The organism is Fluviicoccus sp., assembly GCF_030646115.1.
GTDB lineage: Bacteria > Pseudomonadota > Gammaproteobacteria > Pseudomonadales > Moraxellaceae > Fluviicoccus.
Genome location: NZ_JAUSMX010000012.1, coordinates 1 through 186685, shown reverse-complemented (window position 1 = coordinate 186685; position 186685 = coordinate 1). Strand labels below are relative to the sequence as shown.

The 186685-nt window shown below is 62.4% G+C and carries 177 protein-coding genes and 1 pseudogene; 80 read left to right on the top strand and 98 right to left on the bottom strand.

Annotation, left to right across the window (positions count from 1 at the left end; translation table 11 throughout):
* Positions 1–136 precede the first annotated feature (136 nt).
* From Q7T36_RS09455 to fdxA, 4 genes are all read right to left on the bottom strand, one after another.
* Positions 137–577 (bottom strand): SRPBCC family protein, encoded by a 441-nt coding sequence (locus tag Q7T36_RS09455; protein WP_304847165.1) that lies wholly within the window; start codon positions 575–577, stop codon positions 137–139.
* On the bottom strand, positions 574–2943 hold the full coding sequence (locus Q7T36_RS09450; protein WP_304847162.1) for a molybdopterin-dependent oxidoreductase: 2370 nt from the start codon (positions 2941–2943) through the stop codon (positions 574–576). Before Q7T36_RS09450 ends, Q7T36_RS09455 begins: the two co-directional genes overlap by 4 nt.
* Positions 2944–3009: 66 nt before the next feature.
* Complete coding sequence (locus Q7T36_RS09445) at positions 3010–3771, bottom strand: ferredoxin--NADP reductase (RefSeq protein ID WP_304847159.1); 762 nt, start codon at positions 3769–3771, stop codon at positions 3010–3012.
* 30 nt (positions 3772–3801) lie between these two features.
* The gene (gene fdxA / locus Q7T36_RS09440) at positions 3802–4140 is read right to left on the bottom strand and encodes a ferredoxin FdxA (RefSeq protein WP_304847156.1); all 339 of its coding nucleotides are present in this window, start codon (positions 4138–4140) and stop codon (positions 3802–3804) included.
* Positions 4141–4477: 337 nt separating this feature from the next.
* Here fdxA and Q7T36_RS09435 point away from each other — a divergent pair, with 337 nt between their 5' ends.
* From Q7T36_RS09435 to Q7T36_RS09375, 13 genes are all read left to right on the top strand, one after another.
* The gene (locus Q7T36_RS09435; protein WP_304847153.1) at positions 4478–4885 is read left to right on the top strand and encodes an SRPBCC family protein; all 408 of its coding nucleotides are present in this window, start codon (positions 4478–4480) and stop codon (positions 4883–4885) included.
* A 105-nt stretch (positions 4886–4990) separates the two neighbouring features.
* Entirely contained in the window at positions 4991–5476 is a 486-nt protein-coding gene (locus tag Q7T36_RS09430) for a VOC family protein (protein WP_304847150.1), read from the top strand.
* Between the two features lie 76 nt (positions 5477–5552).
* Positions 5553–5831 (top strand): hypothetical protein, encoded by a 279-nt coding sequence (locus Q7T36_RS09425; protein WP_304847147.1) that lies wholly within the window; start codon positions 5553–5555, stop codon positions 5829–5831.
* 96 nt (positions 5832–5927) lie between these two features.
* Positions 5928–6443, top strand: a complete 516-nt coding sequence (locus tag Q7T36_RS09420) for an Imm42 family immunity protein (protein ID WP_304847142.1) — start codon at positions 5928–5930, stop codon at positions 6441–6443.
* A 96-nt stretch (positions 6444–6539) separates the two neighbouring features.
* The gene (locus Q7T36_RS09415; protein ID WP_304847139.1) at positions 6540–6830 is read left to right on the top strand and encodes a hypothetical protein; all 291 of its coding nucleotides are present in this window, start codon (positions 6540–6542) and stop codon (positions 6828–6830) included.
* Positions 6831–6873: 43 nt separating this feature from the next.
* A complete protein-coding gene (locus Q7T36_RS09410) occupies positions 6874–7557 on the top strand; it encodes a DUF1963 domain-containing protein (RefSeq protein ID WP_304847136.1) in 684 nt (227 codons plus the stop codon).
* Positions 7558–7587: 30 nt separating this feature from the next.
* Entirely contained in the window at positions 7588–8070 is a 483-nt protein-coding gene (locus tag Q7T36_RS09405) for an SUKH-4 family immunity protein (RefSeq protein WP_304847133.1), read from the top strand.
* Between the two features lie 92 nt (positions 8071–8162).
* Positions 8163–8645 carry an SMI1/KNR4 family protein gene (locus Q7T36_RS09400; RefSeq protein WP_304847131.1) on the top strand — a complete coding sequence of 161 codons (483 nt, stop codon included), beginning with the start codon at positions 8163–8165 and terminating at the stop codon, positions 8643–8645.
* Between the two features lie 66 nt (positions 8646–8711).
* Entirely contained in the window at positions 8712–9617 is a 906-nt protein-coding gene (locus Q7T36_RS09395) for an ADP-ribosylglycohydrolase family protein (protein WP_304847128.1), read from the top strand.
* A 613-nt stretch (positions 9618–10230) separates the two neighbouring features.
* Positions 10231–11046 carry a hypothetical protein gene (locus Q7T36_RS09390; RefSeq protein WP_304847125.1) on the top strand — a complete coding sequence of 272 codons (816 nt, stop codon included), beginning with the start codon at positions 10231–10233 and terminating at the stop codon, positions 11044–11046.
* Positions 11047–11133: 87 nt separating this feature from the next.
* Positions 11134–11574: a hypothetical protein gene (locus Q7T36_RS09385; protein WP_304847122.1), complete on the top strand. Its 441-nt coding sequence runs from the start codon at positions 11134–11136 to the stop codon at positions 11572–11574.
* 111 nt (positions 11575–11685) lie between these two features.
* Positions 11686–11994: a HigA family addiction module antitoxin gene (locus tag Q7T36_RS09380; protein ID WP_304847119.1), complete on the top strand. Its 309-nt coding sequence runs from the start codon at positions 11686–11688 to the stop codon at positions 11992–11994.
* Positions 11995–12046: 52 nt separating this feature from the next.
* Entirely contained in the window at positions 12047–12499 is a 453-nt protein-coding gene (locus Q7T36_RS09375; protein WP_304847116.1) for a hypothetical protein, read from the top strand.
* Positions 12500–12775: 276 nt separating this feature from the next.
* On the opposite strand, the gene Q7T36_RS09370 is transcribed toward Q7T36_RS09375, so the two are convergent.
* Positions 12776–13225 (bottom strand): hypothetical protein, encoded by a 450-nt coding sequence (locus Q7T36_RS09370; RefSeq protein WP_304847113.1) that lies wholly within the window; start codon positions 13223–13225, stop codon positions 12776–12778.
* 235 nt (positions 13226–13460) lie between these two features.
* Between Q7T36_RS09370 and Q7T36_RS09365 the strand changes: the two genes are divergently transcribed.
* Positions 13461–14384 carry a lysophospholipid acyltransferase family protein gene (locus Q7T36_RS09365; RefSeq protein ID WP_304847112.1) on the top strand — a complete coding sequence of 308 codons (924 nt, stop codon included), beginning with the start codon at positions 13461–13463 and terminating at the stop codon, positions 14382–14384.
* Between the two features lie 36 nt (positions 14385–14420).
* Here the strand turns inward: Q7T36_RS09365 and Q7T36_RS09360 are convergent, their stop codons facing one another.
* The 3 genes from Q7T36_RS09360 to Q7T36_RS09350 form a co-directional block, all read right to left on the bottom strand.
* Entirely contained in the window at positions 14421–15356 is a 936-nt protein-coding gene (locus tag Q7T36_RS09360; protein ID WP_304847110.1) for a PA2778 family cysteine peptidase, read from the bottom strand.
* 45 nt (positions 15357–15401) lie between these two features.
* Positions 15402–15803 (bottom strand): PA2779 family protein, encoded by a 402-nt coding sequence (locus tag Q7T36_RS09355; protein WP_304847107.1) that lies wholly within the window; start codon positions 15801–15803, stop codon positions 15402–15404.
* A gap of 69 nt (positions 15804–15872) precedes the next feature.
* Complete coding sequence (locus Q7T36_RS09350; RefSeq protein WP_304847104.1) at positions 15873–16742, bottom strand: BON domain-containing protein; 870 nt, start codon at positions 16740–16742, stop codon at positions 15873–15875.
* 380 nt (positions 16743–17122) lie between these two features.
* Between Q7T36_RS09350 and Q7T36_RS09345 the strand changes: the two genes are divergently transcribed.
* From Q7T36_RS09345 to Q7T36_RS09315, 7 genes are all read left to right on the top strand, one after another.
* On the top strand, positions 17123–17686 hold the full coding sequence (locus tag Q7T36_RS09345) for a porin family protein (RefSeq protein ID WP_304847101.1): 564 nt from the start codon (positions 17123–17125) through the stop codon (positions 17684–17686).
* A gap of 17 nt (positions 17687–17703) precedes the next feature.
* Positions 17704–17994 carry a hypothetical protein gene (locus tag Q7T36_RS09340; protein WP_304847098.1) on the top strand — a complete coding sequence of 97 codons (291 nt, stop codon included), beginning with the start codon at positions 17704–17706 and terminating at the stop codon, positions 17992–17994.
* A gap of 18 nt (positions 17995–18012) precedes the next feature.
* Positions 18013–18201 (top strand): lmo0937 family membrane protein, encoded by a 189-nt coding sequence (locus tag Q7T36_RS09335; protein WP_304847095.1) that lies wholly within the window; start codon positions 18013–18015, stop codon positions 18199–18201.
* Between the two features lie 234 nt (positions 18202–18435).
* Complete coding sequence (locus Q7T36_RS09330) at positions 18436–22707, top strand: Ig-like domain-containing protein (protein WP_304847092.1); 4272 nt, start codon at positions 18436–18438, stop codon at positions 22705–22707.
* Between the two features lie 16 nt (positions 22708–22723).
* Positions 22724–24193 carry an OmpA family protein gene (locus Q7T36_RS09325; RefSeq protein ID WP_304847090.1) on the top strand — a complete coding sequence of 490 codons (1470 nt, stop codon included), beginning with the start codon at positions 22724–22726 and terminating at the stop codon, positions 24191–24193.
* Between the two features lie 60 nt (positions 24194–24253).
* Positions 24254–24595 (top strand): hypothetical protein, encoded by a 342-nt coding sequence (locus tag Q7T36_RS09320; protein WP_304847087.1) that lies wholly within the window; start codon positions 24254–24256, stop codon positions 24593–24595.
* Positions 24596–24683: 88 nt separating this feature from the next.
* Entirely contained in the window at positions 24684–25100 is a 417-nt protein-coding gene (locus Q7T36_RS09315; protein ID WP_304847084.1) for a hypothetical protein, read from the top strand.
* Between the two features lie 150 nt (positions 25101–25250).
* Here Q7T36_RS09315 and Q7T36_RS09310 read toward each other — a convergent pair whose 3' ends face one another.
* Positions 25251–25463: a CsbD family protein gene (locus Q7T36_RS09310; protein ID WP_370690088.1), complete on the bottom strand. Its 213-nt coding sequence runs from the start codon at positions 25461–25463 to the stop codon at positions 25251–25253.
* Positions 25460–25753, bottom strand: coding sequence for a hypothetical protein (locus Q7T36_RS09305; protein ID WP_304847081.1), 294 nt, complete (start codon positions 25751–25753; stop codon positions 25460–25462). The genes Q7T36_RS09310 and Q7T36_RS09305 overlap by 4 nt, the downstream gene beginning before the upstream one ends.
* Positions 25754–26041: 288 nt before the next feature.
* Here Q7T36_RS09305 and Q7T36_RS09300 point away from each other — a divergent pair, with 288 nt between their 5' ends.
* Both Q7T36_RS09300 and Q7T36_RS09295 read left to right on the top strand, forming a co-directional pair.
* Positions 26042–27970 carry a GMC family oxidoreductase gene (locus Q7T36_RS09300; protein ID WP_304847078.1) on the top strand — a complete coding sequence of 643 codons (1929 nt, stop codon included), beginning with the start codon at positions 26042–26044 and terminating at the stop codon, positions 27968–27970.
* On the top strand, positions 27967–29379 hold the full coding sequence (locus Q7T36_RS09295) for a hypothetical protein (RefSeq protein ID WP_304847076.1): 1413 nt from the start codon (positions 27967–27969) through the stop codon (positions 29377–29379). The genes Q7T36_RS09300 and Q7T36_RS09295 overlap by 4 nt, the downstream gene beginning before the upstream one ends.
* 144 nt (positions 29380–29523) lie before the next feature.
* Here the strand turns inward: Q7T36_RS09295 and Q7T36_RS09290 are convergent, their stop codons facing one another.
* The 15 genes from Q7T36_RS09290 to Q7T36_RS09220 form a co-directional block, all read right to left on the bottom strand.
* Positions 29524–31119, bottom strand: coding sequence for a cytochrome D1 domain-containing protein (locus Q7T36_RS09290; RefSeq protein WP_304847073.1), 1596 nt, complete (start codon positions 31117–31119; stop codon positions 29524–29526).
* Positions 31120–31233: 114 nt separating this feature from the next.
* Positions 31234–32385: a heme d1 biosynthesis radical SAM protein NirJ gene (nirJ, locus tag Q7T36_RS09285; protein WP_304847070.1), complete on the bottom strand. Its 1152-nt coding sequence runs from the start codon at positions 32383–32385 to the stop codon at positions 31234–31236.
* A gap of 27 nt (positions 32386–32412) precedes the next feature.
* A complete protein-coding gene (locus Q7T36_RS09280; RefSeq protein ID WP_304847067.1) occupies positions 32413–32898 on the bottom strand; it encodes an AsnC family transcriptional regulator in 486 nt (161 codons plus the stop codon).
* 2 nt (positions 32899–32900) lie between these two features.
* The gene (locus Q7T36_RS09275) at positions 32901–33365 is read right to left on the bottom strand and encodes an Lrp/AsnC family transcriptional regulator (RefSeq protein WP_304847064.1); all 465 of its coding nucleotides are present in this window, start codon (positions 33363–33365) and stop codon (positions 32901–32903) included.
* Complete coding sequence (locus Q7T36_RS09270) at positions 33362–34519, bottom strand: hypothetical protein (protein ID WP_304847061.1); 1158 nt, start codon at positions 34517–34519, stop codon at positions 33362–33364. The genes Q7T36_RS09275 and Q7T36_RS09270 overlap by 4 nt, the downstream gene beginning before the upstream one ends.
* Before the next feature lie 10 nt (positions 34520–34529).
* The gene (locus Q7T36_RS09265; protein WP_304847058.1) at positions 34530–35744 is read right to left on the bottom strand and encodes a cytochrome D1 domain-containing protein; all 1215 of its coding nucleotides are present in this window, start codon (positions 35742–35744) and stop codon (positions 34530–34532) included.
* Between the two features lie 5 nt (positions 35745–35749).
* Positions 35750–36088: a cytochrome c gene (locus Q7T36_RS09260; RefSeq protein ID WP_304847054.1), complete on the bottom strand. Its 339-nt coding sequence runs from the start codon at positions 36086–36088 to the stop codon at positions 35750–35752.
* A 9-nt stretch (positions 36089–36097) separates the two neighbouring features.
* The gene (locus Q7T36_RS09255; protein WP_304847049.1) at positions 36098–36409 is read right to left on the bottom strand and encodes a c-type cytochrome; all 312 of its coding nucleotides are present in this window, start codon (positions 36407–36409) and stop codon (positions 36098–36100) included.
* Between the two features lie 15 nt (positions 36410–36424).
* A complete protein-coding gene (locus Q7T36_RS09250; RefSeq protein WP_304847046.1) occupies positions 36425–38185 on the bottom strand; it encodes a nitrite reductase in 1761 nt (586 codons plus the stop codon).
* A gap of 274 nt (positions 38186–38459) precedes the next feature.
* Entirely contained in the window at positions 38460–40301 is a 1842-nt protein-coding gene (locus Q7T36_RS09245; RefSeq protein ID WP_304847043.1) for a nitric oxide reductase activation protein NorD, read from the bottom strand.
* Positions 40302–40304: 3 nt separating this feature from the next.
* Positions 40305–41315 carry a 4Fe-4S binding protein gene (locus Q7T36_RS09240; protein ID WP_304847039.1) on the bottom strand — a complete coding sequence of 337 codons (1011 nt, stop codon included), beginning with the start codon at positions 41313–41315 and terminating at the stop codon, positions 40305–40307.
* Positions 41305–41688 (bottom strand): hypothetical protein, encoded by a 384-nt coding sequence (locus tag Q7T36_RS09235; protein ID WP_304847036.1) that lies wholly within the window; start codon positions 41686–41688, stop codon positions 41305–41307. Before Q7T36_RS09235 ends, Q7T36_RS09240 begins: the two co-directional genes overlap by 11 nt.
* A 4-nt stretch (positions 41689–41692) precedes the next feature.
* Positions 41693–42487, bottom strand: a complete 795-nt coding sequence (locus tag Q7T36_RS09230; RefSeq protein WP_304847033.1) for a CbbQ/NirQ/NorQ/GpvN family protein — start codon at positions 42485–42487, stop codon at positions 41693–41695.
* Between the two features lie 155 nt (positions 42488–42642).
* Complete coding sequence (locus Q7T36_RS09225) at positions 42643–44016, bottom strand: cbb3-type cytochrome c oxidase subunit I (RefSeq protein WP_304847030.1); 1374 nt, start codon at positions 44014–44016, stop codon at positions 42643–42645.
* 16 nt (positions 44017–44032) lie between these two features.
* Positions 44033–44458 carry a cytochrome c gene (locus tag Q7T36_RS09220; protein WP_304847027.1) on the bottom strand — a complete coding sequence of 142 codons (426 nt, stop codon included), beginning with the start codon at positions 44456–44458 and terminating at the stop codon, positions 44033–44035.
* Between the two features lie 313 nt (positions 44459–44771).
* On the opposite strand from Q7T36_RS09220, the gene cysG reads away from it, so the two are divergent.
* The 5 genes from cysG (at position 44772) to Q7T36_RS09195 (ending at position 49260) form a co-directional block, all read left to right on the top strand.
* Entirely contained in the window at positions 44772–46163 is a 1392-nt protein-coding gene (cysG, locus tag Q7T36_RS09215) for a siroheme synthase CysG (protein ID WP_304847023.1), read from the top strand.
* A gap of 89 nt (positions 46164–46252) precedes the next feature.
* Positions 46253–46780: a DUF4124 domain-containing protein gene (locus Q7T36_RS09210; RefSeq protein WP_304847020.1), complete on the top strand. Its 528-nt coding sequence runs from the start codon at positions 46253–46255 to the stop codon at positions 46778–46780.
* Positions 46781–46852: 72 nt separating this feature from the next.
* Entirely contained in the window at positions 46853–47320 is a 468-nt protein-coding gene (locus tag Q7T36_RS09205; RefSeq protein WP_304847017.1) for a CYTH domain-containing protein, read from the top strand.
* Complete coding sequence (locus tag Q7T36_RS09200; RefSeq protein WP_304847014.1) at positions 47317–47679, top strand: hypothetical protein; 363 nt, start codon at positions 47317–47319, stop codon at positions 47677–47679. Before Q7T36_RS09205 ends, Q7T36_RS09200 begins: the two co-directional genes overlap by 4 nt.
* Positions 47680–47784: 105 nt before the next feature.
* Complete coding sequence (locus Q7T36_RS09195; RefSeq protein WP_304847012.1) at positions 47785–49260, top strand: amidase; 1476 nt, start codon at positions 47785–47787, stop codon at positions 49258–49260.
* 134 nt (positions 49261–49394) lie between these two features.
* Here the strand turns inward: Q7T36_RS09195 and Q7T36_RS09190 are convergent, their stop codons facing one another.
* Positions 49395–49847, bottom strand: coding sequence for a GFA family protein (locus Q7T36_RS09190; protein WP_304847009.1), 453 nt, complete (start codon positions 49845–49847; stop codon positions 49395–49397).
* A 142-nt stretch (positions 49848–49989) separates the two neighbouring features.
* Between Q7T36_RS09190 and Q7T36_RS09185 the strand changes: the two genes are divergently transcribed.
* Positions 49990–51306, top strand: a complete 1317-nt coding sequence (locus Q7T36_RS09185; protein ID WP_304847006.1) for a hypothetical protein — start codon at positions 49990–49992, stop codon at positions 51304–51306.
* A 78-nt stretch (positions 51307–51384) separates the two neighbouring features.
* Here Q7T36_RS09185 and Q7T36_RS09180 read toward each other — a convergent pair whose 3' ends face one another.
* A complete protein-coding gene (locus Q7T36_RS09180) occupies positions 51385–52041 on the bottom strand; it encodes a TetR/AcrR family transcriptional regulator (protein WP_304847003.1) in 657 nt (218 codons plus the stop codon).
* A gap of 142 nt (positions 52042–52183) precedes the next feature.
* Between Q7T36_RS09180 and Q7T36_RS09175 the strand changes: the two genes are divergently transcribed.
* Together Q7T36_RS09175 and Q7T36_RS09170 are read left to right on the top strand one after the other, a co-directional pair.
* Positions 52184–53077, top strand: coding sequence for an alpha/beta hydrolase (locus tag Q7T36_RS09175; protein ID WP_304847000.1), 894 nt, complete (start codon positions 52184–52186; stop codon positions 53075–53077).
* 32 nt (positions 53078–53109) lie between these two features.
* Positions 53110–53943: an SDR family NAD(P)-dependent oxidoreductase gene (locus tag Q7T36_RS09170; protein WP_304846997.1), complete on the top strand. Its 834-nt coding sequence runs from the start codon at positions 53110–53112 to the stop codon at positions 53941–53943.
* 106 nt (positions 53944–54049) lie between these two features.
* Here Q7T36_RS09170 and Q7T36_RS09165 read toward each other — a convergent pair whose 3' ends face one another.
* The 3 genes from Q7T36_RS09165 to Q7T36_RS09155 all read right to left on the bottom strand — a co-directional run bounded on the left by Q7T36_RS09165 (position 54050) and on the right by Q7T36_RS09155 (position 56267).
* Positions 54050–54676 carry a carboxymuconolactone decarboxylase family protein gene (locus Q7T36_RS09165; RefSeq protein ID WP_304846994.1) on the bottom strand — a complete coding sequence of 209 codons (627 nt, stop codon included), beginning with the start codon at positions 54674–54676 and terminating at the stop codon, positions 54050–54052.
* Positions 54677–54731: 55 nt separating this feature from the next.
* Positions 54732–55433, bottom strand: a complete 702-nt coding sequence (locus tag Q7T36_RS09160; protein WP_304846991.1) for a hypothetical protein — start codon at positions 55431–55433, stop codon at positions 54732–54734.
* Between the two features lie 177 nt (positions 55434–55610).
* Positions 55611–56267 (bottom strand): TetR/AcrR family transcriptional regulator, encoded by a 657-nt coding sequence (locus Q7T36_RS09155; protein ID WP_304846988.1) that lies wholly within the window; start codon positions 56265–56267, stop codon positions 55611–55613.
* 110 nt (positions 56268–56377) lie between these two features.
* Between Q7T36_RS09155 and Q7T36_RS09150 the strand changes: the two genes are divergently transcribed.
* From Q7T36_RS09150 to Q7T36_RS09135, 4 genes are read left to right on the top strand one after another with little or no spacing between them, the layout of a single operon-like run.
* A complete protein-coding gene (locus tag Q7T36_RS09150; protein ID WP_304846985.1) occupies positions 56378–57484 on the top strand; it encodes a VOC family protein in 1107 nt (368 codons plus the stop codon).
* Positions 57485–57520: 36 nt separating this feature from the next.
* Positions 57521–58480 carry a fumarylacetoacetate hydrolase family protein gene (locus Q7T36_RS09145; protein WP_304846982.1) on the top strand — a complete coding sequence of 320 codons (960 nt, stop codon included), beginning with the start codon at positions 57521–57523 and terminating at the stop codon, positions 58478–58480.
* A gap of 3 nt (positions 58481–58483) precedes the next feature.
* Positions 58484–60139, top strand: a complete 1656-nt coding sequence (locus tag Q7T36_RS09140; protein ID WP_304846979.1) for a bifunctional 3-(3-hydroxy-phenyl)propionate/3-hydroxycinnamic acid hydroxylase — start codon at positions 58484–58486, stop codon at positions 60137–60139.
* Between the two features lie 9 nt (positions 60140–60148).
* Positions 60149–62053: an acyl-CoA synthetase gene (locus Q7T36_RS09135; RefSeq protein WP_304846972.1), complete on the top strand. Its 1905-nt coding sequence runs from the start codon at positions 60149–60151 to the stop codon at positions 62051–62053.
* A gap of 10 nt (positions 62054–62063) precedes the next feature.
* Here Q7T36_RS09135 and Q7T36_RS09130 read toward each other — a convergent pair whose 3' ends face one another.
* The gene (locus tag Q7T36_RS09130) at positions 62064–62453 is read right to left on the bottom strand and encodes a GFA family protein (RefSeq protein WP_304846968.1); all 390 of its coding nucleotides are present in this window, start codon (positions 62451–62453) and stop codon (positions 62064–62066) included.
* A 152-nt stretch (positions 62454–62605) separates the two neighbouring features.
* The gene (locus tag Q7T36_RS09125; protein ID WP_304846965.1) at positions 62606–62923 is read right to left on the bottom strand and encodes a hypothetical protein; all 318 of its coding nucleotides are present in this window, start codon (positions 62921–62923) and stop codon (positions 62606–62608) included.
* Between the two features lie 414 nt (positions 62924–63337).
* On the opposite strand from Q7T36_RS09125, the gene Q7T36_RS09120 reads away from it, so the two are divergent.
* Together Q7T36_RS09120 and Q7T36_RS09115 are read left to right on the top strand one after the other, a co-directional pair.
* The gene (locus tag Q7T36_RS09120) at positions 63338–65152 is read left to right on the top strand and encodes a long-chain-acyl-CoA synthetase (RefSeq protein ID WP_304846962.1); all 1815 of its coding nucleotides are present in this window, start codon (positions 63338–63340) and stop codon (positions 65150–65152) included.
* Positions 65153–65213: 61 nt separating this feature from the next.
* The gene (locus Q7T36_RS09115) at positions 65214–65876 is read left to right on the top strand and encodes a TetR/AcrR family transcriptional regulator (RefSeq protein WP_304846959.1); all 663 of its coding nucleotides are present in this window, start codon (positions 65214–65216) and stop codon (positions 65874–65876) included.
* 6 nt (positions 65877–65882) lie between these two features.
* Here the strand turns inward: Q7T36_RS09115 and Q7T36_RS09110 are convergent, their stop codons facing one another.
* From Q7T36_RS09110 to Q7T36_RS09090, 5 genes are all read right to left on the bottom strand, one after another.
* Positions 65883–66611: an START domain-containing protein gene (locus Q7T36_RS09110; RefSeq protein ID WP_304846956.1), complete on the bottom strand. Its 729-nt coding sequence runs from the start codon at positions 66609–66611 to the stop codon at positions 65883–65885.
* A 64-nt stretch (positions 66612–66675) separates the two neighbouring features.
* A complete protein-coding gene (locus Q7T36_RS09105) occupies positions 66676–68331 on the bottom strand; it encodes a GMC oxidoreductase (protein ID WP_304846953.1) in 1656 nt (551 codons plus the stop codon).
* Positions 68328–68786, bottom strand: a complete 459-nt coding sequence (locus Q7T36_RS09100; RefSeq protein ID WP_304846950.1) for a hypothetical protein — start codon at positions 68784–68786, stop codon at positions 68328–68330. Before Q7T36_RS09100 ends, Q7T36_RS09105 begins: the two co-directional genes overlap by 4 nt.
* Positions 68787–68820: 34 nt before the next feature.
* The gene (locus Q7T36_RS09095) at positions 68821–69660 is read right to left on the bottom strand and encodes an SDR family oxidoreductase (RefSeq protein WP_304846947.1); all 840 of its coding nucleotides are present in this window, start codon (positions 69658–69660) and stop codon (positions 68821–68823) included.
* Between the two features lie 13 nt (positions 69661–69673).
* On the bottom strand, positions 69674–70489 hold the full coding sequence (locus tag Q7T36_RS09090; RefSeq protein ID WP_304846944.1) for an SDR family oxidoreductase: 816 nt from the start codon (positions 70487–70489) through the stop codon (positions 69674–69676).
* A 202-nt stretch (positions 70490–70691) separates the two neighbouring features.
* On the opposite strand from Q7T36_RS09090, the gene Q7T36_RS09085 reads away from it, so the two are divergent.
* Together Q7T36_RS09085 and Q7T36_RS09080 are read left to right on the top strand one after the other, a co-directional pair.
* Entirely contained in the window at positions 70692–71183 is a 492-nt protein-coding gene (locus tag Q7T36_RS09085; RefSeq protein WP_304846942.1) for a DUF2505 domain-containing protein, read from the top strand.
* Between the two features lie 85 nt (positions 71184–71268).
* Positions 71269–73560 carry an HD domain-containing phosphohydrolase gene (locus Q7T36_RS09080; protein ID WP_304846940.1) on the top strand — a complete coding sequence of 764 codons (2292 nt, stop codon included), beginning with the start codon at positions 71269–71271 and terminating at the stop codon, positions 73558–73560.
* 162 nt (positions 73561–73722) lie between these two features.
* On the opposite strand, the gene Q7T36_RS09075 is transcribed toward Q7T36_RS09080, so the two are convergent.
* The gene (locus Q7T36_RS09075; RefSeq protein ID WP_304847173.1) at positions 73723–74775 is read right to left on the bottom strand and encodes an AraC family transcriptional regulator; all 1053 of its coding nucleotides are present in this window, start codon (positions 74773–74775) and stop codon (positions 73723–73725) included.
* 101 nt (positions 74776–74876) lie between these two features.
* Positions 74877–75968, bottom strand: coding sequence for an oxygenase MpaB family protein (locus tag Q7T36_RS09070; protein WP_304846937.1), 1092 nt, complete (start codon positions 75966–75968; stop codon positions 74877–74879).
* Between the two features lie 83 nt (positions 75969–76051).
* Between Q7T36_RS09070 and Q7T36_RS09065 the strand changes: the two genes are divergently transcribed.
* The 3 genes from Q7T36_RS09065 (at position 76052) to Q7T36_RS09055 (ending at position 78869) form a co-directional block, all read left to right on the top strand.
* Positions 76052–76669, top strand: a complete 618-nt coding sequence (locus Q7T36_RS09065; RefSeq protein WP_304846934.1) for a TetR/AcrR family transcriptional regulator — start codon at positions 76052–76054, stop codon at positions 76667–76669.
* A 106-nt stretch (positions 76670–76775) separates the two neighbouring features.
* Positions 76776–77621 (top strand): metal-dependent hydrolase, encoded by an 846-nt coding sequence (locus tag Q7T36_RS09060; RefSeq protein ID WP_304846931.1) that lies wholly within the window; start codon positions 76776–76778, stop codon positions 77619–77621.
* Positions 77622–77837: 216 nt separating this feature from the next.
* Positions 77838–78869, top strand: a complete 1032-nt coding sequence (locus Q7T36_RS09055; RefSeq protein WP_304846929.1) for an AraC family transcriptional regulator — start codon at positions 77838–77840, stop codon at positions 78867–78869.
* Here Q7T36_RS09055 and fghA read toward each other — a convergent pair.
* From fghA to Q7T36_RS09040, 3 genes are all read right to left on the bottom strand, one after another.
* Positions 78860–79702, bottom strand: a complete 843-nt coding sequence (gene fghA / locus Q7T36_RS09050; RefSeq protein WP_304847171.1) for an S-formylglutathione hydrolase — start codon at positions 79700–79702, stop codon at positions 78860–78862. The two genes, Q7T36_RS09055 and fghA, sit on opposite strands and share 10 nt — an antisense overlap.
* Positions 79703–79710: 8 nt before the next feature.
* Positions 79711–80817 (bottom strand): S-(hydroxymethyl)glutathione dehydrogenase/class III alcohol dehydrogenase, encoded by a 1107-nt coding sequence (locus tag Q7T36_RS09045; RefSeq protein WP_304846926.1) that lies wholly within the window; start codon positions 80815–80817, stop codon positions 79711–79713.
* A 220-nt stretch (positions 80818–81037) separates the two neighbouring features.
* The gene (locus Q7T36_RS09040; protein WP_304846923.1) at positions 81038–81580 is read right to left on the bottom strand and encodes a PadR family transcriptional regulator; all 543 of its coding nucleotides are present in this window, start codon (positions 81578–81580) and stop codon (positions 81038–81040) included.
* A 117-nt stretch (positions 81581–81697) separates the two neighbouring features.
* Here Q7T36_RS09040 and Q7T36_RS09035 point away from each other — a divergent pair, with 117 nt between their 5' ends.
* Positions 81698–83371, top strand: coding sequence for an NAD(P)/FAD-dependent oxidoreductase (locus Q7T36_RS09035; RefSeq protein WP_304846920.1), 1674 nt, complete (start codon positions 81698–81700; stop codon positions 83369–83371).
* 146 nt (positions 83372–83517) lie between these two features.
* Here the strand turns inward: Q7T36_RS09035 and Q7T36_RS09030 are convergent, their stop codons facing one another.
* Positions 83518–84708: an NnrS family protein gene (locus tag Q7T36_RS09030; RefSeq protein ID WP_304846917.1), complete on the bottom strand. Its 1191-nt coding sequence runs from the start codon at positions 84706–84708 to the stop codon at positions 83518–83520.
* Between the two features lie 122 nt (positions 84709–84830).
* A complete protein-coding gene (locus Q7T36_RS09025; RefSeq protein ID WP_304846914.1) occupies positions 84831–85934 on the bottom strand; it encodes an HPP family protein in 1104 nt (367 codons plus the stop codon).
* An 84-nt stretch (positions 85935–86018) separates the two neighbouring features.
* Here Q7T36_RS09025 and Q7T36_RS09020 point away from each other — a divergent pair, with 84 nt between their 5' ends.
* From Q7T36_RS09020 to Q7T36_RS09005, 4 genes are all read left to right on the top strand, one after another.
* The gene (locus Q7T36_RS09020) at positions 86019–86471 is read left to right on the top strand and encodes a MarR family winged helix-turn-helix transcriptional regulator (RefSeq protein ID WP_304846911.1); all 453 of its coding nucleotides are present in this window, start codon (positions 86019–86021) and stop codon (positions 86469–86471) included.
* A gap of 119 nt (positions 86472–86590) precedes the next feature.
* Positions 86591–89101 (top strand): acyl-CoA dehydrogenase family protein, encoded by a 2511-nt coding sequence (locus Q7T36_RS09015; protein WP_304846908.1) that lies wholly within the window; start codon positions 86591–86593, stop codon positions 89099–89101.
* Positions 89102–89103: 2 nt separating this feature from the next.
* On the top strand, positions 89104–89913 hold the full coding sequence (locus tag Q7T36_RS09010; RefSeq protein WP_304846905.1) for an acetoacetate decarboxylase family protein: 810 nt from the start codon (positions 89104–89106) through the stop codon (positions 89911–89913).
* A gap of 63 nt (positions 89914–89976) precedes the next feature.
* Positions 89977–90744: a ferredoxin--NADP reductase gene (locus Q7T36_RS09005; RefSeq protein ID WP_304846902.1), complete on the top strand. Its 768-nt coding sequence runs from the start codon at positions 89977–89979 to the stop codon at positions 90742–90744.
* Positions 90745–90976: 232 nt separating this feature from the next.
* Here Q7T36_RS09005 and Q7T36_RS09000 read toward each other — a convergent pair whose 3' ends face one another.
* A complete protein-coding gene (locus tag Q7T36_RS09000) occupies positions 90977–91705 on the bottom strand; it encodes a hypothetical protein (RefSeq protein WP_304846899.1) in 729 nt (242 codons plus the stop codon).
* A gap of 231 nt (positions 91706–91936) precedes the next feature.
* On the opposite strand from Q7T36_RS09000, the gene Q7T36_RS08995 reads away from it, so the two are divergent.
* Positions 91937–92965 (top strand): hypothetical protein, encoded by a 1029-nt coding sequence (locus Q7T36_RS08995; RefSeq protein WP_304846896.1) that lies wholly within the window; start codon positions 91937–91939, stop codon positions 92963–92965.
* Positions 92966–93081: 116 nt separating this feature from the next.
* On the opposite strand, the gene Q7T36_RS08990 is transcribed toward Q7T36_RS08995, so the two are convergent.
* The 7 genes from Q7T36_RS08990 to Q7T36_RS08960 form a co-directional block, all read right to left on the bottom strand.
* Positions 93082–94548: an NAD(P)/FAD-dependent oxidoreductase gene (locus tag Q7T36_RS08990; protein ID WP_304846893.1), complete on the bottom strand. Its 1467-nt coding sequence runs from the start codon at positions 94546–94548 to the stop codon at positions 93082–93084.
* Between the two features lie 171 nt (positions 94549–94719).
* Positions 94720–96000, bottom strand: coding sequence for a hypothetical protein (locus Q7T36_RS08985; protein WP_304846890.1), 1281 nt, complete (start codon positions 95998–96000; stop codon positions 94720–94722).
* Between the two features lie 71 nt (positions 96001–96071).
* Positions 96072–96629 carry a hypothetical protein gene (locus tag Q7T36_RS08980; RefSeq protein WP_304846887.1) on the bottom strand — a complete coding sequence of 186 codons (558 nt, stop codon included), beginning with the start codon at positions 96627–96629 and terminating at the stop codon, positions 96072–96074.
* On the bottom strand, positions 96619–98385 hold the full coding sequence (locus tag Q7T36_RS08975; protein WP_304846884.1) for a VWA domain-containing protein: 1767 nt from the start codon (positions 98383–98385) through the stop codon (positions 96619–96621). Before Q7T36_RS08975 ends, Q7T36_RS08980 begins: the two co-directional genes overlap by 11 nt.
* Positions 98385–99377 (bottom strand): hypothetical protein, encoded by a 993-nt coding sequence (locus tag Q7T36_RS08970; RefSeq protein ID WP_304846881.1) that lies wholly within the window; start codon positions 99375–99377, stop codon positions 98385–98387. Before Q7T36_RS08970 ends, Q7T36_RS08975 begins: the two co-directional genes overlap by 1 nt.
* Complete coding sequence (locus Q7T36_RS08965) at positions 99377–100957, bottom strand: MoxR family ATPase (protein WP_304846878.1); 1581 nt, start codon at positions 100955–100957, stop codon at positions 99377–99379. The genes Q7T36_RS08970 and Q7T36_RS08965 overlap by 1 nt, the downstream gene beginning before the upstream one ends.
* Positions 100958–101126: 169 nt before the next feature.
* The gene (locus tag Q7T36_RS08960) at positions 101127–102113 is read right to left on the bottom strand and encodes a radical SAM protein (RefSeq protein WP_304846875.1); all 987 of its coding nucleotides are present in this window, start codon (positions 102111–102113) and stop codon (positions 101127–101129) included.
* A 119-nt stretch (positions 102114–102232) separates the two neighbouring features.
* Between Q7T36_RS08960 and Q7T36_RS08955 the strand changes: the two genes are divergently transcribed.
* On the top strand, positions 102233–102403 hold the full coding sequence (locus Q7T36_RS08955) for an AbrB/MazE/SpoVT family DNA-binding domain-containing protein (protein ID WP_304847168.1): 171 nt from the start codon (positions 102233–102235) through the stop codon (positions 102401–102403).
* 78 nt (positions 102404–102481) lie between these two features.
* Here the strand turns inward: Q7T36_RS08955 and Q7T36_RS08950 are convergent, their stop codons facing one another.
* Together Q7T36_RS08950 and Q7T36_RS08945 are read right to left on the bottom strand one after the other, a co-directional pair.
* A complete protein-coding gene (locus tag Q7T36_RS08950) occupies positions 102482–103525 on the bottom strand; it encodes a glycyl-radical enzyme activating protein (protein WP_304846872.1) in 1044 nt (347 codons plus the stop codon).
* Positions 103515–105938: a pyruvate formate lyase family protein gene (locus tag Q7T36_RS08945; protein WP_304846869.1), complete on the bottom strand. Its 2424-nt coding sequence runs from the start codon at positions 105936–105938 to the stop codon at positions 103515–103517. Before Q7T36_RS08945 ends, Q7T36_RS08950 begins: the two co-directional genes overlap by 11 nt.
* 335 nt (positions 105939–106273) lie before the next feature.
* On the opposite strand from Q7T36_RS08945, the gene Q7T36_RS08940 reads away from it, so the two are divergent.
* The 3 genes from Q7T36_RS08940 (at position 106274) to Q7T36_RS08930 (ending at position 111837) form a co-directional block, all read left to right on the top strand.
* On the top strand, positions 106274–109297 hold the full coding sequence (locus Q7T36_RS08940) for a PAS domain S-box protein (RefSeq protein ID WP_304846866.1): 3024 nt from the start codon (positions 106274–106276) through the stop codon (positions 109295–109297).
* A gap of 20 nt (positions 109298–109317) precedes the next feature.
* Positions 109318–110379 carry an HD-GYP domain-containing protein gene (locus tag Q7T36_RS08935; protein WP_304846863.1) on the top strand — a complete coding sequence of 354 codons (1062 nt, stop codon included), beginning with the start codon at positions 109318–109320 and terminating at the stop codon, positions 110377–110379.
* Between the two features lie 507 nt (positions 110380–110886).
* Positions 110887–111837, top strand: coding sequence for a lysophospholipid acyltransferase family protein (locus tag Q7T36_RS08930; protein ID WP_304846860.1), 951 nt, complete (start codon positions 110887–110889; stop codon positions 111835–111837).
* Positions 111838–112002: 165 nt separating this feature from the next.
* Here Q7T36_RS08930 and Q7T36_RS08925 read toward each other — a convergent pair whose 3' ends face one another.
* Positions 112003–112767 (bottom strand): 1-acyl-sn-glycerol-3-phosphate acyltransferase, encoded by a 765-nt coding sequence (locus Q7T36_RS08925; RefSeq protein ID WP_304846856.1) that lies wholly within the window; start codon positions 112765–112767, stop codon positions 112003–112005.
* A gap of 285 nt (positions 112768–113052) precedes the next feature.
* Between Q7T36_RS08925 and gltB the strand changes: the two genes are divergently transcribed.
* The 3 genes from gltB (at position 113053) to Q7T36_RS08910 (ending at position 119869) form a co-directional block, all read left to right on the top strand.
* Positions 113053–117693, top strand: a complete 4641-nt coding sequence (gltB, locus tag Q7T36_RS08920) for a glutamate synthase large subunit (RefSeq protein ID WP_304846854.1) — start codon at positions 113053–113055, stop codon at positions 117691–117693.
* A 3-nt stretch (positions 117694–117696) separates the two neighbouring features.
* Complete coding sequence (locus tag Q7T36_RS08915) at positions 117697–119163, top strand: glutamate synthase subunit beta (protein WP_304846851.1); 1467 nt, start codon at positions 117697–117699, stop codon at positions 119161–119163.
* 175 nt (positions 119164–119338) lie between these two features.
* Positions 119339–119869, top strand: a complete 531-nt coding sequence (locus Q7T36_RS08910; protein ID WP_304846848.1) for a hypothetical protein — start codon at positions 119339–119341, stop codon at positions 119867–119869.
* 109 nt (positions 119870–119978) lie between these two features.
* On the opposite strand, the gene Q7T36_RS08905 is transcribed toward Q7T36_RS08910, so the two are convergent.
* On the bottom strand, positions 119979–121064 hold the full coding sequence (locus Q7T36_RS08905; protein ID WP_304846845.1) for a hypothetical protein: 1086 nt from the start codon (positions 121062–121064) through the stop codon (positions 119979–119981).
* Complete coding sequence (locus Q7T36_RS08900) at positions 121061–121939, bottom strand: helix-turn-helix domain-containing protein (RefSeq protein WP_304846842.1); 879 nt, start codon at positions 121937–121939, stop codon at positions 121061–121063. The genes Q7T36_RS08905 and Q7T36_RS08900 overlap by 4 nt, the downstream gene beginning before the upstream one ends.
* Positions 121940–122356: 417 nt before the next feature.
* Here Q7T36_RS08900 and Q7T36_RS08895 point away from each other — a divergent pair, with 417 nt between their 5' ends.
* Positions 122357–123565 (top strand): triacylglycerol lipase, encoded by a 1209-nt coding sequence (locus tag Q7T36_RS08895; protein ID WP_304846839.1) that lies wholly within the window; start codon positions 122357–122359, stop codon positions 123563–123565.
* Between the two features lie 55 nt (positions 123566–123620).
* Here the strand turns inward: Q7T36_RS08895 and Q7T36_RS08890 are convergent, their stop codons facing one another.
* The 3 genes from Q7T36_RS08890 to Q7T36_RS08880 all read right to left on the bottom strand — a co-directional run bounded on the left by Q7T36_RS08890 (position 123621) and on the right by Q7T36_RS08880 (position 127614).
* Positions 123621–125054, bottom strand: a complete 1434-nt coding sequence (locus Q7T36_RS08890; protein ID WP_304846836.1) for a wax ester/triacylglycerol synthase family O-acyltransferase — start codon at positions 125052–125054, stop codon at positions 123621–123623.
* 176 nt (positions 125055–125230) lie between these two features.
* Positions 125231–125857, bottom strand: a complete 627-nt coding sequence (locus Q7T36_RS08885) for a nucleoside 2-deoxyribosyltransferase (protein ID WP_304846833.1) — start codon at positions 125855–125857, stop codon at positions 125231–125233.
* 11 nt (positions 125858–125868) lie between these two features.
* Positions 125869–127614: a thiamine pyrophosphate-binding protein gene (locus Q7T36_RS08880; protein WP_304846830.1), complete on the bottom strand. Its 1746-nt coding sequence runs from the start codon at positions 127612–127614 to the stop codon at positions 125869–125871.
* Positions 127615–128140: 526 nt separating this feature from the next.
* Between Q7T36_RS08880 and Q7T36_RS08875 the strand changes: the two genes are divergently transcribed.
* Positions 128141–128470, top strand: a complete 330-nt coding sequence (locus Q7T36_RS08875) for an ATP cone domain-containing protein (protein WP_304846827.1) — start codon at positions 128141–128143, stop codon at positions 128468–128470.
* 11 nt (positions 128471–128481) lie between these two features.
* Here the strand turns inward: Q7T36_RS08875 and ubiD are convergent, their stop codons facing one another.
* Entirely contained in the window at positions 128482–129966 is a 1485-nt protein-coding gene (gene ubiD, locus Q7T36_RS08870) for a 4-hydroxy-3-polyprenylbenzoate decarboxylase (RefSeq protein WP_304846824.1), read from the bottom strand.
* Between the two features lie 186 nt (positions 129967–130152).
* On the opposite strand from ubiD, the gene Q7T36_RS08865 reads away from it, so the two are divergent.
* Positions 130153–130752 (top strand): flavin prenyltransferase UbiX, encoded by a 600-nt coding sequence (locus Q7T36_RS08865; RefSeq protein ID WP_304846821.1) that lies wholly within the window; start codon positions 130153–130155, stop codon positions 130750–130752.
* A gap of 133 nt (positions 130753–130885) precedes the next feature.
* Here Q7T36_RS08865 and Q7T36_RS08860 read toward each other — a convergent pair whose 3' ends face one another.
* The 4 genes from Q7T36_RS08860 to Q7T36_RS08845 are packed head-to-tail and all read right to left on the bottom strand — an operon-like array spanning position 130886 to position 134306.
* The gene (locus tag Q7T36_RS08860; protein ID WP_304846818.1) at positions 130886–131419 is read right to left on the bottom strand and encodes an SCP2 domain-containing protein; all 534 of its coding nucleotides are present in this window, start codon (positions 131417–131419) and stop codon (positions 130886–130888) included.
* Positions 131416–132342 (bottom strand): U32 family peptidase, encoded by a 927-nt coding sequence (locus Q7T36_RS08855; RefSeq protein ID WP_304846815.1) that lies wholly within the window; start codon positions 132340–132342, stop codon positions 131416–131418. Before Q7T36_RS08855 ends, Q7T36_RS08860 begins: the two co-directional genes overlap by 4 nt.
* 13 nt (positions 132343–132355) lie before the next feature.
* Positions 132356–133366, bottom strand: coding sequence for a peptidase U32 family protein (locus tag Q7T36_RS08850; RefSeq protein WP_304846812.1), 1011 nt, complete (start codon positions 133364–133366; stop codon positions 132356–132358).
* Complete coding sequence (locus tag Q7T36_RS08845; RefSeq protein ID WP_304846809.1) at positions 133347–134306, bottom strand: TIGR01212 family radical SAM protein; 960 nt, start codon at positions 134304–134306, stop codon at positions 133347–133349. The genes Q7T36_RS08850 and Q7T36_RS08845 overlap by 20 nt, the downstream gene beginning before the upstream one ends.
* A 200-nt stretch (positions 134307–134506) precedes the next feature.
* Between Q7T36_RS08845 and Q7T36_RS08840 the strand changes: the two genes are divergently transcribed.
* A complete protein-coding gene (locus Q7T36_RS08840) occupies positions 134507–134962 on the top strand; it encodes a GNAT family N-acetyltransferase (protein WP_304846807.1) in 456 nt (151 codons plus the stop codon).
* On the opposite strand, the gene Q7T36_RS08835 is transcribed toward Q7T36_RS08840, so the two are convergent.
* Together Q7T36_RS08835 and Q7T36_RS08830 are read right to left on the bottom strand one after the other, a co-directional pair.
* Complete coding sequence (locus Q7T36_RS08835) at positions 134952–135725, bottom strand: alpha/beta fold hydrolase (protein WP_304846804.1); 774 nt, start codon at positions 135723–135725, stop codon at positions 134952–134954. The genes Q7T36_RS08840 and Q7T36_RS08835 overlap by 11 nt on opposite strands.
* Before the next feature lie 47 nt (positions 135726–135772).
* On the bottom strand, positions 135773–136696 hold the full coding sequence (locus Q7T36_RS08830; protein WP_304846799.1) for a DMT family transporter: 924 nt from the start codon (positions 136694–136696) through the stop codon (positions 135773–135775).
* Between the two features lie 96 nt (positions 136697–136792).
* Between Q7T36_RS08830 and Q7T36_RS08825 the strand changes: the two genes are divergently transcribed.
* Positions 136793–137677: a LysR family transcriptional regulator gene (locus Q7T36_RS08825; RefSeq protein ID WP_304846796.1), complete on the top strand. Its 885-nt coding sequence runs from the start codon at positions 136793–136795 to the stop codon at positions 137675–137677.
* A gap of 24 nt (positions 137678–137701) precedes the next feature.
* Here Q7T36_RS08825 and Q7T36_RS08820 read toward each other — a convergent pair whose 3' ends face one another.
* From Q7T36_RS08820 to Q7T36_RS08785, 8 genes are all read right to left on the bottom strand, one after another.
* Positions 137702–138790, bottom strand: coding sequence for a tetratricopeptide repeat protein (locus Q7T36_RS08820; protein ID WP_304846793.1), 1089 nt, complete (start codon positions 138788–138790; stop codon positions 137702–137704).
* Between the two features lie 78 nt (positions 138791–138868).
* A complete protein-coding gene (locus tag Q7T36_RS08815; protein WP_304846790.1) occupies positions 138869–139405 on the bottom strand; it encodes a phosphatase PAP2 family protein in 537 nt (178 codons plus the stop codon).
* Between the two features lie 174 nt (positions 139406–139579).
* Complete coding sequence (locus Q7T36_RS08810) at positions 139580–139864, bottom strand: PepSY domain-containing protein (protein WP_304846787.1); 285 nt, start codon at positions 139862–139864, stop codon at positions 139580–139582.
* Positions 139865–139882: 18 nt separating this feature from the next.
* Positions 139883–140563 (bottom strand): Fe2+-dependent dioxygenase, encoded by a 681-nt coding sequence (locus Q7T36_RS08805; protein ID WP_304846784.1) that lies wholly within the window; start codon positions 140561–140563, stop codon positions 139883–139885.
* A 145-nt stretch (positions 140564–140708) separates the two neighbouring features.
* A complete protein-coding gene (locus Q7T36_RS08800) occupies positions 140709–141812 on the bottom strand; it encodes an alpha-hydroxy acid oxidase (RefSeq protein WP_304846781.1) in 1104 nt (367 codons plus the stop codon).
* Positions 141802–144147: a TonB-dependent siderophore receptor gene (locus Q7T36_RS08795; protein WP_304846777.1), complete on the bottom strand. Its 2346-nt coding sequence runs from the start codon at positions 144145–144147 to the stop codon at positions 141802–141804. Before Q7T36_RS08795 ends, Q7T36_RS08800 begins: the two co-directional genes overlap by 11 nt.
* Before the next feature lie 20 nt (positions 144148–144167).
* The gene (locus Q7T36_RS08790) at positions 144168–145070 is read right to left on the bottom strand and encodes an energy transducer TonB (RefSeq protein ID WP_304846774.1); all 903 of its coding nucleotides are present in this window, start codon (positions 145068–145070) and stop codon (positions 144168–144170) included.
* Between the two features lie 136 nt (positions 145071–145206).
* The gene (locus Q7T36_RS08785; protein WP_304846770.1) at positions 145207–145923 is read right to left on the bottom strand and encodes a Crp/Fnr family transcriptional regulator; all 717 of its coding nucleotides are present in this window, start codon (positions 145921–145923) and stop codon (positions 145207–145209) included.
* A gap of 294 nt (positions 145924–146217) precedes the next feature.
* Between Q7T36_RS08785 and Q7T36_RS08780 the strand changes: the two genes are divergently transcribed.
* From Q7T36_RS08780 to Q7T36_RS08770, 3 genes are all read left to right on the top strand, one after another.
* Complete coding sequence (locus Q7T36_RS08780) at positions 146218–148041, top strand: DUF748 domain-containing protein (protein ID WP_304846767.1); 1824 nt, start codon at positions 146218–146220, stop codon at positions 148039–148041.
* 122 nt (positions 148042–148163) lie between these two features.
* Positions 148164–149954 carry a diguanylate cyclase gene (locus Q7T36_RS08775; protein WP_304846764.1) on the top strand — a complete coding sequence of 597 codons (1791 nt, stop codon included), beginning with the start codon at positions 148164–148166 and terminating at the stop codon, positions 149952–149954.
* Positions 149955–150236: 282 nt separating this feature from the next.
* Positions 150237–150965 carry an START domain-containing protein gene (locus Q7T36_RS08770; protein WP_304846761.1) on the top strand — a complete coding sequence of 243 codons (729 nt, stop codon included), beginning with the start codon at positions 150237–150239 and terminating at the stop codon, positions 150963–150965.
* A gap of 9 nt (positions 150966–150974) precedes the next feature.
* Here Q7T36_RS08770 and hemF read toward each other — a convergent pair whose 3' ends face one another.
* The 4 genes from hemF to Q7T36_RS08750 all read right to left on the bottom strand — a co-directional run bounded on the left by hemF (position 150975) and on the right by Q7T36_RS08750 (position 154828).
* On the bottom strand, positions 150975–151895 hold the full coding sequence (gene hemF / locus Q7T36_RS08765) for an oxygen-dependent coproporphyrinogen oxidase (RefSeq protein ID WP_304846758.1): 921 nt from the start codon (positions 151893–151895) through the stop codon (positions 150975–150977).
* Positions 151896–151919: 24 nt separating this feature from the next.
* On the bottom strand, positions 151920–152486 hold the full coding sequence (locus tag Q7T36_RS08760; protein ID WP_304846755.1) for an L-threonylcarbamoyladenylate synthase: 567 nt from the start codon (positions 152484–152486) through the stop codon (positions 151920–151922).
* 13 nt (positions 152487–152499) lie between these two features.
* Positions 152500–153642, bottom strand: a complete 1143-nt coding sequence (gene dprA, locus Q7T36_RS08755; RefSeq protein WP_304846752.1) for a DNA-processing protein DprA — start codon at positions 153640–153642, stop codon at positions 152500–152502.
* A gap of 88 nt (positions 153643–153730) precedes the next feature.
* On the bottom strand, positions 153731–154828 hold the full coding sequence (locus tag Q7T36_RS08750; protein WP_304846749.1) for a LysM peptidoglycan-binding domain-containing protein: 1098 nt from the start codon (positions 154826–154828) through the stop codon (positions 153731–153733).
* A 162-nt stretch (positions 154829–154990) separates the two neighbouring features.
* Between Q7T36_RS08750 and def the strand changes: the two genes are divergently transcribed.
* Genes def through rsmB form a run of 3 tightly spaced genes read left to right on the top strand, consistent with a single transcriptional unit; the run spans position 154991 to position 157790 of the window.
* Entirely contained in the window at positions 154991–155497 is a 507-nt protein-coding gene (gene def, locus Q7T36_RS08745; RefSeq protein WP_304846746.1) for a peptide deformylase, read from the top strand.
* Positions 155498–155526: 29 nt separating this feature from the next.
* Positions 155527–156492: a methionyl-tRNA formyltransferase gene (gene fmt / locus Q7T36_RS08740; RefSeq protein WP_304846743.1), complete on the top strand. Its 966-nt coding sequence runs from the start codon at positions 155527–155529 to the stop codon at positions 156490–156492.
* Positions 156489–157790, top strand: coding sequence for a 16S rRNA (cytosine(967)-C(5))-methyltransferase RsmB (gene rsmB / locus Q7T36_RS08735; RefSeq protein WP_304846740.1), 1302 nt, complete (start codon positions 156489–156491; stop codon positions 157788–157790). The genes fmt and rsmB overlap by 4 nt, the downstream gene beginning before the upstream one ends.
* 130 nt (positions 157791–157920) lie before the next feature.
* On the opposite strand, the gene Q7T36_RS08730 is transcribed toward rsmB, so the two are convergent.
* From Q7T36_RS08730 to Q7T36_RS08710, 5 genes and pseudogenes are all read right to left on the bottom strand, one after another.
* Entirely contained in the window at positions 157921–158424 is a 504-nt protein-coding gene (locus Q7T36_RS08730) for a DUF1566 domain-containing protein (RefSeq protein WP_304846737.1), read from the bottom strand.
* A gap of 136 nt (positions 158425–158560) precedes the next feature.
* Positions 158561–159727 (bottom strand): DUF1566 domain-containing protein, encoded by a 1167-nt coding sequence (locus tag Q7T36_RS08725; RefSeq protein ID WP_304846734.1) that lies wholly within the window; start codon positions 159725–159727, stop codon positions 158561–158563.
* Positions 159728–159855: 128 nt separating this feature from the next.
* Positions 159856–160578 (bottom strand): proteasome-type protease, encoded by a 723-nt coding sequence (locus Q7T36_RS08720; protein ID WP_304846730.1) that lies wholly within the window; start codon positions 160576–160578, stop codon positions 159856–159858.
* A gap of 67 nt (positions 160579–160645) precedes the next feature.
* Positions 160646–161374 carry an alpha-E domain-containing protein gene (locus tag Q7T36_RS08715; RefSeq protein ID WP_304846727.1) on the bottom strand — a complete coding sequence of 243 codons (729 nt, stop codon included), beginning with the start codon at positions 161372–161374 and terminating at the stop codon, positions 160646–160648.
* An 18-nt stretch (positions 161375–161392) separates the two neighbouring features.
* Positions 161393–162745 (bottom strand): annotated as a pseudogene (locus tag Q7T36_RS08710) (circularly permuted type 2 ATP-grasp protein); the annotation flags it as partial.
* Between the two features lie 276 nt (positions 162746–163021).
* Between Q7T36_RS08710 and Q7T36_RS08705 the strand changes: the two are divergent.
* The 6 genes from Q7T36_RS08705 to Q7T36_RS08680 all read left to right on the top strand — a co-directional run bounded on the left by Q7T36_RS08705 (position 163022) and on the right by Q7T36_RS08680 (position 168326).
* Positions 163022–165046, top strand: coding sequence for a M3 family metallopeptidase (locus tag Q7T36_RS08705; RefSeq protein ID WP_304846723.1), 2025 nt, complete (start codon positions 163022–163024; stop codon positions 165044–165046).
* Positions 165043–165246 carry a YheV family putative zinc ribbon protein gene (locus tag Q7T36_RS08700; protein ID WP_304846720.1) on the top strand — a complete coding sequence of 68 codons (204 nt, stop codon included), beginning with the start codon at positions 165043–165045 and terminating at the stop codon, positions 165244–165246. Before Q7T36_RS08705 ends, Q7T36_RS08700 begins: the two co-directional genes overlap by 4 nt.
* Positions 165247–165340: 94 nt before the next feature.
* On the top strand, positions 165341–165604 hold the full coding sequence (locus Q7T36_RS08695; RefSeq protein WP_304846717.1) for a hypothetical protein: 264 nt from the start codon (positions 165341–165343) through the stop codon (positions 165602–165604).
* A 250-nt stretch (positions 165605–165854) separates the two neighbouring features.
* A complete protein-coding gene (locus Q7T36_RS08690; RefSeq protein ID WP_304846714.1) occupies positions 165855–166457 on the top strand; it encodes a TetR/AcrR family transcriptional regulator in 603 nt (200 codons plus the stop codon).
* A gap of 4 nt (positions 166458–166461) precedes the next feature.
* Positions 166462–167400, top strand: a complete 939-nt coding sequence (locus tag Q7T36_RS08685; protein WP_304846711.1) for a haloalkane dehalogenase — start codon at positions 166462–166464, stop codon at positions 167398–167400.
* 23 nt (positions 167401–167423) lie between these two features.
* Positions 167424–168326 (top strand): haloalkane dehalogenase, encoded by a 903-nt coding sequence (locus Q7T36_RS08680; RefSeq protein ID WP_304846708.1) that lies wholly within the window; start codon positions 167424–167426, stop codon positions 168324–168326.
* On the opposite strand, the gene Q7T36_RS08675 is transcribed toward Q7T36_RS08680, so the two are convergent.
* Entirely contained in the window at positions 168313–170322 is a 2010-nt protein-coding gene (locus Q7T36_RS08675) for a tetratricopeptide repeat protein (RefSeq protein WP_304846705.1), read from the bottom strand. The two genes, Q7T36_RS08680 and Q7T36_RS08675, sit on opposite strands and share 14 nt — an antisense overlap.
* A gap of 138 nt (positions 170323–170460) precedes the next feature.
* Here Q7T36_RS08675 and Q7T36_RS08670 point away from each other — a divergent pair, with 138 nt between their 5' ends.
* The 4 genes from Q7T36_RS08670 to Q7T36_RS08655 all read left to right on the top strand — a co-directional run bounded on the left by Q7T36_RS08670 (position 170461) and on the right by Q7T36_RS08655 (position 173972).
* On the top strand, positions 170461–171357 hold the full coding sequence (locus Q7T36_RS08670) for a LysR substrate-binding domain-containing protein (protein ID WP_304846702.1): 897 nt from the start codon (positions 170461–170463) through the stop codon (positions 171355–171357).
* Between the two features lie 90 nt (positions 171358–171447).
* Positions 171448–171945, top strand: coding sequence for a hypothetical protein (locus Q7T36_RS08665; protein WP_304846699.1), 498 nt, complete (start codon positions 171448–171450; stop codon positions 171943–171945).
* 4 nt (positions 171946–171949) lie between these two features.
* Positions 171950–173383: an FAD-dependent oxidoreductase gene (locus tag Q7T36_RS08660; protein ID WP_304846696.1), complete on the top strand. Its 1434-nt coding sequence runs from the start codon at positions 171950–171952 to the stop codon at positions 173381–173383.
* Positions 173384–173387: 4 nt separating this feature from the next.
* Positions 173388–173972 carry a carboxymuconolactone decarboxylase family protein gene (locus Q7T36_RS08655; protein ID WP_304846693.1) on the top strand — a complete coding sequence of 195 codons (585 nt, stop codon included), beginning with the start codon at positions 173388–173390 and terminating at the stop codon, positions 173970–173972.
* Between the two features lie 8 nt (positions 173973–173980).
* Here the strand turns inward: Q7T36_RS08655 and Q7T36_RS08650 are convergent, their stop codons facing one another.
* On the bottom strand, positions 173981–175495 hold the full coding sequence (locus Q7T36_RS08650; RefSeq protein ID WP_304846690.1) for a B12-binding domain-containing radical SAM protein: 1515 nt from the start codon (positions 175493–175495) through the stop codon (positions 173981–173983).
* Positions 175496–175679: 184 nt separating this feature from the next.
* Between Q7T36_RS08650 and Q7T36_RS08645 the strand changes: the two genes are divergently transcribed.
* On the top strand, positions 175680–176213 hold the full coding sequence (locus Q7T36_RS08645) for a peroxiredoxin (protein WP_304846687.1): 534 nt from the start codon (positions 175680–175682) through the stop codon (positions 176211–176213).
* Between the two features lie 45 nt (positions 176214–176258).
* Here the strand turns inward: Q7T36_RS08645 and Q7T36_RS08640 are convergent, their stop codons facing one another.
* The 5 genes from Q7T36_RS08640 to Q7T36_RS08620 all read right to left on the bottom strand — a co-directional run bounded on the left by Q7T36_RS08640 (position 176259) and on the right by Q7T36_RS08620 (position 178840).
* Positions 176259–176678 carry an EVE domain-containing protein gene (locus Q7T36_RS08640; RefSeq protein WP_304846684.1) on the bottom strand — a complete coding sequence of 140 codons (420 nt, stop codon included), beginning with the start codon at positions 176676–176678 and terminating at the stop codon, positions 176259–176261.
* Positions 176679–176763: 85 nt separating this feature from the next.
* On the bottom strand, positions 176764–177453 hold the full coding sequence (locus tag Q7T36_RS08635) for a YafY family protein (protein ID WP_304846681.1): 690 nt from the start codon (positions 177451–177453) through the stop codon (positions 176764–176766).
* A 3-nt stretch (positions 177454–177456) separates the two neighbouring features.
* On the bottom strand, positions 177457–177789 hold the full coding sequence (locus tag Q7T36_RS08630; protein ID WP_304846678.1) for a TfoX/Sxy family protein: 333 nt from the start codon (positions 177787–177789) through the stop codon (positions 177457–177459).
* 18 nt (positions 177790–177807) lie between these two features.
* Positions 177808–178128 (bottom strand): hypothetical protein, encoded by a 321-nt coding sequence (locus Q7T36_RS08625; RefSeq protein WP_304846675.1) that lies wholly within the window; start codon positions 178126–178128, stop codon positions 177808–177810.
* A 91-nt stretch (positions 178129–178219) separates the two neighbouring features.
* The gene (locus tag Q7T36_RS08620; RefSeq protein WP_304846673.1) at positions 178220–178840 is read right to left on the bottom strand and encodes a TetR/AcrR family transcriptional regulator; all 621 of its coding nucleotides are present in this window, start codon (positions 178838–178840) and stop codon (positions 178220–178222) included.
* Positions 178841–178947: 107 nt separating this feature from the next.
* Here Q7T36_RS08620 and Q7T36_RS08615 point away from each other — a divergent pair, with 107 nt between their 5' ends.
* Together Q7T36_RS08615 and Q7T36_RS08610 are read left to right on the top strand one after the other, a co-directional pair.
* Positions 178948–179397 carry a DUF2214 family protein gene (locus Q7T36_RS08615; RefSeq protein WP_304846670.1) on the top strand — a complete coding sequence of 150 codons (450 nt, stop codon included), beginning with the start codon at positions 178948–178950 and terminating at the stop codon, positions 179395–179397.
* A 98-nt stretch (positions 179398–179495) separates the two neighbouring features.
* Complete coding sequence (locus Q7T36_RS08610) at positions 179496–180200, top strand: hypothetical protein (protein ID WP_304846667.1); 705 nt, start codon at positions 179496–179498, stop codon at positions 180198–180200.
* A 49-nt stretch (positions 180201–180249) separates the two neighbouring features.
* On the opposite strand, the gene Q7T36_RS08605 is transcribed toward Q7T36_RS08610, so the two are convergent.
* Both Q7T36_RS08605 and Q7T36_RS08600 read right to left on the bottom strand, forming a co-directional pair.
* Entirely contained in the window at positions 180250–181182 is a 933-nt protein-coding gene (locus Q7T36_RS08605; RefSeq protein ID WP_304846664.1) for a DMT family transporter, read from the bottom strand.
* A 57-nt stretch (positions 181183–181239) separates the two neighbouring features.
* Positions 181240–182220 carry an NAD(P)-dependent oxidoreductase gene (locus Q7T36_RS08600; RefSeq protein ID WP_304846661.1) on the bottom strand — a complete coding sequence of 327 codons (981 nt, stop codon included), beginning with the start codon at positions 182218–182220 and terminating at the stop codon, positions 181240–181242.
* 56 nt (positions 182221–182276) lie between these two features.
* Between Q7T36_RS08600 and Q7T36_RS08595 the strand changes: the two genes are divergently transcribed.
* Positions 182277–183029: a TetR/AcrR family transcriptional regulator gene (locus tag Q7T36_RS08595; RefSeq protein ID WP_304846658.1), complete on the top strand. Its 753-nt coding sequence runs from the start codon at positions 182277–182279 to the stop codon at positions 183027–183029.
* A gap of 156 nt (positions 183030–183185) precedes the next feature.
* On the opposite strand, the gene Q7T36_RS08590 is transcribed toward Q7T36_RS08595, so the two are convergent.
* The 5 genes from Q7T36_RS08590 to Q7T36_RS08570 form a co-directional block, all read right to left on the bottom strand.
* Positions 183186–183464, bottom strand: a complete 279-nt coding sequence (locus tag Q7T36_RS08590; protein ID WP_304846655.1) for a hypothetical protein — start codon at positions 183462–183464, stop codon at positions 183186–183188.
* A 234-nt stretch (positions 183465–183698) separates the two neighbouring features.
* Positions 183699–184259, bottom strand: a complete 561-nt coding sequence (locus tag Q7T36_RS08585) for a DUF4375 domain-containing protein (RefSeq protein WP_304846652.1) — start codon at positions 184257–184259, stop codon at positions 183699–183701.
* Positions 184260–184307: 48 nt separating this feature from the next.
* Positions 184308–184748: a hypothetical protein gene (locus Q7T36_RS08580; RefSeq protein ID WP_304846649.1), complete on the bottom strand. Its 441-nt coding sequence runs from the start codon at positions 184746–184748 to the stop codon at positions 184308–184310.
* A gap of 72 nt (positions 184749–184820) precedes the next feature.
* Complete coding sequence (locus Q7T36_RS08575; RefSeq protein WP_304846646.1) at positions 184821–185189, bottom strand: hypothetical protein; 369 nt, start codon at positions 185187–185189, stop codon at positions 184821–184823.
* 180 nt (positions 185190–185369) lie between these two features.
* On the bottom strand, positions 185370–186620 hold the full coding sequence (locus Q7T36_RS08570) for an IS256 family transposase (RefSeq protein ID WP_304846643.1): 1251 nt from the start codon (positions 186618–186620) through the stop codon (positions 185370–185372).
* Positions 186621–186685 lie beyond the last annotated feature (65 nt).

Genomic DNA, 186685 nt, shown 5'->3' with positions numbered 1-186685 from the left:
GTCCAGGTTCACATAGCTGAACAGGCTTCCCTGCCGGGTGTCGGAGCCACGCATGGGACGGGTGTCGATTTCAGGAAATGTTGTGCTATTGTCGCATCATCAGGCAGCGACCGGCAGAGGGTTTTTCACCACCCTGTTAACCCGCAGGCATCAGCTTGTCGACCGCCACCAGCACCGCCTTGAACGTCGTCGCCGTCAGCGGCCCGGCCAGCGCCGCCTTCAACCCGGCAAAGGGCCCAAGAAAGCGGACGGTGGTCGTCCACGTCACCCGCGTGCCGCCCGGTACGGTTTCAAACAGGAATTTGCCATCCAGATGCTCGAAATGCGGCCGCACTTCCATGATGTGGTAATCCATACGGTGTGGCCGTTCAAAGCGGGTGATTTCCTCGCGGAACCACACCGGCCAGGCGTTGACTTCGCGGATGGCGCCGACGCCGTCCGGGTCCGGCCCGGCGGCCGGGCTGACCATGCGGATGCCCTGCCCGAACACGGAAGGCAGGCGCGCTGAGTTGGTGACGGCTTCAAAAACGGCATCAATGGGCGCGTTAAAGATATGGTGGACGGTGATGGTTTTCATGCGGCCACCTCCGTAACGACTTTCTCCACCCGCACCCGGATCCGCTTGGTATGCGGACAGCCGGTATACGGATCACGATCCATCAAATCCACCAGCTCATTGATCGGCACACCGGTCTGCTTCAACTCGCCGGTCACCGGATCGGGATAACGCTGCCCCAGCATGTTCGGCAGATGCAGGGTCCCCGCCATCGTGCCCGCATCAATCTTCACCGGCGCGGTCACCGAGCCCCGGCGCGAACGGATCCGCACCGGCTCCCCGGCCTGCAGGCCCAGCGCCTCGGCATCTTCCTTCGCCATATACAGCGCCGCATGCGGCCCCTTGCCCTTGCGCCAGGCCGGGTCCTGCATGATGGTGTTGGCGGTGAAACCGGTGCGCAGGCCGCCGTTGAGCACGAAAGGAAACTCGGGGTCGACCTTCTCCGGTTCCGCGCCCATCAGCCGCTCCAGGTCGCGGGCGTAATCAGCAAACCACACCCGCACCTTGCCGTCCTTGAAACCGTTGACGTCCTCCAGGTTGCGCTCGACGTTGTAGTAGCCCAGCAGCACGCCTTCGGGATGGTCAATCAGCTTATGGAACAGCGTCAGCGCCAGCGCCAGCGGATTGCGCACCGAGGCCAGTTCCGGCAGCGCACGCACGATCTGCGCGCGGCGGGTGGCAGCGTAGCCCAGCACCGCCAGCCAGATGTAGGCCAGCATCGGATTGGGCAGTGTCGGCCCCAGCGTCTCGTAAGTCAGGTAGGCGGAACGCGCCACCACGTTGCCGACACCGCCGGTAATGCCCGCCGCCGCCACCGTGTTGACCGCCGCCATATAGGCGGCCATGCCCAGCGGCGTATGCGCCTTGCGCGCCAGCGTGTGCAGGAAGGCGGGCGCAGCCGGGACAATGCCCATGGCGCGCGCCAGCCGGTAATAAATTTCCACCTCCGGCAAGGCTTCCGCCGGGCCGCTGACTACCGGCGGCCGCACCTGCGGCGCGATGATGTCCTTGGGGAAGATCGAGAGCTCCCATTTCTCGTAACCGGTCGGCGCGGGCAGCACATAGTCGGCCATCCACGCGGTTTCGCTCATCGCCGGGTCGATCACCACCAGCAGTTCCAGCTGTGCAAAGGCCTCGCGGAAACGATGGGTGTCCGGATAGCTGGACAACGGATTGGCGCCATCACAGATCAGCGCACGGATGCGGTCGGGGTGGGAAGTCGTGATTTCCTCGGGCAGGATGGCGGGCGGGAACTGCGGAATCGGCAGCACCGCCGGAATGCCTTCAATGGACGACGCCAGCGCCTGCGTCATCGCCTTCATGTACGGCATCTTCGGCCCGAACAGCTGCACAAAGAAGTTGCCGCCCTTGCGCCCGTAGTTGCCGGTCATCAGCAACAGCACGCGCACCAGGAAGGAAGTCATGGTGTTGTGCTCGGCGTGCTCCAGCCCCAGGTCAATGGAAATGCAGGCCGGTCTGGTGGTGGCCAGCTCATGGGCGGTGGCGCGGATATCGGCCTCGTCCAGCCCGCTCAGCAGCGCCATGCGCGCAATGTCGACACGTGCGAACAGCGCGCCCAGCCGCTCGAAATCCTGCACCTTGGACTGCACGAATTCCTGGTCCAGCAAGCCATCCTGCACGATTACCCCGGCCAGCGCCAGCAGCAGGAAGACATCGCCCGAGGGCTTGATGCGCAGGTGCCGGTCGGCCAGCCGCGTGGTTTCGTTGATGCGCGGATCAACCGCCACCAGCCGCCGTTCGGGATCGCGGAACAGCTCCTTCAGCGCCTCCTTGGGGTTGGCGCCCTGATTGCTGATGTGCGGGTTGGAGCCCATCAGCAGGATGAATTTGGCGTGATGCTTGTCCGGCACCAGATAGAGGTCGTGGGTGCCGCGAATCATGCGGCGGTCGTTCAGCCAGTGCTGGGTTTTTTCCTGCGCCAGCGCGGTGAACACCATCGGCGTGCCGATGCCGTACATCAACGGAATGCCGCCGAGACCGGCGGAATGGTTGCCCTGCCCGCCCAGCCCGGCGAAGGCGATGGAACGCGGTGCATGTGCCGTGCGGATGGCGTTCAGCTTCGCCGCGATCTCGGTAATGGCCTGATCCCAGCTGATGCGCTCAAAGGTGCCGTCCGGCCGTTTCTTCAGCGGGTGCTGCACGCGCTGCTTGTGGTCAACATAGTGGGCGATGGCGTAGGCCTTGTTGCAGGAATAGCCCTGCGTGGACGGATGGCTGTCGTCGGCGCGCACTTCGACAATCCTGTTGTCCTTCACATCCACGCGCAGGCCGCAGTTGTGCGAGCACAGGGCGCAGGCGGTGGCGAGATTCTCGGCGTTGGCGGGTACGGCGGCGGGGCCGTCCTGTACCTTGGCAATGGCGGTCATGGGGGTTCTCCCTGGGTGTGGGTTCCCCCCCGGCAGCCGGAGGGAAGGGTTAGCCGGGCATCGGGATTACTTCTCCACGAACGCCCGTTCAATCACATAGTCACCGGGATCGCGGCTGGTGCCTTCGCTAAAGCCACGTTCCTTCAATATTTCCACCAGCTCGGCCAGCATCGCCGGGCTGCCGCAGATCATCACCCGGTCGGTTTCCGGATTCAGCTCCGGCAGGCCCAGGTCGTCGGACAGCTTGCCGCTGCGGATCAGGTCCGTCAGGCGGCCCTGGTTGCGGAACGGCTCACGCGTCACCGTCGGGTAGTACATCAGCTTTTCCTTCACCAGTTCGCCAATGTACTCGTTTTCCGGCAACTCGTTGAGGATGTAGTCGTGGTAACCCAGTTCACTGACCTCGCGTACGCCGTGGGTGAGGATGATGCGGTCGAAGGCTTCGTAGAAATCGGGGTCGTGGATGACGCTCATGAACGGCGCCAAGCCGGTGCCGGTGGACAGCAGGTAGAGGTTGCCGCCCGGCTTCAGGTTCTCGATCACCAGCGAGCCGGTGGGCTTCTTCGACACCAGCAGCGTATCGCCGTGCTGCAGGCGTGAGGTGAGCGGACCGTCCTGCACCTTGATGCTGTAGAACTCCAGCTGGTCGGCATAGGTGGCGCTGGCCACGCTGTAGGCACGCATCAGCGGCTTGCCTTCCACTTCCAGCCCGATCATGACGAACTGGCCGGTGCGGAAGCGCATGGACGGATCGCGGCTGGTGGTGAAGCTGAACAGGGTATCGTTCCAGTGGTGGACGGTCTGCACGGTTTCTTTGGCGAAGGACATCGGTAAGGCTCCGGAAGGATAGACAGAAACTCAGGCGCCGTTGCGGTCCAGGAGAGCCAGCTTGCCGGGCTTGCCGCGCCACTGTTCGTGGTCGGGCAGCGGGTCGCGGGACTCCGTGATCTGCGTCCAGTTCGGGTGCCGGGCCAGTTCGGCGTTGAGGGCGGTCATGTGCTGCTGGTCGGCGGGCACTTCGTCCTCGGCGCGGATGGCGTCGATGGGGCACTCGGGTTCGCAAAGGGCGCAGTCAATGCATTCGTCGGGGTTGATGACGAGGAAGTCGGGGCCTTCGTAAAAACAATCGACGGGGCAGACTTCCACACAATCGGTGTGTTTGCAGCGGATGCAATCTTCAAGAACGACGAAGGTCATGGTGACTCCTGCGGCGGCGCCGGGTGTAGCGGTTTTGGCCGTACACCCCATGGGGTATATCTTAGCATGCAAGACCACACGATTGACATGGGTAAGGCAGCTTCCGGGGTACGGGAGTCATAGTAGGTTCTTTTTTGGAACTATGTCAACGGAGGGAGATAAAGTTGGCCCGAACGGACCAGAGCGCCGGGGGGTTAGAGGCATTGCTGATCACGTCAAGCGTGCTTGAATGGGATTGGATTCCGGGTGGTTTGGGGGTAGGATCGAGCGACGGACGGGAATTAAAGATGTGTGATTTTGGTTTGAATTCAAAGGTTGCCAAGGAGTTTGAGGAAACATGAAAATCACGATCGAACAAAATATCAGCGCACCGATCGGGCTCGTCTGGAAGGCTTACACAACGCCGGAAGATATCGTCCTATGGAATGCCGCCTCTGATGATTGGCACACCACTCAATCCAGCGTTGATCTCCGAGTGGGTGGCGTCTTTTCATCCAGGATGGAGGCCAAGGATGGGAGCTTTGGCTTTGATTTCGCAGGCACCTATACCAATATCATTCCCAACCGGCTGCTTGAGTATTCCTTCGGAGACCGGAGTGCAAGGGTCGAGTTCACTGAAGCTCCTGACGGGGTCACCGTAACAGTTGTCTTTGACGCTGAAGAGTCCCATTCCCTGGAGCAGCAACAGGGTGGCTGGCAGGCTATCCTGACTAATTTCGCCCGCCACGTCGAAGGCTTGAAATAGTGAAATCAGAGTGGAATCAGGGTCAGATCACAAAAGCCTATTTTGAGCATGACCCAGCGAAGGGGCGTACCAGACTCGGAAATTTCTGTCCAATGGAGAAAAGACATGCCGATACCCGCCAAGAACACGATATGCCTTTGGTACAACGGCGGCGCTGAAGAGGCAGCGCGATTCTACGCCGATACATTTCCAGATTCCTCCGTCGGCGCCGTCTACCGCGCGCCAGCAGACTATCCGTCGGGGAAGCAGGGCGACGTGTTGACCGTGGAATTCACGGTCATGGGTATCCCCTGCCTCGGGCTCAATGGCGGGCCTGCATTCACACCTAACGAAGCCTTTTCATTCCAGGTTGCAACCAGCGATCAGGCCGAAACGGATCATTATTGGCATGCCATTGTCGGGAATGGCGGTCAGGAAAGCACTTGCGGGTGGTGCAAGGACAAGTGGGGACTGTCATGGCAAATAACACCCGAGGTTCTGACCAGAGCCATTGCCGACCCCGACCCGGCTGCTGCCAAGCGGGCATTCGAGGCGATGATGGAAATGACCAAAATCGACATCAGTGTCATTGAGGCAGCGCTTCGCGGTTGAGCGGCGACTGGCAATCGGGCATTGAAACTGATCGGCTCCATAAAGCCCCTTAATTTTCCACCCCAGAGAGCTAGCTGTGCCGGACCTCGACGACCTACCGTTGCGCCCCATTGCTTCCGTCATCGTTGGCATTTTTCGCGCCATCATTTGGCTTTGGTCAGAGTTTCTCTTCGACACGTTAGGCTGGAAGATCGGCTGGCTGGTATGCCGCCTGTTTTCTTTCGGAAAGCTTCCTGACGCAGGATTCTCGGGTGAGCATGAGGCGACCACCCTGACTCGAATTACCGTCGAGCTCATCGGTATTGCAACCCTGTGCGTCACGGTGTGGCGCCTGACTGTCGCCTTTGACTTGTAGTCATTACGATGGCTTGGAAAACAAGTAGCGAGAAATTGAGGACAGGCCCCGATTCTGCGCGAGCAGGTCCATTTAATTCAGAGTTAGCCAGACACAATGATCATCGGTGACAAAGAGAACTTCGGGTATGAGTGCTACCACGACCCGCTGAAGAACGAGCGACGGAGGGTCTTTGGTCGGATGTGTGTTTGGGCTGCAGGGCAGGTCCTCGGTGACATATCGGAACCAGCCTGCATGCTCAATGTCACTGAGGGTCACCTGCAAAGTTTGCTCGCACGAATGGAGGCTCTGGACGAACCCTTGCTAAGCGCATTGGGGGCACGAGAGGCTTTCGACTTCCTCGACCGAGCGTTGTACCTCGACGACGATCGGTCGAACGAGCAGGTAACGAGCGATGCCGAACGCTTCTTCAAGTTCGACTTTCTAACGAATGGCGGCGAGTCGTTCGATCGAACGAAATCTTTCATTCACAGGCGCGATTCGCAGTTGCGAATCCTGTTCGTCGATGACGAAGGCGGTTTCAATTCTGTCCTTGTAGGGCTGTCTGCGTTCACTCTCGCCACAAAAGGATTCCTTGCCTGGGTTTCTGCTGAAGGTGACAATGCTGGTTAACTACGCCATCAACACGGACTGTCTTGGTCAACGCGCATTCGGCGCGTCGCCCAACCCCTCCCGTTATGACGAACGCTGCTCGCCAAGGAAGCATCAATGAAATATCCGGAACTTCCGCTGAAGTTAAGTCCTGCCTCCAACGAAGCGAGAGACGTCGTTGGCTTTAAGTACGCTGGCGGCAACGTCGGACAGCGCTCTAAACTCGGTGGTGATCCGGACTGGATTCAGGGTGAAGATGTTCCGGGATGCACATCTGGCAATGTCATGACCTTCTATGGTCAGTTGGATTCCGCTGGCGACAGCATGTGTCTTGCTGATTGCGGCATTATCTACGTGTTCATTTGCTTGGGCTGCTATGAAACCAGGTCGGTCTTCCAGTCCAACTGAGTGTTTCCGCCCCATTTAACGTTATGCCTAATTGGTCCGTGCAATGGATGATCTAAAGCAGAAACTTGCCCGCTCCGGCGTCCAGATGAAGATTGGTGGATTTAGACCCTCGGACGACCCATTCGAGAGTTGGTTTGGGCGCATAAACGTATGCGCTCAGGGCGAATCATGGCCCGAATTTGACGGAAAGCCGATGCACGCCCTTTGCCAAATCAATGTTCGCAGTCTTCCTCTCCGGCCAAAACGTTTAGCGGACGTTGATCTGATTACGGTGTTCATTGGTCCTGATGATCTTCCGATCGATGTACCCAACGGAGAAAACTGGAGCCTTCGTGCATACAAGAACACAGATACCTTGGTTCCGCTCGCACAGCGGGATACCAAGTCGCCCATCAAGGCTCTCCCAATGCGGCCAAGTGTCTTCCACGAGGACTTCCCTTGTTGGGAGGATGTGCCAATTGATCTTCCAGAAGACGTAGCAGAACGCTACAGCGACCTTTTCGAAAATATCCGTGGCTTCAAATTAGGCGGCTGGCCAACGCTAATCCAAGCAGAAATCTTCTGGGCTCCATGGAACAAGCACCCGGCCTCGCCGGAGTTCGTCTTTCAAATTGATTCAACGGGAAAAGGCAACTGGATGTGGGGAGATAGTGGAGTCGCTTACATTGGGCGAGGTACAACTCCAGGCAGGGAAGACGAATGGGCTCTCTCGTGGCAGTGCTATTAGACATAACCCGTTATCCGTCAGGAGAACCCATTGGTAACATCATTCGCTGAGCGCTGGGCCAACAAAGAACGGGAGCTTGGTTTTGAAGGAATTGCGAGCCAAATGGTGCAATTTGGTTCAGATATCCTGCCAAGCGATGCCGCTCCATGCTTAACATTCAACGCTGCGGCAACACCATTGCCAATTCATGAAGTCTTTGGCTCACCTACTGATTGGTCATCGGCAGAGCGAGAGCGATTCTCGCAATCCATGGTTATTGGTTCCGATGGAGCCGGGAATCCATTCTGTGTTGAAAAGGCTACCGAGTCGGTATGGCTGTTTGACCATGACGACCGCTTTAGAACGCAACAGTTTGTGAATTGCAGCGTTGGTCAATTGGCTGAGTGCCTATTGGCGTATATGGGCGAGGATGGTCCCGATAACTTTCAATCAGCGGTTACTGGCATTGACCCAAAAGCCATTATTCCCGGAACTTTCTGGTGGCAAGAAACCAAGGGGTTGGCCCAGGGGTGAAACCGGGGTCAGAGCACAATAAGCGCCGATCGCCTCCAAACAGCCTCGGGAGCGATGGATAAATATTCGTTGGGCAACAGGAGAAGAAACGTATGGCGGAACTGTACGGCCTTGACGGCGAAGAACCAAATTCGTCTCTAACAATCGAGATGGTACGTCACGCCGAGAAAAAACTTGGATACAAGCTGCCAGAGTCGTATTTACGAGTTCTCCGCATGCGCAACGGGGGCTACGTCACCCCAGTTTCTTTTGACACGGGCTACGAAATTCCTGGTCAAGGACGATTCATCGTTCTGCCTGAACTCTTTGGCATTGGCTACCGCGAGGCTATCGATGGCGAGTACGGAAGTTCCTATTTCATTAAGGAATGGGGTTACCCAGACATAGGGGTCGTCATTTCGTCAGAAGGTCACACTGCGATCATGCTCGATTATAGCGAGTGTGGTCCCACAGGAGAGCCCGCGGTTACTTTCGTTGATGTTGAGTGGTCTGATGGACCGCATACCGTCCGGGTTGCTGATACCTTCGAGGACTTCTTCTTACGGCTGGAAGAAGATGATTCAGAGGGATGGTAACGCCCAACAAAGCAAAGAGAAACAGGGAACATACCCCGACTCTGATGCTCGCGCAGAAGTAGGCACATGAATTCACTCGAAGAGAAATATGTTGGAGCCCTGATGGGGTTAGCCTGTGGAGACGCAGTCGGAACAACCGTGGAGTTTTCTCCGCGCGGTAGTTTTAAGCCTGTAACTGGAATGACTGGCGGAGGCCTGTTTCACCTGAATCCAGGCCAGTGGACTGACGATACGTCCATGGCGCTCTGTCTCGCAGAAAGTCTGGTGGAGAAGTCTGCTTTCGATCCAAGAGATCAAATGGCGAGGTATTTGAATTGGTGGCAGTGGGGCTATCTAAGTTCTACAGGGTCCTGCTTCGACATTGGGAATACCGTTCGGGCGGCGCTCATTAAGTTTCAGAACACTGGAGAACCATATGCGGGTTCTCCAGATCCGGCTAGTGCAGGCAATGGATCGTTGATGAGACTCGCACCCGTTGTGCTGTTCGCATACAAAAATCCAGAGACTCTTGCTCTCTTGGCTGCAAATAGTTCCAGGACTACGCATGGTGCTGCCGAGGCAATTGAGTGCTGTCAGCTTTTCTCGCAGCTGATTCATCGAGCACTTTCGGGCATACCAAAGAATGAGTTACTGACGGGAACCGCGCATGCCCTGCTTCAACCAAAGGTGCGACAGCTTGCTCAGGGGGCATTTCTTCAGAAGCCGTACTCTGCATTGGTAGGTTCCGGGTACTGTGTTCAGTCACTCGAGGCCGCACTGTGGTGCTTTTTCAACACCGAATCCTTTGAGGCTGCAGTATTGGCGGCCGTGAACCTCGGTGATGATGCAGATACCACAGGAGCAATTACCGGGCAGATTGCCGGTGCGTTTTACGGTGCTTCTGCAATACCCCCGGAATGGGCAGAGTTGCTTGCAATGCGCCAGGAAATTGAGGTTCTTGCAAGACGCTTATATGCGAAAGGCGGGACTTGACTCACTTTGGACCACACGAATATGCCGGACGATCTGACACCCATCGAGTTTTGGTGTGAACAAGGTGGAAAACATCCCCTATTGGGTGATGTATGGCATCGCATGTCCGTTGCTCACGGGAAGGAGGAAGCAAGGTACTCTCGCTATCTTTGTGCTGCTCTTTCGATGATGGCGCATGAGGTTATCGACTGCGACACCATAATCCATCTCCTCGACTCAGTAGCCAATGGAAGTTCATCTTCAGAGGAATTCGGTTTCAATGACACCTGCATAACATTCTGGCCTCATGGTGTGCAAGTTGAAATCATAATTGAGGAAGAGCCAGAGCCAGCGGCTGGTCGGTTCAGCCTTAGCGAATACCGCCGAGCACTATGTGCTTGGAGGGCGTTCTTGCAAATGCCTGAGGCGAAGGAGTCCAGAATGCGCTTGGAGCTATCGTGAAGCTCTATTTCGCAAGCCAACTTAACAGCTCTTTAGTCATCATTGAATGCGGCCAGACTGGGCGGTCAATCGGACGCCAACAATGGCCATGCCTTCGGCATTTTCATGGCCTATGTTTGCGCCATCCGCACCTTCGGTGCTCCGGACCGGCTTACCTTGGCAGCTTTGCTGCATGAAAAAGATCGCTGACACAAACTTCATTCAAGACGAGAAGCTCCTCCGGGCCTTTCTCTCACGATCTCCTGCATATCGTGTGGTGCTCACAGACTACATGGCGATGGAGTTGTACAACTCGGGAGGAGTTGACGCGTTATACCGAGCAACAAAGGTGCTGTCTGAATTTCCTGGTCAGGCCTTAGTCCTAAAGGAGATAGCGACCGTATGCGGTCTCTCCGGAAGGCTGGCTGGGCTCCAGCGTCGCCTGATAGATGAACGCCAATCGGCTGAACTTCCTTTGTTCTACCACGTGGTCGAGGCGGCGCATAACGGCGACAGGCAATATACCAGGGAGCTAGAACGGCTCTCTGCAGATGCAGCGAAGCAGCTTGAAGTCGTGCTAGAGGGTGTAAGGGGGTCGCCGGAAGCCTATGAGGGCATAGCGACTCAGTTTTCCAATAGTGACCTAAAGGCGTTTCGATCTGGGGTGGCCTTCTCGAAAGACATGGCCGTAAAGATCGTGAATTTCTGCATGGAGCTTTCAGCTGATGTTATGGAGCAACATCCAATGGTCCATAAGTTTCCCCGACGTGATGAGTTCACGAACACCTATATCTTCAGAGCGTCTCTTTGTAACTGTGTTCTAGCTCTATGGTGGATAAGCGTTGGAGGGGCTGGCGGCGCAAGACCCGAGCGCCTGAGAAATGATGTCGTCGATTCCTATCTGGCGGCCTACTCTACATACTTCGACGGAGTACTATCGAGTGACAGGAAGCTCAATGATATATATGGAGCTTCAAGGTTCATTTTGGCTGCAGCCTTTGGAAGGTAAGTCACTCTGGACTGTGTAGTGGTCTACCTTCAAGTTGGATCATGCCGCCGCCCATCTCAAACTCATTCGATAGGTTAAGGAGAAACTGTGTTCTCAATATTCAAAAGAAAGACTAAGAATGATGAGCGAGACATTGAGCAGCTAATCTTTGATGTGGCCGAGCACCAAAGGGATGCCGATTTTCATCTCTTGTATTTGCTCCTGAAAGATCGTGAAGTCTTCGTGCCAGTCGTCAGAAGTTCAGTTCCGTCGGCTGCAAAGCCGGGGGAGGCCTATGTAACTCGAACTGAAGATCAATTGGTCCTGAAAACCGTAGAGCTTCCAGGCAACGGTGCATGGGCCCCAGCGGCCACACAGGCCATCAGTCAACTTGTGGCTGGTGGCTACGTCGGTATGCCATGGCTTGGTTTTCTGAATATGGTCATGAAGATTGAGGACGTCAGAGGCGCCTTCTTGCAGGGTCAAACATCTTGGGTTGCTCTTGATAAGCAGCGAGTTGCATACATTCTCGCGCAAGCCACAGCCTAATGGAAACCGGGGCTAGGGCAAAATAAACGCCACTTCCTATGAACCACCGATGGGCCGAAAAATGTAGAAATCGTGGACTACCACTAACCACGACCCAATGGAGAAACCGCCATGTTCACCAACGGCATGCGCCCCGTTCACCCCGGCGAGGTACTCCGCGAGGAGTACATGAAGCCCCTGAACCTGAGCGCCAATGCCCTGGCCAACGCCTTGGGTGTTACAGCGGCCCGCATCAATGAATTTGTCCGGGAGCGGCGCGGCATCACCGGCGACACCGCCCTTCGGCTTGCCCGCTACTTCGGCACGGATGCGATCAGCTGGTTGAACCTGCAAAGCGCGTATGACCTGCGCGTGGCGGAATTGGAGGCTGGGGAGAGGATTGCAGAGCAGGTGAAGCCAAGGGAGACGGAGGCGGCTTGAGAGGCAACCGGGGGTCAGAGCACAATAAACCGTTTCTTGAGGAGGTGGCCGCATGTCCGACAACTGGATAGAACTTGTACCGGAGCACCCCCGGTTTATTCCCGATGCGGCAAATCAGCGACAGGCGCGTGAACGGTTAGCTGAGATTGCCCCTACAGCGGATGAAATCGAGATCAAAGTTTCTGAGAGGGTGGTTTTCTTCAACTGCGGAAGCAACTTCGGGCGTATCTGTTGTCCATCATGCGGCGCTGATATCCCGTTTGAATGGTGGCAAGACCGCATGGATGAAGATTACGAAGACGGTTTCAAGGTTGCTGCCTACACAGCGCCCTGTTGTGGAAAGGAATCAACACTAAATGACCTTGATTATGAATGGCCTCAGGGATTTGGTCGCTTTGCAATCGATGTGATGAACCCCAAAATCAGCAAGTTGGATGAAAAATTCAAACGGGAACTAGAGCTGATTCTTGGAACAAAGCTGCGCGTCATCTGCCGGCACTTATGACAGGAAACCGGTGACGGAAACCGGGGGTCAGAGCACAATAAACCGCCAGCCCCCGCCGTCCGCAGCCAACTGTCCGAGCCCCCACGCCCGCCAACGAAGCCCCGAAATACCGCCGGAGGTGCAGCGCCCACCCGGCGAGCGAGTTTTGGCGAAGGACACGGCTTTTGCCTACTTTTGGCCAAGACCAAAAGTAGGGCCCGCGGCAGGCGGACGCCCTACGCCGCCGCGAAGAAATAGAAATCGGAAGAAGCCGACGTCACCCCACAATCAACCACCTCACCGAAACCTCCCCTCAATCGCCTCCGACCACCGCAAATCATGCCCGCGCGCAAACCGCGCCACCGGCCGCGTCATCACCGCCAGCAGACCGGTCGCATACTCCACATGCCGCAGACGCGTGGTATTGGCATCGATCACCGTCAACTCCAGCGAATGCCGGATCACCGACCCCAACGCCCCGCCACCCCACTCCAGATAATTTGGCTCATTCCGGTACACCGTGCAGGGCAACGCCAACGCCCGGATCACCGGCGCCTCCAGCACCATCAGGAACGCATCCCCGGGAGTGGCAACCCCCTGCCGCCGCCGCACAATGGCGCGCAGGCCGGGAGTCCAGTCCGGCCAGCGGTCAATGTCGGACAGCAAGGCATAAAGGGCATCGATATCGGTGCGGATATCGCTGGTATGGTCAATCCAGGTGTCACGCGGGGGCAGGGTGAAAGGCATGGACGGCTCCGGGAAAAAGGCTTCGGGACTTGCAGTCTGGCACAGGGAACTCGCCGGGCAAAGTGCCGATGACCGCGCGTGGCGGAACGCCGGAAAGCCACCCGCTTGTTAGCGCCTCCCCCCATCTGAAACCTTGATAATTCCCATATCCCGTGTATGGTTAAACCCATCCCTGCTCCCCACCCTGTCAGGCAGCAGCACACAGGAGAACCCGGTCATGATCCGGCTAAGCCCCATGAAACTCACAGCCGCTGCGGCGGCGGCCGCAGCCACCGCCGGTATGGTGGTCGCCATGCGGAAACGACGCCATGCCCGCGAGGCCGCGCCGGAACCGGACATCATCCACGACTTCAAACCCTGGCCATCCATCGCCCAGCATCTGGCCACGACCGGCCCCCGGACTTACTTCCGCCCCACCTTCCTGGGCATGGAGCAACTGGATACCTCCAGCCCGGCACTGTACGTCGGCAACCACACCCTCTATGCCCTGCTGGATGTGCCCTTGCTCATGGAACACCTGATCCATGAACGCGGCCTCTACCTGCGGCCGCTGGGCGATCGCGGCCATTTTGACTATCCGGGCTGGAAACAGTTCCTGCTGAAGATCGGGGTCGTCCCGGCCAATCCGGAAAACTGCGACAAGCTGATGGAGGCCGGGGAATCCGTGCTGGTCTATCCCGGCGGTGCGCGCGAGGTGTGGCATCACAAGGATGAAAATTACACCCTGGTCTGGAAAAAACGGCTGGGCTTTGTGCGGCAGGCGGCCAAGCACGGCTACGACATCATTCCCTTCGCCTCACTGGGCGCGGACGAGTGCTATACCATCCTCGCCGACGGCGATGATTTCCGGCATAGCCGTCCGGTACAGAAGGCGCTGAAGGTGCTGGGGGTTCCGCATCTGTTCCGCGATGGCGAGGCGGTGCCGCCGCTGGTTCGCGGGCTGGGCCCCACGCTGGCGCCCCGGCCGCAGGCGCTGTATTTCAGCTTCGGAGAACGAATTTCCACGGTCGGGATCGATGTGACCGACGAATCGCAGTTGTGGGCGATGCGGGAAAAGGTGGCGGCAGCCATCTACCGGCAACTGGATGAATTGCGGGCCTATCGGGAACAGGACCGGGAACGGAACTGGGGAAAGTGGCGAAAGCGTTATGCGGGTTGAAGAAGACGGCGGCCGGGAGGCTTAACCCGGCCCGGACTAACGGCCTGAGCCTTCGGCCAGTACCGCTTCCACTTCATGCAGGGTCTGCCGGGTCAGATCCGCGTCCTGCAACGCCACCGCGCGCTGCGCCAGCGGCAGCGCTTCCGCCGCCCGCCCCTGCTGTTTCAGGAAATCCGCATAGTTGTTGAAACCGGGGGCAAAGTCGGGAAATGCCGCCACCAGTTGCCGGAACGCCGGTTCGGCCTCGGCAGGACGCTGCAAGCGCACCGCCGCATTGGCCAATCCCAACCAGGCCAGCGGATTTTGCGGCCACAACGCCACCGCCCGCCGGTACCCCGGCAATGCGGCATCGGCAGAACCGTATTTCTCCAGCGCCGCCAGTTGCGGCAGCGCCCGCCCGGCCTCCAACCAGTCCGGCAGGGTGGCGGGGTCCAGCACCAGCAGCGCCCAATAGCCGCCGCGCGCCCAAGTGCGCTCAAAGGTCGAAAAGTCCACGCGCATGGCTTCGGTGCGGCCGGAATTCAGCACCAGCTCATGGCGGGAAACATCCACACCGGTGACAACGGCAAAATGCCAGAGGGGATACACAGCCAGCCCGTTGTTCTGCAACACCAGCACCGGTTGGCCATGGTTCACGGCCTGGATCAGGGCGTCCAGACGGCCGGGCAGCAGATAGGGAAGACGTTGATGGCGGCGCACACCGGCCACCAGCTCCAGCGCCAGGCTGCCACGGCGGCCGGGTGTATAAATTTGGGGGGTCAGCGTGGCCGGGGTCACCGCCATGCCGCTGAACTGCAACATACCGGCCAGGGCGGCCGGTCCGCATTGATGAATTTCCTGCGGATAAAACGGAACCGCCAATTGCCGCGACGGGGCGCCCGCCGCCCGGTCAGCCAGCCATTGCCGGGTTTGCGGCGCCGTGCAACCGGACAGCAACACACACAACAGCAGACATTTCCAGAAAGCGGACATAACAATTACCTGGCGGACAGGCGCAAGCCCGGCCGCCCGCAGGGACTAGCGGTGCATGGAGCGGGTGAAGGGAAATACCTTGGTCAGGCCCAGGATATCCGTAATCAGCAGTACGACAAAGACGAAGATCAAGACCCCGAAAATGTCACCCCCGGCGGCTGCATCCGGCAGGTCGGCGTGCAATTTGGCGATTTCGCTATCCGACAATGCGGCGACCCGTTCCATGGCCTGTTGCGGGCTGACGCCCAGCGTCTGCATCTGCTGCTGCACATCGGCGCGCGTCAGGAAGGTGCTGACATCCAGGCGTTGCTGCACCGAGGCGGCGCTTTGCACGGTCTGTTCAATCACGGTTTCGGTATCCATCAGCGCGGCCTGAACCGGCAGGCTGACCGTCAGCATGCCAACCATTGCCATCGCCGCCGCGGATTTCATCATGTACATGTTCATGGTGTTGCTCCCATCGGGTATAGAAAATTTCGACCGGTGCAAGCCGTTCAAGACCCGCACCGGCGGGTATCAATAGGCGCTGAAGCGCAGGCCCTTCGCTTCAACACGCTTCACGCCGCGCAGGTTCTTGGCCAGTTCAATGGCCAGTGAGCGCTCGGCGTTGCTGGTGACTTTACCGGTCAGCGTCACCACACCCTGGCTGGTGCTGACCTTGATGCCGGACCCGTCCACGTGGTTGGAATAGAGGTAGGTGGACCTGACCTTGGCGGTGATCCAGCCGTCGTTAATGCCCCGTCCGGCCTCTTTGGCCGTGCTTTTGGCGTTATCGGCTACCGACGGTTTGTCGGACTGCACCACCAGCTGGTTATCCACCGTCACCACCCCGCGCGTATTCCACGCCAGCCGGCCGGCCAGATCGCGGGCGGCGGCGCTGGATGCCGTCCCCTGAAGAGTCACCTGCCCGGACTTGGTTTCCACGTGGGACGCCAAACCTTCGGCATGCTTGCTCCACAGCAGTTTGGATTTGACGGCGGCGGTAATCGACGCATCGTCCACCTTATCCCCAAAACCGCGCTCGGCGGGGCGCGCCGGCGGCACGTAGTCGGCATCGACCACGATCTGGTTGTCCACATCATTGATGCCGCTGACACCCAGGGCAATCTGCTTCGCCAGTTCCTTGTTCACGTCTTCATCCACCTTGCCGGTCAGTGTGGCCTTGCCCTTGTAGACATAGACCTTGAGGTCATTGGCGCGCAAATAAGGGCTGAGGGCGAAGGTGGTCCAGATTTGGGCCTCCTGGCGCGCATCCGTAACTTCCTGAGCGGTTTGGGATTGGGGTTGGGTCACCGGCTCGGCGACCGCCTGGCCGCCAATGGCGGCCATGGCCAGCATCAGGCTGGAGGACAGGATGCGCTGGCGGGAATAAGAGGGCTGCTTCATAAAAAACTTCCTTGAGGGATGAGGGTTGGTCCGCATTGTCAGAGCCGGAACAGTACCGGCTGAACACTAGAGACAGCCGGAGGCGGTGTCGGTGCGCTAACGCGCTTAAGGCCCCACCCGGGTTCCCCATCCACCGGATGTGATGCTGAAAACATTGAGCAGCAGGGCCTAACAGAGATGAGCGCGGCAGCATGGCCGCACCGGCCCAAAAAAATTGTTTAGGTTCGTTAACGCACAGACTCCTTGAGGTGGGAAGCCGAGTATGCCTGAGAGCAAAAACGAATACGGTTCCCGGCCTTTACCGGGACCAGGACTGATCAAGGAGCGAAACACTGGTCAACAGGACCCGTACCGCACTTGATCCACCAATGAGGTTCATCATGAAAACTTTTAAACGCGCCATACCACTTCTGGCTTTGTGTGTCCTTTCCGGGTTCTCGCAAACCAGTCTGGCCGCTTATCAGGATAAAGCGCCCGGCAGCTATACCTATATCGGTTACGGCGTCGGATATGGCCGCATTAACGGCGAGGACTTCACCAACGCCAACAATGACCTCACCGAAAGCCGCGTCTCGTGGAAGGCCATTCTCGGCACCAAGATCAACCAGGCGCTGTCGATAGAAGCCCAATACGTTGATTTCGGCGCGGCGGACAAAAACACTGACCGCATCAAGGCCAGCGGCTGGACCGCCGGCGCCACCATGGATTTCATGCAGGGCAGCTCGATGACGCCTTATGGCAAGGTCGGCGCACTGTTCTGGGAAACCGATAATCTGTTCAGCGGCATCAGCCTCCATCAAAAAGGCACTGACCTGACTTTGGGTTTGGGCCTGCGCTTTATGGTCACCGACCATCTGGTTATCCGCACTGAATATGAACGTTTCGCGATGGATAACTCCGACGTCGATAACCTCTCCGCCACCCTGCAATACAACTTTTTCTAACCTGAAGGACAACCGTCATGAGTACTCAAGAACTGTACAAGCAAAAATTCCAGGCGCAATTGGATGAATGGAAAGCCGATATCGGCAAATTGAAAGCCAGGGCCGAGATTGAAACGGCAGATGCGCAGATTGCCATGCACAAGCAGGTGGAAACCCTGGAGCACGGCATTGATGAAGCGCAAAAAAAGCTGGTGGAGCTGGGCGCCGCCAGTGAAGAGGCTTGGGAATCGGTCAAGTCCGGCGTTGAGTCGGCTTGGGTTTCACTGAAGACCACCTTCAGCGAAACCAAGGACAAGTTCAAGTCCTGAAGAGCCGCCCGGCGGCGGTTGAACCCGTCGCCGGAGATTGTCACTACTGAGGAAAACACCATGCTGGAAACCGTTGCTGTCGTCCTGGTCGCCCTGTGGCTGGTAGGCCTGGTGTCCTCCAACACCATGGGTGGATTTATTCACGTTCTGCTGGTGATTGCGGTAGTGGTCATACTGGTGCGACTGATACAGGGACGTCGCTTATAGCATGCCGGTATACGCGGGTTATCCACCGGAGCCGGTCTTTTCTCTCAGGACACCGCCTCCGGTCAAACCCGAACACCAGTCCGGATCGACAATACCCTTGGAATACTTTATGTGCTCCCGGGGTATTTCGATTACTGGGCTTTTATTTTCCGGAACATTAAAACCCTCAGGATTTCATCACGGAAATTCCCTGGATTTTAATGGTCCTCCTTTTACCTGCACAGGATGTCGATAATGAAAAAAATCGCGTACCACGCCGGACACCTGCCCAAATTCCCGATACTGATGCTCAGTGCATTGGTGGCGGGTTGCGGCGGTCCGGACTCCATCTTCGGAGAGAGCGGCAGCGTTGCCTCTCTCGCCCCCACGGTCACGGTCACCGCGCCGCTGGCCTCCACTCCGCCCGTCATTGACGTGGCCCTCAACAGCAAGCTCACCGCCACCTTCAGCAAGGACATGAACCCCGCTTCCATCGGGGCGTCGGCCTTTACCGTCGCCTGCCCCGCCGGTGTACCGGTGGCGGGTAACGTGACCTACGTTGCGCCCAGCCGCACGGTAACATTTGCACCGGGCGCTGTGCTGCCCGCCAACACCACCTGCGCCGCCACCATTTCCACCGGCGTCAAGGACACCACCGGCCTGGCCATGGAAAAGGCCTTTGTCTGGACCTTTGTCACCGGTCCGGCGCCGGATATCACGCCGCCCCGGGTGACGGTGAAAGTGCCTTCCCCTTCCGAAACCGGTGTGCCGTTTAACGCCCGGGTCATTGCCACCTTCAACGAGGACATGGACCCGGCCACCATCAACGGCAACACCGTGATCCTGCAAGGCCCTGCCGCCGGCCCCGTCAGCGGTGTGGTCAGCTATGCCGCCGGTGCGCGCACCGCGACCTTCACCCCCAGCAACCCGGCCACCCTGTCGGCAGGCTCGGTGTTTACGGCGACGGTGACCACAGGCGCGAAGGACCTGGCGGGCAACGCCATGACTGCCAACGTCGGCTGGAGCTTCACCACCGGCCCCGCCCCGGACATCACCCGTCCCACGGTCACCCTCAAGGTGCCCACGACCGGTGCTACCGATGTCGCCATCAATTCACGGGTGATCGCCACCTTCAGTGAAGACATGAACCCGGCCACCATGACCACCGCCAACCTGTTGGTGAAGGGTCCGGGCAACGTGGCCATTACCGGCACCGTCACCTACGCGGTGGGCGCAAGAACGGCGACCTTCATTCCCGCCAATCCGGCCACCCTGCCTGCTTCAACGCTGATGACCGTCACGGTCACAAGTGACGCCACCGACCTGGCGGGTAACGGCCTGTCCGGCGACCCGGCCCTGCTGCCGGCCGCCAGCGATGCCGTGTGGTCTTTCCGCACCGGCGTGGCACCCGACACCACCCGTCCCACCGTCACCCTCAAGGCTCCGGCCGCCGGGGCCACCGGGATTGCGCTGAACAGCCGCATCACCGCCACCTTCAACGAGGACATGGATCCGCTGTCGCTGAACGAAAGCTCGTTTACCCTGACCGGCCCCGGCGTGACTCCGGTGACCGGCATGGTCAGCTATGCGGTCGGCGCACGCACCGCGATCCTGATTCCGACCACTCCCGTCGTCCTGACTTCCGGCACCGTCTATACGGCTACCGTGAACACGGGCGCGAAGGATCTGGCCGGCAACACCCTGGCCGGCAATATCGCGACGCCGTTACTGGCCGCGAATGCCGTCTGGACCTTCACCACCGGCGCAGCGCCGGACATTGCCCCGCCCACCGTCACCCTCAAGGTTCCGGCGGCTAGTGCTGTCAATGTTCCGTCCAACTCGAAAGTCATTGCGACCTTCAGTGAAGACATGGACCCACTGACCATCACCGGCAATACCGTGATCCTGCAAGGCCCGGGCGCAACCCCGATCGTTGGCACCATAACTTATGCCGTTGGCGCACGCACCGCGACCTTCACCCCCACCGCCCCGGCTACGCTGGCCACCGGCAATCTCTACACGGTGACGGTCACCACCGGCGCGAAGGACCTGGCCGGTAACGCCATGACCAACAACGCCGGCTGGACCTTCAGCACCAGCGCCACCCCGGACACCACACCGCCCACCGTGACCCTCAAGGTTCCGACTGCAGGCGCAACCGGTGTCGCTTTCAACAGCAAGGTGATTGCCACTTTTGATGAAGACATGGACCCCGCCACGATGGTCGGCGCCAACTTCAGCCTGAAGGGCCCGGGCGCCACCGTCGTCAACGGAACCATCAACTACGCTGCCGCTGCGCGCACCCTGACCTTCACCCCGAACGCCAATCTGCCGGCCGGTACGCTGTTTACCGCCACCGTCAGCACCGGCGCGAAGGATCTGGCCGGGAATGCCATGACCGGGAATGCTGTCTGGTCATTCACGACCGGCATCACGGCCGACACCACCCCGCCAACCGTGACCCTCAAGGTTCCGGCCGCCGGCGCCGTCAATGTTCCGTCCAACTCGAAAGTCATTGCGACCTTCAGTGAAGACATGGACCCGCTGACCATTACCGGCAACACCGTGATCCTGCAAGGCCCGGGCGCAACCCCGATCGTCGGCACGGTCACTTACGCTGTTGGTGCACGCACCGCCACCTTCACCCCCACTGCCCCGGCCACGCTGGCCACCGGCAATCTCTACACGGTGACGGTCACCACCGGCGCAAAGGATCTGGCCGGTAACGCCATGACCAACAACTCCGGCTGGACTTTCAGCACCAGCGCCACCCCGGACACTACGCCACCCCTGGTGACACTGGAAGTCCCGACCAACGCCGCCACCGGAGTAGCCTTCAACGCCAAGGTCATTGCGACCTTCAACGAAGACATGGACCCGGCAACGATGGTCAGCGGCAACTTCAGCCTGAAAGGGCCGGGAGCTACGGTCGTCAACGGTGTCATCAACTACGCCGCTGCCGCACGCACCCTGACCTTCACCCCGAACGCCAACCTGCCGGCCGGTACGCTGTTTACCGCCACCGTCAGCACCGGCGCGAAGGATCTGGCCGGGAATGCGATGGCTGCCAACAACGTCTGGAACTTCACCACCGGGGCTGCCCCGGACACCACCCGCCCCACCGTCACGCTGCAGGTACCGAATGACGGTGCAACGGCTGTCGCCAGCAACGCCAAGGTCATCGCCACTTTCAGCGAAGCCATGGACCCGCTCACCATCTCCGGCAACACGCTGATCCTGCAAGGACCCGGCGCGACCCTGGTGAACGGAACCGTGACCTATGCCGCCGGTGCGAAAACCGCCACCTTTACCCCCAACGCCCCGCTGCCGTTCGCCACGCTGTTCACGGTGACGGCCACCACGGGCGCACGGGATCTGGCGGACAACGCCTTGCTCAACAATGTTGTATGGACCTTCACCACCGGTGCCGCTCCGGACACCACCCCGCCAACAGTGACCAAGGTCAACCCGCTGGATCTGGCGACCGGTCTCTGCCTGCAGAAGACCGTCAACGCCACCTTCAGCGAGAACATGGACCCGTTCACCCTCACCAGCTCCACCCTGACCCTCAAGGTGAGTGGCGGCGCTCTGGCGGCCGGAACCGTGACCTATGATGTCCTCAACCGGATTGCGACACTGACTCCGGCGGCGGACCTTCTGGGCAACACCAACTACACCGCCACCGTCACCACCGGAGCCAAGGATCTGGCCGGAAACGGCCTGGCCCTGAACAAGGTCTGGAGCTTCACCACCGGCACCCAGCCCTGCGGTAGCGGGACGGACCTCGGCACAGCAGCCTCGTTCGGCAATCTCGGCGGCGGCGCGGGCACCACCAATGCCGGTACCTTGACCGTGATTGGCGGCGACCTCGGCACCACGGCGGTCTCCACCTCGGCCATCACCGGTTTCCACGATTCAGCAAATGATATCTACACCCAGACCGGCTCCAATCAAGGCGCCGTGAACGGCAAGATCTATACCTGCACCGTGTCCACCACCGGCCCCACTGCTGCTGCCGTCAATCCGGTAGCTTGCAGCGTCGCCACCCAAGCCCGGGCTGATGCCCAGACCGCCTTCAACAAGCTGGCCCCGGGCCTGATGCCCGGCGGCACCGATCCTGGTGCAGGCCAGTTGGGCGGACTGACCCTGGCACCCGGTATCTACCAGGCGGCAGGCGGTTCCTTCGGCATCACCGGTTCGGACCTCACCCTGGACGCACAAGGCGATGCGAATGCGGTCTGGGTGTTCCAGACCGCCACCTCGCTCACCGTCGGCGCTCCGGGTGCTCCGCGCAGCATCATCCTGATCAACGGCGCGCAGGCCAAGAATGTCTACTGGCATGTCGGCACCTCCGCCACGATCAACGCGGCAGGCGGCGGCACCATGGTCGGCAACATCATGGCCTCGGCGGCCGTTTCGTTCTCGACGGTCGGCAACGTGGCCATCGTGACCCTCAATGGCCGGGCGGTGGGGCTGAACGCCTCAGTCACCATGACCAACACCGTCATCAACGTACCGGCCCCGTAAGGCTGAGGAGAAAACCATGAAACTCATGACTATCGGGAAGCGGGGCGTGCTGGCGCTGGCGATCATCGCCAGCCCGTATGCGGCGGCAGGTGACACCGGCTGGTACGGCGGCGTCAGCCTCGGCAACACCCGGGCCATCGTGGATGACGAACGCCTGATCAGCAGCCTGCTGGCCAACGGCTTCACCACCACCGGGATAGACGACGACGGACGCGACCATGGCTGGAAGCTGCTGGCCGGCTACCAGTTCAACCGCAACTTTGCGCTGGAAGGCGGCTATTTTGACCTGAAGGATTACGGGTTTACCGCCACCACCCTGCCGGCGGGCACGCTGAACGGCCGCCTCAGGGTCAAGGGGCTGAACCTGGACGCCGTCGGCATCCTGCCGATCACGGAGAAGTTTTCCGCGCTCGGCCGGGCCGGGGTGAACTACGCCGACACCGAAAGCCGCTTTGCGGGGACCGGATCGGTGCATGTGCTGGATCCGTCCCGCAGCAAGCGCGACCTGAACTTCAAGGTCGGGCTGGGTTTGCAATATGACGTGACGAAATCGCTGGGCGTGCGCGCCGAAGCCGAGCGCTACCGCATAGATGACACTGTCGGCAACACCGGCGACATCGACCTGGTCTCGCTGGGCGTGGTCTACCGCTTTGGCGGGCGGGAAGAAGTGCCGGTGGTGGTTGCACCGCTGGAGAAGGAGCCGGTCGCGGTTGCACCGGCTCCTGTGCTGGTGGTGGTGCCGGTTGCAGCGCAGAACCAGCAGTACTGCAGCATTCTCGACATCCAGTTCGAAATCGACAAGGAAGACATCCAGCGCGAGGAGAAGGAACGGCTGTCGGTGCTGGGCACCTTCATGAAGAAGTATCCCGACACCACCGCCGTGATTGAAGGCCACAGCGACAATGTCGGCGCGCCCGAATACAACCTGGAGCTGTCACGGCGCCGGGCGGAAAGCGTGGTGCGCTACCTCACGGACACCTTCCAGATCGTCAATACACGGCTGACCGCCGTGGGTTACGGCGACACGCGGCCGCTGGTGGACAACAGCACCGAGGAAGGCAAGCGGCAGAACCGGCGGATTGATGCGGTGATTGCCTGTGTCTCGGACATTGAAGGGCTGACGGTAAAACCCGCGCGCATGACCATGGCCATGGCCATGGAATTCGACCGTGACCAAGCCGATGTGAAGCCTGAATACACCGGCGATCTGGTCAAGGTGGCGAACTTCCTCAAGGCCAATCCCAAGGCCAGCGCTACGGTGGAAGGACACACCGGCAACCTGCAGGCCAACGCTGCCCTGGCGATGGACATGTCCCAGCGCCGGGCGCAAAGCGTGGTCGACTACCTGGTGAACAACCTGGGCGTCAACCCCAACCAGCTGAAAGCTGAAGGCTTCGGCGGCACCCGCCGCTTCGCCTACAACACCAGCCTGGAAGGCCAGCAGGAAAACCGCCGGGTCAACATCATCATCAACTACGCCAAATAACGGCGAACCGGAGTGGCGGCATTCCGCCGCCGCTCCATCCACACACTTGAGGAATACACCATGAAAATCCTGACTTTGATTCCGGTTTTGGCTGCCTTGGGCTTCGCCGGTTGCTCCAGCGCCCCGCCCAGCTACGGCGACCAGATTTCCACCCGTGGCGATAGTGTCAATGCCATTGGCAAGCAATGGAATGACAGCAATGAAGCCAAGGCCAAGGGCGCGAAAATGATTGAAAAGGGCCAGCGCATGATCGACAACGCCCGCAAGGACCAGACCGACGGCGAGCAGATGAAGGTCGACGGCCAACGCATGATCGACGAGAGCGCGCAGAAAATGCTCAACTCCGAAGCCGACTACCAGAAAATCCGGGCGAATCCGGTTCCCTCGCCTGTCCAGCCCTGAACAGCGAAATCCGGCCGGAGTCCTGTGCGACCATCCGGCCGGGTTACCAGTGAGGCATAACCCGCCTCCTCCACCTGAGGATTTCACCATGAAAATGTGGATACTGATCCCGGCGCTGGCCGGGATGATGGCCGCCGGATGTTCCAAGTCCCCGCAGACTTTCGGTGACGAATTGTCCACTCGCGGCGACAAGGCCGCCGACATTGGCAAACAATGGAACGAGAGCAACGAGAATGTCGCCGAAGGCCATAAGCTGATGGAGAAAGGACAAGTCCGGGTGGATGACGCCAGAAAGGAACAAGCGGAAGCGCAAAAAGTAGTGGAAGAAGGACGTCAGCAGGTCAAAGCAGGCAAACAGCAAATGCTGAATTCCGAGGGGGAATACCTTAGGATGCGGGCAACGGCGGTGACACCTCCCGAGCATTCACCGCCATCACCCGACATACAAGTCGTTATAAAGCCCCTAACCCAACCCGCCCCCGCCAAGGCGACCGCCACCCAATGACGCCCGTTGTGGCCTGTATGTCACTCACCTGTTTGATAGACATCCCATATCAGGCGGTATAATTGCTGTTCCATGATGCAACATATCGGCACCGGTCTTGCCGGACAGAGCCTGCCGCCATTCGTTAACGAACGGCAGGCTCCGCACCGCTCAGAGCTTCAGGTTCGCAAAGAATCCGTGAACCTGCTTCTCGGCCTCATCACGGGTAATCGCATAGCGTTCCTGCACCAGCCCCGCCAGCTTCTGCTCATGGCCTTCCAGTTGCAGCAACTCGTCTTCCGTCAGCTTGCCCCAGGCAATCTTGGCCGCGCCGACATGCTGCTTCCACTTGCCCTTGATTTCGTCTTTACTGATTGTGGTCATGATGGTTTGTGCTCCTGGCCAACCGGCTTGACTTGATCGTGGACGGCAGGTGCGTGGGGAGCTACGCCTTCCTTGGCAACCGGCGGCACGGTGGGTTCATGACGGGCCGCTTCCGGCTTGGCGTGAGGCATCGATTCCGGCTTGGCATGGGTAGCCGCTTCAGCCTTCACCGGTTCCTGGTGTTTGCCGGCATCCTGCTGTTGGGGTTCCGCCGGCTTGGCGGCATGGGTATTGGCAGGCTCTTGGGGCTTTGCCGGGGCAGACTTGTCTTGCTCGTGGGACTTGTTCATAGTGACCTCTGGGTGGATGCCGTGGCCCGCGAGATTGCGGAGCGACGGAATCTGAACTACCCCGAAACAATATGGCCGCCAGCGTTTGCGCTCCGTGCGTTGACGCGCTTAAGGCTGATTTTTCCTGTGGGAATTACACAGCAACCACCTACGCGCATAAATCCGCCAATTTTTTAACTTCCCGCGCCAACTTGACACCGGTCATTTGCACAATTTCACTAACTGGAGTAATAACCTTACATCTATTGGTACTTTCGTCCCAGATTGCCCCGGCCCGAGAATGCGCGCATGACCGACGCTGTCTTTCCCCACCACGCCACCGCCCTGGCGCTGAGCGAAGCCCTGTTCCCGGCCGGCCGGCATGCCCCGGCCGGCGACCGCGACGCCATCACCCGCCGTGTCGAGACGGAGGCCGGACAGCGCCCATGGCTGCGGCACGGCCTGATCACCGGCCTGCGCTGGCTGGACACCCGTTACCGACTGTTCCACTTCCGCCCCTTCCACAAAGCCACCGTCCATCAGCGCCGCGAATTCCTGCAAACCGTGGCCGGGCATGCGCTGGAAAACCCGCTGCTGCGTGCCGCCACCCTGCCCTTCAAGCTGGCCTACCTGCTGGATGAAACCCAGCAACAGGCGGCTGGCAGCCGTTTGCGACTGGAGACCCCCAGCCAGGTGGAACGCTTCCGCTGGCAGTCGCAGGTGACGGCGGCGGCGGACAGGACGGAAGACTTAACGCTGGAAGCGGACGTGGTGGTGATCGGTACCGGCGCGGGCGGCGCGGCGGCGGCCTATGAACTGGCCAGCCGCGGGCTGGCGGTGGTTATGCTGGAAGAAGGCGATTATCACGACCGCCGCGATTTCGATGGCGACCTGATGACGGTGCTGCCCAAGCTCTACCGGATGGGTGCCACCGTCGCCACCGGCAACGTGATGATTCCGGTGCCGGTGGGGCGCTCGGTGGGCGGCACCACCACCGTCAATTCCGGCACCTGCCTGCGCACACCGCCGCGCGTGCTGGCGCACTGGCGAGAGGAATTCGGCCTGCACGACCTGCGTGACGACGACATGCAACTGTGGTTTGAACGCGTGGAAGAAATGCTGGGCGTGCAGACGGCCGAGGCCAAATACATCGGCCCCATCGGCGACGTGATTGCCGACGGCGCGCGCAAGCTGGGCTACACCCATTTCCACCCGCTGCAGCGCAACGCCACCGGCTGCGACGGCCAGGGCCTGTGCCAGATGGGCTGCCCCACCGACGCCAAGCGCTCCACCAACGTCAGTTATGTGCCCGCCGCCCTTAATCGCGGCGCATTCCTCTACACCGGCTTCAAGGCGGAAAAACTGCGGCGGCAAGGCAAGACCGTCACCGGCATCGAAGCACGCGGCCGCAACCGCCACGGCATGACGGTGCGTCTCACCATCCACGCCCCGCAGGTGGTGGTGTCCATGGGCACCTTCAACACCCCGCTGTTCCTCCGTGACAACGGCGTCGACAACCCGAATCTGGGGCAGCATCTCAGCCTGCATCCGGCCGGGGTGGTCAACGGCTGGTTTCCGCAGCAGGATTTCCGCAACGGCCGCACCATCCCGCAGGGCTACGGACTGTCCGATCTGGCAGAAGACGGGCTGGTGTTCGAGGGCGGCACCATTCCCTTCGCCGGGCACGGGCTGCTGGCCAACCTCTATGGCGACGACTACGTGCGCTACACCGAACGCTACCAGCAGACAGCCTACTTCGGCTTCATGCTGCAGGACACCAGTCGCGGCAGCGTACGCGCCGGCCTGCACCGCGATGCGCCGCTGATCCGCTACCACATGAACGACCTCGACTTTTCCCGGTTCCTGCGCGGCATCGAGACGCTGGCAAAGATCTATTTCGCCGCCGGGGCCGTGGAAGTCAGCATCCCCGGCCCGCAGCGCCTGACCGTGTTGCACAACGAAACAGAACTCGCTGCCTTCCTCTGCCGCAAGCTCAAGCCCACCGACTTCATCATGAGCGCTTACCACCCGCTGGGCACCGCCCGCCTCGCCGCCACCATTGAACACGGTGTCTGCGACAGCGAACACCGCGTTTTCGGCTGGCAGGGGCTCACCGTCATGGACGGCAGCGTGGTACCGTCCAGTCTGGGGGCCAACCCGCAAATCACCATCATGTCCCTGGCCGCACGCGCCGCCTCGCGCCTGGCCGACCGTATTCTCAAGGAGACCCCCGCATGACCACCGCCCTGATTATCCGCGAAACCATGAGCGGCTGGCTGAAGCTGGACGCCGACGGCCGTGAACAACCCTTCGCCTTCAGCATCCGCGCCGTCGGCGAAAAAATGTTCGCGCTGACCGCGCCGCGCCCCTTCACCGGCACCCTGAGCCTGGACGGCAACGACTACCCCTGCGAAGGCGAGATGACCATCCGCCTGACCGGCCCGCATTACTGGCTGGACTTCGAACACCCCGAACTGGGGCCGCTGCGGGTGGAAGGCAACAAGACCTATGGCAAGAACGGCCTGCTGCGCTCGCTGATCACCTGCCCGCTGACGGTCTATCAGCACGGCGCGCCCATCGGCGCGGCGGAAGTGACCTACCGCGAACCGATGCTGACCTTCCCCTTCACCGCGCTGCGGCTGGAGTCGGTGGGGCCGGTGTTCCCGGCGGGCAGCATTCCCTATTACGGCAACCAGTACGCCGGGCAGGGCGGCCATTACGAAAGCTGGTTCCTGCGCGCCAACCATCCCACACGGCCGCTGGCATTCTGGGTGCGCTACACCCAGTTCATTCCCGCTGACAACCGCGCACCGCTGGGCGAGGTGTGGGGCATCTGGTTTGACGGCGAAAAGAACACCACCACCGCCGTGAAGCAGGAATTCCCGCTGGCCGACTGCCTGTTCCGCCACGACACCCGCGAAGTGCGGCTGCCTACCGCCACGCTGGCCGGGCAGCATCTGGAAGGCACCGCCAGCCTCAACGGCCACACGCTGGACTGGCATCTGGATTTCGAGGGCGACGCCAAGCCGCTGCTGTTCCTGCCGGCAAACCTCTACGCCGGGTCGTTCCCCAAGGCGAAGTCGGTGATCAGCCGTCCGTCGTTGCGCTTTCAGGGCAGCTTCACGGTGGACGGCGAACTGCACGCACTGCACAACTGGCACGGCAGCGAAAGCCACAACTGGGGCAGCAAGCACACGGATCAATACGCCTGGGGTCAGGTCGCGGGCTTCGACGACGCCCCGGACGCCTTTCTGGAATGCGCCACCGCGCGCGTGAAGCTGGGACCGCTGCACACGCCGTGGATGACGCTGCTGACGCTGCGGGTGGATGGCAAGGAATACCGCTTCAACAGCATCAAGCAATCGGTGAAGGCCAAAGGCCAATACGACTTCTTTGACTGGACGCTGGAAACCGGCGATGCCGATACGCGCATTGAGGTGCACATCCACGCCCCGGCGGCGCACTTCACGGCACTGACCTATTTCAACCCGCCCAAGGGCAGCAAGACCTGCCTGAACAGCAAGATTGCGCGCTGCACGGTGAAGATTACGGAAGGCGGGCGCGTGCGGGAGTTGCATAGTGCGCACGGGGCGGCATTTGAGATTCTGACGGACAGGAAGGATCATGGGGTGGTGGTGGCGGTTTAGCCAACTGTAGGTCGGGCTTCAGCCCGACACCCCCCTTCGCACGGAGAGTGGTTGTCGGGCTGAAGCCCGACCTACATTCTAAAACCGTTGTATCCGTTCACGAGGGCGCATGCTATGCGCCCCTACAGGGGGACGGGATGGCCGTCAGTGACTCGTCCCCCGCTCCCGGGTCGTCTTGTTCCACACATTGTATTTCCCCACCGGCTTCACCATCGGCAGGCGCTTCACTTCCTTGAAGGTCGCGGCGTCATAGACCACGATCGCGCCGTCCTTCTCCGACAGGCTGACCAGCGCAAACTTGCCGTCACGGGTGAATTCCACATGCGCGCTGGTCTTGCCCGGCGCGGGCGTGACGCTGCCCACCACCTTCAGCGTCGTCTTGTCGATGATCTGCAGCGTATCGCGGAACTTCGGGTCCATCATCGAATCCACCCACATGTAGGGCGTGGCATCGTGGCTGCGCAGGAAGAAACCGGTGCCGTTGACCGGGATTTCGGCCACCTTCTTCCAGTCCTGCATGTCGATCACCGTCACTTTAGCCGCCTTGAGGTCGGTGGTGGCCATGACCGGATGCCCCTGCCAATCGAAGGTGATGCCGGAACCCAGATGCGGCATGCCGCCGAGGTCGAGATCGGCAATCTTGCGGCGCACGCGCAGGTCGATCACCTCCGCCTTGCCGTCACGCGAGGCCCCCATCACCCGGTCGTAGGACGGATCAAAGTAGAAGTCATCCAGCACCGTGTCCAGTTGGGTCACGCGCGGGGTGAACTGGCCAGGTGCGGCGATGCCCTCGCCCATCTTGTAGTCATGCACATAACCCTTGTAGACGGGCTCGGCCTTGGGGTCGTAGGAAATTTCCCAGATCTGCGGCACATCTTTCAGCGCCACCACAAAACTCTTTCGCGGCGCGGCGTCATAGACGGCGGACACCCGCGACGGCGTTCCCGCCTCGTCCTTCACGTCATAGATCCGCTTCAGCGCCAGATCCTTGGCATCCAGCAGCACCAGCGTCCTCGGCAAGTAGTTGCCTACCATCACCCACTTACCGTCGCTGGACACCGCCAGATTGCGGGTGTTGATACCGGCTCGCACTTCAGCCACCACCGTCAGGTTCCACAGGTCGTACTTGGTGATCCAGCCGTCGCGGGAGGCGAAGTAGACAAAGCGGCCGTCCGCCGTGAACTTGGGGCCGCCGTGCAGCGCGTAGCGGCTGGCGAAACGGTGGATCGGCTCCAGCTTGTCGCCGTCGAGGATGGAGACATGGTGATCCCCGGCCTCGACCACGAGAAACAGGTTTTTCGGGTCGGCGCTGAAGACGGGCTTGGCAGGCAGTTTCAGGGCCTCGGCATTGACGATGCGGGAGGCGGTGATGTCCTGATCCGTCCACCGGGGCGGCTTGGCGGGCGGGGTGTAGATGAAGTCGACCAAGGCGTTGATGTCGGCGTCGGTCAGCTTGTCGGCGAAGGACGGCATCTGCGTGGCGAGGCGGCCGTCACGGATGGTGGACACGGCGTCCTTTCGCTTCAGGCGTTCGAGGTTTTCCGGAAGGAGGGCCGGACCCATCAGGCCGAAGCGGTCGTCGCCGTGGCAAGAGGAGCAGTGGGTCTGGTAGAGGGCGGGGGCGCTGGGGGTGGGTGGGGGTGCAGCGGCGGGTGCGGGGTCGGCGGCCCAGGCCGGGGTAATGGCTAAAAACAGGATGATGACGGCAAGATAGGATATATTTACAGCTATTTTATGCATTTTTGATGCCTTTATCGATACACACCAATGTAGGTCGGGCTTCAGCCCGACAACCGCCCTTCGATCGGAGAGTGTTGTCGGACTGAAGCCCTACCTACAGGAATTCCACGGCGGTCACACCACCTCCACCACCCCAATCCCCTGCCCCGCCACCCCGATCTCCGCATCCCCCAGATAACACGCCGGATCTTCCGCCCAGACATCGCCGGTGGTCTGCATCGCCCGCACGCGGGTATTGCCGTTGCAGATCGCCAGATGCTTGCATTCGCCGCAACGTCCCGTCACCGGGCGCGGATGCTGCTTCAGCCCGGCCATCACCGGGTCGGAGGTGTCTTTCCAGATTTCCGAAAACGGCCGCTCGCGCACATTGCCCAGCGGGTAATGCCACCACATGGTGTCGGGATGGACCACGCCGGTATTGTCGATGTTGGCGATGTTCACCCCGGAGGCATTGCCGCCCCACTGCACCAGCTTGCCGCGAATGTGCTCCGCCTTCTCGGGGAAATTCCGCTCCACCCACTGCAGCAGGTACGGGCCGTCGGCGTCGTTGTTGCCGGTTACGAATTCCTTCGGCGTGCCGCGCTGCACCATGTCCCAGCAGCGTTCCATCAGCAGGTCCATCGCCTCGCGGGTCTGGCGGTGCACGGTGTCGTGCTTGCGGTTGCGGTGGCCGCGGCCGGCGTAATTCAGGTGCGAGAAGTAGAACTTGTCGACGTCCTCGCACTCCAGCAGGTCCAGCATCTGCGGCAGTTCGCGGTTGTTGTCCTGGGTCATGGTGAAGCGCAGGCCGACCTTGATGCCGCGTTCGTGGCAGAGGCGGATGCCGCGCATCGAAGCTTCGAAGGCACCTTCTTTCCGGCGGAATTTGTCATGGGTTTCGCCAATGCCGTCGAGGCTGACGCCGACATAATCAAACCCGGCGGCGGCGATGGCGTCGATATTGCTGTCGTCAATCAGCGTGCCGTTGCTGGACAGGCCGATATAGAAACCCAGCGTCTTGGCTCGAGCGGCAATGTCGAAGATGTCCGGGCGCAGCAGCGGTTCGCCGCCGGAGAGGATCAGCGCCGGGACGCGGAACTGCTTCAGGTCGTCCATCACCGTGAAGATTTCCGGGGTGGTCAACTCGTTGGGGAAGTCGATGTCGGCGGAGATGGAATAGCAATGCTTGCACGTCAGGTTGCACCGGCGGATCAGGTTCCAGATCACCACCGGGCCGGGCGGGTTGCGGCGTGGGCCGACCGGGGTGGGCGTGATCAGTTCCTGCATAAACTGGGTCATCCGGAACATGATGTTTTACTCGCTGATTCTGAGGCCGGTTTTCTTGAGGATGCGCGTGCTCCACAGCACGTCGCGGGCGCGGCAGGCGTCGCCCAGCACGGCGGCAATGGCGGCGACCTGCGCGTCGGTGTCGGCGCGGTCGCGGCCGTGCACCATGGCAAAGAGGTTGTAGGGCCAGTCCGGCAGATGGCGCGGACGGCGGTAGCAGTGGCTGACGAAGCCCAGCGCCGCCACTTTTTCGCCCAGCTCATCGACGCGGTCATCCGCAACATTCCACACCGTCATGCCGTTGTGGACATAGCCTAGCGCGTAATGGTTGGGCACGGCGGCAATGCGGCGCAACACGCCGTTATCGTCCCAGCGGCGGAAGCGGGCGAGGATGTCGTCCTCACTGGTGCCCAGCTGTTCGGCCAGCGCCCTGAACGGTTCCGACACCAGCGGCAGGCCGGTCTGGGTGGCGCGCATCAGCGCGCGGTCGAGGTCATCGAGGACAGGGGTCATGGTCAGGCCTCGAAATACAGGTGCACCCGGAACTCGCGTTCCTTGGGCATGTCGCGCACCGGCAGGCCGGTGGCGGCCTCGATGCGGCGCAGGGTGTCGGCGCATTGTTCGGGGGTGGCGGTGGCGACCACGAACCACATGTTCAGCGCGTGCGTGCGCTGGTAATTGTGCGCTACTTCCGGGAAGGCGTTGACGACGGCGGCCACTTCCTCAAAGCGTTCCGGCGGCACGGCGATGGCGGCCAGTGTGAAGCGTCCGCCCGCGCGTTCAATCTGGAACATCGGGCCGAAGCGGGAGAGGATGCCGGTGTCGAGCAGGTGTTGCAGGCGGGCCAGCAAATCGGCTTCGGTCAGGCCGAGTTCGGCGGCGACGGCGGCATAGGGCTGCGGCACGATCGGCAGGCCGCGCTGCAGGCGGTTGATCAGCGCGCGGTCGGTGGGCGTGAGGAGGGTTTCGGCGGAAGTCATGCCCGAGCCTCCCCGCTGTAGTCCCCTCTCCCCTTGTGGGAGAGGGTTAGGGAGAGGGGTACGGCGGTGGGACATGAACTGATGGTGTGTTCGGACTGCTTTCCGCACCCCTCTCCCCGGCCCTCTCCCACAAGGGGAGAGGGAGTTGCCACCGCCGGAGCCGCATACCACGCCCCCCGCTGCTTGTACCGTTGCTCCCCGATCAGCACATCCCGGCGGAATTCCTTCAACCCCAGCCGCTCCACCAGCCCTTCCACCATGGCCAGCACGCTATCCCGGTCCTTGCCATGCACCATGCAGAACAGGTTATAGGGCCAGGCCTCGCCGCGACGCGGGCGCTCATAACACAACCGCACTTCCGGCGCGGCGGCCAGCTTTGCGGCCAAGTCATCCAGTTGGTTGGGGGGAATGTCGAAGACGCACATGACGTTGGCTCGATAGCCCAGTTCCCGGTGCCGCACCACCGCGCCGTAGCGCTTGACGATGCCGTCGTCCCGCCAGCGCGCCAGCGTGGCGATGACCTCGGCCTCGCTGCCGCCCCAGTCGCGGGCCAACGCCGCAAAGGGCGTTTCCACCAGCGGTAGGCCGTCCTGGATCAGGGCGACCAGCGCCCATTCGCGCGGGGTCAGCCGGTGGCGGCGCTCGGCGCGGGCAACGCCGCACAAGGGCTTGTGCGCGTTGTCGTCAAGGCCGAAACCGAGGTCAATGTAGTAGGCGTTGACCAGCGGCAGGTCGAGCAGCAGCAGCTCCGGCCAGGCGGCGCGGATGGCGGCCAGCGTCGCCTGCACGTCGGCCTCGTCGCGGCCGGTGACCACGAACCACAGGTTGCAGGCGTGGCTGCGTCGGTAATTGTGGTTCACCTGCGGCAGCGCGTTGATCCACTCGACCACGGCGGGCAAGTCGGCCTCCGGCACGGCCAGCGCCGCCAAGGTGCTGGCGCCGATGCCGTGCGGGGCAAACACCGGCCCCAGCCGCGACAGTGAACCGTTGTCCCGCGCCTGACGGAACAGCGCCAGCACGCCGCTTTCCGTCCAGTCGCCCCCGGGCTCGACGGCCAGTTGCCGGGCCATTTCGGTAAAGGGCCGCGGCACCAGCGGCAGGTCGCGCTGGCTGCGGTCCAGCAGCAGGCGGAGCGGATCAAGGGCGATATTCATGACTTCCCTCCTACAGCCCGATGCGCGCGGCGCGCCACGTGAAGAAGATGCCGCTGGGCGAGTCGGCGGGCAGCGTCGTCTTGCGGACGAGAGTCTGCGTATCGTAAACCTCAACCCTGTTTTCATCACGGCAGGACAGCCACACTTCCTCGCCGCGCGGCGCGAATTCAAAGTGCAGCACGCCCTTGCAGGGTTTCATCGTCTGCACTACCGACAGCGTTGGTACGTCGATTACCTGCACGGTGTCATTGTTGGGAAAGGCGAAGTTGACCCAGACGCGGCGGCCGTCCGGCGAGATCATCGCGAACACCGGCTGCCCGGCCACCGGCACCTGCGTCACTTCCTTCCACGTTTGCGTGTCAGCCACCAGCACGGCGTTGTGGCCGATGGCGGGGAAGAAGGCGCGGCCGTCGCTGACCGCCCAGCCCCGCAGGTGAGGCATCTTGTAGACCGGCAGCGGCTCCGCGCCGCGTCCGTAACCGTTAAGAATGCGGCGCACGCCCTGCTCCGGCTTCCACAGGTCCAGCAGCACCAGCCCGTCCTCACCGTACAGACCGGCGATATAATAGCGGCCATTCATGCTGCCCAGCCCGTCGTAGGGCTGCTTGCCGATATTGGGGTACTTGGTGACTTTCGGCGCGCGCGGGTCGGCGGCGTCGATCACCCAGATCGCACCCGCTTCAAACAGCGAGAAGGCGAAACGGTTGCCCGGCAGGTCGGCCAGACCGACCACCTTCGAAGCGATACCGGTGGCTTCATCACGGGTCGAAACCTCCGACAGCAGTTCCAGCGTGTCAGCGTCGAACAGCTTCACCCCACCGGGCTGGTAATTCTGCGCCGCGACAATGCGACCATCCGTCGAGATCGCGCCGCCGATGGAATTCCCGGCCTGAATCACGCGCTTGGCGATGGTCCGGGTCAGCAGGTCAACCTTGGACATGCCGCCGTCACGGCCGAAGATATAGGCATAGCGGCCGTCACGCGAAAACACGGCAGCGGCGTGCGACAGGTCGCCCAGGCCTTCCACCCGGCCCAGCGCGGTGTCGCCGGAATGTTCCACCACCTGCACGCTGCCGGTGGCGCGTTCGATGATGAGGCCGAGATCACCGGTGCCGCGCAGCGCGGGAGCAACAGCGGGTGCAGGAACGGGCTTTTGGGCGGCACAACCGGCCAGCAGCATGGCCGCCAGCGGTGGCATCAGGAAAGACAGGCGAAGCTGACGCATAGGGCTCACTTGCCTTGCGCGGGCAGGCCGCGCTTCAGTTGCGAGACGAGCCAGCGGGCTTCGTCTTCCGATAAAAACGGCCGCCAGGGTGGCATCGGAGTGCCGGGGCGACCGTCTAGAATAGAGTAGAGAAGCCCGGCGTCATCCTTGTCGCGCAGGGCTTCGGGGGTCAGGGGCAGGCCGAGGCCGCCCTTCAGGGTCAGGCCGTGGCAGGCGCCGCAGTCGTCACGCAGCAAGCGGTGCAATTCCTGTTGCCGGGCGGACGACGGCTCCGCTATCGCGAAACCCGCCGCCATCCCTCCGGCCAGCATGACCGCTATCTTGCTGTGATGGCCATGGCTCATGCCGTCAGCTCACTTCTGCGCCAGAACCCACTGCACCAGGGTCTTGGCCTCTTCCGGGGTGACCTTGTTGGCGGGCATGGGGATGGGACCCCAGACACCGCCGCCGCCCTTGATCACCTTGTCGATCAGCTTGGCCTCCGCACCGGCGACACCGGCATATTTCTTGGCCACTTCCTTGAAGGCCGGGCCCATCAGCTTCTTGTCAATGGCGTGGCAGGCCAGGCAGCTTTTGGATGCGGCCAGCGCCTGGGCATCGGCGGCATGACCGGGAGCGGACAGGAGGCCGGCAGCCACCGCTGCCGCAAGCAGGATCTTCTTCATGGTGTCACTCCTCAATCAATAGACGTCATGTTGGGTGTTGTGGACGTTGAACTTGCCGGTGGGGGTGATCAGGCGCGGGTCCTTGATCACGGCCTTCAGCTTGCGGGTCTTGTCATCCACCACCACGATGGCGGATTGCTTGTCCTTGGCGCTCCACACCGAGAACCAGACCTCATCACCGGCAGCGTTGTATTCCGGCTGCACCACGCGCTTGGCGCCTTCGCTGACCCCGGCCCATTCACCGATCGGCAGCACCACCGGCTTCAGCGGGCTGTCCTTCTTGCCATCCATTTTGCTGATGTCATACACCGCAATCGACTGGCTGGTGGCGGCATCCGGGTTCAGCGCCGTGTCCACCCACAGGTTCTTCGATTTCGGGTGGGTCTTGATGAACAGTGAGCCGCCGCCCTGACCGGTCAGTTTCTGCACCATCTTCCAGGCACTGGCCGGGTGCTTGGCGGGGTCGGTGCCGATCAGCGCAATCGAGTCATCGCCCAAGTGACCGGAGGACCAGACCGGACCAAAGACCGGGTGCTGGAAGTTGGCGCCGCGACCGGGGTGGGGAATCGCGCCGACATCCACCAGCTTGGACAGCTTGCCGGTCTTGGAGTCGACAACAGCAATCTTGTTCGACTTGTTGGCGGCCACCAGGAAGTAACGTTTGGTGGAGTCCCAGCCACCGTCATGCAGGAAGCGCGCGGCGTCGATGGTGGTCGTCTTGAGGTTGGTCAGGTCGGAATAATCAACCATCATGATCTTGCCGGTTTCCTTGACGTTGATGATCCATTCCGGACGGTATTCGCTGGCGACAATAGACGCCACACGCGGCTCAGGGTGAAATTCCTGAGGATCGACCGTCATGCCGCGGGTGGAGACAATCTTCAGCGGCTCCAGCGAGTCGCCGTTCATGATCACGAACTGCGGCGGCCAGTAGGAACCGGCCACGGCCAGCTTGTCTTCAAAACCCTTGTACTTGGACGTTTCCACCGAACGCGCTTCCAGGCCGACCTTGATCTCGGCTACGTTGTCGGGCTTTTCCATCCACAGGTCGATCAGGTTGATGCGGGCGTCACGGCCGATGACGTACAGGTAGCGGCCCGACTTCGACAGGCGCGAGATATGCACCGCGTAACCGGTCTTGACGATATTGATGATTTTCTTGGTGTCGCCGTCGATCAGCGCCACCTCGCCGGAGTCACGCAGCGTCACCGAGAACAAGTTGTCGATGTTGATCTTGTTCATCTTCCGCTTCGGACGCTTATCGGCGGGGATCAGCACCTTCCAGGTGTTCTTCATGTCCGCCATGCTGAACTCGGGCGGTTGCGGCGGTTCCTGCTGGATGTAACGCGCCATCAGGTCAACCTGGGCGTCGGTCAACTCGCCCGAGGTGCCCCAGTTGGGCATACCAGCCGGGGAGCCGTAATTGATGAAGGCCTTCAGGTAATCGGTGCCCTTTTCCAGGGTGATGTCCGGCGTCAGCGGCTTGCCGGTGGCACCCTTGCGCAGCACGCCATGGCAGCCGGCGCAGCGTTCAAAATAGGTTTGCTGGCCTTCTTTGAATTCCGCCTCGGTCATGGCTGGCGCCTTGGGATTGACGTTCTGGTGCATGGCGACACCGGCCAGCGGCGAGGGCGCGCCCTCGTAGTTGGCGGCGGCGGCGGAACCGTGGGCGGCCTTGGCGTCTGAACTGGCCGTATCGGCGGCAAAGGCGGACTGGATGGCGAACGGCAGGGTTGCCAAGGCCAGTCCGGCCAGAAATTTGCGTGTGGTTTTCATCGGGATCCCTCATTGCTGACTAGCGAATCGAACTGTCCGGCCCCATGCCTGACAACCCGGTCCCGGCGTCACGGCAAGCATCAGCCCGCATCGCCGGGTTCATTATTTCATTACAGGCCGCAAGGCCTTTTTCTTATGGTTATTTATAATCCCGCCTCTCAACCCGACACTTGATTAATATCAAGTCCTGTCAGGAAACAGGCCTCTTCTGTGGAGGGGGATGTACCTAGCCGAATGGCGGGTAAGCTAATATTTCGAATCCTAAGTAATTGTTTTAAAATCGCTTTGTCATTTGCATATAAAGACGCGGCAACAAGCGCGGCAGCTCATTGGCGTCCTTGACCACCACAAATCCCTGGCCGCCAAACAGGTGAGGCAGGTAATCGGCGGCATCGCGGTCGACAGTGACGCAAAACACGGTCAGCCCCGCCTCGCGGGCGGCGCGCACGGCATGGCGGGTGTCCTCAATACCGTAGCGGCCTTCATAATGGTCGACATCGTTGGGCTTGCCGTCAGTCAAAACCAACAGCAGGCGGCGCTCGGCGGGTTGCTCCTTAAGAATGGCAGTGCTGTGGCGGATGGCCGCGCCCATGCGCGTATAGAAACCCGGCTTGATGGCGGCGATGCGGCCGCGCACGGTGGCGTCGTAGCGTTCGGAAAAATCCTTCAGCAACTGGAAGCGCACATGCTGGCGCTTCACCGAGGAAAAGCCGTACAAGCCGAAACTGTCGCGGGTGGCGGACATGGCTTCGGCAAACAGGAACAGGCTGTCGCGGATGACATCAATGACGCGGCGCTCCCCCACCCAGGTGTCGGTGGACAGCGACAGATCAGCCAGCAGCAGGCAGGCCAGCGAGCGGTTGGCGGCGACGCGTTCGCGCCACAGGCCCGGCTCGGCGACGGTTCCGGCGCGGCGGTCGGCGGCGAAGCGCAGGCAGGCGTCCAGATCCAGCTCCTCGCCCTGCAGGGAACTGCCGCGCCAGGCGGGCAGCGGTGCCAGCGCCTCGAACTGGCGCCGCAGACCGGCGGCGGTGGCGCGCAATTCCGGCGGCAGCACCGCCAACGGTTCGGCCTTGGGCAGCAGCGGCTCCAGACGGCAGTAATCGGGCAGCAACAGCTGCTTGCGCCAGTCCCATTCCGGCAGCGGAATGCCCGGCCCCAGCGGGGTATCGTCGATGTCGGCGGCGGGCAGGTCGAGGTCGAAGCGCACCCGGCTCTTGCCGGACTTGCCGTCGCGGGCCACCGACAGCGTGTCCATGTCCTTGGCGCGCATCAGGGCGTTGTCGCCGTCCTCATCCTCTTCGGTGGGACGGTTGACCCTCACGTATTCGCCCCAAGTGAAAATACTCTCGGCGCGGAACATCAGCAGCATGCCGTTCTTGTCCTGGGGCATCTCCACTCGCTCAGCGGCAAAGCGGCGACAGCTTTCATCGTCCTCAGGCGGGCGGTCGCCGCCGGTTTCACGCTCGCCAACCGGTGTTCCGGCGGCTTCGCGCAGCACCGGCGGCGTATCCAGCCGCAGCCACAGCGCCACCGGCCAATGCGGGCGCTTCGATGCCGGACGCGGCACCTCGCGTTCGGGATGCTGCAACTGTTCGTGCACGGCGCACTCCAGCGCGGCCTCTTCGTCCGTCAGCGATTCCGGCGGCGTGCGCAGCGCCAGGCAAGCCTCCACCAGGCGGCGATAGCGTCCTTCCCAACCCGGCAAGGCGTCCAGCACGGCGCGGGTGGCGCGGACATTGCGTTTCCAGCCGTCCGGCTCGGCGTCGCCGACGCTGAACGCCGCCAGCGTCGCCAGCCATAAATAGAGTTCCCGGTTCGATTCAGCGTCGGGAAAGGTGTCGACCGTATCGGGCAGGTACAGCGCCTCGGCATCGTTCCACGCCAGATCGACCCGTTCCCCCGTCCCCGCCAGCCGTTCCATCCAGCGCCGCCGCGCCCCGTGCGTGGCCGCCGACCCGGACTTCAGCGCCACCCCGGCATCACCGCCCACCGCCCGGAAATACGGCCCTACCACCTCGCGCATGGATTCCAGCGTCACGGCGGCGTCCGGAAAGCCGCGATGCGCGGCGCGGCGCACCACCTTGTCCCACAAGCCGCCGACCCATTCTTCCATGCGTCAATCCTCCTGCACCGGCGATACGGGGATGCGGTTGCGCTCGCCCTGCTTCGCCGTCCGCGTGTTGAAGGAAGCCTCGTCCCCGGCGCGGTCTTCATGCACCCAGTGCAGCAGCGATCCGTCCGGATTGTCCTTGTGCACATGGGCGCAGGCGTTCAGGCATTGCCCGCACTGCACGCAGCTGAACATCATGCGCTTGACGTTGCGCGGCTTCAGACGCATCGGGCAGGCGTTATCGCATTCGGACTCGCAACCGGCGCACTCGTGGGCGCGGCCGCGTTCAAAACCCACCACCATCGCCTTCCGGTTCCCCATCCACGCCAAACTCTGGAACAGCCCGGCAGCGCAGGCGAAACGGCAGAACAGATGGCGGGCGAACAGGAATTCCATCGAGAACAGGAAAGTGCCGACGATGAGGATGATCTGCTGGAAACGCGGCAGCCCGCCGTGGAACAGCCCGTGCCAGATCGGCAGCGGCGGCCAGACGTAACTCATGAAGCTGATCACCCACAGGAAGGCGAAGCCCACCGCCAGCGGCAGCACCGCCAGCCACCAGATCGCGTCACGCTCGGTCACCGTACCGTCGGGATTGTGCGCCGGTTGCGGCTGCTTCTCCCAGACACTCTGGCGGCCAATGGCGCGGCGCATGGTCTGGTTGATGGTTTCCACCACCGAGAAATGCGGGCACAGCCAACCGCAGTAAATACGGCCATATCGCCAGGAGAGGAAGATCACCAGCGCCACACCCAGTACGATCGGTAAAACGCCGCGCAGCAGCAGGTTCAGCGCCAGCTGCAGGCCGCTGATGCGGTGCGCCATGAAGTCGTCAATCCCCAGCGTCCACGGCATGCCCAGCACCAGGAAATGATGGGAAGGCATGTCAAAACGGAACAGGTCCAGCAACGGGGCGAAAACGAAAAACAGGAAGAAACCGAACTGCGCCACGCGGCGCAGGCGCTGCACCCGCACCGTCGATGGCTGCGGAGCAAAAGGCGGTTGTTCACGGCTCATCGCGCACCCCCACCAGCGGAAAGCTGAACGGCTGGGCGGCCAGCGCCTTCACCAGCATCAGCACGCCGACCAGCACCAGCGCGGCATGGATGGTGACGACATAGAGGATCAGCGCCACCCAGGTTAACGCCTGCCCGAAGCCGCCCAACGCCAGGATCAGCAAGGACACCCCCGCCAGCATTACCCCGGCCAGCAGGCTGCCGCGCACGGCGTTGTCGAGATGGCCGCGGTCCACCGGCGAGGCGTTGCGTCGCCGGGTGGCCCATAGCCAGACCAGCAGGCCAAAGGCAATGCCCGGCAGCAATAATAAATTCACCAGATACAGCGAGGCCGCCACGACGGCCAGTGAGGGGACAGCGGCGGGCGAGGTCATGGCCTTAGCCGAACTGGGCGCGAACGACTTCGCGCAGGGCGGCCTGCACCGAGGGATCGTCGGTCAGCGGCTCCACCAGCGCCGCCTCACAGGCGGCGGGTAACGAAAGCCCTCCCACCGCCAGCTTGGCGGCATAGACCAGCAACCGGGTGCTGACCGCCTCTTCCAGATCCTGCCGCGCCAGCAGGCGCAGGCGCTCACCCAACGCCACCAGCCGCTTGGCGGTGGCGGGGTCGACATCGCTTTCCGCGATCAGGATTTCGGTTTCCACCTGCGGCGGCGGAAACCCGAATTGCAAGGCGAGGAAGCGCTGGCGGGTGGACGGTTTCAGGCTTTTCAGTGCGTTCTGGTAACCGGGGTTGTACGACACCACCAGCATGAAATCGGGCGGTGCTTCCAGCGTTTCGCCGGTGCGCTCGATGGGTAATATGCGACGGTCGTCGGTCAGCGGGTGCAGCACCACGGTGGTGTCCTTGCGCGCCTCGACAATCTCGTCCAGATAACAAATACCGCCGTGGCGCACGGCGCGAGTCAGCGGGCCGTCGCTCCAGCAGGTATCGCCGCCGGTCATCAGGAAACGCCCCACCAGATCGGCGGCGGAGAGGTCGTCGTGACAGGCGACGGTGGTCAGCGGCAGGCCGAGCTGGGCCGCCATGTGCGCCACGAAACGGGTCTTGCCGCAGCCGGTGGGGCCCTTGATCAGCAAGGGCAGGCGGTTGCGGAAGGCATGGGTGAACAGCTCGCACTCGTCACCGACAGCGCGGTAGTAGGGAATGGCGGGAGTGAAGGGCGTGTTCATGGGGGAATCCGGGGTTGGTTAAGTTCCCTCTCCCCTTGTGAGAGAGGGTTAGGGAGAGGGGTACTGAGGCCGTGCTTGAACTGACGTTGTGTCCAGGCGACTTTCCGCACCCCTCTCCCCGGCCCTCTCCCACAAGGGGAGAGGGAGTTTTCACATCACGCCGCCTTTGTTTCCCCCTTAATGAAGAAACTGGCGACATACAGCACAAAGCCGATCAGGAACATCACGCCGCTGGCTTCGCGCAGCCAGTAGAACATGGCCACTTGGTCCTGCGTCGCCATAAACGACATCGGGGTTTCGGAAACGCGTTGCAGCCACACCTGCAGGATGCCGGCGGCGGTCAGGAACAGGGTGATGAACACCATGGCGACCGTCATCAGCCAGAAGGCCCACATCTCCACCACCTGCGCCTTGTTGCTGTTGGCCTCACGGCCGCGCATGATCGGCATGGTGTAGGAAATCATAGTCATCACCACCATGGCATAGGCGCCATAGAACGCCATGTGGCCGTGAGCGGCAGTGATCTGGCTGCCGTGGGTGTAGTAGTTGACCGGAGCCAGGGTATGCAGGAAACCCCACACGCCCGCGCCCAGGAAGGCCATGACGCCGGTGCCCATCGCCCACAGGGTCGCGACCTTGTTGGGATGTTCGCGCTTGCGGCGGTTCACCATGTTGAAGGCGAAGACGGTCATCATGAAGAACGGTATCGGCTCAATGGCGGAGAACACCGAACCCCAGACCTGCCAGTATTCCGGCGTACCGATCCAGAAGTAATGGTGGCCGGTGCCGATGATGCCGCTCATCAGCGTGAAGGCGACGATAACGTACAGCCACTTCTCGATCACTTCACGGTCAACGCCGGTGACCTTGATCAGCACGAAGGCCAGCATCGCCCCGAGGATCAGTTCCCACACGCCTTCCACCCACAGGTGCACCACCCACCACCACCAGAATTTGTCCTTGACCAGGTTGTCCGGGTTGATGAACGAGAACAGGAAGAAAATGGCCAGACCCCACAGCCCCAGCATCATCACCAGGCTGATGCTGGTTTTGCGTCCGCCCAGCACGGTCATGGTCAGGTTGAAGAGGAAGCCCAGCGCCACGATGACAATGCCGACCTTGGTGGGTAACGGCTGCTCCAGGAACTCGCGGCCCATGGTGGCCAGCAGGTCGTTGCCGGTCAGGCGCGCCAGTTCGGCATAGGGCACCAGCAGGTAACCCAGGATGGTGAGCGCACCCGCCACCAGAAAGACCCAGAACAGCAGTTTCGCCAGTTTCGGACTGTAGAGCTCGCGCTCCGACTCCTCCGGAATCAGGTAGTAACCGGCGCCCATGAAGCCAAACAGGAGCCACACGATCAACAGGTTGGTGTGCACCATGCGGGCCACGTTGAAGGGAATCAACGGAAACAGGAAGTCGCCGATCACATACTGCAGGCCCATGATCAGGCCAAACAGGATCTGGGCTCCGAACAGGCCGATGGCGGCGGTAAAATAGAGTTTGCTGACGGCTTGCGACGGATATTTCATAAGGTTTCTCCTTGCCTCAGCCTTCAATGTTGGGCGGCCAGTGGTTGGTGTTGATCCCGTTCGTGTATTTCAGGAATTCCACGAGATCGTCCAGTTGCTGGTCGGTGAGGTTGAACTGGGGCATTTGACGGCGGCCGGGCACGCCCGTCGGCTGCATCTTGATCCAGGCCTTGATGAAATCGGGGCCGCGCCGCGCATAGACATTGCCCAGCTCCGGCGCAAAATACGCGCCCTCGCCCAGCAAGGTATGACAGCCGATGCAGTTGTTCACTTCCCAGATCCGCTTGCCGCGAATCGCCGACTCGGAAAGGGCTTGCCGGTTATCGAGCTTGGGAAGCTTCCGGTGCGTATCGAGGGTCAGCCCTAGAAACAGCAGAAAGAAGAAAACGGCGCCGCCGTAGAAGATGTTGCGAGCCATGGCTTTGGTAAATCCGCTGCTCATAGGTCCTCCTGGGTTTGTTCCGGCCGGAACGGCCACTCTTGATCCTAGATCAATGCGCAGCTTAGCCCGCTTGACATCAATCAATAACTCGCCGTCGGGATGAAGGTCCCTAGCCGAAAGGCGGGGGCCGCCATCACCCGATGATCAGTTACCATTCGAAGCAACAGTCGTGCGGATGGACGCTGCGCCGATTCCGGTTTATCGTGGCCGGAAGACTCACCTCGACCACCGCGACGCACCCGCTCCCAGGCCAACGGCGGCCCGGGCCGGGGCCATAGCCCAGATTTCCCGCGACCTTACCGGAACTCCCCTGATGGACTTTTTCCCGATTTTCCTGAAGCTCAATGACCAAACCTGCCTGGTGGTGGGCGGCGGCGATGTCGGCCTGCGCAAGGCCCGGCTGCTGCGCGCCGCCGGAGCGCATGTCACCGTCGTCTCGCCGGAGCTGTCGCCCGCCATGGCCGCCTATGTCGCCGCCGAGGGTCTGCATCACCGCGCCGAGACCTACAGCCCGCGCTGCCTGGACGGCATGCGACTGGTCTATGCCGCCACCGACAGCGAGACCGTCAACCAGACCGTCTACCGCGACTGCGAAGCCCGCGGCATCCTGATCAACGCCGTCGACCAGCCGGAAATCTGCCGTTTCATTACGCCGTCCATTGTCGACCGCTCGCCGGTTGTGATTGCAGCTTCAACGGGCGGCGCGGTGCCGGTACTGGCCCGCCACCTGCGCGCGCGGCTGGAAACGCTGATCCCCGCCGGTTACGGCGACCTGGCGCGCGTGGCCGGGGAATTCCGCGCGGCGGTGAAGGACAAGCTGCCCGACACCACCGCCCGCCGCCTGTTCTGGGAAGAACTGCTCTCCGGCCCCTTCGCCGAGCGCGCCATGAACGGTCAGGCCGACGCCGCCCGCCTGCTGGCTCAGCAGGCGCTGGCAACCGCCGATGCCGCGACACTGATGAAAGGCGAAGTGTTCCTGGTCGGGGCCGGTCCCGGCGACCCCGACCTGCTCACCTTCCGCGCGCTGCGGCTGATGCAGATGGCTGATGTGGTGCTGTACGACAACCTCGTCTCCGACGCCATCCTCGACCTGACCCGCCGTGACGCCGACCGCATCTACGTCGGCAAGAAGCGCGCCGACCACGCCGTACCGCAGGAAGACCTGAACCTGTTGCTGGTGAAGCTGGCGCAGGAAGGCAAGAAGGTGTTGCGGCTGAAGGGCGGCGACCCGTTCATCTTCGGGCGCGGCGGCGAGGAGATTGAAACGCTGGCGGAACACGGCATTCCCTTCCAGGTGGTGCCGGGCATCACCTCAGCGGCCGGAGCCAGCTGTTATGCCGGAATTCCGCTGACTCACCGCGACTACGCGCAGGGCGTCACCTTCGTCACCGGCCACCGCCGCGAGGGCGAGCAGGTGCTGGACTGGACCAGGCTGACCAATCCCTGCGAAACTCTGGTGGTTTACATGGGCATAACTCAGGCCCCATCGATTGCCGCAGAACTGATGGCCAACGGCCGGTGCGGCGACACCCCGGTGGCCATTATAGAGAAAGCGACGACACCGCAGCAGAAGGTGCATATCGGTACGCTGGCGACCTTGGGCGAGTTAATAGCAAACGCCTCCGTAAAGCCGCCGGCGCTGCTGATCATCGGCGATGTGGTGAAGCTGCATGACAAGCTGAAATGGCGGGGCGACGGCAGTTAATGTCGCTCCAGGACACGGACAGGCTTCAAGCTTTGGAAACGTACTGTTAACATGCTGGCCATCTTTGAAAAACAGGCAAAGGAATCCCTATGAAAATCCCCCTGATCGCCGCCCTGTGGCTGCTTACCGCCGCATCGGCCCAGGCCGAGATTTATCAGTGCATGATCGACGGCGTGAAATCCTTCAGCCAGCAGCCCTGCGGCGCGGACGCAAAGACCGTGACCACCAGCAATGCCGTGCGCAAGATCACCATCCCGGTGGTCATTGACGAAAAGGCGGCGGAAGAAATCTGCAACCTGATGACCGGCGCCTGGGACATGGCCGCCGTTCGCAGCCGCAATACCGGCAAGGGTCGCATCGACACCGAGACGCACACCTTCGCCAAGGATGCCGGCGACCTCGACAAGGAGATGCTGGGCAAGCAGGTGATGCACTTCATGAAGGAGCGCATCGCCAACTATCAGGAATTGCAGAAGTCGAATCCTTTCTTCCTGATGACCCTGACCATGACCAGCGCCATCATGGTGGGTTCGGCCACCCGTGAACCCAATCCCGACTCGGCCACCTTGCGCAACTTCAGAGCCAAGTGCGTGCCCCAGTTCATCAAGAAGTCCTGAGTGGCGGGGCCTTTGCCCCGCTGCATCGGATTTGACTCTACCGTCGTCGTTCACCTTGGCAGGCGTTTGCTTATGGCCCTTGAAATAGAGCGCAAATTTCTCGTCACCGGCAGCGACTGGCGCACACCCGATGGCGTGCCCTACCGTCAGGGCTACCTCAACCGCGACAAGCAGCGCACGGTGCGCGTGCGCATCGCCGGAGAGAAGGCCTTCCTCACCATCAAGGGCGTCAGCACCGGCGCGACTCGGGTGGAATTCGAGTATGAGATTCCGGTGAGCGAAGCGACGCAGCTGCTGACCCTGTGCGACGGGCCGCTGATCGAGAAGACCCGCCGCCGGGTGACAGTGGGCGCGCATGTCTGGGAAGTGGATGAATTCCACGGCGACAATGCCGGGCTGGTGGTGGCGGAGATTGAGCTGGGCAGCGAGGACGAAACCTTCGAACGGCCGGACTGGGTGACGGTGGAAGTAACCGAGGATGCGCGGTATTACAACTCGAATCTGGCGGTGAGGCCGTTCAAGGAGTGGCGTGAATCATGAGCATGGGCCCTTTCCACGACGGCTGGACCACGGATGACGTGGAAGCCGTGATCGCACGCGGCAATCCCCACGAGCTGCTGTATGCTCCCATTGTGGCCAGCCTGAACGCCGCCGATTGCCCGCCGGGCTGGGCGGAAGCCGTCTGTGTGCGACTAGCGACACATCCCGACCCACTGGTGCGCGGTAATGCCATCATGGGCTTCGGGCATATCGCCCGCACCTGCGGCAAGCTGGACATGACCGTGGTGGGGCCGTTGATGACGGCGGCGCTGCGCGATCCGGAGCCGCATGTACATGGGCAGGCCGATGAAGCCTGCGGTGATTTGCGGGTGTTTTTGGGGGTGGAGGTGGAGCGGTGACTGGCCTCCAATGACAACCCCCTTGTCCCCCCCGGCCCTCACCTTTCCCCCCGCAAACCCGCTATTCTCCTCTCATCTCCCCGACTCCGACCGGAAGGCCACCCCATGTCCCAAGACTGGCTGTACCTTGACGCCAAGACCCTGCTCGCCCGCCTGAAAAAAGGCGAGATCACCAGCCGTGCGCTGGTGGATGCCTGTTACGCGCAGATCGACGCCCGCAATCCGTTGATCAACGCCGTGATTGCCCAGGACCGCGACGCCGCCCGCCGACGCGCCGACGAAGCCGATGCCGCCACCGCGCGCGGTGAAAGCTGGGGGCCGCTGCACGGCCTGCCGATGACGCTGAAAGACACCTACGAAGTCCCCGGCCTGCCCTGCACCGCCGGGTCGTCCAGCCTGAAGTCACACATGCCGAAGAAGGCCGCCACCGCCGTGCAGTCGCTGCTGGACGCCGGAGCCATCGTCCTCGGCAAGACCAATGTGCCGCTGTTCGCCAGCGACATCCAGAGCTACAACAAGCTGCACGGCACTACCCACAATCCGTGGAACGTCGACCGCACGCCCGGCGGCTCCTCCGGGGGCGCGGCGGCGGCGCTGGCGGCCGGCTTCACGCCGCTGGAACTGGGCAGCGACATTGGCGGCTCCATCCGCACCCCGGCGCATTTCTGCGGCGTCTACGGCCACAAGTCCACCCAGGGCATCGTGCCCTTGCGCGGCCACATCCCCGGCCCACCCGGCACCACCGCCGACCCCGACCTGGCCGTGGCCGGCCCCATGGCGCGCAGCGCCGACGACCTGCAGCTGATGCTGGATGTGGTCGCCGGGCCTTCCCCCAGCCAGCAACCCGGCTGGCAGTTGAAGCTGCCAGCGCCCAAGCAAAAGAAACTGGCCGATTTCCGCGTGCTGCTGTGGATTGACGATCCGCTGTGCCCCATCGACCACGACATGACTGCGTTGTATCTGGAGATGAAACAGCGGCTGGAAGCGACCGGCGTCTCCGTGACTGTCGGCGCGCCGCTGGGCATGACGCTGGACACCTTCTACCCGCTGTACCTGAACCAGCTGGGCAGCGTGATTGCACTGGGACAACCGAAGGCGGCGCGCATGGCGATGAATCTGGCCGCACCGGTGGTGACGAAACTGGGCAAGTACGTGGGTTTTGCGGAGCGTTTCGAGCATTTCATGTCTGGCGCCGGGCAAAGCTTTGCCGACTGGAAGGTGGCCCATGAGCGCAGCTGCCGCCTCACCGAGAAATTCCAGCGCGTCTTCGCCGACTATGACGTGATCCTGATGCCGCCCGCCGCAACCACGGCGCTGCCGCACCAGCAGAAACCGGAAATGGTGCAGCGCAAGATCACTGTCAACGGCGTCAAGCGCAACTACACCGACATGTTCATGTGGATTGCCCCGGCGACGCTGATGGGCCTGCCCGCCACCAGCGCGCCGCTGGGGCAGACGCCGGAAGGCCTGCCGGTGAATGTGCAGATCATGGGCGACAGGTTCCAGGATAGGACGACGATCAAGTTTGCCGGGTTGCTGGCGGGGGTGATGGGCGGGTTTGTGAAGCCGAAAGGGTATTGAAACCGCGATCAATCCGTTGGCCCTGTAGGTCGGGCTTCAGCCCGACAACACTCTCCGACCGGAGGATGGTTGTCGGGTTGAAATCTGGCCTGATCTGGACGATGGGCGGTTGTCGGGTTGAAACCCGACCTACATCAAACGGAAACCGGCTCCACCTTCTCCCCTTCTTCCGTAATGAAATGCTTCTCGTAGCAAGGTGTCTCCGCAGGCAACCGCACCCACGGCACCTTGGTCTCCGTAAATAAATGACAGGTCACCGCAAACTCATCGCGCACATCGAACGACCCCGCCGAAATCACCTGGATGCCCGGTGCGCGGGTAATGCGCGACCCCACCCGCGTGCCGCAGCGCCCGCAGAACTGCGTGGTGATCGTGCGCCCGTGCGTGGGTGAGAGATAATCAAAGGTCTGCATGGCCTCGCCGCTGAATTCCACCTGCCGGTGCTTGAAGAACACCGGCATCTGGAAGGCCGTGCCGGAGGATTTCTGGCAGTAATTGCAGTGGCAGACATAGGCCGCCACCGGCTGGCCGGTGATGCGGTAACGGACGGCGCCGCACAGGCAGCCGCCTTCGTGAATCTCGGACATGGTTATTTCCATCAGGACTTTATTCCGGGAGCTTATGCTTTTACGCCCTCACGGGGAACCATATCTGCTCCAAAGGTGTGGCGACACTGGCGGGATTATTTATGATAACTTTCCAGAATACTCTTGGGATCATGCAAAAAAAATGAGCAAGGAAGGCGCGAATCGAATCCATCATGGCATTTTACTGACCGACACCCTGGAATTTGCCATCGGCCCCAAACCGGTATTTCACAGCCTGCGGGTCGGGTTCTGGCTGATATTGGCCGTCTTGTTCAGTTCGATTGGCATCGTGACAGGCCGCTTCAATGATGTTGCCTGGTTGGTTCTAGTGGGCATACCCGTGTTTCTGGCGGCCATTGCTGCCAATAAATCGCTCATGGCCACGCCGGCCCTGCATATCGACCTGACACCGACTCACATCATCCTTCCCGACACCAATGACTCCCGAGGCGATAAGTACGTTGAATTGCCTTATTCCGCTATCTTGAACGTCGCAGCGACGCCAAGTCCAGGCCAGAAGATCATTGTGATAACACATGCAGGCGGCATGATCCGGCTTTCGGAAAAAGTCTTCCCGGATCGTGATTTCGACATATTCCATTCCGAACTGCTCCGGCGGGTCAAGGCCGCTTCCGTCAAGCCAGCTGCGTCCACCCGCCCCGCTTCACCGGTGGCCCCTCAGTCAACTACAACAAATACAAGATCAGAATCGGACCAACAGTCTGTGAATCCCGCACAGGAAGCCCTGCGCCGTTACATTCGTGACCATCAGGCAGAAGACCCCCTGATGGGCCCGAAAATGGGGGGCCGCGAAGTTTCCCTTCAGATCATGACGATGCTGAAAACTGAACGGGGTGTGAATATTGACTATGCTCTATCCATGCTTGGCGCTCTGGCGGGATATGCTTGCCAGGCTGGCATCTTTTCCGATCACGATGAACTCGTCCAACATGGGGTGGTCCCGGTGACCGACAAAGACGGACGGCAGTATCTGTTTGGGGATGCCGTGAACCGGCTGCTTGTGGCGACACCTGACTGCCTATGGAATTATGTCGCCGGAGCCGCGCAAGGGCTGGGTTATCAGAATGTCCAGTCGTTTGATTTGAACTCCATTTTCAGCCATGTCGCAAAAACCGTCGGTGACCGCAGCTTCGGTGTGCCCCGCTGGCTTCCTGAACATCAGGCCCCCGATATTCCGATCAATTGCCTGATCCATTTCTGGCCCAAATTCCAGGGCATCGCCGAATTCTTCTGCCTGAATCCAAAACAGTGGCATATCATGTTCGCCTTCGCCATCCACGAACTGATGACTCAGGCACGTTCCGTATTGCCACCGGAGGTTGCAGTTCATCTGGTGATGGAAAGCGCGATCCCGATGGCGAAAGTGGATTTGTCTTCCTTCCGGAAACATCAGCCTTCACCCCACGGTTATTATTATGAGAAGGGTGGAACAGCATAAACAGGTCAACAAGGAGCAGTCTGCCTTGAATGACCGTGGCTGCTCCTCTTTTTCCATCGGGAACCAGTACGCCCCCGGTTAACTGGCGCCCTGTGGCAACCCTGCCACCATACCGCCGATAATCCGCACCGCATTCTCCACCATCTGGTCCAGTGTCAGCCGGTAGCCGTCCAGCATCCAGTGCATGGCCGCATAGGCCAGCGCGCCCACCAGTGACAGCCCCAGCATGTCCAGCTGCTCCTCCGGCAGGCCCGCCGCCGTCACCACCGGCCCCGCTCCGCCAATAATCATCCGCCCGAACACCCGGATGTTCTCCTGATAAACCGCATCCACCGCCGGACTGACGCCCATCACCTCCAGCAAGGTGGCGCGGGCAAAGAGCGGGTCGCGGGCATGCTCGAAAAAAACCCGGACTCCGGCGGCGGCCATGGCGTCAATATCCGGTGCGGCCTGCTGCATGGCCGTCAGTATTCCTGCCTGGCATTCGCCCATCAACCGCTGGTAGACCGCCATCAGCAGCGCCTCGGTGCTGTCAAAGGACTCATAGAAATAGCGGTTGCTGAGCCCAGCTTCCGCACACAGCGCACGCACGGTAGCGGCGCGGTAACCGGCCGACCCTATAAGCCGCACCCCGGCCTGGATGAAGCGCTCCCGCCGTTCGCTGACCCGCACGTCATGTTCGCGGCCGCCATAGGGACGTTCGAGGGTGGGCGGGGCGGAAACCGGAAGAGTCATGGCGTCGACTGACAATGGCTGGGATGCCGCCACTATACCGGAAACGGCCACCGAAACCCAAATTTGACAACACTCGTTATCAGATATAATCTGACAACAGCTGATTTCAGATTACAGCCCTTCCCGGCTCTGCGAGACGACCATGACCCAACGACTTGATGTGGAATTCCTTTCCGGCGGCGTCACCTGCCGCGCCTGGCTGTACCTGCCCTCTTCCGACACGCCGCGTCCCGTCATTGTCATGGCGCACGGGCTGGGCGGTACCAAGGTAATGCGGCTGGATGCCTTCGCCGAACGCTTCAGCGCGGCGGGCTACGCCTGCCTGGTCTTCGACTACCGGCACTTCGGCGACAGCGACGGCCAGCCACGGCAACTGCTGGACATCGGCAAGCAGCTGGAAGACTGGCAAGCTGCCGTCGCTTACGCCCGGAACTGCCCGCAGGTGGATGGCCGCCGGGTCATCCTCTGGGGAACCTCGTTCAGCGGCGGGCACGTGCTGAGCACCGCCGCCGCCCTGCCGGGCATCACGGCGGTGATCTCGCAATGCCCGTTCACCAACGGCCTGGCGTCCGGGCTGGCGCTGAACCCGGTCAGTTCGTTGAAAGTCACCGCGCTGGCCCTGCGCGACCAAGTGGGCGCGTGGCTGGGTGCGAACCCGGTAATGGTCAGCACGGCGGGCAAGTCCGGTGAAGCGGCCCTGATGACCGCGCCGGACGCCGTACCGGGGTATCTCGGCTTGCTCTCCGCCAGCGACGCCCCGGTCTTCCGCAACGAAGTGGCGGCGCGCTTCGGCATGCAGATCATCCGCTATTTCCCCGGGCTGAAAACGCCGAAGATCCCCTGCCCGGTGCTGTTCTGCGTCTGCGACACCGACACGGTCGCCCCCGCCAAGCCGACCCTGTTCCACGCCCGCCGTGCGCCGAAAGGTGAGATCAAGCGCTACCCGGACGGGCATTTCGACATCTACGTCGGCGAGGCCTTCAAGCGCGTAGTGAAGGATCAGATCGCCTTCTTGCAACGGCATGTGCCGGTCTGACCCACCCGTAACCCTTTCCCGGATAACACCTCATGGCCAAATACGACATCTCCAATCTAACCATCGCCATCACCGGCTCCACCGGCGGACTGGGCTCCGCACTGGCGAAAACCCTGCATGCCAAGGGCGCAAAACTGGCGCTGCTGGACCTGGACGGCGCGGCGGCGCAACAGCAGGCGGCATCGCTGGGCGGACCAAGCCGCGCCCAGGGCTGGGCAGTGAACGTGCGCTCCATGGAAAGTCTGGAACAGGCGATCAATGACGCTGCCGCGCATTTCGGCGGGCTGGACATGGTGATCGCCAACGCAGGCATCACCGAGATGGAAGCGCTGGTCAACGGCAGCGAAGCCGCGTTCACCCGCGTCATCGACATCAACCTCAACGGTGTGTGGCGCACCTTCAAGGCGGCCATTCCGCATGTGCGGCAGCGCCGGGGCTACCTGCTGGCGATCTCGTCGATGGCGGCCTTCATCCACTCGCCGCTGCAATCGTCCTACGCCGCCAGCAAGGCAGGCGTGTGGGCAATGTGCGACAGCATCCGGCTGGAACTGCGGCATATGGGCGTAGGCGTGGGCAGCGTGCATCCCACCTTCTTCCCCACACCGATGATGGACGGCGTGTTTGCCGACGAGGCCGGCAACCGGATCTGGGACGGCAACAAGGGCGGCATCTGGAAGATGGTGACGCTGGAGTCGGTGGTGGCTGCAATTGTGGAGGGCATCGAGCAGCGCAGCGACATGATCGTGGTCCCGAAGCGCATCGGGCTGATTGCCCGCGCGCCGGGGGTGTTCCGCAAGGCGGTGGAGGTGCTGGGGTTCAGGGATAGTGAGATTGAGCAGGCGGTGACGGCGGCGGGGAGGCGGTAAGTTTTTGAAGGTAACCTGCCTGGCGTAGGATGGGTTTAGGCACGAAACCAATTATTTTTAATTAAATCAACGTGATGGGTTTCCTGCGTCAACCCATCCTACTTGACTATCTGGGATGTATCGGCGCTGAAGACAACTTTCCCTCCAGCGCCGCATCCAGGGGGATTCCCACGCTATTGAGAACCCCCGCCAGCCCCTCGTAAAAACCGATCAGCATGAGAATTTCCAGCAGCAAACGCTCGGAGAAATGTGCATTCAGCATCTTCCACGTGCTGTCCGAGATCATGCGCTCCTTATGCATTTCGTCGCATGCTTGCAACAAAGCGGCTTGCCGTTGGTCCCAGCCTTCAGCTTCCGGACCCCGTGAAATTCCGGCTATTTCCTCGGCTGTCAGCCCGGCGCGCATACCGATATCAACGTGTTGTCCCCACTCATAACGGGCGCGGCAGTTCCAGCCGACACGCAGAATGCAAAGCTCGGTATCTCTGCGGTCCAACTCGCCAAAAGGCATCATGGTCGACGCAAAGGACAACATTCCACGCATAATGCGCGGATTTTTCATCATTAACAGCCACAAATTGGCAGCATCCAGACGGCCGATCTGCTTGATCAACCCGATTTGAAGCTTTCGCCACGGGTTTGCAGATCTTTGATCCGGTAAGGAAATCCGTGGCCGGGAGGGTATGCGCCAGCCGCCGGGCGGCGTCAGTTGTTTATCAACCGGGGTAGTCATAGGGTGGTCTCCGGGTAAAGTTCAATCAATCCGCACATAAGCGCTTCGGACCAAGTCAATCCCTGTATCTGAATGAGCATGGCTTGACGCCCGATTCATAACGGGACATGTCCCGCGCCCTGCCCAAGGTGTTGTTGTAAGGCGCTTGCCGTTGCAGGTAATTCACCAGCCAGGCCGGAACCGGTGCACCGCCCGGTTCGACATAGCCCTCCGTCCTTTCAAAGGATCTACCGTCCTCCAGCGGCATAAGACGAGTCACTACTTCCCAGGCGGGAATACGGACCACGCCGGGTATGGCGGGAATGTAATCCGGCGCATCGCTGAAGGTGACCCCCAGCCAGCCACTCTTGGCATTGAATGGCGAAATGACCACATGGAGCACGACATCACGGTCCGGCACACCCAGTGGCGCATTGAACCTGACGTACATGAAGAACTCCGTGTCCGATATCCGTTTCAACAGCCGGCTTTCCACAGCGTTCATGAACCATTTCTTGAAATTGTCGGCATCCAGCAAGTGGCAAGCCGAGGCATCAAACGAACTGTCATAACGGGCCTCGGCCTTGAACGAGCGGTAGCGCCTGCCTTCATCCCGCTTGTAGTAAGTGAAGATGTCATGCCGTTTGTCCGATTTCACCACCAGCCACTCCCCGCTTCTCAACGGAGCCAGTTCTGCAAAGTCTTCATTCATGGCCGCCCGGGCCGGAACGGCCGCCATCGCCGTGGTGAACATCAGCATCTTCATCATTCTTGTCATGTCATGCACTCCGCGAAATCATCAACAAAGGCCGGACGGTGATATGCCCGCAAGCGACCACAGTGAGCGGCCGGCTTCTGTTCCGAATGATATTTGAAATACTTTCATTTATGAAGTATTTTCATTATTGATCGCGGATTCGCCGACAAACGGCAAGATCCACCGCCAGCCGCAACCTCAGGCGGCTTCCAGCGGCGGCAGGTACTCAATGGCGGACAGGGGGAAGTCCGGCGCATCCTTTAGATCCAAGGGCAGGCGGGCAATCCGCTGCGCCTCCTCCGGCGGCAGCCCCAGCATCATCAGCGCCTGTTCCGCCACCTGCTCAATCACCTCCGACTCCACCTGCCCCAGAAACAGGTCCATCAACACCGCCAACACCCCGCCCGCAATCATCGAGGAGATCACCGGCTCTTGCGCCACCGTGAAGCGCCCGGCGACGATGCCTTCCTTCATGTCACGCGTGAAGCCCTGCCGCGTCTGGTAAACATAGCGGGTCATCGGCAGCCCGCTGAGGAACAGCATCCGGCCGAAGGTATTGCCCGGCTTCATCCAGAACAGGGTCTGGCGGATGGACGCGGCCATGATTTCCGCCGGGTCGGTGAGTCCGTGCGTAATCCGCTCCATGGAACGCAGGAAGGCTGAAATCAGGATCTCCACCACCGCGTCCGCCACTTCCTCACGGGTGCGGAAATAGTTGTAGATGGTGCCGAGCGCCACGTCGGCGCGTTCGGTCAGGGGCTGGATGCCCAGCATGGTAAAGCCCCCTTCCAGCAACAGTTCCTGGGCCGCCGTAAGCAGACGTTCACGGGTGCGGTCACGTTTGCGGATTGTCATCGATATCTCCCCGTTCGTCGGCTCAACCAATTTCACGTCAAAATTTATTTGAAACTTTTTCATAAATGAAATAGTTTCACTAAACGAGATCATACATCAGGAGCCAGGCCATGTCCTCATCCCATAACACCCAAGAACAACTCGCCCGAATCCGCGCCGTACAAGCCCGCGCTGACAACCCCGTCTGCAAGGTCAGCGGTCTGGCGTCCATCCGGCTGTCCCGCCCGGACCTGACCGAAGCCGTACGCTTCTTCACCGACTTCGGCCTGAGCTGCATCCACAACGACGGCAACCTGGCCTTGTTGCGCGGCACCGGCGACAGCACCGCCAGCGTGGTGATCGAGCGCGGCCCGGCGCGCTACCTCGGGTTCAGCCTGACCGTGGACAGCGCGGACGACCTGCAGCGGCTGGCGGCGGCCCACGGGGTCAGCGTGGCGGACAACCATCCGCAGCGCGGCGGGCAGGTGATTGTACTGCGCGACCCCGACAATCTGGTCGTGGAAGTCATGCACGGCTGGACACACCTGCAGGAGCTAATGCATTCCGAAGTCATCCCGGCCAACCGTCCCGGTCACAGCCCGCGCATCAACCGCACGGTGCGGCTGGACTACAAGCATCCCCCCCGCATTTTCCGGCTGGGGCATACGGTGATGGGGGTGACCAACTTCGTCAACAGCCTGGGCTGGTACCAGCAAAATTTCGGCTTCATCGTCTCGGATTTCCAGATGATGGACAATGATCCGATACCGGTGGTGGCGTTTATCCGCTGTGACCGCGGCGATACCCCGTCCGACCATCACACTCTCGCCATGGGGTCTGCCGTGGAGATCGGTCATATGCACACGGCTTTCGAATTACCGGACATGGATGCCGTGGTGGCCGCCGGGGTCGTGCTGAACCGCCGCAAGCATCACCACACCTGGGGCATTGGCCGCCACATCCTCGGTAGCCAGATTTTTGATTACTGGCGCGATGAACAGGGCGACATGTTCGAACACTACGCCGACGGCGACCTGTTCGACGCGTCCGTGCCGACCGGATATCACGCCTTCGGCGGCGACGCCATGCACCAGTGGGGACCGGACCTCAGCGCCGATATGGCGGGCAAGATTCCTTCCCTGCACCTGGTGCAGACCGTGGTTTCCCGTCTGCGCAACCGCAGCGGCGACGACCTCAGTTTCCGCCGCCTGAAAAACCTGATCCGTCATGCCGGTTGATGCCGGTCCCGACCAACGCCCAACGGAGTTCGTTCCATGTCCCTGTCCCTTGTCCGTTTTACCCGTTCGAATGCCTCTCCGAGCTGGGGCCTGTTGCAAGGCGGCGAGATCCGCCCACTGAGTATACCTTGCACCACCACCGCCGCATTGCTGGCCCACAGTCACGCCGCCATTCGCGCCTCCGTCCAGGATAGCTTGCTGCCGCTGGCGGACAACCTGCAACTGCTGTCGCCGATCACCCGCGACGCCAAGGTGCTGTGTCAGGGAGCCAACTACCGCCAGCACATGCTCGACTCGGGTGTAGACCCGGATGCCAAACGTTTCAACATGTTCTTCACCAAGTCCTCGGCGTCGATCCACGACCCGGTGGGCAGCATCGTCCGGCCGCGCCATGTGCAGTTGCTGGACTACGAAGTGGAGCTGACGCTGGTGCTGGGCAAGGCCACGACGTCGGCAGTCAAGGTAAGCGCGGCCAACCTGCACGAATATGTAGCAGGCATCTGCATCGGCAACGATGTCTCGGCGCGTTGCGTGCAAATTCCGCAAATGCAGTTCCACAAGGGCAAGAGCTACCGCACTTTTTGCCCGCTGGGGCCGGTGCTGTGCCTGCTGGAGCCGGAAGAAATGCACTATCTGGACGATCTGCAACTCAGCCTCACCGTCAACGGCGAAGTCCGCCAGCAGGACTCCACCGCCAATCTGGTGTTCAAGCCCGCCGAAACCCTGACGGAATACTCGCAGATCGCCGACTTCAATCCCGGCGACGTGATCATGACCGGAACACCCTCCGGCTGTGCGCTGGGTTTGCCGAACCCGACGGTGGTGCGCGCCTCTGCAATGCTGCCGGACCCGGTGCGCTTCGGTCTGTTCCTGAAGGCGCAACTGCGCCGCCCGCAATACCTGAAAAACGGCGACCGGGTGGAAGTCCGCATCGCCAGCCGCGACGGCAGGCTGGACCTGGGTGTCCAGCGCCATACCATTGTCCCGGAGGCCTGAACCATGACTGCGACGCTTATCAAGAAAACGCCAAAGACGGCTCCGGCCGCGCCTGCCACGCCCCCTGCTCCGGGCACGCTGCCCGCCCATGCCGATGTGGTGATTGTCGGCTACGGCCCTGCCGGGGCGGCGCTCGCCAACCTGCTGGGCCGCTACGGGGTCGATACGCTGGTAGTGGACAAGGCCGAGGACATCCTGCCGATGCCCCGCGCCATTGCGCTGGACAACGAAGCCTTGCGCATCCTGCAAATGGCGGGGCTGGCCGAGGACGCTTTCGAGAAGATCGCCATCCCGCAGGTGCGCCTGCATTCGCCTTATGCCGGGGAGTTCGGCCGCGTCAACACGGCGGGCTGCCTGGACGGGCACCCGAAACTGATCACCTTTTACCAGCCGGAAATGGAACAGGCGCTGCGGTCGGCGGTCAAGCAGCATTCCACCGTGCGTACCGCAGTCGGTGTGGAGATGACCGATTTCATGGACCTGGGCCATGAGATCCGGCTGCAACTGCGCCCGGCGGACGGCCCGGCGCAGACCATCAGCTGCCGCTATCTGGTCGCAGCCGACGGGTCGGCTTCGCCGGTTCGCGCCCGTTTGGGGGTGGAGTTTGGCGGTGAAACCTACCCGCAGGACTGGCTGATTGTCGATGCCAAACATGTCCGCTCGCCGATTTCGGATGTCGAATTTCTCTGTGACCCGGAGCGGCCGGTGCCGCACATGATCGCGCCGGGCGGCCGCGAGCGCTGGGAATTCATGATGAAGCCGGGGGAAACCCGGGAACAGGTGCTGCAACCCGCCTTCCTGCGCGAACTGCTGAAGCCCTGGGCCAATCCGGACGAGCTGGAGATCGAACGCACCGCCGTCTACCGCTTCCACGCCCGTGTCGCGGACAGCTTCCGCAAGGGCAATGTCTTTCTGGTCGGCGACGCCGCCCATATCACACCGCCCTTTGTCGGGCAGGGCATGTGCGCCGGGCTGCGCGACGTGGCCAACCTGGGCTGGAAACTGGCCTGGGTTCTGCACGGCCGCGCCGACGCCCGCATCCTCGACAGCTATGACCGCGAACGCCGTCCGCACGCCAAAGCCATGATCGACCTCGCGCGCGGCATGGGGCTGCTGATCAAACCTGTAAGCCCGGTGGCGGGGGCGCTGTCATCGCACCTGGTGAAAAACCTGCGTCGCCTGCCACCGCTGCGTGCGCTGATCGACGACCTGAAAATCAAGCCGCGCAACCGTTTCAAGGAGGGCTTGTTCCAGCCGCGCAACCGCGACGACCGCCTCGATCGCGGCAACCACCTGCCCCAAGTGTGGCTGCGCAATGCCGCCGGGCAAGGCGCGTGGAGCGATGATGCGCTGGGCGAACGGCTGACGCTGGTGGGGTTTGGCGTCGATCCGCTTCAGGCTCTGAGTCCGCAGGAACAGGCTGCCTGGACGGCGGCGGGCGGCGCGTTCGTGCAGATCAGCCATCGCGGGCAGCTCGGGCAGCCTCGACCGGAGCTGGCCGTGTGGGAGGATCTGACCGGAGAACTGGTGCCCGACCGGGCCCCGGTCGGCTGGCTGGCGGTGGTCCGACCTGACCGGGTCATCCTGCATGACGGTCCAGCCACGGACGCCGGCAGGCTGGTTCGTGAAACACTGTCGCTGCTGGGTCTGAAAGGGTGAGCCGCCGCCATGACTGTTCGCTGTTTTGATGACATCCTGCGTCTGGAAACCACTCCGCTGGCGCAGCACCGGTTGCCGGGAAGCACTTATGACGCCCTGCGCGAGGCCGCCGCGCGCACCCCTTCCGCCCCGGCGCTGAGCTTCTTCCTGGACGCCAACCGGCTGGATAACACTTGGTGCTGGACCTATGCAGAACTGTTCGCCGACATCACCCGCGCCGCCAATGCCTTCCACGCCCTGGGGGTAACGAAAGACGATGTGATCGCCTTCGTGCTGCCCAACCTGCCGGAAACGCATTTCACCATCTGGGGCGGCGAGGCGGCGGGCATCGCCATGGCGGTGAATCCCCTGCTGGAAGGACCGCAGATCGCCGAGCTGGTGCGCAACGCCCGCGCCAAGGTGCTGGTGACGGTGGCGCCGACGCCGGGCGTCGACCTCTGGCCGAAGTTGAAGGAGCAACTGCGCCACATGCCGGAGGTGCGCACCGTGGTCTGGGTGAACATGGCCCCGTATGTCGGCGTCAAGGGACCGGTGCTGCGTTATCTGGCGATGCACGAGCGGCACGGCATCCGTAACCTGACCATCGCCGACCTGCGTTCGCTGATGAAGCAGCAGCCAGCCGACCGGCTGCTAAGCGGTCGGGTAATCATGGCCGGGGACTTTTCCTCCTACTTCTGTACCGGCGGCACCACCGGCCTGCCGAAAATCGCGGTCCGCACCCACGGCTGCGAAGTCTTTGATGCCTGGGCGGTGCAGCAGTTGATGACCGGCGAAGGCAGCGAGCGGACACGCACCATCTTCTGCGGCCTGCCGCTATTCCACGTCAACGGCCAATTGGTGACCGGGTTGATGAGCTGGATGCGCGGCGACCATGTGATCCTCGGAACACCTCAGGGCTATCGGGGCCCCAATGTGGTCAAGCGATTCCGGGAAATCGTGGCGCATTACCGGATCAACCTGTTCTCCGGGGTGCCGACCCTGTTTGCGGCCCTGCTGCAACAGGAACGCGGCAACCAAGACCTGTCCTCGCTGGAATACGCCATTTGCGGCGCGGCTCCGATGCCGGGGGAGTTGTTCCGCCAGTTCGAAGCAGAAACCGGCGTGCGCATCCTGGAAGGTTACGGCCTGACCGAAGGGGCCTGCGTCTCCTCCCTGAACCCACCGGGGGGCGAGTCGCGCATCGGCTCCATCGGCCTGCGCCTGCCCTGGCAGCCGATGAAAGCGGTGATCCTGGACGACGACGGCGCTTATGTCCGCGATGCCGGTACGGATGAGCCGGGCGTGATCGTGATTCGCGGCCCGAACGTGTTCGCCGGTTACCTGACGCCGGTGCACAACCAGGGCTTGTGGGTGGATATCGACGGCGAGCGCTGGATGAACACCGGCGACCTGGGACGTCAGGATGACGACGGTTATTTCTGGCTGACCGGCCGCAAGAAGGAACTGATCATCCGGGGTGGCCACAATATCGACCCGAAGCAGATCGAGGAACCGTTGCACCAGCATCCCGCCGTGGCGGTCGCAGCGGCGGTGGGCATGCCAGACGCCTATGCCGGGGAATTGCCGGTGGCTTATGTGCAGCTGAAGCCGGGGTGTTTCGCGACGGAAGAGGAACTGCTGGCCTTCCTCGGCGAGCACATCCCTGAGCGGGCGGCACAACCGAAGCATGTCCGCCTCATCGACACGATGCCGGTAACGGCCGTCGGCAAGATTTTCAAGCCGACCCTGCAGATGCGGGAGATCGAAGGAGTAGTGCGGCGCGAGTGCGAAGCCGCCGGGGTGAGTCTGGCGTCGCTGGCGGTGGTTCAGGACAGCAAGCGCGGGCTGTTGGTGCGGCTGGCTGTCAGCGGGGACGGGGCTGCGCTGCGGGAACGGCTGGGGCAGTATGCTTTTGCGGTGGAATGGGCGGGGTGAGACGGCCAGTTCAGAACCAATAATCCCCGACGCAGCGGCCGTCGCGCGGCAGGTCGTCGAAGGTGTCGAGCCCGTCGAAATGGTCGATGGGAACATGGGCGACAGCCTCCGGCTCGGTCAGGCGCAGGTTGACGGCGATGCGGCGCTTGCCTTCCGGGGTGAGCGAGCGGGCGCGCCAGAAGGCGACGCAACCGCAGTCGGGGCAGAAGTGGAATTCGATGGCCTTGCCGCGCATATAGGCTTTGCTGGGGCCGGAGACATGGATGCCCTCGCCTTCGTGGTCATAGGCCCAGAGTACGCCGTAGCGGCGGCAGACGGTGCAGTTGCAGGCGGTGGCGGATTCGGGGATGTCGCGGAGTTGCCAATGGAGGGCGCCGCAGTGGCAGGAGCCGGTGAGCATGAAGGGGGTCTCCCGAGAATAGATTCAAGGTGATTGGCGTAGGATGGGTTGAGGAACGAAACCCATCATTTTGTAATTAGATCAACGTGATGGGTTTCCTGCGTCAACCCATCCTACAAAACTGATCTTACCAACGTAGCTTGGCAATAGAGCTATGAGCCCGACGACTGAAATTGTTTTCTCTGCCAGACAATAAATGCTGCCTCATCTGGAAGATGATCAAGCACTTCGTAGTACTGCACTCTATCAGCCATGCCCCTGGCCTCAATATGACAAAAGAAATCCACCGTTTGGACCGGGATTTGATATTTGTGGCAATAGGCAGCATCTGTAAATTTGGAATAGTACTGATTCACCAACATAGTGGCATGTTCATGTCCATGACTATATGAGTGCTGCAAATGCCCAATGACGCGCTCAAAAAGAAAAAATTCGTCGTCATCCGCGTTTGGGGACAATTTAAGCTCCATCTTCAGACTCCAGCTTGGTAGGATGGGTAGGATGGGTAGGATGGGTAGGATGGGTAGGATGGGTAGGATGGGTAGGATGGGTAGGATGGGTAGGATGGGTAGGATGGGTAGGATGGGTAGGATGGGTAGGATGGGTAGGATGGGTAGAGGCACGAAACCCATCATTCTGCAATAAAATCAACGTGATGGGTTTCATTCGTCAACCCATCCTACATCCGTCAATCCATGTCCAGCTACAATAATCACCCCCACCCGCGATAGCAACCTGAAATCCCTACCGTTGCCACCCCCCGCCTTTTCCTGCAAAATAAACATAACACGCATGTTACACATAAATGGATTCAGACAGCCCTCCCACACCCCGGGCAAACCGTCTATCCTCACCCCCACCACCAACCCGCCCGGAGCCCCCCCATGGCCACCCAGATCGGATTCCGCGACATCGCCCGCGGCATACTTCAAGCCGCCCCGGAAATGCTCGACCTCAACCGCGGCAACCTGCTGCGCCTGGCCGGACTGAACCCGGACAGCCGCCAGTCCATCGGCAAGGTCGTGGAATTCTGGGCGCGCTGGACCCCGGACCGGGTGGCGCTGCGCTTCGACGACCGCGCCTGGACCTACCGCGAACTCAACGCCTGGGCCAACCGCCTTGCCAACCTGTGGGCCGCGCGCGGCATCCGCAGCGGCGACACCGTCGCCATCCTCATGGAAAACCGGCCGGAGGTGCTGGCCTGCGTCATCGCCGCCATGAAGCTGGGGGCCATTGCCGCCATGCTCAACCACCACCAGCGCGCCGAGGTGCTCAGCCACAGTATCGGCCTGGTGCGCATGAAACTGCTGGTGATCAGCAGCGAATGCCGCGACGCCATCGAAAGCACCGTCTATACCCCGCAAGGCAGCCCCAACCTGCCCTGCTTCTGGTGCGGCGGCGACAGCGCCGAGCCCGCCCCGGACGGCTGGCTGGATCTGGAACAGGCCAGCGCCGGCTGCGATTCCGGCAATCCGGCCACCACCGGCGACGTGCGCGCCCATCAGCCCTGCTTCTACATCTTCACTTCCGGCACCACCGGCATGCCCAAGGCCTCGGTGATGACGCACTACCGCTGGCTGGCGTCGATGGCCGGAGTGGGCGGCCTGACCGTGCGCCTGCGCCGCGACGATGTGTTCTATTGCTGCCTGCCGCTGTACCACAACAACGCCCTCACCGTGTCGCTGGGCTGCGTGCTGTCGGTGGGCGCGACGCTGGCGCTGGACCGCAAGTTCAGCGCCAGCCGTTTCTGGGACCGCGTCCGCCACTTCGACGCCACCGCCTTCTGCTATATCGGCGAGCTGCTGCGTTACCTGCTGAACCGGCCGGAAAGCGCGGGCGACCGCAACCACCGCATCCGCGCCATAACCGGCAACGGCCTGCGCCCGGAAATCTGGGAAGCCTTCGAGCAGCGCTTCGGCATTACCCGCATTTTTGAATTCTACGGCGCCAGCGAGTCGAACATCGCCTTCATCAACGCCTTCGGGGTGACACAGACGGCGGGCTTTACGCCGCTGCCCTTCGCCATTGTCGAATTCGATGCGGAAAGCGAAACCCCGCTGCGTGACGTGCGCGGCCACATGCAGCGCGTGGCCAAGGGCGGCGTCGGACTGCTAATCAGCGAGGTGACGGCTCGGCGACCCTTCGACGGCTACACCGACCCCGCCGCCGGGGAAAAGAAGCTGTTCCGCGATGTTTTCAAGCAGGGCGATGTCTGGTTCAACAGCGGCGATCTGGTGCGTGACCAGGGGCTGCGCCATATCCAGTTTGTTGACCGCGTGGGCGATACCTTCCGCTGGAAGGGCGAGAACGTGGCGACCGGGGAAATCGAGGGCGTGCTGGCGCGTGAGCCGTCAGTCGATCATGGCGTGGTCTACGGCGTCAGCGTGCCGGGTTGCGACGGGCGCGCGGGCATGGCGGCGATTACGCTGAAGCCCGGTGTCAGCTTTGACGGCAAGGCACTGGCGGACAGTTTCGACCAGGCGTTGCCCGCCTATGCGGTGCCGCTGTTCATCCGCCTGCAGACGGAGCAGCAGACCACCGGCACCTTCAAGTACCGCAAGGTGGAGCTGAAGCAGGAAGGCTTTGATCCGGGCGTGGTCGGTGAGCCTTTGTATGTGCTGGCAGATCGCGCACAAGGCTACCAGCCGCTGACGGCCGAACTGTTCGTGCGCATCACACAGGGTGGGCTTCGGTTATGAAAAGGCAAGACCGGGCAAGTTTGGCTTCAACCCGCCGACAGGGCTGTGGCATCATCAGGCCATGACTGACTCCGCCCCCCTCGAAACCCCTCCCCGCTCGCGCGGCCGTCCACGCATCGCCGGCGATGAGCTCACAACCCGTCAGGCGCCTGTACTGGAAGCTGCCGGACGTTTGCTGGCGACCCGGGCTTCCGGCGACATCAGTGTCGAATTGTTGTTGCAGGAAACCGGGACATCGCGGCCGTCATTCTACCGCTGGTTTCCCGGTGGCATGGAGCAGGTGTTTGAACAGGTAATCGCACAGGCGAATTCGGATCTGGTCTCGCGCCTGTTGACAGAAGTCGCTCGCGTTGAATCCACAGAGGCACGCATCCGCACCGGTGTCCGCGCTTATTTTGACTGGGGGCTGGCGCAGGGACCCGTGGTGGCGGGTATTTATCGGGAAGGCTTTACGGAAGGGTCAATCGCCCAGCGTTACCGCCGCCAGACGATCGATTCGGCCATTGCCCTGATTGGCAGCCAAGCCGAGGGGATCGGCTTGGGCGGCATTAAACCGAGCCATATTGAAACGCTGGTCAGCTGGGTGGAAACCGCGGGGGCGGTGATCTTCCGTCACTATCCGGTCAGCCGTGATGATGTGGACGACCAGTGTGAGATGACCACCCGCATGTTCCTGACCATGTTGCGCCAGCTGATGGCAGACCATGGCATCACGCTGGACTGAGCCCGGTCAGTCGTTGTAAACCCCGTAGGAAAAGACCGGGGCTTCCTTGGAATTGCGGTTTTCCTCCGACTGGATCATGCGCTGCAAGCCCAACACCGTCTGGTAGGGCGCCATCCGCTGCACGAAATTGGTCGCCCAGTCCGGCGCGCTTCCACCCGGATCGATAAAACCTTCTGAGACATTGCGCCAGCGGTTCTTGCCCGCCGGTGACCACTTCACCGTCATGTTTTCCGCCACCATACGCACCAGCGGCGGTTTCGGCGGCATGAAATCAGGTACGGATTCGATCTTCATCAAGGCATAACCCGTTTTGGGCGAGTACGGAGTGATGGTGGCGCGCAGCACCGCATCCCGGTCCGGCAGCGTGGCCGGGGCTTCATGGACGATGTACCAGTAAAACTCGCGATCCGAGACCCGCTTCAACAGTCGCGCCTCCTTGAGCTGATAGTACCAACGCTTGTAATTGGGTAAATCAAAGGATACGCGGGCGATGTCATCCAGCGTACCCTCGACCTCGTATTCAATCTTGAAGGATCGCAGCGACTTGCCATCCTCGCGCCTCGCCCAAGCGGTAATGCCGTGCCGTTTATCTTTCTTGACCACTTGCCATTGGTTGGGGTCGGCCGCACCATCGCGCAACTCATCCAAATCGCTGTCACGGGCGGCAAGCGCCGTCTGGCTCACAGCAAACATCAAGGCTGGTAAAGTCCAGCGGGTAACGAATCTCAGGTTCATTCTGGTTTCTCGCATCAATTCAAGACTGACGGTGTATGTCTCCCAACACCGGGTGGATGTGCTGTCACACGGTCACTACCGGCATGAAGCGGGTTAAGTCGCGTTCGGCGTCCACGACGGCCGCGGCGGATGTCACAACCCGCAACGGAAACCCCGCCGCAAAGCGCTCCGCCATCGCCGTGATCGTCAGGCTGGGATTCACCCCGACATTGGCGGGAATGGCCGCGCCGTCCACCACAAAGAGGCCGGGGTAGCCGAAAACTTCATGGTTGCTGTCGATCACCCCGTTATCCGGTGAAGCCGCCATCACCGCCCCGCCCAGGATGTGCGCCGTCACCGACATATTGCCCAGACTTTCCACGATCATGTTCTGCGGAATGCCGTTGCTGACCTCGGCCACGGCGCGGGCGGCGGCGTTGGCCTGCGGCAGGTAGGACGGCGTGCGCCCGCCCTTGGCCGGTTCCGACTTCAGCCCGAAGCGGAAACCGCGCAACAGCGTGCGGCCGTAACGGAAGCGCATTTCGTTGTCGGCCTGCTGCATCACCGTCAGGTAGGTGGTGCGCTTGTGCCAGTTGCGGGCGAAGTAGACGCGGAAGGCGTTGAAGGGATGGCGCAGGTAAGCCCACAGCGTCAGCGCGGCACGGCGGACGGGGTTGGCGTCATCCACCATCGGCACCATGTAGAACTTCATCAGGCTGTAGCTGGGGGGCAGGCGGTTCTGCGTCAGGTGGGTCTTGTCGTCGGCGTAGAAGTGGGTGGAAATGGCCGCGCCTTTCGTCACGTCAACCTCCGGGTCGCGGGCGAGGATGCCCACCAGCGCCTCGCTGTTGGTGCGCACATGCTCGCCCAGCGCCGGGGAGACTTTCGGCAGGGTGCGGTAGCGGTCACGCGAGGCAAACAGCAGTTCCTGCGTGCCCAGCGCCCCCGCCGCCAGGATCACCCGCCGCGCCGTCAGCGGGGCATAGCTCTGCCCTTTTTCCCAGGGATGATCCAGGTGCAGCCGGTAACCGCCCTCCGACAGCGGTTCGATATGGGTGACTTTGCGTTCCGGCATCACCTTCACCCCGTCGCGCTCGGCAAAATACAGGTAGTTCTTATCCAGCGAATTCTTCGCCCCGTAGGCACAGCCGGTGAAGCAGCGCCCGCACTGCGTGCAGCCCTGACGGTCGGGACCCTGACCGTTGAAATAGGGGTCGGGGGTGACGCCCTCCGGGAAACCGAAGAAGATGCCCTGCGGCACCGACCCGAACGTGTGGGCCGCGCCGAGCCGTTCGGCGGCCTGTTCCAGCCACTGGTCCTGGATGCCGCGATAGGGGTTGTCGCTGATGCCCAGCATGCGCCGTGCGGTGACGTAATGCGGGGCCAGTTCCGCGCGCCAGTCGGCATTTAGCCCCGACCACGCCGGATCTTGGTAAAATGCTTCTTTGGGTTCCAGCAGCACCGCGCCATAGACATTGCTGCCGCCGCCAACCCCGACCCCGCGCAAGATGGCCACGTGCCGGAAGACTTCCTGGGCAAAGAAGCCCTTCATCCCCAGCGCGGGCATCCAGCTCAGCGCAGTGTTGCTGACCGCCGCCGCCTCGAAATCCTCGGGGGTAAGGCGGCGGCCCATTTCCAGCACGCCGACCTTCCAGCCCTTTTGCGCCAAGCGCAGCGCGCTGACGCTGCCGCCGAAACCGGAGCCGACAATCAGCACGTCGTAATCGAATTCAGCGCTCATGACGGCTCACGCTCCAGCAGGAAGGGAAAGACGAAACCGCGCAGCAGCGGCAGGTCGAGGCGGGTCATGCCCAACAGGGTGTGCTCGTCCAGGGCGCGCAACTCATCCGTCACCCAGCGCCAGGGCACCGGACCGGACGCACCGTAGGTCAGCGCCACCACCGCCCCGCCGTCCAGTGTGGAGGGCTGGACACGCGCCTGCATCGACAGCGCGTCAATCGTGCCCGGCCCGCGCGCCAGTACATTGGTGGCGCTGTCCGGGGTCAGGAACTTCTTGCCCAGCCAGCCCCACAACCCGCCCAGATAACAACTCGGCATGCCGCCCAGCCGCAGCCACAGCGGGCCGACAAAACGCGCTTTCCAGAAGCCTTGGCGCTGAGCCTCGGTGGGCAGGGTGGCGGTGGCGAAGCGTTGCTTCAGGCCGGCCAGGGAGATTTTCGGGTCAATCGGGGACATGGCGGGGCGACTCCGGAAAAGGAAAAAAGAACGATCAAGCGCGGGCCGGGCGCTGCACGGCCATGCGTTTGGCGCCCCAGGCATAGAGCCGGTGCGCCAGCGAGGGCATCAGCCGGGTCAGGCCGTCATAGAACACCGCATCGATACCGACCAGCTGCCGGGGGTTGCGGGCTTCCACCGCATCGAGAATGATGCGCGCCGCCTGTTCCGGCGAGGTCAGCGAAGCGGCGTTGTGGGCGCGGTGCACGTCTTCCTGCGAGGCACCGGCATTGATGAATTTGCGTACCTTGGAATTGCGCACGATCTCGGTCTTGATGCCGCCGGGCATCACCAGCAGCACCTGCACCCCGGCGTCACGCACTTCCTCGCGCAGCGCATCGCAGAAACCGCGTACGGCGCTCTTGGCGGCGCAGTACGGGCCGTTGTTGGGTGCGGCGATGAAGGAATGGATGCTGCCCAGGTTGACCACCACGCCCTTGCGCGCCCGCACCTGCGGCAGGAAGGCGCGCGTACCGTGCACCACGCCCCAGAACAGGATGTCGAACACCCAGCGGAATTCCTCGTAAGGCACGTCCTCCAGCGTATCGAGCAGCGCCACCCCGGCGTTGTTGATGATGACATCCACCCCGCCCAATTCCGCCGCCGCCGCGGCCGCCCAGGCCTCGACCTCGTCGCGCTTCGCCACATCCACAAGGCGGATCACCGCCCGGCCGCCCAGCTTTTCCACCAGACGCGCCGTCTCCTGCAAGGGCTCTTCCTTGATATCGCTCAGCGCCAGTTGCGCGCCGCGCGTGGCACATGCCAGCGCCAGCGCGCGGCCGATGCCGTTGCCCGCGCCGGTAATCGCCACCACTTTTCCACTTAATGCATACATGTTGAATCTCCGGTTACAGGGTGGGGCCGATGTAGGCCTTGCGCACCCGCGTGTCGCCAATGAAACGGCTGAGGGCGGGGAAATGGCGCAGGCCCAGCGAGGTGAGACGCGCCAGTCGGCCCGGCACGGTCAGGAAGGTCTGGTGGTCCAGGGCGCGCAGCACATCGGCCACAATCACCTCCACCGCCACCTTGGGAATGGTCAGGGTGTGTTCGCGGTTTTCCGGGGTGCGGGTGCGGTCCAGCGCGTCCACCATCGGCGAATCGAACTCCGGCGGGCAGACCAGTTGCACTGTGATGCCCTGCGGGGCCAGTTCGTAGCGCAATACTTCCGACAAGCCCACCAAGGCATGCTTCGAGGCGCAGTAGGCGCTGTAACCGAACACCCCGGTCAGCCCGGCAATGGAGGCGATATTGACGATGCGCGGCTGCGAGGAATGCTTGAGCTGCGGCAAGGCGGCGTGAATGGTATTCAGCGTGCCGAAGTAATTGATGTCCATCACCTCGCGATGCACACGCAACGGCAGCGTCTCGAAATAGCCCTCGCGCAAGACCCCGGCTGAATTCACCAGCACATCGATGCCGCCCAGCGTCTTGGCGATCTGTTCGCATGCCTGCTGCAGCCCCGCCGGGTTCTGGACATCGGTGGCGCTGACCGCGACCCGCGCGTTCGGCCGCAACAGGCGCAGCTCTTCGGCGGCAAGTTCCAGCTTGACCGGATCACGGGCCAGCAAGGCCACATGATCCCCCCGAAGGACGCAGGCGCGGGCCAGCGCCAGCCCCAGGCCCGATGAACCGCCGGTAATCACGATTCGACGCGGTGCCGCCATCTCCTTTCCCCTTTTTGATACGCCGCCGCAGAACCGGCCGCACCGGCCAACACTTCCAGGGAAGATTCGACGGGCGGTGCTTGCAGGATCGGCGCGGCGCTGTTAATTTAACGAAACACTGCTGTTACGTATATTGTTTGATTTTTTTCAGGCCCGCAAGCCCCGTTCATCGGATGCGCGCCGCACCCATCCCGGAGCCCCCATGAAATACAGCGAACGCATCGACTACCCGCAAACCGCCGCCCAACTGCTGCCGGTGTTCAGCAACCCGGCCTTCTTCGAAGCCAAGTACGCCGCCAGCGGCGCGCATGACATCCGTGTGCTGGAAACGGAACACGGCAACGGCCGCTTCCGCATCAAGGTCAGTCGCAAGGTGCCCACCGATGTGCCCATCCCGTCCTTTGCGCGCAGCCTGGTGCCGCAGGACATCACGCTGATCCAGACCGACAGCTGGGATCTGGAACGGGGGGTGGGTTCGCTGGATATCGAGTTCGTGGGCATCCCGGTGAGGGTGCATTGCGAGCTGTTGCTGAAGGATGTGGCGGGCAAGGCCGTGGAAGACCTGCACTTCGACATCAAGGTGAATGTGCCGCTGATTGGCGGCAAGCTGGAGAAGCTGCTGGCGGATGATTTGAAGGTGAAATTCGCGAAGGATACGGCGGTGACGCTGGGGATGTTGCCGGGGTATGTGTGAGGCCGGGTTACCAACAGATTCCATGGAATCCAGCATAAACCCGGCGTATCATCATCAGACCTGATACGGATATTTTTCTACCGAAATGGAATCCTCACTTTTGCAGGACACAGAGGCCTGCACTGGCCCTACCGGCGCTGGCACGAACCCACAGCCTGCACTGTCGCACACGGCGGGCTGCTTCTATGATGCCATCCCCTTTCCGGTTGTGCTGACACATGCGGATGGCGTCATCCTCCAGGCCAACGCCGCCGCCGGTCGGCATGCCGCCCAGCCTGCGGGCCGACTGCACGGACAATCCGCACACACGGTTTTTCATGACCGTACGCTATCCATTCGCGACTGCCCGGTCTGCTCACGCATGGTTGACACCGCCACAGACACTCACGACAACCTGGAGATCCGGCTGGGGCGCACCGTCCTGGAGTTCAGCCTGACGCCATTGGCCGGCGTCCGTGAAGAGGCGGTCTATGTCCAGGTCGTGCGTGACGTCACCCAGAACCGGCGCCTGAACCATCTGTATGAAATGCTGAGCGCCACCAACCGCGCCATCATTCACAGCCAGACTGCCGAAACCCTGATGAACGCCGTTTTCGAGGCGCTGGTCACCAGCCGCACCTACACCCTGCTGTTCATGGCCAGAACCGACACCGGCGACTTGCCGATGCAGATCATCCGCGAGCACGGCATTGACCCCGCGCTGTTGCCGCGACTGGCCCTGAACCTGGGTACTCCTGACAGCGTATTCGGACAGGCCTTTCCCCGATTGGCTGAAGAGCGCCTGATCTGCTTCCCGGTGGCCGCCGCTGACGATGCGTGGACGCAATACCTGCTCCGCAAAGGCATCACCAACCGCACCGTGCTTTCCGTCCTGTGTAATGGCAAGGTCTGCGGCGCCATCGGGTTGTACGCAGACCATCCGGAGGCCTTTGATGCGGCCGAAATGCGCCTGCTGCACGAAATGGCGGAAGACATCACCTTTGCTCTGAACGGCATGCAGGCCGAGGAACGCCATCAGGCGATACGGGCGCAGGCGGACCTGTCGGATCTGCGTTTCCGCGAAGTGTTTGAGTCCTCCCCCACGCCCATGCACATCATGTCCACCCTGACCGGTGAAAATCTGGCCGTCAATCCGGCCATCCGGGCGTGGCTGGGTTATACCCTGGAGGAAATCCGCACCGTTGAAGCCTGCTTCGAGCGCGTTTATGCAAACCCGGAGATGGCCCGCAGCGTCTGGACGCTGTGGCAGCAGGATATCGCCACCATTTCCGCCACCGGAACATCCGTACGTTCGCCGGAATTGACCCTGCGATGCAAGGACGGCTCCCTGCGCATCGCCCGCGCCACCATGACCTTGGTCGGCACGGACGCCATCATTGCCTGGGACGACCTCACCGAAATCCGCCGCAGCGCCTCGGCGCTTCAGGAAAGCGAGCAGCGTTTCCGGGGCATGATCGAGCAGACCATCACTGGCATCTTCGTTCATCGCGACGGGCGCTACGTCTACGTCAATCCGCGTTATTGCAGCATGCTTGGCCGCAACGCCGGGGAACTCACCGGCGAAGATTTCCAGACATTCACCCCCCTGTCCCCCGACAGTTCACCAACGCTGTCCTCCCTCGCCCACGGAGAACTGCTGACCGTCCACTGCCATCACCGGGACGGCCGTTTGATTGAGCTGGGTCTCAAAAGCGGCCCGATACTCTGGGACGGTCAACCGGCAACCATCGTAATGGCCGAGGACATTACCGAGCGCACCCGCATGGAGCAGCAGAACGCGCGGTATCTTCAGCAGCTGGAAACCTCCATGCAGGGCACCTTGCTGGCGCTGTCCAACATGGTGGAATTGCGGGACCCCTACACGGCGGGTCATGAACGCCGCGTCAGCCTGATTGCGGGCGCCATTGGACGGCATCTGGGCTGGGATGAACCGCGCTGCCGGGAACTGGAGATGATCGGTCTCATCCATGACATCGGCAAGATTGCCGTGCCTTCGGAATTGCTGACCCGTCCCCGCCGCCTGAATGATATTGAAATGGACCTGATCCGCGAGCACGCGCATACCGGCTTCGAGATCCTGCGTGACATCCCGTTCAACGCGCCGGTGGCTGAGGTTGTGTACCAGCACCACGAGCGCATGGATGGCAGCGGCTACCCGCGCGGTCTCAAGGGGGATGATATCCTGCCCGCCGCGCGGGTGATTGCCGTGGCGGATGTTCTGGAATCAATGGCATCGCACCGGCCTTACCGCCCGGCATTGGGGGTGGATGCTGCACTGGCGGAACTGGAGGGCGGTCGGGGGGTGATTTACGATGCCGGTGTGGTGGATGCCCTGCTGGAGATGGTGCGGCATCAGGGTTACTGTTTGCCGGATTGAGGCTGTTGCGGTGTGGTGGAACCGGCTTGAGGTATTGCGGACTCTGCTTACGGCAAGGCGGTTGCCTTGATACTTTGCTCACCGTTTTTTGGCGCGATTCGGGGATGAAGGTTTATTGCAAACCGTATCCGATACTTTCACATGGATGCATCGGCTCACGCCTCACCCCCCCACCCGCATCGCCCGAAACTGACTCGGCGTCTTCCCCGTCCACAACCTGAACGCCCGCGTAAAATTCGCCGGATCCGCATACCCCAGCAGCTCCGCCACCTTCTGGATTTCCAGCGCCGGGTTCTCCAGCAACTGCACCGCGTCCCGCCGCCGCACATCCTCCAGCAAACGGCGGTAACTGCCGCCCTGCGCCTGCAGCTTGCGGCGCAGCGTGCGCGGCGACATATGCAGCCGCTCCGCCAGCACATCCGGATCGGGATAACCCTCCGGCCCCGGCGTCATCGCCGCCCGCACCCCGGCCAGCGTATCGTCCTGCCACTCCCCCAGCAGCGCCAGTTCCCGCTCGCATTGCGCCACCGCCAGCTCCAGTGCATCGGGGCTGGCCATGGGCAGGCGCAGGTCGCGCAGCGCGCGCGGCACCCGCAACTGCGTGGCGGGCATGTCAAAACGCACGCCCGGCAAACGCTGGCGGAAACGCTCAAAATACGATGGTTGCGGATGCTCCAGCCAGAATTCAGCCTGCGGATCCGTGCCACCCAGCAGCAACTGCAACCCCCGGTAGCAACTGGTCACCACCGCCTGCATCGTCACCTGCTGCAACAGCGGCGGCAACGGCTGCTCGCAGCGCAGCTCGAACACCAGCCAGTCGCCCTGCTCCAGATAGCGCAGGGCAATGCCGCGCCCGCGCAAGTGCCAGAACCGTTGCAGCAGCAGCGCCGCCTCGTCCACCGTACCGCTGCACAACAGCGCATAACCCAGGCTGCCGTGCGCGGTCAGCGGCTGGTGCGAACCCACTTCAAAACCCAGACCTTCATCACCGGTCAGTTGCAGGACCGTCGCCACCAGATGCGTGAAATCGTGCGGGGAAATACGCCCGGCCGGATCGGCCAGCAGCCCGGTGGACAGCCCCGCCACGCGCAGCACCTGTTCCGGCGGCACGCCGCGTTCGCGGGCGCGCTCCAGATACAGTTTTGAGTAAGTGACCGGCATGTGCGGCTGGCGCAACCAGTCCTGTTTTTCCTTGATCGACATCGCAATGGCCACGAATGACAAGCTACTTGTCTGCCGAGACTGTCACGGATGCCGCGCGCTGGCAATGGCCGGAACGATGAACTGCCGGAAGGCGGTGCCGAACGCCCCTAAACTCAGGCGATGTCCTTGAAGGCGCGCTTGCGCGGTTCCGCTTCCAGCCCGTTTTCCAGCATCCGGCGAATCCAGCGGAAGTTGAGGGCGCGGCTGGCGGCGGCATGACCCGGCAGGTGATAGTGGGCCAAGGTCGCCGCCCGGTTGGCCGCCTGCAAGGCGAGCACTACGGGCTGCCAACGGCGGTCATCGGTCAACCCGTAGAACTCGGCCGCCCCCTGCCCCAGACAGATGCGCGCCAGCGCATGCAGGAAGCCTTCCTTCAGGAAGAACGGCGGTTGTCCGGCTACGGCCGACAGCACCGTGCGCGCCATCATCCGGCTTTCCTCGCTGGGGTGGTACTGGTGCGCGCAGACCCGTTCGTAGAGGTCGATTTCCTCTTCGATGGATTCCGTCAGGAAGAATTCATCGACGCCGTGCAGCCAGCCCGCATAGCGCCAGAAATGATGCAGCGCCTCCCGGTCCTCGCGTGACAGCGACGCGCCCAGCCGCTCCATGCCGCGCACCGCCAGATAATCGAATTCGATGATGGTGAAGGCCATGTCTTCCTGGTTGATCGGCTCGTCGTAGAGGGTGGTGTCCCAACCGCGCGCCCGCAGGTACTTGCGCACCATGGCGTGCAGCAGCCGCACTTCCAGGGAAATGCGGTGCCCGGCGCCGCCCGGCCGCATGCCGTCGGGCTGGTGCATGTTATGGGTCATCTGCGCGGTTTCGTTCAGGCGGTGCAGCACGTCCTGCTGCAAACGGCCGGTGGCCACCAGCACATGCACCGCCTTGCTGCCCATGTAGCCTTCCACCAGCGAGCCGGTCAGCAGCGCCAGTGAGCGCACATTGGTGAAGGCCAGGCTGACCTGGCGCGCCTGCTCGATCTTGTCCCAATCCACCCAGTCCGGCACGGTGTTGACGGTGTCGAGAAAGGCCTGGAACGGACCGCCCTCCTCGCGGGCGCGGCGTTCCACTTCCTCCAGCATCGCCGTCGGGCGCTGGCGGTCAATGCGCGCCGCCACCGCGTCGGCCAGCGGGTCGCAGACGTGGCGCATGCGTTCCAATTCTTCAGTCCGGTACTTGTGGGCCCCATCGGTGGCGGTGGTCATGGTGAAGGTCTCCCGGCATTGCAGTTTCGAATGACCCTCAGCATAATGCAAGTCAATACTTACATTAAACTGACTTTTACAGCATGAGCGACAACCCGCCGTCATCGCCCCGCAAACAACCGCGCCAGCAGCGCGCCCGCCAGACCGTGCAGCGCCTGCTGGACGCCGCTGCCGAGCTGATCGAGGACCACGGTCTGGAGACACTCACCACCAACCGCATTGCCGAGCACGCCGGGGTGAATATCGCCTCGCTCTACCAGTATTTTCCGCACAAGGACGCCATTGTCGCGGCGCTGGTGGAGTCGTGGTTGCAGGAAGTGACGCGGCAGCTGGGCGACATGCTGTCCCCGGCGATGGACATGCCCATCGCAGAATCCACCCATCTGTGGTGCCAAGCCGGGCTGATGTATTTCCGGCAACGCCCGGCGCTGCTGGCGCTGCTGCTGCGGGTGCGTGACCGGCCGGAAGACTGGCCGGCGGCGCGGCAGCTGGAACTGCGGTTGATGGAGATCATGCGCCGTTTCCTGCTGCCCCGCCGCGACTCGCTGGCAACGCCCGATCTCGACCTGGGCATCCAGACGGCGTACACAGCCGCTGCCGCCGTGCTGTTGCGGCAGTTGACCGACCCCGTGCCCTATTACCGCGACGAGCAGATCATTGGCGAGGTGGTGCGGCTGATCACCGGCTATTTCCGGCCCTGACCGCGAATGACAAGCGACTTGTCCGCCCTGACCCTCACGGCGCGAACGGCAGGGCCGCTATGCTGGTCAACATTCCAGCAGACACCGCATTGTCGGGAGAACCGCCATGACCGCCGCCGCCAAGATCAAGAATATTCCCGAACACCGGCACAACCTCAAGGTCCGCCGCATGGACTTCGAATTTTCCGACGACATTCCCGAATTCTGGTACGGCAACGACCCCTTCCGCACCTTGCTGATGGCGGCCATGTCCGCCGGTTTCCCCGAAGGCGAACGCTTCTTCATCGACTCGGTGCGCCAGTTCCGCGACCGCATCACCGACCCGGAATTACAACAGGCCGTCTCCGCCTTCATCGGTCAGGAAGCGCATCATTCCAAGGAACACGATGTGCTGAACACGCTGATGAAGAAGCGCGGCTACAACATCGGCCGCATTGAGCGCGGCGTGCGCGGGGCCATGAAGATGTTCCGCACCAAATTCAGCCCGGAACGCCAACTGGCGCACACCGCGGCCGTTGAGCACTTCACGGCGCTGATGTCCGAGCAGTACCTGCTGAATGAAGAGATCCTGAGTGAATTCGACCCGCGCATGGTGACGCTGTGGGCTTGGCACGCGATCGAGGAAACCGAGCACAAGGCGGTGGCCTTTGATGTCTACAAGACCATCGGCGGCGATGAATGGACCCGGCTGTCGGCCATGGCGATGGCCTCGGTGCTGTTCGTGGGCTTTACCAGTTATGACTTCTACACGCTGGTGCGCGAGTCCGGCCATGCGGGTGATGCAAAGATGTGGCTTAAGGGGCTGGATTACTACTGGGGCCGCAAGGGTGTGTTCCGCAAGATGATCCCGGCCTACCTGCAATACTACCGCCGCGACTTCCATCCCTGGCAGCACGACAGCCGCGCCCAGGTGGAGCGTATCAAGCAGAAGTATCTGGGCGACAAGGCCTGAGCCACATCGTTTACATACAAGGCAGACGGACATTCATCCCCAAACCACCGTCTGCCATCCGCTGTGTCCTCGCGAAGTATTGCAATTTGAAGGAGGAAGACGCCTAATCCAAGTCAGACGAAGGCACTGACATCATTACAAAATGACAAGACCGGTTTTACGGCAACACCACTCCCTCTACCTCCCCTGCCCCAACCGCCGCATGGCAGGAACCTCATGACAACCGCCGCCGAACGCAACCTGTGCGTGCCGCTGTATGTCACCCAGGTGCCGCGCCTCACCCTGTCACGTCTGGGCATGACCACCGAGAACTGGGAAATGCTGGTGCAGTCGTTTTGCGGCATTGACCCGCGCACCTGCAATTACCTCAATACCTTCATCAGTCTGGACCAGCACCGCCAGATACTCACCGTGGCCAGCCGCGCCTATGGCCTGGACAATTTCCTGCGCTGGTACATCGAGGACACCGAAGCCCATCATCTGGGACCCATCGGACTGGTGGCGCGCACCGCCCCCACCGTGCGTGAGGGCCTGGACCTGCTGGTGCGCTTTGTGCCGCTGCTGATTCCATCCATCGACATCCAGCTAAGGCACGACAGCCACCGCTACAGCCTGTTGTTCAAAAACACGGTGGACATGGACTACGTCGAGGACATGTACACCGAATTGTCGGTGCTGGTCTTCCGCAAGTTCCTGCTGCAGGGCAGCTCGTCGATGAAGATCGAGGTATGTTTTAGCCACGCCAATCCCTTTGGCCCGGATTTCCATCGTGAGGCCTTCGGCTTCGAACCGGTCTTCAACGCCCCGGAAAACAGCCTCACCTTCGACCGGGACGCCATTGACTGCATCAATGTGCACCACACGCCGATGCAGCATCAGCAGGCCCTGGCCGACTGCGAACTGCTGGCGAAGAATGCAAAGCAATACGACAACCTGCGGCAACGGGTACACCAGATTGTCTCGGCCTATGCCCAGAAGGGCGATTCCTGCACCTTGCAGGAAGTGGCCGACCAGATGTTCCTGTCCGTACGCACTCTGACCCGCCGCCTGCAGCAGGAAAACGTGCATTTCCGGGAGATCCAGAGCGAGGTGCGGCTGGACATTGCCCGGCAGCAACTGCGCAACACGCCGCTGCCGATCAAGGTGGTGGCGCAGAACGCCGGGTTCAGTAGTCTGGCCGCATTTACCCGCGCCTTTCGCCAGCGAACGGGGCAGACCCCGGGTGAATTCCGGGGCAGTCAGGACTGACCAAGGACTCGCGCATGGTGCGCCACATGGTCCGCCATGAAGGTCTGGATGAAGTAGTAGCCGTGGTCATAACCGGCATGGCGGCGTAGCGTCAGCGGCTGCCCGGCCTCGGCACAGGCTGCTTCGAAAGCTTCCGGATACAGCTGCTCCGCCAGGAATTTATCGGCCAGCCCTTGGTCAATCAGGATGCCCTCGGGGAAAGGATTCACGGCCTTCGCCATCAGCTCACTGGCATCATGCCGCGCCCACGCCTCCCGGTCTTCCCCCAGATAGCCGCTGAACGCCTTCTGCCCCCACGGGCAGCGCGTCGGGGCGGCGATCGGCGCGAAGGCCGAGACTGAACGGAACACGCCCGGATGCTTCAGCGCCAGCGTCAGCGCGCCATGGCCGCCCATGGAGTGGCCGCAAATGCCCATCCGTGACGTATCCAGTGGCAACCCGCGCAACAACTCCGGCAGTTCACGGACAATATAGCTTTCCATGCGGTAATGCGTTGCCCACGGCGACTGCGTGGCATCCAGATAGAAACCCGCACCCACCCCGAAATCCCAACTGTCACTGTCCCCCGGCAAGTTGGCCGCGCGCGGACTGGTGTCCGGCATCATCAGCGCCAGCCCGTGTTGCGCCGCCCACTGCTGCGCCCCGGCCTTGATCATCGCGGTTTCCTCGTTGCAGGTCAGCCCGGCCAGATAGATCAGGACGGGCACCGGCCCCTGCTCTGCCTGCGGCGGCAGGTAGACCGCAAACTGCATCGACAGGCCAATCTCGCAGCTATCGTGCCGGTAAAAGTGCTGAACACCGCCGAAACAGCGGTGTTCATTCAACAATTGCAGGGCCGACATCAGAAAACCACCACCGACCGGATCGACTCACCGCGCTTCATCAAATCAAAACCTTCATTGATCTGGTCCAGCCGCAGCTTGTGCGTAATCAGGCTGTCGATGTTGAGCTTGCCGTCCATATACCAATCCACGATCTTCGGCACGTCCGTCCGTCCGCGCGCGCCACCGAAGGCGGAGCCTTTCCACACCCGGCCGGTGACCAGCTGGAACGGCCGCGTCGAAATTTCCGCACCCGCTTCCGCCACGCCGATGATGATCGACTGGCCCCAGCCCTTGTGACAGCACTCCAGCGCCTGCCGCATCACCTTGGTGTTGCCGATGCACTCGAAGCTGTAGTCCGCACCGCCATCGGTAAGCTGGATGATGGTGTCGACCACGTTCTCGACTTCGTTGGGATTGATGAAGTGGGTCATGCCGAACTGACGGGCCAGCGCCTGCCGCGACGGGTTGATGTCGACGCCGATGATCTTGTCCGCGCCCACCATCTTCGCGCCCTGGATCACGTTCAGGCCGATGCCGCCCAGCCCGAACACCACCACGTTGGCGCCCGCTTCCACCTTGGCGGTGAACACCACCGCGCCGACGCCGGTGGTGACGCCGCAGCCGATGTAGCAGACCTTGTCGAAGGGCGCGTCCTCACGGATCTTGGCGAGGGCGATTTCCGGCACCACGATATGGTTGGAGAAGGTGGAAGTGCCCATGTAGTGCAGCAGCGGCTCCCCGTTCAGCGAGAAGCGCGACGTGCCGTCCGGCATCAGCCCGCGACCCTGCGTGCTGCGGATGGCCTGGCAGAGGTTGGTCTTCCGCGACAGGCAGTATTTGCACTGGCGGCATTCCGGGGTGTAGAGGGGAATCACGTGGTCGCCGGGCTTGAGGGTGGTGACGCCCGCGCCCACTTCGAGCACTACGCCCGCGCCTTCGTGACCGAGGATGGCCGGGAAAGCGCCTTCGGGATCCGCCCCGGACAGGGTGTAATAATCGGTATGACAGATGCCGGTGGCCTTCACTTCGACCAGCACTTCCCCGGCGCGCGGGCCGGCCAGATCGACTTCTTCAATGGTGAGGGGTTGTCCGGCTTTCCAGGCGACAGCGGCGCGGGTTTTCATGGGGGCGTCCTTTGGGAGAGGGAAATTCAAGGGAGTGTTTTATCACGAATTCCCTTCAATTTCCGTTAGACAAGGCCGGTGTTGTGCCGGTTGAGCGAATATCGGCCCGTGCACCGCTCAATGGAACAGCCAGCCCCGCTTCACCATTGAAACCACACCCTCCGTGGATCGCCAGAACTGATTGATTTACATACAAATGTTCCACGTGGAACACCCGCCTTCAGACAGGGCGTTTCGCGATGTCTGCCAGCACGTCGCTGCACCATTGCAGCCAGGCCTGTTCGTACAGCACGCCCAGACGCAGCGTCTGCAACGGATAAAAATAGCGTTCCCGCCGCTCCGCCGGGACCATCTCGAAGGACTGCATCAGCCCGCGATAGGTCGCCAGCGTCTGCTCATGCAGCGCGCGGTGACGCAGTAACTCCGCCTTCACCGCGTCCGGTGGCAGCCGCCGGCCGGCAAACACCTTCACCAGCAAGGGATCGCGGATCTTGCCGGGATTGGCGGCCTCGGCCAGCAGACGGTCAAGCTCCGCCCCGCCCGCCGCGTTCAGGGAATAGACCTTCTTGTCCGGCTTGCCGTCCTGCTCCACTTCCAGACAATCCACCAGCCCCTCGGCGTGCAGGCCGTGCAGCTCCTTGTACAGCTGCTGGTGCGTGGTCTGCCAGAAGAAGCCCACCGAATTCTGGAAACGGCGCAGCAGGGCGTAACCGGAACCCGGCTCCACATCCAGCATCGCCAGTACCGCCAGGCGCAGTGACATAGTTTCCCCTATTCTTGATTGGTCAGACCGTTTGTCGGATGGCACAGTCTAGCATACTTGCCATATGCAAAAAATTGCATATACTTCTGAAAAACCACCCCGCACCGGAGAGCACCCATGGCCGCCCTGAAACCCAGCACCCTGCGCATCGGCAACCGTTACCGCGCCTCGCGCCTGAAAGGCCCCTACGACGCGCTGATCATCGGCTCCGGCATCGGCGGCCTCACCACCGCCGCCCTGCTCTCCGACCTCGGCTGGAAGGTTGCGGTGTTCGAACAGCACTACACGGCGGGCGGCTACACCCACAGCTACGAGCGCAACGGCTACGAGTGGGACGTGGGCGTGCACTACATCGGTGACATGGGCACCACCACCATGAGCCGCCGCTTCATGGACTACCTCTCCGGCGGCAAGCTGGACTGGGCGCCCATGGACCCGGAATACGATCGCTTCTACATCGGTAACAAGGTGTTCAAGGCCGTAGCGGGCAAGGCGGAATTCCGCGCCAACCTGCTGAAGGATTTCCCGCAGGAAGCCGCCGCCATTGACCGTTACCTGGAGCTGTTGTCGGAAGTGGGCAAGGCGATGCGCCTGCACACCATGGGCCGCCTGCTCTCCCCCACGCAACTGAAATTCGCGCAGCCGGTACTGTCGCGACTGCTGCCCAAGACCTTCCAGCGCACCACGCTGGAAGTGCTGAGCGAACTGACCAGCAACCGCGACCTGATCGCCGTGCTGACCGGCCAGTGGGGCGACAACGGCCTGCCTCCCAGCCGTTCCTCGTTCATCATCCACGCCATGATTGCCCGCCACTACATGTTCGGCGGCTTCTACCCGGTGGGCGGCAGCTGGAAGATTGCCGACACCATCATCCCCAAGATCCAGGCGGCGGGCGGTGAAGTCTTCACCTACGCCAAGGTCAAGGAAATCATCGTCGAAGGTGGCAAGTCGCGCGGCGTGCTGATGGACGATGGCACCCGTATTGAATCGAAAGTGGTGATTTCCTGCGCCGGGGTGATGAACACCTTCGAAAAGCTGGTTCCCCCGGCCGAGGTAAAGAAAGCCGGCTATGACAAGCACCTGAAGACGGTGACCAAGAGCTGCGCCCACCTCGGCATTTATGCCGGGCTGAAGGGCACGCCGGAAGAACTGGGGCTGCCCAAGACCAATTTCTGGATCTACCCCAGCAACGACTATGACGGCGACATCCAGCGATTCTTCAACGACAAGAACGCGCCAATGCCGGTGGTGTACATCTCCTTCCCCTCGGCGAAGGACCCCGATTATAGCCGCCGCCATCCCGGCACCTCCACCATCGAGATTGTGGCCCCGGCCCCGTACGAATGGTTCGAGCCCTGGAAGAACACCGTCTGGGGCAAGCGTGGCGAAGACTACGATGCACTGAAAAAGGCGATGGGCGACCGCCTCATGGAGGCCTTGTACGAGAAGATGCCGCAACTGCGCGGCAAGGTGGATTACTACGAAGTGTCGACGCCGCTGTCGACCGAGTATTTCAACGCCTATGACCGGGGCGAGCTGTACGGCATAGACCACGACCCGAAGCGCTTCAGCCAGAGCTGGCTGACGCCGAAGACGAAGATTCCCGGTTTGTACCTGACCGGCCAGGACATTTTGTCCTGCGGCGTGGTGGGCGCGATGATGGGCGGGGTGCTGACGGCGGTTTCGGTGGGTGGTTTCAAGATGCTGCCGGTGCTGAAGGATGTGATGGCCGGGAAAATCCGCAAGACGGGGCCAAGGCTGGCCACGGGCGGGGCGGTGGCCACCGAATAACCATCCGGCCGTAGGGGCGCACTGCGTGCGCCCTCTCATCCGAACACGACAGGTGGTCACGGAACACAACGGTGGTGTTCAGCGAACCAGGGCGCACGCAGTGCGCCCCTACGGGTGATTTATCCGGCTAATGCGGCAGCCACAATTCAACCCGGATGCCCGTCCACCCTCGCCTGCACCAGCATCGGCCCATAGCGCCACACAAAAATCCCGAAGGCCAGCGTCCAGCAACCACCCGCCAGCCACAACCCCGCCGCCGGCGCAACCAGCGCCAGGAACACCCGCGCCAGCGCACCCAACTGCAACAGACCGAAGCCTATCGCCATACCCTTTGGCGGCACCAGATCACGCCCGGTATGGCCGAGGCTGACCCGCGACATCATCGCCAGGATCAGCCCGCTCATGCCGCCCACGGTCAGCGCATGCAGCGCCGGGCTGGGCGAGGCGAACAACCCCAGATGCCAGCCCGCCATGCCGAAACACGCCGCCACCAGCCAGGCATACGCGGCATGCAGCGACCACAACAGCGCCACGGTATGCAACTCACGGTCAAACCATCGCACCAGCCGCAGCGCATGGCCCACACCCAGCGCAGCAAACAGCACGGCCAGCCACGGCTGCGGCGTCAGCGCCATACCGGTCGCCATCAGCACCGCCGTCAGCACTGACCCGCCCAGCAAGGCCTGATCCTGCCGCACGGCGGGCGGCGCGTCGCCCGGCCGCCGCAGGCCGCGACGGGTGAAAAACGGAATCACCCGGCCGCCGATGATCGTCATCATGGCCGCTACCAGCCAGATGCCGGCCCACACGCCCTGGCGCTGCAAGGAGTCATCAGCCCGCGCCAGACCGAAAAACGTCACTGCATCGGCCGCCGCCAGCAGCACCAGCACACCCACAATCGGGTAATTACGCGTCTGTTTCACCTGCCAAAGCAGGCGGCCCATTACCGCCGCCGTCAGCAGCGGGAAGGCCAGTTCCAGCGGGACCAGCACGCCCAAAGGAGCATCCACCAGCCAGGCGATACGCGCCGCCAGCCACACCCCAGCAAGCAGCGCCACCGGTTTGCCGCTGAGGCTGGGTTGCCCGGTCCAGTTCTGCACCGCCGTCAGTAGGAACCCGGCAACAATAGCCAGCCCGAAACCGAACAGCATTTCATGGCGGTGCCAGGCCAGCCAGCCGCCCGCCGGGTTCCAGCCGGACAGATAACCATGCCAGGCCAGCAGCCATACGGGAATGGCCAGCAGCGCCAGCACGGCGCCGCCCAGAAAGAAAGGGCGGAAGCCCAACCGGAACAGCGGTGGAATGGCCAGCGCCTTTTTGCGATCAATGACTTGCATGGCAGCGACCTCGAAGAAAAAGCGGTTCCGGCGATCTTCATGCCGGAACCGGGAGGAGGATGAGGGCAGCATAATCCCGACGGCTGCCGTAGGATACTCGCCGGATGGCGGGGGAGCCGGGTTCAGAGATGGACCTTGAACAGCGCCGCCACCAGATCGGACTGGCTGATCATGCCCACCACCCGGCGTTCGCCATCAATCACCGGCAGGTGGTGCAGGCCGCCGTCGCTGAACAATCCGGCCAGATCAGCGATGGACTGCGCGGGGGTAACGCTCCGCACCTCTGCTGTCATCACGACGCTCACCGGCTCGTCTCCCTGCCGCACTGACAACGACGGCGCAAAGGCATGGCCCTGCCCTCCCAATAGGATGTCATGCACGGTGACAATACCCCGCAGGCGGTTTTCCCCGTCCACCACCGGCAGCGCCTTGACCTTGTGCAGCGCCAGCCGCGTCCAGACTTCCGCCAGCGGTGTGTCTTCGTGCACGCTGACCACATCACGGGCCATGATGTCCAGACAACGCACCTGACCGAAACGGCGGTGATAGGCATGCCATTCGGCGCTGCGGAACACCCCTAGCAAATCCTCTCGACGGATATCCAGCAGCTCGCCGTGTTCGTCCAGCGCCCGGTCCAGATCCTCGGGGCTGAAGCCGATGCGTTCACCCGGCAGCGGGTCGGCGGTGCGGTGAGCGGAGGGCGCGGGTGACAGCGGCTGAAACCGGCCGCGACGCAGCTGCCGGTTGAAGGCGTCGGCCAACAGCGTCAACAGCACGGCGTTGGCCAGCACCGGCCCGGCAATGAACGCCGCCCCGTGACTGGCGGGCGTCAGCACCATGGCCATTGCCAGCGCGCCGCCGGGCGGATGCAGGCAGCGCAGCAGGAACATGGCGGCAATCGACAGCGCCACCGCCATGCCCGCCGCCAGCCCGGTATGGGGGAAGACGGCGGCACAAGCCAGCCCTACCAACGCCGACAGCACATTGCCGCCGATCATCGCCCAGGGCTGCGCCAGCGGGCTGGAGGGCAGCGCAAAGGCCAGCAGCGCCGAGGCTCCCATCGACGCCACCAGCGCCGGACCGCCGCCAGGCAGGTAACGGCAAACCGCTTCCGTTACGGCCAGTCCCAGCAGCACGCCCACACAGGCCGTCCAGATTTCGCGGTTGCCCGCGTGCAGCGGTTGCGGTATGAATGCCCGCAGCCGCTGCCCAAACCCCGTTAACATGGAAACATCCCGTGGCTGCGCCGCTGCAGCCGTGAATGAGGGCCGGCAAATATATCATAATATGATAAATACCAGGAGAATGGCATGGCCGCCCCACCCCCGGCTTCCGACGGACTGAACAAAAAACAGTATGAAGCGCTGTCGGAATTCCGCTACCAGTTGCGCCGCTTCCTGCATTTCAGCGAAGTGGCCGCCGACCGCGAAGGCATAACGCCGCTGCAATACCAGTTGCTGCTGCACTTGCGCGGCTTCCCCGGCCGCGACTGGGCATCGGTGGGCGAACTGGCGGAGCGCTTGCAGGTGAAACCGCACGGTGCGGTGGCGCTGCTTGGCCGCTGTGAAGCCGCGGGACTGGTGGAACGGCGTCAGAGCCTGGCCGACCGCCGCCAAATGGAAGTGCACCTGCTGCCGAAGGGCGAAGCCATCCTGACGCGGCTGGCGGCGCTGCACGAGGCGGAACTGCGCTCGCTGCAAGGCACTTTCCAGGTCGCCAACATCACCGCTTTTAACAACGCCACCGCCCCCGCAGCGGACTGACTGGCCGGAACGATCAATCCGCCGCCGCTGCCACCGCCCGAAAAATGACCCCGATCAAGTACCATCGTACCAGTTAGGCCTAGTCTCACGCTAAGCCCATCCACCGGGGAGTCACCCCCATGCTGCCACAAGCCCTGCCTCCCGTTTTGCTGCCGGAAGAACTGGACGCCCTGCTGGCCGGGGTGTCCGCCTTCGCCGACCAGGAAATCCTGTCACGCTCGCCGCGCCCCGAACAAGCGCTCTCCGCCGATGACTTTCACGCCATCACCGCCGCCGCCGACACCGCCGGTCTGCTGGACAACAGCGATCAGGGTTACGGCCTGTGGAGCGAATGCGCGCGCGGTGAAGCTCCCGGCTTCACGCTGATGGCGCTGCGGCAACTGGCGCTGGCCAACGTCTCGGCCGCCTGGCACCTGCAAAGTGTGGCGCTGGCGGCGCTGGCGGCCCGCTTCGCCGGGCTGGAGGCCGACTTTCAAACCGCCTTCTGTCTGGACGGCGCCTGGGGCATCGGCCGCAGCGCGCTGGGCCGCCTGCTGGCGGGCCGCCCGCTGCACCACCGTGACAGTGTCCTGCTCGCCGATGTCTTCGGCGTCAGCCGCCGCATAGCCCTGGCCGCACCGGGCATCAAACGGCTGGCCGTGTTGCACTACCGCGACCAGATGTTGCAACTGGATCTGCAGCCACTGGCAGCTGGCGGCGTTGATCGCGACGAATTCCCCCACGGTCTGGACGGCTGCCACGCCCTGCACTGGACCCCGTCCGCCGAGCCGGTACCGCACGGCCCGCTCACCCTCGACCAGCTGACCACGCTGTTCGCTGCGCAACAACTGGCGCAAGTGGCGCTGGCGCGCGGCGCGGTGGAAGCCGCCGCCACGCTGGCCCGCCGTTATGCCGAAATCCGCGTGCAGGGTGCACACACCATTGAACAGCACGACAGCGTGGCGCTGCTGCTGGCCGATATCGACACCCCCTGCCTCACCGTCGATGCGCTGCTGCGCGATGCCGGACGGCAGCCGCTGACGGCGGAATCCACCCTCGCCTTGCGCCGTGAAGCCATGCCGCTGCTGGGCCGCGCCATCAATGCCGCCATGCAGGTGCACGGCGGCATCGGCTACATGCGTGACACCGGCATTGAACACCGGCTGCGCGCCGTCAATGTATTGCGGGTGATGGGCGGCTCACCGCCCGAACTGGCGCTGGTGGCGGCCGGTCTGGCCAGCGACCACGCAGCGCTGCCCGAATCCGAAGCCGCTGCACGCGACCACCTGCCCGGCTACCTCTCGCCCGACCACGCACTGTCACCTTTTGCCGCCTTGCGCCGGGGACCGCTGCTGCGCGCCGTCTCCGCTTATGCCGCCGCCGATCCCTGGGAAGGGGAAACCGCACGCCTGCCGCTGACGCTGGGCCGCATGCGGCGCAAGGTGCGGCAGTTTGCCGAGTGCCATTGCCTGCCCTTGGCCAATGCCAGCGACCGCGAACAGCGCGAAGGCCACCACGACAGCGCTGCCCTGCGCCAACTGCTGGCGGAAGCAGGCAAGGCCGGACTGCTCACCGACCTGCTGCCCGCCCCGCTGGGCGGCGCGTCGCCATTCCAGTTCCGGCACTCGCTGGCGCTGCAACAGGCCATTCGCGTGGAGGAACTGGCGCGAGTGGACGGCGGCCTGATGCTGCTGTTGTCCGCGCACAGTCTGGGCCTGTGCCCGCTGCTGCTCTCCGGTGACCTTAACATCCTGCGCGAGGTGGTGCTGCCCGCCTTCCGCGCCACCCAGGCCGGGCAGCCGCAGATTTTCGCCTTCGCCATAACCGAACCCGCTGCCGGGTCGGATGCCGAGGACGGCCACGGCGCCTTGCACCAAAAGGCCGGGGTCAAGGCGCGGCGCGCGCCCGGCGGCTGGCGGCTGACCGGACGGAAAGTATTCATCAGCGGCGGCGACGTGGCGCGTTATATCTCGGTGTTTGCGGCGCTGGAGGGCGAAGGCTACGACAGCTGGACCTGCTTCCTGGTGGACAGCCGCAGCGCCGGTTTCCGCGTCACGCGCTGCGAACTGAAGATGGGCATGCGCGCCTCCGGCGCGGCAGAACTGGAATTCGACGACTGCTTCGTGCCGCACAACCGCGTGGTGGGCGGCCTGCGCAATGGCTGGGGGCTGGCGCGCGCCACCCTCAACCTGTCACGGCTGCCGGTGGCGGCCATGGCGGTGGGGTTCGCCCAGCAAGCCGTGGACCTGGCCACCGCCTTCGCCTGCGAACAAACGCTGGCGGGCAAGCCGTTGATCCACTACCAGCAGGTTCAGGCGGTCATTGCCGACCTCCAGGCCGAAACCGGGGCCATCCGCGCGCTGGTGTGGCAGCACGCCAGGGGCTGGACACCGCGTCAGGACGGGGCCGCACTCTGCAAATTCCAGGCAACCGACCGCGCCCAGGTCGTCATCGAAACCGCGATGGACCTGCTGGGGTCCGCCGCCATCCTGCATGGCAACCGGCTGGAGCGCACCTTCCGCGACAATCGCCTTACCCGCATCTTTGAAGGCACCAATCAAATCAACCGGCTGGCGGTCATTGAAGACCAGCAGGCCGGTCTTCTCGACCGCATCGCCCGGCGCGTCAACCGCGCTGTTACCGGAGCCTGACCATGAACGCCCCCACCCCCATCACCACCCTCACCCACAACGCCCCCTTCTTCCAGGTGCCGCGCCAGCGCGTGCAGACCTCGCAAGGCGCGGTGGAACTGCCGATCCTCTATTACGACACCTCCACGCTGAACGCCTTCTTCCTGGTGGACCAGGCCAAGGTGGAAGCCGTACTGAAAGGCACCGGCCTTAGCCCGGCGCTGACCATCGGCGGCAAGGCGCTGGTGGCGCTGGCCTGCTTCGAGTACCGCGATACCTCGGTGGGCGTGTACAACGAAGTGGGCGTTGCCGCCGCCGTCACCCGCACCGGCGAGGCGCTGCCGCTGGGTGGCTGGCAGGACCTGCTGGCCACGCTACGCCAGCCGGAAGAACGCCGCGTCGCCTTCCACATCCTCGACCTGCCGGTGACCACCGCCGCCGCCAACGCCGCCGGGCGCGAAATCTGGGGTTATCCGAAGTTCGTCACCGAGATTCCGTTTACGCTGAACGGGCGGCATTTCGACTGCTCGGTGAAAACCCCGGAAGGCGGCACGCTGATGCAACTGACCGGGCGGATGGGGCCGTCCTTCCCCACTGCGCCGCTGAGTTTGACGCTGTTGTCGTTGCGGGAAGGGGAAATGGTGCGGGCGACGGTGAACGTGCGCGGGGCGTCGAAGATGGCCTTGCCGGGATCACTGAAGCTGACGGTGCCCAATAGCCTGCACCCCATGGCGCAACGGCTGCACGCGCTGGGGCTGGATGGCGCGGAACCGTTTGCGGTGAGCTGGACGCATGATTTCCAGTCGCGGCTGAACGGCGGGGTGGTGGTTTAGGGTAATCCGGCGACGGTAAAACGGGAGTATGCTTGCAGCCTCCCGTTTTCACCGGTGCGCTTCATGGCCGAACCCAAATACACCACCGAAACCGTACTCTCGGTGCGGCGCTGGACGCCCAAGCTGTTCAGCTTCACGATGACCCGCCCGTCCGGCCTCCGTTTCACTGCCGGTCAGTTTGCGCGGCTGGGCGTGGAACCCGGCGGCGGCGAAGCGCCGGTGTTCCGGGCCTATTCGATTGTCTCCTCCCCCTTCGCCGATACCCTGGAATTCTTCTCCATCGTGGTGCCGGATGGCGCCTTCACCTCGCGCCTGCAACACCTGAAACCCGGCGACACGGTGCTGCTGGAAAAAATCCCCTACGGTTTCCTGACACTGGCCCGCTTCCAGCAACCCGCCCCGCGCGACCTGTGGTTGCTGGCCACCGGCACGGGGCTGGCACCCTTCCTGTCGATTTTGCAGGACTTTGACGTGTGGAAGCAGTACCGGCGCATTGTGCTGGCCTACAGCGTGCGCACAGAGGATGAACTGGCGTATAAGACGGAGATTACCGACATTGCCGCCACGTTTGGCGAAAATGGCGCGGAATTCCGGTTTTTACCGATCATTACCCGTGATCCGGAGGCGGCGTTGCACCAGCGTTTTCCGGCGCTGGTGGCTGATGGCGGGCTGGAGCAGGCGGCGGCGCTGAGCCTGCGACCGGACCGGTCGCACATCATGCTGTGCGGGAATCCGGCGATGGTGGAGGATACGCGGCAGGCGTTGATGGCGCGGGGATTGACGATGAACCGGAAGGGGGTGGGGAATATTGCGGTGGAGAATTATTGGTGAGGGCTTTCCTCTTTTGCTGTAGGTCGGGCTTCAGCCCGACAACACTCTCCGATCGAAGGATGCTTGTCGGGCTGAAGCCCGACCTACAGAACTGCGTGCGCCCTCGAGGCAGAACACGACGGTTGTCAGGGTTGACGGAAGCATGTTTGGTTGAGAGGGCGCAGGGACTGCGCCCCTACGGAACATTTCCGCCCCTACGGAACATTTCCGCCCCTACCGGAAGAAACACCCCTTATGAAGGCGTATTGAACACCGCAAACGGCAACGGCCGCTTGTCCTCCATATACTCCTTGTTCTCCATCATGCGCAGGAACCCGACCAGGATGCTGTAAGGCGCTGCGCGCTGGATGTAATTGTTGGCCCAGCCCGGCACCCGGCCGCCCGGATCCACATAGCCTTCCGCCTCCACGAAAACCCGGTTACCCGCCAACGGCGTCAGCCGGATCAGCATATCCTCCGCCTTCATCCGCACCAGCGGCGGCGCTTCCGGAATCAGGTCAGGAAAGGCCTTGACCCGAATGATGAAGGTCCGGTTTTCCCGGCTCTGCGGCTCCAGCTTCAGCACGCCGGGCACATCCCGGTTGGGAACACCATAGGGTGCCCGGTGTTTGATGTAGAACTGATATTCGGTGGCCGAGACCTTGTGCAGGATTTTTGCCTCCAGCACTTCCCAGTACCATTTCTTGTAATTGTCAAAATCCAGCAGCACCCGGACATAGGCCTCCAACGTCCCGTCCAGCGTGGCTTCCGCCTTGAAGGAGCGGAAACGCTTGCCGTCTTCCTGCTTCACCCACGTCTTGATACTGCGCATCCGGTCATTGCGCACCAGCCGCCACTCATTGGTCAGCTTATCCTGTAAAGAATCCAGGTCATCGTCTTCGGCGGCATGGACTACGGCAGGGACAGTCAGGGGCAGCACGGCTGCCAGCAGCAGCATGTTAAGGTAAGCGGTCAAGCGCATGGGGGGAGAACTCCCGGTGTGTGCCGTGGGTCGGCATCTAGTGGAAATGGCAGGCCTTCAAGGATGACATTAGCTCGGGGCGCGGGCAATAGGACGCAGAGGGCAGGAAGGGTGATTTTGGAGCGCCTCGCCCCTTTGGGGAGAGAATAGGATGGACTGCCCGTAAAGATCATCCGGTCAAACTCCCGGCCGGTGCTATAGTCTAAGAAGACCCTGACGAGATGTACTCCCATGCGCCTGCCCCGTTTGCTGCCCGTTTGCCTGAGCGTGTTGCTTAGCGCCTGTAACTTCTTCGGCGACCCCGACCCGTTCACCCGGACATGGGGCTCAGCCGACGCCGGATTGGTGGACGGTGCGCCGGAAACCGCCCGCTTCAGCAACCCGGTGAATGTGGAAACCGCTCCCGACGGCACGGTCTATGTCGCCGATTTCGACAACAGCGCCATCCGCGTCATCGCCCCCAGCGGCAGGGTCAGCACGTTGGTGCAACAGGCCGGCTTCAATCGGCCCTTTGGCCTGACGCTTGCCGGCAACGGCGTGCTCTACGTGCAGACCGACGGCAATGATACCGGCCAAAGGGACGCTGGCACCGGCACTATTTGGGCTGTCAATACCAACACCGGTGCTGCCACGGTGGTGGTGCGCAACATCGGGCGGCCGCGCGGCCTGCAGGCCTTGCCGGACGGACGGATTGCCCTGAGCGATCTGGCGCATCACGTGATTTCACTGCTGAACCCTGCAACCGGCGTCATTGAACCGCTGGCCGGGGCGGCGGAGCAGCCCGGCTATGCCGATGCCCAGGGAGCCAACGCCCGCTTTGACCGCCCTTACGGGCTGGCGCTGGCGGCGGACGGGGCCTTGCTGGTGGCGGACCAGAACAATCACCGCATTCGCCGGGTGACGCTGGCTGGGGAGGTCAGCACCTTTGCCGGGACAGGAACTGCGGGAAACCAGGATGATCTGGTGACGGGAGCCAGCTTCCGCAGTCCGCAGGATGTGGCGGTGGCGTGGAACCGGGTGTATGTGTCGGATCAGGGGAATCATGTCATCCGCCGGATTGAAGGCCATGTGGTGACGACGGTGGCAGGCAATGGCCTGGCCGGCTTTGCCGAAGGCAACGACGATGGCGGCGGACCGGCGGCCGGCTTCTTCGGGCTGGAAGGCATTGCCGTGTCGCGCAACGGCGGCCAGCTGTGGATGGCGGATGGCAATGTCGGGGATGGCGCCCCGTACAACCGGGTGCGGCGGATGCGGTTTTAGACCGGTGGGAATATCTTCGATTCCTCCCCTCTGAAAAAAGCCGCCCAGACCCCTGATCGGGGTGGGCGGCCAAAGAAGTCGTGAAACTCAGTATCCGGGCATCGGATTTGGACCGCTCACGCCACCACGTTATACGCCCCCATATCCATATTCCGCGTCCTTAACACATACTCAAAGCTGAACCCCGGCCACATCGTCGAATTTGTGCCGTCCGCATTCAGATACCAGCTCTGGCAGCCTGACAGCCATGAACTGTTGCGCATCCGGTCCTGGAAGCTCTGGAACTGCTCCTGCATCACCTCTTCCTTCACATCCAGATAACGCAGCTTTTGCTTAAGCAGCGTCTTGGTGTACTTGGCAATGTACTTGTACTGCGCCTCCTGATAGATCAGCACCGAGGTGTGGCCCGGCCCGGAATTGGGGCCCATGGTCAGCAGCATGTTCGGAAAATGGCTCACGTTCATGCCGTAATAGGCCTTGGACTGACCGCCCCAATAATCCGCCAGCGACAGCCCGCCGATGCCCTTGATGGCAAAGGGATAGGCCGGTGCGCCGATCTCGTAGCCGGTGCAATAGATAATCACGTCCAGCGCGTGCTCCACGCCGTCGCTGGTGCGAACGCCTGCCTCGGTAATTTCCTTGATGCCGTCAGTAATCAGATGAACGTTCGGTCGCGCAAAAGCCGGGAACCAGTCATCCGACACCAGCGTGCGTTTGCAGCCCACCTTGTAATCCGGCGTCAGCTTGCGGCGCAGGGCCGGGTCCTGGATATGCTTGTTCAGCGCGCGCTTGTGCATCAGCTCGCCCACCTTCAGCAACTTCGGATACCACAGGATTGCCGGCAACGCCGATTCCATGGTCCAGTACAGGCCCAGCCGGTGCGCCTTCTGTTTCCACGGATGTTTCACCCAGTCGCGGTGGTCCTTGTCGCTGAAGGTGCGGTTGAACTTCGGCATGACCCACGATGGCGTACGCTGGAAAACTTTCAGGTCGGCCACTTCACCGGCCACATTCGGCACCACCTGGATGGCGGAAGCTCCGGAGCCGATGACACCCACGTGCTTGCCGCGCAAATCCACCGTCGGGTCCCAGCGGGCGGCGTGCAGCGCCTTGCCTTTAAAGCGGTCCATGCCCTTGATATCGGGATACTTGGGGTGGCTCAGCGCGCCGGTGGCAGGCACCAGCACCCGCGCTTCCGTGATCTGGCCGTCATTGGTAGTGATGATCCAGCGGCCGGACTTCTCGTCAAAGCTGGCGTCGGTGACGCGGGTGGAGAAGCGGATGTAGGGGTCCATACCGTACTGGCTGGCGCATTCCTCGATGTACTGGCGGATATCTTCCTGTCGCGAAAAAGCTTCCGGCCACTTGGGGTTGGGTGCGAAGGAATAGCTGTACAGGTGCGAAGGCACGTCACAGGCGCAACCCGGATAGGTGTTGGTGCGCCAGGAGCCGCCCACGCCCTCTTCACCTTCAAAAATCACGAAATTGAGGATACCGGCTTTCTTCAGTTCGATACCCGTGCCCAGACCGGCGAAACCGGCTCCGATGATGGCGACATCAACTTGCTTGCGTTGCGTGGTCATGGCTTTTCCTGATTGATGTGACATTGAACAATGTCATCCTATCGGCAATTACCATGTGATTTGTAGGTGATTTGGTGTCATGGAATTATCATTAGGGGACAATCTACGATAAAAAATGTGGGATTACGACTGGCTGTCAAAGAATGGCGCCACGCCCCGATTTACGGAATCTCACAGTGGACCGGATCCTGCCAGATCCGAGGTGTACTGAATGACCTTGGCGGTGGGCAGTGGCAGATGCTCGATTCTGAGCGGTTGCCGGGGGCCGAAGAGTGTGTGAAGGGCTATTCTCGCCAGCGCCATGCCTGCCGAGGGGCCAAAGATACGCAGGATCAGTTGCCCTGACGCATCCTGATGCAGGGCATATTGCGCCAGCGCGCAGTGCTTCAGGGCGTGGGTGATCTCCAGATTGTTGAGCCAGTGGCCTTGCGGGGTGCGAAAGCGGACCGGCGGGCGGCCCTGGAGCGCCCGGAGCAGCGGGCGGCCGTCAGCGCTCATCGCCAGAATGCCGTAGTCACCGGTTCGATAGCGGAGCAAGGGTAGGCAGTCGTTGAATCCGCCGGTAATCGTAATTTCGCCGACTTCTCCCGGGGCTACGGCTTGTCCGGATGCATCCAGGGTTTCGACATGGAGCCATGGCTGGAGCAACCGGTAACCCTGCCTTGCCGTGTCATACACCGCAATGGGGCCGGCCTCGTTCATGGAGTAGATGTCCAGCAGCGGGCACGCAAAGCAAGTTTCAAGATACTCACGCTGCGCCGGCAGCAGCACCATGGAAGTGCTGATGATTGCCCTCGGTTTGTGCTGCATCCCGACGCGCGCCAACTCCGCCAGTGAAATGGGATCACCGCTGATCACCTCGGGGGCCATGTCGTCCAGATACGGCCCGCGATGACTTTCAGAACGCCAATCATTGGGATGCAGGTTCAGCTTGGCCAGCCCGGACTCGCCCAGCGTCGGGTTGACCGATACGTAGGTAAAACACTTTTCCTGGTAACCGGCCAGCAGGATGCCGACATGGTCGGCGCCCCGGGCAGGTTCGATGCCGATTTCGCGCAGGGCCGCCAGATAAAAAGCCAGATAACGGGAAGCCACCAGCGGCAGTGACGGCACCACCAGCGGATGGCCGGTGGTCCCACTGGTGCTGAACAGAATCAGGCGGCTGACATCAACCGTGTCGGGGACGTAGCGCTCCACGCTATGCGACAGGTCAGCGCGTGTCCAGGTAGGCAGTTCTTGAAACGGTTTCCCCCGCAGCGGTTTGTAGGCGGGAACCCAGCGGCAGCTCTTCTCGATAAATTCCTGCAACCAGCCGGGATAAGCGTCCGGAAGATGCCCGGGGGGTGTTGCGGCAACCTGTTTCTCAAAGGCGACGGCCTGCTGCAATTCAGCCGGTGTCAGCTTGTGCCCGCTGCGATTCCGGTAGCGGGGCGCCATGGGGTGGTTGATCATGCGCAATAGCAGGGCGTGCCCGGAGTCGCTGAGTCCCGGCAGGCGATAAGGATCCCGGTACGATCCGTCCGCTATTCCCGCGCCCACTTGTCGGCACCTTCCCGTGCTTTCCTTTTCAGCAAGGCTTCGCGGATCTCCCGGGCGCGCGCTTCGGCGGCCCTCGCCGCTTCGAACACCCGGGCGCGCTCCAGGGAACTGATGCTGCCCAGCCGGTCTTGCGCCTGTTCCGGGGTTTCACCGGCGGGTCGCATGTCCAGCTCCGCCAGCGCCAGCCGCAGCAGTTCTTCCCGTCGGTCCGGATCGTCCAGGAACGGGCGAACCCCGGCCTGCGCAGCCAATTGGGGACTGGTTTCCGTCAGCAGTCGCCAGACTGATGGGCCCGGCGGGTTGCTCCGGATCAACTCCGGAGCAATGAGCAGCCAGCAAAAAAGCGGCAACAATCCATGATTTTCGCGGAGGGCGCGGTTACGCCATTGCGACAGGTGCTCCCCAAGGATGGGAATACCCAGCATACGCAGCGTATCGTGCAGCAATGCGCCAGCATCGGGCTGTGCAAAGAGCTCTGCGGGGATTTCCGCCAGGCGATGCTGCAGGCTTTCCAGGGCCGGACCTTCCTGACTAAAGGGCATGTGTCTCTCCTTCCGGGGCGTAATGTGACTGGCTGAACCGGCGAGCGAATCCCACCATGTCTTCCCAGCTCTGGACGCTGTAGACCGCCCAACCCTGGTCGCGCGCACGCTGGACCGGGGCATAGCCATTTAAAGCGCTCCATGCCCTGGGCAGGTTCAGTACCAGAGTGCCGCCGGTGCCCGCATGTTGCAGGGCTTTCCCGGCGACCTGATAACCGTCATTTCCCTGTTCATCCTGATCATAAAGGGTGCTGATGCCGTCATCAGACAGCACCACGATGTGGGTCGGGCGTTTCCTCGGGTTGGCATAGGTGTCCCGCAGCAAGTGGATCGGGAATGCCGTCCCGCCGCCAAAATGGCCGGTCAGCACCGCCAGCACGGCATGCTCATCACGAACAAAGCCCGGCGTGGCGGTGAATTGCTGCTTGCCGCTCCAGAGCGTGACCTGCACGCGCGCGCCTGCCCGCAGCGCCGACAGGCAAAGAATGGCCCCGGCCAGGGTGGTGAAGGAGGTTGAAAATTGCGGGTTGGGCATGGAGCCCGAGGAATCGACATACAAATCCAGGTCCACGGCCTGCCGGGTGGGGGGAATATGCGTTTCGGTTCCCCAGTGCCTCTGGACGGTTGTCAGTCCCGGAATCAGGGTTGGACTCTGCAACAGGCTTTGCAGCCAGTCGATCTGGTCCAGTGCATCGCCCGGCGCCCACAGGTCCAGTCCTTCCGGAACAGGGTCTGTCTGCATTTCCTGCGGCCGGGCGGGAAAGCGCACCAGATGCGGAAGTGCGCGCTCCCGATAATACCGGACGGCAATATCATGCTGGCTGAGGTCAATGCCGCAGGCGCGCAGGATTTCACCATACTCGAAAGGTTCGCGGCATTGACCTGCCGAGGACTGAACCGGAGCGGCGGGCGCGGGGGAGACATCGGACGCTGATATCAGGGGCTTTGCCGCCACCTCCCCCGTCACCCGGGGATCATTCGCCGGATGCACTGCCGGCCGGAGTTCGGCGGGCTCCACCTGCACCAGCCCCCCCGGCCATCCCCCGCGAGCGGCGGAGTCCGTGTCGTGGAGCGCCCGCAAGGCCTCTGCCATTCCCCCGTTGTCCATCAGGTAGGGCAGGCACAGGGCGGCAAAGCCGGCGGCGCCTTCCAGCCAGTCCCGGGCATAACAGCGGACGAGCCGGGCGCCCAGCCAGGCATCCCCTTCCGTGGCATCGTCGAGCGCGGCGGAGGTCAGCGTCCCTTTGCGCAACTGCCACAAATGTTCGTAGATGCGCTGGTAGAGAGGCCACAGGCGGGAGGATGACGTATCCCGGGGCAGCGCCTTGAAGATATCCGCCATGCGCAGCCGGGAACTGCGCTGAAGCCGGTCATTGATCAGCAGGTCGCTGTACAGGTTTGCAATCAGACCCACGTCAGCTTCCCGGGTGGGCAGGGCGGGCCGCATCCTGGCCAGCAGTCGCACATGATCAGAGAGCGTGGCCGGGGCCAGGATATGGTGTCCGATCTCGTGGGCCAGGATTTCCCGCGCATAGTCGCCAAGGCCATTGCCGGCTATTTTTTCAAGGTCGATGACAACGCGTTGATCCTCCAACCGGATCATTGCAAAACTGCCGTTGAGCCCTTCCGCACGCGCCTCGTCCGTACTCAGGCAGAGCCGGGGATCGCGCAGCCGGGTATAGCGGCTCCAGACCGCCAGCGCTTCGGGCCAGGCGTGCTGCCAGCGGGCCTGAAGTTCCATCATGGCGGCGTTCATTACAGGGATCCGCTCAGCGCCACGACGATCACCTGATAGCTGTCGGGGGAGCACAGCAGCAGGGTATGCTCCGTGGCCGCATGGCTGCTGATTCGGCTGATGTCATCGAAACTCCGTTTTTTCCCCTGCAACGTCACCAGATTGCTCCGGATATCCACCCGCGAGCCGTCCACCACGACCTGCCTTTCCGCCGGGGTTGTCCGGTGGAGGGTGACTCCGAAGCGGTCGGCAATGACCAGCCAGCAATCCGGACCGCTGAAGACAAACAGCTGGTCTTCACAGGCGCTGACGGCAGGCAGGCTCTGGAATATCCCGCCCAGGCCGCTGAAGCCGCCAAAACGGGTGACCTCTTCCAGGCGGGGATGCCCTGCCGGGGTCCACCAGGGGTCTGTACTCAGGGCCTGTCTCAATTCAGGCCAACTGCGGCCTTCCGCACCCAGGATATGGGCGACCAGCGGCCCGGGCAGCCGGTCGGCAAGCCGCAACGCACTTGTCCGGTAGTGGCTGAGTCCGCATCGCCAGGCGGCCACTTGTCCCAGTTGCAACCAGGTCGGGGTATCGCTTGTCCGGGATGCCATGGCGGCCATCAGGTCAAGCCATTCGCCCGGGCGCGCGCCGGGCGTGGTGGCCAGTTGATGGATTGCATTGCCCAGCGCCACCAGAACCCGGGACGGCACTGGTGCAAGCAAGGGCAGCGAGACAGGCAGCAACTCCCGCCACAATGCGTTCATTTCCGGATAGCGGGCCTCGCTGCCGACCAGGCGCTGGCCGCACAGATCCAGCGCGACATCGTAACTGGCATTGAGCAGATCCGGGATGGCAGCGGGAGTAACCGCCGCCATCCGTAAAACCAGGGGATCGACCACCTCTTCCAGAAAACGCCGGAAGCGGGCCGCATCCAGGTCCGGATAGCGATGTCGCGCTGTCTGGAAGCGCGTATTCAGGTCGTTCCGGCCGTCCCTTAACAGCCGGGCAAATGCGGCGGAGATCATTAGCGCGTTCTCAGCCAGCGAAGGTAGTTGGTATAACGCTGGTGCAGGTATTTCAGTTTCAGCAGGTCATCATAGAGATGCCCGTAGAGTTTCTTGCCGTTCCCCCAGTCATTGATCAGGCGTTCAATTTTCTGCAGGCGTCCGCGCACTTCCGCCGCGCCCAACCCGTCCAGCCCGTTCCGGAATTCGGCGGACAAGGCGCCCACCGGATCATCATGATCCAGGTTCAGCCGGTTGAACTCGTCGCAGGACAGGTCAAACAGGCGGCGCAACCAACTGAACCGGTCGCTGCGGTAGATACTGTGGCCCGGCTGCTCAAAGAAAGGGGCGTCCAGGTCCGGTGTCAACCGGTCATGCAGGACGAAGGGGAGTATCTGACGGATATCTTCCAGCATCACCGTCGAATCACCCCTGAAGTAGGCCATGGCCTTGGCATAGAGCAGCAGGGACATCAGGGCGCGGACAGAAAGACCGTTGGTGGTCTGGCAACCCAGGTCCTTGAGGCGGTCGCGGCCGGTATCGGCACCGGTGATGGCGCTCCACTCCACGCCGGCCAGCCGCACCGTATCCTTGGTCTTGTATTCGAACTGGGCTCCCCCAAGCTCACAGAATTCGAACTGGCTGGCGAAGAACTCGATCCGGCGCCGGACGCCTTCCGGAACCTCGACCTGGCGGATCAGGTTCTGCAACTGGTCCACTTCTTCCCGGGTGAAGATGATTTGCGGCGGAACCAGGGTTTCAGGCCGCACGTTTTCCTCGATGCGCGCCAGCAGGTCGCCCAGGAAGCGGGGGTTGAAGGCCAGCGCCTGCACCACTACGTCGATGCGATCCCGAAGCGCCTCAATCACCTGATAGGTGCCTCCCCCGCGGTCATCATTGGCGGTCAGGTACCAAGCGGCATCCGGACACTCATACAGGTGATTCAGCATTTCGGCGTAGTTGTCGCCCATCACGGTCAGCAGCGCGCTCTGGGTGCGGGTTGGAATGCGGTTGTACTCATCAACAATCTTGACGCGCATGCCCAGCCATTCCCGCCACGCAATCCGGATGTCGCTCATGGACTGGGCCTGGACCAGGTCCGCCGGCAGCGGGTTGCCGAGCAGGTCAGCCACAGTCATCTGGGGGTGTCCATGCTGCATGGCCCGGCGGACTTCCTTCACCGAGTATCCGCCCAGGATACCCATCAGCAGCGCACTGGCCGTTTTCCCGCGGCCGGGCCCGCCGATCAGCAGGCATTTGCCCCGGGTAGCAAAGGTCAGCAGCGGCAGCAGGATAAAGCTGGAGTAACTTTGCGCCGAGGGCAGGGTCAGCGGGCTGTGGCTGTCGCCCAGCGTGAACACCTGCGGCGGCGCATCGTTGTACTCGATATCGTAATGCGGGCTGATAATGGCGGAATTGATGATCCAGAAATACGCCTGCCGGAGTTTTTCATCCAGGGCGGGCATCTCGGGAGCGGCTGCTCCGGGCTCTTCGCCCAATGGCCCCCGGTACAGGTCGGCTACATCAAACTGTCGTTCGGCGATGGCCTTGCCGGGATTGGTCGGGGCCTTGGAGAGGTGTTGAAAGAGACTGAAAGCCATGGGTTTGCCATTCCGTTGGGGCGGTTACGCCAAAGTCAGCCCCGTTCAGGACGGAGCATCGTGATTCATGTCATGCCGCTGATATCATGGACGTTGGCGGCCTGAATAGTGTGCCTCAAAACCGGAGGCGGGAACATAGCCGGCGGCTGCGCGGTCTGTCCCGCAGCCTTCAGGAAAATTTCCCGTGTACATTCGTACAGGGGCAGTCCCCGCAGGCCTGCGCCCGTAACGACTGCCGCATGCTCCGGAATGCATCAGGCAGGACGGCGAAGGCTGCGGGAGTCAGCACACTCTCCATCGCAATGCCATATTCCCCGGCCGTAAACGCGCAGGGTGATATCGTGCCCGAAGCGCTGACAAACAGGTAGCCCGCACCCGGCCTGCAATCACCGATCGGCAGCCGGATATCGCGTACAGAGGCCTGGATCCGTTTCAGGTAGCCCTCGGTGAAGATCAGTTGCGTAGTCTTGTGCGACAGGGCTGCCCGGATGCTGTCGACCATATCCGGCAACTGGTCGGCCAAGTCCGGGGTCAGCCGGTTTCCGGGAAAGAATTCCGGCCGGTCACGGCCGCCCAGCGGGTTGACAGTGATTTCCGAAACACCCCAGCCGGCCAGTTCATGGCACAGCTCGGGAAACCCGGCAAAGTTTTCCCGCATCAGCACCGTGTTGACCCGTATCTTCAGATCGGGAGCTTCCTGCGCCAGCTGTTGCACGCCGCGCCTGAGGGAATCGAACAAGCCGATCCGTCCGCGCATCCGGTCATGAAAGTCGGCCTGTCCGTCGACACTGACCGTGATTTCCGCGTAGTGCTCCACGATATGGCGGCGGATTGCCGCTTCATGCAGTCGGGTGCCGTTGGTCGTGGCGCTGAAGGACAGCGGATATTTCCGCCGGGCGTGTTCGGTAATGCCAAACAGGAATTTCAGCAAAAAGGGTTCACCGCCCAGCCAGCTGAGCAGAATCCGTTCACCGCTGTTCAGTGCATGTTCGCCAATGACCTGCACCAGTTGCCGGAGGGAGTCGGCCGAGTGTGTCCGGCGCGCCAGCGCGAGCCGGTTGTCATGGGCGCAGAAACCGCAGGACAGGTTGCAGCGGGTGGTGGTTTCGATAACGATGACGCGGGTGCAAGGCACTGGAGCGGATGCATTAACCAAACTCGTGTCTCCAGAGAAACCCTTCACCTGAATCTGCCCGCCGCATTAAGGACTGTTGGATGTTGCGCAGTATAGGTTGAATTCCGGCCCAGTCGTAGGCAAGTAATGCCTTGAAGCTCATGACCACCGCCACCGTCATCCGCAAAGGCCAGATCACCATCCCCTTCGCCATGCGCGAAGCACTGCACGTCAGCGCCGGTGACCGCATTGAATTCGTCGAGGTTGCCCCCGGTCGTTTTGAATTCATCGCCTTTTCCGGGACTCCAACGGGGGTTTTGCCGATTGCCTGATCGGGCTTCAGCCCGACAACACTCTCTGATCGAAGGTTATTGTCGGGTTGAAACCCGACCTACAGGGACGCGCACTTTTCATTGAAAACAGCCGTCAGCCTCCTCCCCCGCCAAGAACGTCCTTAACCCCTCCGCTTCCAGGATCGCCCGGGCCGCCTGCACCGCCGCCTCACTCATCATCCCCTGCACGCCGAATTCCTCAACCCCCAACCATTCTCGCTTGCTGTTCCCCAACGGGTGATACGGCAGCACCGTCACTGCCGTCAGCCCCGCCTCCCGGATCAACCCCGCCAGCCCACGCAAATTTTCCGGTGTATCTGTCAGCCCCGGCACCAGCGGAATGCGCGGCCACACCTGCGGCCCCCGCCCCTGCGCCGCCAGCGCTGTCAACCAGTGGAAATTGATCTGGATATGCACATTCGTCGCACCGCAATGGCGAATATGCGCCTCACGGTCAAACAGCTTCAGGTCAAACAGGATCAGATCCAGGTGGCTCAGCGCCTGCCACAACGGCTGCCGCTCAAAGCGCGGATCGAACACACTGCCCGGCTGCACCATCGCAACGGTCAAATGCTTCAGCCGGAACTGGCCGCTGGTTTCCAGCGTCAAATGCAGTTGTTCCGATTTCAACCGCACCGTCAGTTCCGCCAGCGCCGCCGCATGCATCGTCGCCTCACCGCCGCTGAATGTGACACCCCCTCCGGCGCTGCGGTGCAGCCCGAATTCCGGTTCCAGTTCGGCCAGAATGTCGTCCACCGCCTGCGTGTCGCCATAGGCCACCATCGCCTGCGACGGACAGGCATCGACACAGGCCCGGCACAGCGTGCAACTGTCCATGTCCCAGTCGCCGGGCGCGGTCATCGCCCCTTCCGGGCAAACCTCCACGCAGGCCCTGCACCCTTCCACACACAAATGCGACTTGAACGCCAGTTGTGGCTCCGGGCTGATCGACTCCGGGTTCTGGCACCAGTCACAGCGCAGCGGGCAACCCTTGAAGAACACCGTGCTGCGGATGCCGGGGCCGTCGTGCAGGCAGAAGTGCTGCACGGCGCAGGTGACGGCGCTGAGGTTGGCGACCGTAATGCGTGGCGTCGCGCCGGCCACGTTCAGGTCAGAGGCCATGGCTCATGCGCTCGATGATTTCGTCCTGCACCTCGGGACGCAGGTCGCTGAAGTAGGAACAGTAGCCGGACACCCGCACCAGCAGGTCGGGATACGCCGCCGGATTCAGCTTGGCGGCTCGCAGCACCTCGGCGTCCTGGACGTTCACCTGCACCTGCATGCCGTCCTGCCGCACCAGATAGTCGCGGAACAGCGTGCCCATGTTGCGGATGCCTGCCGCCCCCTTCACCAGCTTCTGGTCGAATTTGATGTTCAGCACGTGGGCGTTGCCCCACTGCGACTTGTCCAGCCCGGCGACGCTGCGCAGCGCCGCCGTCGGTCCCTTGCGGTCGGAGCCGTCACTGGGCGACACCCCGTTCGACAGCCGCTGCGCCGCCTTGCGCCCGTTCGGCAAGGCGCCGGTGTGCCTGCCGAAACCGACACCGCAGGACATGGAATAAAACCCGGCGATCCACTTGCCGCCGCGGGTGTTGCGGCGCGGGGTGACGGCATCGGTGAAGGCGTCGGCGGCGCGCTGGGTCATGGCGTCGGCGGCCTTATCGCCGTTACCGAAACGGGCGAAGCGGCGACTCAGTTCCACCCGCAGCGGCTCGTGCCCGGCAAAGTCGTGCTTCAATATTTCGACAAACTGCGCCAGCGTGAAACGCTTTTCCTCAAACACCAGCTTGTTTAATGCGTACAGCGAATCCCCGGCGTCGGCCAGACCCACTGCCTGCACCGAGGTGTAGTCATACAGCCCGCCGCCCCAGGTCACGTCCTTGCCGGTGGTCAGACAGCCCTGCGTCATGATCGAATTCACCGGCGTGGTGCGGTGCACGCGGTAGGTTTCTTCCAGCCGGTTGATGGCCCGTTGCATGCGCCCCACCTGATGCGCCACCTGCGCACGGAAGGCGGCCAGCACATCGCCGAAGTCATGCATGGCGGCCAGCGGCGGCGTCAACAGGCCCAACGTTTCGCCCCCGAAGCTGTTGCCCCGGTTCAGCGCCAGCTCCAGGCACAGCGGCAGGTTGAACAGCGCTGCGTCGGCGGAGTTGTAGGTGCGGCCCTGGCTGGCCAGTTCCACGCAGCCGATGATGGCGTAGTCGCGGGCGTGTTCGAGCGTCATGCCGGTGTTTTGCAGGCTGCGGATCACGGTGTCGTCACCCATCAGCGTCGGACGGCCGCCGGTGCGCTGCATCACCGCCACCGCCTTGTCCAGCAGGCTCTTCGGCGTATTGGCGTGCACACGCACATGCAGCGCCGGTTCGCGGGTGCCCAGCTGGCCGAAGGCTTCCAGTACCAGCTCGGACAGTTCGTTGCGGACATCGTTGCCTTCCGCATCCACCCCGCCGACGGTGATCGACTGGCCGACGCAGTTGCCGCTGAAATAGACATCCATGCGGTTGGAATACAGCGGGATGGTTTCGCCGGTCTTGGCCTCGAAACTGACCCACAATTCCAGCGCCTGTTCACGGGTCAACGAACCGCGCGCCAGGTCGGCTTCGTAAAGATGGATCAGCGCCTGATCCAGCCGACCGAAGGACATGCCCTGTTCAAAATCTTCCATCAGCATGGCGATGTGCAGCAGCCAGCAGGCCTGCAAGCCCTCCTGAAAGGTGGTGGGCGGGTAATAAGGCACGCGGCGGCAGGCCTGGGCGGCGGCCAGCAGCTCGGCGCGGCGGGTGTCGGAGATGTCGGCGCGCAGCGCCTCACGCTCGGCGGCCTCGGACAGATTCGAGGCCATGGTGCGAATGCCGTCGATGGTGATGCGCAGCGAACGATAGAAGGCCAGCTGGTCGGCGTCGGCGGGAGCGCCGTCCGGCAGGGTATGCATTTCCAGGCACCGTGCGGCGATGCGATCCGTTTCCACCAAGCCTTCCGCCACCAGACGGCGATAATCCCCCACCTGATGGCCTACCCCGGCCTCCTCGGTGACGATGTAGCGCTTGGGAATCAGGAGCTCCCGCAATTCGCCGATATAGCCCGGCCGCCCGAAAGCGCGCACGCCCATATTGGTGAAGGTGTTTTCGGCGGCCAGCGCCGCCAGTTCCAGCTTCTCGCGCGGGGTCAGCTTCAGCTTGATCGGGCGGTCTTCCAGTTTCAGCAGATCCTCGACGATGTTGACCGAGGTGCCTTCGGGGTAGTAATTCGCCGCCACCCGCTTCGAGGTGACGTTGCCGATGACCAGTTCGTCGTCATACAGGCGCGGCTGGCGGTGCGACATCACGTAGGCCAGCGCCATGGCGCGCCTCACCAGCGGATGCTCGCCCCGGCCTGCACCGGATTTACGGAATTCCTTCAGCAGGCGCGGGCGCTCCAGGCACACGGAGTAACCGGCGTCATGCAGGGCGGCCTTCAGGCGCAGGGCGCGCGGGCCGGGCGGTGGAATCAGGTCGTTGGCGGCGGCGGGATGGATGGTAAGGGATGCGGTCATGGCCATGTCCTCTGGACAGTCGGGAATGACCTTAGTATTTATCCGGGCTTGAATTAAATATTGACATAGCTCGCCGTATTTTTGACATAAATCGCCATTGCGGTGGACGGTGAGTAATCATTGATTATTATCAAGTTATTCGGTGAAAACCCTTCCATCTTGTGCAACAGGGGGGCGATGCAACGGCATCGGGGAGTGCTCCCGCCAAGTGCGCCTCCGCAACATCAGCGTCCAGAAAATACGCGGAAGTGCGTAAGGGTTCTCCTTATTTATCGTGGAAACCGCTTATCTTCACGAGTATTATATTTTGTTGTATTGACAAAAGGACTTTTAATATGGGATTAACGTCAGACGGGAAGCTGCCGCCGCGTCTTTGGACGCCGCTGCTGCGGGCCTCCCTGGTTCCCATATTGCTGATTGGCCTGTGCCTCTGGGCCCGGACCATCAGCCAGCCGCTGTTCCATACGCTGGCCGAACTGCTGTCTGTAATCATCGCGCTGACCGCCTTGATGGTGGCTTCCACCTCGCTGGTCTTCACCCGCAACCACTTCATCGTCTGGATCGCCGTGGGTACCGGCTGGAGCGCCATGCTCGACCTGGCCCACACCCTGTCTTACCCGCCGCTGGGCCTGATCCCGGTCATTGGCCCCGGCCCGTCACTACAATTATGGGAACTGGCCCGGTTCATCCAGGCGCTGGCGTTGATCAGCGCCCCGGTCTTTCTGTACCGGCGGGTAACCATCAGCCTGACCCACAGCCTGTTTGCACTGGCCTCCGTCAGCGGCTTCTGGCTGGTCACCTCAACGGTTGTTCCAATCTGCCTCAGTGAAGGGCAATGCGCTTCCTCCAAGTCCGGACTCGAAATCCTGACCATCCTCATGCTGCTCACCGCCCTGGGGCTGCTCTGCAAGGAGCGCAAGCTGATGCCGCAGGGGCTGTGCCTCAAGCTGGGCCTGTCCATCCTGGCCATGCTGTTGTCCGGATTGTCCTTCAGCCTCTTTCGGGAGGCGGGTTCACCGGGAAGCCTGATCGGCCACTTGCTGAAATTTCTCGCCGACTGGCTGATCTACCTGGCGCTGGTGCAGGGCGCCCTGCGCGAACCGTTCACCCTGCTCGCCCGCACTGCCAGTAGCTACGACACTGTTCCTGATCCAACGCTGACCACCGACAGTCGCGGCATCATCCTGCAAGTCAACCGGGCCGCCGCCCGCAGCAGGGGGTTGCCGGCGGAGCGCCTTGTCGGCAGCCATGCCCATCCGCTGTTCCACAACCCGGCTGTCGGCCACCTTGAATGCCCGATCTGCGCGCGCATGGCCCGGGGCGACCGGGACTTCATGGACGGCATCCTGATCCTTCGCGACAAGACCGTGCTGGAATGCAGCCTGGCCCCCGTGGACGACGGCAATGACCAGATCATTTATGTCCAGGTCATCCGCGATGTCACCGAGCGCCAGCGTCTGGCCTACCTGTACGAAATGCTGAGCGCCACCAACCGCGCCATTGTCCACAGCCATACGGTTGATGAGTTGCTGACGGCCCTCTACGAAGCCATGATCGCGCATCAGGCCTACCCCAAACTGTTCATCGCCCGCACCGAAACCGGCGAAATGCCGATGCAGGTGGTGCGCTCGCATGCCATCAACGCCGACGGCCTCGCTATCCTCGCCCTGCATCTGGCCGACCACTTCAGCCAACTCGGGCGGCAGATGGCCGGCTTCATGAAAGGCGGACTGATGTGTTCAGCCCTGCCCGACCCCGGCGTCGACCCCACCGCCGATGACTGGACAGCCTACCTTTACGCCGCAGGCATCCGCTCGCAGGCCATCCTGCCGCTGGTGTGCCACGGCCGCCTATTTGCCATTATCGGACTCTATACCGACAACCCCGCCGGATTTGACCCTTCCGAACGGCGCCTGCTTGACGAGATGACCGCCGACATGACGTTCTCGCTCAACGCCATGCTGGTGGAAGAACGCAGGCGGGCCGCCGAACAGCAGGCCAGTGAATCGGAATTCCGCTTCAATGAAGTCTTTGCCTCATCGCCGATGCCGATGAACATCCTGTCCGGCAACACCGGCGACAACCTTGCGGTCAACCCCGCTTTCACGCACTGGCTGGGCTACGAACTGAACGATCTCTGGACCATTGAGGACTGCCTGGCCAAGATCGTGGTCAACCGTGACCATGCCGAGGATATCTGGGACCGCTGGCAGCAGCAGCTTCAGACATCCACCCTGAATGGGGCGCCCCTGCTCTCCGATGAAATGACCATCCGCGCCAAGGATGGCAGCCTGCACAGCGCGTGGACCAACATCACCCGTGTCGGCAGCGACGTCATCCTGGCCTGGGTGGACCTGACCGACATCCGCCGTGGTGAGAGCGCCTTGCGCGAGAGCGAGCAACGCTTTCGCGGCATGATCGAAAACACGGTTTCCGGCATCACCGTCCGCCGCGACGACAAATTCGTCTACGCCAACCCCCGGTTCTGCGCCATGACCGGTTGGTCCCCCGAGGAACTGACGGGCCACCCGATCCTGGAATTCATCCCGGAGCCGGACGATCAGCAGCGGCTGCGCGAAATCTGGAGGCAACAGGCCGCACGCACCGGCGGGACCGCCTATACCACGTCCTTCCGGCGCAAGGACGGCGCAGTCATCCAGCTGGGCCTGCATGCCTCCCCCATCGACTGGGACGGCCTGCCGGGCACCATCGTCATGGTGGAGGACATCACGGAACGTCAGCGTATTGAAGCGCAGAACGCCCAGTATGTGACACGGCTGGAAGCCTCCATGAAAGGGACGATGCTGGCGGTCTCCAACATGGTGGAGCTGCGCGACCCCTACACCGCCGGCCATGAACGTCGCGTCGGGCTCATCGCCGGTGCGCTGGGCCGCAAGCTCGGCTGGAGTCCGGAACGGTGCGCGGACCTGGAAATGATCGGGCTGGTGCACGACATCGGCAAGATCGCCGTGCCATCCGAACTGCTGACCAAACCCAGCAGGCTGTCGGCGATGGAAATGGCGCTGATCCGCGGGCATGCCAAGGCGGGCTATGACATCCTGCGCGACATCCCCTTCCCCACGCCGGTGGCCGAAATCATTTACCAGCATCATGAGCGCATGGACGGCAGCGGCTATCCACGCGGGCTGAAAGGTGACGAAATCCTGCCTGAAGCCCGAATTCTGGCCGTGGCGGATGTGGTGGAATCCATGGCCTCGCACCGACCCTACCGCCCGGCGCTGGGCCTGGACGCCGCCCTGGCCGAACTGATCCGGGGGCGCGACACCATCTACGACGCACCAACGGTGGACGCCATGCTCGATCTGGTGCAGCATGACCATTACACCCTGCCGGACTGAACCCATCACGGAGCCATTGCATGAACGAACCCGCCGCGCAGCAAACCATTCTCATCGCGGACCATTTCATCAAGAATATCGAGGCGCTGCGCGGCATACTGGCGCCGCACTACCGCATTCTGGCCGTCGCCAACGGGCAGGAAGTGCTCCGTATCGCCGGCTCCAGCAATCCACCGGACCTGATCCTGCTGGGATTGCTCGACTCCGCCTGCAACCACCATCACACTTGCGGGCAACTGAAGCAGAACCCGGCCAGCCGCGATATTCCGGTCATTTTTGTCACCGACCCCGGCGCACCCGGCGAGGAGCAGGCCGGGCTGGACCTGGGCGCCGTGGACTACATCACCCGGCCGGTCAGCGCGCCGCTGGTGCTGGCGCGGGTCCGCACCCACCTGGCCGTGTACGAGCACAGCCGCACCCTGAGCCGGCTGGTTGAACAGCGCACCCTTGAACTAGAGAAACTGCGCCTGGTGATGATCCGCCGCCTGGGCCGCGCTGCCGAATACAAGGACACCGAAACCGGCAACCACATCATCCGCATGAGCCACTACAGCCGGCTGATTGCCGAGGCAGCGGGTCTGGACCGCCATGCCGTCGACATCCTGTTCAACGCCGCCCCGGCCCACGATGTCGGCAAGATCGGCATTCCCGACAACATCATGCTGAAGTCCGACAAGCTGGCGCCGGAGGAATGGGACATCATGACCCAGCACACCACCTTCGGCGCGGACATCATCGGCAACCACCCCGACGAACTGATGCAGGCCGCCCGCACCATTGCCCTCAGCCACCACGAACGCTGGGACGGCAGCGGCTACCCCCAGGGCCTGAAAGGGGAACAGATTCCGCTGATAGCGCGCATCGCCGCCATCGCCGACGTCTTCGACGCCCTGAGTTCTTCCCGGCTGCACAAGCACGCCTGGTCCGTGGAAGAATCCATCCGCTACATTGAGCAGGAGTCGGGCGCTCATTTCGATCCGGGCCTGCTCCCGGCATTCCGGCTCGCCCTGCCGGCCATGCTCGACATCAAGGACGCCTACTCCGACGAATTCGCCATGATGATTGACGTCGACCTGACCTGAACATCACGGAAAGCCCGGCGTCCGCATCAGGGCTATCCCCCTGAAAACGTCATTCCCGGCTTGACCGGGAATCCACAGTCCGTTGAACACCAAGGTGTTTGTCATGGGTGGATTCCCGCCTGCGCGGGAATGACGGCAAGCCTTGAACAACCCGGCCGCTGCATTAGACCCCGCACCCTTTCTGCAAAATGATTTTCCCGCAGCAAAACCCCTCCATTGTTATTAATACAGTGCACGCTCGTACACGTACTTTCGTACCACATTCATTCCAGAAAAAATATCAAACCAAATCCCCGAAGCTTAGCAAGCGCTCGGTATAGCAATGGCTTCAGGCTATACGCCCTGAAGAACAGGCAATATCCTGACAGGCGTCATTTCATCGGGAATTTATGGATAAATTTTAATATGCCGAATTTAAAACCCTAATTAGTGTACACTTGTACACAATCAGGCGGCCATCATGAAACCCCAACCTCCTGATGCCATATTCTCCAGGAGAAACGAGCCATGAATACCGCCGAACAACGTTTCACCCCGACACTGGACCTCCCCCGCCCGGTCCGGCTTTCCGTGGTCAAAACCCCACCGCCCCCGATCAAAGCCCCTCAACCGCTGCCAGTGCATGAAACCGCCCCCGCACCGGCCTCCTGGGCGCCAGAGGGGCTGAACGGCCCCGACCCCCGGCTCATGAACACGCAGCGCGGCTTTGTCGACTTCCTGCTGGACCGTTACTTCCGGCTGGAACTGGACGGCTGGGACAAGCTGCCCGCAGAGCCTGCGCTGCTGATCGGCGTCCACTCCGGCGGCCCGTTGACCATGGATGCCTGGACCATCGGTTTTGCCTGGTACCGGCATTTCGGCACGCAGCGCACCCTGCACGCCACCGCCCACGACGTATTGATGAAGACCCCCGGCCTCGGCCGGTATTTCCGGCGCATGGGCGTTATCAGCCCCACCCGCGACAACATCCAGGCGGCGTTTGAGAAAGGCGATGACGTGATCCTGTGGCCGGGTGGTGAAAAGGACTCGTTCCGCAGCTGGGGCAAACGCGACACCGTGGAACTGGGCGGACGCACCGGCTTCATCAAGCTGGCGATCCGCAGTGGCCGGCCGATTTTGCCGGTGGCGACCGTGGGCGGGCATGACACGCTGTTTGTGCTGTCGGAAGGACGCGGGCTGGCGAAATTGCTGAACCTGAAGAAACTGCTGCGCTCGGAAGTGGCGCCGATTACGCTGAGCTGGCCGCTGGGCCTGGCGGTGCATGTGACGCCGCTGCAGCACATTCCGCTGCCCGCCAAGATCCGCACCGAATTCCTGGAGCCGATCCATCTTTCGAAGGACCCGGCGATGGCGGACGACGCCGCTTATGTGCAGCAAATGTATGAGGAAGTGGAACGGCGGATTCAGGCGGGGATGGACCGGCTGGCGGCGAAGCGGCGGTTTCCGGTGTTTGGCTGAAAGCCGCTGGAATAGCGATTCCGGGTCATCCCCGCGCAGTCGGGGATATGATGACGTTATTCGGTTTAACGTTGGGGCGCAACGCTTGCGCCCTTCTCCGCAGAACACGCCGTCCATTTCAAAGCAGGCATTCTGTTCGTTCACGAGGGCGCATGCGATGCGCCCCTACGGGGGATCACCCCCCAACCGCTCATACTCCGCCCTGATCATCGCTTCCGCCTTCGCCACCACCTCGTCCGCCGTCATCCCGGCCGGATCAATCACCGGCAGCACGCTCCAGCAAAAACGCTCGCCCACGCCCATCGGGAATTTGCCGAAGGGGTTCAGCCGCCAGGTGCCGTGGATGCACACCGGCAGCACCAGCGCCTCAGGAGCTTTCTTCAGCAAAATCTTCACCCCCGCCGGGGCAAACGGCTTGATGCCGCCGCGCCGTGAGCGCGTGCCTTCCGGAAAGATCACCGCAGTGCCGCCGTTTTCCTTCAGCCGGACACCCAGCTTGCCGATTTCCGACAACGACTGCCGGGCATCGCTGCGGTCAATCAGCGCCGCGCCGCTATGGCGCAGGTTATAGGAGACACTGGGAATGCCCCGTCCCAGCTCACGCTTGGCCACAAAAGAGGGCAGCAGGCGGCGCAGGTACCAGCCCAGTCCCACCACGTCCAGCGTGCTTTGATGGTTGGCGATGACAATCAGCGGACGACCCGTCACCTCCGGAACCCCGCCAATCCGCTGCGGACGGTTGCCCAGCAACACCAGCGACCCCATCAGGAAACCGTTCAGGACATTGACGACGTGCCGGTGCAGGCGGGGACCGCCCAGCCGCCGCGCCACAATCTGGGCGGCATGGAAAATGCACAACCACCCCAGACAGACCACCAGAAACACCGGTGTCAGCACCGTTCCCAAGGCCTTTTTCAGGAAATCCGACATGAAAGCTCCTTTCTTCCACCCTGCCGTGGCTGCCGTTGATCCGCTGCGTTGCCGGGGTAAAAACAGGCAGCACAAGCAAAATGCACATGGATATTATTGACAGGCATCAGCCAGCATGCATCGGGTTACTCTTGAATACCAGCGTTTTCACGGTATAATGAAATGTTTCCCCGTGTAACTCCCTTTCTGGGTAAGTCCCTTTCTGGCATCACGCTGGCTTTTTTTGACCACCGGCGTGTACGCACCAGTGCGCTCCGGGGTTTGTGCTTTAATGAGGATCAGAGTGTGAAGGCAACTGCAGTACCTGAAAAGCAGGGTTTGTACGACCCGGCCAACGAACACGACGCTTGCGGCGTCGGCTTCATCGCCCACATCAAGGGCCAGAAAAGCCATTCCATCATTGAACAAGGCCTGCTGATCCTGAAAAACCTGGATCACCGGGGCGCTGTGGGTGCAGACCCGCTGATGGGCGATGGCGCTGGTATCCTGATCCAGATTCCCGACGCATTCCTGCGCGGGGAAATGGCCAAGCAAGGCGTCACCCTGCCGGAAGCCGGTGAATACGGTATCGGCATGTGCTTCCTGCCGCAGGAAAGCGCATCGCGCATGGCCTGCCAGGAAGAAATCGAACGCGCCATCCTCGCCGAAGGCCAGGTGCTGCTCGGCTGGCGTGATGTGCCCGTCTCCGCCACCATGCCGATGTCCCCGACCGTCAAGACCAAAGAGCCGGTGATCCGCCAGGTCTTCGTCGGCCGCGGTCCGGACGTGTTCGTCACCGACGCCCTTGAGCGTAAGCTGTACATCATCCGCCGCCGCGCCGCCAACGCCATCAAGGCCTTGGAACTGGTGCACGGCCAGGAATTCTACGTCACGTCGTTCTCGGCGCGCACCATTGTCTACAAGGGCCTGCTGCTGGCCGACCAGGTCGGCGAGTACTACCTCGACCTGCAAAACCCGGACTGCGTGTCGGCCCTGGCCCTGGTTCACCAGCGCTTCTCGACCAACACCTTCCCGACCTGGGACCTGGCGCACCCGTTCCGCATGATCGCCCACAACGGCGAAATCAACACCGTGCAGGGCAACGTCAACTGGTTCAAGGCCCGTGAACAGGCGATCTCCTCGCCCATTCTCGGCGACGACCTGAAGAAGGTGTGGCCGCTGCACTACCCCGGCCAGTCCGACTCCGCCGCGTTCGACAACGCGCTGGAACTGCTGGTCATGGGCGGCTACTCGCTGGCCCAGGCCATGATGCTGATGATTCCGGAAGCGTGGGAAAAGCACACGCTGATGGACGAAAAGCGCCGCGCCTTCTACGAATACCATGCCGCGATGATGGAGCCGTGGGACGGCCCCGCCGCCGTGGCCTTCACCGACGGCCGCCAGATCGGCGCCACGCTGGACCGTAACGGCCTGCGTCCGGCCCGCTATCTGGTCACCGATGACGACCTGGTGGTCATGGCTTCCGAATCCGGCGTGCTGCCGATCGAAGAGAAGCGCATTGTCCAGAAATGGCGTCTGCAACCGGGCAAGATGTTCCTCATCGACACCGAAGCCGGCCGCATCATCGACGACCAGGAACTGAAGGATTCCCTCGCCAGCGCCAAGCCGTACCGCGAGTGGATCGAGAAGATCCGCATCAAGCTCGACGAACTGCCGGTGGCTGAAGAGCCCGCCGTGCCGTCCGCCGTGTCGCTGCTCGACCGCCAGCAAGCCTTTGGCTATACGCAGGAAGACATCAAGTTCATCCTCGAACCGATGGCCGCCACCGGCGAAGAAGCCACCGGCTCCATGGGCAACGATGCCGCCCTGCCGGTGCTGTCCTCCAAGCTGAAGCCGCTGTACAACTACTTCAAGCAGCTGTTCGCCCAGGTCACCAACCCGCCGATCGACCCGATCCGCGAAGAGCTGGTGATGTCGGTGGTGTCCTTCATCGGACCCAAGCCGAACCTGCTCGGCATCACCGACGTCAACCCGCCGATCCGTCTGGAAGTGGCGCAGCCGGTGCTGACCGCCGAAGACATTGAGAAGATCCGCCACATCGAGAAGTACACCGGCGGCAAGTTCCGTTCGCACGAACTGGACATCTGCTACCCGGTGGCCTGGGGCAAGGACGGCGTTGAAGCCCGCCTCGCCTCGCTGGCGGCGGAAGCCGAAGATGCCGTGCGTTCCGGCGCCAACATCCTGATCGTTTCCGACCGTTGCATGGATGCCGTCAATGTCGCCATCCCGGCACTGCTGGCCACCTCCGCCGTGCACCAGCACCTGGTGAAGAAGGGCCTGCGCACCAGCGCCGGTCTGGTCGTGGAAACCGGCTCCGCCCGTGAAGTCCACCACTTCGCGCTGCTGGGCGGCTACGGCGCGGAAGCCGTGCACCCCTACCTGGCGCTGGAGACCCTGCAATCGCTGGCCGGTGATGACGCCGCCAAGCGTGAAAAGGCCGTCTACAACTTCACCAAGGCCGTGGGCAAGGGTCTGTGCAAGGTCATGTCAAAGATGGGTATCTCCACCTACATGTCCTACACCGGCGCGCAAATCTTCGAAGCCATCGGCCTGCAAAGCGCCTTTGTCGAGAAGTACTTCACCGGCACCCCCACCAATGTCGAAGGCATCGGTGTGTTTGATGTCGCTGAAGAAGCCATCCGCATGCACAAGGCTGCCTTCGGCAACGACCCGGTGCTGGCCAACGCCCTCGACGCCGGCGGCGACTACGCCTTCCGGATTCGTGGTGAAGAGCACCTGTGGACCCCGGACGCCATCGCCAAGCTGCAGCATTCGACCCGTACCAATCAGTTCTCCACCTTCAAGGAGTACTCGCGGATCATCAACGACCAGTCCCAGCGCCACCTGACGCTGCGCGGCCTGTTCGCGTTCCGCACCGATGGCATTACCCCGGTGCCGCTGGACGAAGTCGAGTCCGCCAAGGACATCGTCAAGCGTTTCGCCACCGGCGCCATGTCGCTGGGCTCCATCTCAACCGAAGCCCACAGCACGCTGGCCATCGCCATGAACCGCATTGGCGGCAAGTCGAACACCGGTGAGGGCGGCGAAGACGCCAAGCGCTTCATCCCGGTGGTGCAGGACACGCAACTGTCCGACGTGCTGGGCAAGGGCCGCATTGAACGCGACCTGACCCTGAAGGCCGGCGACAGCCTGCGCTCCGCCATCAAGCAGGTCGCTTCCGGCCGCTTCGGTGTCACGATTGAATATCTGGTGAACGCCGACCAGATCCAGATCAAGATGGCCCAGGGCGCCAAGCCCGGTGAAGGCGGCCAGCTGCCCGGCCACAAGGTCTCCGAGTACATCGGTTTCCTGCGTCATTCCGTGCCCGGTGTCGGCCTGATCTCGCCGCCCCCGCACCATGACATCTACTCCATTGAAGATCTGGCGCAGCTGATCCATGACCTGAAGAACGCCAACCCGGCCGCTTCAGTGTCAGTGAAGCTGGTGTCCGAAGTCGGTGTCGGCACCGTCGCCGCCGGGGTGTCCAAGGCCAAAGCGGACCACGTGGTCATCGCCGGTCATGACGGCGGCACCGGCGCTTCGCCGCTGTCCTCCATCAAGCACGCCGGTGCGCCGTGGGAACTCGGCCTGGCCGAAACCCAGCAGACCCTGGTGCTGAACCAGCTGCGCAGCCGTATTCGTGTGCAGGTCGACGGCCAGCTGCGTACCGGTCGTGACGTCGTCATCGGCGCACTGCTGGGCGCGGACGAGTTCGGCTTCGCCACCGCTCCGCTGGTGGTGGAAGGCTGCATCATGATGCGCAAGTGCCACCTGAACACCTGCCCGGTGGGCGTGGCCACGCAAGACCCCGAGCTGCGCAAGCGCTTTACCGGCCAGCCGGAGCACGTGGTCAACTTCTTCTTCTTCATTGCCGAAGAAGTGCGTGAAATCATGGCTTCGCTGGGTGTGCGCACCTTTGAAGAGCTGGTTGGCCGCGCCGACCTGCTCGACACCAAGGCCGGCATCACCCACTGGAAGGCTCAAGGCCTCGACTTCTCGAAGATCTTCTTCCAGCCGTCAGTCCCCGCTTCCGTGCCGCGCAAGCACACCGAGATCCAGGACCACGGCATCGCCAAGGCGCTGGACCACAAGTTCATCGAACTGGCCCAGCCCGCGCTGCAACACGGCAAGAAGGTCAGCATCGAGCTGCCGATCCGCAACGTCAACCGTACCGCCGGCACCATGCTGTCGGGCGAAGTGGCCAAGCGCTACGGCATCGCCGGTCTGCCGGACGACACCATCCACCTGAAGCTGAACGGCACCGCCGGTCAGAGCTTCGGCGCGTTCCTCGCCAAGGGCGTGACGCTGGAGCTGGTGGGCGAAGGCAATGACTATGTCGGCAAGGGCCTGTCGGGCGGCCGCATCATCATCCGTCCTCACGCTGACTTCCGTGGCAACACCGCGAAGAACATCATCCTCGGCAACACCGTCATGTACGGCGCCACCGACGGTGAAGGCTTCTTCACTGGCGTTGCCGGCGAACGCTTTGCCGTGCGTAACTCCGGCGGCACCGCCGTGGTCGAAGGCGTGGGTGACCACGGCTGCGAATACATGACCGGCGGCACCGTGGTGGTGCTGGGCAACACCGGCCGCAATTTCGCGGCAGGCATGTCCGGCGGCATCGCCTACGTCTACGACGCTGACGGCTCCTTCGCCGGACGCTGCAACCTGGCCCAGGTCGCCCTGGAAAAGGTCGTGGCCGACGCCGACGCTCCGGCCGGTGCTCCGCTGCACCTTGGCCTGAAGGACGAGGCGCAGCTGAAGGACCTGATCAGCCGCCATGCCGAATACACCGGCAGCACCACCGCCAAGGCCATCCTGGCCAACTGGGACGAAAGCCGTGACAAGTTCGTCAAGGTGTATCCGCACGAGTACAAGCGCGCGCTGACCGAACTGGCCGCGCAGCAACAGAAAGAGGTAGCCTGAACCATGGGTAAGCCAACCGGTTTCATCGAATTCCAGCGTCTGTCCGAAGGCTATGAGGCCGCCGACACCCGCGTGAATCACTACAAGGAATTTGTCAGCAGCCTCTCCGACAGCGACGCCAAGACTCAGGGCGCGCGCTGCATGGACTGCGGCATTCCGTTCTGCAACAACGGCTGCCCGGTGAACAACATCATTCCGGACTGGAATGACCTGGTGTATCGCGGCAATGCCCAGCAGGCGCTGGAAGTGCTGCACTCGACCAACAACTTCCCCGATTTCACCGGCCGCATCTGCCCGGCCCCGTGTGAAACGGCCTGTACGCTCGGCATCAACGCCGAGCCGGTCGGCATCAAGTCCATCGAGCACTACATCATCGACAAGGGCTGGGAAAACGGCTGGATCACGCCGCAACCCGCCAGCGTCAAGACCGGCAAGAAGGTCGCGGTCGTCGGTTCCGGCCCTGCCGGTCTGGCTGCTGCCCAGCAGCTGGCGCGCGCCGGCCACGACGTGACCGTGTTCGAAAAGAACGGACACATCGGCGGCCTGCTGCGCCGCGGCATTCCGGACTTCAAGCTGGAAAAGAGCATCGTCCAGCGCCGCGTGGTGCAGATGGAAGCCGAAGGCGTGGTGTTCCGCACCAATGTGCTGGTCGGCCCGGACTCCATTCCCGCCGGCATCACCAACGACGCCAAGGAAGTGATTTCCGCCGAGACGCTGAAGTCGCAATTTGACGCCGTGATCCTGTCCGGCGGTTCGGAAGTTCCGCGTGACCTGCCCGTTCCCGGCCGTGAGCTGGGCGGCGTGCACTACGCGCTGGAGTTCCTGATTCCGCAGAACAAGGAAGTGGAAGGCGGTCCGGCCAACCCGATCAACGTCAAGGGCAAGCACGTCGTCGTCATCGGCGGCGGCGACACCGGTTCCGACTGCGTCGGCACCTCCAACCGTCACGGCGCCGCGTCCATCACCCAGTTTGAAGTGATGCCGATGCCGCCGGTGGAAGAGAACAAGCCGCTGGTGTGGCCGTACTGGCCGATCAAGCTGCGCACCTCCAGCTCGCACGACGAAGGCTGTGAGCGCGACTTCTCCGTCCTGACCAAGGGCTTTGTCAGCGATGGCAACGGCCGGGTGAAGGCGCTGCAAGGCGTGCGCCTGTCCTGGGAAGGCGGCAAGATGGCCGAGATTCCGGGCTCCGAGTTCGAGATTCCGGCGGACAACGTGTTCCTGGCCATGGGCTTCACCAACCCGGTGGGCGGCGTGCTGGAATCGTTCGGCGTCAACAAGGATGCACGCGGCAATGCCGCCGCCACCACGGACGGTCCGGGCTGCTACGCCACCAACGTCAAGGGCGTGTTCGCCGCCGGTGACATGCGTCGCGGTCAGTCGCTGGTGGTCTGGGCGATCCGTGAAGGCCGTCAGTGCGCGCGTGAAGTCGATGCGTTCCTGATGGGATCGAGCGTGCTGCCGCGTTAAGCGTCAACGGCTTGGACTGAAACCCCCGTCATGGTGAGAGCTGTGGCGGGGGTTTTCTTTTAACAATCGGTCAAACAGCTGTCGTAGGGTGGGTCAAGACCCACCGGCTGATCTCTGAACGGAGACCGATGGTGGGTCTCGACCCACCCTACTTCACTGAAAGAGTCGATGAGCTATGAATGACAAACTAACTCCTGATGAAGCCATGGTAGCAATGCACTCTTTTCTGGAGATGTATTGGGAACGTGGTCACTCCGAAGAAATCGCTTGCCTGCTAAGCTCATTAATCCTACAAGAAGATGGAAGTTGTGCTGATCCCGCACTATCGGGAGATTGGGAACAATGCGTTCAGAGGGTTATCAACACTCGACCTCAATCCAGCCCTGTCAGCATCTCTCAGATACACTGGCACGACTGTGTGGTGGTGGCCTGCATTGAACTACCCGAGAAAGATCAACTTGTTCTGACTGTCGAATATCCTGAGGATTGGGAAAGGAATCAATTTTCCAAGCGAAGCATTGTGTTTACGGGATTTCACCAAATGACAATCAATGAAATTCCGTTTGATGGCTGCCCAACCATTTTAAGTGCAGCAACCACAGAACAGTCCGATGGATACATAGGCATACGACTCGAAACGAATGCAGGTTATCGGGAAATTACTGCAAAATCGGTAGCGTTGATGTCGGAATGGCTCACAGCCTAAACCTCAAACCCTCACCAACGTCGTCGTCTCACCGCCAATTTCCACCTGGATGCTGACCTTCCCGCCCAGCCCCCGTAGCTTTACTGGGTGAGGCGGGAATAAAAATGACTCAATTAACCCCGATCTGCTGCCTTTCCTGATACCGGTAAAACCCGGTTTCCTCCTCATTGCGGATGTACTGCGCCTCCTCCGGCCCAAACTTGCGGTTCTGCAAGGCCTGGAGCTGCACTTGCAGGGTTTCGCCCTCGTACTGCTTCGCCAGCGCCGCCCGCTCCTGCATGTAGGACGCCCCCGCCGCCGCGCGTTCTGCCCGTTCGGCATCCAACTCATCCCAGCGTTTCACCGCCTCGTCATCCAGCCCCATCGCGCTGCGCAGGTAATGCAACTCCTCCTTGCGGCGCTCGGGCGGCAGGCTGTGCAACTGCTCCTGCACCGAGTTCAACGTCAGCAATCCCTCCATCTGCTGCACCGGGTGCGACTTGTCCGGATCCGTTGCCGATTTCCCGTAAACATCCACCAACGTCTGCACATAGCGATCCACCTTGGTGGACAACGGCAGGCCGGGCGTATCCAGCTGCTGCAGGGCAGCTTCAACTTTCTCCTGCTTCAGCTGCGCCTGCCAGATGACCTTGGCATCCTCGCCGAACAGTTGCAGCCGCTTGTCCCACGTGGCACGCAGCCGCTCTTCCTTGCTGCTGAAGACCATGGAGTGCTTGATCCCGGCCAGCCATTCGTTATAGCTCTCCAGCGCTTCCAGCGAGGCCGCCAGCTGGTCATAGTCGGTGGGAAAGAACAGCTTCAGCATGGCCTTCAGCCGCGCCAGCCAGTCATTGGGATATTTTTCCATCAGGTAGCGCTTCAGCGACTCGATCACCTGCAAGCGCCAGTAAGGATGCGCCAGCTTTGCGCCGTAACGCTTTTGCAGGGAGGCTCCCAGACGCTGTTCCTCGGGAGACAGGCCCTCCATGGTGGCCGCGGATGGCGGGGTCTGCGCTCCCGTGGCGGCGGACGATGCGGCGGCAGCCCCCGAATCCCCGGAGAGCCCCTGGCTTCCGATGCGGCCATCCCCTTCACCCAACCACACCAGCACCCCCATGCTGGCCAGCATCAACAAGCCGCAGGCCATCGCCACCGCCTTGCGGTACGTGCGGGCCCTACCCTTGGCCGGGGATGACTCAGGATGATGCGGTTTCATGGCAACCGCCTCCCGGCCTCGTTCACTGCCGTGCCGTCGACCGCCAGCATGCCCGCAAAATAGATGCGGGTGTAGGCCATGGCGCGCTGGATGAACGAAGGCTTCAGCCCGACCATTTCCCGAAAGACATGATTAAAATGTGCCGCATCCGAAAAGCCCGCTTCCTGCGCGGCGTCCGTGAGCGAAATGCCCTGTTGCATCATCCAGGCTGCCAGGAACAAGCGGTGCCAGTTGCGGTAGCGCCGCAGGGTGAGGCCGGTTTCCTGCCGGAACCAGCGCGACAGCACTTCCTCCGACAACCCGGCCTCCGCGGCATAATGTCTATTGGTCAGGTTGGCCGCCGCCGTCAGGCGAACCGAGGCGACCACTCCGGCCACCGCCTGCTCAACACGCCCTTCCGGCGCTGCTGAGGGCAGGGACAGGCTTTCAACCAAGCGGTCATAGACCCCGGCGGGGTCCACCGGATCAAGGTACAGCCGGCGGAAGGATTCCACCACGGAAGCGGCAAACGGGCCGTCGTCGCAATACAGGTTGTCACTGACGGCGTGCAGACGCGATGACAGCAACCGGTAATCCCGGCACAGCACATCCAGAAAACAGCACCCCAGCAGGCCGGATTCGGAGTAGTAGCGTACCTCCGCCCCGGGCGGCACCAGCGCCAGCGAGGTGCTGACCGTAGGCCCGTCGTTGACGGCAATGTGGAACGGCAGATCCAGCCCGACCAGCAGCCAGGCGCACGCAGGGGTGAACTCAACCGGATCGGGAATGACGCCCAGAAACAGCGAACGGTCTTGCCAGAGATGAAGGTGTATCGGCCCCGGTAAAGCGGCAGCCTCGCGCGCACGATCCAGAACGGCGCCCGACAGTATAGCCATGCCCAATGTTGCCCCCTGCCTGATGTCCAGGCTGTTCTTTTTGTTATGGCGGGTGTTCTCCCGTTGCCAGGCCGGTTCCTTCGCAAAACCGGACCGGAACCGGCTTGGTAAAGATTAGTCAATTCACGACAAACCGACTTGTAAGTTTTTCGCTTATTGACAATACAGGATCGGCTTCCCGACAAACGGCAGGAAAACTTACAAGCAATTGCCCGGACGGATCTCTATCTTTTTCCGGACAGGATGACTAAAAAATCACCAATTCGTGATTTTGCTCGGACGCGACAACACGTTAAACCGCCAGAAGCGCGGGACGGCAAATCCTTCGGGAATGCTGCGCAGGGTCGGGACGGACCCGGCTGCAGCGCGCCGCCAGACGTGTTGCCTGACCATACATAACAAAACAAGGTGGGCACCATGCACTTCAAAAAACTGGCGGCAGTCGCCGCTTCCCTGCTGTTGTCACTGGGGCTGTCGCTCCCGGCGCAACAGGCGCACGCAGAAGCACAGAAAACCAAGTACCCGATCATCCTGGCGCACGGCATGGCCGGCTGGGACGAGATCGCGGGCCTGGATTATTTCGGTAACGAACTGGGCGTCTTCGCCCTGGACGGTTGCCAATTGCTGGAAATCAACGGCTGCAATGACGACGTCAGCGGCAGCCAGATGGCGGAAGCCTTCCAGGTCACCTCGCTGGCTGATTCAGAAACCCGGGGCACGCAACTGGCCGACAAGGTGCAGAGCTACATGACCACCAAGGGCGTCAGCTACATCAACCTGGTGGGCCATTCGCAGGGCGGTTTCGACATCCGCAAGGCGGCGCACCTGCTGAAGTCGCGCAAGGGCTACACCGTGGTCAACAACCTGATCAGCATTTCCTCGCCGCATCGCGGTTCGCCCTATGCCAAGAAGCTGCTGGACAAATACGCCCTGAACGGCTCGTCCTTCTGCTGGAACCTGGCTTGGGACGGCACCCCCGCCAATGACCCCTGCGGCGTGCTGATCACCAAGATCGCCGACGTGCTGTTCGATGCCGTCAACCAGCAAAGCGTCACCACCCGCAACAACATCATTGCCGCGGGCAAGCAACTGGTCTTCAACGACTTCGACGCCAAAGACGGGGTCACCACCGGCGCCAAGGCCTTCAATGCCAAGTACAACCTGAAGAACAGCGCCGGGGCTTATGTGGCCACCCGCTTCCGCTCGCTGATCACCGCGCAGGACGACGGCAACCGCAACCCGGCGCTGAGCGCGCTGCATACGGTGCTGGGCTATAACGCCGACGGCGACGGCTACTGCGCCGGCGACTGCGACAACGACGGCGCGGCGGGCACCGGCGACGGTTCGGTCTATGACATGGACGACGATGGACTGGTGGGCGTGAATTCGCAGCAAATGGGCGGACGCCTGCAATACAACTCGATCCTGGGTTTCCTGGATACCATGACTGAAACCACCGTCACTGCTGTGGATGACATCAACAATCCGTCTTCCATCGCGATGACCTCGCAGACGGCCATCATCAAGCAGGACCACCTGGACGTGGTCGGTGTCGGTCCCGACACCTTTGACGAACTGGAGTTCTACGCGGCCATCAACCACTACATCGCCAAGGCAGGTGGATGATTCTACGCTGAGTCAAAGAAGAACCCCGCCACGGCGGGGTTTTTTATGGGAGTGGTCAGGCCGGTTGCGCCTGCCGGGCGGCGGGCTTCGCGGCCGCCTTCTCCGGCAGTACCGCTTTCGCCATCTCCGTCAAGGCTTCCTCCAGATACTGTGCCAACCGCTCCGGCTGCTGCACCGACTCCGGTGAACTGGTGACACTGATGCTCAGCTTGTCGAGATAGCTCATCACCACCAGCGTCAGGCCGGTGTTGTCATAAATCCCGGCCATGCCGCCGATGCTGCGCAGCATCGCGCCGTCCAGATACAACGGCAGCGGCGAACCCGGCACATTGGTGATGACCATATTGAACATCGGCGGCAGGCGGCGGCTGAGGTGCAGGCGCGAATAGGCGTTCAACGCCACGGCCGGACCGGCGGACGGCAACAGGTCCATCAGGCGGTCCACCGGCACGTCGCGGTTGTAGTCCTTGGCGTGCTGCGCACTGGCGTGGATGGCGCGCAAGCGTTGCACCGGGTCGTCAATGTCAGTGGCGAGGCGGATCAGCATCGACGACACCTTGTTGCCCGCCAATCCCTTCTCGGTGTCAGCGCGGCGCGACACCGGGGCCATCGCCACCAGCGAGGCATCCGGGAGGTTGCCGACCTCCTGCAGGTAACGGCGGGTGGCTCCGGCGCAAATGGCGAGCACCACATCATTGACAGTGAAACCGGGTTGGGTGTTCTTGATTTCCTTCACCGTGGTCAGTGACAGTTGTACACTGAAATAGCAGCGATCGGCGCTGACCGGGCGGTTGAAGTCGGTGCGCGGAGCCATGAAATAGTGGGGAATGCCCTGGTCCTTGCCGGTCAGCGTGCGCAGTGCGATACGACCGGCAATGTCGGCGGTGGAGCGCAACAGGGTGGTGAGCCGGGCCGGGGCGTCCTTCGCCGCCGCCAGCTGGCGTTGCGCCACGTCGCGCACCGTCGGAGCTTTTTCCGCTTGCCAGGTGTCGGCAGTCATCGGGCGCGGCTCGGGGGTGAAGTCGAGCAGGCCGGTGATGACGGCTTCGGCGGAGACTCCGTCCAAGGCGCAATGATGCACCTTCAACAGCATGGCAAAGCCGTCGGCGGCATCGGCGGTGCGGACGAACATCATTTCCCACAGCGGCTGGTCGCGACGCAGCGGCGTGCTGAAAAACTTGCTGCACAGGCTTTCCAGCGACTTGTGCGTCAGCGGGTCATTGATGGTGCGGCGGCGCAGATGGTTGTCCAGGCGGAAATCCGGGTCTTCAATCCACACCGGGTTGGCCAGCAGTGCGGGTGGCGTGTGCAGGCGCTGGCGGAACACGCGCGCCGTTTGCAGGCGCGCGCCGACATGGCGGCGGAAACGGTCGAAGGTCATGGCACCGTCAGCGGGCGCGGCAAACAGCATCACGCCGCCGACGTGCATCGGGGTGCTGTCCTTTTCCAGGTGCAGGAAGGAGGTATCGAGATTGGTGAGGGATTGCATGGCGATCTCCGGAAAATCGGGCGGCGGCCAGGGCCGCGTACGCTCAGTCTGGGAATGCGCACAATTGTGTACATTCGTTCACTGAATTTATACGCCGAATTTCCGGGGTTGTCTTGTCGTCGATCAAGCACCATCGTGCCATATCGAGAAAATCTGGGAATTTCCGACGAACGGCGTCAGCCCAGCCCCGCCTCGATCACCTGCCGCACCACCGCTTCATCCCAACGCTGCTTACCCAAACGACGCGGCAAGGCTTCCAGCGCACGGGCAATCTGCCGTCCCTGCCGTATAGCCTCGACCAGATCGGCAGACAAATTCACCACCGCCGTCTTCTTCCCTGCCAGTTCCGCCCGCACCGCCGCCGGAATCTCCGTCAGCGCGCCAACAATGCGACCCTTCACCAGACTGGTGAGCATGGCGTTGTCGAAACCGCCGAAGGGGGCGCGCACATCATCCTTGAACAGCACCAGCGGCTTGCCCGCCGCATAGGCCAGCGCCGCCTCGACGATCATGCCTTCGTCCGGCACTCGGCCGTTGAGGTTGCAGACCACGGCGTCGCAGCGCTCAATCAGTTCGTACACATCCAGCGCGAAAATGGCGTGGTCGATGCGGGTGCGGATGCCGGACAGCGCGCCCGGCAGTGGCGTGTTGCCCAGCCGCATCACATAAGGTTCCAAGCCGTCGCGGTGCGGCAGGAAGGTCTGGAAACCGGCCTGTTCCAGTTGTTGCGCAATGGCGCTCATGCCGCCGACTTCCTCGGCGCAGAACAGGGGGCCGGAGCAGTAGATTCGTGATGCAGTCATATTCTTTCTCCTTAGCCCGTCACCCGCCGCCACACCGCTCGCCCGACGAAACGCAGCTGGGTGCGGGTGTCGAACCGCTTCAGGTTGGTGGCTACTATACCCTTGGTAAACCGCGTGCGCTTCGAGTAATCCACCCGCACATCCACCACCACCGGCTTGCCCTGCGCCGCCAGCTTCATCGCCTCGTCGATCACCGGCCCGACATCGCCATTGCCCGCCATCAGCCGGTATTCGCACCCCGTGGCCAGCGCCACACCCGCAAAATCAACCACGCCCAGCACCGAACACACCTTGCGGTTATAGGGAATTTCCTGCGCCTGCGAAATCTGCGACAGTTCACCGTCGTTGAACACGAACTGCACCACGCCCAGCTCGTTGGACGCCGCCGTCACCAGCTCCATGCAGGTCATCAGGAACGCGCCGTCGCCGACAATGCCCACCACCTGTTTTTCCGGATGCGCCAGCTTGGCGCCGATGGTGGCGGGCACGCAGTAGCCCATGCAGTTGAAGTCGCTGGGTGACAGGAAATGGCGGCTGCGGTGCATCGGCAGCAATTCGGCGGTGAGGAAGGTGTGGTTGCCGTCATCAGCGACGACAATGGCGTCATCGGCCAGTACATGCCGCAGATGGCTGAAGAAGCGCGCCGGATTGACCCTGTGACCGGAGTCATGGCCGAACCATTCGTCGTGATAGGCCAGCTTGTCGCGCTTCAACTGCGTTTGCAAGGCCGAACCGTCCACAGTGCTGCGGAATCCGGCCACCTGCAGCCCGTCCAGCAAGGCCCCGACCACCAACCGCGCATCGCCGGGGAGCTTCACCTTCGCCGGGTAGTTGGCGTCGAACACGGCGGGATTGATGTCGATGTGGATCAGGTTTTCCGGCACCTTCAGGCCATAACTGCCGGTGGGGATTTCAGCGAAACGGGTGCCGATGGCGATCAGGCAGTCGCAGTCCTGGAAGGCATGGGCGGCGGCGGGCACGGCGTGCGGCCCGAAGGAAAAACCGGCAAACAGCGGATGGTTGCCGGGAAACACCGACAAGCCCTGCAAGGTGGTCGACACCGGCGCGTTCAGCTGCTCGGCCAGCGCCGTCAGCTGCTCCTCACAGAATCGCGCACCCCAGCCGGCGAAGATGCCGGGGCGCTTGGCGCGCTTCAGCAGTTCCACGGCGGAGGACACCTGCGCCAGCACCTCCGGCGGCAGCGACGGTGCGGCGGCGGGACGGAACACCGGCAACTCCCCTTCCACCTCCCCGGCGAAGGCGGCGATGTTCAGCGGCATTTCCACATAGACCGGCCCCGGCTCGCCGTCGTAGGCGATGCGCACCGCCTCGAACAACGTCGGCACCACGTCCTGATGGCGCAGCAGGCGGAACTGCGCCTTGGTGATCGGCTTCATCAGCGCGCTCTGGTCGATGTCGTGCAGCTGATAGCGGTGGCCGGAATCAGTACGGATGCCGCCGGAAATCACCAGCATCGGGATGCCGTCGAGAAAGGCCTCGGCAATGCCGCTGGCCGCGTGCGTCAGTCCGGCGGCGGGCACCACCAGCAGCGTGCCGGGGGTGTCTGTAGTACGGCTGATGGCGTCGGCCATGAACGCGCCGCCGCCCTCGTGCGTCACCAGGATCGGGGTGATGTGCTCGCTGGCGTTGAGTTCGTCATACAGCTCGGTGGTGTGCACGCCGGGAATGCCGAAGGTGAAACGGACCCCGACCTGTTCCAGGGCGTAGCGCAGCAGCTGGGCGCCGGTTTTTCGCATGATGAGGTTTCCTGTTTGATGTTCATCGTCATTCCCGCGCAGGCGGAAATCCACGGCACGCTGAGCACCCTGGAGTTTGTTAACGGAGGATTCCCGCCGACGCGGGAATGACTTCTTCTTAGTATTCTGAGCATACGAGCGGTCATAACATGCCCCGCCCCGCCGTCAGGATGCAGCCGGAAATGAAGGCGCCTTCCAGCGAGCGGATACCGCTGATGCCGCTGCCGGCGATGACGATCTCGGTTTCCAGCGCGGCGGACATGGCGGGCCTCCGGTTTCAGGATGGGGACGAAAATGCCCAAGAGATGAACCGATGGTGCGCTCTCGGAGCGGCAAGGTCTGTCGGGCATGTGACAATCCTGAGTAACGCCATAAAACACATTTGTGATTATTCCTGCAAATCGGTCGTCAGCCCGACCAACGGTATTTCCTGGTTGATGTATATCAATTAGCCATACTAATTATATGGTCTATACTCAGAAACGGATAACAACAATTGCCGTTCAAACGATGACGGAGAGTCAACATGACAACAACGACTGCCTGTCTCACCGCCTTGCGCAAACGTAATGGTGAACATGTTCCTTTCAATCTGGACAAGCTGGAGCGCGCCGTCGCCGCCGCTGGCGCCATGACCGGTGAGTTTGAGGCCGGTATTGCCAATATGGTGGCGAAAGCGGTGGAGGTCTATCTGGCCGACCTGGACGAACTGGATGCCGACAAGGTGCAGGAATTCATGGAGTGCCAGCTGATGGAAGCCGGTTTCTTCCGTACGGCGCGCGCCTGCATCCTCTACCGCGAACGGCGACAGGTACAGGCTGCCGCGAATGACGGCGGATGCATCCGCGTGGCTTGAACCGGCCGCCATCAACGACGGCGGTCAGGTTGTGGCAGGCCCAGTTCGCGCCAATAACCGTCCACCTTGCGCACAATCTCCGGCGAGCGCTCGATCGGCCGCCCCCAGTCGCGCACCGTTTCCCCCGGCCATTTGTTGGTGGCGTCAAAGCCCATCTTCGAGCCCAGCCCCGCCACCGGCGACGCAAAATCCAGATAATCAATCGGCGTGCCGGTGATACTCATGGTGTCGCGCACCGGGTCCATGCGCGTGGTCATCGCCCAGATCACATCGTCCCAGCGGCGCACATTGACATCGTCATCGGTGACTATCAGGAATTTGGTGTAGGTGAACTGGCGCAGGAAGGACCAGATGCCCATCATCACCCGCCGCGCATGGCCCGCGTACTGCTTGCGAATGCTGATGATCGCCAGCCGGTAGGAACAGCCCTCCGGCGGCAGCCAGAAATCGACGATCTCCGGGAACTGCTGTTGCAGCAGCGGTACCAGCAACTCGTTCATCGCCGCGCCCAGTACCGACGGCTCGTCGGGCGGACGGCCGGTGTAGGTGCTGTGGTAGATGGCGTCGCGGCGCAGCGTCATCCGCTCGACGGTAAACACCGGGAACTTCGCCACTTCGTTGTAATAGCCGGTGTGGTCGCCGTAGGGGCCTTCATCGGCCAGATCGTTAGGATAGATAAAGCCTTCCAGCACGATTTCCGCCGCCGCCGGGACTTGCAGGTTGTGGGTCAGGCAGTCGGTCAGCACCGTCTTGCCGCCGCGCAGCAGCCCGGCGAAGGCGAATTCGGACATCGTGTCGGGGATGGGCGTCACCGCCGCCAGCATCGTTGCCGGGTCCGCGCCGATGGCCACCGCCACCGGGAAGGGCTGGTCCGGCGTGCGCGCCCGCCACGCCTGATAATCCAGCGCGCCGCCGCGATGCGATAGCCAGCGCATGATCAGCCGGTTGCGCCCCAGCAGTTGCATGCGGTAGATGCCCACATTCAGCCGGGACTTCTCCGGCCCGCGCGTAATCACCAGCGGCCAGGTCACCAGCGGCGCGGCGTCGTCCGGCCAGCAGGTCTGGATGGGCAGCAGGCCCAGGTCCACCTGAGCGCCTGCCAGCACCCGCTCCTGGCAGGGCGCGCGCCCGGTCTGTTTCGGCGACATGTTCAGCACCTGCCGCACCATCGGTAAATGGCTGAACAGGCTGGCTGCGTCGTTGACCTGCTGCGGGTCCTTCAGCTTCGCCAGCACCTCGCCCAGCCCGCGCAATCCGGCCGCGCTTTCCAGCCCCAAGCCCCAGGCAATGCGCTGCGGCGTGCCGAACAGGTTGGCCAGTACCGGTAGGCTGTAGCCCTTGGGTTTCTCGAACAGCAGCGCCGGACCTCCCGCCCGCAGCACCCGGTCGCAGATTTCGGTCATCTCCAGCTTCGGGTCGATCTCGCGGCTGATGCGGCGGAGCTCGCCGCGTTGTTCGAGGAAGGTGAGGAATTGACGCAGGTCGTGGAATTTCATGGATGACATACCCCTTAATGAAGTTCCCTCCCCATCTGTGGGGGAGGGTCATGGTGGGGGGTGCGGAAAGGCAGCCCAGACACTGCTTCTGGCAACTCCAGCGCCACCGTCGTACCCCCCACCCCGGCCCTCCCCCACAAGGGGGGAGGGAGCACAACGTCCCACACGAAACTTTCAGGAGGCCCTATGCCCCACCGCCTCACCCTCGCACTCACCGGCGCATCCGGCATGCCCTACGCCCTGGCCCTGCTGAAAGCGCTGGTGGCCCGGCAACAACAGGTGTACCTACTGGTGTCGGACGCCGCCCGCGAGGTGCTGCGGCTGGAACACGACATCATCCTGCCCGCCGACCGCACCGCCGCCGAAGCCTTGCTCCGTGATCTGAGCGATGACACCGAAGGCCGCATCCGCCTGCTGGACCCGCAGGAATGGACCGCCGCCCCCGCCTCCGGTTCCGGCGCGCCGCGACGCATGATCATCTGCCCGTGCAGCATGGGCACGCTGGCGGCGGTGGCTACCGGCCTCAGCAACAACCTGATCGAGCGCGCCGCCGATGTGGTGATCAAGGAAGGCCACCGGCTGGTGATCGTGCCGCGCGAAATGCCGTTCTCGACGATCCACCTGCAGCACATGCTGACGCTGGCCAAACTGGGCGTGACGGTGATGCCGCCCTGTCCGGGTTTTTATCACCGGCCCACAGATATCGACGGGCTGGTGGGGTTTGTGGTGGACCGGGTGTTGAAGCAGGTGGGGTTGGAGGGGGACATGACAGGTTGGGGGACGTAAAGAATCTCCTTCCCCCCTTGTGGGGGAAGGCCGGGATGGGGGGTGCGGAAAGCCGCCCGAACACGACGCCGGTTCAGGAACCACCGCAGCACCCCCCACCCTAACCCTCCCCCACAAGGGGGGAGGGAATTCCTCACCACACCACCCACCGCTCCCCCTTCCTCCCCTTCAACAATCCCCCCACCATCCCCGCCACCCGCCACGGCGAAAATTCCCGCACCCCCAACCCGGACAAATCCACCGAATCCAGCAGATTCCGCACCAGCAACCCCAGCTCGGTATCGCCCTCCATCACCAATCGACGGCTGAAAAACAGCGTGTCCGAATCCTCGGTGCGCGATGCCATCGCCAGGAAATCCGCCTTGCTGGCGCGGATCGTCACCTCGGGTTTTGCCGATGGCAGATGCGGCGGTACAAAACCCTGCCGATTCAGCACCAGCGCCAGCTCCATGCCGAGGTCGGTCACCACCAGCCGCACCTGACGGCCGGTCAGTTCCGGCGGAATGGCCGACAACCCGGACTTGCCCAGCGCCAGATTCAGCGCCGTGGCCAGCGCCAGCGACGGCGGGAACTGCGGCAGCCGGAACAGCAAACGGGTCAACGGCTGCGGCACGTTGAACGCGGAAACGACCTGCAAGGCGCGGGCGGCGGTCGGGCGGAGGTTCATCCGTATACACTCTGGGCGCTGCGGTGGAACACAAGGTCCAGCCCCGGCTTGCCGTGCAGGTAGCCGTTGCAGGGTTCGGCGCTGCGCAAGCGGTCGGCGCGGCGGAAGGCGTCGTGCGGGGCGATCATGCCGTCCAGCACGTCGCGGAACAACTGGATCACTTCACCGGTATGCGCCGCCTGTGGGCTGATACGCAGCACGTTCACTCCCAGTTGCAGCAGTTCGGGAATGTCGGCCAGCAGGTCGCAGCTTTTCACCGACTGCGTCTGGATGCCATTCAGCACCAGGAAGGGCTCGTCCTCCTGCGTACGCATTTCCAGCCCGTCCGGGTACTCGCGGCAGACGAACTGGCAGCCGTCCTTTTGCCGATTGAAATGGCGGGCGGTGAAGCAGCGCGCCGAATAGGCCAGCGGCATGCGACCGAAGGCGAAGACCTCGGTTTCCATACCCCCGGCTACCGACTCGGCCAGCAGGCCCAATTGATCCGCATCCAGTTCCACCGACGCCACCCAGCGCCGCGCGCCCAGACAGGCCATCAGCGCCAGCGAGTCCTCGTTGTAGAGGTTGAGCGTCATCCCGGCGACAAAGCCGTCTTCCGCCCGCTGCACCAGGTTGACGGCGGTCATGTCGTTGGCTTCCAGCCCGGACGAGGCCGCCAGCAAGGCCTTCAGGCGGCGCACATCGCTTTCCGACTCCAGCAACACTTGACTGGAAAACACGACTTCCTTCCCGGCCTCGCGCAGGCGTTGGCCGACGCCGATCCAGTCGTCCAGTTCCAGCTCATGGCGGCGGGCGCAGACGGTTTCGCCCAGATAGACGATGTCCACCGGGGCCGAGGCCATCTCGTCGTAGAAATCGAGCATCTGTTGTCGCGGCCAGTAGTAGAGCAAGGGGCCCAGCGACAGGCGGGCGGATGCGGTCATGGTCATACTCCGGTTATTTCCAGGGACGGTGATAGGCGCCCAGCGTGTGCTGGCTGCCTTCCGAAAGCCGGTCCAGGTCCGTGGTCCAGTCGCTGCGCACGATATATCGTTCGCGGTCGCGCAAGGCGTTATCAATCGCCTGCCGCCAGGTGCGGCCGACGGTGGCGATGTAGGCCGGACTGCGCTGGCGGCCCTCGATCTTGATCGCCTTCACCCCCATGCCGATCAGCTGCGGCAGCAGTTCCAGCGTGTTCAGGCTGGTGGGTTCCTCAATGGCGTAATAGGTATCGTCGTTGACCTTGAAACGGCCCTTGCACAGCGTCGGGTAACCAGCTTTTTCGCCCTCGGCGAAACGGTCGATCAGCACGCCGTTCAGCCGCGTTTCCAGCCCGGCGGCGGTGTGATCCCAGCGCACGGCGGGCGCGGGCGAACAGGCGCCGTGGTTGTTGGGCGAATCGCCGGTGGCGTAGGACGACAGCAGGCAGCGCCCTTCCACCATCACGCACAGACTGCCGAAGCCGAACACCTCGATCTCCACCGGCGTCAGCCGCACCACCCCGGCAATCTGCCCCAGCGACAGCACGCGCGGCAGCACCGCCCGGGCAATGCCGAAGTGCTGGTAGTAGAAATCCAGCGCCCCGGCCGTGGTGGCCGAGCCTTGCACCGACAGGTGCAGGCGTGCGTCGGGATACTGGCGGCGGGCGTATTGCAGCAGGCCGGTGTCGGCAATGATCAGCGCATCCACCCCCGCCGCCATCGCCCGGTCCAGCGACGAGCGCCAGCGGCCCATGCCGCCCGCCTGCGGATAGGTGTTCAGCGCGGTGAACACCTGCTTGCCGCGCGCGTGGGCGTAATCCACCGCCTGCCGCAGCGTCGCCTCGTCAAAATTGAGGCCGGGAAAATTGCGGGCGTTGGTGTCGTCGCGGAAGCCGGTGTAGACGCAGTCCGCGCCGTTATCCACCGCCGTCTTCAGCGCGGCCAGCGACCCGGCCGGGCACACCAGTTCAAGCGGCGATGCCGTCATGGACATTCTCCGGACGATAGGGGCGGCCCAGCGCCGAGCCTTGCGACAAGCCGCGCGCCGCCAGCCCTTGGGTAATGGCGTTGATCACCGGCCACTTGTGCTCGCACCAGGCCGGGGCCAACAGAATTTCAGCCGCAGCGGTTCCGGTCAGGCGGTGGAACACCACCTCCGGCGGCGTGCGGGCGATGAGGTCGATGCACTGTTCCACATAGTCCGCCTGCCGCAACGGCGTGTAGCCGCCTCGTCGCCATTGGAAGGCCAGCATCGTCGCCTTGACCACGTGCAGTGGATGCAACTTCAGGCCGTCGGTGCCCACCTCCAGCACCTGCCGCAGCGTTTGCCGGGCATGGTCGGCGTTCTCCCCCGGCAGGCCAAGGATCAGGTGCGTGCACACCGGCAATCCGCGCGCCCGCGCCTGCCGGGTGGTTTCGGCGTATTCGGCAAAACCGTGGCCGCGATTGACTCTGGCCAGCGTCTCGTCGAAAGCGCTTTGCAGGCCCAGTTCCAGCCACACATCAACACCGCGTTCGCGGTATCCGGTCAGCAGGTCCAGCACTTCCAGCGGCACGCAGTCCGGGCGGGTGCCGATGGACAGGCCGATGACCTCAGGATGGGCAAGCGCTTCGTCATAGAGGCGGCGCAGGCGGTCGATATCGGCGTAGGTGTTGGTGTAGGCCTGGAAATAGGCCATCAGCTTGCGCGCGCCGGTGAGGCGCTGCACGGCTTGCGCGCCGCTGCTGATCTGGTCGGTGATGCTGCGGTCGGGCTGGCGTTCGGGAGCGAAGGAGTCATTGTTGCAGAAAGTGCAGCCGCCGCGTCCCTTGCTGCCGTCGCGGTTGGGGCAGGTGAAACCGACGTTGAGCGCGACCTTGTGCACGCGCTGGCCGTGGCGGGCCTGCAGGGCGTGGCCGAGGGTGTGGACGTACTGCGAGAGATCCATAGTGGCGCGGGACGTGGGGGAAGTGCGGGGGATTTTAGGCGTCGGGGGACAAAGGAAAAATGACGGAGGACAAGGCCATATGGCGCAGACATGACCGTCATGTTAATTTCAATGCCCCCGGCACAGTTCATCAGATGTCATGAGGAGAGCATGAGCCCTCACATTCACCTTGCTCGATTCAGCATCAACGGCGCCCTTGCATGAACATCTCCATACGCATTACCCCCGCCACGCTTGCCGACATTCCGGCCCTGAGTGACCTGCTTACCACTTTGTTCACCCAGGAGGCTGAGTTCACCCCCGACCCCGCCGCCCAGGTGCGCGGCCTCGACCACATCATCCGCCAACCTGAAACCGGCCTCATTCTGGTCGCCCGTAACGAGGACGCCATTCTCGGCATGGTCAACCTGCTATATACCGTCTCCACCGCCTTGGGTGAGCGCGTAGCGCTTCTGGAGGACATGGTGATTGCCGACAACGCGCGCGGTCAGGGCATCGGCGGGCAACTGCTGGAGCAGGCTATCGCCGCCTCCCGGCGTAACGGTTGCCGGCGCATTACCCTGCTGACTGACAGGGATAACATCGTCGCCCAACGCTTCTACCAGAAGCATGGCTTCACCGCCTCTCCCATGCGGCCATACCGGCTTAACCTGTAGTCCCCTCCAGAATAACCCTTACCACCCCCTCCGGGTCCTTCCACATCGGCACATGCCCCCACCCCTGCGGCTCCAGCCACCGCGTCTGCGGCGGCAACTCCTGCCGCCGCCGCGCCGACTTCGTCAACAGCCAGTCATGGGTGCCGAACGCCACCGTCACCGGCACCGCAATTTCATGCCCGCCCCGAAAGCTGTCGGCATGTGCAAACGTCTCCTCAAACCCCGGCGCGCGCACAAAATCCTGCGCCGCCGCAAAGGCTTCCTCGGCGGGCATGCGATGACTGCCGGTAGTCATCGGCACCGCCATCAAAACCTCACGCAAGGCAGGCACCTGCAACATCAGCTTCACCAACCCCGGCGCCAACCGCGTTCCCCGCCGCAGGTTGAAGAACACATGCCGCACATGCGCTGGCGGCTTCACCCACAACCCGGCGGGCGAGATTGCCACCACCGACCGCGCCAGACCCAGCCGCGCTGCCTCCAGCGCCATCCAGCCGCCCATCGAATTCCCGGCGATGTCCACCGGCTCCGCCAGCCCCAGGCCACGCAACTGCTCACCCAGCGCCCGCGCCAGATTGACCGTGGTCGGCGGCACCTGCGGCGGCAACAACGGACTGCGGCCAAAGCCCGCCACGTCAAAGGCAATCACCCGCCGCTGCTCCGCCAGCCGCGCCAGCACCGGCCGCCATGCCGCCCCGGACATGCCGATGCCGTGCAACAACACCAGCGGACGACCCAGCCCTTGTTCCGTGAAATGCCACATGGTTCAACTCCTCATCAAGAATGTTCCACAGCCAACAAAATAACGGCTCAGACCCCTTGCCCGCAGGCCTCCGGACGAACGGACGCTGGCGCCGCCTCCGGCGGCCGCGTCGCCAGCCAGACGCCGCCCACCACCAGCACCGCCCCGGCCGCCTGCGACCAGCCCACCGGCCGCCCCAACGCCAGGCCGATCAGCGCCGCGAAGATCGGCACCAGATTCATGAACACCGCCGCCCGCGCCGCGCCCACCTGACGCACGCCATCGTTCCACCACAGGTATGCCACCACCGACCCGAACAGGCTCATCGCCAGCACCGAGGCCACCACGCCCAACGGCGGCGCCGTCAGGAAGTCGGTCTGCGTGCCCTGGGCATACAGGCTGAGCAGCAGGCCGCCCAGCGGCACGGTGCCCACCGTCACCTGCAACGGCGGCAGGCCGGTGATGAAACGCTTCGGCAAGGTCGAGTAGATGGCCCAGCAGGTTGCGGCCAGCAGGATGAACAGGTCGCCCTTCTGGAAGGACAGCGCCAGCAGCACCGACAGCGAACCGCCGCTGATCACCGCCAGCACCCCGGCAATGCCCAGACCCAACCCCGCCAGCTGGCGGCGGTCGATGCGCTCGCCGGTCAGCAGCGCGCCGAATACTGTAATCAGCGCCGGGCACAGCGCCATGATCAGCGCCCCGTTCACCGGCGAGGAATAACGCAGGCCGTGAAACAGCGCCAGGTTGAAGCCACCGATGCCCACCACCGCCATCACCAGCAACGGCCGAGCGTTGCGGCGCAGGCCCGGCCAGTCCACGCCCTCGCGCAGCGCCACCAGCGGCAACAGCACCAGCCCGGCCAGCAGGAAGCGCCAGCCGCTCACCGATTCCGGCGACATATAGGCCACGGCATACTGGCCGAGATAGAACATCAGCGCCCAGAAGAACGAGGTCAGGCCCAGCTTGAGCCAGATCAGGGACAGGTTCATGGTGCATCTCCGAGTTTCATACTCGGATTATCCATTTCCATTGGCGCAAAGATATGCCAGCATCCGGCAAACCATTTTCCATATTCAGAAAATGCTATGGCCCACCCGGACTGGAACAACCTCAAGTACTTTCTGGCCGTCGCGCGCAGCGGCGGCCTCACCCCGGCTGCCGCCAGCCTCAACACCAGCCCCTCCACTGTGTCGCGGCATATCGACGCCATGGAGGCCTCACTGGGCGTGCGGCTGTTCCTGCGCCAGCAGCGCGGCTATCTGCTCACCGACACCGGCAGCGCCTTCCTGGAACATGTGGCGGAAGTGGAGCGGGCAATGCAGGCGCTGGAGCGGCATGGCGCGGCCACGGACGAGCTGGCCGGGGAAGTGAAGCTGGCTACCTTCGAATCGATTGCGCATTACCTGATTGTGCCGAACCTGCCCGCCTTCATGACGCAGCATCCGCAACTGCGGGTGGAACTGCTGATCAACCGCCACCTCGCCGACCTCTCCCGCCGCGAAGCCGATCTGGCGCTGCGCATTGCCGACCCGCGGCAGCGCGACCACGCCCCGGACTACATTGCCCGTTGCGCCGGGACTTTCCGCTTTGAGTTGTACTGCACCCCGCAGGCGCTGGAGCGGGCCGGGGACTGGCGGCGGCTGCCGCATGTGTCGTGGGACGCCGCCTGGGTGAAACTGCCGATGGTGGAATGGCTGCACACGCTGTTTCCCGGCCAGACGCCGGTGTTCCGCAGCAATACGCTGCAAGCGCATTTGCTGGCGGCGCGCAGCGGCCTGGGCGCCGCGCTGCTGCCCTCGTTCATGGGGGAAAACGATGACCGGCTGCTGCGGCTGGACACCGCCGCACTGCCCACGCAGCAGGAGCTGTGGCTGATGTACCACCGCGATCTGAAAGCCAGCCGCAGGGTGCTGGCGATGCGGGATTTTGTGGAGGAAGTTTGCCGGAGGGAACTGGCGAAGTACGGGTGATTCGTTTGACCGCCCCGCATTGGATCAACCCCGTTCACGCTCCAACCTGGCGCTGATCCGTTCCAAACGCTCCTGCATTCTCTCGGCTTGGCTTTCAAGACCCATTTTGCCATACACCGTCACCAGGCTTTCCAGCGTCACAATCAAATCCGGATGATGAAGTCCCTGAAGCCGCTCCGTCATCTTCAGCGAACGCTTCAGGGACATCTCAGCCTGCTGATACTCCCCTTCGGCATCATAAATCAGACCCAGGTTGTGCAAAGTTACCGCCATGTCGACACTTGAACCCCGGGCGCGCTCCTGAATGGCCAACGCCCGCTTGTACATGGCTTCCGCCTTGGGCAACTCTTCCATATTTCCGTAAAGCGAAGCCAGATTGGCGAAACAGCTGGCAAGATCAATATGGCCCGGAGGCAACGCCCCTTCGGCAATGGAAAGCGCACGCAGCAGCAAGGGCGCCGCTTTTTCATAGTCCCCCTGACGATCATAAATCTGACCCAGGTTGCCCAGTAGGATGCTGGTGAACCGATCTGCAGGTTTTGGATCCCTCTCCCGAATCACCAGCGCCCTCTGGTACAATGGTTCAGCCAGATCATCCCGACCCTGATCAACGTACAGGCCTGCCAGATTGCTCAGGCTGTGGGCGACATCCAGATGCTCCGGCCCCAACACCTTCTCGCGAATCATCAGCGCGTTTTTCAATAGCGGCTCGGCCTGGGTGAACCACTCCCGGCTCCGGTACAACGAGCCAAGATTGACCATGATGGTCGCCTTTTCCGACTCTCGCAGCGACGGCGTCTTTTCCGCAATCGCCAACGCCTCCTTGAGAAGCGGCTCGGCCTTGACGCTGTCGCCATGCTCTTCATACCGCAAGGCAATGTTGTTCAGGCTTGTCACCAAATCGGGATCGTTCGGCCCCAGAGTGGCTCTGGCCACCTTGAGTTGCCTTTCACTGATAGCCAGCGACTGGTCGTACTGTCCGCTTTCAGCCAATTGCTGCGCCTGATCATCCAGCTTTTCCCAGCTTTCACCGCCCCGTTTGCCTTTACCGGTAATGGCGCTCAGGCCGACCACCAGCAACACTCCCGCTATAACCTTGGTTAGCGTATTCATGATATTTCCATAGTGCGAAAGCAGCCCGACCGCCTCTGGATTATGCAGCCACCACACGATCAAGGCTTGCGTCGCCCTTCAAAAAATCCACAGCCCCATCACCCCCAGACCACCGCCAAGAAAGGCTCCCGCCAGCACATCCGTCGGGTAATGCAGCCCCAGCACCATCCGCGACAGCGCCACCAGCGACGTAAACACCAGCAGCAAGGGCAGCAACGCAGGGAAATGATAACCCAGCATTACGGTGAACAGCACCGCGTGCAGCGTGTGCCCGGACGGAAAACTGAAATGGTCCAGCGGCCGCTCACCCAGCACCACTGCCTGATGCACCTGATAGGGCCGGGGCCGCAGCGTACGCAGCTTCAGCGCCTTGTAGATCAGCACCCCGGCCCCGGCAGTCAATAGCATATGGAACAGGGGAAGCCATGCCGAAGCACCTTCAAACAAGGCGATCAGCGCAATGAGCGTGTACCAGAAACGGCCGTTGCCGAGTCGGCTGATGTGCTTGAAAAAAACGGCGATGGCGCTGTGGGCGGAATAACGGTTGAGGCGCAGGCACCAGGCCAGGTCCCAGTCAAAAACGCGGATCGGTGACGGCGGATTCAGCTTGTTCATACGGTTGGTACTCCGGCAACAGGGTCCAACATGCCGGAGCGGACAAAGTGCCCGGCGACCCTGGGATTGATTGAATGTTTTTCATCCAAGCCAGAATGCGCCGGAGGGTTGACTGCCGCATGACAGAATCATGTCAGTCGGGTGACAGCCTGACTGACACTCTGTCTTCATGCCTCAGTCCCGCACATTTTTCCGCACAATCGCACCAGTCACCGGGTTGAAGTAAACCTCGACCTGTACAAACTTGTCCTTCCGCTCGTTCAGTCCCCAACCGTAAATTTCGTAGCAGTTGCCGTCGGTCTGGAAGCGTTTGATGGCGAAGCCGTACTCGTTGACGATCTTCTTTTGCATCTCCAGCACATGCAGCCATTTCTCCGGCGGGGCTTTCGGGCAGTCAGCCGCGGCGGCGGCCAGGCCGGATGCCAGCAACAGGATGGCGGCAGTCAGGAAACGGGTCATGGGTTTTCTCCGGAAAGGTCAAACGTTCGCCCAGCGGCGAAGCAGGTTGTGGTAAATGCCGGTCAGCGGCAGCAGCGCTTCCGGCGCGGCGTTGGCGGCGGTCAGCGCCTGGATGGACTGGTCGAGGTCGAACAGCAGCGTGCGTTCGCCGTCATCACGCACCATGCTCTGAATCCAGAAGAAGGCGCAGACACGGGCGCCGCGTGTCACCGGCGTCACCCGGTGCAGGCTGCTGGATGGATACAGCACCATGTCGCCCGCCGCCAGCTTCACCGACTGTGCGCCGAACGAGGTTTCAATGGTCAGCTCGCCGCCGTCATAGTCGGCCGGGTTGCAGAGGAACAGGGTGGCGGAGAGGTCCGAACGCAGCACACGCCGCTCCGGTCCCACCAGCATGACGGCATTGTCAACGTGAGCACCGTAGTGGCCGCCGCCGCTGTAGAGGTTGAAGCGCGGCGGGTAGATGCGGTCGGGCAAGGCCGCCGACATGAACAGCGGATGCCCCCCCAGCACGCGCAAAATGTGCTGACCCAGCTCCCGCGCGGTCGCGGAATCCTCCGGCAATTGCCGGTTCTGTTTCACCCGCCCGGCCAGCGACCCGGCAGAGCGCAGGCCGTCCTCCCAGTCAGCGCGGTCCAGGGCTTCGCGGAAGCGGCGGACCGTGGTGGGGTCAAGGACTTTTTCGAGAATGGTCAGCATAATGATACTCCTGAATGAAACCCCCTCTCCCCTTGTGGGAGAGGGTCGGGGAGAGGGGTGCGGAAAGCGGCACGAAAACATCGGCATGTCATGACCACCGCAGCGCCCCTCTCCCTAGCCCTCTCCCACAGGGGGAGAGGGAAAATCAACGCTGTGTCCACAGCACCTCCCGCCCGATACTGTACACCGTCGCGCACCCGGCCAGCGCCATGCACAACTCCAGTTCCTCACGCAGCAGCCGCATCAAGTGCGCCACACCCAGCGCCCCGGCCACCGCCAGCGCATGCAGCTGCGGGCGGCCGACCATCACCGCATTCGCGCCCAGCGCCAGCGCGATGAAGGCGTCGCGACCGGATCGGATGCCGCCGTCCAGCAGCAGCGGATAATCCGCCCCCACCGCCTGCCGGATGGCGGGCAGCAGGTCGAGCGCGGCCGGCATGCCGTCCAGCGCCCTCCCGCCGTGGTTCGACACCGCCAGCCCCGCCGCCCCCAGCGCCTGCAAGCGCACGGCATCATCGGGATGCGACACGCCCTTCACCAGCACCGGCAGGCGGGTGAAGGCCAGCAGCCACTCCAGATCCTTCCAGCCCGGCGCATCGGCCATCATGCCCTGAAACAGCAGGCTGTCCCCGGTGGTCAGCGTGCGGCGCGGCGGCGCGGCGTAACCGGCCAGATTGGCGGCGCGAATACCCGTCGGCATGGCAAACCCGGCGCGCAATGCCCTCTGGCTGACCGGCTGCACCGGCGTGTCCAGCGTCACCATCAGCGCGGTGTAGCCAGCCGCTTCTGCACGCCGTACCAGATCGGCGGTGGCGTTACGGTCCGGCTGGAAGTAGAGCTGGAACCACTTCTCAGCCGTTGTTTCCGCCGCTACGGCTTCCAGCGTCACCGACGACAGCGTACTCAGCACCAGCCCGGTGTCGGTCGCGGCGGCGGCCTGCGCGGTCGCCAGTTCACCGTCCGGGTGCGCCAGCTGCTGGAAGGCAACCGGCGCCAGCAGCAGCGGGTGGTGGAACGGACGGCCGAGCAGGCTGAGCGCCGTCGAGCCGCCGCCGCAGTCGCGCAGCAGCCGGGGCATGATCCGGTGCCGTGCGAAAGCCGCCAAGTTATCACGCAGGGTAACTTCCTCACCGCTGCCGCCGTTGATCCAGGCCAGCGTCGTTGCCTCCATGAACTGCGGCGCGAGTCGCTCGTAATCGGCCGCCGTCAGCAGTTCCGGCGGCAGCGCGGTCAGCGGCTTAGAATTCATAGCTCAGCGTCACGTTGGCATTGCGGGCGTCGCCGATGTAGGTGAACGCACCGCTGCGGTAGGCGGCCAGGTAGTAATCCTGATCGGTGACGTTGGCCACGTTCAGGCGCACGCTGGCCTTGGGGGTGAAGGCATAGGTGGCGAACAGGTCGAGCACGGTGTAGGCCGGAACTTCGTAGGCATAGGCGCCGGTCGTGGCGTTCCAGGCGGCGGCGCTGTCGGGCTGACCGGCATACCGCTCGCTGGCGTAGGTGACGGTGCCGCCGAAGGCGAATTCCGGGGTGAAGGCGTAGCGCAGTTGCAGGAACAGGCTGTTCTCGGCGAAGTTGCTGAGGGTGTGGCCGACGCCGGTCGGATCGGCGACGGACTTCAACACTTCCGACTTCATCACCGCCACGCCGAACTGGGTGCTGAGTTCGTCGGTCAGGTTGCCGCTGAGGCCCAGCTCAATACCCTGAACCCGGTTCTTGCCGCTGTTGAGGGTGCCGGTGGTGGCATAGCTGTTGGCGCTCAGGCCTTCCATCACATCGTCCTTGGTGATGCGGAACACGTCGGCTGTGGCCAGCAGCTTCTCGTCGAACAGGTTCCATTTCGTGCCCAGTTCGAGATTGGTGGTCTTTTCCGGGCGGCTTTCGGTCACCAGCGCCGGATTGCCGTTGACGGTGCAGACGCCGCCGTAGCCGCAGTTCGCGCCCAGGTCGGACTCGCCGCCATTGATCTCGGACGCCGTGCTCCAGTTCAGGTAGACGTTGCCTTCATCCGTCAGTTGGTAGACCGTACCGAGGTGGAAGTTCCACAAGTCATCCTCGTAGGCGTACGTGGTCTGCGCCAGCGTCGTGGTGTTCTGCACCGTGTTGCGGTAGTCGAAGCGGTCCAGACGCACACCACTGAACACTTCCAGCTTGTCGCTCAGTTCCACCGTATCCATCACCGACAGCGACAGCGTCTTGATCCGCCAGTCGGAATCCCATGCGCCCTTGCTGGGGCTGCGGCCCATCAGCCCACCGATGTTGCCGATGGCGTTACCGTTGGCGTCGAGGATGCAGTAGGCATTCTTGGTCGTACCCGTGCCGGTGATGCAGTTAGCATTGGCGTTGTTGGCGGCGGTCAGGCCGGTGTAGACGCCGTTCAGCACCTGTGAGTCGGTGTATTCCGCACCGAAAATGAACTTGTGCAGCTTGCCCGCCAGCGTCGTGTCGAGGAACAGGTTGAGCTGGTCGGCCAGATAGTCCACCTGCTGCCAGCCGTTATGCGAACTGAGAGTGATGGTGTCGATGCCGGGCGCGCTGTCGTTGGAGCCACGCACCGCGCCGCGCGCGCCGGTGGTGACATAGCCGTTCTCGGAATTGCCGCGCCGCAGGCTGTTGCTGAGACGCAGATTGTCATTAAAACGGTACGTGGCGCGCAGCGTCGCCACATCCACCTCGGCGCTGAGGAAGTCCTGATCCTGCAAATAGACCGGAATATCCGTGCGCGGCTGGCCGCCGTTGGGCGCAATGTAGGTGCCGAGGTCGGGCATGTCGCGGGCGCTCAGGTGATAGACATCAGCCAGCAACTCCAGCTTGTCCACCGGTTGCAGCAGCAACGAAAAGGCGTAGCCAGTGCGCTCGCGGTCGGCCGGGGCGCGGCCGGGAATCTGCTCGTAAGCCTGCAGCAGGTTGGCGCGGAAGGCGGCGGTATCGCTGAGGCGGTGGTTGGCGTCGATTTCAATACGGCGGTAGTCGTCGGTGCCAAACCCGGCCTGCAGCTTGGTGAAATCGTACTCGGTGCCGGCCTGCTTGCTGACGCTGTTCACAGCGCCGCCGATGGTGCCACGACCGGCAAAGGTGGCGCTGGGGCCCTTGGAGATTTCCACCTGTTCGCTGGCAAAGCTCTCGCGGATGGTCATGCCGGGGTCGCGCAGGCCGTCGACGAACACGTCGCTGCGGGCTTCATAGCCGCGGATGATGTAGCGGTCGCCGAAAGCATTGCCGTTTTCGCCTGTGCCAAGTGTGATGCCGGGCTGTGCCTGCAAGATCTCGCGCAGGTCGGAACGACCGGAATCCTCAATCTGGGTCTTGGTCAGCACGCTGATCGTCTGCGGCGTCTCGGCCAGCGGCTCGGCATGGCGGGCGTCGCCAGACACCCGCGCTTTGTAAGGCGCGCCGGGCTGGGCGTAAGGGTTGGTGTCAATGGCCCGGCCTTCAATCTGCAAGGTGTCCAGACTGACCGCCGCCTCTTCCGCCAGCACTGACGGCGACAACAAGGCAGCGGAGACGCCCAGCACCACGGCAGGACGGGACGACATGGCGCGGCGCAACGAAGCGGGCTGGAGGATACGGCTGGCGGACATCATGAACTCCTGGAAATAAAGGGTTAGCGGGTAATCAGCGAATATTCGACGGGGATGGTCAGCGTCAGCTGGTCCAGCCCCAGGTCATCGGGAAGCGGCGGCATCGGGCTGGAGCGTTGCAGCATCTCCAGCGCAGCCTGGTCCAGCCCCGGTTCGCCGGAGCCGGTGACAATCCGGGACGACAGCAGTTCACCGCGGCGGCTGATGGTGAAGGTCAGCAGCACCGTGCCCTGCGTCTTGGCTTTCTTCAGCGCGGCGGGATAGGTCTTGTGGGCGTTGAGCCAGGTCTTGAGCTTGCCGAAATAGGGATGGCGCGCATGGCGTGAACCCACGCCGGAACCGCTGCCCTGACTGCTGCCGGTTGCACCGGCGTTGGTGCTTGGCAGGCCGGAGCTGCCGACAGCACCGGTGGTTGATGTCTGTCCGGCAGCGGATCCGGCACCACCGGCGTCCGTGGCGGCCAAAGCGGGAGCGGCATTAGGAACGGCCACGGGTTCAGCCACAGTGGCAGCGGGAGATGCTTCACGGACCAGCGGCGTGACAGCGGCCGGTGCAGCGGTGCTTACCGGTTCGACCGCGCGGGTCGTCGGCACAACGGGCGCGGACACGGCAGTCGCTTTGACCGGTTTCGTCACGGCAGTGACGGCAGGAGAGGAAGCGGCAGGCGCAAAACGGGCGGGGCGCAGCGGCTGCCCGGACGCCATCAGCAGCATGACCGAGAGGTCATCGCCGGTTCCGGCATCCGCTTCCGGGCTCATCACCGGCGCGGACGGCAGGAGCGCCGCCTGACCGGCCAGCAGCAGCAAGAGCAGCACCAACAGCGCCTCCAGCCCAAAGGCCAGGCACCAGCGGCGGAACGACTCACGCTCCATCCAGCGCCCGTGTCCGCCCCCCTTCTCCTGTATCGACCGCATCGTCACAATCATGCCCATACCTCCCGGCTATGGGCTTATCTTATTTTAAATGATAATCATTATCAATAGCGTTTACTGATTGAAGGCTTAAGAATCCGGGCCTCAGGTCCGGTTCGGTATTTATTTTATAAGGTCTGAAAATAGCGACTCAGCGCAACGTCACCCGTTGCACCGGCGCATCATTGAACCGACCCAGCAGGGCCTCGACGCTGGGAATCCGCACATGGCGGCCTTGCACCTCCACCAAACCTTCCTCACGCAGTTTGCCGATAATGCGCGACAGCGTTTCCGGCTGCATCGACAAGCGGGCGGCAATCAGCCGCTTCGGCAGCAGCAGGTCAATCTCGGCGCAATCCTCGGCGCGGTTTTCCAGTTGCTGGATCAGGTACAACGCAAAACGCTGGGTGGCGTTCTGCAAGGTCAGCGTTTCCAGTTCGCCCAACCGCTGGTGCAGGCGGATGCTGAGATGCCCCAGCAGGTGCAGGCAGGCCTGCGGATTCTCGGACAGCGCCTGCAGCATCAGCGCATTCGGCACGCTCACCAGATGCAGCGGGTCCAGCGCCTCGGCGCACACCGGGTATTCCGAGCGTTGCATGAACATCACCGCCTCGGCGAAGGTCTGGCCGGGGTGGATGATTTCCACCACCTTTTCCTGACCATCCTGAGAAATGCGGAACAACTTCACCTTGCCGGACAGCACCAGGAAGAAATTGACCGCCGCCTGGCCCTGACGGATCAGCAACGCACCCGCCGGTTGATGGAATTCACGGATCGATGCCAGCAGGCGGTCCTGCACCGCCGCGTCCAGATGCTGGAACAAGGGATGGCGCAACACCGTATGGCGAATCTCGGGGGCGGGAATCATGGGCCTGTCACCTCTGCCAGCCTGTCAGGGCCGGTTCTCAAACCATTAAAAAAACGAGGGGGAAAACCTGCGGTTCTCCCCATGTTTGAATCTAGCCCGCGCCTTGCAAACCGACACCTCGCCAAACGGCCAGTCATTCGCTTTCTGAAGAACAGGCATCAAGACACTAACCTCGCCGCGCCGCTTGGCCGACGGGCCGTACAATATCGGCCGATTCCCCCAATGCAGGGCCGGGCGGACTGTGTCAGACTGAAAATTCACGACCATCGCCACCTACGGGAACCTTCGCCTACCGTGCCAAACCCCAACCGCCGCTCCGCCCTGCTGCTTTCAGCCTGTCTCACCGCCACGCTGCCGTTGACCGCCGCCATCGCCGCCGTTGATGAGGCGCAGGCGCGCAAGGCCGGGGAAGCCGCCGTGCAGACGGTGATTCCGCGCAAGATGGACTACAAGTCACTGAAGCTCGGTTTCCTGCCGTTCAGCGCCAAGGTCAGTGACCTCACCATTTCCGAAAACGAACGCTTTGCCCGTCACCCGCTGCGCGACTGGAAACATTTCTACACCGCCCGGGAAATCAGCCTCACCGCCGACCTGCTGCCGCTGCTGATCGGCCGTATCTCCGTCACTAAGCTCGACATCCGCGACTTCCAGGCCAACGTGCTGGTGGACCGCGACTACACGCTGAATGTCGGCGACCTGATGCAGCAGAAGCGCGGACCGCTGATGAACTGGCTACGGGTGAAGAACTTCCACGCCAGCGGCGGCTCGGTGCGGGTGGTGGACGCCACGGCCGCGCGCGGTCCGGCGCGGCTGGTGTTTGACGACATTGACGCCCGTTTTACCGGGTTCGCCATCAAGGACAAGTTCCAGCTCAATGTCGGGCTGCGCACACCGGGCGCCAAGACCCGCAACGTCAGCCTGCGCGGCGTCGCCGGGCCCATCCTCGACACCGTGCGCTCCGAGCAGGTGCCGCTGGACGGTGTGCTGACCGTCGACCAAGCCCCGATCCTGCCGTTTTCCGCCTACATCCCCGACGGCCTTACCGCCTACCCGGAAAGCGGCACGGCCTCGATGAAACTGCAATTGCAGGGCAACGCCTGGGACGGCATGACCAGCAAGGGCGGCATCCGCCTGGAAAACCTGGTGATGGTGTCGCGGGACGGCACGCTGCGCGGCAAGCCCTTCACGATGGCGCTGGATATCGGCCGCAACGTCGTGTCGCTGAAACAGCAGCAGGTGGCCATCAACAACATGGCTGTCAGCATGGGCGGCAACCGCCTCACCCTGGATGGCATGGTGCGTGGCATTCCGCGCACGCCGGTGATCGACATCGACCTGCGCGCTCCCGCCATCGACCTGGCGGCCATGGAGGAAATTTATCCCTTCTTCCGCGCCTATCTGCCCAAGGGCCTGCAATTCAACGGCACGGCCGCCCTCGATATCCACGCCAAAGGCGACATGCAGGCCATGGCTTCCACCGGCAAGCTGGATGTCAGCGGCCTGGGGCTGTTTCTGGCGGAAGTGTTCGAGAAGAAACCGGGAGCCGACCTGAAAGTGGATTTCTCGGCTAACCTGACGCCGAAGGATTTCACCATCAAGGCCAAAGCCAACGTCACCGGACGGGATCTTGTGCTGCTCAATGCCTGGCTGTTCCGCGACGGCCTGAAGCTGGCGCTGGGCAACCGCGTCCCGGTGCGGGTGCTGGACAGCGTCATCCGCCCGTCCGAGAAACTGACGGCTGGCGGCGTGCGCGGCGCCATGGATTATGACAACGGCTTTGTCAGTTTCCGCAATTTCGCCGCCGACAGCCTCAGCGACCCCGACGGCCCGGTCATGGACACGCTGATAAGCGGCTCCTTCGACCTCAACCGGCTGGTGGTGCGCTGGGACGTCAGCGCCCGCCTTTCGGCCGTGCGCTCGCAAAAGCTGCTGAAGGCGTCGCCGGGGCTGGCGGCGCTGATGGATGCCGACGGCCGCCTGCCGTTCCGGTTCAAGGTGGAAGGCCCCATGCACAAACTGCGTGTGTTTGTGCAGGCGGAGACAATGCCGCCGGGCCACGCCGTCCTGCGGCGGCTGCCAGCGGTCGGTTCATGGCCGGCGGTGATTGGCGTCCGTTGAGCAACTGTTCATAATAGCGCCGGGCCGAATGGCCGGCGGCTTTGGACAATCATAAAAAAAATATGCAGAAACACTCCCGGCCGTTTGGCCGAACCCCACCGCCAACGTCACGCCTGCTGCGCATGATGTTGGCCCTGCTGCTGTTGCCGTGGCTGGCGCTGCCGGTCACAGCCGGTACACTGCTGGTCGATCCGGCGGCGGCCCGGCAGTCCCCGGGCGGCAGCATGGACTATGTTGCCGATCCCGGACGGCAGTTGGGCCCCGCCGAGATCAGGCGTTTGCCCGGCTGGCTGCCGGTGAAAGGCGAAAACCCGAATTTCGGCTACAGCCACAGCGCCATGTGGCTGCACAGCCGCCTGATCAATGCCTCTCCTGTACCGCAAACCCGCCTGCTGGAAATCGGCTATCCGGTGCTGGACAATGTCCAGGTCTGGCTGACGCCCTCCTCCGGCCCGCCACGGCACTGGCAAATGGGTGACAAGCTGCCGTTCACGGCGCGGCCATTCCTGCACCGGCATTTCCTGACCCCGGTGGACATCCCGGCCCACGGCAGCGTCGACCTGTTGATCCGGGTGGAAACCGGCAGCAGCGTGCAGGTGCCGCTGACCTTATGGCAGCCCGAGGCGTTCCGGCTGTACGACGAACGCACCAGTCTCATCCTGGGCCTGTATTTCGGCATCATGCTCAGCATGCTGCTTTATAACGGCTTCCTCTATATCTCGTTACGTGAACGCCAGTATGCCTGGTACGTCGGTTATGTGGCCGCACTCACCGTCTTTCTCGCCAGCCTGGACGGGCTGGCCTTTCAGTACCTGTGGCCGATGGCCACGGTCTGGAACGACCAGGTGCTGGTGTTCAGCCTGGCGCTGACACTGTTCTTTGGCACGCTGTTCGCCACCAATTTCCTGCACATGGATTTGTCCGGGCGTCTGGCGAACAGCGCCATCCGGCTGACACTGATCACCAGCCTGTTTGGTACCGTTTCCGCATTCCTCCTAGACTACACCCTGGCCATTCACCTGATGGAGGCATGTGGCGTCTTCTGCATGCCGGCCATTCTCTGCTTCGCCGTCTACCGCGCCTGGCAGGGTTACAAACCGGCCCGTTTTTACATTGCCGCCTGGTCCTTTGTGCTGCTCAGCGGCATCGTCCTGGCGCTGGACAAATACGGGCTGATCCCGCACTCCGCCCTGACGGAGGCGGCCGTCCCGGTGGGTTCCGCCATGCAGATCCTGCTGCTGTCCTTCGCGCTGGCTGACCGCGTGCAGCAGGAACGCAGCCTGCGCGAACAGGCCCGCGTCGACATGCTGCACATGCAGCAACAGGCCAATACCGTGCTGGAACGGCGGGTGCAGGAACGCACGGTGGAACTGATGGAAGCCAACCTGCGGCTTCAGGAACTGACCGTGACCGACGCCCTCACCGGCGTCTACAACCGGCGTCATTTTGACGAGGCGCTGCGACAGGAGGTCAAGCGCGCGCTGCGCACCGGCGACAACCTCGGCCTGCTGATTATCGACGCCGACCACTTCAAGGCGGTCAACGACACCTGGGGGCACCAGACCGGCGACCTCTGCCTGCAAATCATCGCCCGGGTGCTGCAGGAAAACCTGCAACGCGAATGCGACCGAGTGGCCCGTTACGGCGGAGAAGAATTCTGCATCGTGCTGCCCACCACGTCTCCCGAGGGCGTGCGGCATGTGGCGGAAACCTTGAGGCGGGCGCTGGAGCAAACGGCGGTGCCTGGCCCCAAAGGTGACTTCCGCATCACGGTCAGCATTGGCGCAGTCAGTGCTGTTCCACAGCATCCTGAAGACGGCGTGCGCCTGCTGGCCACCGCCGACGCCGCACTCTACATGGCCAAGGAAAGCGGCCGCAACCGGGTCAGCGTCCGCGACGGGCTGGACGCCTGAATCAGGGTTATGACGACATCCAATCCCGGAAATTCCTTGCGTTTCATCAGATTTCTGACCGGCATAAACATTTTTCCGACGAATGACTGATACAGTTGCCATTGGCATTGCGCTCAGAAATTGGCCCAAATGCCGGGTTCCTGCGATTTTGCGGTCATAGCCTGTTCAGTAAACAGCCACTATAACGCGGAACCGCCCTTCAATAAGAATGAGAACGGCCTCACACTTTTTCCGCAATGTGGCGGAATCCGGTCTGGCCGCTCGACACAAGGAGTTAAACCTATGCTGTTGCGCTTGCTTGGACTCTGCCTGCTGTTGACTGTCTGGCTTCCCCTGACTCCGCTGCATGCCGCCGGGGAAGAGGACGATCTGGACGAACTCCGCACCACCCTGGGTAATGAATGGCAACTGACCCGTAACGACAAACGCCGCAACATCAAGACCTGGGCCCGGCTGGAAGACGGCAAGCGTTATCGCTCGTTCAAGGTGGAAGCCGAACTGGACGGCAAAGTAGACGCACTGGCGCACGTATTGCTGGATTTCGGGAACTACACCAAGTGGTTCTGGCAAACCCGGGAATCCCGCCTGCTGAAGCAGGTTTCAACTACCGAATTTGTCGTCTACATGGTGCACAACGCCCCCGCCGGATTACCGGACCGTGACACCGTGCTGCGCGGTGTGCTGGAACCGCAAACCCGGAACAAACCTTATGTAGTACTGAAAGTGACAGCGGTTCCCGACTACCTGCCCAAGCAACGCTCGCTGGTGCGCATGCCCGCCGAGGAAATCACCGTCAAGTTCTCCCCGGTTGGCCCCAACAAGGTTCTGGTGGAAGCCGAAGGCTTCTTTGACGCCGGCGGCACCGTGCCCGCCTGGGCCGCCAACTTCGTGCAGCGCAGCGCCCCCTACAGCGTCATTCTGGGCATGCAACGCATGATGGTTCAGGATCGTTACACACTGACCAAAGCACCATTGCCCTTTGCCGTCTACGACTGGTCCAACTACAACTGACCGCCGCCATCAGTCCCGGGATGCCCAATCCCGGGGCCGCAGGAAATCCTCCACAAAACGCGACTCCACCGAACCCGGTTCCGGCTGGAAATCATATTGCCAGGACACCAGGTTCGGCAGCGACATCAGGATCGATTCGGTGCGGCCGCCGGTCTGCAAGCCGAAAATCGTCCCCCGGTCATAGACCAGATTGAACTCCACGTAACGTCCCCGCCGCACCAGCTGGAAATTCCGTTCACGCTCGCCGCAGGGCGTGTCCTTGCGCCGCGCCAGGATTGGCCTGTAGGCATCCACATAGCCGTTGCCCACCGCCTGGATGAACTCGAAACAGCGCTCAAAACCCCACTCGTTCAGGTCATCAAAAAACAGCCCGCCGACGCCGCGCGCCTCGTTGCGGTGCTTGATGAAGAAGTATTCATCACACCACTGCTTGTAGCGCGGATAAACCTCGTCACCGAACGGAGCGCACACCTGCCGGGCATGACGGTGCCAGTCGCGGCAATCCTCTTCAAAACCGTAATACGGCGTCAGGTCAAAACCGCCGCCCACCCACCATACCGGCGCCTCTCCCTCCTTCTCCGCCACAAACAGCCGCACGTTGGCATGGCTGGTGGGGGCATACGGGTTGCGGGGATGGATCACCAGCGACACACCCATGGCCTGAAAACTGCGCCCGGCCAGTTCGGGGCGGTGTGCCGTCGCCGACGGCGGCAGCTTGTTGCCATGCACATGCGAGAAATTGACGCCGCCCTTCTCGATCACCGCTCCGCCTTCCAGCACCCGCGAGCGGCCGCCGCCGCCCTCGGCGCGCACCCAGCTGTCCTCACGGAAGAAGACGCCGCCATCCTCGGCTTCCAGCTCGCGGCAAATGCGGTCCTGCAGGGCCAACAAGGCCTGCTTGGCGGCGTTCAGGTCAATCTCGGCAGACATGGCGGTTCTCCGGGTTCAGGAAATTCAGGAAGGACGAAGGACTTGCCCGGTCAGGGCGTCACGGATCAGGGTGGGTTTGGTCTGGCCGCCCAGGCGGCCCGGCAGCAGGTAATCAACCTGCCCGCGCAGGCCGCACTGCACCTGCAACGGTGTGCGGGCGGGCGGCAGACCGGTACGGTTGGCGCTGGTGGAGACCAGCGGCCCGCCATAACGGCGGCAAAGCGCCTGCACCCCCGTATGTGCGGAAACGCGAATGGCGACACTGGCATGGTCACCACGCACCCACTCGGGGAAATCATGGCCCACCGGCACCACCCAGGTATTCGGCCCCGGCCAGCTTTCAATGACGCGGCGGCACTGGCTGACGGTCAAACCGCCCAGCCATGGCAGCACCTGCGCCACGTCGGCGGCAATCACGATCAGGCCCTTGTGCATCGGCCGCTGCTTGATGTCGAGCAGGCGCAGCACCGCCGCCCGGTCAAAGGGATCACAGCCCAGACCCCAGACGGCCTCGGTGGGATAGGCGACTACGCCGCCGGCCTCCAGAGTCCGGACGGCCTGGCGAAGCTGGATGTCAGAAGGAAAAGGCATGGGTCACCCGCTGTCAGCGTGACGGGGCCAGCTGCTCGTAACCGCCCGCCACCGTCGCAATGCATCCGGCCAGTTCCAGCTCCAGGAGCAGGCCGGCCATGGTCGCGGCATCATACCCGCTCTGATCCACCAGCGCATCAAAGGACTGCACCTGCCAGCCCAGCACGGTCAGCACCTGCCGCGCGCGATCATCCAGCTCCATCTCCATCGGTGGCAACGCCTGCGGATGGCCGGACCCGGCCGCCGCCTGCGCCAGCCGCGGTCCGATATCCTCCAGCAACTGCACCGGTTCATCCACCAGCCGCGCACCCTCCCGGATCAAGGCATGGCAGCCTTTCACCTGCGGATTATGGATGGAGCCGGGAATGGCCCAGACCTCACGGTTCTGTTCCAGCGCCAGTCGGGCAGTAATCAGCGTCCCGCTTTGTACGGCCGCTTCCACCACCAGCACCCCCAGGCTGAGGCCGCTGATGACGCGGTTGCGGCGGGGAAAATGGTATTGCTGGGGCGGTGTCTGCGGCAGGAATTCACTGACGAGAATGCCATCATGGGCAACGATGGCCTCCGCCAGGGCGGCATGCTGGCGGGGGTAAAGATCGCACAACCCCGAGCCCAGCACGGCCACGGTAATACCTTCGGCCTGCAGCGCCGCCTGATGGGCCGCGGCATCAATACCCATGGCCAGACCGCTGGTGATACCCAGCCCCTGCCGCGCCAGATCAGCGGCAAAATCCCGCGCCGTAGTCAGGCCGTTCTGGCTTGGGCGGCGGCTGCCCACCATCGCCACCTGCGGCCAAGCCAGATGACCGGCCTCGCCCTGACAGAACAGCAGCGGCGGCGGGTCGGCAATTTCGAGCAGCAAGGGCGGATACGCGCTGTCCGCCAGCGTCAGCACCGTCAAGTCATGCCGGGCAACAAGGCGCTGCGCCTCCTCGACATCGCGCCGCACCAACAGGTCGTTGCCCGCCCGCCATTGCTCCAGCGCCTTCAACCAGCGCGCCGACAATCCGGCCTGCGCCCAGCACTGTGGGTCGGCCTGCAATGCGGCGGATGGCGTCTCCAGATGCCGCCACAACTTCAGGAACGCCGTATGCGATTGTTCCAGCAAACGCCATAACAACAGCCACTGCTCCAGCGGCTCACTACCCTTGTCCATAAGTCCCTGTGTTCCTCCCGGCCTTTTGCCGGCATAAAAAAAGGCTGTCTATCCAGACAGCCCGAAAACTTTTTAACGCTGGAACGAATCAGTCGCCACTCACCGGCGGACGGACTTCATCACCCTGCTTGATGACGGTGGAGGCCTTGAGGATGATGGCATAGCTGACCTTGTTGAAGGTGCGGAACACCATGGCCAGGCCTGCGCTCTCCGCCGGCAACTGGATCATCTCGTCCTTGGTCCGGTCACGAACCACCGCACCGCGCTGATACAGGGCAAAGGTATGGCCCTGCTGCACACCTTCACGCTCACCACGGTTAATGACCACAACACTGTTCATGCCGCCGGAGCCCAGCGAATTCATGACCTGCAGGATGCGTCCCGGCTTGACATTGTCCGGGTTGCGCGGGTGGAAGATCGGCGTTACCGCCATCGACTCACTCAGCAGCAAACGGTCTTCAATACGTACTTCCTGTGTGCTGCGGGCAATCTCGTAGGTGCCGACCTCACCTTTCACCGCTGAAATCTTGCCGCTGGCGACATCAATCGCCTCAATGCCCAGCACTTCGCCGGTATCCGGATCAATATATGGCTTGCCACGGCGGTAAACGCCGTAATTATCGCCGGCCGCCATGTTGCTGCCACGGGCATAGACCTTCTCGCCTGCTCCGGCAATGATACGATGGGCAACGCCTGCCAGCACATAGGGCGCCTTCTCGAAGTCTTCCACATTCACCACCCGGCTACCCGAGAGGAATGCGCGGATGGATTGCAGGGACACGGCGGGAATGGCGACACTCAACGGCTCGGAACGGACCTGCGGCAACAGCTTGCCTGTATTGGCGTCCACCCGCGCCGTGGCGCGGCCGGTCATGCGTTCGGCCACTTCAGCGCAACCGCCGCCCGCATCCACCGCCACGACGCTGCGGTCTTCAATACGGCACAGCAGCAACTTGTCGCCGGGGAAAATCAGATGGGGATTGCGCACCTGGGGATTCACTTCCCAGATTTCCGGCCAGCGCCAGGGATCTTTCAGGTAGCGGTTGGAAATATCCCACAAGGTATCACCCTTCTGAACCGTATAACGTTCGGGAGCGGTGTCCTTGATATCGACAGCCTGGCTGTCTGCGGCGAAAGCGCTACCGGCCAGCAGGCCGGCAACGAGTAACAGAACCGGTTTTTTCATTATCAATTCCCTTCTTGGCGGGACTTATGGTCGCAAGGAGTCAAGGCCGTTATAATAAGCAACAATCCGTCCTTACTCTTTACGGCCCAATAGACGCACTTTTACAACATGCTCAAGTGCTTATCAAGCATTGTTGTGATTTAACGGCAGGTGGTTGGCAATATGGCAAAGCTTCCAATACTCCATTTCCCGGATTCGCGCTTGCGGACCCGGGCCAAACCTGTATCCAGAGTGGATGATAACATCCGGCAGCTGGCCGATGATATGCTTGAAACCATGTATGACGCACCCGGCATCGGCTTGGCGGCGACACAGGTCAACCAGCACATCCGCCTGCTGGTGCTGGACATTTCCGAAGACAAGAGCGCCCCGCAGGTGTTCATCAATCCGGTCATCACGCCGCTGACGCCGGACTGTGTGCCTTATGAGGAAGGCTGCCTGTCTGTGCCTGGCTCCTATGATGAGGTGCAACGTCCGGCGCGTATCCGTGTCGAGGCGCTGGACCGCAACGGCAAGCCTTTCACGCTGGAAGCCGACGGCCTGCTGGCGGTCTGCCTGCAACATGAAGTCGATCACCTCGAAGGCAAGCTGTTCGTGGATTATCTGTCGCCGCTGAAACGCCAGCGGATCAAAACCAAGCTAGAAAAACTGCAAAAGCAGCGCGCCTAGTTCCAACAAGTGAAGGAGAGGTTTGTTTCTTGTCCAGTCCCAGTAGTCCGTTACGCATTGTCTTCGCCGGTACGCCGGTTTTCGCGGCCGAATCCCTGCGCGCCCTGCTGCAGAACGGCCATGATGTCGTGGCGGTATATACCCAGCCCGACCGCCCCACCGGGCGCGGCCGCAAGCTGGAAGCCGGGCCGGTCAAGGAGTTGGCGCTGTCCCGCCAGTTGCCGGTTTACCAACCGGTCTCGTTGCGCGATGGCTCCGCCCAAGCCGAGCTGGCCGAGCTGAAGCCTGACCTGATGGTGGTGGCCGCCTATGGCCTGATCCTGCCGCAGGCGGTGCTGGACCTGCCAACCCTGGGCTGCATCAATGTCCACGGCTCGCTGTTGCCGCGCTGGCGTGGCGCGGCGCCCATCCAGCGCGCCATCCTGGCCGGTGACCGCGAAACCGGCATCACCATCATGCAGATGGACGCCGGACTGGATACCGGCGACATGCTCTACAAGCTGACCTGCCCCATTTCCGGCCACGACACCTCAGCCAGCCTGCACGACCGGCTGGCGCTGCTGGGCGGCGACGCGCTGCTGCACGTGGTGGATGCCCTGGAAAACGGTGACACCCTGACCCCGGAACCGCAGGACAGCACCCTGGCTACCTATGCCGCCAAGCTGGTCAAGGAAGAAGGCGTGGTCAACTGGTCGCTGCCCGCAATAGAGGTGGTGCGCGCCATCCGCGCCTATAACCCGTGGCCGGTGGCCTACACGCTGCTGCAGGGACAGGCGGTGCGCCTGTGGTCGGCGCGGGTGGTCGATGAAAGCACCACCGCCCCCGCCGGGATGATTGTGCAGGCTGACCGCAAAGGCCTGCATGTCGCCGCCGGCAACGGCACCGTGGTCGCCATCGATATCCTGCAACTACCCAATGGCAAGGCCTTGGGCTTTGCCGATGTGCTGAACGCCCGCCGCGAGCTGCTGCAGCCCGACGTGGTGCTCGGCGCATGAAGAAACTTTCCACACGCGCCCTCGCCGCCAAGGCCATGGCACCGGTGCTGGCGGGCCAGTCCTCGCTGGGCGCCACCCTGCCGCCCGCACAACAGGCCTGCCTGCCGCGCGACCGTCCTCTGTTGCAGAACCTCGTTTATGGCTGTACCCGGGAATGGGTCTACCTCGAGGCGCTGCTGCGACCGTTGCTGCAACAGCCGGTGAAGGACAAGGCGGTGATGGCGCTGCTGGGCCTGGGCCTGTACCAGCTGCTGCGCACCCGCATTCCGCCGCATGCCGCCATTGGTGAAACCGTCGAAGCCGCCAAGGAGCTGGGCTTCGGTCGCGCCGCCGGGCTGATCAACGCCCTGCTGCGCCGCTTCCTGCGTGAACAGGAAGACCTGCTGGTGGCCGGAGTCGGTTTTGAGCATGCGCATCCGGGCTGGCTGAAAAAGCGCCTGGAGAAGGACTGGCCGGACCACGCCGCCGCCATCCTCGCCGCCAACAACGAACCGGCGCCGCTGACGCTGCGCATCAACCGGCGGCGGCTGACCCGCAATGACTATCTGGTGAAGCTGAAGGAGGCGGGCATTGTTGCCGAGCCCAGCGGCCTGTCGCCGGAAGGCATCCGCCTGCACGAACTGCATGATGTGACCGCCCTGCCGGGTTATGCCGAAGGCGAGTTCTCGGTGCAGGATGAATCCGCACAACTGGCGGCCGGGCTGCTAGCCCCGGCCGCCAGTTCGGTGGTGCTGGACGCCTGCGCCGCCCCCGGCGGCAAGACCGCGCACCTGCTGGAAACCGCCGACCTGCAACAACTGTGGGCCATCGACAGTGATGCCGGACGTCTGGAGCGCGTGCGGGAAAACCTGCATCGGCTGCAACTGGACTTCCCGATGCTGACCTTGCAAGCCGCCGACGCCGCCGATCCCGCCGCCTGGGCGGGCGACACCGTCTTCGACGCCATCCTGCTGGATGCGCCCTGCACCGGCACCGGCGTCATCCGTCGTCATCCCGACATCAAGCTGCTGCGCAAGCCGGACGACATCGGCCGGACTGTGGACCTGCAGGCGAAAATCCTGCGGGCGTTGTGGACGCGGCTGAAACCGGGAGGGCAGCTTTTGTACGCCACCTGTTCGGTGATCCGGGCGGAGAATGAAAACCAGATCGGGTTTTTCCTGAAGGAAACACCGGATGCGCGGGAAGTGAAGATTGAGGCGGTGTGGGGGCTGGAGCGGCCGCACGGGCGGCAGATTTTTCCGGCCATTGGCGGCGGGGACGGGTTCTTTTATGCGTTGCTGGAGAAAATTTCGCCCTGAAACGAACACCGTGCTCAGCGCACCGCTGTTAGCTCCAGCCCCGCGGCAGCCCCCCTGCCTTGCAGGATGTGCGTAGAGCACGACACCGCCAGACTCGCCCCTCTCCGCCCCCACAAACCCCAAACACCGATTATTGACGGGTGCGAACCAACCGCACATAGTGCTCATGGCTCTTAAGTTCGTAGTGGTAGTTGTCAATCCCGTTGTAGAAACCAACAAACCATGCAAATTCACTGTAGGATGCGACAGACGACGACGACCAATACCAGCTTGACAGTGTATTGGGAAAAACAGTGATATTGATGGCCGGATTGAAGCAGCCCCGCTCCACCAGGCTTTGCAGTTCCCGCTTGTCAGGCAACATCCATCCTCCGCCTGCCGCAGTCGCGGCCTCCAGTGCCTGTTGCCAGGTGTGGCGCGTTGGCGCACCGGCACAGGTGCTGCCATCCCAACTCTGTCCCAGGCTGCATCGTTGCCACACCAGATCGGTCTGCTTGTCCCAAACCTCCGCTCCGCTGTTCTGCAGTTCGTAACGACTGGCAGGAGTCGTGCGCTTGACATTGGCGGGGCAGGTCTGGGAAAAGGCATGACCGGACAGGGTAACCGCCAGCAGGACAGGTATGAATCGCTTCATGGTGATTCCTTAAAAGGAGCAAAGAAGGCTGTTGGCCATCGCCCGTTACCGGGAAACAAATCGGTTCCGGCCATAAAATGGTCGTGGCATCTTGACCATGAGTCAGCTTCCGAGAATGCCAAGGCCTGAACTCCCATTACTGACGGGTGCGAACCAACCGCACATAGTAGTCGTACTGCTTACCATTAAAGTAGTCACCACCGCCGGTGAAGTACACATCCCATGCAGAACCACCGTTGGCAGCAACGGACGATGACGACCAGTAAGCCCCGCACCGCCAACCGGCATCGCAGGAATAGGCCGTATTCGGAAAATAGGCAGTGTCGATGGCGGGTTGGGAGCGGCCATAATCCGGCAAGCTCAACAACTGCTCCTGGTCTGGCACTTGCCAGTCCTTGTGTCCGCACAAACCGGCTTCATTCACTTTGGCCGCAAATGCCAGGGTATTGCACTGTCCCAGTGTATTGCCGCAAGTGCTGCCCGCTGCCACCGTTGCCTTCACGTCATGGGCATCCTGATATCCGGCGTTCCCGCCATTTACCGTGGCATCCGGGTTATACCAAGTATAACTGTGTCGCCAGTCGCGCAGCCCGCCGTCCGCAGTTTTCACTTCCCACAGCAGACCTGTATGGTTATCCAGCACGCAATTCCAAACTGCCGCCGTGGCGGGCAGTTTTTCGCCGTAGACCCCGATTTTGGTGTAGTCAAAGCCAGCGTTGCCTGCGCCTGCCTTGGTCAGCTTGCCTTGCGCCGCCAGCGCGTCTCGGCCTTTTTGGGCATCCTGCGTCAACGTGGCCCACAGTCCCAACGTGGCTGGTGCGCAATCAGCCAGAAGGGTAGTGTCATTGGCGCAGAAGGTTATGCCGGTGTCGTTGAGCAGGCCAGTGGCGACGTTATCCACTTTGGTGGCCTTGACGGTGAGGGTTTTGCTGACCGTGGCGGTCGCGCCGTCATCGTCCCAAACCGTCAGCGTCAGGGTATAGGTTCCGTCCGCAGCATAGGTGTGGGTCAGGTTCAGGTCTGAAACCAGCACCGTGGTCGATGTGTATTTCTGGCCGTCACCGTAATCCAGCTCTGCCTTGACAATGCGGCCGTCAGGATCATAGATACCTTTGGCGGCATCCACCGCCTTGTCGGTTATAGTAATGGTGAGGCCGTCAGCGGCGGGGGTGGCGATCAAAGCGGCAATGGGTTTTTCATTGACCAAAGTGGCTGAGCCATCGTCCCCTTTGTCGTGACAGGCGGCCAGCAGCAGTGTGCTGGCCAGAATGGCGTGAGGCAGCAGGGGGGAAAAATGGGTCACGACCGTTTCCTTGAACGTTTATTCTCATTAGTCTCCAGCACCTGCGCTGTATTGTCCATAAATTTAATATGGCTATAATCCGTCAACCTCAGACTGTCTCCTCGGAGCACCTCTGATTCGCTGGTGCACTACACCCAATACTCCTCCGGCGGCGGCGGCATGTTCGCCATCGCCTGCTTCAACCCTTCCGACCACTGCGTACGGATCATCGCCCAGTAGGGATCATCATCATACAGCCGCCGCCCGGTGGGCAAATGCAGTGAATCATTGCGGTAGACCAGCAAATCCAGCGGCGTGCCCACCGACAAATTACTGCGGATGGTCGAATCAAAGGAAATCAGCGCACAGCGCAAAGCCTTCTCCAAGGACTGCTGATAGTTCAGCGCCCGATCGAGGATCGGCTTGCCGTACTTGCTCTCCCCGATCTGGAAATAAGGCGTGTCCTCTGTCGCGGCGATGAAGTTGCCCTGCGGGTAAATGTTGTACAGCTGCGGCGCTTCCCCGGCAATCTGGCCGCTAAGCAGGAAGGAACAGGAAAAGTCGCGGTCAATGTCCTCGTGCGCCAGTACTTCACGCAGGGTCTTGCCCACCAGGCGCGCCGCTTCAAACATGGTGGGCACGTTATCGAGATGCACCCCTTCGTCACTGTTGATGCGCTGCCGCAACAAGGTCACCACCGACTGCGACGTGGCCAGGTTGCCCGCACTTTGCAGGACGATGACACGCTCACCGTCAATCCCGAATCGGTGCAGCTTGCGGAACACCGCGATATGGTCAACCCCGGCATTGGTGCGGGAGTCGCTGACACAGACCACGCCCTCGGCGAGGCGCATGGCGACGCAATAAGTCATCTTTCTTATCTCGTGAATTGAATCCAGGGACTACGGTCCCTCCCCGGCTGCGGGTGAGGGAATATTTTTACATCGCAAACGCATCCGCCAGACGGTAAGTCATTTGCTGCAACTGCGCCTGCGCCTCGCGCAGGGACTGGGCATCATCACCCACCATGCGGCAGGCTTCCACCAACCTCCCGGCCATGGCCTGTACCTGGCCCCAGCTGTCAGGGTTCAACGCCGTCAGATCGCGGATCAAGGCCTGCAGCAAGGGCGCAATATCCTGCGTCGCAAAACCGGGCAAAGCCCGCTGACGCAGCCAGTTGTCCAGGCCTTCCACCGTTTGCCCCAGACGGATGAAACGCTGGGCGTCCAGCTGCTCCAGCGCATCCACATGTTGCTGGATCACTTCCAGCGCGTCGGCAGCGGCATGGTAGAGCGCCACATTATCGTTCAGCATGCGCAGTTGCGGCAGTTGCGCCTGCCAGTCCAGCCACTGGCTGTTGATGGCCAGCCACAAGCTGCCGCTGATGCAGGCGCGGGTGGCCTGAGCGTCGCCGCGCATGGCCTGCAGGCCGCCGGTGAGACTGGAAGGATTGGCCTCGGCAATGAAAAATTCGGCCACCCCTTCCGGACTAAGGGTGGCATATTGCTGGTAAAAGGGTGACCAGGTGCCGGTGAGGCTCAAGGGCAAACCCAGCCGGTCGGGTTCAGGCGACGACAGGCAATCCAGCAACAAGGCGGCCAGCGTCCGGCTGCGGGACAGGTAACGCCCCAGCCAGTACAGGTCTGCCGCCGATGACAGTAAAAGCATGAACTCACTCCTCTCGCATTAATCCGCCAGCACCCAGGTATCCTTGGTGCCCCCGCCTTGCGAGGAATTGACCACCAGTGAGCCGGCCTTCAGCGCCACGCGCGTCAGCCCGCCCGGCACCAGCCGCACCGAGTCCTTGCCCGCCAGCACGAAGGGCCGCAAGTCAATGTGGCGCGGCGCAATCCCCGCCCCGACAAAGGTGGGGCAGGTGGACAAGGCCAGCGTCGGCTGGGCAATGTAGGCTTCCGGCTTCGCCTTCAGCTTCGCCCGGAACTCCTCCAGCTCGGCCTGCGACGCCGCCGGACCAATCAGCATACCGTAACCACCCGACCCCTGCGCCTCCTTCACCACCAGTTGCGGCAAATTCGCCAGCACATGGCTGAGGTCGGCGGGCTTGCGGCACTGCCAGGTCGGCACGTTCTGCAGCACCGGCTCCTCGCTGAGGTAGAAGCGGATCATGTCCGGGACAAAGGGATAAACCGACTTGTCGTCGGCAACGCCGGTGCCCACTGCATTGCCCAGGATGACATTGCCGGCGCGATAGGCTGCCATCAATCCCGGCACGCCCAGCATCGAATCGGCGCGGAAGGCCAGCGGATCCAGGAAGGCGTCGTCGAGGCGGCGGTAGATCACGTCCACCCGCTGCAGGCCTTCAATGGTCTTCATGAAGACGATGTCGTCGTACACCACCAGATCCCCGCCGCCAACCAGCGGCACGCCCATTTCCCGCGCCAGGAAGGCGTGCTCGAAATAGGCGCTGTTGAAACGTCCCGGCGTCAGGATCACGATGTTCGGATTCTCCACCCGGCTCGATTCCAACAGCGTCTGCTTCAGCAGGGCCGGGTAATGATCCACCGGCAGCACCTTGTTTTCCGCCAGCATGCCGGGGAACAGCCGCTCGGTCATGGCGCGGTTTGCCAGCATGTACGACACCCCGGACGGCGTGCGCAGGTTGTCCTCCAGCACGTAGTAGGTGCCGTCACTGTGCCGAACGATGTCCACGCCGGAAATCTGTGCATAGACCCGGTTCGGCAGGTCCAGCCCCTGCATGGCGGGCTGGAAATGCTCGTTGCCGAGGATGAATTCGCGCGGCACAATGCCCGCCTTGAGGATGTGCTGCTCGTGGTAGATGTCGTGCAGGAAGGCGTTGAGCGCCCGCACCCGTTGCTCGCAGCCCTTCGCCATCAGCTGCCATTCGGCATTGGGAATGATGCGCGGCATGATGTCATAAGGAATCAGCCGCTCAGTGCCGGCGCTTTCACCATACACGGTGAAGGTGATGCCTTCCTGCCGGAAAACCGTTTCCGATTGCTGGCGGCTGCGCAGCAGGGTTTCCAGCGGCGTATGGTTCAGCCAGTCGCCGACCCGCTGGTAGTGCGGACGCAGGTCATTACCTACCGCCATTTCGTCATAATGCTGCGGATTCGGAAAATAGCCATAATCGTGTTCATTGTTGGCAAGGTTTTGGCAGGCCATGATGACATCTCCGGACAGATACTTTGTTATAGACTGTCTGTGTTGCAAAAGCTTTGCCAAGAATTCCGCCCCTTGAACGCCGGTTGACGCCCTGATTCGGTGCGTCCCGGCAGGTACTCTCCGGGAATTCCCCACGGAAAGTATTGATATTGACCACGCAGGACCCCTGACATGAATATGCTGCTGTCCGACACCCTTGAACTCCCTGCCTTCCGCGCCATCACTCCCGAGCTGGTGACCCCGGCCATGGACGCCCTGCTGGCGGAGAACCGCACCGCGATTGCGGCGTTGTGCGCCCAGAATGCACCAGACTGGAGCAGCCTGCCCGGGCAGCTGGAAGCGCTGGACGACCGGTTGAGCAAGGCATGGTCGCTGGTCAGCCATCTCAACGCCGTCACCAACAGCCCGGCCTGGCGCGAGGCCTACAACAACAACCTGCCGAAGATTTCCGCCTACTACACCGAACTGGGCCAGAACGCCGAGTTGTACAACAGCTATGAAAGACTGGCACAAAGTCCGGCTTTCGCCAGTTTTAGCGACGCACAACGGCAAACGGTGCAAAACGCCCTGCGTGACTTCCGGCTCAGCGGCGTCGCCCTGCCCGAAGCACAGAAGCAGCGGTTTGCCGCCATTGAAGAACGCCTGTCTTCCCTGGGTTCGAAATTCGCCGACAACCTGCTGGACGCCACCCAGTCATGGCAACGGCCGTTGACCGAAGACGAACTGGCCGGCATCCCCGACAGCCACCGCGCCCTGCTGACGCAACTGGCGCAGCAGCGCGGTCATGAAGGCTGGATGGCGACGCTGGACTTCCCCGCCTACCTGGCGGTGATGATGCACGCCGACACCCGCAACCTGCGGCAGGCGGTGTACCGCGCCTACGTCACCCGCGCCTCGGACCAGGGTGAAAAACCCGAATTCGACAACTCGGCGCTGATGGCGGAAATCCTGGAACTGCGCCATGAGCAGGCGCAACTGCTGGGCTATGGCAGTTATGCGGAACTGTCGCTGGTGCCGAAGATGGCGCCGTCGGTGGAAAAAGTGATGGAGTTCCTGCAGGAACTGGCGGAACGCGCCAAACCGGCCGGGCGTCGCGACCTGGAGCAACTGAAGTCCTTTGCCGCCGAACAGCTGGGCCTGGCTGACCTGCAACCCTGGGACACCACTTACGTGGCGGAAAAGCTGAAGCAACAACAGCTTAACCTTTCCCAGGAGAAACTGCGCGCCTATTTCCCGGCGCCAACGGTGATTGCCGGGCTGTTCCGCATTGCCGAAACCCTGTTCGGGGTAAACATTACCCAGGCTGATGCTGAAGTCTGGGCCGATGGCGTCACCTATTACGAAATCCGCGAAAACGGGCAGCAGATCGCCAGTTTCTACCTGGACCCCTATGCCCGCGCCAACAAGCGCGGCGGCGCGTGGATGGCCAACGCCCGCTCGCGCCGCCGCCTGGCGGACGGCACCCTGCAATTGCCGATTGCTTTCCTCACCTGCAACTTCAACCCGCCGGTGGACGGCCAGCCGGCATTGCTGACCCATGATGAGGTAACCACCTTGTTCCATGAATTCGGCCACGGCCTGCACCACATGCTCACCGAGGTGGAGATCAGCGCCGTGGGCGGCATTCACGGTGTGTCGTGGGATGCGGTGGAACTGCCCAGCCAGTTCATGGAGCACTGGTGCCAGGAAAGCGAGGGGCTGGCGTGGATGACCAAACACATCGAAACCGGCGAGCCGCTGCCGGACGACCTGCTGAACAGCCTGCTGGCGGCGAAGAATTTCCAGTCCGGGCTGATGACCTTGCGCCAGCTGGAGTTCTCGCTGTTCGACATGCGCATCCACAGCCAGTCACCACTGAGCGCCACCGGCATCCAGACCGAGCTGGATGCAGTGCGCCGGGAAGTGAACCTGTTGCCGCCGCCTTCGTGGAACCGTTTCCAGCACAGCTTCAGCCATATTTTCTCCGGCGGTTATGCGGCGGGTTATTACAGCTACAAGTGGGCGGAAGTGCTGTCCACCGATGCCTTCTCGCGCTTTGAGGAAGAAGGGATTTTCAACCCGGAAACCGGGCGCAGCTTCCGCCGCGAGATCCTGGCCAAGGGTGGCAGCAAACCCGCGCTGGAATTGTTCACGGCCTTCCGCGGGCGCGAGCCGAGAATTGATGCGCTGTTGCGTCATACGGGGCTGACGGTATGAGCGTGAAGCGGCGGTTCATTGCGGGGGCCAAGTGCCCCCGTTGCGGGAACACCGATACCGTCCGTTCCTGTGCGTCGGAGGAGCGGGAATGGATGGAGTGTGTGAGTTGCGGCTATGAGGAGGAACGGCCGACGGAGGTGACGCCGGTGGAGGAGCACAAGGATGAGGACAGCGGGGTGGTGGTTTTCAGAGGGAAGTGAGAGTTGCCCGAACCCGGGAGGACTTGTGGGATGCAATGGAACCGGCGGCGGAAACTTACTTATAATCGCGGCTTTCCTGTCCAAGAGTTAGACAATGGATTATCTGATACAAGCCTCTTGCATTGGAGTAGTGGCTACCGGAATAACCTTGCTGTTCGTCGCCTGCATAACGTCCTTATTGGTTGCGATTGGTAACAAGCAATCGGGGTGGGCCGTCAGTATATTTCTGATCCTTCCTCTGGGAGCTGTTTACTCTACCATCCACCGTAAAACGGCTGAATGGCAATTTGGTCTGTGCATGAAGGGCACCGCCATCACCATCTTAGGGGCTGTTTTGACTGCTATTTTTCTCCCTTGAGGAGCCAAACTGAAGGCTGAATCCGGCGCATTTTAAATGCGCCCTACTTCCTGCGTGGATCAGACGGAAATCTTTGTGCCGAAGGAAGCGCCTAAACCGGTGGCGCCGGTGGAGTTGGAGTGAGAGGCTAGAACCCTTTCCCACACGAATCAGGCCGAGGCACCGACAAGCTATCCCTTAAACCGCACTTGACGAAACTTTCATCACGGCCTATTTTGTATCAATCACTACAAAATACCCGGCCGACCCCATGCCCCGTCCCCGCCTTCAGCCCGACAGCGACCTGCTCACCCCCGCCATGCAACTGTTCTGGCGGAAAGGCTACGCCAACACGGGCCTGCGTGACCTGGAAACCGGCCTGGGCCTGAAAGCCCCAGCGCTCTACCACCGCTTCGGCAACAAGGACGGCCTGTTCCGCGCCGCGCTGGAACACTACCTGGAACGCATCGTCGGCCGCCGCATCACGCGGTATCTGGAAGACCCCGACCCGCTGCACGGCCTGCGCCGCTTCTTCGAGACCACCTACGACTACATCGACGCCGACCACCCGCCGCTGGCTTGCCTGATGGTCAACACTGCCACCGAATTCGGCGCTCGCGACCCGGCCGTGCAGGCCATCGTGCAGCTCAGCCACGACCGCCTGCGAAGCGGCTTCATCGCCAACCTGACACGCCTTCGTGATAGTGGCCGCCTGCGCCAAACCACAAACCTGGACGACCTTGCCGACACTCTCTACCTCTGCCTGCAAGGGCTGCTGGTGGGCAGCAAGGCCGACCCCGACAAGGCCCGGCTGGACCGTCAGGTAAACCTGATCCTGGCCCTGATACCCCTGGCTCATGCCACCCCGGAGTAAACCCATGGAATTCCTGCGCACCCCTGATGAACGTTTCAGCCAGCTGCCCGGCTACGCCTTCGCGCCGCATTACGTGCAGGTGGACGACACCGAAGGCGGTAGCCTGCGCCTGCACTACCTGGACGAAGGTCCCGCCGACGCGCCGGTGGTGTTGATGCTGCACGGTGAGCCCAGCTGGAGCTACCTGTACCGCAAGATGATCCCGATTGTCACCGCCGCCGGCTACCGCGTGATCGCGCCCGACCTGATCGGCTTCGGCAAGTCGGACAAGCCGGTGCGCGAATCGGACTACACCCACGTGCGCCATGTGCAGTGGGTGCGCGACCTGCTGCAACAACTGGGGCTGAAGGACATGACGCTGGTGTGCCAGGACTGGGGCGGGCTGATCGGACTGCGGCTGGCGGCGGAAGAGCCGGCGCTGTTTGCGCGCATCGTGGCGGCCAATACCATCCTGCCGGGCTTTCCGATGCAGGATGCACGGGTGAAGGCGGTCTTCGGGCCGGTGGCGAAACTGCGCACCACGCTCGGCTTCGGCAGCTGGTTCACATTTTCACAGGTGGTGCCGCGCTGGACGGCGGGTCTGGTCATTGCTATGGGCACCGCCCGGCGCATGCCGCGCGAGGTGCGCAGCGCCTACGACGCCCCTTACCCCGATCACCACTTCATGGCGGGCGCGCGGGTCTTTCCCCGGCTGGTGCCCAGCGACATGGCCAACAACAAGGCCGCCTGGCGGCAACTGATGCAATGGCGGAAACCGTTCCTGTGCGCCTTCAGCGACAAGGACCCGGTGATGTCGGCCATGGCCGGTATACTGCCTGCGATCGTGCCCGGCTGCGCCGGTCAGCCCCACACCACCATCCGCAACGGCGGCCACTTCCTGCAGGAAGACCAGGGCGAAGACCTGGCGCGGGTGGTGGTCGATTTCATCCGCCGCAATCCCTGACACCCCAACCCGAGGTCATTCCCATGGAATTCCTGCGCACCCCCGATGAACGCTTCGCCAACCTGCCCGACTACTCCTTCGCCCCGCATTATGTGCAGGTGGATGACACCGAAGGCGGCAGCCTGCGCATGCACTATCTGGACGAAGGCCCCGCCGACGCGCCGGTGGTGCTGATGCTGCACGGTGAGCCGAGCTGGAGCTACCTGTACCGCAAGATGATCCCGATCGTCACCGCCGCCGGCTACCGCGTGATCACACCCGACCTGATCGGCTTCGGCAAATCCGACAAGCCGACCGTGCGCACCGACTACACCTACCAGCGCCATGTCGACTGGGTGCGTTCGCTGTTGCAGCAACTGGGGCTGAAGGACATGACGCTGGTGTGCCAGGACTGGGGCGGGCTGATCGGGCTGCGCTTGGTGGGGGAACATCCGGAATGGTTTGCGCGGGTGGTGGCGGCCAACACCATGCTGCCTACCGGCGACCATCATCCCGGCGAGGCTTTCCTGAAGTGGCAGGCCTTCTCACAGAAGACGCCGGTGTTCGGGGTCGGCTTCATCGTCATGGGCGGCTGCGCCACGCCGATGGCCCCGGAAGTGATCGCCGCCTATGACGCGCCCTTCCCTGATGAAAGCTACAAGGAAGGCGCACGCCAGTTCCCGCTGCTGGTGCCGGTGAGCCCGGACGACCCCGCCGCGCCCGCCAACCGCAAGGCCTGGGAAACGCTGATGCAGTTCCACAAGCCCTTCCTCTGCGCCTTCAGCGACAAGGATGCCATTACCGCCAAGGCCGCGCCGGTGCTGCAGAAGCTGATTCCGGGCGCAGTCGGACAGCCGCATACCACCATCGTCAATGGCGGCCACTTCCTGCAGGAGGATCAGGGAGAAAAACTGGCGGAAGTGGTGGTGAATTTCATGCGAGGCTGAGGCTGGACGTCGCTTGATACCAGCGCAGGCGGAGTACCGTCCGCAGGTCGGCCAGCCGGGCGGTCAACGCCTCCGGCCCGGGCAGGGATGCCCGCATCGACGGACAGAACTCCAGCAGTTCACGGTAGAACATGTCCATATCTTCCGGTTTCGTCAGCAGGCAGAAACCGACTTCGTCGCGCTCGGCGGTGACAATATCCAGCCCGTAACGCTGGTCCCAGGCCTGAAGGCGGCTCAACAGTTGCGCCGTTGTCAGGCCCGGAGCCGCCGTTCCCGCCGTGCGCACGACATCCAGAGCCGAGCCGGACTGGATGACGACCAGCTCCACCTTGCCCGGATGGACTTCCCCCACCTGCCAGCGGGTCGTGCCGATAAAGACCTGGAAGTCCCACGGCAGCAGGTCGCGGACCTTGTCCAGCAAATCCATGGCCTGCGCTTCCGGCACCAGCACCGAACGGGCGGCATCCGTTTTTTCCAACCCGCCGTTGCGCGAGGCAAAGGCGCGCTTGGGTTGCCCGGTGACCCGCGAGGCAATGTGCAGGGCGCCGTCCAGGGTATGCACGGAGGCAATGGCATGGTCATGACCGTGGGCTACCGCCCCTTCGGGATGAACGGACAAGCCCTGCTTGGAGGCCGCTCCTTCTCCCAGGCCATCCGCCGATACGGCATCCCCCAACAGGCAATACGGGGCGTTATCCGGATGGTCGTCGGAAGGGATACCCAGGAAATTCCGCAACGATTCAATGCGGGCCCGGGCTCTGACCGCCTTGGGGTGGTCAACCCCGTAAATACGCTCCTGAAGGTGTCGCCAGTGTCCGGCCAGCATCATGGCCCGGGCCGGGTCGTTGCTCTTGACCGCCACCGTGACCAGCTCAAAGAGAATGGCGGCCACGGCGGCCGGATCGGCGGCAGCCTGTTGATGGCCGGAACCCCCGGAGGCATCGAAGCCGAATTTCATATTGGCCGACTGCTGGCGGGTGGGAGCCAGTTTCTCCCGGATATCCAGTGCGGCGGAGAGCGCCTTGTCGGCCTCCGCCACCCGTCCTTGCCTCAGGTAAAGCCTACCCAAACCATGACGGCAATCCGCCATCAGCAATCCCGCCGTTTCATGGCTGGCTTGCAGCAGGCTGACCGCCCGCTCGTAAAGCTCCTGCGCTTCGGCATGGCGCTCCAGTTCAGCGAAGGCGGCCGCCTGCCCGCACCACACGCGCACCTTGTATTCCAGCGCTGTGGCGCCGTGATCCTGCACGGCCAGTCGCGCGGCCTCGTCCAGCAGCGGCAGCGCCTCATGTGGCCGGTGGCCGGTGGTATAAAGTCGGGACAGGTCAATCAGCGTCCGCAGGCGGGCGCTGTCCTCCGGCATGCTGTCAGCCTGCAACTCCAGCAAGCGGCGGAAGGCGGATTCGGCGGTTTCCGGCTGCCCTGCGTCCAGCCGGGCTTGCGCAAGCCCATACAGCGAGTGACAAAGCCCCGCATGGTCACCCAGCCGCTCCTGCACACCGACCGCCTGATTGAACAGGACCATGGCCTCTTCCGGCGCTCCCCGCCTAAGGTGCGCATCCGCCAGCCGGACATGCCAGCCGGCTGCCAGAGCATTGTCCTTGCCGGCGGTGGCTTCGACCAGATCCATGGCCTGGCCGCAAAACTCGATGGCCTTGGCAAAGTCACGGTGCTGCATGGCTGTCTGGTAATGCTGATTCAAATCCGAGAGTTTTCGGGCATCCGCCGGTTCAATGGACGCCACTTGCCGGGCGGCGGGAGAACGGCAATAACCGGGGATCAGGAAGGCATCCAGCAGCCACCACAGGCCCAGTACCATGGCGGGCGCCAGTGTGCGGTCCATGACCAGCAGAGTCACCATCGCCAGGCTCAGTTGCAGGCCGCCGCTGATGATGCGCTCCAGGTAGAAACGATGCGCTCCAAGCAGGCCCAGCACCAGCCACAACCGGTAGGCCATCTTGCGTTGTTGTTCTGATTCGGCATTTGAAGGTTTCATGCCTAACCCTTACTCCCTTTGAATTTGAAACGTCAAGACTTGGCGGTTGAATGCAAGGTTTGAGTGTACCGCCAAGACTTTGGCAATTAACCCTTAATGCCATAGTATCCTGTTGAACCTTCCCCTTCGAGACTTCTGATGCGCGAACCCGGCAAGTTGTCGTCACTGAACCTGTTGCGCGCCTTTGAGGCGGCTGTGCGTTTGGGCAGCTTCCGTGACGCCGCAGCGGAACTGTATGTCACGCCTTCCGCCGTCAGCCAGCAGGTGCGGCTTCTGGAGGAACAACTCGGGGTGGCGCTGTTCGAGCGGCAGGGTCAGGGCATCAATCCCAGCGACGCCGGGCGCCAGTACTGGCAGGAAATTGCCCCGCTGCTGGCGGGCATTGCCCGCGCCACCGAAGGCTTGCGGCGGCGCTATTCCCGGACACTGCTGCGCGTCAGCCTGATGCCGCCGGTGGCGTCCCGGGTGGTGTTTCCACATCTGCGCGAATTCCAGGACCAATACCCGGACATTGAACTGCGGCTGGATGTGGCGCTGGCACAGGCTGACCTGCTGCACTCTCCGGTGGACCTGGCCATCCGCTTCGGTGAGCCGCCCTGGGCGGGTTGCGAACATCGGGCATTGCTGCCGCTGTTCATCCAGCCGGTATGCCCTCCCGCCATCGATCGCGAGTTCCAGCTTAGCGGCCATCCGGAAAACCTCAAGCATGCCCCGCTGATCCACATGACCGGCCGCCCGCACGCCTGGCCGGAATTCTTCGCCCGCACCGGCCTGGGCCCGGCGCAACCGGCACAGGAATTCCATGTCGACGACTACCCCGCCGCCATCGAAGCCGCCCGCAACCTGGGCGTGGCGCTGGCCACGTATCCGCTGGAAAAGCCACTGGTGGACAGCGGTGAGCTGGCCGCGCCCTACCCGCCCCTGGGGCCCATCGGCTCCATCTATGCCGTGGCTGCCGCCGGACGGCTGGACGAAGCCGCCATCCAAGCCTTCCTGGGTTGGCTGGAAGTGCGGCTTAAGGCCCTGACCACTTAAGTTTTTCTAATCTTTGGCAGAAATAATCTCGTTTGTTTCCCGCGCGCGGAAGCCCGACACTGGCCTCATCCCGCCTGATGAGTTGCCGCCATGACCACCCTGAGCTTTAGCGCCGATACCCCCGAAGCCGATCTGGCCCGCCTGCGGCAGCCGGAACTGGCCGAACTGTTTGCGGGCCTGCCCGCCGCCACGGACGAGGCGCTGTCCGGCCATACCTGGCGCGGCCGGGCGCTGGCGCCGCTGCTGCTGGAAAACGCCCCGCGCCCCCTGCTGGGCATGGCCTGCCGGGTGTTGGCCACCCCCTTGAACCCGTGGCTGGGCAAGCGTTTTGACGGCGCCACGGGCGTCAATGCCTGGCTGGGGGGAAGCTTCTCGCTGGGCCGCTATGGTTGCGAAAGCCGCCTCAGCCCGGTGGACGGACAACCGGTGTTGTGGCTGGACTACAACCTCCCCGAAAACCCCGCCCTGTTGCACGCCATCCGCGGTGAAGTGCGGGTGTTTGACAACCATACCTTCCTGGCCCGCATGAACTGGCAGACTGCCACCGGTTTCGCCACCGTGCTGTATTTCACCCTGCGCCGGGATTGATACCATGAATACCCTGATCGATACGCTGGTGATCGGCAGCGGCTTCGGTGGTTCCGTGGTCGCTGCTCGCCTGGTAGAGGCCGGGGCAAAAGTGACGCTGCTGGAACGCGGACCGTGGCGCGACACCGCCGCCCTCGCCGCCTATGCCTTGCCGGACAAAGCGCCGCTGCCGCAAGGCCGCCACCTGCCAACCCACCTGCTGCGCCAGCTGAGCGTTGCCGCCACCGGCCAGACCAGCACCCTGCAACGTGATGGTTTTTTTGATATCCATGTCGATGGCGGCATGACCTGTGTCGCTTCCTCCGGGGTCGGCGGCGGCAGCCATGTCTATCTGGCCATGAACATGCGCCCGGAACAGGCGGATTACTGGGAAGGCCGCGCCGCGGGCATCACCGCCGCCGCCATGGAGCCGCATTACGACTGGATGCTGCAGCGCATGGGATCACGCACCGCCCAGGCCCAGGACCGTGCCCCCAACCTGATCGCCGAACGCTTTGCCGACGATGCCGCCATTGACACCTCGGTGCCGCAACCGGCGCTCGGCTTCCGCTTTGGCGGCCCTTACGGCAACAACGCCTTCCTCGGCGACACCGCCGGACGCAAGGTGACACTGGATGCCCTGCTGCTGGCGCCGCTGCTGGATCGCGGCCTCACCGTGCTGGACCGTCACGAGGCGGTGTCTGTCAGCCGTGAAGGCAAACACTGGCGGGTGGAAGTGCGTGATGAGCGGCATGACCGTCAGCGCTTCCTGCGCGCACGCCGGGTGGTGCTGGCGGCCGGGACCCTCAACACGCTGCGCCTGCTGCGCCGTTCCGAACGCAAAGGCGGGTTGGGGTCGTTGCCCGGCCTGGGGCAAGGATTTTCCGGCAACGGCGATGTCTTTGCGCTGTGGCGCGCCGGGGAGCAAGGAGAAGACTTCCGCGCCGGGCCGCCCTGCCTGGGACGTTTCACGCTGAAGGATGAACCCGGCAGCCCGATGCTGTACGCGCTGGGCCTGAACGGTATCGATGCCATTCCCGGCCTGCCGGAGGCGCTGCGCCGCCGCGTGGCGGACTGGCTGGTGCTGGTGGGCATGGGCCGCGACGAAGCCAACGGGCGCATCGGCTGGAAGGGTGATACTCCCCGTATCGGCTACCAAGAGCACAACAACCCGGTCATGGGCCGCATCCACTCTGCCCTGGGCAAACTGGCGCGGCGTTCGGGCCGGCGCGTGCTGGCGGTGCCGCCGTCCGTGACCGTGCATCCGCTGGGCGGCGCCCGTGTCGGCGACGATCCGCAGACCAGCGTCATCAACCACCGGGGCGAAGTCCATGGCCACCCCGGCCTGTACATCAGCGACGGCAGCGCCCTGCCCGCCGCCCCCGGCACACCGCCGTCCATGACCATTGCCGCCTGGGCGGGTCATGTCAGCCAACACCTGCTTGCCACCGGAATCTGAAACCATGAATGCATTTACAAAACGGACCTTCACCCTGCCGCTGCTGGCCGCCAGCGCCGCCGCCGCTGTCCGCCGCCTGCCGGTGGCCGTGCAGGCGCTGCGCCAACCTGTCACCTCCCGCGCCTTGCAGGAACAGGTGATGCTGGCCGTCACCGGCGTCAATGACTGCCGCTACTGCGACTGGGTGCATACCGGGCTGGCGTTGCAGGAAGGAGTGGATGTCGCAGCGCTGCACCGGGAGCTGTCCGGCGCCGGCCATGCCCTGAGTGAGCGGGAAGCGGTGGCCGTGTTCTTCGCCCAGCATTTTGCTGACACCGTGCGCCAGCCGACCCCCGAAGCGGTGGCGCGGCTGCAGGCCCGCTTCACCCCGGCAGAACAGCAGGAAATCCTGGCCTTCATCCACCTGATTTATTTCGCCAATCTGTCGGGGAATTCCATGGATGCGCTGCTGGCGCGACTGGCGGGCCGGGAAGTGCCGGACGGCCACCTGGCGGCGGAGTTACTGGCCGGCCTGCTGGCCGCGCCGATCCTGGCCGGTATCCGCCTGCGCAGCCATGGCCGTACCGACCGGCCGCTGGCGGCGTTGTAGGACAGCGCTCAGTGATCCGCGTCCGCCTGCTGCACCACCGGAATCCGTTGGGCCGGGGGCGGCGTGTACGGTGCGCCGGATTGCTGCAATGGCAGCTTGCGGCGCAGCACCGGGTTGATGGCAAAGGTCTTCAGGTGCACCAGGTACTGGAAAAACGAGATCTTTTCCGCGAGGAAGATGTAGTAGGTGAAGTGCATCAGGAACAGCACGTCAAACAGCAGCGGAATGCGGAAGTCGATGAGGCGGCGCAGCGGTTTTTCCAGCCACGGGAAACGCATCATCAGGTAATAGACTTTTTTCAGCCGCACCAGACGCTCGCGGTCGGGCAGGTTCAAGTACATGTCATGATGCAGCGTGACGTTGAAGGCTTCGTTTTGCGGCATGTGCGGCGCAATGTCCGGATGCTGCGTCAGAAACAGTTTCGGGTACGGCTGGAAGAAGGTGGTCCACAGATACTTGGGATTGACGGCGCGGAAGAAGGCCAGCCGCTGCATATGGTCGTCGACGGTGTCGCCAGGCAAGCCGAAAAAGGCCGAGGAGCCGAAATTGATGCCGTATTTGTGCATCCAGCCCGCAATACGCAGGATCTGGGCGTTGGTCGCCGGCTTGTTGAGCAGGCCGCGCCGTTGTTCCTCATCGCCGGACTCGGTGGACAGCGACAAGCCGCTGGCCCCCGCTTCCGCCAGCAGGCGGATGTCGTCCTCGGTGATGCCGCCAAAGCGGAAATTGGCGGTAAACGGCAGGCCGATCTGCGCCTTGTACAACGGCAGGAAGGTGCGCAGCCATTCGTTCTTCACCCAGAACACCTCATCGATGAAGAAGATGTGTTTGACCCTGCCCGGATGCGCGTCGATCATCGCCCGGATCTCGCTGACAGCTGCCTGCGGCTGCTTCTTGCGCACATAGGTCTTCACGCCGCCATAGTGGTCCATCATGGTGGTGTTGCTGCAGAACGAGCAGCGGAAGGGGCAGCCGCGACCGGCCATCACCCGCAGGTACGGGCTTTTGCGGAAAAACAGGTACTTGTTGTACATCTGCCGGTCAGGCATGGGCATGGCGTCCATGTCCACCAGTTGTTCGCGGTTCGGGTTGCGGCGCACCCCGTCCGCCGTCTTCACCCACAGGCCGACAATTTCGTCATACGGCTGTCCGGCATCCAGCGCTGCCGCCAGCTCCAGCAGGGTGAATTCCCCCTCGCCGGTACAAACCATGTCCACTCCCGGCCAGGCAATGGTTTCCTCGGGATTGAGCATGGCGTGCACGTTGCCAAAGACGGTGACAACGCCAGGCAACTGCTTCATCCGCAAGGCCATGGCCGTGGCCCAGGGCACGCTGGGCGTCAGGATGGAAAATCCCACCACATCCGGGCGGAAGGCACGCACCTCTTCCACAAACCGGTCCGCATTCGTCTGCGGATCAAAAAAGACCTCGACCGTATGGCCCGCCTGCTTGAGTACGGCCGACAAGGTCATGAAGCCCATGTATTCGACCATGACATCCTGACAAAACGCGATTCTGGCCATGATTGCTCGTTATTCTGCTTATGCGGTCAAAGAGTGGCCATTTTAACCACTTGCCATGACCGCCGTCATGGTGAATACGAGTCATTATCGAAAACATCGCCAGAAATCCGGCCAGCAAATAGTTTGACCACTGTCGAAGTATCAAATAACATCCCTTCAAACCTCCCATCGAGAGTAACCCGTCATGCGTTTACAACCCGGACAAACCGCCCCTGAATTCACCGCCACCGATTTCTCCGGCGTGGCCCATGCCCTGAGCGACTATCGCGGCAAAAAGGTGATGCTGTCCTTCTACCGCTACGCCTCGTGCCCGTTCTGCAACCTGCGCATCCACCAACTGCGGCAGAAGGCGGCGGAATGGGAAGGCAAGGGGCTGGTGATGCTGGCGGTGTTCCAGTCACCGGCCGCCTCGATCATGGAGTACAGCGCTGGGGAAACGGTAGAATTCCCGATCATTCCCGACCCGGAAACCCGCCTCTACCGGCAGTACGGCGTGGAAAACTCATGGCTGGCCTTCGCCAAGTCCGGACTGCGCGCCGCCGATATCGCCAAGGCGACGGCAAAAGGCTTCCTGCCCGGCAAGGTGGAAGGCGATATGAACCGCGTACCCGCCGATTTCCTGATTGACGAGCAGGGTGTCATCCGCACCGCTTTTTACGGCAAGGACATCGGCGATCATCTGGACACGGCGGAAGTGGAGCGCTTTGTCGGGCGGTAATCCCCCCGCTCTTGCATCCTCCCGTAAAACGGAGGTGCAAGAGCCTCAACGCCCCTGCATCGCCGCTTCTATCACCGCCATATCCTCCGTACAGATTTCCAGCAACCCGAAACGGAAACCATAGCCCCAGTTCTTCTTTCCCGCCGTCAGTGCCAGCCGCTCCAGCAAAGGCAAAATGGATGCCGGTTGGGCCTCCTGCCAATCCACATCACGCCGGAACGGGACAAACCCGCCGCCCATGTCGTACTGATAGGGCTCCCCCGCGCGTACGATGCCCAGCGCGGTGAAGGCCTGCAATCGGTCCTTACCACCGAAAGTGACCGTGGGCGAGTAGTAGACCACACGGTCACCGGCGCGCAGGCGCCGCAGCGGTCCGCCCTTGCCATGGCAGACTTGCATGAAACCGGCCGCCCGGCCGCGCTGCACATGTTCCGCCGAGGCAACAGCAATCCAGGATTTGTTCATGAGGAGGCTCCGTTGATTTCAGGTACGGAGTGAGAATGGCAGAGCCTGCTGCCAGAATTTGTCAGCAGCCTTATCGGGTCAGGGATTATTGCGGGCGGAGCTGTTCCTGTTGCCGCCATTCGTGCAGCAATTGCCGGCGGCGGCGCGGATAACGAACGTCCAGCCGTTGCAGATCCGACATGCGATCCACACGGAAGTGGCGGAAGGCCTGCCGCCGTTCGCACCAGCCCACCAGCATCCGCACCCGCTCGAAATAACCCAGGGCCACCGGCCAGACGGTGCGTTGCGAGATATCTCCCTGACCGTCACGGTAGCTGAAACACAGCTTGCGCTCGCTGCGCAGCGCCTGCCGGATCAGGGCCAGCCAGGCATCGTCGGCATGGTCGTCGGCCACCGGCCCCACCAGCAGCCCGGCGCTGTCCAGGTCCAGCCGCCGTTCGTCCGGCAGCACCGCTAGGATACGTGACAGGGCGCTGCGCGCCGCACCAGCCAGTTGCGGGTCGCCGCGCTCCGCCACCCAGCGCGACCCCAGGATCAGGGCGTCGATTTCCTCGTCATTGAACATCAACGGCGGCAACAGATACCCAGGCAGCAGCAGGTAGCCGACCCCGGCCTCACCCTCAATGCACGCCCCCTGCTCCTGCAGGGTGGCGATATCGCGGTACAGGCTGCGCAGGCTGATGCCCAGCTCGGCCGCCAGCGTGGCGCCGCTGACCGGGTAGCGGTGACGACGCAGGATTTGCATCAGTTGCAGCAGGCGTTCGGTACGGGTCACGGTTCAGTCCTTCGGCGGCAGGCCGGCGGCAAACTCCAGCCCGATATTCATCCAGTCCCGCAACTCACGCTCGGTTTCCAGAAAATCACCGCTGACCACCACCCAGCCCTTCATCACCCGCCCGGTCAGATCAAATTCCGAGACACCGTCACGGGCCAGACATTCGGCATAACGCTCCGGGCCGCAACGCACCATCAGACCATCACCCAGTAGGCCGAAGGCCATGTTGCCATTGAGCAAATAGGCTACGCCGCCGAACATGCGTTTACGCTGCAGGGCAGGCCAGTCGCCAAAAATGCGCTGGATGCGGTCGGCAAGCTCCGAGTCATAGGCCATGGCAGGCAGATTCCGGATTCAGTCCGCCGCCAGCGGCACAAAGACCGGCCCGTTGGCGGTGGATCGCAGGAAACCGACCGGCTCAATCAGCACCTTCACCCCAGCCTCGGCATTACCCCCGCCACCGCCCTTGGCCAGGCTGGAGAATCCGCCCAGACCGGAGTTACCGCCACCCGAGCCCTCCGCCGCCGCCGACAGCAACACGGCCACTTTCGCCACCGGGATGATTTCTTCACCATTAAAGGGAATGGGATCGCCATAAAGGGCTTTGGCGCCGCCCACCGACTCCAGCGTGGCGGCCATTTTTTTGGACAGGGCATCGGTCAGGAAATCTTTCATGGGGACTCCGGGGTTTTCTTGTTATAGGAGGCATGAGGCACCATGCCGAAGCACCGATCTTGGCACCCGGCGACCAAGCCTGCAAGCCCCGTCACCCCGTGTCCTTGCCCAGCCCCAGCGCCTTGCGGATCATGGGGAACATGTTGTCGAAGGCCAGTGTTGCCGGTTCACGCATGACGCCGGTAATCGCCAGCATTGACAGGCCGTGCACACTGCTCCAGAGCAGGGTTTCCGCGCCGGTGCGGCGCTTGGAGCCCATGCAGCCGGTGGCCACCAGATCGTCCAGCGCCTGCCCCAGCAGTTCGAAGGCGGACAACCCGGTCAGCGCCCCCACCCCTTTCACAGGGTGCTCGCCGCCTGCCCCGAACGGCCCGAACATCAGGCTGAACAGTGACGGCTCAGCCATGGCGAAGGCGACATAACTGCGGCCGTTAGCCTTCAGCCTCGCCACCGGATCATCTCCCTCCGCCGCCATGGCCTGTTCCATGGCCGTGGCCAGTCGGGCAAAGCCCTGACCGGCCAGCGCCGCCAGCAAGGAGCCCTTGTCGGCAAAATGACGGTAGGCCGCCGCCGGGGATACCCCGACCGCGCGCGCCGCCTCGCGCAGGCTGAAACCCTCGGCGCCATGTTCATCCACCAGACGCTCCGCCTCCACCAGCAAGGCCTGGCGCAAATCCCCGTGATGAAACGGCTTACTCTCAGCAACAGTCATTCATGACTCCGGTAAACATCATTAACTTTTCCATATTTTCATGTTGACACCGTAAACTTTTGATGTCAACAATGTTGACACTGAAAACATCAATGCCGGGGAACTCCATGAACGCCCTCTTTGCCTTCCTGCATCACCTGGCCGCCTTCCTGCTGGTCAGTACGCTGGTGGTGGAAATGGCCCTGCTGAAGGGTCCGCTGGACCCGGCCCGCGCCCGCCAGTTGCAGCGCACCGACCTGCTGTACGGCATCGCCGCGGGCCTGGTCGTGGCACTGGGTTTCCTGCGGGTGTACTACTTTGAGAAGGGTTCGGAGTATTACTTCCACAACCTGTATTTCATGCTGAAGCTGGGCCTGTTTGCAGTCATCGGGGCGCTGTCCGTCTATCCGACCGTGGTTTTCCTGAAGTGGGGCAAGTCCTTGAAACAGGGGGTGATGCCGGTCATTCCGGATGATCAGCTGCGCAACCTGCGCAAAGTGCTGATGGCGGAACTGGCAGGTGTCGTGGGGATGTTGTGCTGCGCGGCGCTGATGGCGCGCGGATATGGCATGCTCTGACAATACATTGGCGGGAACGGCTGGATATGATCTACAGTTCATTGCACTGATCCATAATTCCAAGCCGTCAGGATGCGGCCTTAACCGAGGACCTGCTTGTGACCTATTCCAAACCACGCTTCCTGATTCCGGCCGCCCTGGCCCTTGCCATTGCCGGAACCGCCCATGCCGACCGCAACGACCTCGACGACCTCCGGACTTACGACAAGGATGCGTGGGTCATGGTCAAGAACGACCGGCGGCATCAGGTGGTCACTTACGCCAAACAGGAAGATGACAAACGCCTGCGCTCCTTCCGCCAGGAACTGACCTTCGACGCTTCCATTGATGCCATCGCCTTGTTACTGCTGGATATCGAGAATTACCCCCGCTGGTACCATCTCAACACCGAAAGCCGGATTCTGAAGAAGGTCTCCCCCACGGAGCTTTATTACTATCAGGTCTTTGACGCGCCGCCCGGCATACCCGACCGCGATGTCGTCGTCCGCGCCACCATCCAGCCTTACTCGGCGCGCAACGGCGCACTCAAGCTGGTGCTGCGCTCCGCACCGGATTACATGCCGCCTCAACCCGGCCTGGTCCGCATGCCTGCTTTCGAAATGGTGGCCACTTACACACCGCTGGGCAACGGCCAGATCAAAGGGGTTACGGAAGGCTACGCCGATCCGGGCGGCAACTCCCCAGCATGGGCCATCAACTATGTGCAGCGTGCCGCGCCCTACCGCAACGCCCTGAGCATCCGGCGGGTGGTCAAGGAATACGAAAACAGCAGCTTCGTACCGCCCTTCAAGTACAAGGAGTGACTGACAGCGGCCGTCGCCCGGACGGCCGCCTTTCACACCCCCCGCCCCGCTAGAACAACGCCTTCGCCCAATCCCGCACCAGTGACGCCCGATTGATCAGCAGCGACAGGAAGATCAGTGCGCACCCGGCCAGTTGCTGCCCGGACATGCTTTCCCCGAACCAGCCCGCCGCCAGCAAGGCCACCCATACCGGCTCCACCACCATGATCACCACGCCGTGGGTATGGCTGGAGAGGCTTTGGGCATAGGTCTGCAGCAGAAAGCGCATGGCGGTGCCGACAATGGCGCTGGCGACGATCCAGCCCGCCATGGCCGACGAGAACTGCATTAGCGCGGGTTGCCAGGCTTCGAACATCAACGACAGGCCGCCGGACACCACCCCCACCATGGCCAGCACCACCGCGGTCAACGCGATGGCGGGCACGCCGGGGATGTCCTTGGCCGTGCCATCGCGACGGGTATGGCGGCGGGCATTGGCCGCCTGCATGTTGAGGCGGAAGAACAGCGCAAAAATGACAGCGGATGTGACATAGAACACCTGCCCCGGCTCGGGATTGAAACCATGCTGCAGCGACAACAGACCCAGCCCGGAGGCCGCCACCGGCAACGCCAGCCAGGTGCTGCGCGGCGGCCGCTCGCCAAAGAACAGCCGCCCCATCACCGGCACCAGCACCACGCCCAGACTGGTGAGGAACGCACCCTCGCCAACGTGGGTGCCGGTGAAAATGCCCATCACCCAGCAACTCATGGCGACGGCAAACACCAGCCCGACCCCGGCGCTGCGGCGCAGGGCATGGCGGTCCAGACCGCGCAGCGTGGCGTGGCCGATCACCGCCAGCAACGCGGCGGCCAGCAGGAAGCGCAGCGACATGAATAACAGCGGCGGCATCAGCAGCACCGCCTCGCGGGACATGATCCAGCTGACGGCGGCCAGCAGGGTGACGCCGACCAGCATCAGGTCGGATTTGGCGGCGGGAGTCATGGGCAACCCGGTGCAGACAAGGGGGACAACAATCTTAACAGCAACCGCTGACTCCGATTAGATCAACCGGCTCTGCAACAACCATTCCCCGGTCTGGCGCAGGCCAGTTTCCAGATCCACCGCCGGACGGTAATCCAGCAGGCGCTGCGCCTTGGCGATGGAATACCCCGCCTGACGGGTCATCATCGCCAGCGACCCTGCGCTGATCTCGGTGTTCTGCTTCAGCACGCCGTTCAACACCCATTCCCCGGCGCGGGTCACGGTTTTGGCCACCGCTGTCGGCAGCACCGGCGGCTTGCCGCGGTTACCCGCCCAGCGCCAGTGCGGCGTAAAGAACTCGACACAAGGCACGCTCTTGCCGTCGGTGATGTTGAAAATCTGGCCGCTGCCCGCCGGATTCAGCGCCGCCGCCACCATGCCGTCCAGCAGGTTGTCGATGTACACCGGACTGAACAGGCCGCGGCCGTTGGCGGGCAGCAGGAACTGCCGCTTGCGGATCATGTCGAGCGGAATCAGCACCCACGGCCGGGAGCCGGGACCATAGACATCCCCCGGCCGAACGATGGTGCAGGCCATCTCCCCCGCCGCATGCGCGGCCAGCACCGGATGCTCGCTGGCGGCCTTGGCGTCGCAATAGGGAAAGCCGCTGAGCAAGGCGATGTCATCGCTTTCCACCCGCTCGGTGCTGAAGTCAAGGCCGTAGGCGGCAATGGACGACAGGTGCAGGAAACGACTAGCGTCGCCCTGCACCGCCGCCTGCACCGCCAGCCGGGCGCTGCCCAGGCTGACTGAGCGGTACAGTGCGGCCGGAGCCGAATTCGACACTACGGCGGCGGTGTGGATCACCAGCTCGCAGCCCTTGGCCAGATTCTGCCAGTCCCCGGCGGCGGCCACATTCCCGGCATGCACGTTGAGCGCCCGGTTCTCGTTGAGATCGACCCCGACCACAATTGAACCCAAGGCGCGGAAACGGTCGGCTATGGCGCGGCCGATAAAGCCGTTGGCGCCGGTGATGAATACCTTGGCGGGAATGGTCATGGAAACGGACTCCGGGACGGGATCAGTGGACAGGGGGCGTCACCGGTTCAATTCTGATGACGAATGTTGTCAGAATATATCTGACGACGCTTGTCGTCAACATGGCAACCGGCGATACTTGGCGCCAGCCAAGCAGCCTGCCGGATACCCCGATGACCGAAGCCGTTCCCTCACCCCGTTCCTATGCCGGTGAGTCGCCGGAGGTGCGCCAGGCGCGACGACGGCGGCGGTTCATCGACAGCGGCAAGACGCTGTTCGGCACCCTGGGGTATCGCAAGACCACGATGCGCAACCTGTGTGCGCACGCCGGGCTGACCGACCGCTATTTCTATGAGTCTTTTGCGTCGCTGGAGGATTTGCTGGCGGCGGTCTATGAGGAGTTGGCCGGGGAACTGGAGGCAGCGGTGCTGGCGGCGGTGCGGTCGGCGGACCGGCAGCTGCCGGTGGAGGAACTGATTGCCTTGGGGCTGGATGCCTTTTTCCGGCAGGCGGAGAATGCTGAAATGGCGCGGGTGATCTGGCTGGAGGTGCTGGGGGTCAGTCCGCGCATTGATGCGTTGTACAACGGGGTGTTGCGCCGGTTTGCGGATATGCTGCTTGCGCTGGTGCGGATGGCGCTGCCGGACTGGCGCATGCCGGATGAGGTGGCGCGGGTGCTGTCGATGGGGCTGATCGGGGCGGTGAGTGAGGCGACGAAGGATTGGTTGATGACCGGTTATACGCAGCCGCGTGCGGGGCTGGTGGCGGGGATCGGGTTGATTTTTGAGGGGGTGGTGGGGTTGCAGGGGGGCGGGGACGGAGGCCGTTAATCCGGTTGACCGTAGGGGCGCAGTGCCTGCACCCTCTCTGACGAACAGGGTGTTTTTGCCGAAAATCACGGCATGTTCGGCGACGAAGGGCGCATGCGATGCGCCCCTACATAGGAAATGTCGCTCCTTCCCTGATTTCCCTATTTCACCGAAGGGTTAAGCGTCATTGTGCGTAGTACCTTCGATCCTTCGGATGCAGGCCTCCAACTGTTCAATTAGCGCTCTAGCCTGCTCCATATTTAGCTCAAGTTCAACGTTTGCGCCAAAGGCTTCGTCGCCAAGACCATGGTCATCAAATGACTTGTCGGAAATGCACCAGTCGGGGTGAATGTTCCACACTTCAACATTGATGTGTCCGGGATGGATGCCTGAAACGACTTCGATGAATCCCTGTCGATACCTTATTCCGTTGCATCTGATCTTCTGACTTGACATGTTTTTTGACCTGTTGCGACAGAGCTTTCGGAGAGTCACTGACGAAGCATTAGGGCGTTAGATCCTCAGATAATTTCACCGCTAGCCAAGAAGGTCGATGACGCCTAACGCCCAAGGGAACCCGGCAGCGGCCAAGAACCTTTGATTTCAAACACGCCCGATCCGCCACTCGGGTTGACCGCATAGTTATGCGGCATTCGGGTTTGGCTTTGACTGTGCTCCCATGCAATTCCCCTATCGACCCAATGCAACGCAGAACTCATTCTGATGCTTGGCAACAAACTTCGCCGCGTTATCCATGATGTCCGTGTAATCAATTGCTGACTCAAGCTTATCGATCTGGGCGCTGGCATAGTCCCAAATTTCACCGTGGAGCTTAGCAAAACTGGTGATCTCGTATTCAGACAGACCAGATCGATCTTGTTGAATCGTATCGTGAGTCATTCCCGCAGCCGTAGCGATCTCGAGAATTGTCTTCAACTGTTGCGATTGATTGGAGCATCCAATTAGATCCAATGCGGCAACTGTTTCTATGGAGTAAATCCCCGTGCTGTTTCCGATGAAGTTGGTGATGCCATTCATTGAAACTTCTGTCTCGAAGTCAAGAATCAACATGACGACAGCGATAGGGTCCGACAAATCACGGACTCCTCCGTTGTCGCGCAAGTCGGACAGAGGAGGCTCGTAGATCTTGATCGAGAATTCACTGAGTAGATCTGCAATCGTCATTGTATTGCCCCTGTGTTCGGCAACTTCACTGCCGCCCAACGCCACGGTTAACCGGGCCGCAGCCATCGTTGATTTCAGAAACCGCGCGGCCCACGGCTCCGGTTGAACCGACTGTTAGGTGCGATTCCACGGCTGTATTGTGGGCGGCTCACATGCCACAACGTCAACAACTTCGTTTTCTGTCCAGACGCGGTAGTGCTTCGCCGAGCCGATCACATCTTGGTACCAGCCATGGCTTTCGTTAACGTAGTCCAAGTATTTGGATCGCGAAAGAGATTGAAGCGTTCCCGTGTCATCACGAATTTCGTATTCGTCGAACGATGTAAATGACTCGTTGACGACCTGCCACGCCACAAATTGTGGAAACCGGATTTCAAACAGTCGGCTTTTGTCACTCACGTCAATAGACCGAACATCCTTGATCGTGTGATCGCCGATTTGTAGATCTTCAGTCTGGTCACCGACGAATCCCTCGGCGACGATCACTCGCAGTTCATCTTGGTAGACCAGAGCGTGGAGGAACCATGTCTTGGCATCGTCGAGTACAGTTCGCAATTAGCCCCCAGCTTTATTATCAACACCAAGTCCGGTGCTTGAATCATTCAAAGGCAGTTTAACCACCTGATCTCAATAAAATTGCGAAGCATGGAGATCAAGGACTAACAATAAACCGTCTTGGTTATATTCCAAAACAGCAAAGCACACCACAGGCTCAATGACGCCGCAACTTTCGCTCGCAATCCCACCGACTGCGCAAAATACTCGAGCGTGTTCCGCCGGTGGAACCAAATCGCGCTGAAGCACAACAGAGCACACCTGGTGCCGGCAATTCGGAGGAATATCAATTTTCCCCAGTCCGTCGAGTTCAATCGAGACGCTCTCACCATTCGAGAGCCCTGCGAAAAGTTGCTCGTTGAGTTCGCGCGTCACCCGTTCATCTGAAAAAAGCGCAACCAGTTCTGTCGAGAGCGCACTGATTTTCGAAGCTGCATCCATATTTCTAACGGAGTCCATGTCGTTGAGTTAATGCCGCAGCGCGTCAGGGCTGTCGCGCTTTGAACACATGTTAGGTGTGTAATGCACTATTGGCTAGCCGATATCAATGGGGGAAATCGTGCTCCGTCCCGAATTTCCGCAGTGCGGGGGTGTGCGGAACTTTGTGTAAACGGGGTTTCGTTAAAACGGTAGCATCCGGTCTTCGTACTGGATGGTGAATCGATTCAGCGCGGCTTTCCAGTCCCGGATCGGCATTGTCCACTTCTTGCTGATGTTCCGGAGCGCCAGATAAAACAGCTTGGTCACCGCATCGTCGGTCGGGAAGGAAGCCCTTGTCTTGATGACTTTCCGCAGGCTCATGTTAATCGACTCGATGGCGTTTGTGGTGTAAATCACCTTGCGTATTTCCGGCGGGTAGTCAAAGAACGGAATGACCCTCGCCCAGTTACGGCGCCAGCTTTGGCCGATCGGCAGGTAGTCCTTGTCCCACTTCGCTTCAAACAGGCAGAGCTGCTGCTCGGCCAGGTCCACGGTTGTCGCGCTGTAAATCAGCTTTAAATCCGCCGCCACTTCACGCTGGTTTTTCCAGGGTACGAAGTTCATGCTGTTGCGGACCATATGCACGATGCAGAGCTGGACGGATGCTTTCGGGAACACGGTTTCAATGGCTTCCGGAAAGCCCTTGAGCCCATCCACGCAGGCGATAAATACGTCCTGAACCCCCCGGTTCTTCAGTTCAGTGACAACCTGCAGCCAGAACTTGGCACCCTCCGTCTGGGCGATCCAGAGGCCCAGGACCTCCTTGTGGCCGTCCATGTTCACGCCGACGGCCATATACACCGCCTTGGTCCTCACAGCCCCGCTATCACGGACTTTGACGTGGATGCAGTCCAGGTAAAGGATGGGGTAAATCGGGTCGAGCGGACGGGATTGCCAGAGTTTCACTTCGTCACTGACCGCATCGGTGACGGCGGAAATCAGGCTGGGAGAAACCTCGGTGTGGTAGATTTCTTCCAGATGGCCCTGAATCTCCCGGACACTCAAACCGCGTGCGTACAGCGAGATGATCTTGTCATCAAAACCGGTCCAGCGGGTCTGGTGTTTGCCGACGATTTGAGGCTCAAAGGAGCCTTGCCGGTCGCGGGGAATAGCGAGAGGGAGAGAGCCGAAATCGCCTTTGAGCGTCTTGGCACTGTGGCCGTTCCGGGCATTACCGGTATCGTTGGTGAGTGGCTGGTTCTTGCCATGACCGAGGTGATAGGTCATTTCGGCTTCGAGCGCCCGCTCGGCCAGCATCTGCGTCAACTGCTTGAGCAGGCCGTTTTCACCGATCAGATCTTCGGGCTTCTGGTAGTTGGCCAACAGACGGTCGGCAAATTGGAGGAGTTCAGGATCGGGCTTGGCCCGTTTGGTACTTTTTGCAGCGGTCATAATGACTCCAGGGGAGCGGCAGTGTGATGCCAAATGACCGTTTACACAAAGCTAATTACACCCTC

Coding starts and splice junctions, on each gene's coding strand:
- Q7T36_RS08700 (WP_304846720.1), top strand. CDS start 165,043: ATGAGCGTGAAGCGGCGGTTCATTGCGGGGGCCAAGTGCCCCCGTTGC.
- Q7T36_RS08990 (WP_304846893.1), bottom strand. CDS start 94,548: ATGACCACGCAACGCAAGCAAGTTGATGTCGCCATCATCGGAGCCGGT.
- Q7T36_RS08695 (WP_304846717.1), top strand. CDS start 165,341: ATGGATTATCTGATACAAGCCTCTTGCATTGGAGTAGTGGCTACCGGA.
- Q7T36_RS08935 (WP_304846863.1), top strand. CDS start 109,318: ATGAACGAACCCGCCGCGCAGCAAACCATTCTCATCGCGGACCATTTC.
- Q7T36_RS08570 (WP_304846643.1), bottom strand. CDS start 186,620: ATGACCGCTGCAAAAAGTACCAAACGGGCCAAGCCCGATCCTGAACTC.
- Q7T36_RS09140 (WP_304846979.1), top strand. CDS start 58,484: ATGACTGCGACGCTTATCAAGAAAACGCCAAAGACGGCTCCGGCCGCG.
- rsmB (WP_304846740.1), top strand. CDS start 156,489: ATGAAGAAACTTTCCACACGCGCCCTCGCCGCCAAGGCCATGGCACCG.
- Q7T36_RS09135 (WP_304846972.1), top strand. CDS start 60,149: ATGACTGTTCGCTGTTTTGATGACATCCTGCGTCTGGAAACCACTCCG.
- Q7T36_RS09060 (WP_304846931.1), top strand. CDS start 76,776: ATGACCGCCGCCGCCAAGATCAAGAATATTCCCGAACACCGGCACAAC.
- Q7T36_RS08875 (WP_304846827.1), top strand. CDS start 128,141: ATGACAACAACGACTGCCTGTCTCACCGCCTTGCGCAAACGTAATGGT.
- Q7T36_RS08850 (WP_304846812.1), bottom strand. CDS start 133,366: ATGACGGCATCGCCGCTTGAACTGGTGTGCCCGGCCGGGTCGCTGGCC.
- Q7T36_RS09350 (WP_304847104.1), bottom strand. CDS start 16,742: ATGAAGCAGCCCTCTTATTCCCGCCAGCGCATCCTGTCCTCCAGCCTG.
- Q7T36_RS09340 (WP_304847098.1), top strand. CDS start 17,704: ATGAGTACTCAAGAACTGTACAAGCAAAAATTCCAGGCGCAATTGGAT.
- Q7T36_RS09005 (WP_304846902.1), top strand. CDS start 89,977: ATGGCCGAACCCAAATACACCACCGAAACCGTACTCTCGGTGCGGCGC.
- Q7T36_RS08655 (WP_304846693.1), top strand. CDS start 173,388: ATGAATGCATTTACAAAACGGACCTTCACCCTGCCGCTGCTGGCCGCC.
- Q7T36_RS09205 (WP_304847017.1), top strand. CDS start 46,853: ATGGCCCTTGAAATAGAGCGCAAATTTCTCGTCACCGGCAGCGACTGG.
- Q7T36_RS08630 (WP_304846678.1), bottom strand. CDS start 177,789: ATGGCCTATGACTCGGAGCTTGCCGACCGCATCCAGCGCATTTTTGGC.
- Q7T36_RS09155 (WP_304846988.1), bottom strand. CDS start 56,267: ATGACAATCCGCAAACGTGACCGCACCCGTGAACGTCTGCTTACGGCG.
- Q7T36_RS08845 (WP_304846809.1), bottom strand. CDS start 134,306: ATGGATCTCTCGCAGTACGTCCACACCCTCGGCCACGCCCTGCAGGCC.
- Q7T36_RS09150 (WP_304846985.1), top strand. CDS start 56,378: ATGTCCTCATCCCATAACACCCAAGAACAACTCGCCCGAATCCGCGCC.
- Q7T36_RS09445 (WP_304847159.1), bottom strand. CDS start 3,771: ATGTCCTTCGCCAAAGAAACCGTGCAGACCGTCCACCACTGGAACGAT.
- Q7T36_RS09145 (WP_304846982.1), top strand. CDS start 57,521: ATGTCCCTGTCCCTTGTCCGTTTTACCCGTTCGAATGCCTCTCCGAGC.
- Q7T36_RS09000 (WP_304846899.1), bottom strand. CDS start 91,705: ATGCGCTTGACCGCTTACCTTAACATGCTGCTGCTGGCAGCCGTGCTG.
- Q7T36_RS08615 (WP_304846670.1), top strand. CDS start 178,948: ATGAACGCCCTCTTTGCCTTCCTGCATCACCTGGCCGCCTTCCTGCTG.
- nirJ (WP_304847070.1), bottom strand. CDS start 32,385: ATGCAGGAACTGATCACGCCCACCCCGGTCGGCCCACGCCGCAACCCG.
- Q7T36_RS09190 (WP_304847009.1), bottom strand. CDS start 49,847: ATGTCCGAGATTCACGAAGGCGGCTGCCTGTGCGGCGCCGTCCGTTAC.
- Q7T36_RS09290 (WP_304847073.1), bottom strand. CDS start 31,119: ATGCATAAAATAGCTGTAAATATATCCTATCTTGCCGTCATCATCCTG.
- Q7T36_RS09040 (WP_304846923.1), bottom strand. CDS start 81,580: ATGTCACTGCGCCTGGCGGTACTGGCGATGCTGGATGTGGAGCCGGGT.
- def (WP_304846746.1), top strand. CDS start 154,991: ATGGCAAAGCTTCCAATACTCCATTTCCCGGATTCGCGCTTGCGGACC.
- Q7T36_RS09375 (WP_304847116.1), top strand. CDS start 12,047: ATGTCCGACAACTGGATAGAACTTGTACCGGAGCACCCCCGGTTTATT.
- Q7T36_RS09035 (WP_304846920.1), top strand. CDS start 81,698: ATGGCCGCCCTGAAACCCAGCACCCTGCGCATCGGCAACCGTTACCGC.
- Q7T36_RS09095 (WP_304846947.1), bottom strand. CDS start 69,660: ATGTATGCATTAAGTGGAAAAGTGGTGGCGATTACCGGCGCGGGCAAC.
- Q7T36_RS08840 (WP_304846807.1), top strand. CDS start 134,507: ATGAACATCTCCATACGCATTACCCCCGCCACGCTTGCCGACATTCCG.
- Q7T36_RS08815 (WP_304846790.1), bottom strand. CDS start 139,405: ATGAACAAGCTGAATCCGCCGTCACCGATCCGCGTTTTTGACTGGGAC.
- Q7T36_RS08715 (WP_304846727.1), bottom strand. CDS start 161,374: ATGCTTTTACTGTCATCGGCGGCAGACCTGTACTGGCTGGGGCGTTAC.
- Q7T36_RS08830 (WP_304846799.1), bottom strand. CDS start 136,696: ATGAACCTGTCCCTGATCTGGCTCAAGCTGGGCCTGACCTCGTTCTTC.
- Q7T36_RS08665 (WP_304846699.1), top strand. CDS start 171,448: ATGACCACCCTGAGCTTTAGCGCCGATACCCCCGAAGCCGATCTGGCC.
- Q7T36_RS08865 (WP_304846821.1), top strand. CDS start 130,153: ATGCCCCACCGCCTCACCCTCGCACTCACCGGCGCATCCGGCATGCCC.
- Q7T36_RS09360 (WP_304847110.1), bottom strand. CDS start 15,356: ATGTCCGCTTTCTGGAAATGTCTGCTGTTGTGTGTGTTGCTGTCCGGT.
- Q7T36_RS08600 (WP_304846661.1), bottom strand. CDS start 182,220: ATGACCATTCCCGCCAAGGTATTCATCACCGGCGCCAACGGCTTTATC.
- Q7T36_RS09130 (WP_304846968.1), bottom strand. CDS start 62,453: ATGCTCACCGGCTCCTGCCACTGCGGCGCCCTCCATTGGCAACTCCGC.
- Q7T36_RS09245 (WP_304847043.1), bottom strand. CDS start 40,301: ATGGAAGAATGGGTCGGCGGCTTGTGGGACAAGGTGGTGCGCCGCGCC.
- Q7T36_RS08945 (WP_304846869.1), bottom strand. CDS start 105,938: ATGACCGCATCCCTTACCATCCATCCCGCCGCCGCCAACGACCTGATT.
- Q7T36_RS08625 (WP_304846675.1), bottom strand. CDS start 178,128: ATGAAAGATTTCCTGACCGATGCCCTGTCCAAAAAAATGGCCGCCACG.
- Q7T36_RS09355 (WP_304847107.1), bottom strand. CDS start 15,803: ATGAACATGTACATGATGAAATCCGCGGCGGCGATGGCAATGGTTGGC.
- hemF (WP_304846758.1), bottom strand. CDS start 151,895: ATGTCTGCCGAGATTGACCTGAACGCCGCCAAGCAGGCCTTGTTGGCC.
- Q7T36_RS08640 (WP_304846684.1), bottom strand. CDS start 176,678: ATGAACAAATCCTGGATTGCTGTTGCCTCGGCGGAACATGTGCAGCGC.
- Q7T36_RS09235 (WP_304847036.1), bottom strand. CDS start 41,688: ATGACCTCGCCCGCCGCTGTCCCCTCACTGGCCGTCGTGGCGGCCTCG.
- Q7T36_RS09365 (WP_304847112.1), top strand. CDS start 13,461: ATGAAACTCACAGCCGCTGCGGCGGCGGCCGCAGCCACCGCCGGTATG.
- cysG (WP_304847023.1), top strand. CDS start 44,772: ATGGACTTTTTCCCGATTTTCCTGAAGCTCAATGACCAAACCTGCCTG.
- Q7T36_RS08720 (WP_304846730.1), bottom strand. CDS start 160,578: ATGACTTATTGCGTCGCCATGCGCCTCGCCGAGGGCGTGGTCTGTGTC.
- Q7T36_RS09280 (WP_304847067.1), bottom strand. CDS start 32,898: ATGACCCCTGTCCTCGATGACCTCGACCGCGCGCTGATGCGCGCCACC.
- Q7T36_RS08785 (WP_304846770.1), bottom strand. CDS start 145,923: ATGATTCCCGCCCCCGAGATTCGCCATACGGTGTTGCGCCATCCCTTG.
- Q7T36_RS09010 (WP_304846905.1), top strand. CDS start 89,104: ATGAACGCCCCCACCCCCATCACCACCCTCACCCACAACGCCCCCTTC.
- Q7T36_RS09110 (WP_304846956.1), bottom strand. CDS start 66,611: ATGAACCTGAGATTCGTTACCCGCTGGACTTTACCAGCCTTGATGTTT.
- Q7T36_RS09410 (WP_304847136.1), top strand. CDS start 6,874: ATGGATGATCTAAAGCAGAAACTTGCCCGCTCCGGCGTCCAGATGAAG.
- Q7T36_RS09395 (WP_304847128.1), top strand. CDS start 8,712: ATGAATTCACTCGAAGAGAAATATGTTGGAGCCCTGATGGGGTTAGCC.
- Q7T36_RS09275 (WP_304847064.1), bottom strand. CDS start 33,365: ATGACTTCCGCCGAAACCCTCCTCACGCCCACCGACCGCGCGCTGATC.
- Q7T36_RS09070 (WP_304846937.1), bottom strand. CDS start 75,968: ATGACCACCGCCACCGATGGGGCCCACAAGTACCGGACTGAAGAATTG.
- Q7T36_RS08855 (WP_304846815.1), bottom strand. CDS start 132,342: ATGACCGCATCCGCCCGCCTGTCGCTGGGCCCCTTGCTCTACTACTGG.
- Q7T36_RS08605 (WP_304846664.1), bottom strand. CDS start 181,182: ATGACTCCCGCCGCCAAATCCGACCTGATGCTGGTCGGCGTCACCCTG.
- Q7T36_RS08795 (WP_304846777.1), bottom strand. CDS start 144,147: ATGATGTCCGCCAGCCGTATCCTCCAGCCCGCTTCGTTGCGCCGCGCC.
- Q7T36_RS09450 (WP_304847162.1), bottom strand. CDS start 2,943: ATGACCGCCATTGCCAAGGTACAGGACGGCCCCGCCGCCGTACCCGCC.
- Q7T36_RS08810 (WP_304846787.1), bottom strand. CDS start 139,864: ATGACCCGTTTCCTGACTGCCGCCATCCTGTTGCTGGCATCCGGCCTG.
- Q7T36_RS09220 (WP_304847027.1), bottom strand. CDS start 44,458: ATGAGCAGCGGATTTACCAAAGCCATGGCTCGCAACATCTTCTACGGC.
- Q7T36_RS09260 (WP_304847054.1), bottom strand. CDS start 36,088: ATGAGCCATGGCCATCACAGCAAGATAGCGGTCATGCTGGCCGGAGGG.
- Q7T36_RS09180 (WP_304847003.1), bottom strand. CDS start 52,041: ATGACTCTTCCGGTTTCCGCCCCGCCCACCCTCGAACGTCCCTATGGC.
- Q7T36_RS08895 (WP_304846839.1), top strand. CDS start 122,357: ATGCACTTCAAAAAACTGGCGGCAGTCGCCGCTTCCCTGCTGTTGTCA.
- fdxA (WP_304847156.1), bottom strand. CDS start 4,140: ATGACCTTCGTCGTTCTTGAAGATTGCATCCGCTGCAAACACACCGAT.
- Q7T36_RS08690 (WP_304846714.1), top strand. CDS start 165,855: ATGCCCCGTCCCCGCCTTCAGCCCGACAGCGACCTGCTCACCCCCGCC.
- Q7T36_RS08975 (WP_304846884.1), bottom strand. CDS start 98,385: ATGAACGCCGCCATGATGGAACTTCAGGCCCGCTGGCAGCACGCCTGG.
- Q7T36_RS08675 (WP_304846705.1), bottom strand. CDS start 170,322: ATGAAACCTTCAAATGCCGAATCAGAACAACAACGCAAGATGGCCTAC.
- Q7T36_RS09415 (WP_304847139.1), top strand. CDS start 6,540: ATGAAATATCCGGAACTTCCGCTGAAGTTAAGTCCTGCCTCCAACGAA.
- Q7T36_RS08860 (WP_304846818.1), bottom strand. CDS start 131,419: ATGAACCTCCGCCCGACCGCCGCCCGCGCCTTGCAGGTCGTTTCCGCG.
- Q7T36_RS09080 (WP_304846940.1), top strand. CDS start 71,269: ATGGAATCCTCACTTTTGCAGGACACAGAGGCCTGCACTGGCCCTACC.
- Q7T36_RS08730 (WP_304846737.1), bottom strand. CDS start 158,424: ATGAAGCGATTCATACCTGTCCTGCTGGCGGTTACCCTGTCCGGTCAT.
- Q7T36_RS08705 (WP_304846723.1), top strand. CDS start 163,022: ATGAATATGCTGCTGTCCGACACCCTTGAACTCCCTGCCTTCCGCGCC.
- Q7T36_RS09370 (WP_304847113.1), bottom strand. CDS start 13,225: ATGCCTTTCACCCTGCCCCCGCGTGACACCTGGATTGACCATACCAGC.
- Q7T36_RS08970 (WP_304846881.1), bottom strand. CDS start 99,377: ATGATCTCCGCCGCATTTGCCCGGCTGTTAAGGGACGGCCGGAACGAC.
- Q7T36_RS08915 (WP_304846851.1), top strand. CDS start 117,697: ATGGGTAAGCCAACCGGTTTCATCGAATTCCAGCGTCTGTCCGAAGGC.
- Q7T36_RS09165 (WP_304846994.1), bottom strand. CDS start 54,676: ATGACTACCCCGGTTGATAAACAACTGACGCCGCCCGGCGGCTGGCGC.
- Q7T36_RS08880 (WP_304846830.1), bottom strand. CDS start 127,614: ATGCGAAAAACCGGCGCCCAGCTGCTGCGCTACGCCCTGGAACAGGTC.
- Q7T36_RS09270 (WP_304847061.1), bottom strand. CDS start 34,519: ATGAATATCGCCCTTGATCCGCTCCGCCTGCTGCTGGACCGCAGCCAG.
- Q7T36_RS09170 (WP_304846997.1), top strand. CDS start 53,110: ATGGCCAAATACGACATCTCCAATCTAACCATCGCCATCACCGGCTCC.
- Q7T36_RS09085 (WP_304846942.1), top strand. CDS start 70,692: ATGAAATACAGCGAACGCATCGACTACCCGCAAACCGCCGCCCAACTG.
- Q7T36_RS09255 (WP_304847049.1), bottom strand. CDS start 36,409: ATGAAGAAGATCCTGCTTGCGGCAGCGGTGGCTGCCGGCCTCCTGTCC.
- Q7T36_RS09195 (WP_304847012.1), top strand. CDS start 47,785: ATGTCCCAAGACTGGCTGTACCTTGACGCCAAGACCCTGCTCGCCCGC.
- Q7T36_RS08660 (WP_304846696.1), top strand. CDS start 171,950: ATGAATACCCTGATCGATACGCTGGTGATCGGCAGCGGCTTCGGTGGT.
- Q7T36_RS08910 (WP_304846848.1), top strand. CDS start 119,339: ATGAATGACAAACTAACTCCTGATGAAGCCATGGTAGCAATGCACTCT.
- Q7T36_RS09420 (WP_304847142.1), top strand. CDS start 5,928: ATGATCATCGGTGACAAAGAGAACTTCGGGTATGAGTGCTACCACGAC.
- Q7T36_RS08790 (WP_304846774.1), bottom strand. CDS start 145,070: ATGATTGTGACGATGCGGTCGATACAGGAGAAGGGGGGCGGACACGGG.
- Q7T36_RS08965 (WP_304846878.1), bottom strand. CDS start 100,957: ATGGCTTTCAGTCTCTTTCAACACCTCTCCAAGGCCCCGACCAATCCC.
- Q7T36_RS09210 (WP_304847020.1), top strand. CDS start 46,253: ATGAAAATCCCCCTGATCGCCGCCCTGTGGCTGCTTACCGCCGCATCG.
- Q7T36_RS09200 (WP_304847014.1), top strand. CDS start 47,317: ATGAGCATGGGCCCTTTCCACGACGGCTGGACCACGGATGACGTGGAA.
- Q7T36_RS08685 (WP_304846711.1), top strand. CDS start 166,462: ATGGAATTCCTGCGCACCCCTGATGAACGTTTCAGCCAGCTGCCCGGC.
- Q7T36_RS09265 (WP_304847058.1), bottom strand. CDS start 35,744: ATGCGTCAGCTTCGCCTGTCTTTCCTGATGCCACCGCTGGCGGCCATG.
- Q7T36_RS09400 (WP_304847131.1), top strand. CDS start 8,163: ATGGCGGAACTGTACGGCCTTGACGGCGAAGAACCAAATTCGTCTCTA.
- Q7T36_RS09380 (WP_304847119.1), top strand. CDS start 11,686: ATGTTCACCAACGGCATGCGCCCCGTTCACCCCGGCGAGGTACTCCGC.
- Q7T36_RS09025 (WP_304846914.1), bottom strand. CDS start 85,934: ATGTTAACGGGGTTTGGGCAGCGGCTGCGGGCATTCATACCGCAACCG.
- Q7T36_RS08650 (WP_304846690.1), bottom strand. CDS start 175,495: ATGGCCAGAATCGCGTTTTGTCAGGATGTCATGGTCGAATACATGGGC.
- Q7T36_RS08835 (WP_304846804.1), bottom strand. CDS start 135,725: ATGTGGCATTTCACGGAACAAGGGCTGGGTCGTCCGCTGGTGTTGTTG.
- Q7T36_RS08770 (WP_304846761.1), top strand. CDS start 150,237: ATGCTGTTGCGCTTGCTTGGACTCTGCCTGCTGTTGACTGTCTGGCTT.
- Q7T36_RS09310 (WP_370690088.1), bottom strand. CDS start 25,463: ATGACCACAATCAGTAAAGACGAAATCAAGGGCAAGTGGAAGCAGCAT.
- Q7T36_RS08750 (WP_304846749.1), bottom strand. CDS start 154,828: ATGAAAAAACCGGTTCTGTTACTCGTTGCCGGCCTGCTGGCCGGTAGC.
- Q7T36_RS08800 (WP_304846781.1), bottom strand. CDS start 141,812: ATGAATTCTAAGCCGCTGACCGCGCTGCCGCCGGAACTGCTGACGGCG.
- Q7T36_RS08670 (WP_304846702.1), top strand. CDS start 170,461: ATGCGCGAACCCGGCAAGTTGTCGTCACTGAACCTGTTGCGCGCCTTT.
- Q7T36_RS09015 (WP_304846908.1), top strand. CDS start 86,591: ATGCTGCCACAAGCCCTGCCTCCCGTTTTGCTGCCGGAAGAACTGGAC.
- Q7T36_RS08930 (WP_304846860.1), top strand. CDS start 110,887: ATGAATACCGCCGAACAACGTTTCACCCCGACACTGGACCTCCCCCGC.
- Q7T36_RS08645 (WP_304846687.1), top strand. CDS start 175,680: ATGCGTTTACAACCCGGACAAACCGCCCCTGAATTCACCGCCACCGAT.
- Q7T36_RS08985 (WP_304846890.1), bottom strand. CDS start 96,000: ATGATCAACCACCCCATGGCGCCCCGCTACCGGAATCGCAGCGGGCAC.
- Q7T36_RS09120 (WP_304846962.1), top strand. CDS start 63,338: ATGGCCACCCAGATCGGATTCCGCGACATCGCCCGCGGCATACTTCAA.
- Q7T36_RS09455 (WP_304847165.1), bottom strand. CDS start 577: ATGAAAACCATCACCGTCCACCATATCTTTAACGCGCCCATTGATGCC.
- Q7T36_RS09045 (WP_304846926.1), bottom strand. CDS start 80,817: ATGAAAACCCGCGCCGCTGTCGCCTGGAAAGCCGGACAACCCCTCACC.
- Q7T36_RS08925 (WP_304846856.1), bottom strand. CDS start 112,767: ATGTCGGATTTCCTGAAAAAGGCCTTGGGAACGGTGCTGACACCGGTG.
- Q7T36_RS09055 (WP_304846929.1), top strand. CDS start 77,838: ATGACAACCGCCGCCGAACGCAACCTGTGCGTGCCGCTGTATGTCACC.
- Q7T36_RS09115 (WP_304846959.1), top strand. CDS start 65,214: ATGACTGACTCCGCCCCCCTCGAAACCCCTCCCCGCTCGCGCGGCCGT.
- Q7T36_RS09295 (WP_304847076.1), top strand. CDS start 27,967: ATGACCACCGCCCTGATTATCCGCGAAACCATGAGCGGCTGGCTGAAG.
- Q7T36_RS09240 (WP_304847039.1), bottom strand. CDS start 41,315: ATGAGCCGTGAACAACCGCCTTTTGCTCCGCAGCCATCGACGGTGCGG.
- Q7T36_RS09230 (WP_304847033.1), bottom strand. CDS start 42,487: ATGAACACGCCCTTCACTCCCGCCATTCCCTACTACCGCGCTGTCGGT.
- Q7T36_RS09225 (WP_304847030.1), bottom strand. CDS start 44,016: ATGAAATATCCGTCGCAAGCCGTCAGCAAACTCTATTTTACCGCCGCC.
- Q7T36_RS08575 (WP_304846646.1), bottom strand. CDS start 185,189: ATGGATGCAGCTTCGAAAATCAGTGCGCTCTCGACAGAACTGGTTGCG.
- Q7T36_RS09305 (WP_304847081.1), bottom strand. CDS start 25,753: ATGAACAAGTCCCACGAGCAAGACAAGTCTGCCCCGGCAAAGCCCCAA.
- Q7T36_RS09020 (WP_304846911.1), top strand. CDS start 86,019: ATGGCCGCCCCACCCCCGGCTTCCGACGGACTGAACAAAAAACAGTAT.
- Q7T36_RS08820 (WP_304846793.1), bottom strand. CDS start 138,790: ATGAATACGCTAACCAAGGTTATAGCGGGAGTGTTGCTGGTGGTCGGC.
- Q7T36_RS08900 (WP_304846842.1), bottom strand. CDS start 121,939: ATGGCTATACTGTCGGGCGCCGTTCTGGATCGTGCGCGCGAGGCTGCC.
- Q7T36_RS09100 (WP_304846950.1), bottom strand. CDS start 68,786: ATGTCCCCGATTGACCCGAAAATCTCCCTGGCCGGCCTGAAGCAACGC.
- Q7T36_RS09435 (WP_304847153.1), top strand. CDS start 4,478: ATGAAAATCACGATCGAACAAAATATCAGCGCACCGATCGGGCTCGTC.
- Q7T36_RS09315 (WP_304847084.1), top strand. CDS start 24,684: ATGAAAATGTGGATACTGATCCCGGCGCTGGCCGGGATGATGGCCGCC.
- Q7T36_RS08585 (WP_304846652.1), bottom strand. CDS start 184,259: ATGGCTGCGGCCCGGTTAACCGTGGCGTTGGGCGGCAGTGAAGTTGCC.
- Q7T36_RS08940 (WP_304846866.1), top strand. CDS start 106,274: ATGGGATTAACGTCAGACGGGAAGCTGCCGCCGCGTCTTTGGACGCCG.
- Q7T36_RS09185 (WP_304847006.1), top strand. CDS start 49,990: ATGAGCAAGGAAGGCGCGAATCGAATCCATCATGGCATTTTACTGACC.
- Q7T36_RS08950 (WP_304846872.1), bottom strand. CDS start 103,525: ATGGCCTCTGACCTGAACGTGGCCGGCGCGACGCCACGCATTACGGTC.
- Q7T36_RS09300 (WP_304847078.1), top strand. CDS start 26,042: ATGACCGACGCTGTCTTTCCCCACCACGCCACCGCCCTGGCGCTGAGC.
- Q7T36_RS09330 (WP_304847092.1), top strand. CDS start 18,436: ATGAAAAAAATCGCGTACCACGCCGGACACCTGCCCAAATTCCCGATA.
- Q7T36_RS09090 (WP_304846944.1), bottom strand. CDS start 70,489: ATGGCGGCACCGCGTCGAATCGTGATTACCGGCGGTTCATCGGGCCTG.
- Q7T36_RS08980 (WP_304846887.1), bottom strand. CDS start 96,629: ATGCCCTTTAGTCAGGAAGGTCCGGCCCTGGAAAGCCTGCAGCATCGC.
- Q7T36_RS09065 (WP_304846934.1), top strand. CDS start 76,052: ATGAGCGACAACCCGCCGTCATCGCCCCGCAAACAACCGCGCCAGCAG.
- Q7T36_RS09160 (WP_304846991.1), bottom strand. CDS start 55,433: ATGACAAGAATGATGAAGATGCTGATGTTCACCACGGCGATGGCGGCC.
- Q7T36_RS08595 (WP_304846658.1), top strand. CDS start 182,277: ATGACGAATGTTGTCAGAATATATCTGACGACGCTTGTCGTCAACATG.
- Q7T36_RS08680 (WP_304846708.1), top strand. CDS start 167,424: ATGGAATTCCTGCGCACCCCCGATGAACGCTTCGCCAACCTGCCCGAC.
- Q7T36_RS09325 (WP_304847090.1), top strand. CDS start 22,724: ATGAAACTCATGACTATCGGGAAGCGGGGCGTGCTGGCGCTGGCGATC.
- Q7T36_RS08905 (WP_304846845.1), bottom strand. CDS start 121,064: ATGAAACCGCATCATCCTGAGTCATCCCCGGCCAAGGGTAGGGCCCGC.
- Q7T36_RS09030 (WP_304846917.1), bottom strand. CDS start 84,708: ATGCAAGTCATTGATCGCAAAAAGGCGCTGGCCATTCCACCGCTGTTC.
- Q7T36_RS09175 (WP_304847000.1), top strand. CDS start 52,184: ATGACCCAACGACTTGATGTGGAATTCCTTTCCGGCGGCGTCACCTGC.
- Q7T36_RS08955 (WP_304847168.1), top strand. CDS start 102,233: ATGACCACCGCCACCGTCATCCGCAAAGGCCAGATCACCATCCCCTTC.
- Q7T36_RS09125 (WP_304846965.1), bottom strand. CDS start 62,923: ATGGAGCTTAAATTGTCCCCAAACGCGGATGACGACGAATTTTTTCTT.
- Q7T36_RS08825 (WP_304846796.1), top strand. CDS start 136,793: ATGGCCCACCCGGACTGGAACAACCTCAAGTACTTTCTGGCCGTCGCG.
- ubiD (WP_304846824.1), bottom strand. CDS start 129,966: ATGAAATTCCACGACCTGCGTCAATTCCTCACCTTCCTCGAACAACGC.
- Q7T36_RS08805 (WP_304846784.1), bottom strand. CDS start 140,563: ATGCTGACCATTCTCGAAAAAGTCCTTGACCCCACCACGGTCCGCCGC.
- Q7T36_RS08590 (WP_304846655.1), bottom strand. CDS start 183,464: ATGTCAAGTCAGAAGATCAGATGCAACGGAATAAGGTATCGACAGGGA.
- Q7T36_RS08885 (WP_304846833.1), bottom strand. CDS start 125,857: ATGACTGCATCACGAATCTACTGCTCCGGCCCCCTGTTCTGCGCCGAG.
- Q7T36_RS08760 (WP_304846755.1), bottom strand. CDS start 152,486: ATGCCTTTTCCTTCTGACATCCAGCTTCGCCAGGCCGTCCGGACTCTG.
- Q7T36_RS08995 (WP_304846896.1), top strand. CDS start 91,937: ATGCGCCTGCCCCGTTTGCTGCCCGTTTGCCTGAGCGTGTTGCTTAGC.
- Q7T36_RS09105 (WP_304846953.1), bottom strand. CDS start 68,331: ATGAGCGCTGAATTCGATTACGACGTGCTGATTGTCGGCTCCGGTTTC.
- Q7T36_RS09390 (WP_304847125.1), top strand. CDS start 10,231: ATGAAAAAGATCGCTGACACAAACTTCATTCAAGACGAGAAGCTCCTC.
- Q7T36_RS09345 (WP_304847101.1), top strand. CDS start 17,123: ATGAAAACTTTTAAACGCGCCATACCACTTCTGGCTTTGTGTGTCCTT.
- Q7T36_RS08620 (WP_304846673.1), bottom strand. CDS start 178,840: ATGACTGTTGCTGAGAGTAAGCCGTTTCATCACGGGGATTTGCGCCAG.
- Q7T36_RS09430 (WP_304847150.1), top strand. CDS start 4,991: ATGCCGATACCCGCCAAGAACACGATATGCCTTTGGTACAACGGCGGC.
- dprA (WP_304846752.1), bottom strand. CDS start 153,642: ATGGACAAGGGTAGTGAGCCGCTGGAGCAGTGGCTGTTGTTATGGCGT.
- Q7T36_RS09250 (WP_304847046.1), bottom strand. CDS start 38,185: ATGAAAACCACACGCAAATTTCTGGCCGGACTGGCCTTGGCAACCCTG.
- Q7T36_RS08775 (WP_304846764.1), top strand. CDS start 148,164: ATGATGTTGGCCCTGCTGCTGTTGCCGTGGCTGGCGCTGCCGGTCACA.
- Q7T36_RS09320 (WP_304847087.1), top strand. CDS start 24,254: ATGAAAATCCTGACTTTGATTCCGGTTTTGGCTGCCTTGGGCTTCGCC.
- Q7T36_RS08890 (WP_304846836.1), bottom strand. CDS start 125,054: ATGCAATCCCTCACCAATCTCGATACCTCCTTCCTGCACCTGGAAAAG.